Annotated in this window: 216 protein-coding genes (1 of these 216 only partly in view); 84 read left to right on the top strand and 132 right to left on the bottom strand. The window is 66.8% G+C overall.

Annotated features, from left to right (window positions below; translation table 11 throughout):
- Positions 1-205: 205 nt before the first annotated feature.
- Complete coding sequence (locus DZC73_RS27785) at positions 206-550, bottom strand: hypothetical protein (RefSeq protein WP_124543635.1); 345 nt, start codon at positions 548-550, stop codon at positions 206-208.
- A gap of 787 nt (positions 551-1,337) precedes the next feature.
- Between DZC73_RS27785 and DZC73_RS30745 the strand changes: the two genes are divergently transcribed.
- A complete protein-coding gene (locus DZC73_RS30745) occupies positions 1,338-1,625 on the top strand; it encodes a phage integrase N-terminal SAM-like domain-containing protein (RefSeq protein ID WP_407924131.1) in 288 nt (95 codons plus the stop codon).
- Here the strand turns inward: DZC73_RS30745 and DZC73_RS27775 are convergent.
- A complete protein-coding gene (locus DZC73_RS27775) occupies positions 1,544-2,515 on the bottom strand; it encodes a response regulator (protein WP_124543634.1) in 972 nt (323 codons plus the stop codon). The genes DZC73_RS30745 and DZC73_RS27775 overlap by 82 nt on opposite strands.
- Before the next feature lie 7 nt (positions 2,516-2,522).
- Positions 2,523-6,107: an ATP-binding protein gene (locus DZC73_RS27770; RefSeq protein ID WP_124543633.1), complete on the bottom strand. Its 3,585-nt coding sequence runs from the start codon at positions 6,105-6,107 to the stop codon at positions 2,523-2,525.
- An 88-nt stretch (positions 6,108-6,195) separates the two neighbouring features.
- On the opposite strand from DZC73_RS27770, the gene ureA reads away from it, so the two are divergent.
- From ureA to DZC73_RS27745, 5 genes are all read left to right on the top strand, one after another.
- Positions 6,196-6,498, top strand: coding sequence for an urease subunit gamma (ureA, locus tag DZC73_RS27765; RefSeq protein ID WP_124543632.1), 303 nt, complete (start codon positions 6,196-6,198; stop codon positions 6,496-6,498).
- 11 nt (positions 6,499-6,509) lie between these two features.
- On the top strand, positions 6,510-7,121 hold the full coding sequence (locus tag DZC73_RS27760; RefSeq protein ID WP_124543631.1) for a HupE/UreJ family protein: 612 nt from the start codon (positions 6,510-6,512) through the stop codon (positions 7,119-7,121).
- A complete protein-coding gene (locus tag DZC73_RS27755; RefSeq protein WP_124543630.1) occupies positions 7,118-7,423 on the top strand; it encodes an urease subunit beta in 306 nt (101 codons plus the stop codon). The genes DZC73_RS27760 and DZC73_RS27755 overlap by 4 nt, the downstream gene beginning before the upstream one ends.
- 3 nt (positions 7,424-7,426) lie before the next feature.
- The gene (gene ureC, locus DZC73_RS27750; protein ID WP_124543629.1) at positions 7,427-9,163 is read left to right on the top strand and encodes an urease subunit alpha; all 1,737 of its coding nucleotides are present in this window, start codon (positions 7,427-7,429) and stop codon (positions 9,161-9,163) included.
- Between the two features lie 133 nt (positions 9,164-9,296).
- Positions 9,297-10,697: an endo alpha-1,4 polygalactosaminidase gene (locus DZC73_RS27745; RefSeq protein ID WP_124543628.1), complete on the top strand. Its 1,401-nt coding sequence runs from the start codon at positions 9,297-9,299 to the stop codon at positions 10,695-10,697.
- 18 nt (positions 10,698-10,715) lie between these two features.
- Here DZC73_RS27745 and DZC73_RS27740 read toward each other — a convergent pair whose 3' ends face one another.
- On the bottom strand, positions 10,716-11,066 hold the full coding sequence (locus tag DZC73_RS27740; RefSeq protein WP_124543627.1) for a hypothetical protein: 351 nt from the start codon (positions 11,064-11,066) through the stop codon (positions 10,716-10,718).
- A gap of 226 nt (positions 11,067-11,292) precedes the next feature.
- Here DZC73_RS27740 and DZC73_RS27735 point away from each other — a divergent pair, with 226 nt between their 5' ends.
- Positions 11,293-11,547: a hypothetical protein gene (locus DZC73_RS27735; protein ID WP_124543626.1), complete on the top strand. Its 255-nt coding sequence runs from the start codon at positions 11,293-11,295 to the stop codon at positions 11,545-11,547.
- Between the two features lie 13 nt (positions 11,548-11,560).
- On the opposite strand, the gene DZC73_RS27730 is transcribed toward DZC73_RS27735, so the two are convergent.
- Positions 11,561-11,992 (bottom strand): hypothetical protein, encoded by a 432-nt coding sequence (locus DZC73_RS27730; RefSeq protein WP_124543625.1) that lies wholly within the window; start codon positions 11,990-11,992, stop codon positions 11,561-11,563.
- Positions 11,993-12,297: 305 nt separating this feature from the next.
- On the opposite strand from DZC73_RS27730, the gene DZC73_RS27725 reads away from it, so the two are divergent.
- The 3 genes from DZC73_RS27725 to DZC73_RS27715 all read left to right on the top strand — a co-directional run bounded on the left by DZC73_RS27725 (position 12,298) and on the right by DZC73_RS27715 (position 14,414).
- Positions 12,298-12,546, top strand: a complete 249-nt coding sequence (locus DZC73_RS27725) for a hypothetical protein (protein WP_124543624.1) — start codon at positions 12,298-12,300, stop codon at positions 12,544-12,546.
- Between the two features lie 70 nt (positions 12,547-12,616).
- Positions 12,617-13,849, top strand: coding sequence for a hypothetical protein (locus DZC73_RS27720; RefSeq protein ID WP_124543623.1), 1,233 nt, complete (start codon positions 12,617-12,619; stop codon positions 13,847-13,849).
- Between the two features lie 34 nt (positions 13,850-13,883).
- Positions 13,884-14,414, top strand: coding sequence for a 2'-5' RNA ligase family protein (locus tag DZC73_RS27715; protein ID WP_124543622.1), 531 nt, complete (start codon positions 13,884-13,886; stop codon positions 14,412-14,414).
- 18 nt (positions 14,415-14,432) lie between these two features.
- Here the strand turns inward: DZC73_RS27715 and DZC73_RS27710 are convergent, their stop codons facing one another.
- Genes DZC73_RS27710 through DZC73_RS27700 form a run of 3 tightly spaced genes read right to left on the bottom strand, consistent with a single transcriptional unit; the run spans position 14,433 to position 16,959 of the window.
- Positions 14,433-14,666, bottom strand: a complete 234-nt coding sequence (locus DZC73_RS27710) for a DUF3606 domain-containing protein (protein ID WP_198415005.1) — start codon at positions 14,664-14,666, stop codon at positions 14,433-14,435.
- A 10-nt stretch (positions 14,667-14,676) separates the two neighbouring features.
- Positions 14,677-14,865, bottom strand: coding sequence for a hypothetical protein (locus tag DZC73_RS27705; RefSeq protein WP_124543621.1), 189 nt, complete (start codon positions 14,863-14,865; stop codon positions 14,677-14,679).
- 39 nt (positions 14,866-14,904) lie between these two features.
- Positions 14,905-16,959, bottom strand: a complete 2,055-nt coding sequence (locus tag DZC73_RS27700; RefSeq protein ID WP_124543620.1) for a sensor histidine kinase — start codon at positions 16,957-16,959, stop codon at positions 14,905-14,907.
- A gap of 124 nt (positions 16,960-17,083) precedes the next feature.
- Here DZC73_RS27700 and DZC73_RS27695 point away from each other — a divergent pair, with 124 nt between their 5' ends.
- The 4 genes from DZC73_RS27695 to DZC73_RS27680 are packed head-to-tail and all read left to right on the top strand — an operon-like array spanning position 17,084 to position 22,664.
- On the top strand, positions 17,084-19,231 hold the full coding sequence (locus DZC73_RS27695; protein ID WP_161974770.1) for an ATP-binding protein: 2,148 nt from the start codon (positions 17,084-17,086) through the stop codon (positions 19,229-19,231).
- A gap of 10 nt (positions 19,232-19,241) precedes the next feature.
- Positions 19,242-19,901, top strand: coding sequence for a response regulator (locus DZC73_RS27690; protein ID WP_124543618.1), 660 nt, complete (start codon positions 19,242-19,244; stop codon positions 19,899-19,901).
- A complete protein-coding gene (locus tag DZC73_RS27685) occupies positions 19,898-21,898 on the top strand; it encodes a PAS domain-containing protein (protein WP_124543617.1) in 2,001 nt (666 codons plus the stop codon). The genes DZC73_RS27690 and DZC73_RS27685 overlap by 4 nt, the downstream gene beginning before the upstream one ends.
- Before the next feature lie 19 nt (positions 21,899-21,917).
- Positions 21,918-22,664, top strand: a complete 747-nt coding sequence (locus DZC73_RS27680; protein WP_124543616.1) for a hypothetical protein — start codon at positions 21,918-21,920, stop codon at positions 22,662-22,664.
- Between the two features lie 33 nt (positions 22,665-22,697).
- Here DZC73_RS27680 and DZC73_RS27675 read toward each other — a convergent pair whose 3' ends face one another.
- The gene (locus tag DZC73_RS27675) at positions 22,698-24,677 is read right to left on the bottom strand and encodes a glycoside hydrolase family 3 protein (protein WP_124543658.1); all 1,980 of its coding nucleotides are present in this window, start codon (positions 24,675-24,677) and stop codon (positions 22,698-22,700) included.
- Between the two features lie 173 nt (positions 24,678-24,850).
- On the opposite strand from DZC73_RS27675, the gene DZC73_RS27670 reads away from it, so the two are divergent.
- Together DZC73_RS27670 and DZC73_RS27665 are read left to right on the top strand one after the other, a co-directional pair.
- Positions 24,851-25,765 (top strand): glutaminase, encoded by a 915-nt coding sequence (locus tag DZC73_RS27670; protein ID WP_124543657.1) that lies wholly within the window; start codon positions 24,851-24,853, stop codon positions 25,763-25,765.
- Between the two features lie 74 nt (positions 25,766-25,839).
- On the top strand, positions 25,840-26,043 hold the full coding sequence (locus tag DZC73_RS27665) for a YgaP family membrane protein (RefSeq protein ID WP_124543615.1): 204 nt from the start codon (positions 25,840-25,842) through the stop codon (positions 26,041-26,043).
- On the opposite strand, the gene DZC73_RS27660 is transcribed toward DZC73_RS27665, so the two are convergent.
- Together DZC73_RS27660 and DZC73_RS27655 are read right to left on the bottom strand one after the other, a co-directional pair.
- Positions 26,037-28,322 (bottom strand): ATP-dependent DNA helicase, encoded by a 2,286-nt coding sequence (locus DZC73_RS27660; protein ID WP_124543614.1) that lies wholly within the window; start codon positions 28,320-28,322, stop codon positions 26,037-26,039. The genes DZC73_RS27665 and DZC73_RS27660 overlap by 7 nt on opposite strands.
- A gap of 59 nt (positions 28,323-28,381) precedes the next feature.
- Positions 28,382-29,758, bottom strand: a complete 1,377-nt coding sequence (locus DZC73_RS27655; RefSeq protein WP_124543613.1) for a DUF805 domain-containing protein — start codon at positions 29,756-29,758, stop codon at positions 28,382-28,384.
- 152 nt (positions 29,759-29,910) lie between these two features.
- On the opposite strand from DZC73_RS27655, the gene serC reads away from it, so the two are divergent.
- Both serC and DZC73_RS27645 read left to right on the top strand, forming a co-directional pair.
- A complete protein-coding gene (serC, locus tag DZC73_RS27650; protein ID WP_124543612.1) occupies positions 29,911-30,993 on the top strand; it encodes a 3-phosphoserine/phosphohydroxythreonine transaminase in 1,083 nt (360 codons plus the stop codon).
- A gap of 115 nt (positions 30,994-31,108) precedes the next feature.
- The gene (locus tag DZC73_RS27645; RefSeq protein ID WP_124543611.1) at positions 31,109-32,296 is read left to right on the top strand and encodes a phosphoglycerate dehydrogenase; all 1,188 of its coding nucleotides are present in this window, start codon (positions 31,109-31,111) and stop codon (positions 32,294-32,296) included.
- Between the two features lie 3 nt (positions 32,297-32,299).
- On the opposite strand, the gene DZC73_RS27640 is transcribed toward DZC73_RS27645, so the two are convergent.
- Positions 32,300-32,725: a heavy metal-responsive transcriptional regulator gene (locus DZC73_RS27640; protein ID WP_124543610.1), complete on the bottom strand. Its 426-nt coding sequence runs from the start codon at positions 32,723-32,725 to the stop codon at positions 32,300-32,302.
- An 82-nt stretch (positions 32,726-32,807) separates the two neighbouring features.
- Between DZC73_RS27640 and DZC73_RS27635 the strand changes: the two genes are divergently transcribed.
- The 5 genes from DZC73_RS27635 to DZC73_RS27615 all read left to right on the top strand — a co-directional run bounded on the left by DZC73_RS27635 (position 32,808) and on the right by DZC73_RS27615 (position 36,918).
- Positions 32,808-33,698, top strand: coding sequence for an MBL fold metallo-hydrolase (locus DZC73_RS27635; protein ID WP_124543609.1), 891 nt, complete (start codon positions 32,808-32,810; stop codon positions 33,696-33,698).
- 58 nt (positions 33,699-33,756) lie between these two features.
- Entirely contained in the window at positions 33,757-34,398 is a 642-nt protein-coding gene (gene ureE, locus DZC73_RS27630; protein WP_124543656.1) for an urease accessory protein UreE, read from the top strand.
- A 32-nt stretch (positions 34,399-34,430) separates the two neighbouring features.
- Positions 34,431-35,141 (top strand): urease accessory protein UreF, encoded by a 711-nt coding sequence (locus tag DZC73_RS27625; RefSeq protein ID WP_124543608.1) that lies wholly within the window; start codon positions 34,431-34,433, stop codon positions 35,139-35,141.
- Positions 35,142-35,189: 48 nt separating this feature from the next.
- Positions 35,190-35,834, top strand: a complete 645-nt coding sequence (ureG, locus tag DZC73_RS27620) for an urease accessory protein UreG (protein ID WP_124543607.1) — start codon at positions 35,190-35,192, stop codon at positions 35,832-35,834.
- A gap of 103 nt (positions 35,835-35,937) precedes the next feature.
- Entirely contained in the window at positions 35,938-36,918 is a 981-nt protein-coding gene (locus DZC73_RS27615) for a TolB family protein (RefSeq protein WP_124543606.1), read from the top strand.
- Between the two features lie 48 nt (positions 36,919-36,966).
- Here the strand turns inward: DZC73_RS27615 and DZC73_RS27610 are convergent, their stop codons facing one another.
- From DZC73_RS27610 to DZC73_RS27585, 6 genes are all read right to left on the bottom strand, one after another.
- Positions 36,967-39,648: a TonB-dependent receptor gene (locus DZC73_RS27610; RefSeq protein WP_161974769.1), complete on the bottom strand. Its 2,682-nt coding sequence runs from the start codon at positions 39,646-39,648 to the stop codon at positions 36,967-36,969.
- Positions 39,649-39,902: 254 nt separating this feature from the next.
- Positions 39,903-40,871: a magnesium/cobalt transporter CorA gene (corA, locus tag DZC73_RS27605; protein WP_124543604.1), complete on the bottom strand. Its 969-nt coding sequence runs from the start codon at positions 40,869-40,871 to the stop codon at positions 39,903-39,905.
- A gap of 11 nt (positions 40,872-40,882) precedes the next feature.
- Positions 40,883-41,908, bottom strand: a complete 1,026-nt coding sequence (locus DZC73_RS27600) for a S49 family peptidase (protein ID WP_124543603.1) — start codon at positions 41,906-41,908, stop codon at positions 40,883-40,885.
- A gap of 72 nt (positions 41,909-41,980) precedes the next feature.
- Complete coding sequence (locus DZC73_RS27595) at positions 41,981-42,370, bottom strand: Rieske (2Fe-2S) protein (protein ID WP_124543602.1); 390 nt, start codon at positions 42,368-42,370, stop codon at positions 41,981-41,983.
- A complete protein-coding gene (locus DZC73_RS27590; protein WP_124543601.1) occupies positions 42,363-43,055 on the bottom strand; it encodes an HAD family hydrolase in 693 nt (230 codons plus the stop codon). Before DZC73_RS27590 ends, DZC73_RS27595 begins: the two co-directional genes overlap by 8 nt.
- Positions 43,025-43,957: an RluA family pseudouridine synthase gene (locus DZC73_RS27585; RefSeq protein ID WP_198415011.1), complete on the bottom strand. Its 933-nt coding sequence runs from the start codon at positions 43,955-43,957 to the stop codon at positions 43,025-43,027. The genes DZC73_RS27590 and DZC73_RS27585 overlap by 31 nt, the downstream gene beginning before the upstream one ends.
- Positions 43,958-44,645: 688 nt before the next feature.
- Here DZC73_RS27585 and DZC73_RS27580 point away from each other — a divergent pair.
- Positions 44,646-47,759 carry an Rne/Rng family ribonuclease gene (locus DZC73_RS27580; protein WP_124543599.1) on the top strand — a complete coding sequence of 1,038 codons (3,114 nt, stop codon included), beginning with the start codon at positions 44,646-44,648 and terminating at the stop codon, positions 47,757-47,759.
- A gap of 67 nt (positions 47,760-47,826) precedes the next feature.
- On the opposite strand, the gene nagZ is transcribed toward DZC73_RS27580, so the two are convergent.
- The 22 genes from nagZ to DZC73_RS27470 form a co-directional block, all read right to left on the bottom strand.
- Positions 47,827-48,876, bottom strand: coding sequence for a beta-N-acetylhexosaminidase (gene nagZ / locus DZC73_RS27575; protein ID WP_124543598.1), 1,050 nt, complete (start codon positions 48,874-48,876; stop codon positions 47,827-47,829).
- Positions 48,873-49,274: a holo-ACP synthase gene (gene acpS, locus DZC73_RS27570; protein WP_124543597.1), complete on the bottom strand. Its 402-nt coding sequence runs from the start codon at positions 49,272-49,274 to the stop codon at positions 48,873-48,875. The genes nagZ and acpS overlap by 4 nt, the downstream gene beginning before the upstream one ends.
- A complete protein-coding gene (locus DZC73_RS27565) occupies positions 49,271-50,062 on the bottom strand; it encodes a pyridoxine 5'-phosphate synthase (RefSeq protein WP_124543596.1) in 792 nt (263 codons plus the stop codon). The genes acpS and DZC73_RS27565 overlap by 4 nt, the downstream gene beginning before the upstream one ends.
- Positions 50,063-50,078: 16 nt before the next feature.
- A complete protein-coding gene (gene recO / locus DZC73_RS27560) occupies positions 50,079-50,861 on the bottom strand; it encodes a DNA repair protein RecO (protein ID WP_124543595.1) in 783 nt (260 codons plus the stop codon).
- 9 nt (positions 50,862-50,870) lie between these two features.
- Entirely contained in the window at positions 50,871-51,803 is a 933-nt protein-coding gene (gene era / locus DZC73_RS27555) for a GTPase Era (RefSeq protein WP_124543594.1), read from the bottom strand.
- A gap of 18 nt (positions 51,804-51,821) precedes the next feature.
- Positions 51,822-52,526: a ribonuclease III gene (gene rnc / locus DZC73_RS27550; protein ID WP_124543593.1), complete on the bottom strand. Its 705-nt coding sequence runs from the start codon at positions 52,524-52,526 to the stop codon at positions 51,822-51,824.
- 11 nt (positions 52,527-52,537) lie between these two features.
- Positions 52,538-52,918 carry a DUF4845 domain-containing protein gene (locus DZC73_RS27545; RefSeq protein ID WP_124543592.1) on the bottom strand — a complete coding sequence of 127 codons (381 nt, stop codon included), beginning with the start codon at positions 52,916-52,918 and terminating at the stop codon, positions 52,538-52,540.
- A gap of 13 nt (positions 52,919-52,931) precedes the next feature.
- On the bottom strand, positions 52,932-53,897 hold the full coding sequence (gene lepB / locus DZC73_RS27540; RefSeq protein ID WP_124543591.1) for a signal peptidase I: 966 nt from the start codon (positions 53,895-53,897) through the stop codon (positions 52,932-52,934).
- A complete protein-coding gene (gene lepA / locus DZC73_RS27535; RefSeq protein WP_124543590.1) occupies positions 53,897-55,705 on the bottom strand; it encodes a translation elongation factor 4 in 1,809 nt (602 codons plus the stop codon). Before lepA ends, lepB begins: the two co-directional genes overlap by 1 nt.
- A 566-nt stretch (positions 55,706-56,271) precedes the next feature.
- Positions 56,272-57,540: a trypsin-like peptidase domain-containing protein gene (locus DZC73_RS27530; protein ID WP_235835314.1), complete on the bottom strand. Its 1,269-nt coding sequence runs from the start codon at positions 57,538-57,540 to the stop codon at positions 56,272-56,274.
- Positions 57,541-57,725: 185 nt separating this feature from the next.
- Complete coding sequence (locus tag DZC73_RS27525) at positions 57,726-58,736, bottom strand: MucB/RseB C-terminal domain-containing protein (protein ID WP_235835313.1); 1,011 nt, start codon at positions 58,734-58,736, stop codon at positions 57,726-57,728.
- Positions 58,737-58,741: 5 nt separating this feature from the next.
- Positions 58,742-59,419 (bottom strand): sigma-E factor negative regulatory protein, encoded by a 678-nt coding sequence (locus tag DZC73_RS27520; RefSeq protein ID WP_124543588.1) that lies wholly within the window; start codon positions 59,417-59,419, stop codon positions 58,742-58,744.
- A 51-nt stretch (positions 59,420-59,470) separates the two neighbouring features.
- The gene (rpoE, locus tag DZC73_RS27515; RefSeq protein WP_124543587.1) at positions 59,471-60,079 is read right to left on the bottom strand and encodes an RNA polymerase sigma factor RpoE; all 609 of its coding nucleotides are present in this window, start codon (positions 60,077-60,079) and stop codon (positions 59,471-59,473) included.
- A complete protein-coding gene (locus DZC73_RS27510) occupies positions 60,079-60,576 on the bottom strand; it encodes a hypothetical protein (RefSeq protein WP_124543586.1) in 498 nt (165 codons plus the stop codon). The genes rpoE and DZC73_RS27510 overlap by 1 nt, the downstream gene beginning before the upstream one ends.
- Before the next feature lie 16 nt (positions 60,577-60,592).
- Positions 60,593-61,837, bottom strand: a complete 1,245-nt coding sequence (fabF, locus tag DZC73_RS27505; protein ID WP_124543585.1) for a beta-ketoacyl-ACP synthase II — start codon at positions 61,835-61,837, stop codon at positions 60,593-60,595.
- 21 nt (positions 61,838-61,858) lie between these two features.
- Positions 61,859-62,098 (bottom strand): acyl carrier protein, encoded by a 240-nt coding sequence (gene acpP, locus DZC73_RS27500; protein ID WP_124543584.1) that lies wholly within the window; start codon positions 62,096-62,098, stop codon positions 61,859-61,861.
- Positions 62,099-62,216: 118 nt separating this feature from the next.
- Entirely contained in the window at positions 62,217-62,963 is a 747-nt protein-coding gene (gene fabG, locus DZC73_RS27495) for a 3-oxoacyl-ACP reductase FabG (RefSeq protein WP_124543583.1), read from the bottom strand.
- Entirely contained in the window at positions 62,960-63,910 is a 951-nt protein-coding gene (fabD, locus tag DZC73_RS27490; protein ID WP_124543582.1) for an ACP S-malonyltransferase, read from the bottom strand. Before fabD ends, fabG begins: the two co-directional genes overlap by 4 nt.
- 35 nt (positions 63,911-63,945) lie before the next feature.
- Positions 63,946-64,926, bottom strand: a complete 981-nt coding sequence (locus DZC73_RS27485; RefSeq protein ID WP_124543581.1) for a beta-ketoacyl-ACP synthase III — start codon at positions 64,924-64,926, stop codon at positions 63,946-63,948.
- Between the two features lie 5 nt (positions 64,927-64,931).
- Positions 64,932-66,053, bottom strand: coding sequence for a phosphate acyltransferase PlsX (gene plsX / locus DZC73_RS27480; RefSeq protein ID WP_124543580.1), 1,122 nt, complete (start codon positions 66,051-66,053; stop codon positions 64,932-64,934).
- Between the two features lie 195 nt (positions 66,054-66,248).
- On the bottom strand, positions 66,249-66,431 hold the full coding sequence (rpmF, locus tag DZC73_RS27475) for a 50S ribosomal protein L32 (protein ID WP_124543579.1): 183 nt from the start codon (positions 66,429-66,431) through the stop codon (positions 66,249-66,251).
- A gap of 196 nt (positions 66,432-66,627) precedes the next feature.
- On the bottom strand, positions 66,628-67,185 hold the full coding sequence (locus DZC73_RS27470; RefSeq protein ID WP_124543578.1) for a YceD family protein: 558 nt from the start codon (positions 67,183-67,185) through the stop codon (positions 66,628-66,630).
- A gap of 77 nt (positions 67,186-67,262) precedes the next feature.
- On the opposite strand from DZC73_RS27470, the gene DZC73_RS27465 reads away from it, so the two are divergent.
- Both DZC73_RS27465 and DZC73_RS27460 read left to right on the top strand, forming a co-directional pair.
- Positions 67,263-67,859 (top strand): Maf family nucleotide pyrophosphatase, encoded by a 597-nt coding sequence (locus DZC73_RS27465; protein WP_124543577.1) that lies wholly within the window; start codon positions 67,263-67,265, stop codon positions 67,857-67,859.
- On the top strand, positions 67,856-68,617 hold the full coding sequence (locus DZC73_RS27460; RefSeq protein ID WP_124543576.1) for an SAM-dependent methyltransferase: 762 nt from the start codon (positions 67,856-67,858) through the stop codon (positions 68,615-68,617). Before DZC73_RS27465 ends, DZC73_RS27460 begins: the two co-directional genes overlap by 4 nt.
- On the opposite strand, the gene DZC73_RS27455 is transcribed toward DZC73_RS27460, so the two are convergent.
- The gene (locus tag DZC73_RS27455) at positions 68,606-70,105 is read right to left on the bottom strand and encodes a DEAD/DEAH box helicase (protein WP_124543575.1); all 1,500 of its coding nucleotides are present in this window, start codon (positions 70,103-70,105) and stop codon (positions 68,606-68,608) included. The two genes, DZC73_RS27460 and DZC73_RS27455, sit on opposite strands and share 12 nt — an antisense overlap.
- Before the next feature lie 91 nt (positions 70,106-70,196).
- Between DZC73_RS27455 and rfbB the strand changes: the two genes are divergently transcribed.
- The 4 genes from rfbB to rfbC are packed head-to-tail and all read left to right on the top strand — an operon-like array spanning position 70,197 to position 73,609.
- Positions 70,197-71,264 (top strand): dTDP-glucose 4,6-dehydratase, encoded by a 1,068-nt coding sequence (rfbB, locus tag DZC73_RS27450; protein ID WP_124543574.1) that lies wholly within the window; start codon positions 70,197-70,199, stop codon positions 71,262-71,264.
- The gene (rfbD, locus tag DZC73_RS27445; RefSeq protein WP_124543573.1) at positions 71,261-72,163 is read left to right on the top strand and encodes a dTDP-4-dehydrorhamnose reductase; all 903 of its coding nucleotides are present in this window, start codon (positions 71,261-71,263) and stop codon (positions 72,161-72,163) included. The genes rfbB and rfbD overlap by 4 nt, the downstream gene beginning before the upstream one ends.
- 16 nt (positions 72,164-72,179) lie before the next feature.
- Entirely contained in the window at positions 72,180-73,070 is an 891-nt protein-coding gene (gene rfbA, locus DZC73_RS27440; RefSeq protein ID WP_124543572.1) for a glucose-1-phosphate thymidylyltransferase RfbA, read from the top strand.
- Positions 73,070-73,609, top strand: a complete 540-nt coding sequence (gene rfbC / locus DZC73_RS27435; protein ID WP_133309068.1) for a dTDP-4-dehydrorhamnose 3,5-epimerase — start codon at positions 73,070-73,072, stop codon at positions 73,607-73,609. The genes rfbA and rfbC overlap by 1 nt, the downstream gene beginning before the upstream one ends.
- Positions 73,610-73,644: 35 nt before the next feature.
- Here the strand turns inward: rfbC and DZC73_RS27430 are convergent, their stop codons facing one another.
- Complete coding sequence (locus tag DZC73_RS27430) at positions 73,645-74,736, bottom strand: MraY family glycosyltransferase (RefSeq protein WP_124543571.1); 1,092 nt, start codon at positions 74,734-74,736, stop codon at positions 73,645-73,647.
- A gap of 115 nt (positions 74,737-74,851) precedes the next feature.
- Between DZC73_RS27430 and DZC73_RS27425 the strand changes: the two genes are divergently transcribed.
- The 21 genes from DZC73_RS27425 (at position 74,852) to DZC73_RS27325 (ending at position 97,367) form a co-directional block, all read left to right on the top strand.
- A complete protein-coding gene (locus DZC73_RS27425) occupies positions 74,852-75,262 on the top strand; it encodes a MarR family EPS-associated transcriptional regulator (RefSeq protein ID WP_235835312.1) in 411 nt (136 codons plus the stop codon).
- A gap of 20 nt (positions 75,263-75,282) precedes the next feature.
- Positions 75,283-76,293: an NAD-dependent 4,6-dehydratase LegB gene (locus tag DZC73_RS27420; protein ID WP_124543570.1), complete on the top strand. Its 1,011-nt coding sequence runs from the start codon at positions 75,283-75,285 to the stop codon at positions 76,291-76,293.
- A gap of 8 nt (positions 76,294-76,301) precedes the next feature.
- The gene (locus DZC73_RS27415; RefSeq protein WP_124543569.1) at positions 76,302-77,486 is read left to right on the top strand and encodes a LegC family aminotransferase; all 1,185 of its coding nucleotides are present in this window, start codon (positions 76,302-76,304) and stop codon (positions 77,484-77,486) included.
- 2 nt (positions 77,487-77,488) lie between these two features.
- Complete coding sequence (gene neuC, locus DZC73_RS27410) at positions 77,489-78,643, top strand: UDP-N-acetylglucosamine 2-epimerase (protein ID WP_124543568.1); 1,155 nt, start codon at positions 77,489-77,491, stop codon at positions 78,641-78,643.
- 10 nt (positions 78,644-78,653) lie between these two features.
- Positions 78,654-79,730, top strand: coding sequence for an N-acetylneuraminate synthase (neuB, locus tag DZC73_RS27405; RefSeq protein ID WP_124543567.1), 1,077 nt, complete (start codon positions 78,654-78,656; stop codon positions 79,728-79,730).
- Positions 79,727-80,389, top strand: a complete 663-nt coding sequence (locus DZC73_RS27400; RefSeq protein ID WP_161974768.1) for an acetyltransferase — start codon at positions 79,727-79,729, stop codon at positions 80,387-80,389. Before neuB ends, DZC73_RS27400 begins: the two co-directional genes overlap by 4 nt.
- Complete coding sequence (locus tag DZC73_RS27395; RefSeq protein WP_124543565.1) at positions 80,386-81,435, top strand: nucleotidyltransferase family protein; 1,050 nt, start codon at positions 80,386-80,388, stop codon at positions 81,433-81,435. The genes DZC73_RS27400 and DZC73_RS27395 overlap by 4 nt, the downstream gene beginning before the upstream one ends.
- Positions 81,432-82,166 carry an acylneuraminate cytidylyltransferase family protein gene (locus tag DZC73_RS27390; protein ID WP_124543564.1) on the top strand — a complete coding sequence of 245 codons (735 nt, stop codon included), beginning with the start codon at positions 81,432-81,434 and terminating at the stop codon, positions 82,164-82,166. Before DZC73_RS27395 ends, DZC73_RS27390 begins: the two co-directional genes overlap by 4 nt.
- Positions 82,159-83,580, top strand: a complete 1,422-nt coding sequence (locus tag DZC73_RS27385) for a glutamate-1-semialdehyde 2,1-aminomutase (protein WP_124543563.1) — start codon at positions 82,159-82,161, stop codon at positions 83,578-83,580. Before DZC73_RS27390 ends, DZC73_RS27385 begins: the two co-directional genes overlap by 8 nt.
- 2 nt (positions 83,581-83,582) lie before the next feature.
- Positions 83,583-84,371 (top strand): oxidoreductase, encoded by a 789-nt coding sequence (locus DZC73_RS27380; RefSeq protein ID WP_124543562.1) that lies wholly within the window; start codon positions 83,583-83,585, stop codon positions 84,369-84,371.
- A 19-nt stretch (positions 84,372-84,390) separates the two neighbouring features.
- Complete coding sequence (locus DZC73_RS27375; protein ID WP_124543561.1) at positions 84,391-85,650, top strand: lipopolysaccharide biosynthesis protein; 1,260 nt, start codon at positions 84,391-84,393, stop codon at positions 85,648-85,650.
- Positions 85,647-86,975: a hypothetical protein gene (locus tag DZC73_RS27370; protein ID WP_124543560.1), complete on the top strand. Its 1,329-nt coding sequence runs from the start codon at positions 85,647-85,649 to the stop codon at positions 86,973-86,975. The genes DZC73_RS27375 and DZC73_RS27370 overlap by 4 nt, the downstream gene beginning before the upstream one ends.
- A 24-nt stretch (positions 86,976-86,999) precedes the next feature.
- A complete protein-coding gene (locus DZC73_RS27365; RefSeq protein WP_124543559.1) occupies positions 87,000-88,157 on the top strand; it encodes a hypothetical protein in 1,158 nt (385 codons plus the stop codon).
- The gene (locus DZC73_RS30640; protein WP_124543558.1) at positions 88,154-88,762 is read left to right on the top strand and encodes a CatB-related O-acetyltransferase; all 609 of its coding nucleotides are present in this window, start codon (positions 88,154-88,156) and stop codon (positions 88,760-88,762) included. Before DZC73_RS27365 ends, DZC73_RS30640 begins: the two co-directional genes overlap by 4 nt.
- The gene (locus DZC73_RS27355; RefSeq protein ID WP_124543557.1) at positions 88,762-89,892 is read left to right on the top strand and encodes an N-acetyl sugar amidotransferase; all 1,131 of its coding nucleotides are present in this window, start codon (positions 88,762-88,764) and stop codon (positions 89,890-89,892) included. The genes DZC73_RS30640 and DZC73_RS27355 overlap by 1 nt, the downstream gene beginning before the upstream one ends.
- Positions 89,889-90,503, top strand: a complete 615-nt coding sequence (hisH, locus tag DZC73_RS27350) for an imidazole glycerol phosphate synthase subunit HisH (RefSeq protein WP_124543556.1) — start codon at positions 89,889-89,891, stop codon at positions 90,501-90,503. The genes DZC73_RS27355 and hisH overlap by 4 nt, the downstream gene beginning before the upstream one ends.
- Complete coding sequence (locus tag DZC73_RS27345; protein ID WP_124543555.1) at positions 90,504-91,268, top strand: AglZ/HisF2 family acetamidino modification protein; 765 nt, start codon at positions 90,504-90,506, stop codon at positions 91,266-91,268.
- Positions 91,269-91,301: 33 nt separating this feature from the next.
- Positions 91,302-93,419 carry a bi-domain-containing oxidoreductase gene (locus tag DZC73_RS27340; protein WP_124543554.1) on the top strand — a complete coding sequence of 706 codons (2,118 nt, stop codon included), beginning with the start codon at positions 91,302-91,304 and terminating at the stop codon, positions 93,417-93,419.
- The gene (gene wecB, locus DZC73_RS27335; protein ID WP_124543553.1) at positions 93,416-94,519 is read left to right on the top strand and encodes a non-hydrolyzing UDP-N-acetylglucosamine 2-epimerase; all 1,104 of its coding nucleotides are present in this window, start codon (positions 93,416-93,418) and stop codon (positions 94,517-94,519) included. The genes DZC73_RS27340 and wecB overlap by 4 nt, the downstream gene beginning before the upstream one ends.
- A gap of 164 nt (positions 94,520-94,683) precedes the next feature.
- Positions 94,684-96,135 (top strand): heparinase II/III family protein, encoded by a 1,452-nt coding sequence (locus DZC73_RS27330; protein WP_198415003.1) that lies wholly within the window; start codon positions 94,684-94,686, stop codon positions 96,133-96,135.
- 2 nt (positions 96,136-96,137) lie between these two features.
- A complete protein-coding gene (locus DZC73_RS27325) occupies positions 96,138-97,367 on the top strand; it encodes a glycosyltransferase family 4 protein (protein WP_124543551.1) in 1,230 nt (409 codons plus the stop codon).
- 55 nt (positions 97,368-97,422) lie between these two features.
- On the opposite strand, the gene DZC73_RS27320 is transcribed toward DZC73_RS27325, so the two are convergent.
- The 11 genes from DZC73_RS27320 to DZC73_RS30635 form a co-directional block, all read right to left on the bottom strand.
- Positions 97,423-99,282 (bottom strand): polysaccharide biosynthesis protein, encoded by a 1,860-nt coding sequence (locus tag DZC73_RS27320; RefSeq protein ID WP_124543550.1) that lies wholly within the window; start codon positions 99,280-99,282, stop codon positions 97,423-97,425.
- A gap of 2 nt (positions 99,283-99,284) precedes the next feature.
- Positions 99,285-99,866 carry a sugar transferase gene (locus DZC73_RS27315; RefSeq protein ID WP_161974767.1) on the bottom strand — a complete coding sequence of 194 codons (582 nt, stop codon included), beginning with the start codon at positions 99,864-99,866 and terminating at the stop codon, positions 99,285-99,287.
- A 29-nt stretch (positions 99,867-99,895) separates the two neighbouring features.
- Positions 99,896-101,062 (bottom strand): DegT/DnrJ/EryC1/StrS family aminotransferase, encoded by a 1,167-nt coding sequence (locus tag DZC73_RS27310; RefSeq protein ID WP_124543548.1) that lies wholly within the window; start codon positions 101,060-101,062, stop codon positions 99,896-99,898.
- A 5-nt stretch (positions 101,063-101,067) separates the two neighbouring features.
- Complete coding sequence (locus DZC73_RS27305; protein WP_124543547.1) at positions 101,068-101,754, bottom strand: class I SAM-dependent methyltransferase; 687 nt, start codon at positions 101,752-101,754, stop codon at positions 101,068-101,070.
- An 11-nt stretch (positions 101,755-101,765) separates the two neighbouring features.
- Complete coding sequence (locus tag DZC73_RS27300) at positions 101,766-102,803, bottom strand: glycosyltransferase family 2 protein (protein ID WP_328589552.1); 1,038 nt, start codon at positions 102,801-102,803, stop codon at positions 101,766-101,768.
- On the bottom strand, positions 102,800-103,942 hold the full coding sequence (locus DZC73_RS27295) for a glycosyltransferase family 4 protein (protein WP_124543546.1): 1,143 nt from the start codon (positions 103,940-103,942) through the stop codon (positions 102,800-102,802). Before DZC73_RS27295 ends, DZC73_RS27300 begins: the two co-directional genes overlap by 4 nt.
- Before the next feature lies 1 nt (position 103,943).
- Entirely contained in the window at positions 103,944-104,852 is a 909-nt protein-coding gene (locus DZC73_RS27290) for a methyltransferase domain-containing protein (protein ID WP_124543545.1), read from the bottom strand.
- A 23-nt stretch (positions 104,853-104,875) separates the two neighbouring features.
- Complete coding sequence (locus tag DZC73_RS27285; protein ID WP_124543544.1) at positions 104,876-106,135, bottom strand: lipopolysaccharide biosynthesis protein; 1,260 nt, start codon at positions 106,133-106,135, stop codon at positions 104,876-104,878.
- Positions 106,132-106,890, bottom strand: a complete 759-nt coding sequence (locus tag DZC73_RS27280; RefSeq protein ID WP_124543543.1) for a TylF/MycF/NovP-related O-methyltransferase — start codon at positions 106,888-106,890, stop codon at positions 106,132-106,134. Before DZC73_RS27280 ends, DZC73_RS27285 begins: the two co-directional genes overlap by 4 nt.
- A 75-nt stretch (positions 106,891-106,965) precedes the next feature.
- Positions 106,966-108,018, bottom strand: coding sequence for a glycosyltransferase (locus DZC73_RS27275; RefSeq protein WP_161974766.1), 1,053 nt, complete (start codon positions 108,016-108,018; stop codon positions 106,966-106,968).
- On the bottom strand, positions 108,015-108,566 hold the full coding sequence (locus DZC73_RS30635; RefSeq protein ID WP_124543541.1) for an acyltransferase: 552 nt from the start codon (positions 108,564-108,566) through the stop codon (positions 108,015-108,017). The genes DZC73_RS27275 and DZC73_RS30635 overlap by 4 nt, the downstream gene beginning before the upstream one ends.
- Positions 108,567-108,643: 77 nt before the next feature.
- On the opposite strand from DZC73_RS30635, the gene lysS reads away from it, so the two are divergent.
- From lysS to DZC73_RS27250, 4 genes are all read left to right on the top strand, one after another.
- Complete coding sequence (gene lysS / locus DZC73_RS27265; RefSeq protein ID WP_124543540.1) at positions 108,644-110,125, top strand: lysine--tRNA ligase; 1,482 nt, start codon at positions 108,644-108,646, stop codon at positions 110,123-110,125.
- Between the two features lie 83 nt (positions 110,126-110,208).
- Positions 110,209-110,772, top strand: coding sequence for a PNPOx family protein (locus DZC73_RS27260; protein WP_124543539.1), 564 nt, complete (start codon positions 110,209-110,211; stop codon positions 110,770-110,772).
- Between the two features lie 17 nt (positions 110,773-110,789).
- Positions 110,790-111,581, top strand: a complete 792-nt coding sequence (locus DZC73_RS27255) for a HipA family kinase (RefSeq protein WP_124543538.1) — start codon at positions 110,790-110,792, stop codon at positions 111,579-111,581.
- On the top strand, positions 111,559-111,951 hold the full coding sequence (locus tag DZC73_RS27250) for a DUF3037 domain-containing protein (protein WP_161974765.1): 393 nt from the start codon (positions 111,559-111,561) through the stop codon (positions 111,949-111,951). Before DZC73_RS27255 ends, DZC73_RS27250 begins: the two co-directional genes overlap by 23 nt.
- 4 nt (positions 111,952-111,955) lie before the next feature.
- Here the strand turns inward: DZC73_RS27250 and DZC73_RS27245 are convergent, their stop codons facing one another.
- From DZC73_RS27245 to DZC73_RS27210, 8 genes are all read right to left on the bottom strand, one after another.
- The gene (locus tag DZC73_RS27245; protein ID WP_124543536.1) at positions 111,956-112,630 is read right to left on the bottom strand and encodes a hypothetical protein; all 675 of its coding nucleotides are present in this window, start codon (positions 112,628-112,630) and stop codon (positions 111,956-111,958) included.
- A complete protein-coding gene (locus tag DZC73_RS27240) occupies positions 112,627-113,754 on the bottom strand; it encodes a hypothetical protein (RefSeq protein WP_124543535.1) in 1,128 nt (375 codons plus the stop codon). Before DZC73_RS27240 ends, DZC73_RS27245 begins: the two co-directional genes overlap by 4 nt.
- Entirely contained in the window at positions 113,745-115,568 is a 1,824-nt protein-coding gene (locus tag DZC73_RS27235) for an HSP90 family protein (protein WP_124543534.1), read from the bottom strand. Before DZC73_RS27235 ends, DZC73_RS27240 begins: the two co-directional genes overlap by 10 nt.
- Positions 115,569-115,591: 23 nt before the next feature.
- A complete protein-coding gene (locus DZC73_RS27230) occupies positions 115,592-116,380 on the bottom strand; it encodes an enoyl-CoA hydratase (protein ID WP_124543533.1) in 789 nt (262 codons plus the stop codon).
- Between the two features lie 57 nt (positions 116,381-116,437).
- Positions 116,438-117,574, bottom strand: a complete 1,137-nt coding sequence (locus DZC73_RS27225) for a DUF3108 domain-containing protein (RefSeq protein WP_124543532.1) — start codon at positions 117,572-117,574, stop codon at positions 116,438-116,440.
- Positions 117,559-119,298: a M61 family metallopeptidase gene (locus DZC73_RS27220; RefSeq protein WP_124543531.1), complete on the bottom strand. Its 1,740-nt coding sequence runs from the start codon at positions 119,296-119,298 to the stop codon at positions 117,559-117,561. Before DZC73_RS27220 ends, DZC73_RS27225 begins: the two co-directional genes overlap by 16 nt.
- A gap of 79 nt (positions 119,299-119,377) precedes the next feature.
- Positions 119,378-120,124, bottom strand: a complete 747-nt coding sequence (locus DZC73_RS27215; RefSeq protein ID WP_124543530.1) for a DsbC family protein — start codon at positions 120,122-120,124, stop codon at positions 119,378-119,380.
- An 11-nt stretch (positions 120,125-120,135) separates the two neighbouring features.
- Positions 120,136-121,248 (bottom strand): FAD-dependent monooxygenase, encoded by a 1,113-nt coding sequence (locus DZC73_RS27210; protein ID WP_124543529.1) that lies wholly within the window; start codon positions 121,246-121,248, stop codon positions 120,136-120,138.
- 81 nt (positions 121,249-121,329) lie between these two features.
- Here DZC73_RS27210 and DZC73_RS27205 point away from each other — a divergent pair, with 81 nt between their 5' ends.
- The 7 genes from DZC73_RS27205 (at position 121,330) to DZC73_RS27175 (ending at position 132,220) form a co-directional block, all read left to right on the top strand.
- Entirely contained in the window at positions 121,330-123,708 is a 2,379-nt protein-coding gene (locus tag DZC73_RS27205) for an AsmA family protein (protein WP_124543528.1), read from the top strand.
- Positions 123,705-124,553: an MOSC domain-containing protein gene (locus DZC73_RS27200; protein WP_198415013.1), complete on the top strand. Its 849-nt coding sequence runs from the start codon at positions 123,705-123,707 to the stop codon at positions 124,551-124,553. The genes DZC73_RS27205 and DZC73_RS27200 overlap by 4 nt, the downstream gene beginning before the upstream one ends.
- A complete protein-coding gene (locus tag DZC73_RS27195) occupies positions 124,553-125,434 on the top strand; it encodes a DMT family transporter (RefSeq protein WP_124543526.1) in 882 nt (293 codons plus the stop codon). The genes DZC73_RS27200 and DZC73_RS27195 overlap by 1 nt, the downstream gene beginning before the upstream one ends.
- Before the next feature lie 36 nt (positions 125,435-125,470).
- Positions 125,471-126,562 carry a redox-regulated ATPase YchF gene (ychF, locus tag DZC73_RS27190; RefSeq protein WP_124543525.1) on the top strand — a complete coding sequence of 364 codons (1,092 nt, stop codon included), beginning with the start codon at positions 125,471-125,473 and terminating at the stop codon, positions 126,560-126,562.
- Between the two features lie 73 nt (positions 126,563-126,635).
- Positions 126,636-129,830 (top strand): CHASE domain-containing protein, encoded by a 3,195-nt coding sequence (locus DZC73_RS27185; protein WP_124543524.1) that lies wholly within the window; start codon positions 126,636-126,638, stop codon positions 129,828-129,830.
- A gap of 128 nt (positions 129,831-129,958) precedes the next feature.
- Complete coding sequence (gene rpoH, locus DZC73_RS27180; protein ID WP_124543523.1) at positions 129,959-130,888, top strand: RNA polymerase sigma factor RpoH; 930 nt, start codon at positions 129,959-129,961, stop codon at positions 130,886-130,888.
- 171 nt (positions 130,889-131,059) lie between these two features.
- A complete protein-coding gene (locus DZC73_RS27175) occupies positions 131,060-132,220 on the top strand; it encodes an ABC transporter substrate-binding protein (protein ID WP_198415001.1) in 1,161 nt (386 codons plus the stop codon).
- A gap of 6 nt (positions 132,221-132,226) precedes the next feature.
- On the opposite strand, the gene DZC73_RS27170 is transcribed toward DZC73_RS27175, so the two are convergent.
- Genes DZC73_RS27170 through DZC73_RS27150 form a run of 5 tightly spaced genes read right to left on the bottom strand, consistent with a single transcriptional unit; the run spans position 132,227 to position 136,319 of the window.
- On the bottom strand, positions 132,227-132,829 hold the full coding sequence (locus DZC73_RS27170) for an SCO family protein (protein ID WP_124543522.1): 603 nt from the start codon (positions 132,827-132,829) through the stop codon (positions 132,227-132,229).
- A complete protein-coding gene (gene cyoE, locus DZC73_RS27165; protein ID WP_124543521.1) occupies positions 132,808-133,734 on the bottom strand; it encodes a heme o synthase in 927 nt (308 codons plus the stop codon). Before cyoE ends, DZC73_RS27170 begins: the two co-directional genes overlap by 22 nt.
- 15 nt (positions 133,735-133,749) lie before the next feature.
- Positions 133,750-134,916, bottom strand: a complete 1,167-nt coding sequence (locus DZC73_RS27160) for a COX15/CtaA family protein (protein ID WP_124543520.1) — start codon at positions 134,914-134,916, stop codon at positions 133,750-133,752.
- Positions 134,917-134,923: 7 nt separating this feature from the next.
- Positions 134,924-135,613: an SCO family protein gene (locus tag DZC73_RS27155; RefSeq protein WP_124543519.1), complete on the bottom strand. Its 690-nt coding sequence runs from the start codon at positions 135,611-135,613 to the stop codon at positions 134,924-134,926.
- A complete protein-coding gene (locus DZC73_RS27150; RefSeq protein ID WP_124543518.1) occupies positions 135,585-136,319 on the bottom strand; it encodes an SURF1 family protein in 735 nt (244 codons plus the stop codon). Before DZC73_RS27150 ends, DZC73_RS27155 begins: the two co-directional genes overlap by 29 nt.
- Before the next feature lie 41 nt (positions 136,320-136,360).
- Between DZC73_RS27150 and DZC73_RS27145 the strand changes: the two genes are divergently transcribed.
- Positions 136,361-136,588: a twin transmembrane helix small protein gene (locus DZC73_RS27145; RefSeq protein WP_328589550.1), complete on the top strand. Its 228-nt coding sequence runs from the start codon at positions 136,361-136,363 to the stop codon at positions 136,586-136,588.
- A 72-nt stretch (positions 136,589-136,660) separates the two neighbouring features.
- On the opposite strand, the gene DZC73_RS27140 is transcribed toward DZC73_RS27145, so the two are convergent.
- From DZC73_RS27140 to DZC73_RS27110, 8 genes are all read right to left on the bottom strand, one after another.
- A complete protein-coding gene (locus tag DZC73_RS27140; protein ID WP_124543517.1) occupies positions 136,661-137,545 on the bottom strand; it encodes a cytochrome c oxidase subunit 3 in 885 nt (294 codons plus the stop codon).
- 65 nt (positions 137,546-137,610) lie between these two features.
- Positions 137,611-137,787, bottom strand: a complete 177-nt coding sequence (locus DZC73_RS27135; RefSeq protein ID WP_124543649.1) for a DUF2970 domain-containing protein — start codon at positions 137,785-137,787, stop codon at positions 137,611-137,613.
- 56 nt (positions 137,788-137,843) lie between these two features.
- Positions 137,844-138,467: a cytochrome c oxidase assembly protein gene (locus DZC73_RS27130; protein WP_124543516.1), complete on the bottom strand. Its 624-nt coding sequence runs from the start codon at positions 138,465-138,467 to the stop codon at positions 137,844-137,846.
- Between the two features lie 3 nt (positions 138,468-138,470).
- Positions 138,471-138,581 (bottom strand): cytochrome oxidase small assembly protein, encoded by a 111-nt coding sequence (locus DZC73_RS30090; protein ID WP_216629193.1) that lies wholly within the window; start codon positions 138,579-138,581, stop codon positions 138,471-138,473.
- A 19-nt stretch (positions 138,582-138,600) separates the two neighbouring features.
- On the bottom strand, positions 138,601-140,220 hold the full coding sequence (ctaD, locus tag DZC73_RS27125) for a cytochrome c oxidase subunit I (RefSeq protein ID WP_124543515.1): 1,620 nt from the start codon (positions 140,218-140,220) through the stop codon (positions 138,601-138,603).
- A 34-nt stretch (positions 140,221-140,254) separates the two neighbouring features.
- On the bottom strand, positions 140,255-141,364 hold the full coding sequence (gene coxB, locus DZC73_RS27120) for a cytochrome c oxidase subunit II (RefSeq protein WP_124543648.1): 1,110 nt from the start codon (positions 141,362-141,364) through the stop codon (positions 140,255-140,257).
- 104 nt (positions 141,365-141,468) lie between these two features.
- Complete coding sequence (locus DZC73_RS27115; RefSeq protein WP_124543514.1) at positions 141,469-142,062, bottom strand: DUF2244 domain-containing protein; 594 nt, start codon at positions 142,060-142,062, stop codon at positions 141,469-141,471.
- Positions 142,063-142,197: 135 nt separating this feature from the next.
- Entirely contained in the window at positions 142,198-143,103 is a 906-nt protein-coding gene (locus tag DZC73_RS27110; RefSeq protein WP_124543513.1) for a class I SAM-dependent methyltransferase, read from the bottom strand.
- Between the two features lie 57 nt (positions 143,104-143,160).
- Between DZC73_RS27110 and DZC73_RS27105 the strand changes: the two genes are divergently transcribed.
- Positions 143,161-143,880 carry a ComF family protein gene (locus tag DZC73_RS27105; RefSeq protein ID WP_235835309.1) on the top strand — a complete coding sequence of 240 codons (720 nt, stop codon included), beginning with the start codon at positions 143,161-143,163 and terminating at the stop codon, positions 143,878-143,880.
- 8 nt (positions 143,881-143,888) lie between these two features.
- Entirely contained in the window at positions 143,889-144,356 is a 468-nt protein-coding gene (gene trmL / locus DZC73_RS27100) for a tRNA (uridine(34)/cytosine(34)/5-carboxymethylaminomethyluridine(34)-2'-O)-methyltransferase TrmL (protein ID WP_124543512.1), read from the top strand.
- Here trmL and sigJ read toward each other — a convergent pair.
- The 8 genes from sigJ to DZC73_RS27060 form a co-directional block, all read right to left on the bottom strand.
- Positions 144,341-145,252, bottom strand: a complete 912-nt coding sequence (gene sigJ, locus DZC73_RS27095) for an RNA polymerase sigma factor SigJ (RefSeq protein ID WP_124543511.1) — start codon at positions 145,250-145,252, stop codon at positions 144,341-144,343. The genes trmL and sigJ overlap by 16 nt on opposite strands.
- Positions 145,236-145,805: a hypothetical protein gene (locus tag DZC73_RS27090; RefSeq protein ID WP_198414996.1), complete on the bottom strand. Its 570-nt coding sequence runs from the start codon at positions 145,803-145,805 to the stop codon at positions 145,236-145,238. Before DZC73_RS27090 ends, sigJ begins: the two co-directional genes overlap by 17 nt.
- Positions 145,795-146,190, bottom strand: coding sequence for a hypothetical protein (locus DZC73_RS27085; protein ID WP_124543510.1), 396 nt, complete (start codon positions 146,188-146,190; stop codon positions 145,795-145,797). Before DZC73_RS27085 ends, DZC73_RS27090 begins: the two co-directional genes overlap by 11 nt.
- A gap of 80 nt (positions 146,191-146,270) precedes the next feature.
- A complete protein-coding gene (locus DZC73_RS27080; RefSeq protein ID WP_198414994.1) occupies positions 146,271-147,242 on the bottom strand; it encodes a Bug family tripartite tricarboxylate transporter substrate binding protein in 972 nt (323 codons plus the stop codon).
- 24 nt (positions 147,243-147,266) lie between these two features.
- Positions 147,267-148,250, bottom strand: coding sequence for an NAD(P)H-dependent glycerol-3-phosphate dehydrogenase (locus tag DZC73_RS27075; protein WP_124543508.1), 984 nt, complete (start codon positions 148,248-148,250; stop codon positions 147,267-147,269).
- Positions 148,251-148,311: 61 nt separating this feature from the next.
- Positions 148,312-148,776 carry a protein-export chaperone SecB gene (gene secB, locus DZC73_RS27070; RefSeq protein WP_124543507.1) on the bottom strand — a complete coding sequence of 155 codons (465 nt, stop codon included), beginning with the start codon at positions 148,774-148,776 and terminating at the stop codon, positions 148,312-148,314.
- A gap of 93 nt (positions 148,777-148,869) precedes the next feature.
- Positions 148,870-149,127, bottom strand: a complete 258-nt coding sequence (gene grxC, locus DZC73_RS27065) for a glutaredoxin 3 (RefSeq protein ID WP_124543506.1) — start codon at positions 149,125-149,127, stop codon at positions 148,870-148,872.
- A 51-nt stretch (positions 149,128-149,178) separates the two neighbouring features.
- Positions 149,179-149,589 (bottom strand): rhodanese-like domain-containing protein, encoded by a 411-nt coding sequence (locus DZC73_RS27060; RefSeq protein WP_124543505.1) that lies wholly within the window; start codon positions 149,587-149,589, stop codon positions 149,179-149,181.
- A 105-nt stretch (positions 149,590-149,694) separates the two neighbouring features.
- Here DZC73_RS27060 and gpmA point away from each other — a divergent pair, with 105 nt between their 5' ends.
- Positions 149,695-150,438 (top strand): 2,3-diphosphoglycerate-dependent phosphoglycerate mutase, encoded by a 744-nt coding sequence (gene gpmA / locus DZC73_RS27055; protein WP_124543504.1) that lies wholly within the window; start codon positions 149,695-149,697, stop codon positions 150,436-150,438.
- 46 nt (positions 150,439-150,484) lie between these two features.
- Here the strand turns inward: gpmA and DZC73_RS27050 are convergent, their stop codons facing one another.
- The 7 genes from DZC73_RS27050 to DZC73_RS27020 all read right to left on the bottom strand — a co-directional run bounded on the left by DZC73_RS27050 (position 150,485) and on the right by DZC73_RS27020 (position 156,230).
- On the bottom strand, positions 150,485-151,639 hold the full coding sequence (locus DZC73_RS27050; protein WP_124543503.1) for an HD-GYP domain-containing protein: 1,155 nt from the start codon (positions 151,637-151,639) through the stop codon (positions 150,485-150,487).
- A gap of 90 nt (positions 151,640-151,729) precedes the next feature.
- The gene (locus tag DZC73_RS27045; RefSeq protein ID WP_198414993.1) at positions 151,730-152,467 is read right to left on the bottom strand and encodes a lysophospholipid acyltransferase family protein; all 738 of its coding nucleotides are present in this window, start codon (positions 152,465-152,467) and stop codon (positions 151,730-151,732) included.
- Between the two features lie 2 nt (positions 152,468-152,469).
- A complete protein-coding gene (locus DZC73_RS27040) occupies positions 152,470-153,765 on the bottom strand; it encodes a dihydroorotase (protein ID WP_124543502.1) in 1,296 nt (431 codons plus the stop codon).
- A gap of 14 nt (positions 153,766-153,779) precedes the next feature.
- Entirely contained in the window at positions 153,780-154,742 is a 963-nt protein-coding gene (locus DZC73_RS27035; protein WP_124543501.1) for an aspartate carbamoyltransferase catalytic subunit, read from the bottom strand.
- Complete coding sequence (gene pyrR, locus DZC73_RS27030) at positions 154,742-155,245, bottom strand: bifunctional pyr operon transcriptional regulator/uracil phosphoribosyltransferase PyrR (RefSeq protein ID WP_124543500.1); 504 nt, start codon at positions 155,243-155,245, stop codon at positions 154,742-154,744. The genes DZC73_RS27035 and pyrR overlap by 1 nt, the downstream gene beginning before the upstream one ends.
- Positions 155,242-155,655, bottom strand: coding sequence for a Holliday junction resolvase RuvX (gene ruvX, locus DZC73_RS27025; protein WP_124543499.1), 414 nt, complete (start codon positions 155,653-155,655; stop codon positions 155,242-155,244). The genes pyrR and ruvX overlap by 4 nt, the downstream gene beginning before the upstream one ends.
- Positions 155,652-156,230, bottom strand: a complete 579-nt coding sequence (locus tag DZC73_RS27020) for a YqgE/AlgH family protein (RefSeq protein WP_124543644.1) — start codon at positions 156,228-156,230, stop codon at positions 155,652-155,654. The genes ruvX and DZC73_RS27020 overlap by 4 nt, the downstream gene beginning before the upstream one ends.
- 36 nt (positions 156,231-156,266) lie before the next feature.
- Here DZC73_RS27020 and DZC73_RS27015 point away from each other — a divergent pair, with 36 nt between their 5' ends.
- Positions 156,267-157,754, top strand: a complete 1,488-nt coding sequence (locus DZC73_RS27015) for a cryptochrome/photolyase family protein (RefSeq protein WP_124543498.1) — start codon at positions 156,267-156,269, stop codon at positions 157,752-157,754.
- 1 nt (position 157,755) lies between these two features.
- On the opposite strand, the gene DZC73_RS27010 is transcribed toward DZC73_RS27015, so the two are convergent.
- Positions 157,756-158,676 carry an AraC family transcriptional regulator gene (locus tag DZC73_RS27010; protein WP_124543497.1) on the bottom strand — a complete coding sequence of 307 codons (921 nt, stop codon included), beginning with the start codon at positions 158,674-158,676 and terminating at the stop codon, positions 157,756-157,758.
- A gap of 95 nt (positions 158,677-158,771) precedes the next feature.
- Between DZC73_RS27010 and DZC73_RS27005 the strand changes: the two genes are divergently transcribed.
- Positions 158,772-159,515 carry an SDR family oxidoreductase gene (locus DZC73_RS27005; protein WP_124543496.1) on the top strand — a complete coding sequence of 248 codons (744 nt, stop codon included), beginning with the start codon at positions 158,772-158,774 and terminating at the stop codon, positions 159,513-159,515.
- Here the strand turns inward: DZC73_RS27005 and DZC73_RS27000 are convergent.
- From DZC73_RS27000 to DZC73_RS26970, 7 genes are all read right to left on the bottom strand, one after another.
- Entirely contained in the window at positions 159,512-160,543 is a 1,032-nt protein-coding gene (locus tag DZC73_RS27000; protein WP_124543495.1) for a GGDEF domain-containing protein, read from the bottom strand. The genes DZC73_RS27005 and DZC73_RS27000 overlap by 4 nt on opposite strands.
- A gap of 46 nt (positions 160,544-160,589) precedes the next feature.
- On the bottom strand, positions 160,590-167,225 hold the full coding sequence (locus DZC73_RS26995) for a hybrid sensor histidine kinase/response regulator (RefSeq protein ID WP_124543494.1): 6,636 nt from the start codon (positions 167,223-167,225) through the stop codon (positions 160,590-160,592).
- 83 nt (positions 167,226-167,308) lie between these two features.
- Positions 167,309-169,663, bottom strand: coding sequence for a methyl-accepting chemotaxis protein (locus tag DZC73_RS26990; RefSeq protein WP_124543493.1), 2,355 nt, complete (start codon positions 169,661-169,663; stop codon positions 167,309-167,311).
- Between the two features lie 76 nt (positions 169,664-169,739).
- Entirely contained in the window at positions 169,740-170,261 is a 522-nt protein-coding gene (locus DZC73_RS26985) for a chemotaxis protein CheW (RefSeq protein ID WP_124543492.1), read from the bottom strand.
- A 65-nt stretch (positions 170,262-170,326) separates the two neighbouring features.
- Positions 170,327-170,692: a response regulator gene (locus DZC73_RS26980; protein WP_124543491.1), complete on the bottom strand. Its 366-nt coding sequence runs from the start codon at positions 170,690-170,692 to the stop codon at positions 170,327-170,329.
- Positions 170,693-170,802: 110 nt separating this feature from the next.
- Entirely contained in the window at positions 170,803-171,201 is a 399-nt protein-coding gene (locus DZC73_RS26975; protein WP_124543490.1) for a response regulator, read from the bottom strand.
- A 79-nt stretch (positions 171,202-171,280) separates the two neighbouring features.
- Positions 171,281-171,454, bottom strand: a complete 174-nt coding sequence (locus tag DZC73_RS26970) for a rubredoxin (protein WP_124543489.1) — start codon at positions 171,452-171,454, stop codon at positions 171,281-171,283.
- A gap of 196 nt (positions 171,455-171,650) precedes the next feature.
- Between DZC73_RS26970 and thiD the strand changes: the two genes are divergently transcribed.
- From thiD to DZC73_RS26950, 4 genes are all read left to right on the top strand, one after another.
- Entirely contained in the window at positions 171,651-172,586 is a 936-nt protein-coding gene (gene thiD, locus DZC73_RS26965; RefSeq protein WP_124543488.1) for a bifunctional hydroxymethylpyrimidine kinase/phosphomethylpyrimidine kinase, read from the top strand.
- 61 nt (positions 172,587-172,647) lie between these two features.
- Positions 172,648-173,931 (top strand): glutamate-1-semialdehyde 2,1-aminomutase, encoded by a 1,284-nt coding sequence (hemL, locus tag DZC73_RS26960; RefSeq protein ID WP_124543487.1) that lies wholly within the window; start codon positions 172,648-172,650, stop codon positions 173,929-173,931.
- Between the two features lie 42 nt (positions 173,932-173,973).
- A complete protein-coding gene (gene mpl / locus DZC73_RS26955; RefSeq protein ID WP_124543486.1) occupies positions 173,974-175,383 on the top strand; it encodes a UDP-N-acetylmuramate:L-alanyl-gamma-D-glutamyl-meso-diaminopimelate ligase in 1,410 nt (469 codons plus the stop codon).
- Between the two features lie 12 nt (positions 175,384-175,395).
- Positions 175,396-175,983, top strand: coding sequence for a YqiA/YcfP family alpha/beta fold hydrolase (locus DZC73_RS26950; protein WP_124543485.1), 588 nt, complete (start codon positions 175,396-175,398; stop codon positions 175,981-175,983).
- On the opposite strand, the gene DZC73_RS26945 is transcribed toward DZC73_RS26950, so the two are convergent.
- From DZC73_RS26945 to deoC, 28 genes are all read right to left on the bottom strand, one after another.
- A complete protein-coding gene (locus tag DZC73_RS26945; protein WP_124543484.1) occupies positions 175,970-176,176 on the bottom strand; it encodes a hypothetical protein in 207 nt (68 codons plus the stop codon). The genes DZC73_RS26950 and DZC73_RS26945 overlap by 14 nt on opposite strands.
- 12 nt (positions 176,177-176,188) lie before the next feature.
- Positions 176,189-176,374 carry a hypothetical protein gene (locus DZC73_RS26940; RefSeq protein ID WP_124543483.1) on the bottom strand — a complete coding sequence of 62 codons (186 nt, stop codon included), beginning with the start codon at positions 176,372-176,374 and terminating at the stop codon, positions 176,189-176,191.
- Complete coding sequence (gene lpxC / locus DZC73_RS26935) at positions 176,371-177,306, bottom strand: UDP-3-O-acyl-N-acetylglucosamine deacetylase (protein WP_124543482.1); 936 nt, start codon at positions 177,304-177,306, stop codon at positions 176,371-176,373. Before lpxC ends, DZC73_RS26940 begins: the two co-directional genes overlap by 4 nt.
- A gap of 148 nt (positions 177,307-177,454) precedes the next feature.
- A complete protein-coding gene (gene ftsZ, locus DZC73_RS26930) occupies positions 177,455-178,657 on the bottom strand; it encodes a cell division protein FtsZ (protein ID WP_124543481.1) in 1,203 nt (400 codons plus the stop codon).
- Positions 178,658-178,855: 198 nt separating this feature from the next.
- Positions 178,856-180,085 carry a cell division protein FtsA gene (gene ftsA, locus DZC73_RS26925; protein ID WP_124543480.1) on the bottom strand — a complete coding sequence of 410 codons (1,230 nt, stop codon included), beginning with the start codon at positions 180,083-180,085 and terminating at the stop codon, positions 178,856-178,858.
- Positions 180,086-180,094: 9 nt separating this feature from the next.
- Complete coding sequence (locus tag DZC73_RS26920) at positions 180,095-180,895, bottom strand: cell division protein FtsQ/DivIB (protein WP_124543479.1); 801 nt, start codon at positions 180,893-180,895, stop codon at positions 180,095-180,097.
- A gap of 13 nt (positions 180,896-180,908) precedes the next feature.
- Positions 180,909-181,868, bottom strand: coding sequence for a D-alanine--D-alanine ligase (locus DZC73_RS26915; RefSeq protein WP_124543478.1), 960 nt, complete (start codon positions 181,866-181,868; stop codon positions 180,909-180,911).
- Positions 181,865-183,274 (bottom strand): UDP-N-acetylmuramate--L-alanine ligase, encoded by a 1,410-nt coding sequence (gene murC / locus DZC73_RS26910; protein WP_124543477.1) that lies wholly within the window; start codon positions 183,272-183,274, stop codon positions 181,865-181,867. The genes DZC73_RS26915 and murC overlap by 4 nt, the downstream gene beginning before the upstream one ends.
- A complete protein-coding gene (gene murG, locus DZC73_RS26905) occupies positions 183,271-184,353 on the bottom strand; it encodes an undecaprenyldiphospho-muramoylpentapeptide beta-N-acetylglucosaminyltransferase (protein ID WP_124543476.1) in 1,083 nt (360 codons plus the stop codon). The genes murC and murG overlap by 4 nt, the downstream gene beginning before the upstream one ends.
- Complete coding sequence (ftsW, locus tag DZC73_RS26900) at positions 184,350-185,618, bottom strand: putative lipid II flippase FtsW (RefSeq protein WP_124543475.1); 1,269 nt, start codon at positions 185,616-185,618, stop codon at positions 184,350-184,352. Before ftsW ends, murG begins: the two co-directional genes overlap by 4 nt.
- On the bottom strand, positions 185,615-187,507 hold the full coding sequence (murD, locus tag DZC73_RS26895) for a UDP-N-acetylmuramoyl-L-alanine--D-glutamate ligase (RefSeq protein WP_124543474.1): 1,893 nt from the start codon (positions 187,505-187,507) through the stop codon (positions 185,615-185,617). The genes ftsW and murD overlap by 4 nt, the downstream gene beginning before the upstream one ends.
- A complete protein-coding gene (gene mraY / locus DZC73_RS26890) occupies positions 187,504-188,682 on the bottom strand; it encodes a phospho-N-acetylmuramoyl-pentapeptide-transferase (RefSeq protein ID WP_124543473.1) in 1,179 nt (392 codons plus the stop codon). The genes murD and mraY overlap by 4 nt, the downstream gene beginning before the upstream one ends.
- Positions 188,672-190,057 (bottom strand): UDP-N-acetylmuramoyl-tripeptide--D-alanyl-D-alanine ligase, encoded by a 1,386-nt coding sequence (locus DZC73_RS26885; RefSeq protein ID WP_124543472.1) that lies wholly within the window; start codon positions 190,055-190,057, stop codon positions 188,672-188,674. Before DZC73_RS26885 ends, mraY begins: the two co-directional genes overlap by 11 nt.
- The gene (locus DZC73_RS26880; RefSeq protein ID WP_124543471.1) at positions 190,054-191,598 is read right to left on the bottom strand and encodes a UDP-N-acetylmuramoyl-L-alanyl-D-glutamate--2,6-diaminopimelate ligase; all 1,545 of its coding nucleotides are present in this window, start codon (positions 191,596-191,598) and stop codon (positions 190,054-190,056) included. The genes DZC73_RS26885 and DZC73_RS26880 overlap by 4 nt, the downstream gene beginning before the upstream one ends.
- Positions 191,598-193,391, bottom strand: coding sequence for a peptidoglycan D,D-transpeptidase FtsI family protein (locus tag DZC73_RS26875; RefSeq protein ID WP_235835308.1), 1,794 nt, complete (start codon positions 193,389-193,391; stop codon positions 191,598-191,600). Before DZC73_RS26875 ends, DZC73_RS26880 begins: the two co-directional genes overlap by 1 nt.
- Positions 193,388-193,684: a cell division protein FtsL gene (ftsL, locus tag DZC73_RS26870; protein ID WP_124543470.1), complete on the bottom strand. Its 297-nt coding sequence runs from the start codon at positions 193,682-193,684 to the stop codon at positions 193,388-193,390. Before ftsL ends, DZC73_RS26875 begins: the two co-directional genes overlap by 4 nt.
- A complete protein-coding gene (gene rsmH, locus DZC73_RS26865; RefSeq protein WP_124543469.1) occupies positions 193,681-194,628 on the bottom strand; it encodes a 16S rRNA (cytosine(1402)-N(4))-methyltransferase RsmH in 948 nt (315 codons plus the stop codon). Before rsmH ends, ftsL begins: the two co-directional genes overlap by 4 nt.
- A gap of 8 nt (positions 194,629-194,636) precedes the next feature.
- Entirely contained in the window at positions 194,637-195,065 is a 429-nt protein-coding gene (gene mraZ, locus DZC73_RS26860) for a division/cell wall cluster transcriptional repressor MraZ (protein WP_235835307.1), read from the bottom strand.
- A gap of 416 nt (positions 195,066-195,481) precedes the next feature.
- On the bottom strand, positions 195,482-196,327 hold the full coding sequence (locus DZC73_RS26855; protein WP_124543467.1) for a ParB N-terminal domain-containing protein: 846 nt from the start codon (positions 196,325-196,327) through the stop codon (positions 195,482-195,484).
- Between the two features lie 55 nt (positions 196,328-196,382).
- Entirely contained in the window at positions 196,383-196,886 is a 504-nt protein-coding gene (locus DZC73_RS26850; protein ID WP_124543466.1) for a hypothetical protein, read from the bottom strand.
- Positions 196,887-196,950: 64 nt separating this feature from the next.
- Positions 196,951-197,538, bottom strand: a complete 588-nt coding sequence (locus tag DZC73_RS26845) for a TetR/AcrR family transcriptional regulator (RefSeq protein WP_124543465.1) — start codon at positions 197,536-197,538, stop codon at positions 196,951-196,953.
- A 110-nt stretch (positions 197,539-197,648) separates the two neighbouring features.
- Complete coding sequence (locus tag DZC73_RS26840) at positions 197,649-198,623, bottom strand: ABC transporter permease (protein ID WP_124543464.1); 975 nt, start codon at positions 198,621-198,623, stop codon at positions 197,649-197,651.
- Positions 198,616-199,722: an ABC transporter permease gene (locus DZC73_RS26835; RefSeq protein ID WP_124543463.1), complete on the bottom strand. Its 1,107-nt coding sequence runs from the start codon at positions 199,720-199,722 to the stop codon at positions 198,616-198,618. Before DZC73_RS26835 ends, DZC73_RS26840 begins: the two co-directional genes overlap by 8 nt.
- Complete coding sequence (locus DZC73_RS26830) at positions 199,719-201,257, bottom strand: ABC transporter ATP-binding protein (protein ID WP_124543462.1); 1,539 nt, start codon at positions 201,255-201,257, stop codon at positions 199,719-199,721. The genes DZC73_RS26835 and DZC73_RS26830 overlap by 4 nt, the downstream gene beginning before the upstream one ends.
- A 1-nt stretch (position 201,258) precedes the next feature.
- Positions 201,259-202,299: a BMP family lipoprotein gene (locus DZC73_RS26825; protein WP_124543461.1), complete on the bottom strand. Its 1,041-nt coding sequence runs from the start codon at positions 202,297-202,299 to the stop codon at positions 201,259-201,261.
- A gap of 46 nt (positions 202,300-202,345) precedes the next feature.
- Complete coding sequence (locus tag DZC73_RS26820; protein ID WP_124543460.1) at positions 202,346-202,741, bottom strand: cytidine deaminase; 396 nt, start codon at positions 202,739-202,741, stop codon at positions 202,346-202,348.
- On the bottom strand, positions 202,738-204,090 hold the full coding sequence (gene deoA / locus DZC73_RS26815) for a thymidine phosphorylase (RefSeq protein ID WP_124543459.1): 1,353 nt from the start codon (positions 204,088-204,090) through the stop codon (positions 202,738-202,740). The genes DZC73_RS26820 and deoA overlap by 4 nt, the downstream gene beginning before the upstream one ends.
- On the bottom strand, positions 204,090-204,857 hold the full coding sequence (gene deoC, locus DZC73_RS26810) for a deoxyribose-phosphate aldolase (protein ID WP_124543458.1): 768 nt from the start codon (positions 204,855-204,857) through the stop codon (positions 204,090-204,092). Before deoC ends, deoA begins: the two co-directional genes overlap by 1 nt.
- 299 nt (positions 204,858-205,156) lie before the next feature.
- Here deoC and DZC73_RS26805 point away from each other — a divergent pair, with 299 nt between their 5' ends.
- The gene (locus DZC73_RS26805) at positions 205,157-205,840 is read left to right on the top strand and encodes a hypothetical protein (RefSeq protein WP_124543457.1); all 684 of its coding nucleotides are present in this window, start codon (positions 205,157-205,159) and stop codon (positions 205,838-205,840) included.
- Between the two features lie 165 nt (positions 205,841-206,005).
- Here the strand turns inward: DZC73_RS26805 and DZC73_RS26795 are convergent, their stop codons facing one another.
- The 5 genes from DZC73_RS26795 to DZC73_RS26775 all read right to left on the bottom strand — a co-directional run bounded on the left by DZC73_RS26795 (position 206,006) and on the right by DZC73_RS26775 (position 210,417).
- Entirely contained in the window at positions 206,006-207,748 is a 1,743-nt protein-coding gene (locus DZC73_RS26795) for a family 2A encapsulin nanocompartment cargo protein cysteine desulfurase (protein ID WP_124543456.1), read from the bottom strand.
- An 8-nt stretch (positions 207,749-207,756) separates the two neighbouring features.
- Positions 207,757-208,686 (bottom strand): family 2A encapsulin nanocompartment shell protein, encoded by a 930-nt coding sequence (locus DZC73_RS26790; RefSeq protein ID WP_124543455.1) that lies wholly within the window; start codon positions 208,684-208,686, stop codon positions 207,757-207,759.
- A 98-nt stretch (positions 208,687-208,784) separates the two neighbouring features.
- Entirely contained in the window at positions 208,785-209,024 is a 240-nt protein-coding gene (locus DZC73_RS26785) for a helix-turn-helix domain-containing protein (protein WP_235835305.1), read from the bottom strand.
- The gene (gene epsC, locus DZC73_RS26780) at positions 209,021-209,974 is read right to left on the bottom strand and encodes a serine O-acetyltransferase EpsC (RefSeq protein WP_124543454.1); all 954 of its coding nucleotides are present in this window, start codon (positions 209,972-209,974) and stop codon (positions 209,021-209,023) included. Before epsC ends, DZC73_RS26785 begins: the two co-directional genes overlap by 4 nt.
- On the bottom strand, positions 209,959-210,417 hold the full coding sequence (locus tag DZC73_RS26775; protein WP_124543453.1) for a rhodanese-like domain-containing protein: 459 nt from the start codon (positions 210,415-210,417) through the stop codon (positions 209,959-209,961). The genes epsC and DZC73_RS26775 overlap by 16 nt, the downstream gene beginning before the upstream one ends.
- Before the next feature lie 220 nt (positions 210,418-210,637).
- Here DZC73_RS26775 and DZC73_RS26770 point away from each other — a divergent pair, with 220 nt between their 5' ends.
- Positions 210,638-211,987, top strand: coding sequence for an aryl-sulfate sulfotransferase (locus tag DZC73_RS26770; protein WP_124543452.1), 1,350 nt, complete (start codon positions 210,638-210,640; stop codon positions 211,985-211,987).
- Between the two features lie 3 nt (positions 211,988-211,990).
- Here the strand turns inward: DZC73_RS26770 and DZC73_RS26765 are convergent, their stop codons facing one another.
- A complete protein-coding gene (locus tag DZC73_RS26765) occupies positions 211,991-212,620 on the bottom strand; it encodes a redoxin domain-containing protein (protein WP_235835304.1) in 630 nt (209 codons plus the stop codon).
- A gap of 26 nt (positions 212,621-212,646) precedes the next feature.
- Positions 212,647-214,761 carry a protein-disulfide reductase DsbD family protein gene (locus tag DZC73_RS26760; RefSeq protein ID WP_235835303.1) on the bottom strand — a complete coding sequence of 705 codons (2,115 nt, stop codon included), beginning with the start codon at positions 214,759-214,761 and terminating at the stop codon, positions 212,647-212,649.
- Between the two features lie 244 nt (positions 214,762-215,005).
- Between DZC73_RS26760 and DZC73_RS26755 the strand changes: the two genes are divergently transcribed.
- The 10 genes from DZC73_RS26755 to DZC73_RS26710 form a co-directional block, all read left to right on the top strand.
- The gene (locus DZC73_RS26755; protein WP_124543450.1) at positions 215,006-215,491 is read left to right on the top strand and encodes a (2Fe-2S)-binding protein; all 486 of its coding nucleotides are present in this window, start codon (positions 215,006-215,008) and stop codon (positions 215,489-215,491) included.
- Positions 215,488-217,737, top strand: coding sequence for a xanthine dehydrogenase family protein molybdopterin-binding subunit (locus tag DZC73_RS26750; protein WP_124543449.1), 2,250 nt, complete (start codon positions 215,488-215,490; stop codon positions 217,735-217,737). The genes DZC73_RS26755 and DZC73_RS26750 overlap by 4 nt, the downstream gene beginning before the upstream one ends.
- A gap of 88 nt (positions 217,738-217,825) precedes the next feature.
- Positions 217,826-218,407: a DUF4231 domain-containing protein gene (locus DZC73_RS26745; protein WP_124543448.1), complete on the top strand. Its 582-nt coding sequence runs from the start codon at positions 217,826-217,828 to the stop codon at positions 218,405-218,407.
- Between the two features lie 141 nt (positions 218,408-218,548).
- Positions 218,549-219,121 carry a YiiX family permuted papain-like enzyme gene (locus tag DZC73_RS26740; protein WP_124543640.1) on the top strand — a complete coding sequence of 191 codons (573 nt, stop codon included), beginning with the start codon at positions 218,549-218,551 and terminating at the stop codon, positions 219,119-219,121.
- A gap of 62 nt (positions 219,122-219,183) precedes the next feature.
- Entirely contained in the window at positions 219,184-219,399 is a 216-nt protein-coding gene (locus DZC73_RS26735; protein WP_124543447.1) for a hypothetical protein, read from the top strand.
- 54 nt (positions 219,400-219,453) lie between these two features.
- On the top strand, positions 219,454-219,693 hold the full coding sequence (locus DZC73_RS26730) for a hypothetical protein (RefSeq protein WP_124543446.1): 240 nt from the start codon (positions 219,454-219,456) through the stop codon (positions 219,691-219,693).
- A gap of 8 nt (positions 219,694-219,701) precedes the next feature.
- Positions 219,702-220,004 (top strand): hypothetical protein, encoded by a 303-nt coding sequence (locus DZC73_RS26725; RefSeq protein ID WP_124543445.1) that lies wholly within the window; start codon positions 219,702-219,704, stop codon positions 220,002-220,004.
- 20 nt (positions 220,005-220,024) lie between these two features.
- The gene (locus DZC73_RS26720; RefSeq protein WP_124543444.1) at positions 220,025-220,435 is read left to right on the top strand and encodes a hypothetical protein; all 411 of its coding nucleotides are present in this window, start codon (positions 220,025-220,027) and stop codon (positions 220,433-220,435) included.
- 21 nt (positions 220,436-220,456) lie between these two features.
- Positions 220,457-220,735, top strand: coding sequence for a hypothetical protein (locus tag DZC73_RS26715; protein ID WP_124543443.1), 279 nt, complete (start codon positions 220,457-220,459; stop codon positions 220,733-220,735).
- 73 nt (positions 220,736-220,808) lie between these two features.
- Positions 220,809-220,904, top strand: partial view of an AAA family ATPase gene (locus tag DZC73_RS26710; protein WP_124543442.1) — the start only. The gene runs 651 nt beyond the window's last position; the window shows 96 of its 747 coding nt (coding positions 1-96); the start codon lies at positions 220,809-220,811; its stop codon lies beyond the right edge, outside the window.

Here is a 220,904-nt window from a genome sequence, read left to right as displayed (position 1 = left end):
GGGCGCAGGCGGCTCGTATTCAAGTGGCGCATCCGCCTTTGGGACGTGCACCCAGAACGCAAGTGGCGCGATGCGCCAATCGGGCTCATACGAGAAGCGAAAGCGCGAGTTCATGCAGTACGCGGGCTATGCGGCCTAACGTTTGACATGAGCGGCGGCTGGAGGCGGGCGAAGCCCGCTGGAAACCGTCCGCTCGATGGAAGGGTTAGGCCACACGCTTGAACTCAGCGCCGCTGACATAGTGCTTGGCCAGGAGTTGGGCGGCAATGCGAAACAGGTCATAGTGCGGAGAGTCGTTCTCCACGTAGACGATCTCTGCCGCGTGGAGATTGGCACCTGCTTCGGCCCGAAAGGCAGCCAGAGCTTCTTGCACGGCCTCTCGAACTTGGAGTTCATCAAGCGGACTATGAGAGCAAGTGCCTTGCGGTGCCTCTTTGACGAGCTTGGGCTCAGCGGGATGCTCGACGAACCTAACTCCAAGCAGCACATGCGACGGACCCGTGACGTACGCGACGAAGTGGCGACCGTCTTTCGCGATGAAGCTTGGCATGGTTGGCGTGTCCCTGGGGCCTAACGTTTGACATGAGCGGCGGCTGGAAGCGGGCGCAGCCCGCTGGAAACCGTCCGCTCGATGGAAGGGTTAGGGCGCATTGTGACGCTGCGTGGACCTTCGCTCGTTTCGCCACTCGGCGATAGTTTGCGGCTCGCCCGTGACTTGATTCATGACATAGATGGTTCGGCTCGCTGCCGAGACATAGAAGGTGTTCCAAGCCTCAAGTCGCTCCGGCCGGTCGGCAAACACAGGGACGACCCAGCGACATATGCCAGAGACGAACTCTTGCTTGTCGTCTCCGAAGCCGTAAGCGACTGGAAATTTGTGCCTTGCCTTCCACTCCTGCAACTCTGGCAATTTGCTCACCCTCCCCACGGCCTGCTTGAACGAGCCGGTTGCTTTCGAATGCGCTTGGCAGTTTGATTCTGCGAAGACTCCGCTAGACAGTGCAAGCAGCAACGCGAATGCAAGATGTCGCTTCATGCGGCCTAACGTCAATTAGCCCGAACACCAAAGCACAGCATTGTCGGCCTAACGTCCATCGTCGATTCCATTGTCTTTATGCCCTTCTCCCTCGTGGGCGGTGTAGTGAACCGCCCTGCAGGGCGATTTCCCCAGCAGATTAGGCCGCCTAAATTTCTGCGGATGAACCACCCCTTCGATTCTGCCGCACAACCGCGAAAACGCGACGCGGACCGACGGGTTCAAGCAAACGTTGTCACCCGTCTCGTCGGCCAACCATGCATTTCCTTCAGACACCTCTCGTCGACGCCTTCTCGACCAAGTGCGCGACCAAGTCCGGCTGCGGCACGATTCCATCCGAGCCGAAACCACATGCGTCGACTGGATTCGTCGCTACGTCGTCTTCCACGGGAAGCGGCATCCCCGCGATCTCGACGCCGCGCAGGCTCAGGAATTCCTGCGTGGCTGGCGGCATCGCTCCTCCATGGCACCGGCATGCGGCCTTTGGCAGGCCTGCGACTGCACGACTCAGCGCCTCGCCAGTTCGCTCACCTTGCTCATCGCCAAGCCGGCCGCTGCGGTGCGGGTCTCCACACCCAGTTTTTCGTAGACGTGTTCCAGGTGCTTCTTCACCGTCGCCGGACTGGAGCCGAGGATGTCTCCAATGTCGCGGTTGGTCTTGCCCTTGACCACCCAGTACAGCACCTCGGCCTCGCGCAGCGTGAGCCGGAAGCTTTGCATCATGGCCTCCACCACCGCGGTGTCGGAGACCTCGCGCATGACGATGAGCCAGTCTTCGTCGCTGGTGCGCTCCTGCAAATTGATGACGAGCTGGCGCGCGCCATTCACCAAAGCCAGCGGCCGGGGCGGGTGCCCCTGCGCTGCCAAGTCGGACTGCGCCTGCAGCCAGCTCAGCAACTGCTTCGGCACCTCGCTGGTGGCCGTGCCGGCCAGCGCCTCGCCGAAGTAGTCTTGCAGCAGCTTGCGCGCCAGCGGCGTCTGCCACACCGCCCGGGCGCTGCCGATGTGGATGGCCATGGTCGCGTGGCCGAACGCATCCAGCGCGTTGCGCGCCTGGCGGGCCTGCCGTGCGCCCTGCATGTGCACGGCGATGCGCGCCAGCACCTCGCGCGGGCGGATGGGCTTGGTCACGTAGTCCACACCGCCGGACTGGAAGGCGGTGACCACGTGCTCCGTCTCCGTCAAGCCGGTCATGAAGACGATGGGGATGTGCGCCGTCTCGGGCATGGCCTTCAGGCGGCGCGCGACCTCGAAGCCATCCATGCCGGGCATCATCGCGTCCAGCAGCACGATGTCGGGCAGCGCCTGCGCCGCGCGCTGCAAGGCAGCCTCGCCGCTGGTGGCCACGAGCACGGTGTAGCCGGCCTCGTCCAGCGCATCGTGCAGCAGCGAGAGGTTGTCGGGCACGTCGTCCACGATGAGCACGAGGTCGGCGGTCGGGCGGTCGATGTCGTCGCGCCCCGGCAGTTTCGCGGCCATGGGAAGGTCAATCAGCGAGACGTGCATCGCGTGCCTTTCGGAGAACGCCGCTCATGGCGTCGAGTTGGAATTGGCGCGCCAGGTCGCGCATGTGGGCGACGAAGGCAGCGCATTGCGGCGACTCGGCGGCAATCTCGTCGAGCTGCCTGACGATGCCGCGGAAGTAGCCGAGCTGGATGTGGTCTTCGAGCGCCTTGATGCGACGCTCGTCGGGCAGGACGAACTCCGCCGGCTTGACTGGCGCGGTGACCACCGGGGACGAGGGCAGCGGCGCGTTCAGCCATTGCAGCGCAAGCGCACGGCCCAGCCAGTCGAGCAGTTCGGACTTGCGCACCGGCTTGAGCACGAAGTCGCCGGGCACGATGCCCACGTCGTTGTCCAGGCCGCGGTCGAACGCATTGGCAGACACGATGGCCACCGGCGCCTTGCTCAGGCCCTCGCGGCGCATGCGGCGGATGGTTTCCCAGCCGTCGATGCCAGGCATGGCGAGGTCCATGAGGATGGCATGCGGCTGGATCTCGCTCAGCATGGCCAGGCATTCATGCCCTGATGCCGCCCGGCGCACGTCGAAGCCCAGCGGCGCGAGCACGTTGACGAGCAGGTCGCGGTCCACCTCTTCGTTGTCCACCACCAGCACCATGCGGCGCTCGCCTTCGTAGCCGATGCGCGCCACGCGCGGCAGCTCGCGTTCGGCCACCGCGGCACGGACCTCGGGCAGGAACAGGCGGATGCGGAACAGCGTGCCCGAGGTCGGGTCGGCCTCGGTGGCCACCTGGCTGTGCACCGTCATCTCGCCGCCCATCAGGTCGGTGAGCATCTTGCTGATGGTCAGGCCCAGGCCCGTGCCGCCGCCGGCCGCGCTGCTCACCGCGCTGCCGCGGGCGAAGGGCTCGAACACCTGCGCGATCTCGTGGGGCCCGATGCCGGGGCCGGTGTCCTCGATCTCGAAGACGGCCATCTCGCGTGCATAGCTCAGGCGGAACACCACCTGGCCCACGCTGGTGAACTTCACCGCGTTGCCCAGCACGTTGATGAGCACCTGCCGCATGCGCTTCTCGTCGGTGCGCACCACGTCCGGAATGCTGCCGTTCACCTCATGGCGGAACGCCAGGCCCTTGCCCGCGGCCTGCAGCTCGAACATGCGCACGATCTGCTGCACGCATTCCTGGAAGCGCATGGGCTTCACGTCCAGCGTGAGCTTGCCGCCTTCGATGCGCGCGATGTCCAGCGTGCCTTCGATGAGCGACAGCAGGTGGTCCCCGCCGCGGCGGATCACGCTCACCGCCTGCTTGCGGTGGGCGGGCACGCTTTCATCCTCGTCGAGCAGCTGCGCGTAGCCGATGATGCTGTTCAGCGGCGTCCTCAACTCGTGGCTGATGGACGAGATGTAGCGGCTCTTGGCCTGGTTGGCGAGGTCGGCGGTGCGCTTGGCCTGCTGCAAGGCCTCGTCGGTACGCTGGTGGGATTCGATCTCGTGGCGCAGTGCGCGTGCCTGCTCGTTGAGCGCCTGCGTCTGGCGGTTGCTTTCTTCCTGCGCGACCTGGCGGCTCTTGTGGGTGAGCACGATCCACCAGGTGACGATGGCGGTGACGACCACCAGCGCGGCATAGACCTTGATGAAGCCCAGGGCGATGCCCTGTGCGAGTGCTTCGCGCGCACCATCGGGCATGTCGGTGATCTGCCGCAGCTCGTGCTGGTAGATCATGTAGAAGAGCATGCCCAGCATCGGCACGATGGCGCTCATGGCCAGCAGGTAGCGGCCGAGTTCGGTGTCGAGCTTGCCCCACATGACGCTGGGCAGGAGCTTGCGGGCCGCCGCTTGCCACTGGGCGGACCAGCTCGCTTCGGGCTTGCACATGTCGTTGCAGCGGGCGTCGAGGGAACAGCACAGCGAGCAGATGTGGCCGAGGTAGGCGGGGCAGTAGGCCATGTCGTCGGGTTCATAAACCCGTTCGCAGATGGTGCAGGAGGTGAGCCCCCCAGTCGCTACGCTCCTGCCCCCAAGGGGCGCCACCCTGTGGACCGGCGAAGCCGGATCCACGGGCGTTGTTTGACCGGGCGTGACCGGCTCCCGCGCCAGGTAGTACTTCCCTTTCGTCCACCACGCAATCAGCGGCGACGCCACGAACGCCGTCGCCAGCGCAATCAAGGCCGAGAACGCCTGCGCCATCGCCCCGAGCCAGCCGAGATACGCCGCGATCGACACCGCTGACGCCAGCCCCATCGCGCCGACTCCCACCGGATTGATGTCGTACAAATGCGCCCGCTTGAACTCGATGCCCTTGGGCGACCAGCCCATCGGCTTGTTGATCACCAGGTCGGCCACCACCGCCATCATCCAGCTGATGGCGATGTTGGAGTACAGCCCCAGCACCCGCCCCAGCGCCGAGAACACATTCAGCTCCATCAGCATCAAGGCAATGATGGTGTTGAAGATGACCCACACCACCCGCCCGGGGTGGCTGTGCGTGAGGCGGGCGAAGAAGTTCGACCACGCCAGCGACCCGGCGTAGGCGTTGGTCACGTTGATCTTGAGCTGCGACACCACCACCAGCAGCGCCGTCGCCGCGATCGCCCAGGTGGTGCGCGGGAAGACGTACTCGTAGGCCGCGAGGTACATCTGGTTGGGGTCCACCGCGCGATCCACCGGCAGTGCGTGGCTGATGGCCAGGAACGCGAGCAGCGCGCCGCCGAGCATCTTGATCACGCCCGGCACCACCCAGCCCGGCCCGCCGATGAGCACGCCCGCCCACCATTTCACCCGGTTCTTCTTCGTCAGCGCCGGCATGAAGCGCAGGTAGTCCACCTGCTCGCCCATCTGCGTGATGAGCGCAATGCCCACCGTCATCGCCGCGCCGAACATGGCCACGTTGAAGTGCCCACCCTGCCCGGCCGAGCCCGCGTAGCCGACCAGGTCCTTCAGCACGCCCGGGTTCTTCTGGAACACGAACACGTAGGGCACCACCAGCAGCAGGATCCACAGCGGCTGCGTCCACACCTGCAGCCGGCTGATGATGGTCACGCCGTGCGTCACCAAGGGCACCACCACCAGGGCGCAGATGAGGTAGCCCCAGGCAGGCGGGATGTCGAAGGCCAGCTCCAGCGCATAGGCCATCACCGCGGCTTCGAGCGCGAAGAAGATGAAGGTGAAGCTCGCGTAGATCAGTGAGGTGACCGTGGACCCGATGTAGCCGAAGCCTGCGCCGCGGGTGAGCAGGTCCATGTCCACGCCATGCCGTGCGGCATAGCGGCTGATGGGCAGGCCGGCCAGGAAGATGATGAGGCCCGTGGCGATGATCGCCCAGAAGGCGTTGACGAAGCCGTACTCCACCAGCAGCGTGGCGCCCACGGCTTCCAGCACCAGGAAGGACGCCGCACCGAAGGCCGTGTTCGCCACCCGCAGCTCCGACCATTTGCGAAAGCTGTGCGGCGTGAAGCGCAGCGCGTAGTCCTCCATGGTCTCGCGCGCCACCCACTCGTTGTAGTCGCGACGCACCTTGACGACGCGCTGCACCGCCTCGGTGCGCACCGAAGTGGACACCGCGGGGCCGACACGGGGTGCGTCGGCGTTCGGACTGGGAACGGCAGACATGGCGATGCCTCCTTCCGCAAGCGCCATGCCGCCGGACCTACGGGCATTCCCGGGTACAGTGGCACACCTCCTGCTATCGCCAGCCCCCATGGAACTCACGCCCCGCGAGAAGGACAAGCTGCTGATCTTCACGGCAGCACTGCTGGCGGAACGCCGCAAGGCGCGCGGGCTCAAGCTCAACTACCCCGAAGCGGTGGCGCTGATCAGCGCGGCCATCATGGAAGGGGCGCGCGACGGGAAGTCGGTCGCGGAGCTGATGAGCGAGGGCAAGACCGTGCTCACGCGCGCCGACGTGATGGAAGGCGTGGCGGAGATGATCCCCGAGATCCAGATGGAAGCGACCTTCCCCGACGGCACGAAGCTCGTGACCGTGCACCAACCCATCGTTTGAGGAGAACGCGCATGACTCCATGGCAAGCCGCCTCTGGCCGCCGCATCGCTGCAGTTCTGGCACTCACCGCCACGCCGGCCCTGTGCCTGGCGCACGTCGGTGTCGACGGGCATGTCCACACCGATGCCATCGACGCCTTGCGCGCCGGCTTCGTGCATCCGCTGAGCGGTGCCGACCACTGGGCCGCCATGCTGGCCGTGGGCCTGTGGAGCGCGATGACGGCCAAGCGTGCGGTCGTCACGCCCGTCATCTTCGCGGCCATGATGGTGGTGGGCGCGATGCTCGGCTTCATGAATGCGCCCATCGCGGTCGTCGAACCGCTGGTCGCCTGCTCGGTGCTGGTGCTGGGCCTGTTGATCGCCATGCGCTGGCACCTGCCTTCGTGGGCCGCGGCATTGCTGGCCGCCGGCTTCGCGCTGGTGCACGGCGTGGCGCACGGCGTCGAGCTGGCCGGGCCCGAACAATATCTGTCGCTGGCCGGCATGCTCGCCGCCACGCTGCTCATCATGTCGGTGGGCGTGCTGCTGGGCCGCTGGCTGCCGCGTCATGCGCCCTGGCTGCCTCGCCTGGGCGGCGCAGCGCTCGCGCTGTTCGGCGCGGTGCTGCTCGGGCCCTTCGCATGATCCCCGGCGAGCTCATCACCGACGCGGGTGACATTGCGCTCAACACCGGCCGCCGCAGCCTCACCGTGGTGGTGGAGAACAGCGGCGACCGGCCCATCCAGGTCGGCTCGCACTACCACTTCGCCGAGACCAATGCCGCCCTGCGCTTCGACCGCGAGGCGGCGCGCGGCATGCGATTGAACATCGCGTCGGGCACGGCAGTGCGCTTCGAGCCGGGCCAGCAGCGCACGGTGGAGCTGGTGGACTATGCCGGCGACCGGCAGGTGTTCGGATTCCGCGGCCTCGTGCAGGGAGCGCTCTAGACCATGGCCCACATTTCCAAGCGCGCCTATGCCGAGATGTTCGGCCCCACCACCGGCGATCGACTTCGCCTGGCCGACACCGACCTCATCGTCGAAGTGGAACACGACCTCACCGTCTATGGCGAGGAGGTGAAGTTCGGCGGCGGCAAGACCATCCGCGACGGCATGGGCCAATCGCAACGGGTGAACGGTCCGGGTGCGCACGAGGCGATGGATTGCGTGCTGACCAACGCGCTCATCATCGACCACTGGGGCATCATCAAGGCCGACATCGGTCTGCGCGGCTCGCGCATCGCGAAGATCGGCAAGGCAGGCAACCCCGACGTGCAGCCGGGCGTGGACATCGTCATCGGCCCGGGCACCGAGGTCATCGCGGCCGAGGGGATGATCGTCACGGCCGGCGGCATCGACAGCCACATCCATTTCATCTGCCCGCAGCAGATCGAAGAGGCGCTGATGAGCGGCGTCACCACCATGCTGGGCGGCGGCACGGGCCCGGCCACCGGCACCTTCGCCACCACCTGCACGCCGGGGCCGGAGAACATCGCCCGCATGCTGCAGGCGGCCGATGCCTTCCCGATGAACCTCGGGTTCCTCGGCAAGGGCAACGCCAGCCAGCCACAGGCGCTGCGCCAGCAGGTCGAGGCAGGCGCCATCGGCCTGAAGCTGCACGAGGACTGGGGCACCACGCCGTCGGCCATCGACTGCTGCCTGGGCGTCGCCGACGAGACCGACACGCAGGTCAGCATCCACAGCGACACGCTCAATGAATCGGGCTTCGTGGAAGACACCATCGCGGCCACGAAGGGCCGAACGCTGTGCGCCTTCCACACCGAAGGCGCGGGCGGCGGGCATGCGCCGGACATCCTGCGCGTGGTGGGCGAGCAGAACTTCCTGCCTTCTTCCACCAACCCGACCATGCCCTACACCGTCAACACGGTGGACGAGCACCTGGACATGCTGATGGTGTGCCACCACCTGGACGCCAGCATCGCCGAGGACCTGGCCTTCGCCGAGAGCCGCATCCGCCGCGAGACGATCGCCGCGGAGGACGTGCTGCACGACCTGGGCGCGATCAGCATGTTCAGCTCCGACTCGCAGGCCATGGGCCGCGTGGGCGAGGTCATCATGCGCACCTGGCAGACGGCGCACAAGATGAAGCAGCAGCGGGGGTGGCTCGCGCCTGCATCGTCGGGTGCGGCCGACGGCAACAGCCGCAACGACAACTTCCGCATCAAGCGCTACGTCGCCAAGTACACCATCAACCCCGCCATCGCCAACGGCGTGTCGCACGAGGTGGGCAGCATCGAGGAAGGCAAGTGGGCCGACCTCGTGCTGTGGAAGCCGGCCTTCTTCGGCGTGAAGCCCTCGCTCATCCTCAAGGGCGGCTTCATTGCGGCAGCGGCGATGGGCGATCCGAACGCCTCCATTCCCACGCCGCAGCCGGTGCACTACCGGCCGATGTTCGGCAGCTTCGGCGGTGCGCTGGCCAAGGGCTCTCTCACCTTCCTGAGCCAGGCGGCCATCGCCGGCGGCGTGCACGAGGTGCTGAACCTGCACAAGCACGTCTCGGCGGTGAAGGGCTGCCGCACGGCGAAGAAGCAGCACATGCTGCTCAACGGCTACGCGCCGAAGATGGAGATCGACCCGCAGACTTACGAAGTGCGCGCCGATGGCGTGCTGCTGACCTGCGAGCCCGCGAAGAGCCTGCCGATGGCCCAGCGGTACTTCCTGTTCTAGCTGGCTTTCGTATCCGAAGTCACAACTGCAACTGAGGTTTTGAGGCAGATCCTCTGCGATAGTCGTTTGCGCGCGCCGTTCACTGGAACCGGTACCGCGCCACGAACGACGACCCAACATCGCGGAGACCCTTGTGAACCCACGCTTCGACACCGCCCAGCGTCGGCGGATTGCCGCCCTCATGGCCAGCCTGGCCGGTGCCAGCCTGATGTCCGCCTGCGGCGGCGGTGCGAGCGACACGCCGCTGGATGCTGCGGCCACCGCGGCGGCGAACGAGCAAGGGCAGCGCTCCATCCTGGCGACGACGCGCGTGACCACGACCACCACGCCCATCGTGGCGCACAAGCTCAACGCCTGCATCGAGGCCGTCAGCGCCAGCTGGGACATCAGGCTCGCCGCGTGCAGCGACGCCAGCCTGCAGAAGTTCGTCTTCACGCCGGTCGCCTCTGGGTCCGACGTCTACACACTGAAGAACCAGCAGACGGCGCTGTGCATCAAGGCCACGGGCAGTTCGTCCGGCGCCTTCGTCGAACTCGACACCTGCAACGGCAAGACCGCCCAGCAGTTCCAGCTGGAGCTGCTGCCGGACGGTCATCTCGTGCAGGTGAAGAACTTCGGCAGCAAGCTGTGCCTGAGTGCATCGAACAGCCTGAATGCGCTGAGCTTCTCCTTGCGTGCTTGTTCGACCGCCGACGCCAACCAGGTCTTTGAGCTGCCGATCGGCGCTCCTGCTCCTGCTCCTGCTCCTGCTCCTGCTCCTGCTCCTGCTCCTGCTCCTGCTCCGGCTCCTGCGCCAGCCCCCTCCGGCTGGTGGAAGCCCACGGCGAACCTGAGCTGGAACTGGCAGCTTTCCGGCACCTTGAAGACCGACGTCAACGCCGCTGTCTACGACATCGACCTCTTCGAGGTGAGCACCACCACCATCTCGCAGCTGAAGTCCGCGGGACGCAAGGTCGTGTGCTATTTCTCCGCCGGCAGCTCCGAGGACTGGCGCTCCGACTACTCGCGCTTCCTGGCGGCAGACAAGGGCAACAAGCTCGACGGCTGGGCTGGCGAGAACTGGCTGGACACCCGCTCGTCCAACGTGCGCGAGATCATGAAGTCGCGCCTGGACCTCGCGAAGTCAAAGGGCTGCGATGGTGTCGAGCCCGACAACATCGACGGCTACGCCAACAAGACCGGCTTCCCGCTCACGGCTTCCACACAGCTCGACTACAACCGCTTCCTCGCCAACGAGGCGCACCGCCGCGGCCTGGGCGTCGCGTTGAAGAACGACGTGGATCAGCTGAGCGACCTGGAACCGTCCTTCGACTTCGCCGTCAACGAGCAATGCTTCGAGTACTCGGAGTGCGCGGGCTACAAGGTCTTCACCTCGAAGAACAAGCCGGTCTTCAACGCCGAGTACAAGAGCGACTACGTGAACAACGCCACCGCCCGCGAGGCGATGTGCTCGCAGGCCCGCGCCGCGAACCTGCGCACGCTGGTGCTGCCGCTGGACCTGGACGGCAGCTTCCGAATCAGTTGCGACAAGTAGCGCGGCCGGTGTGATCGATCAGCCTGCGAGCAAGGCTGCGCATGCCTGCGCCACCGCCGTCACGCGCTCGGGAGGCTGGTTGCCCGGCACCGCTGCCCAGCCACCCTTCTCCACCAGATCGCCTCGCGACCATGTGGAGGCCTGCTTGAGTTCGGTCAACCGGACCACGGCACCATCGGCGCGCTGGAACTTGTCCACGCACACGGGTGCGAGCGCCATCACGACGGCATCGTTGACGCGGATGCGGGCAGCTGCATCCGCCGCGCCGCCGGTGGTCCACCCACCCCAGCCGAAGCCGACGATCGCCAGCGCTATCGCTCCACCTGCAATGCCCCACAGGAGCGGCTTGGTTTCGACTGGAATCTTCATGGCAATCCTTTCAATGCGACGTTGAGGCATCGACTTGAATCTGCCAGATCGTTCTGGACCGATGGCCGGTACCGACCGTGCCACTGTGGCGTGACGCCACGCACCCGTCTGTCTGCTGGTGCACATACGGATTCCCTCTCACTCTCACCCTCTCACCAGCGGCCAACACCACACCCTCCACACAGGTACGTTCGGTGCTAAGTTAGGGCAACCCCAGGAGTTGTTCATGATCCTGTCCCGCCCCACGCATTTCATTTCGAGCAGCGGCATGTGCACGCCCTTGCCGCCGGCCTCGCGCAGCGATCGGTTGCGTCAGGAGTTCCCTGCAAGCGTCGATTCCATCCGCCGCGACCGCGCAGACCAGATTCCCGATGGCTTCGTTGAAGACTATCTCGCGCTTCACTGGCTGGAATGGCACAGCGGATCACTGCGCCTGACTTCCACGGGCACGGACACCTGCGAAGAGATCCGCGACAGCTGAGACCTCTGCACCATCAGGTGCGGCCGCCGTCTTCCTCACGTGCCCGAGCCGCCTGCGCCTGGCGCACTGCATCGCTCAGGTTGTCGTAGTGGAATCCATCGACTTGATATCGCCCGTCGCGCAAGGCGATGCCCCAGGCATTCATGAGTTCCCTGTCGGATCCGCTCGATGCCGCAGCAGGCCGGCCGCGCCGGTAGGGTCCCGGCGTGTCCTGTTGTTCCGGCCGTGATCGCATGAGGCGCGAGTACGCCATCGCATCGGCCAGTCGGTCGTAGTGGTAGCCGTTGTACTCGAAGCCCGGCCCGTCGCAGGTCACGCGCAGCTCGGCCATCTGGGTTTCAAGCTCGGGCGGAACAGGCGGAAGGCGTCCGCCTTCCGCTGAGAACACGTCTTCCGCTGCCAGATACAGGCGTTCGTCGGTGGTCTTTCGATGGATGCGGGTCATGATGGAGTCCTGTTCTGTAGCGATGCGCCAGCTCGCGTGGGGCACGCCTTGCCGAACAATGCGGCGCGCCGTTGCCTGGGGTCTGTGCGCTACAGCACCGATCGCCGAAGCACCACCGAAGAAGGACCCGGCAACGCACGTGGCCGGGTTTCATGCCGAGTCAAGACAAATGGGGTCATGCACGGTACGGCAACGAACAGACCGGCCGCCTGAATGCGCCCAATGTCCGAACCCAACGGACGCCGAGGTCAGTCATGCCCAGTCTTCATCGGGTCGCACACACCGCGAGAATGCTCGCCCTTGGAATGATGTCCTCCCGTGCCCTGCCGTGGCTGATCAGCGCACTGCTGGCGGCGCTCGCCTTGGCCGCGCCGCTGCTGCAGCTCAGCTCGAGCGACCCCATCGTCATGGCACTCGCGATGTTGACGGCGATGTGGCTGGCATGGGTGACCTTCGACCACTCCATCGGCCCGTTGCGGGACACCGACGCCGCACCCGCCGCCGAGCCGCCGCCGGGCTTTGTCGACACCCAGGCCACCTGGAAGAACCGCTGAGCCGCGTGGTCCCGTAGACTGCAAGCCGGGCTGCCATGATGCAGCCATGCACGTGCAGGGGGACACGCAGATGTGGGGATGGCTTCAGGATCTCTTTGGCGGACCGACGCTCGAACAGGTCGCCCGCAAGGTGATGGATGCGCTGCAGCAGGCCGGCGCCACGTCGCTGACCCACGACCGCGGCATGAACGAAGTGCGCGGCGAGTTGAACGGGTCGAAGTTCGCGCTGTTCCTCGGCAACCTCTACCACGAGTACAAGCAGGCGCCGCGTGCACAACGCGCCGCGGTGCTGGACAAATACGTGGGCATCCAGGTGCAGGCGTCGAACACACCGCCCGACAACTACGAGCAGGCACGTGCTCAGCTGATGCCCATCGTGCGCACCCGCGCCGACGAAGCCATGGGCATGCTCAGCCTGCAGCGCTTCGCCGAACCCGGTGAAGACCTCGACGACAAGCGCCTGGCCACGCGCGCGCTGGTGGGCGACTTCGTCATCGGCCTGGCCTTCGACACGCCCAACGCGATGCAGCGCATCAACCAGCACCAGCTGGTCGGCTGGGCGGTGAGCTTCGACCAGGCGCTGGACGATGCCTTGCAGAACCTGCGCGCCCTGCCCGAGCACGGTGGCTGGGTGCGCCTGGGCGACTCCGCCTGGCAAGGCAGCTGGGGCGACAACTACGAGTCATCGCGCATCCTGCTGCCCGACCTCATCCACCGCCTGGGCGTGACCGAACCGGTGGCGCTCATGCCGCTGCGCTACACGCTGCTGGTGTGCAGCGCGCGCGACGAGAAAGGCCTGGCCCTGCTGGCCGAGCGGGCGCGCGAGCTGATGGAATCCGAACCACGCTGGCTGTCGCTCACGCCCTTGAAGCTGGGCGACAAGGGCTGGGAGGTGTTCACGCCGCCGGCGTCCTGCGCCAAGGCCTATGCCGACCTCGCCTTGCTGGATGAATCGCAGAGCTACGCCGGTCAGAAGTCGCTGCTGGACGACCTGAACCAGCGCAGCGGCAAGGACGTGTTCGTGGCCTCGGCCACCGTGGTGGAGAAGGACGGCCTGCTGCGCTCGTACAGCACCTGGACCGAGGGCGTGGACACCCTGCTGCCGCGCACCGAGCTGCTGGTGTTCATCCGCCTGCGCGACGGCCAGCTCGACCAGTCGCTGATGCTGGCCTGGGACGTGGCCGCCGAACTGGCCTCGCACCTGATGGAGGCCACCGACTTCTCGCCGCCGCGCTACCGCGTGCGTGGCTTCCCGGACGCGGCCTTGTGGTCGCGTTTGCAGGCGGCCCAGGTCAGCCTGTGAAAACCAGGCTCGGCTCCTGGGAAATGTCCTGCCAATGAAGCAGCTCTACACGCTGGCCTTTCCGGTTCTCTCGCGCGACGACACGCAATGGATTGAAGCGTTTCGTCGCGAGCACGACCCTCACTGCGGCCTCGTCGATGCCCACTTCACGATGGTCTTTGGCTGCAGCGAGGTCGCCGAGGAAACATACCTGGCGCACCTCCAGGCGCTGAGCCGCTCCTCACGGGCGGTTCGCTTCACATGCCGGTATGCGATGTTGGGAGCCGACGACGAGGTCGAACGCGCCTACGTGTTCCTGGTCCCGGATGAGGGCTACAGCGGCTTGTCGCGGCTTCACGATGAGCTCTACAAGGGGCCCCTGGCCGAGCACCTGCGCCTGGACATCCCGTTCGTGCCTCACATCACCATTGGCGCGTCCGGCGACCGCATGGCTGCAAAGCGGCTGTGCGATGACCTGAACGGGCGTGAGCTGTCCATTGCCGGAACCGTCAGCGCATTGACCGTGGCTGCCCTGGAAGAGCGCCGGCTTCGGCATCTCAAGACATTCGAACTCGTCCCAGGCTAGCCACGCTCGCATCCGCCATCAGTGCCGGGCCTCGCAGGCCGTGCGCTCCTGGAAGCGCAGATAGTGCGACACAGTGTCGGCGCAGCTGCCCACCATGTTCACCGCATGCCGGATCTCGTACTCGGTGACACCATAGACCAGGGCCCAGAACTGGGTGTCCAGCACGTCGCGGGTGTCGATGTGGGGGCGCTTGACCGCCGGCAGGAAGCGTTCGCCCTTGCCGCGGGGCATCATGTCCTTGAAGGTGCTCATGGCGCGCTCCTCAGACCAGGTCCAACAGCTCGGCCGGAATGGTTTCGAACACCTCGCGCACCATCAGGCCTTCGGCCAGGTCGTGCGAGGAACCGAACCAGTCGCGGTCTTCCAGGCTGGAGGTGAAGAAAGACCGGCGGGGCTTGTCGGCCGTCGCCGGAGCGTTGATGTAGGCGGAGGGAACGTTCAGCAGCTTCATGGCAGGAGATGAGAAGAGAATTCGTGTCTTGAAGAGTTTTCAGTCGGCGTGGACCTGCAGGGGCACTTCCCTGGCGATGGCACCGCCTTCGGCTTCGTCGGCAGCACGCGGCAAGGCAATGCGGATGCAGGTGCCGCCGCCTTGCGGGCGGATGGCCTCGATGGTTCCGCCCATGGCGTCCACCAGCTCTTTGGCAATCGACAGGCCCAGGCCGGTGCCGCGCACGCCGCTGCCGTCGGCGCCGGCGCGCTCGAAGGGCATGAAGACCTGCGTCAGGCGGTCGGCGGGAATGCCGGGGCCGTCGTCCCACACTTCGGCGACGCACTGCGTCTCCTCGGCGATGACGCGGGTGGTGACGGTGCCGCCGGGGCGGTTGAACTTGATGGCGTTGCCCAGCACGTTGACCAGCACCTGGCGCAAGGCGCTCGCATCGGCAGTGATGCGCGCACCGGCCGGCGAAGGCGCGAACTCGATGTCCACGCTGGCGTCCGCGGCCAGCGGCATCAGGAATTCATTGCAGTCGCGCAGCACGCGGTCCAGCGCCACCGGCGCCAGGCGCAGGGTGTGGTGACCAGCGGACAGGCGGCTCAGGTCCAGCACGTCATCCACCAGCGCCAGCAAATGCTGGCCGCCCGAGCGGATCTGCTCCAGCCAGCGCTTCTGGTGAGCTGACAGTCGGCCGCTGTCGTCCTCGCCCAGCAGTTGCGCAAAGCCGAGGATGGCGGTCATGGGCGTGCGCAGCTCGTGGCTCACGCGCGCCAGGAAATCGCTCTGGTCGCGGCGGCGCTGCTCGACGAGGCTCGCATCGCGCAGTGCCTGCTCGGCACGCTCGACCTGCGTCACGTCGCGGCACACGCCGATGATGCGGCCGCGCGCATCCAGGCGCTCCATGTGCAGCTCGACGCGGCCGAGTGCGCCGTTCGGATGCCGCACGTCATACACCACCCGCACCGGCCCCTGGCGCGACAACGCCTGCGACATCGCACCTTGCAGCAGTTCGCGGTCGGGCATGGCAAGGTTGTCCATCCATCGCCACAGCGGACGCTGCGGCTCGGCGCCGTCCAGGCCATGGTCGTCGCTGGCGCGGCGGTCCAGGTCGATCAGCCCGGCCTCGGTGTCCACGTGCAGGATGCCCAGCTGCAGGATGCGCATGGCCAGTTGCAGGCGGCGCTGCGTCTCCGCGAGAGCCGCCTCCGTGCGGCGGCGCGCGGTCACGTCGGTGAGGAAACCGTTCCACAGCACATGGCCGTTGTCGTGGCGCTCGGGCGTGGCCTGCCATTCGAGCCAGCGCACGCCGCGGCGCGGCAGCACCACGCGGAACTCCTGGTGCCAGGGCGTGAGCGTGCGGGCGGAGTAGGCGATGCTGTCGCTCACCGCGTCGAGGTCTTCGGCGTGCAGGCGGGCGAAGAAGGCGGCGGCGTCCGTGGACACGTCCTCGGCGGACAGGCCGCAGGCCTCGCGCAGGCCTTCGCTGGCATAAGGGAAGCGCGAGCTGCCGTCGCGCAGCAGCTCGTACTGGAAGATCACGCCCGGCAGGTGCTGCGAGATGTGGCGCAGGCGGGCGTCCTGCTCGCGCAGGCGGGCCTCGCTCTCGGCCAGCTGGCGCTGCCGCCATTCGCGCGACAGGCAGGCTTCGGCGGCCCGGGCCAGGTGGGCCAGCGTCTGCGCCTGCTCGTCGGTGAAATCATGCGGCTCGCGGTCCAGCACGCACAGCGTGCCCACGGCCTGGCCGTCCACCGTCAGCGGATGGCCGGCGTAGAAGCGGATGTGCGGATCGCCCGTGACCAGCGGGTTGTCGGCGAAGCGCTCGTCGGCGCGTGCATCGCTCACGGTGAACACACGGTCGTCCAGGATGGCGTGGGCGCAGAAGGCCTGCTCGCGCGGCGTCTGCGGCACGTCCAGGCCCTGGCGCGACTTGAACCACTGGCGGTCTTCGTCGATCAGGCTCACCAGCGCCATCGGGCAGCCGAACTGCGCCGCGGCCGCCTCGGTGATGGCGTCCAGCGTCGGGTCGGCCGGCGTGTCGAGCACGGCCAGGCTGTGCAGGCGGGCCAGGCGCTCGGCTTCGTTGGCGGGAAGAGGTGCGATCAGCATGGCACCCAGTGTCGAAATTGCCGGCTTCCGGGCCCATCCGGGGGTCCCGGGTTTCGGGGTCAGGGATTCCCTGATTCGCCTGCGGGATGCCAAATTGCGCACGCCGCGGGGCTACAGTGGGTGCATGGAATCCGCCGACAGCCTGGGCTCATCACCCGCCGCCGACTCCGACGACGAGGCCGCAAGCCCTGCGCTGTCCGCGGCAGATTTCACACGCACGCCGGCGGCCGACCTGCGGCGCACCTGGCAGCTGCGGCTGGCGGTGCTGGCCGCCGCCGCGGCCGCGGTGATGGCCGCCGCCTGGGGTTGGAACGCCGTGCAGGTCGCGCTGGCCGAGCGGCCGGACCGCATCGCCCATGCGCTGGCGGTGGCGCGCAACGCCGAACAGCTGCGATCGGCCCTGCCCAGCGGCGACAGTGCCGAGGTGCCCGAGTCCACCCGGCTGGTGCGCATCGACGCCGCCATGCGGCTGCTGGAGCCGCTGCTGGTCGACGACCTCACGCAGCGCATGCGGCTGTCGCGCATCGGCTTCGCCTTGCGCGAACTGCGCAGCGGCCAGCCGGTGCTCATCCAGGCGGTGGAATCGCTCAACACGCAGATCGACGAACTGGTGGCCGCCGAACAGGCGGGGCTGCGCCAGCGCGAGGCGGAGCTCGACCAGCGCCTGCGCGACGTGGCATCGCTGGTGCTGGCGGTGGTGCTCACCGCGGCGCTCGCGCAGTGGCTCATTTCCGCCCAGGGCCACCGCATTGCGCGCCGGGCCTTGCGCATCGCGCAGATCCGCCATGAAGACCAGAACGCCGTCGAGCGGTTGAACCTGGACCTGGAGCGCCGCGTGCAGCAGCGCACCGTGGCCCTGCTCGACCAGAAGGCCGCGCTGCGCCTGCGCAGCGACTGCAGCCTGCTGCTGATCGGCGCGGACACCCGGCCGATGGAGCAGGTGCTGGAGGAATGGAAGCACCGCGTGCGGCAGGCCACCAATGCCGACCGCATCGAGCTGGACCTGGGCGCGCAGGCCGACCCGCGGGCGATGATCGGCATGCTCGTCGCGCCGCTGGCGCAGCGCATGGGCGTGCTGCGGGTGCATGGCGGCGCCACCGGGGATGCGCCCGGGCCCTTGCAGAGCGTGCTGTTCGAGGTGGCCGCCGACCTGGGCATGTGGCTGGACTCCCGTCGCCAGCGCGAGCTGCGCCGCGAGGCCGAAGCCGAGGGCGAGCGCATGGGTGCGCAACTGGCCGCCCTGTTCGACCAGGCGCCGCTGGCCATGGCGGTGTTCGACACCGAGCTGCGCTTCCTGCGCGTGAACCTGGCCTTCACCTCGCTGGCCGACCAGCGCCCTGCCGACATGGCCGGCAAGCGCTTCATCGAGATCGAAGACGACGGGCTGCGCGCCATGCTGCCGGTGCTGCGCCAGTCGCTGGCCAGCGGCGTGCCGGTGCTGGGCCGGCGCTTCGACGTGACGCTGGGCGCGCGCAGCGGCAAGCAGGCCCGGCTGCTGGTGTCGATGGCGCCGCTGCTGTCCAAGGACCACCGCGTCTTCGGCATCGCGCTGATGTGCGTGGACGTGACGGAGATCGAGCAGTCGCGCAAGCGCCAGGCCGAGCTGTCGCGCCAGCTGATGCAGGTGGAAGACGCCGAGCGCAGCGCGCTGGCGCGCGAGCTGCACGACGACGTGGGCCAGCAGCTGGCCGCGATGAAGATCAGCCTGCGCATGCTCCAGCGCGGCAGCGCCGATCTGCTGAACCAGCCCCTGCTCACCGACGCCTTGCAGGTGCTGGACGAATGCATCGCCCAGGTCCGCCAGCGCGCGATGAGCCTGCGCCCGGCCTTGCTCGACGAGATGGGCGTGGAGGCCGCGCTGCGCTGGCATGCGCAACGGCAATCGGCCCGCTACTCGGTGCCGGTGGAGGTCGACGCCGCACTGGCTGGCGTGGTGCCGCGGCCGGACTGGTCGGGCAACGTCTACCGCATCGTGCAGGAGGCCCTGCGCAATGCCTTGCAGCACGGCCAGCCGCAGCAGGTGTGGATCCGCCTGTGGCAGGAAAGCGGGCAGGTGGTGCTCAGCGTGCGCGACGACGGCCGAGGCATTCCGCTGACGCGCGAGCGGCGGCCCGATTCATCGGGCATCGGCCTCATGAGCATGCGAGAGCGCGTCGAGCTGCTGGGCGGCAGCTTCGAGCTGAAGGCCGTGGAACCCACCGGCACCGAGGTGCGGGGGCGCTGGCCGCTGGCACAGGTGCAGGCGAGCGTGCAGGAGGAATCGAAAGCATGAAAGGAAGTCCATGCGTGTGCTGATTGCCGACGACCATGCACTGGTGAGGTCGGGCATGCGTCTCATCCTCGCGAGCATCGAGCCGGGGGCGGAGATCGTCGAAGCCGAAGACGGACGCGAGGCCATCGCGGTCGCGCGGCGCGAGCGGCCGCAGCTGTGCCTGCTGGACATCTCCATGCCCGGCCTGAACGGCATCGACGCGATCCCGCAGGTGCTGCAGGCCTGCCCGGAGACGCGCATCCTCGTCGTGTCCATGCACACCGACCGGCACTTCGTGAGCGAGGCGCTGCGTGCGGGCGCACAGGGCTACCTGCTCAAGGATGCCGCGGTGGATGAACTGGCCGACGCCATCCGCGCCATCCGCGCCGGGCGGCCTTTCCTGAGTGCGCAGGTGGCCGATGCGCTGGTGCACGACTTCGTGCGCCAGGCCGCGGTGCCGGACTCGCCGCGGCAGGCGGAGGAACAGAAGACGCTGACGCCCCGGCAGCGCGAGGTGCTGCAGCTCATCGCCGAAGGCCGCTCCACCCGCGAGATCGCGCAGCGGCTTCACCTGAGCATCAAGACGGTGGAGACGCACCGCGCCGAAATCCAGCGGCGGCTGGAGATCTTCGACGTGGCCGGGCTCACGCGCTACGCCATCAAGCAGGGCATCGTGTCGCTGGACGCATGAGCCACGCACCGCCGCCGCGATCCCGCTCGGCCTTGCCCGAACGCGCACTGGGACTCGCGCCCTTCATCGTCGTCGGCGTGCTGCTGGCCGTGCTCTGGTCGCTGGTGCTGTGGTTCTCGGGCAACCAGCATCGCCGGCTGATCGCCGAGAGCTACCAGCAGCTGGACCTGCTCAACCGCGCGACCGCCGACCAGATGGCCGCCCTGATGCGCGAGGTGCGGCAGACCCTGCTCACGCAGGACTTGTGGATCGCCACCCGCGCGGCCGAACAGCCCGCCCTGGCGGCACTGCGCCCCGCCGGTGCCGGATTGCAGGCTTCGATGATCGAGACATCGCCGCAACCCGACGCCCAGTTGCCGCCCAACGTCATGGGCAGCGCCGGCGTGTGGATCGGCCTGCCCGTCCACGACGCCGCCGACGGCGCGGTCTGGCGCCTGCCCATCTGGATGCAGCAGCGCACCGGCGATCCGTCGTCGCGCGGCTACCTGCGCGCCTCGCTTCGGCTCGACCGCCTGATGGCTCGCCACGAAGCCATGCGCCTGCAGCCGGTGGGGTCCATCCTGATCGTGCGCGACGACGGCGTGGTGCTGTCGCGCACGCCCTTCCTCGGCACGCTGATGGGCGCCGGGCTCTTCGAGCGCTCGAAGAATGCCCGCGCCGCTTTCGTGCAGCCCGAAGGCCACTTCGTGGGCGGCACGACCATGACCGATGGGCTGGAGCGCATCGTGAGCCATGCCAAGGTGCCGGGCTTTCCGATGCGCGTGCTCGTGACCCAGAGCATCGAGACCGCGCTGGAGACCTTCTACCGCCGGCAGGCCTTCGTCATGACGCTGAGCACGGTGGTCAGCCTCATCGCCATCGCGCTGACCTGGGTCATCTGGCGCACCGGCCGCCAGGTGCGCCTGCAGCATGCGGAACTGGGCGTGCTCAACGCCCTGTCGCCGCTGGGCAGCTTCCGAGCCGACATCACCGGTGCCACGACGCAGGCCAATGATGCCTACCTGCACATGCACGGGCTCAAGCCCGACCAGCTCGCCTGGGGCTGGCTGGATGCCGTGCCCTCGGCCGACCGCGACGAGGCGCGCCACCGCTGGGTGGATGCCGTGCGCCAGGGCCTGCCCTTTTCCATCACGCGCTGGCTGGACCGGCACGATGGGCAGCGGGTCAAGCTCGCCATCCGCTCGCGTCCCTTCTTCTGGCAGGGCCGCCTGGCGGGGCAGGTCGGCGTGGCCGAGGACATCACCGCCAGCGCCGTGCAGGAGCGCACCCATCGCCTCTGGACCCAGTGGCTGGCCGCCTCCAACGACTGCGTGGCGCAGCTCGACGGCCTGCTGCGCGTGGTCTCGCTCAACCCCGCCGCGCGCCAGCGCCTGGGGCTGTCGCTGGATGCGCCGCTGGACGGCGTGACCATCGATCGGTTCTGCGCACCCGGCGAGGTGGAGCGCCTGCGCGACACGATGTCGTCGTCGCTCGCCCACCGCGGCGTGTGGTTCGGCGAATCGGTGATGGAGGCTGACGGCGGCAGGCAGTATCCGCTCGCGCTGATGGCCCTGGCGCACGTCACGCGGCGCGGCAAGCTCGAAGGCGCGACGCTCATCGGCCGCGACCGCAGCGAAGAGCATGAAGCGCGCATGGCCCGCCGCGACAGCGAAGACACCTTGCGCGTGGTGGGCGAGACCCTGTCCGCGCTGATCGTGGTGCTCGATGCCGACGAGCGCATCCAGTTCGTCAACAGCGTGGCCGAGCGGCGCTTCCTGCTGCCGCCGGTGAAGATGCTGGGCCGCCGCTGGAAGGACCTGCTGGGTGATCGCGAATACCCCCGCCACGAACAGGCCGTGAAGCAGGCCCTGGCCGGAGAGCGCGGCGAACTCGACCGCGAGACCAGCGACCGCGACAAGCCGCAGCGCATGCACGTGGTATACACGCCGCTTCTCGATGAACAAGGCGCGGTGAGGGGCTGCGTCGGCGTGGGATGGATCACGCCGCCGGCCGCATGACGCCGCAGGGAAGGATCACATGAATCGTTCGACACTGACCGGCTGGGCCTGGCTGCTCACGGCCGCTGCCCCCGTCACGGCGCTGGCCGCGGATGTTCTTCCGACGCCCGGCCTGTACCGCGTGGATTCCGACACCGTGCGCGACCTGGGCGGCGGCAGCCAGCACCGCGAGCACTGGGACGGCGCGACGGGGGACCGGACCGTCACCCTCATCGTGACCGGCCATCCGCCCCAGACCACCACCGCCAAGGGCCCTCCCGCCACCAGTTGCGCGAGGATCGGCAAGGTGCTCACCGTGCCCCCGGCCGTGCCGGGCTGCACGATCACCCCGCCGGACCCGAAGCATCCTTCCTCGACCACCACCGCCTGCCCCGGCAACACCGTGACCAGCACGTGGCGCCGCATCGACGATGCGACCTGGGAACTCAAGATGGATTTCGTGCAGACCATCATGCCGCCCGCCAACGCCGCGGACCCGGCCATCGCGATGGCCATGGCCGGCATGACGCCCGCCGAGCGCGAGCGGGCAAAGAAGGGCCTGGAAGCCAGCATGCCCACCGAAGCGCAGCGGGCGGAGGTGGCCAGGCAGATGAAGGCAGCGATGGAGGCCGGCACGCGCAGCAGCGATCCGGAAGAAGCCGCCTTCGCACGCGAGCAGCTCAAGCGGATCTACGGTCCTGACGGCGCCGGCCCCGGCATCGCCACCGGCACGCAGACCATGCAGGTGCTGCAGCGCTGGACGCGCATCGCGCCCAGCTGCAGTTGAGTCCTGCGAGGCCACGGGCCTCGCAACCAGGGCTCAGTCACAGGAGGCGGGTCCAGCCACCTCGTCGAGCGGCGCGAGGTCCTTCGCGTCCTTGACAGTCAGTCCGTACCCGTAGGCGAACAGCGGCGACTTGCCGTCGCCATGGTTCACCGGCGTCTGGCAGGCGCTCTTCGGCCACGAATACGACAAGCGTCCCGTGAAGTCGTAGGCCACGGACCCATCGGCCTTGCGGAACAGCAGGTCGGCGATGCCCTGCCCTTCGGTGCCCGGCAGCCACGCGGCGATGAACGCATCCGAACGGTTGATCTCCGGCGTCACGTACAAGGGCCGGCCCGACATGAGCACCGTGACCACCGGCACCCCCTTGCCGGACACGCGCTTGAGCAGCGACAGGTCCGACTCGAACGGGTTGGCCAGCGTGGGCACGTCGCCCTTGCCTTCGGCATAGGCGCCCTCGCCGATGACCGCGATGACGGCGCCGAACTGGCTCACGTCGATGCCGCGGCCAGAGAGGTCGTAGACCACCTTGTCATCGCCCAGCGCCTGGCGGATGCCGGCGAGCACGCTGGTGGCATTCGGGAAGTCGGCGTTGGTGTTCTCGTTGCCCTGCCAGGTGATGGACCAGCCGCCCGTCTGGTTGGGCAGGTTGTCGGCGCTGCGGCCCACCACCAGCACCTTCTTGTCGCGTGCCAGCGGCAGCACGCGGCCGTTGTTCTTCAGCAGCACCAGCGATTCGCGCACCGCCTGGCGCGCCAGATCGCGGTCCTGCAGGCCGTCGGCCTTGCCGGCACCGGCACGCTGCGAGGGCTTGGGTGCATCGAAGAGGCCGGCACGCATCTTCACGCGAAGGATGCGTGTGACGGCATCGTCGATGCGCGACATCGGGATCGTGCCCTTCTCCACCTGCGACACGGTGTTGTCGATGAACTGCCGCCACTTCTGCGGCACCATGAAGACATCGATGCCGGCATTGACGGCCGCCGCGCAGCTCGCGTCGTCGCAGCCCGGCACCTGGCCGTGGCCGTTCCAGTCGGACACCACGAGGCCGTCGAAACCCAGCCGGCCCTTGAGCACGCCGGTGATGAGCGATTCGTTGCCGTGCATCTTGATGGGCTTGCCGCTCGCGCCATCGGCCCAGCTGCTGAAGGACACCATCACCGTCTGCACGCCCGCCTGCACCGCGGCGATGTGGCCCGGCGCATGGATGTTCGCCAGCTCCGCGCGCGAGGCGCGCGTGATGCCCTGGTCGATGCCGCGCTCGGTGCCGCCGTCGCCGAGGAAGTGCTTGGCCGTGGCCAGCACGCCCGGCACCTTGGCCGATGCGCCCTGCGGCGTGCCCTGCAGGCCCAGCACGATCTCGCGTGCATAGGCGCGGGTGATGGACGGCAGTTCCGAATAGCCCTCGTAGCTGCGGCCCCAGCGGTCGTCGCGCACGACGGCCAGCGTGGGCGCGAAGGTCCAGTCCTGCCCCGTCGTGCGCACCTGCTTGGCCGTGGCTTCGCCGATGCGACGCAGCAGGCAGGCGTCGTGCGCCGCGCCCAGGCCGATGTTGTGCGGGAACAGCGTCGCGCCCAGCACGTTGTTGTTGCCGTGGACCGCATCGATGCCCCAGATCACCGGCACCTTCACCTTCGCGTCGGTGGACATGGAGGCGTCCCAGAAGGCGTCGGCCAGCGCCAGCCAGTCGGCCACCGTCGCCTGCTTGCGGTTGCCCGGCCAGGAACCGCCGCCATTGAGCACCGAGCCGATGTAGTGCTCGCGCACCTGCGCCGGGGTGATGGACTGGATCTCCGGCTGCGTCATCTGGCCGATCTTCTGGCGCAGCGTCATGCCCGCGACGATGCGGGCGATGCGCTCTTCCATCGCCGGGTCCTTCACGATGGATGCGGGCAGCGTCGGGAAATCCGTCAGCGTGGGCGCGTCGGGGATGCGGGTGCAGTCATCGGCGGCCAGCGCCGGCTGCGACAGGAGGGCAGCCAGGGCCGCGGCGGCAATTCTTGAATGCGCTTTCATCATGCGGCGCAAGTGTCTCAGAATTCCGGCACCAGGGGGCATCAACCGACTGGCGCGGATTGCGGAAACGGCGCATTTCGCTGGCATCTGCCCGCTGCAACCGAACGCACGCCGGGCCCAGACTGGCGAGAATGGCTGCCCTGCCCCACGGGCACCACGCCAACGACTCCGCCATGGACTACGGCCGCGTTCTCGAACAAATCCATGCCACCGTGCTGCCGACCCTGGGCCAGGGCAAGGTGGCCGACTACATCCCCGAGCTCGCCAACGTCTCGCCGACGCACTTCGGCATGGCCATCGCGACGCTGGATGGGCAGGTGCACACCATCGGCGATGCGCGCATGGGCTTTTCCATCCAGAGCATCTCCAAGCTCTTCGCGCTGGTGATGGCCTTGAAGGTGGAAGGCGATGACCTGTGGAAGCGCGTGGGCCGCGAGCCTTCGGGCACGCCCTTCAACTCGCTGGTGCAGCTGGAGCACGAGGCGGGCAAGCCGCGCAACCCGTTCATCAACGCTGGTGCGCTGGTGGTCACGGACATCCTGTGCACGCGCTTCGCGGTGCCGGAGAACGCGCTGTCGGACTTCCTGGAAAAGCTTTCCGGCACGCCGGCCATCCACTACAACCACCGCGTCGAGCGTTCCGAGCGCCGCCACAGCGACCGCAACTCGGCGATGGCTCACTTCATGAAGAGCTTCGGCAACCTGCGCAATCCGGTGGACCAGGTGCTGGACGCGTACTGCCGGCACTGCGCCATCGAGATGAACTGCGTGCAGCTGGCCAAGGCCGTGAGCTTCCTGGCCAACCACGGGCGCATCCCCGGCAGCGATGAAGAGGTCCTGGACGTGAGCCGATCCAAGCGGCTGAGCGCCTTGATGCTGACCTGCGGCACGTACGACGCGGCGGGCGACTTCGCCTTCCGCGTGGGGCTGCCAGCCAAGAGCGGCGTGGGCGGCGGCATCGTGGCGCTGATTCCGGGCGAATGCGGCATCTGCGTGTGGTCGCCGCCGCTGGCGGAGTCGGGGAATTCGTTCTCGGGGTCGCTGGCGCTGGAGCTGTTGACGACGCTGACGGGGCGATCGATTTTTTGATCGATGGCTTGAATCGTTCGGGATTGGGCGACGCTCTTAGCAGGCGTCACAACTTTGCCGAGAGGTCCGACACCATGTGGTACGCCAAGAATCTGCCCGTGTGGGAACGCGCGCTGCGCTTCATCGCTGCCTTGCTGATGGGACTGGGCGCCTGGCGGATGGGCGCAGGGCCGGTGGCCTTCGCGCTGGTCGCCAGTGCAGTCATCACCGTGGTCACGGCGCTGGTGGGCTTCTGCCCGATGTGCGCGATGGTGGGGCGGCGGCGCCTGGATCAGTGAGAGCCCGCTGAACGCCGCTGCGGGAGCTGCCACCACGCCGGCAGCAGCCTCATCACCTCCGGCCTCGCAAACCGGTCGTCGATGAGGTGCACGCTGCCCCGGTCCGAGATCGTGCGGATCACCCGCCCCGCCGCCTGCACCACCTTGCGGATGCCCGGGAAGAGGTAGGTGTAGTCGTAGCCCTCGCCGAAGGTCTCGTCCATGCGGCGGCGCATCTCTTCGTTGACGCGGTTGAACTGCGGCAGGCCGAGCGTCGCGATGAAGGCGCCGATGAGCAGGTCGCCCGGCAGGTCGATGCCTTCGGCGAAGGCCCCGCCCAGCACCGCGAAGCCGATGCCCTGCCCGCCCTCGACGAAGCGCGCGAGGAAGGCGTCGCGCTCAGGCTCGCTCATGCGGCGCGACTGCGCCCACATGGGCACCGATGGATGCGCCAGCTCGAACTCCAGCGCAACCTGTTCCAGGTACTCGAAGCTGCTGAAGAACGCGAGGTAGTTGCCCGGCCGCGCCGTGTATTGCGCAGCGATGAGATCGGCGATCGGCACGACCGACTCGCGCCGGTGCTGGTAGCGGGTGGAGATACCGCGCACCAGGTTCACCTGCAACTGCTCGGCACTGAACGGCGCCTCCACGTCGATCCAGGCGGTGTCCTCGGGCAGGCCCAGCGTGTCGGCGTAGAAGTGCTGCGGCGACAGCGTGGCCGAGAACAGCACCGTCGTTCGCGTGGCTTCGAAGCGCGGCTTGAGGAACGGCGCCGGCACGACGTTGCGCACACACAGCCGCGCGTTGCGCTTGGCGCCGGAGGCCACGCTCACATCGAACAGCGAATGCGTGCCGAAGCTTTCCAGCAGGTGCGAGAAATGCAGTGCGTCGAAGTAGAAGCGCATCGCCTCGGCATCCAGCGCGGCAGGCTGGTCGGCCAGCAGTTCGGTGATCGACGCTGTCGCGTCCTGCAGCGCAGCGAGGAAGGTGGGCGGCACTTCGGGAAGCACCTCGTATGGCTCTGTCTGCGTCTTGCCCACCGCGTTCCACGCACGGTTCAGGCGATCCAGCGGCTTCTTCAGCGACGCCGGGGCCGTGCGCCGCATGGCGCGGAAGTCGTCCTGCGCCAGTTCGGCGGTGTACATCGCCCTCGCCCGTTCCAGGAGGTTGTGCGCCTCGTCCACCAGCACCGCCACCCGCCACTGGTTCAGCTGCGTGAGGCCGTGCAGCAAGGCAGCGCTGTCGAAGAAGTAGTTGTAGTCGCCCACCACCACGTCGCTCCAGCGTGTCATCTCCTGGCTGAGGTAGTAGGGGCAGACCTGGTGCGCGGCCGCGACTTCGCGCAGCACCTCGCGGCTGAGCACGGGTTGCTGCACGGCGGCTTCGCGCGCCGCGGGCAGGCGGTCGTAGAAGCCCTGCGCCAGCGGACAGGACTCACCGTGGCAGGCCTTGTCCGGGTGCTCGCAGACCTTGTCGCGCGCGCACAGTTCGATCACGCGCAGGGGCATGGCGGGTTCGGCGGCACGCAGCGTGTCGACGGCCTCCAGCGCAAGGGCGCGTCCCGAACTCTTCGCGGTCAGGAAGAACACCTTGTCCAGCTCCTGCGGCGGGCAGGCCTTGAGCAGCGGGAAGATGGTGCCAATGGTCTTGCCGATGCCGGTGGGCGCCTGAGCCATGAGGCACCGGCCCAGGCGCGCCGCCTTGAAGGTGGACTCCGCCAGGGTGCGCTGCCCGGCGCGGAACTCCGCATGCGGGAAGCGCAGCGCCGCCAGCGCCGCATCACGCTGCACGCGATGTCCGATTTCGCGGTCGACCCAGTCCATGAAGCGCTCGCACAGCGACTCAAAGAAGCCGCGCAGCTCATCGGCGCTGCACACCTGCTCCAGCACTGTCTCGCGCTGCTTGCCGATCTCGAAGTAGACCAGCGCCACGGTGATCTGCGGCAATTCAAACTGCTGGCACAACAGCCAACCGTAGACCTTGGCCTGGGCCCAGTGAAGTTGCCGGTGGTTGTCGGGGATGCGGTCGGCCTCGCCCTTGTGGGTCTTGATTTCTTCGACACGGCAGCGGCCGGCGTCGAATCCATCGGCCCGGCCGCGGACCGCGAGGTGGCGGTGCTGCCCGCTCAAGGACACCTCGCTGCGGTAGCCGCTGCCACGCCGTGAGGCCACCGTCTGGTGGCCCGCCACGCCTTCCTGCGCCGATGGCGCGGGCGTGAACCTCAGGTCAAGGTCGCCTTGCTTGGCCGTGAACTCGCACAGCGAGCGAACGGCGATGGTGTATCGGGCAGGGGTGTCCACGGCCCGGCGATGATACTGGATGGATCACCAGTACCCCAGCCGTGGACCCCCTGGGTGCGTCAGCGTCGCCGCGAGCTGTACCACTGCCCGTTCACGTTCACCACCGTGCACTGCGGGGTGTAGGCGGGACGCCGCGTGTCACAGTCGGCCACGGCCGCACGGGCCGCCTCGTTGACCGAGCCGGCGCTGGTGGCCATGCCCCAGCCCCCGGCGGACGAGACGGCGAAGGCCTTGTTCTCACGGGCTGCCATGTAAGGGCCATTGAAGTTGTCGCGCTGTTCGGGCGTGGACAGCAAGGTGTTGGCGCGCGGGTCGAAGGCTTCCTTCTCGCTCTCGCTCATCTCCTCGGTTTCATGCATCCCGCGCATCTGCACACTGTGGATGGACGCCTTGATCATCAGCGCAAAGCCGATCACCAGCACCACCACCGCAATGCCAAGGAAGGCCCAGGGCTGCGAGGGTGGCTGCTCGCCGTAGTCGTTGTCGCCGTTGGTGCCGGGCGCGAAGCTGAGCACCAGGCTCAGGATGACCGAGGCGCCAGGCACGAAGGTGAGCATGGTCCACCAGCCGGACTTGTCGCAGTCGTGGCAGCGCAGCACGCTGTGCCGCATGGACATGAAGGCCACCAGGGCCAGGCCGAGCAGGAAGAAGAGGATGCGGCCGATGGTGGGCTTCTCGATCACGGGCACGACCAGCAGGAGCAGCAGCGCCCACATCCAGGCGTGCGCGGTGGCGTACTTCAGGCGCCCCATGCGGCCGGACAGGCTGAAGCCGAACACGCCGGGCGACGACGAGCGGATGGAGGAGCGCGAAGCGCGCATCGCCTGGCGGGCCAGCAGTTCGTCCTTCTTGGCCTCGCGGGCGGCGTTCTCGCGCTCGGCCAGGTTGGCGATGGCCATCTCGATGTTGGTGGAGCAGCCACGGCACAGCAGCCGCTTGGTCTGGCGCTCGCCGCAGTTCGGGCAGGTCACCTCGTCGACCGCCGCCTCCGTCAGGGGCGCGAGTTCGAGGGTCTTGGCCGACGTGGCCGGCACCTTGGCCACGGCCGCGGGGATGGGCGCAGGACGCGGTGCGTCGCCCGAGCCGGCGCGGGGCGCGGGCTCGTCGTCAGGCATCTGGATGGACGGGAACCCGATGCCGCCGGCCTTGGACGCAGGAGCCGCGGCCGCCGGCTTGACCGGCGCGGCGGCAGGCTTGGCCGGCGCCGCAGTGGGTTCGATGTGGATGCGCGCGCCCACCTTGGCCAGCACGTCGGCATAGCGCTTCGCATCGGCCGGGGGGACAGCGCGCTTGAGCACGGTGCGGGTGCCGGAGAACATCTGCGCGACGCGCGGTTCGTCCAGCTTCAGCAGTTGGCCGACCTTGCGTTTCACGTCGTCGAGGTGGAACCCCTCCATCACCTCGCCAAAGAACACGATTTGGACGGAAGCGTCCATGAGCCAGCCCTCACACTGTTTTACGTTCGCCCGCGATTATGCTCAGGCCACCCCGGAGGGACCGTGATGTTTGGGTATGCTGCACGTCTTGCGCACACGACCCGAAGGTTTGTCCGCATTAGTTCACGTTTCGCCACCCCACGGAGACCCCGATGACCCGCGTTTTCAACTTCAGCGCCGGCCCCGCCACCCTGCCCGAGCCCGTGCTGCGCCAGGCAGCCGAGGAAATGCTCGACTGGCACGGTTCCGGAATGTCGGTCATGGAGATGAGCCACCGCGGCAAGGAGTACATGGGCATCCACGCCGAGTGCGAGGCCGACCTGCGCGAGCTGCTGGCCATTCCCTCGAACTACAAGGTGGTGTTCCTGCAAGGCGGCGCCATCGGCCAGAACGCCTTCGTGCCGATGAACCTGTACCGCGGCAAGGCCAGCGCCGACTACATCAACACCGGCGAGTGGTCCAAGAAGTCGATCAAGGAAGCGAAGAAGTACGGCCAGGTGAACGTGGCCGCCACCGCCGAGCCCAACGGCTTCACCGCCATTCCGCGCCCGGACACCTGGAAGCTCGATCCGAACGCCGCCTACGTGCACATCTGCTCCAACGAGACCATCGGCGGCATGCAGTACCACTTCACGCCCGACACCGGCGACGTGCCGCTGGTGGCCGACATGTCCTCGGACATCCTCTCGCGTCCCATCGACGTGAGCCGCTACGGCCTCATCTACTGCGGTGCGCAGAAGAACATCGGACCGGCGGGCCTGACCATCATCATCGTTCGCGAGGACCTCATCGGCCAGGCGCTGCCCATCACGCCCTCGGCCTTCGACCTCAAGCAGCAGGCCGACAACGACTCCATGCTCAACACCCCGCCCACCTACGCGATCTACATCGCCGGGCTGGTGTTCAAGTGGCTGAAGAAGCAAGGCGGGCTGAAGGCCATGGAAGCCCACAACGCGACCAAGGCGGCGTTGCTGTATGACTACCTGGACACGACCAGCTTCTACAGCTGCCCGATCGCCAAGGCGGACCGTTCGCTGATGAACGTGCCCTTCAAGCTGAAGGACGAGTCGCTCGACGAGGCCTTCCTCAAGGGCGCCAAGGAGCGCGGCATGGTCCAGCTCAAGGGCCATCGCTCCGTCGGCGGCATGCGTGCATCCATCTACAACGCGATGCCGGTGGAAGGCGTGAAGGCCCTCGTGGCCTACATGAAGGATTTCGAGAAAGCCAACGGATAGCGCTTCGCGCTACCCGTTGCACGGGACAGGGTTGCTCCCCCCAGCCCCCTCCGGGAGGGGGCTCCAGCATGGACAACAAGCCGGCCTGCGGCCGGCGCTCTTCGAGAGGTCTGGCATGGAACGTTCGCAGTTCAAGGTGCTTGTACTCAACCAGATCTCGGAGAACGGGCTCAAACGCCTGCCGACTGAGCGATATGCGGTGGGCAAGGACCTGAGCGAGCCCGACGCCGTGCTCGTGCGCTCGGCTGACATGCACTCGCTGGACATCCCGCCCACCGTCCGGGCCATCGCCCGCGCGGGTGCCGGCACCAACAACATCCCCGTCAAGGCGATGAGCCAGCGCGGCGTGCCGGTGTTCAATGCGCCGGGCGCCAACGCCAATGCAGTGAAGGAGCTGGTGCTCACCGGCATGCTGCTGGCGGCGCGCAACGTGCCGCAGGCCCTGCGTTTCGTGCATGGTCTTGACCCGGCGATGGCCGACATGGACAAGGCGGTGGAAGACGGCAAGAAGGCCTTCGCCGGCTTCGAGCTCGCCGGCCAGACGCTGGGCATCGTGGGCCTGGGCAAGGTGGGCTGCCTGGTGGCCGACGCCGCCATCAAGCTGGGCATGCAGGTGCTGGGCTACGACCCCGAGATCACGGTGGATGCCGCCTGGAGCCTGCCCTCGCAGGTCAAGCGCGCGGGCAGCGTCAGCGAGGTGCTGCGCAGCGCCAACTTCGTGACGCTGCACGTGCCCCTGGTGGATGCCACGCGCGACCTGGTCAATGCCGACAACATCGGCACGATGAAGCCCGGCGCGGTGCTGCTGAATTTCTCCCGCGAAGGCGTGGTGAACGACAAGGCCGTGCTCGCCGCCTTGGAGCGCAGGCACCTGGGCTGGTACGTGTGCGACTTCCCGAACGGCGTGCTCAACCACAACGAGCGCGTCATCGCCTTGCCGCACCTGGGCGCGTCCACGCGCGAGGCCGAAGAGAACTGCGCGCTGATGGTGGTGGACCAGCTGCGCGACTTCCTCGAACACGGCAACGTGGCCAACTCGGTCAACTTTCCCGCGGTGGGCATGGCGCGCGAGTCGGCCTACCGGGTGGCGATCGCCAACTCCAACGTGCCTAACATGCTGGGGCAGATCTCCACCACCATGGCCCGTGCGGGGCTGAACATCCACAACATGGTCAACAAGTCGCGCGGCGACGTGGCCTACACGCTGGTGGACGTGGACAGCGCAGTGGCTGCGGCCGTGCTCGACGAGATCGGCGCGATCGACGGCGTGCTGGCGGTGCGCTACCTGCCGGCCGTCGGCTGACGTTCAGGCGCGGCGGCGCGCGGCCGCCTTCTTTGCCGGCACCGCCTTGGAGGTGGCCTGCGCCACCGTGACCGATTGATTGGGCACGCAGTTGAGCATGGAGAAGGTCTGCCGAAGCTCCTTCTTCAGCGCACGCAGCTGCTTGATGTGCGCATCGATCTCCGCTTCCTTGGCCAGCAGGTGGTGCTCGATCTCGGCACGGTCCACCTGGCCGGCCGCCAGCCGCGGAAGGATCCAGCGAATCTGCGCCAGCGTGAAGCCCAGGGCCTGCGCCCCGCGCAGGAAGCGCACGCGGCCGATGTCTTCCTCGCGGTAACTGCGGTAGCCGTTCTCGCTGCGCACGGGCGGCTCGATCAGCCCCTGCTTCTCGTAGAAGCGCAGCGTGTCGGTGGACACGCCGGTGGCCTGCGCCATCTGGCCGATGTTCATGCGGTGCTCCGGTGAAGGAAAGGCTTGACCCTGGAGTTTAGTCCAAGGTTTACGCTGGGCCTGTCATCACTTGAACTGCTCCATGCCCATGATCAAGCCCTTGCTCGCCGCCGCGCTCGCCCTGGCTGCCTTTGCCGTGCAGGCCACCGACGTTCGCCTGTCCATCATCAAGACCTCGTCGCGGAAGGTGCAGGAGAACGTGCTCTTCGCAGGCGGCGATTCCAGCCGCCAACTGGCCACCAATTTCAGCGCCTTCCTGGTGCAGCACGGCGACACGCTGATGCTGTTCGACACGGGCCTGGGCCGCAACGTGGCTGCGCAGTACAAGCAGGACATGAGCTGGTGGCAGAAGCCCTTCTTCCGCTACGACGACCCCGTCACGCCCGCGCAGGCCCAGCTCGCCGCAGCCGGCGTCGGGCCGGTGACGCAGATCGTGCTCAGCCACAGCCACTGGGACCACGCCAGCGGCATCGAGGACTTCGCCGGCGTGCCGGTGTGGGTGCCCAAGGAGGAGATGCCCATGATCGAACGCGCACGCCAGGGCCATGGCGGCGCGGGCAGCGCATGGCCGTCGCAGGTGAGGGGGAGCGGCATCGAATGGCATGAGCTGGCCTTCCCTCACCCGGCCTACGAAGGCTTCGACGCCAGCAACGACCTCTTCGGCGACGGCAGCGTGGTGTTCGTGCCGATGTTCGGCCACACGCCGGGGTCCACGGGGCTGTTCCTCACCCTGGGTTCCGGCCGGCGCATCTTCCTCGTGGGCGACGTCGTGTGGACGTCCGGCGCGCTCAAGGACGGCTCGCCCAAGATCTGGATGGCGCGGCAGATCGTGGACCACGACATCGACAAGACGGCCGATGCCATCCGCAAGATCCGCGAAGTGCAAAAGCGCCTGCCGGACCTGCTGGTCGTGCCGGCGCACGACAGCGTGACGCAGGACGCGCTGGGCTACTTCCCGAACTGGCTGCGCTGAGGCCCCGGCACGGCGGGCATGAGAGACTGCGGTTTTGCCGCAGCAGTCCATGCCCACCATGCTCACCGTCAACAAACTCATCTCCCAGGGGCGCGGCCTCGCCCCCGTCCTGCTCAAGCGCGCCGCCGCCGTGGTGCTGGACTGGGACACCCGCCAGAAGAGCCGATTCGACACCGAGGACTCCCAGGGCCGGACGCTGGGCGTGTTCCTGCCCCGCGGCAGCGTGGTGCGCGGCGGCGACGTGCTGGTGGCCGAGGATGGCTCGCTGGTGAAGGTCATTGCCACGCCGCAGCCGGTGATGGTCATCCGGCCCTGTGCTGAACACGGGTCGCCCTTTGACCTCACGCGGGCCGCCTACCACCTGGGCAACCGGCACGTGCAGCTGGAGCTGCAGCCGGACCGCCTGCACATCGAGCCGGACCATGTGCTGGGCGAGATGCTTCAGAACATGCATCTCACCGTGACCGAAGAGCTGGCACCGTTCGAGCCGGAAGGCGGGGCGTATGCGGCAGGAGGGCATGGGCACTCGCATGGTCATGACCATGCCCATGACCATGGGCAAGCGCACGAGCATGACCACGGCAAGGCTGCCAAGCCGAGCGTCATCCCGATCGCGGCTGCGCACGATCACAAGCACGACCACGGGCACGACCACTCGCATGGCCACGTGCACGGCCCGGGCTGCAACCACGACCATTGAACCCGTCGCCGGGATGAGGCGACAGCAACACGATGCCCAGAGTCCTTCGTCCACCGCAGCCCACATCGCCTGCGGCCCTGCTGCAGCTGATGTGGCTGGCCTCCCCCGCCCTGCCCGTCGGCGGCTTCAGCTACTCCGAGGCACTGGAAGCCGCCGTCGAAGCCGGCCTCGTGACCAGCGAGGCCCAGGCGGCCGACTGGCTGGAAGACCAGCTCGCGCTTGGCCTGTCGCGCAGTGACCTGCCCGCGCTGCACAAGGCCATCGGCGCCTGGCAGCGCAAGGATCTCGCGGCCGTCGCTGCGCTGAACGATTGGGTGACCACCACGCGCGAATCCGGCGAGCTGCGCCAGCAGACCCAGCAGATGGGCCGCTCCCTGCTCGAATGGCTGCGCAACCGCAACGCCGATGACGATCGCCTCCCTTCGCTCGCGGCGCTCGCCCCCGCGCCCACCTGGCCCGTCGCCTTCGCCCTGGCCGCCGTGCAGACCGGTGCGCCGGCCCGCGAATGCCTGCTGGCCTTTGCCTTCGGCTGGGCCGAGAACATGGTGCAGGCCGCGCTCAAGGCCGTGCCGCTGGGGCAGAACGCCGGGCAACGCATCCTCGCCCGCCTGAGCGACGGCATCCCTGCCGCCATCGACCACGCGATGTCGCTGATGGACAGCGAACGCCAGGCTTTCACGCCCATGCTCGCCATCCTGTCCGCGCAGCACGAGACACAGTATTCGCGCCTCTTCCGTTCCTGAGCTGGCGCGCAACCTGCTATACCCGAGCACGCACTTTCCGAGACCGCCATGAGCAACCTGCACCACATCCCCGGCCGCACCAAGAAGCTTCCGCCCCTGCGCGTGGGCGTGGGCGGGCCGGTGGGATCGGGCAAGACCACCCTCGTCGAGATGCTGTGCAAGACCATGCGCGAGCGCTACGACCTCGTGGTGGTCACCAACGACATCTACACCAAGGAAGACCAGCGCCTGCTCACCGTGGCCGGTGCGCTGGAGGCCGAGCGGATCATGGGCGTGGAAACCGGCGGCTGCCCGCACACCGCGATCCGCGAGGACGCCTCCATCAACCTCGAAGCGGTGGACCGCATGCTCGGCAAGTTCCCGAACGCCGACATCGTGTTCATCGAGAGCGGCGGAGACAACCTCGCCGCCACCTTCAGCCCCGAGCTGTCGGACCTTACCATCTACGTGATCGACGTCGCGGCCGGCGAGAAGATTCCGCGCAAGGGCGGTCCGGGCATCACCAAGAGCGACCTCTTCGTCATCAACAAGACCGACCTCGCGCCGCACGTGGGCGCGAACCTGGACGTGATGGAAGCCGACACCAAGCGCATGCGCGGCGCCAAGCCCTACGTGATGACGAACCTGAAGACGCATGCAGGCCTGGCCGAGGTGATCGCCTTCGTCGAGCGCAAGGGTCTGCTCACCGCCTGAGCGCGAGGCGCAACGCGCCGTTACCTCCCGGATCGGCAGCACGTCAACGCGGCTGCGCCGCAGCCGTTGGCTTGTGCAACGACGATCCAAGGAGGCATCCGCGATGCGCTCTTCATCTTCTCTCGTGGCCGCGCTGTCCCTGTGCGCGGCACTGGCCGGCTGCGGTGGCGGCGGCTCCGACGGCGGCACGCCGGCACCGGACATCACGCCGCTGGGCGCCAACATCCTCGTGTTCGACTCGGACCGCACGGGCAACCACGAGATCTACCTGATGCGCAACGACGGCAGCGCCAGCGCACAGGTCACCAGCGACACCAGCTATGAAAACTGGTGGCCGCGCATCTCGCCGGACCGGCGCAAGCTGCTGTTCTACCGGTCGCCGCGCGGCAGCTCCGAGCGCTACGACCTCGCCAGCCTGTGGGTCGTGAACGTGGACGGCAGCGGCCTCACGCGCCTGCGCGCCGCGGGCACCGACGGATGGGCCGTGCAAGGCCACGGCGAGTGGTCGCCCGACGGTGGATCGATCGCGATGTTCGGCGGCAGCGCCACCAGCCCGCAGATCTTCATCACCGATTCGCTCGGACGCTTCCCTCGCCAACTCACGGCACGTGCCGGCGTGAACACCGACGTGTCATGGTCGCCCGACGGCCGGACCCTTCTCTTCAACGGCTGTCCGGGAACGCCCTGCACGCCGGCCGACTACGAGATCTACACCATGCCCTCGGCCGGCGGCGCCGAGACGCGGCTGACCTTCGATCACCTCGCCGACTACGACCCCTACTTCTCGCCCGACGGCACGAAGATCGCGTGGCTCACCAACTCCAATCCCTCGGCCTGGAGCGGTGCGGGCGCCTGGGGCATCAGCCTCGCCAATGCCGACGGCAGCAACCCGGTCTGGCTCATCGACGACGGCAACATCAACAGCAAGCCCGCCTGGAGCCTGGATGGCCGCAGCATCTACTTCCACCGCATGGAGCCACTGGTGGCCACGAAGTGGGGCGTGTACAGCATGGGGGCGGATGGAACAGGACTCACCGCCTTGACCTCCGGATCAAGCGCCAACAACGAGTTCCCGTCCAACTGAAAAAGAAGGCCGCACGAGGGCGGCCTTCATCAAGGCGCCGAAGCGCGATCACATGAACGAATAGCTTCCGCGGACGAAGAACGTGCGGCCCAGCGGGTCGGTGTAGCGCGGGTCAAAGCCACGCTGCGAACGGTCCGTCTGGTTGGAGAACGGCGGGTCGGTGTCGAACAGGTTCTTCACGCCCACGGTCAGGCTCATGCCCTTGATGGGCTTGGTGCTGACGGCGAAGTCCACCAGTGTGTAGGGCTTGACGCTCTGATAGAACGACGGCCCACCCACCACGCTGGCCGGGTCGTTCTTGTCGTAGTAGCCCGTCTTGTGGCGCAGTGCCAGGCGGCTCGACCAGTTGCCGATGGCATAGGTGCCGGACACGGTGTGCTGCCAGCGGAACACCGGGCTCGAGTCGATGTAGACGCCCACGTTCTCGCGCATCGGATCGGTCGGGCTGTTCTGGTACTTGTAGCTGCGGATCCAGGTGCCGTCCCAGGTCAGCGCGAGGTTGCCGCCAGCCAGCGGGAACGAGTACGCCGCCGTGAAGTCGATGCCGTCGGTCTCGACGCGGCCCAGGTTGTCCTGGGTGGCCGTGATGTAGCCGATGGCATTGCTGTTGGTGTCGCCGGCCAGGCAGCGGTTCAGGTTGGCCTGGACGTCCAGCGGCAGGTCCTTGCAGCGATGGAAGCGGTCGGCGTACTGGATGTAGTTGGCGATGATCGACGCCTGCGGCAGCGCATTGATCTGGTCCTTCAGCTTGATGTTCCAGTAGTCGGCCGACATCGTCAGGTTCTTCACCGGCTCGAAGGCCAGGCCCAGCGTGAAGGTCTTGGACTTCTCGGGCTTGAGCTTCGTGTTGCCGCCTTGCTGCACCTGCACCTGCGCACCGCAGTCGCGCGACTTCACGCCGCCAGCGGCCACGTTCACCACGCCGCCCGGGCAAAGGATGGGATCGTTGGAAGACGAGGTCGCGAAGGTGATGGTCTGCGGCGCGTACAGGTCATCCAGCGTCGGCGCCTTGAAGCCGGTGTTGGCCGACCCGCGCAGCACCAGGTTCTTGGTGGGCTGCAGGCGGAAGCCGATCTTCGGATTGAAGGTGCTGCCTGCATCCGAGTAATCGTCGTAGCGGGCGGCCAGTTGCACTTCCAGCATCTTGGTCACCGGCAGCACGGCTTCGGTCGTGAAGGCCAGCACCTTGCGGTCGCCGCTCACGTGGTTGGGCGAACGGCCGGCCGATGGGATGGCGCGCACCACCGCGTCATCGGTGTCGTTGCGGTAGAACTCCTTGCGGAACTCCGCGCCGCCGGAGATCGCTGCCGTGCCGCCACTCATCTCGAACAGGTCGCGAGAGAGACGGAAGTCCGCACCCTGCGTCGTGCCCTCGGCGGTGGCGAAGGTGCCGCGGCGCTTGGCGGTCTCGATGATGGCCAGCTGCGCCGGCGTGGCAGGCACGAAGGGATTGAGCCGCCCGGCCGCCACTTCCGAACGCACGAAGGGCGCGTTCACGTAGCCGTCGATGGCACCGTCCTGCGCGGTGTTGTCCGTGTAGTAGAGGCCTGCACGGTAGTCCATGCCAGCGAGCGTGCCGGTCAAGTCGAACACCAGGCGGTCTGCATGCGAGAGGGCCTGGTTGGTGCGCGAACCGGCGGGAACCATGCGCCACGCCGCAGTGACGGGCTTGGTGGTGTCCAGGCCAGGGAAGGTGCCCACCGGATAGGACGGGGACCCCGCGGGGATGGAGATGCCTGCCACCGGGTCCGGTGCCACGCGCGAGATGTTGTCGTTGTCTGTGGAGACGACCTCGACGGACAGCAGCGAGTCCTTGAACACCTTGAAGGTGGCGCGGCCTGCCAGGGTCTCGGTCTTCACCTCGGGAATGATGTCGATCGTCGCGGAGAAGTCGAACACGCAGGTGCCGGCCGAGGTGGGGCTGGGCAGCGACAGCGGCGGTGCGCAGTCCGGCGCCGACGGGTTGGCCGCCACCGAGCCTTGCGTGAAGTTGCCCGGGAAGGTGGTCGGCGAGGTGCCGCTCACGCCCTTGGACGGGATGACGCCGGTCCGGGCGAAGTCACGGTCCAGTGCGCGAACGCGCTTCTGGTGTGAGCGGTCGAACGAGATCCACACGTTGGAGCCGTTCTCTTCGAGGTTGCCGAAGCCGAAGAGGATGTTCGCGCGATCGGTGTCGCCGCCGGTCTTCTGCGGCTTGGTCATCTCCGCGCTGAGCGTCACGCCCTTGTACTCGCGCTTGGTGATGAAGTTGATCACGCCACCGATGGCGTCGGTGCCGTAGATGGCCGAGGCGCCGTCGCGCAGGACTTCCACGCGCTCGACAGCGGCGAACGGAATGGCGTTCAGGTCCACGGCGTTCACGTTGAACGCGAAGGCCGCCACGCGGCGGCCATTGAGCAGCACCAGGGTCTTGTTGGTCCCGATGCCGCGCAGGTTGGCGTAGGTGGCGCCGCCCGTGCTGGAACCGATGGAGTTGGAGCCGACGTTGCTGGACTGGCTGGTCGACAGCATCTGGACGACCTGCTCGACGCTGGTCACGCCCGACTGGCGCAGTTGCTCGACGTTGATGATGGTGACCGGCAGTGCCTCTTCACTGTCGACCGTGCGCTTCAGGTTGGAACCGGTGATCTCCACTCGCTGGAGCTGCTGCTGGGCCAGGGCTGGCAGAAGAAACGAACTTCCTCCAAGCGCGAGCAACGCTGCCGCGCATGTCTTGGTATGTCGGAACATGGAATTCCTTGTGGGTTGATGGTCGGCGCTGTCGCACCTTCTCCCCGACCATGGTCCGAACATTGGTGGTGTCCGCCCCCTCGTCAGGGCGGCGCATCTTTACGTAACTTCACAAAGTGGTCTAGGGCATTTGCCGAACTGTTGGCAGAGGCCCACGAACAGGCTGCCCCGGGGAAAGACCGGATTCCCTCGGATTGGTACCACCAAGTACCCAACATCGAATGCGCGATGACCGCGCAAAGTGGCCTAGGAGACTAGAGCCAGCCCACGCGCTTGAAGCGGCGGTAGAGCAAATAGCAGGTGACGGTGATCGCACCCAGCGCCATCGGGTAGCCGTACTTCCACTTCAGCTCGGGCATGTGCTCGAAGTTCATGCCCCAGATGCCGGCGAAGGCCGTGGCCACGGCGAAGATGCCCGCCCAGGCGGCGAGCTGCTTGGTGGTTTCCGATTCCTCGATGGTGACCATGGACAGGTTCACCTGGATGGCCGTGCCGATGGTGTCGCGCAGGGCCTCGATGGAACCGTTGATGCGCACGAGGTGGTCGTACACGTCGCGGAAGTACTCGCGGTTGTTCTCGCACACCATGGGCACGCGGCCGCTGAAGAGCTTGCTCACCGCCTCCATCAGCGGCGTCACCGCATGGCGCACCACCATGATGCGGCGCTTGAGCGAATACAGGTGCTCGATGTTCGCCCGCGCCGAGCCACGCACGAAGATCTGCTCCTCGATGCTTTCGAGTTCGCTTTCCAGCGCGTCGATGATCGGGAAATAGCGGTCGACCACCGCGTCCATGATGGCGTAGAAGACGAAGCCCGCACCATGCTTGAGCAGGTGCGGTTCCTTCTCGGCCCGGCCGCGCACGCCCAGCAAGTTCTGCGTGCTGCGGTTGCGCACCGACAGCACGAAGTTGCGCCCCACGAAGATGTTGACCTCGCCCACGCGCAGGTCGTCGGTGGCGGTGAACTCCACCGTGTGCATCACGATGAAGAGGGTGTCGCCGTACTCCTCGACCTTGGGCCGCTGGTGACCGTGGCGGGCATCCTCTATCGCCAAGTCATGCAGGCCGAACTCCTCCTGCATCTTCGCGAGTTCCTCATCGGTCGCGTCGCGCAATGCCACCCAGACGAAACAGTCGGGACGGCCGACGTAGTCGCTGATGTCCTCGACGGTGAGGTCGGCGAGTTTCTGTCCGTCCTGGTACGCGACGCAGTTGATCAGCATCGGCGCTTGTCTCAGTGGATATTGACGGTCCCTTGCAGGGCACGCACAGCCCCCGCACCAATCGACGCACCGAAGCGCTTGGCCAGCCGCTCGGCGATGTTCTCCTTCGGCGTGTAGTCGATCACGTCTTCGGCATGCACGACCTCGCGCGCCACGAAGTCGAGGTTGCCGAACTTGTCGGCCAGGCCCAGCCGCACCGCCTCTTCGCCGTTCCAGTACAGGCCCGAGAAGGTCTCGGGCGTTTCCTTCAGGCGCGAGCCGCGGCCTTCCTTCACCACGCGGATGAACTGCTTGTGGATCTGGTCCAGCATGGCCTGCGTGTAGGCGCGCTGCTTCTCGCTTTCCGGCGAGAACGGATCGTTCATGCCCTTGTTCTCGCCGGCGGTGTACAGGCGCCGCTCGACACCGAACTTCTGCATCGTGCCGGTGAAGCCGAAGCCGTCCATCAGCACGCCGATGGAGCCCACGATGCTCGCCTTGTCGGTGTAGATCTCGTCGGCCGCCACCGCGATGTAGTAGGCGCCCGAGGCGCACATCTCTTCCACCACCGCATAGACCTTCTTCTTGTGAATTGCCTTGAGGCGGCGGATCTCGTCATTGACGATGCCCGCCTGCACCGGGCTGCCACCGGGCGAGTTGATGCGCAGCACCACGGCTTGCGCATTCGCATCCTCGAAGGCCGACTTCAGCGCACTCACGATGCGCTCGGCGCTCGCGTCGGTGTCCGAGGCGATCTCGCCGCGCACTTCCACCAGCGCGGTGTGGGGGCCGTTGGGCATGTTGGCAGCCTTGCGCGCGGCCAGGGCCGACCACAGGAACATCACGATGATCAGCACCCACAGCACGCGAAAGGTGAGCTTCCAGCGGCGCTCGCTGCGGCGGTCGCGCATGTAGTCGGTGGCGAACTGCTTGAGCGTGGCTTCCAGGCCCGGGGAAATGGCGGCCGGTGCCGCAACCGTTGGCGCCGGGGCCGGCAAAGGCGGCAGTGGTGGAACGGGTTCCGGGCTCGCGCCCGGCAGGTCGTCTTGCGAAGTCATGGAAGGCTTTCTGATGTCGGGGCGTGTCCGGTGCGAGCCGCGTGCCGAGGGTCAGCTTGCCCTCAGCCAGCGTCAGTCCACAAAGGCCGGACGGGTGTCCCGCGAAGGATACCAATAGACCTGTCCGTCACGTTCTTCAACCCGAAGCGGGGTGAGCTTTCCGCGACCGCAGGGTCCGCCCACGCAGCGTCCGTCGCGGGGGTCGTAGGCGGCGCCGTGGATGGAGCACAGAATGAACTCTTTCCCGCTGTCCAGGAACTCGCCGGGCTGCCAGTCCATCTCGGTGGGCACGTGCACGCAGCGGTTGAGGTAGCCCACCAGCGCACCGTCGAAGCGCAGGACGAAGGCACGCGCGGTCTGGCCGAAGTGCAGCACGTCGAAGACGAAGGCGTGGCCCTTGTCTTCCAGCTGGGCCGACGGGCACAGCGCCTGCGGCGGCAGCTCCGGCTTGGCCTCAAGCATGGCGAACCAGCCAGTCGTGCAGGTCGGGCACGGAATGCGCGACGTGCACCGGGTTGAAGTCGCCGAAGGTGCCGTGGTCATGGGCGCCGTAGCTCACGCCCAGGCAGGCCGTGCCGGCATTCAGCGCGAGCTGCAGGTCGTGCGTGGTGTCGCCCACCATCAGCGTGCGCGCCGGCTCCACGCCGAAGTGGTCCATCAGCTCGACCAGCATGCGCGGGTCGGGCTTGGAGGCCGTCTCGTCCGCCGTGCGCGACGCATGGAACATGCCCTTGAGTTGCACGGTGTCCAGCGCTTCGTCCAGCCCCTTGCGGGTCTTGCCGGTGGCCACGCCCAGCCAGTGCTGGCGCGCTCGCAGCTCATTGAGCATGTCCAGCGTGCCCTGGAACAGCACGAGCTCGTGCTGCTTGGCGAAGTAGTGGTGCCGGTAGCGGTTGCCCAGCTCCGGGTAGCGCTCACGCGGCAGGCCAGGTGCTGCGTACTGCAAGGCCTCGATCAGGCCCATGCCGATGACGTAGCTCGCCTCCTTGTCGCCCGGCACGGCCACGCCCAGGTCGGCGCAGGCCGCCTGGATGGCCTTGACGATGAAGGCGGTGGAATCGAAGAGGGTGCCGTCCCAATCGAAGACGATCAGGTCGAATCGGCGAGGGGATGCGCTCAAGGCAGGACTTCCAGAAGGGCCAGGCATTCAGCCGGCAATGGTGCTTCCAGTTCGATCGCCTCGCCAGTGGCAGGGTGCTCGAACTTCAGGCGGCGGGCGTGCAGGAACATGCGGTCGAAGCGGTGGCCCGGCACCGCTTCGCCACGGGCGACAGCCTTGTTGACGGCAAAGTCGCCGTACTTCTCGTCGCCGACGATGGGATGACCCTCGCTTTGGAGGTGCACGCGGATCTGGTGCGTGCGGCCGGTCTTGATGGTCACGTCCAGCAAGGTGAAACCCGCGAACTTGCGGGCGACCTTGACCAGCGTGATCGACCGTCGGCCTTCGTCGTGGTCCGCATCCACCGCCTTCACCCGCCGCTCGCCCTCGGCCGTCAGGAACTTGTGCAGTGCGACATCGATGACTTTCTTGCTCGCCGGCCAGGTGCCGGTCACCAGCGCCGCATAGGTCTTGCCGGTCTCGCGGCTGCGGAACTGGTCCTGCAAGGCGGTCAGCGCCGAGCGCTTCTTGGCGACCAGCAGCAGGCCGGAGGTTTCCTTGTCCAGCCGGTGCACCAGCTCCAGGAACTTTGCCTGCGGCCGGGCCTGGCGCAGCTGCTCGATCACGCCGAAGCTCACGCCCGACCCGCCGTGCACGGCCACGCCGGCCGGCTTGTTCACCGCAATCAGGTGCTCATCCTCGAACACCACCGGAAATTCGCGCGCCGGTGCTGGAGGTTCGGTCGACTTGTCCGCCATCCGCACGGGCGGTACGCGCACTTCGTCGCCCAGCGCCAGGCGGGTGTCTGCCGACGCCCGTCCCTTGTTCACCCGCACCTCGCCCGAGCGAATCACCCGGTACACGTGGGTCTTGGGCACGCCCTTGAGCAGTTTGACCAGGAAGTTGTCCAGCCGCTGGCCCTCGGAGCCTTCATCCACCTGCACGCGCATCACGGTCGGGGCTGCGGGTTTGGCCGGCGCAGGGGCGGTCCGCTTGGCCGCCGGCCCTGGGGGCCTTGGGGCCTTGACGGCGCTTGCCCGCCCGGTCTGTTTGGCCCCTATAATGCGTTGCACCACGTTTGCGATGTAAGTGTTTGATTTTCCTGAGTTTACTCGGGCGCTTGCGAAGCAGACGGGGCGCCGTGGCAAAGAGCCACGGCATAAAAGGTGATGCAACGCACGGTGCGTGAAGCAGGCCCCTGTCCCCAAGCGACCCGGGCGGCCGACAGCAGCATGCGGCAGAGCAAACGTAGAACGAACCAACAAAGGGCTTCAAGCCCCGAGACACAAGGTTTTCAGGCTGAAGATGAAAGGCAACGCGGCCCTCTCGCCGCACTTCGACTCTTCGGCCCGCGTCCAGTGACCACGCGAATGTCGTCCCGATTCCCCCACCTCCCAAGCGCTGCGCCCTCGCCTATCCGGCGACGTGGCCCCGCGCGGTGGCGGGCCCTCGCTTTCTCCACTGCCTCGCACGCGCCAACGCGGCCTCACTGATCCCATGCTGATCAGCGGCTGTCCAGGGCGATTCCTTCCGGTTCTCCACGTTTCTCGTGCATCGATGAGTCGCCGCTGAAATTCAGCCGGTGACGTGTTGGTAGTAGCGCTTGGTTCCCGCACGGAGCCGGCGCGAGGAGTGCACATGAAACGCATGCTGATCAACGCGACGCAGCAAGAAGAACGTCGCCTGGCCATCGTCGATGGCCAGAAGCTGCTGGACTTCGAGACCGAAATCGAGGGACGCGAGCAGCGCAAGGGCAACATCTACAAGGCCGTCGTGACCCGCGTCGAGCCATCCCTCGAAGCCTGTTTCGTCGACTACGGCGAAGACCGCCACGGCTTCCTCCCCTTCAAGGAAATCTCCCGCAACTTCTTCCGCGACGGCGTGGACGTGCGCTCGGCGCGCATCCAGGACGCCATCAGGGAAGGCGACGAGCTGCTGGTCCAGGTCGAAAAGGAAGAGCGCGGCAACAAGGGCGCGGCGCTGACCACCTTCATCTCGCTGGCCGGCCGCTACCTGGTGCTCATGCCCAACAACCCGCGCGGCGGTGGCGTGTCGCGCCGCATCGAGGGCGAAGACCGCGAGGAGCTGAAGGAAAACCTCGACCAGCTCGACTACCCCAAGGGCATGTCCCTCATCGCCCGCACCGCAGGCATCGGCCGCTCGGCGCCGGAGCTGCAGTGGGACCTGAACTACATGCTCAAGCTGTGGAACGCCATCGACGGCGCCTCCAAGGGCGGCAAGGGCGCGTTCCTGATCTACCAGGAGTCGTCGCTGGTGATCCGCGCGATCCGCGACTATTTCACCGCCGACATCGGCGAGATCCTGATCGACACCGACGACATCTACGATCAGGCCCAGCAGTTCATGAACCACGTGATGCCCGAGTCCGCGGCACGCGTGAAGCGCTACCGCGACGACGCGCCGCTGTTCAGCCGCTTCCAGATCGAGCACCAGATCGAGACCGCGTTCTCGCGCACGGTGAACCTGCCCTCGGGCGGCGCCATCGTGATCGACCACACCGAAGCGCTGGTGTCGGTGGACGTGAACTCCGCGCGCGCCACCCGCGGCAGCGACATCGAGGAAACCGCCACCCGCACCAACCTCGAAGCGGCCGATGAAATCGCCCGCCAGATGCGCCTGCGCGACCTGGGTGGCCTGATCGTCGTGGACTTCATCGACATGGAGGAGTCCAAGAACCGCCGCGAGGTCGAGACCCGCCTGCGCGACGCGCTGCGCCAGGACCGCGCCCGCGTGCAGTTCAGCTCCATCAGCAAGTTCGGCCTGCTGGAACTGAGCCGCCAGCGCCTGCGCCCGGCCCTGAGCGAAGGCAGCCACATCACCTGCCCGCGCTGCAACGGCACCGGCCACATCCGCGACACCGAATCGTCGGCGCTGCAGATCCTGCGCATGGTCCAGGAAGAGTCCATGAAGGACAACACCGCCGCCGTGCACGTGCAGGTGCCGGTGGAAGTCACCTCCTTCCTGCTCAACGAGAAGCGCACCGAGATCACCAAGATCGAGATGAAGCAGCGCGTGACCGTGCTGCTGGTCCCCAACAAGAACCTCGACACGCCGAACTACCGCCTGGAGCGCCTGCGCCACGACGACCCGCGCCTGGAGAACCTGCAGGCCAGCTACACGATGATCGACGAGCCCGAAGAGGAAGTCGGCATCACGCGTCGCGAGAAGGCCAAGCAGAAGCAGGAGCCGGTCATCAAGGGCATCCTGCCCGAGACGCCCGCCCCCATCACGCCGCCCAAGCCTGAGCCGGTGGCAACGCCTGCTCCCGCCCCGGCGCCGGTGGTGGCAGCGCCCGTGGCGGCACCTGCGGCCGGAGCGGGCTTCTTCGGCTGGATCAAGAAGCTGTTCGGCGGCGAGCCTGCGCCGGCAGTGGCCGCACCCGCAGCGGCGGCAGCCACGGCCGAAGGCGGTGAGAAGCGCGAAGGCCGTGGCGACCGTGGACGCGGTGGCCGTGGCGACCGGGACCACAAGCGCGGCGATGGCCGCCGTGGCGAAGGCCGTGGTGACCGCTCTGAGCGCGGTGACCGAGGTGAACGCGGCGAGCGCAACGGCGAGCGTGCAGCGGCCGGTGAACGTGGCGAGCGCGGAGAGCGTGGTGAACGCGGCGGCCGTGATGGTCGCGGACGCCGTGGCGAACGCGGCGAGAAGCCGCAGGACGCAAACGTGGTCGATGCGGCCACTGCAGCAGCAGCCGACGAGCAACGCCCGCCGCGTGGTGAGCGTTCAGAGCGCGGTGAACGCGGAGAGCGCGCCGAACGAGGCGAGCGTCCGGAAGGCCGTGGTGAACGGGGCGAGCGTGGCGAGAACCGCCGCGGACCGCGTCCCGAGCGCGAGCAGCGCCGTCCTGCCCCGGTGGAAGGCGCACCGGCCGAGGAAACCCAGCAGGCCTTCGTCGACACCGTGCCCGGTGCTGACATGCCCGAAGCCGCAGCCGGCGAGCAGCGCGAAGGCGGACGCCGTCGCCGCCGCGGCCGTGGTGGGCGCGATCGCGACGAGGCCCGCCAAGGCAACGGCATGGCCACCGAGCTGAACGGCGACACGCCGAATGCGGAAGGCTTCACCGCGGTGCCCGCCGCGATGGACCTGGACGCGGCACCCGTCAGCGGAACGGCGCAGGCCGCCGCCAATGACGCGGACATGCCTGAAGCGTTTGAAGGCGGTGAAGCGGCTCGCGAAGGTGGCGAGCGAGAAAGTGGCGAGCGAGAAGGCGGCCGCCGCCGCCGCAACCGCCATCGCCGCGGAGAGCGCCGTGATGGCGAGGCCATGAGCGGCGTTGAGGCCGTCTCCGAAGCCGCTGCCGAGGAAGCACCGGCGTTCACCGCGGCCGGCAATGGCGCCGCACCTGCCGCAGACCTGCCCGCAGAGTCCACCGAACCTCCGGCACAGCCGAGCATGGTGGCCGTGGCCGAACCGCAGCAGCCGGTTCAGATGCTTGCTGCTGCCGAGGCCCCGCTCCAGCCGACGGCCGCGCCCGAGCCCTTCGTGTTGCCGACGCAGGCCCTGCAGGCGGTGGCCGAATCCGCAGGTCTGGAGTGGGTCAACTCCGACGCCGACAAGATCCGCGCCGTGCAGGAAGCCATGGCTCGCGAGCCCAAGCCCGTGCACGTGCCGCGCGAACCCAAGCCGGTGGCGATGCTCGACGAAGGCCCGCTGGTGCTGGTCGAGACCCGCAAGGATCTGACGCAGTTCAAGCTGCCGTTCGAGACGCAGACGCAGCAGCCGAGCGCCTGACGACCCGGCTCTGGCCTCAAGCAGAAACGCCGCCCGGCATGGCCGAGGCGGCGTTTTTCATGGGCCCTTACGGAAGGCGCTCGAGCGCCTGCTGGTAGGTCGGGTGATGCATCAGCTCATCCCAGGGTATCGGCGCCGTCTGCGGCAACAGGTCCAGCCGCCGCGTCTCGCTGTGCGGGTCGGCGTGCCAGCGGCCCTGCTCCAGCGCGGCCTGCAGGCCGTCGAGCAGTTCATCCACCGGCCGCCCGCCATCCACCTTGGACTGGTTGCACAGCAGCACGAGGTCGCATCCCGCGTTGAGCGCTGCGATGCCGCCTTCGATCGGGTTGCCCGCGACCCGCGCGCCTTCCATGCTGAGGTCGTCGCAGACGATGGCCGCGGTGTAGCCGAAGCGGCCCCGCAGCATGTCTTTCACCCACACCGATGAGAAGCCGGCGGGATAGGCATCCACCTTCGGGAAGGTGACGTGCGCCGGCATCACGCAGGTGATGCCGCTGGCCAGCCAGTCGTAGGGGCGCGCGTCCTCGCCGAGGATCTCGTCCAGCGTGCGGTCATCCACTGCCCGCGCCACATGCGAATCGGCAATCGCGTAGCCATGTGCCGGGAAGTGCTTGCAGCAGTTCTGCATGCCCGTGCGCATGAGGCCCAGCATCAGCGCCTGCGCCAGGATGCTGACCACCCGCGGATCGCGGTGGAAGGCGCGGTCGCCCACCACTTCGCTGCGGCCGTGGTCCAGGTCCACGACGGGCGTGTAGCTCATCTCCACGCCGCAGGCGCGCAGCTCGGCGCCCAGCACGTAGCCGGCCGAGGTGGCCGCGTCCACGGCACGCATGGCGTCGTCCATCCACAGCTCGCCGAGCTTGCGCATGGCCGGCAGGTGCGTGAAGCCATCGGTGCGGAAGCGCTGCACGCGCCCGCCTTCATGGTCGATGGTGATGAGCAGGTCCGGCCGCAGGGCCTTGGCCTCGGCCGTCACTTCGGTGATCTGCTGCCGGCTCTTGAAGTTGCGGGTGAAGAAGATCAGCCCGCCGGTCAGCGGATGCTGGATGCGGCGACGATCGTCGTCGTTGAGTTCGTGGCCGGCGATGTCGAGGATGACGGGAGCGTGTGGGGTCATCGGGGTTCGGTGGTTTCGGTGACGACAAAGGACACCGCGTAATCGGATTCGTCGCTGACGGTGACTTGCGCGCGCAAACCCTTGGCCTCGAACCACGCGGCAAGTTCGCCGTGCAGCCGGATGAAGGGCTTGCCGCTGCGCTCGTTGAGGATCTCGCAGGCGCGCCAGGTCATGGGCATGTGCAGGCCCAGGCCGATGGCCTTGGAGAACGCTTCCTTCGCTGAAAAGCGCGTGGCGAGGTAGGCGATGCCGCGGGCCTCGACCTTGGCGCGCCGCTGGCGGAAGACTTCGATCTCGTTCGGGCCCAGCACCTTCTGCGCGAAGCGCTCACCACGCCGTTCCAGCGTCGCGGCGATGCGGCGGATGTCGCAGATGTCGGTGCCGATGCCGTAGATCATGCCTTGGTCTTCGCGGCACGATGGATGGCGCGCAGGTAGTCCTGGATGGTCTGGGTGTAGCCCAGCTCCAGCGCATCTGCGATCAGCGCGTGGCCGATGGAAACCTCCTGCACGCCGGGCACCGCGGCCAGGAACTCCGTGAGGTTCGCGCGGTTGAGGTCGTGGCCTGCGTTCACGCCCAGTCCTTCGCGCAGCGCTGCCTGCGCGGTGGCGACGAAGGCCGCCAGCACCTGGGCGTGATCGCCCGCAGCGTGGGCACGCGCATAGGTCTCGGTGTAGAGCTCGACGCGGTCGGCGCCCACCTCGCGCACGGCGGCCATCTGCTCCGGAATCGGGTCCATGAACAGGCTCACGCGCACGCCCAGCGACTTGCATTCATCGATCAGCGGCTTGAGCCGTGCGGCGTCCTGCGGGAATGTCCAGCCGTGGTCGGATGTGGCCTGCGCAGTGTCGTCAGGCACGAAGGTGGCCTGGTGCGGCTTCACCGTGCGGATGAAATCCATCAGGTTGTGGAACGGGTTGCCCTCGATGTTGTATTCGACCTGCGGCCACTGCTTGAGCAACTCGGCCAGGTCGTGCACGTCGTGCGCGCGGATGTGCCGCTCGTCGGGCCGCGGGTGGACGGTGATGCCTTGCGCGCCCGCCTCCAGGCACAGCTGCGCGGCCCGCATCACGCTGGGAATGCCCAGGTGCCGCGTGTTGCGCACGAGCGCGACCTTGTTGAGGTTGACCGAGAGCGCGGTGCTGCCGCGGTGGGCATCGAGGCCGGTGGTGAGCAATGGATTCATCGGGAACTGCCTGCGGTCAGGGGTCCAGGCTCTGCACATCCAGCATGACCTGGCGGGTGCGAAGCACGGGTGAGCCCAGATGATAGTGAAGCAGGCCGCGCGAGATGGGTTTGAGCGCCGGCAACCATTGCGCGCACACGGCTTGCAGCGCGGCAATGCTGCCGTGGACCAGGGCGGCCTGCAGGTGGATCAGCGCCTCGCCCGCAATGGCGGTGTCGGTGCTGCGAGCGGCGGCGACGCCGGCCTCCGGCAGCAGGGCATAGGAACGGTCTTCCTCGACAGCTTCCAGGGTGTTGGTGACCAGGCTCAGGTCGGGCAGCACGCCCACTTCGTGCAGCAGCGTGATCTCGAAGGCCCGCAGCGCCGTCTGGACGGCATCGTCGCCTTGCGGCAGCAGCGGCAAGGTCTGGGCGTAGGCATCGAACAGCGCCGGATGCGGGTCGTGCCGGGCGAGCAGCTTCATCAGCAGCTCGTTCATGTAGAAGCCGCTGAACAGGGCAGCGCCGGTCAGCATCGCGCCGCCGCCGGCCCATTCGGCGCCGCGCAGGGTCTGCACTTCGCTGGTGGACTCGCCCGCCTCATCCGACTTGGGCGGACGACCCACGTTCACGTGGATGCGCTGGAAAGGCAGCAGCACCGACCGCAGCTGCGAATAGGGCCGTTTCACGCCTTTGGCCGCGACGGCCAGCCTCCCCTGCTCACGGGAGAACAGGTCGAGGATGAGGCTGCTCTCGCTCCAGTCATAGCGATGCAGCACGTAGGCATTGAGCGGCGCGGCCGGCCGCCGCGTGGTGGCCATGGGCCGGCGTCACTCGTAGCCGTAGCTGCGCAGGTGTTCTTCGTCGTCCGCCCAGCCCGAGCGGACTTTCACCCACAGCTCCAGGAAGACCTTGGCGTCCATGAGCGTCTCAAGCTCCTGGCGGGACTCGCTGCCGATGCGCTTGAGCCGCTCGCCGCCCGCGCCGATGATCATGCCCTTGTGCGCATCGCGCTCCACCACGATGCTGGCGGCGATGCGGCGCAGGTTACCCTCTTCCTCGAACTTGTCGATGACGACGGTGGAGGCATAAGGCAGCTCATCGCCCGTGAGGCGGAAGAGCTTCTCGCGGATGATTTCGCTGGCCAGGAAGCGCTCGCTGCGGTCGGTGAGCGCGTCCTCCTCGTAGAACCAGTGCTGTTCGGGCAGGTAGGGCTTGAGGATGGCCAGCAGCTTGTCCATGTCGGCCTTCTTCTGGGCCGACAGGGGAACGAATTCCGCGAAGTTGTGGCGCTCCTGCATGCCCTTGAGCCAGGGTGCGAGGTCGGAGCGGCGCTGCACGGTGTCCAGCTTGTTGGCGATGAGGAAGACGGGCTTGCCCTGCAGGCCTTCGTTCTGCAGCAGGCCCAGCACCTTGGCGTCGTCCAGGCCGAAACGGCCTGCTTCCACCACGAAGAGCACGGCATCCACGTCCGCCAGCACGCCCTGCACGGTGCGATTCAGCGTGCGGTTCAGCGCGGCACCATGCCGGGTCTGGAAGCCAGGCGTGTCGACGAAGACGAACTGCGCCTCGTCCACCGTGCGGATGCCGGTGATGCGGTGCCGCGTGGTCTGCGCCTTGTTGGAGGTGATGCTGACCTTCTGCCCCACCAGCGCATTCAGCAGCGTCGACTTGCCCACGTTGGGACGGCCCACGATGGCCACGAGGCCGCAACGCTGGGGCACTTCGTCATGGGCGTCCGTGGACGCGTCTTCGGGATTCATGATGGATGGGACAGCAGGTCAGGAGCGCAGGGGGCTGCCGGGCTGGTCGGTGGCCTTGAGCGAATCCAGCATGCGGCGTGCCGCTTCCTGCTCGGCCAGCCGGCGCGAGCGGCCTTCGCCGGAAAACGTGAGACTGAGGGCAGGCACGGCACATTCGACCTCGAAGGTCTGGGCATGGGCCTGGCCGCGGGTGGCGGTGATGCGGTAGCCGGGCACCGGCAGGCGACGGGCCTGCAGCCATTCCTGGAGTTCGGTCTTCGCGTCCTTGCTCCAGTTGCCGATCTCGGTGTTGGCGATGATCTCGCCGAACATGCGCTGGACCAACGTGCGGGCAGCGTCGAAGCCGCCGTCGAGGAAGGTGGCACCGATCACGGCTTCCAGCGCATCGGCCAGGATGGACACGCGCTGCGCGCCACCGCCGCGGGCCTCGCCCTCGGACAGGCGGACCACCTCGGGCAGGCCCAGCGACAAGGCCACCTTGTGCAGGCTGTCCTCGCGCACCAGGTGAGCGCGAACGCGGGTCAGGTCGCCTTCGTCGGAACCGGCGAAACGCTCGAACAGCAGGCTGGAGATGGTCAGGCTGAGCACCGCATCACCGAGGAATTCCAGGCGCTCGTTGTGGTCCGCACCATAGCTGCGATGGCGCAGCGCACGCTCCAGCAGGGCCTCTTCGTTGAAGCGGTAGCCCAGGCGGGATTGGAGTGCAGCGAGTCGGGAGTCCATCGCAGGTGAGGTCAGCGGGTGGTGGTCCTGGAAGTGCCTTGGTACTTGATCAGCAGGAAGACGGGCGAGAAGAGTTCCACTTCCTTGTTGTAGGCGAAGCGGATCACGACCTTGTCGTTCTCCTTGGTGATGTCGAGGTCCCTGCTGGTGATGGAGGTAATGCCGTAGTCAATATCCTTTTGGCGATCAAAGGCAGCCCGGATTTCCGGGACCGTGCTCAGGCCTTCGGCGGCAATCTTGTTGACCGCCTTGCTGATCGTGGAGTACTCGATGATCGTCGGTACCACCTTCATCACGATCAAGGCGCCAAAGCCAAGGACGATCGCCCACATCAGCAGACCCAGCAGCGTGACTCCGGACTGGCGGCGCCGCGTGTGCAAGCTCACAGTCATTCCCAGGTGCTCCCTACTTGAAGGATCCGATCCGCTTGGGATCGCTGAAGTTCATCCACACAAAGAAGGCCTTGCCCACGATGTTCTCGTCGGGCACGAAGCCCCACCACCTCGAATCCGTCGAATTGTCCCGGTTGTCGCCCATCATGAAATAGTGGCCGGGCGGCACCTTGCAAGTCACGCCTTCCGCACTGTAGCGGCAGTTGTCCTTGAAGGGAAAGCTGTAGGCATTCGAGATGCCAGACGGACGCTGCCGGTCGACGAGGATGCGGTGCTCCACCGTGCCGAGCTTCTCACGGTATTCCTTCTCGAACCGGTTGGCGTCCTCGTTGAAGAAGTCCGGCTGCGGGGCGGTCTGCAGCAGTTCTCCGTTCACCGTCAGCTGCTGGTTGCGGTAGGCCACCTCGTCGCCGGGGACGCCGACCACGCGCTTGATGTAGTCCACGCTCGGATCCTGCGGGTAGCGGAACACCATCACGTCGCCTCGCTGAGGATCGTGGTTGGCGATGATCTTCTTGTTGATCACCGGCAGCCGCACGCCGTAGTGGTACTTGTTGACGAGGATGAGGTCACCCACTAGCAAGGTCGGGATCATCGAACCCGACGGGATCTTGAACGGCTCGAAGAGGAACGAGCGCAGCAGGAAGACGATGAGGATCACCGGGAACAGGCCGGCGGTCCAGTCCAGCCACCAGGGCTGCATCAGCAGCGTGCGCTTGGCCCCTTCCAGGTCGCCATCGACCTTGGTGATGCCCTGCCGGGCCAGGTCCTTGCGGCGTGCGGCGTCCTGGGCTTCCAGGTTCTGCGCGGCGGCGATCCGGCGCGGCGCAAACAGGAATTTCTCAGCCAACCAGTAACCGAACGTCACCAGCGTGAGGATGAAGAGCAGCAACGAAAAGTTGCCTGTCCACTTGTTGAGGTACCAGCCGCCGAGGTAGACCACGAGGGCGCCATAGAACAAACCAGTCAACGAACTCATCAATCGTCCACTTGGAGGATGGCCAGAAACGCTTCCTGCGGCACCTCGACGGAGCCGATCTGCTTCATGCGTTTCTTGCCGGCCTTTTGTTTTTCGAGCAGCTTGCGCTTGCGGGAAATGTCGCCGCCGTAGCACTTCGCGAGCACGTTCTTGCGAAGTGCCTTGATTGTCTCACGCGCGATGATGTTGGCACCGATGGCCGCCTGGATGGCAACGTCGTACATCTGCCGCGAAATCAGCTCGCGCATCTTGGCCACGACGGCACGGCTGCGGTACTGGCTCTGGCTGCGGTGCACGATGATGGACAGCGCGTCCACCTTGTCGCCGTTGAGCAGGATGTCGACCTTCACGACGTCGGCCGCGCGGTATTCCTTGAACTCGTAGTCCATCGACGCATAGCCACGCGACACACTCTTCAACTTGTCGAAGAAGTCGAGCACGATCTCTGCCAGCGGCATGTCGTAGGTCAGCATCACCTGCCGGCCGTGGTAGGCCATGTTGATCTGGTTGCCGCGCTTGAGGTTGGCCAGCGTCATCACCGGGCCGACGTAGTCCTGCGGCATGTACAGGTGCACCGTGACGATGGGTTCGCGAATCTCGTTGATGCGTCCCAAGTCGGGCATCTTCGAAGGGTTCTCGACGTGGATCACTTCGCCGTTGCCGAGCTCGACCTCGTAGACGACGCTCGGCGCCGTGGTGATGAGGTCCTGGTCGAACTCGCGCTCAAGCCGCTCCTGCACGATCTCCATGTGCAGCAGGCCGAGGAACCCGCAGCGGAAACCGAAGCCCAGCGCCTGGCTCACTTCGGGTTCGTAGCGCAGGGAAGAATCATTGAGCTTGAGCTTTTCGAGCGCATCGCGAAGCTGGTCGTATTCGCTCGCCTCGGTGGGGTAGAGGCCAGCGAACACCTGCGGCTGGATTTCCTTGAAGCCGGGCAATGGTTCCGAGGCAGGTCCAAGGTTGTTGGGCAGCTTCTTCTCGAGCGTGATCGTGTCGCCGACCTTCGCCGCCTGCAATTCCTTGATGCCGGCGATGATGAAACCTACCTCGCCCGCGTTCAACACCTCGCGCGATTCGGACTTCGGGGTGAAGACACCCAGCTGCTCGGCCGCATAGACCGCGTCGCTGGCCATCATGCGGATGCGCTCGCCCTTGTTCAGCTGGCCATCGACCACCCGGACCAGCATCACCACGCCGACATAGTTGTCGAACCATGAGTCGATGATCATGGCTCGCAGCGGCGCCTCGGCTCGCCCCTTGGGCGACGGCATGCGGGCGATGACGGCTTCGAGGATGTCGTCGATGCCCTCGCCCGTTTTCGCACTGCAGGGAATCGCGTTCTCGGCATCGATGCCGATCACGTCCTCGATTTCCGCCTTGGCATTGGCCGGGTCGGCGTTGGGCAGGTCCATCTTGTTCAGGACCGGGATCACTTCCACGTGCAGGTCCAGCGCGGTATAGCAGTTGGCCACCGTCTGCGCTTCCACGCCCTGGCTCGCGTCCACGACCAGCAGCGCGCCTTCGCAGGCAGACAAGGAACGGCTCACTTCATAAGAGAAGTCGACGTGCCCCGGCGTGTCGATGAGGTTCAGGTTGTAGGTCCTGCCGTCGCGCGCCGTGTATTGCAACGCTGCTGTCTGGGCCTTGATGGTGATGCCGCGCTCGCGCTCGATGTCCATCGAGTCGAGGACTTGTGCTTCCATCTCGCGATCGCTCAGGCCCCCGCAGCGCTGGATGATGCGGTCGGCGAGCGTGCTCTTGCCGTGGTCGATGTGGGCAATGATGGAGAAGTTTCGGATGTGATCCATGCTGATCGTTCTAGGCGTCTTTCGCTTCAGTGGCAACGTGCGAATCGTTGCTGCGATAGCTCGTGCATCACAGTGCGATGCGACCGCGGCGAGCGCGGTGTCCAAGCCGAAAGACTGGCCGAAATGAAGCTAAAAAAAAGGCACGTCCAAATGGTGACGCGCCTTCCAACAAAACGTATGGCAACTGCTTGTTGGGCTTTCATTGTAGCCAAAAGCACCTCGCTGGAGACCGCGTCATTGCTTGATTTCTTGCCGTTGCCGCCTTCCAACAAAGAAAACTGTCAACAAGTTATCCACAAAGTGTTGTGGATGTCCTGGGGATAGTCGGAGGGTGGAAAACTGCTTGCTCAAGGAAGCAGTAAACCCGCCAAAAACACCAAAATTCTATCCCGGTGGCAGATGAATCCGTTACGCCGCCACAAGTTTGCGTCCGCTAACTTTCTGGCGCGAAATCAGTCCTCGCTCAATCCCGGTGCGCACCGGCGGACTGGATCCCATGTCGTGGAAAAACCCGGCGCCGGAGTCGGATGCACGACCCGCTTGGGCCGATGCCGAGCTCAGCCGCATCAATTGTCCGAAGGTGGTACCGGAACGAAGGTCGCGAAGTTGCCCCGCAACACGTGCAGCGGCAGCGGGCGCTTCTTGTCGATGTGCGACACGATGCCGTCGAACTGCTTCACATCGGTCACGTCGAACGAACCCACGCCGATGATCACGTCACCCACGCGCACACCGACTGACTCCGCTCCATCGCTCACCTTCGCCACCTTCACGCCTGTGTTGCGGCGGGCCGCCTGCTTGTCGGCAGCGGTGAGTTCGGTCACTTCGATGCCCCAGTTCTTCGCCGCCGCCGACGCCTTGCCGCCCGGCGCGGGCTTGTCGGCACCCTCGGCTGCGGCGGTGGCGTCATTGAGCTCCGACAGGTTGGCCGTCAGCGTCAGCGCCTTGCCTTGGCGGTTGATCTGCAAGGTGACCGCGGTGCCGGGCTTGAGCCCGCCCAGCGTGCGACGCAGGTCCACGGCACCATCCACGGCCTTGCCGTTGACGGTGAGCACCACGTCGCCCGGCTGAACACCAGCCTTGTCCGCGGGGGCACCTTGCACGACTTGGCGCACGAAGGCACCACGCGCCTTGTCCTTGCCGAGCTTGTATTCCTCGGCCAGCTCGCGCGGCACATCGACCGGCAGGATGCCGAGATAGCCACGGATCACGTGGCCCGAGGCGCGCAATTGATCGACCACGCGCATCGCCTCGTCAATGGGAATCGCAAAGGAGACACCGCCGAAGCCCACACGGCTCAGGGACTGCGAGTTCACGCCCACCACCTCGCCACGCAGGCTGATCAGCGGTCCGCCGGAGTTGCCCGGGTTCACCGCCGCATCGGTCTGGAGGAAGGACACCTCCTGTCCCGTCTCGCGCTGCTTGGCGCTCACGATGCCGGCCGTGACAGTGTTCTCCAGGCCGAAAGGCGAGCCGATGGCAAGGACCCACTCGCCCACCTTGAGCTTGCTGACGTCGCCCGTCTTCACCGTGGGCAGGCCGGTCGCTTCGACCTTCACCAGCGCCACGTCGGTCCGGTCGTCGGCGCCGACGATCTTGGCCTTGAACTCGCGCTTGTCGGGCAGCGAGACGGTCACTTCCGTCGCGCCGCTGACCACGTGCGCATTGGTCACCACGTAGCCGTCGGCACTGATGATGAAGCCCGAACCTTCCCCGGTGGGGCGCCCCTTCTCCTGGGTGCGGATGTTAACGACCGCAGGACCAACCTTCTCGACCAGCACGGTGAAGTCCGGCAGTCCGAATCCGGCCTGCGCATGCGCCGTCGAAGGCGCCATGCCAGCTGCCGCAATCAGCGCAACAGCGACGGCCACAGCCATGGAGAGTCGGTGCACGCGCGCGCCCGAGGTCGATGAAAGAGCTGTGTTGAGCATGAGAAGGTGTCCCACCAAATGATGTTCATCGGCCACGCAACCACCGTGCCGGCACCGTTGGTGCCGATGCAGCAGTCATGCAGCCCTGCTTATTTCCTGCGTTCCAGGCCGGCCGCGAAGGCCTTCAGCGTCGTCGTCGGCACGTCGCCCACCACCGTGATCCACCAGTCGCCCTGGCGGCGCATGAGTGTCTGCGTGGCGCCCATGCTGGTCAGCATGGATCGCGTATGGCGCTCGGCGTTGAAGGGCTCGATAAAGACCGAAACGTAGGTCAAACCGTCGGAGAAGATGGTCTGCAAGGCCTGCGGGCCATCCGCTGCCGGTGCATCCTGCGCGCCTTCCAGCGGCCGCTTGATGCAGCTCACCTGCTTGAAACCAGGCACCGTCTGCTTGAGTGCCCACCCTTCGGCTTCAAGCTTGGTGGGCGTGAAGCTGGGCTTGAGGATGCGGTAGCCCTCGAGCCGGCGCATGGGTTGCAACACGGCCTCGGGCTGCGAGCGCACGTTGATGGCGACGTCCGAGAAGGCCGAGGTCTCCAGCACCTCGCCGCGCTCGCCGATCACGTCGGCACGCAGCAGCAGGCCGGACATCTTCTCCGACCACAGTCGGTAGCCGAAGCGGAACAGGTCGCGCGGACGCAGCGCGAGAACACTCGCCTCATGGCCGGCCACGCGATCGTTGCCCTGCGGGCTCAGCTCGTAGAACTCGGCGATGCGGTCGTCGCCTACCTGTAGCAAGGCGGGAAAGGAATTGAGCAGGTCGCGCTGCTCCACCAGCGCCACGCGCGCCTGCGGCCACAGCGTGTGCACGACGTCGTTGTAGCGGAAGACGTAGCGCGTCTGGCCATCCAGCGAGTCGATGCGCTCGAACTGGTTGCTGCCCTCGCAGAAATGCACGATGCGGGCACTGGAGACCGCGCCGCCCGCACTCACCACGAAGGTGCCCTGGAAGTTGCGATGGCTCGCCGCCTCATGGATGCGCATCAGCCACGAGCGCACCTCCTTGGGCTCGAACGCGTGCTGCGTCTGGGCCGCCGCATGAGGCAAGAACGAACTCAAGGCGCCGAACATGGTCAGCGCGATCAGTGATCGGTGCAGCATGCGGGTCAGCGGGCGGGAACTTCGGCGGCGGCGTTGCGCAGGAAACCGGACGGCACGCCCAGGGCGGTGCTGCCGGCGAACTGCTTGTGGGCGGACATGTAAAGGTCGACACGTGCGTCACGCAGCATCTTGCCGGTGAGCACGATGGCCTGTGGCTCGGCGCTGCTGGCGCCTTCGGACGAGGCCGCCAGTGTCGGGGTGGAGACGTTCACCACCTGCACCGACGGCGTGCTGCCAAGGCCAAGGCGGGCAAACATGGAGTCCGAAGCGCCGCCCATCGGGCCGGGTGTACGCGTCACGAGCAAAGCGCCGGTCACCAGGACGAAGCCAGCAGCGACAGCCGAGGGCGCCATCCACGACCAGCGGGAATTCGCCACCTTGGCAGCCACCGCAGGCTCGGCCATGGCCTCTGCCACGGGTTCAGGCGCCAGCACCACGGGCTCTTCGGCCAACCGCCCGCGCAGTGCAGCGAGGAAATCGGCATCGCGGCGCGATGTTGAAGCGAGGTCTTCAGACCGCAGCACGTCGCCGATGAGCTGGTAGGCGTGCCAGGTGCGGCGGGTTTGCGCATCGTCTCGCCAGGCCGCGCAGGCGCGCAGCACCTCGGCTGAATCGAGTTCGCCATCCGTCAGGGCTGACAGGCTTTCCTTGGCCGACGATCCGCTCTCAGATCCGATTGACATGTCGATCTCCAAACACAAACGCCTTGACGCTCACGCGAGCTTTCACAGTTCTCACCAGCGCTCACCTTCTCGCGTGTCCAGCAACGGCCGCAATCGGGTGGCGATGGCTTCCCGCGCCCGGAAGATGCGCGAGCGCACCGTTCCGATCGGGCAGTTCATCAACTCGGCGATTTCTTCGTAGCTCAGGCCTTCGATCTCGCGCAGGGTGATGGCCTGGCGCAGATCATCGGACAAAGCCTCGATGGCGGCGTTCACGGTGGTGGCGATTTCCTTGCTCGCCAACACCGCTTCCGGCGTTTCGCCGTCGCTTAGTTCATTTTCAGTACGGGAAGTTTCATCGTCATCATCGCGGGAAGCACGCGCTGATTCCGTGACCAGCGGATCGCGCTTGAGTTCCACGAGAGTCTTCTTCGCCGTGTTGACTGCGATACGGTACAGCCATGTATAGAAGGCGCTCTCCCCCCTGAACTGGGGGATGGCCCGGTAGGCGCGGATAAAAGTCTCCTGCGCGATGTCCGGAATGAGGTCTACGTCACGAACCATGCGGCCGATGAGCCGTTCGATGCGCCGCTGGTACTTCACGACCAGCATCTCAAAGGCTTTGACGTCGCCACGCTTGACGCGTTCGATCAGCGGTGCGTCGGCGTCAGGAGCGTTCATTATTGTGATTGTGGGCTTGGCGCTGGCGTGGTGCAGCCATCGGAGCCGCAGGTGGGTCGCGAGGAATATACAGCACAGCGAAGGGCATGCCAGTGGGATTCCAGGCCGCGGCGCTGCACGGGCAGCCACGCCGTGCGAGGGCCGTCATCCGTGACATCGTTGACGAAGCGCAGGAGCATGAAGCCGCCCAGGTCCAGGCAGACGTCGATGCGGCCGTGCCAGGGCTCTTCGCCCATCGAGTCTTCCGGCCCCAGGTGCCAGGACTGCGAGTCCCAGCGCACGCTGCGGGGCGGGCACCGCAGCAGTCCGAATCCACCGAGTACCGATGCAACCGCTACCAGCATGGCGGCCGTGCGGACCGGCAAGGGGGCAGATTCACCCTCCGCCCGCGCAAAGGCCAGCAAGCACGCGACGCACACCACCAACAACAAGGCCACCGCGCCGCGCCAGAGGCTGAAGCGGCGGAGGGTGGCCTGGAAGTGAGCAGACGCGCGCATGGCGCAGCGCGCCGGATCAGGCGCGCTTGAAGACCAGCGTGCCGTTGGTCCCGCCGAAGCCGAAGTTGTTCTTCACGGCCACGTCGATCTTCAACTCACGCGCGGTGTTGGCGCAGTAGTCGAGATCGCACTCGGGGTCCTGGTTGAAGATGTTGATCGTCGGCGGCGAGATCTGGTTGTGCACGGCCAGCACGGTGAACACCGACTCGATGCCGCCCGCGCCGCCCAGCAGGTGGCCGGTCATGGACTTGGTCGAGTTGACCACCAGCTTCTTGGCATGGTCGCCGAAGGCCAGCTTGATGGCGTTCGTTTCGTTCACATCGCCCAGCGGCGTGGAGGTGCCGTGCGCATTCAGGTACTGCACCTGGTCGGCGTTGATGCCGGCATTGCGCAGCGCGGCCTTCATGGAGCGCTTGGGGCCATCGACGTTCGGTGCGGTCATGTGGAAGGCATCCGCCCCCATGCCGAAGCCGACCAGCTCGGCGTAGATCTTTGCGCCACGCTTCCTGGCGTGTTCGTACTCTTCGAGCACCACCACGCCGGCGCCCTCGCCCAGCACGAAGCCGTCGCGGTCCTTGTCCCAGGGACGGGACGCGGTGGCAGGATCGTCATTGCGGGTGGACAGCGCGCGGGCCGCAGCGAAGCCGCCGATGCCCAGCGGCGACACGGTGGATTCCGCGCCACCGGCGATCATCACGTCGGCATCGCCGTATTCGATGAGGCGGCCTGCCTCGCCGATGCAATGCAGGCCGGTCGTGCAGGCCGTGACGATGGCGAGGTTCGGGCCTTGGAAGCCGAACTTGATCGACACGTGGCCCGAGATCATGTTGATGATGGAGGCCGGCACGAAGAAGGGAGACACGCGGCGCGGGCCGCGTGCGACAAGCTCGGCGTGGGTTTCTTCGATCAGCGGCAAGCCGCCGATGCCCGAACCCACGAGGCAGCCGATGCGCTCGGCCTGCTCTTCGGTGAGCGCGTCGTTGGTCGGCAGGCCGGCATCCTTCACGGCCTGGATGGACGCCGCCAACCCATAGTGGATGAAGGCGTCCATGTGCCGCGCTTCCTTCGCCGGGAAGTACTCCTCGACGTTGAAGCCCTTCACCTCGCCTGCGAACTTGCAGGCAAAGTTCGATGCATCGAACTTGGTGATGTTGGCGATGCCGGACTTGCCGGCGAGCAGGCTGGACCAGCCTTCCTGCACCGTGTTGCCCACAGGGCTGATCAGCCCCAGGCCGGTGACAACGACACGACGACGACTCATGCGCTCACGCTTTCAGAGAACTCAGGCCTTCTGGTGCTTGACGGCGTAGTCGATCGCCAGCTGCACCGTGGTGATCTTCTCGGCCTCTTCGTCCGGAATCTCGATGCCGAACTCGTCTTCGAGGGCCATCACCAGTTCCACCGTGTCAAGAGAGTCGGCGCCCAGGTCGGCCACGAAGGCCTTCTCGTTGGTCACGTCGGACTCGGGCACGCCAAGTTGTTCGGCAATGATTTTCTTGACGCGGGATTCGATATCGCTCATGACTCCTCCAGGAGTGTTTACAGAAACAGCCCGGGATTCTAAGGGTTGTGAGGTGTCGCCTCTAAGACGCCCTCCAACCCCTTCCGGCCGGGCAGGTCCGGGGGTTTTGGGGTGAGCCTCAGCTCATGAACATGCCGCCGTTGACGTGCAGCTCGGTGCCAGTGATGTAGCCGGCCTGCGGCGAGGCCAGGAAGGCCACCGCCTCGGCGATTTCCTCGGGTGCCCCCAGGCGGCCCAGGGGAATCTGTGACAGCAACGCGGTCTTTTGCGCCTCGGGCAGCACCTCGGTCATGTCGGTGGCGATGAAGCCGGGGGCCACGCAGTTGACGGTGATGCTGCGGCTGCCCAGTTCGCGGGCGAGCGCGCGGGTCATGCCCGCCACGCCGGCCTTGGCCGCCGCATAGTTGGCCTGGCCCGCGTTGCCGCTGGCTCCCACCACCGAAGTGATGTTGATGATGCGGCCGTAGCGCTGCTTCATCATCGTGCGCATCACGGCGCGGCTGGTGCGGAACACGGCCTTGAGGTTGGTGTCGTGCACGGCGTCCCAGTCCTCGTCCTTCATGCGCATGGCCAGGTTGTCGCGGGTGATGCCGGCGTTGTTCACCAGGATGTGCAGCGCGCCGTGCTCCTTCACGATGGCATCGATGGCAGCATCCACCGCCTGCACATCGTTGACGTTCAGCGCAATGCCCTTGCCGCCCTGTGCCGCCAGTGCTTCGCTGATGCTCTGCGCACCGGATTCGCTGGTGGCAGTGCCGATCACCTTCACGCCCCTGCCGGCCAGCGCCTTGGCGATGGCACGGCCGATGCCGCGCGACGCACCGGTGACCAGCGCGACCTGTCCTTCGAATTGCACGCCGCTCATTGCACACCTCCGCTCAGCAAGGCCTCGGCTTCAGCCAGGCTCGCCGGGTCGAACACAGTGGCGGACTGCGCCTCGCCGTCGATGCGCTTGACCATGCCGGCCAACACCTTGCCTGGCCCGCACTCGACGATGTGCGTGATGCCGCGGGCACGGATCGCCTGCACCACCTCCACCCAGCGCACCGGACCGAAGGCCTGGCGATAGAGCGCCTCGCGAATGGCGGCAGGATCCTTCTCGACCTTCACGTCGATGTTGTTGACCACGTCGATGACCGGCGGTGCGATGGACGCAGTCGCGAGCTTGTCCTTGAGCCGTTCGGCGGCGGGCTTCATCAGGCTGGAGTGGAACGGCGCGGACACCGGCAGCGGCAGTGCGCGCTTTGCACCCTTGGCCTTGAGCGCCTCGCAGCCCTTCTCGACGCCCGCCTTGGAGCCGGCAATCACCGTCTGCTTTGGATCGTTGAAGTTCACCGCCTCGACAACCTCGCCCGTGGCCGCGACCACCTCGGCGCACACGGCACGAACAGCATCGGCATCCATGCCGAGGATGGCGGCCATCGCCCCCGTGCCCACCGGCACCGCCTCCTGCATGGCCTGTGCGCGGAAACGCACGAGAGGCAGGGCCTGCGCCAGCGTGAGCGAGCCGGCAGCGACCAACGCGCTGTATTCGCCCAGCGAATGGCCAGCCACCACGGCAGGCACGAGGCCCGTGTCGGCCAGCCAGGCGCGATAGCAGGCAATGCCCGCTGTCAGCATCACCGGCTGTGTGTTGGTGGTGAGGTCCAGTTGCTCCTTCGGCCCTTCCTTGATCAGGCGGCCGATGTCCTCGCCGAGCGCCTCGGACGCCTCGGCCAGCGTCTGGCGCACGGCGGGGTTGTCACCCCACGCGTCGAGCATGCCCACGGCCTGCGAGCCCTGGCCGGGGAAAACGAAAGCGAACGAAGTCATCGCGGATGTCTCTCTTGTTGTCGTTGTGCGCGGGCTCAGAGATCGAGCAGCACCGCGCCCCAGGTGAAGCCGCCACCGACGCCTTCGAGCAGCACGGTGTCGCCTCTCTTGATCTTCTCGGAACGCACGGCGCTGTCCAGCGCGAGCGGGATGGACGCCGCCGAGGTGTTGCCGTGCTGGTCGACGGTCACCACCACCTTGTCCATCGGCAGCTTCAGCTTCCTCGCCGTGCTCTGCATGATGCGGATGTTGGCCTGGTGCGGGATCAGCCAGTCGATGTCCGCGTCAGTCTTGCCAGCCTTGGTGAGCACCGAGCGCGCCACGTCTTCGAGCACGCCCACGGCCAGCTTGAACACGGCCTGGCCGTCCATCTTGAGCAGCGGATCACCCAGCACCGCGCCGCCGGACACATTGCCCGGCACGCACAGGATGCCCACGTGGCGGCCGTCCGCATGCAGCTCGGTGGCGAGCACGCCGGGCGTGTCGCTGGCTTCCAGCACCACGGCGCCGGCGCCATCGCCGAAGAGCACACAGGTGGTGCGGTCCTTGAAATCGAGGATGCGGGAGAACACTTCAGAACCGATCACCAGCGCCTTGGTGGCTGCGCCGGTGCGGATCATCGAATCGGCCACCGTCATCGCGTAGACGAAGCCCGAGCACACGGCCTGCACGTCGAAGGCGGCGCAGCCTTGCACGCCGAGCTTCTGCTGCACGAGGCACGCGGTGGACGGGAACACCATGTCCGGCGTGGACGTGGCGACGATGATGAGGTCGATGCTGCTGGCGTCGAGCTTGGCAGATTCAAGCGCGCGGCGAGCAGCCTCGGCCGCGAGGTCGCTGGACGCCACATCGGGCTCGGCGAAATGGCGGGCGCGGATGCCGGTTCGCTCGACGATCCATTCATCGGAGGTCTCGATGCCGTCGGCGGCCAGACGATCGGCCAGCGCCTGGTTGCTCAGGCGCTTGGGCGGCAGGAAGCTGCCGGTGCCGGTGATGCGCGAAAAACGTGCGGACATGTGATTCAGGCAGTGGACGCCGCGGCCGTGGGGGCCGGTGCGTCGTCGGTGACCGGGGGCATGGCGGCGAGCGTGTCGACGATGCGATCATGCACCCGCGTGAGCAGGCCGTGGCGGGCGGCATCATAAGCCCGGTTCATGGCTTGCTCGAACGCGAAGGCGTCGGACGAGCCGTGCGCCTTGAACACCAGGCCACGCAGGCCCAGCAAAGCGCCGCCACTGTAGCGGCGATGGTCAAGCCGGCTGGCCAGGCGGTTGAGCACGGGCTTGGCGAGCAGGCCGGCCAGCATGGTCAGCGGCGTGCGCTTGAACTCCTGCTTCAGGAATTGCGCGATGAGCGAGGCCAAGCCTTCGGAAGTCTTGAGCGCGACGTTGCCGACGAAGCCGTCGCACACCACGATGTCGACCTCGCCCTTGAAGATGTCGTTGCCCTCGACGTTGCCACGGAAGTTCATGTGGCCGGCGGTCGCTACGGCACGCAGGAGTTCACCGGCACGCTTGATGGCTTCGTTGCCCTTGATCTCTTCCTCGCCGATGTTGAGCAGACCCACGCTCGGGTTCTCCTTGCCGTCGACGGCAGAGACCAGTGCGCTGCCCATCACGGCGAACTGCAGCAGGTGCTCTGCCGTGCAGTCGACGTTGGCGCCAAGGTCGAGCACGGTGGTGTAGTTGCCCATCTTGTTGGGCATCACCGCCGCGATGGCCGGGCGGTCGATGCCGTCCAGCGTCTTGAGCAGGTAGCGAGACACCGCCATCAGCGCACCGGTGTTGCCGGCGGAGACGCAGGCCTGGGCGGCGGCTTCGCCGGAGGCATCGGGCTTGGCCTGGCTGATGGCCACGCGCATGGACGAATCCTTCTTGCGGCGCAACGCCACTTCGATGGGATCGTCCATCTCGACCACCTCGGTGGCAGCGACCACCTTGGTGCGCGGCCAGGAAGCGGCAGGCGCCAGGTCATCGGCTCGGCCGACGAGGATCAGTTCGGCCTCGGGGTGGGCCGCCAGGAAAGACTGGCAGGCCGGCAGCGTGACGGACGGGCCGTGGTCGCCGCCCATGCAGTCGATGGACAGGCGAACCTTCGCAAGCGCGGGGACGGCCGGCGAAGAAGACTGGGGTGACGGACTCATGTCAGGCGTGAAAACGCGCAGCCGCCTTGCTCAAGCCGAGCCGGCATCGGGCGGACCGTGCGCTCAGCGAGCAGCCCGCGACCCGCGCATGAAACGCGACCGCCCGGCTCTGCTGACGCAGGCCGGGCGGTAGGCAGCCAATCAATGAAAGCGGAACACGCACGCGAAGAATCGCGGACGGCTGTCGCTCTCGAATCAGGCGTCGGCCTTGGTCTTCAGGACCTTGCGGCCGCGATAGAAGCCCGTGGGGCTGATGTGGTGACGAAGATGCGCTTCGCCCGTGGTCGGCTCGACGGCGGTACCCGGCAGGGCAACGGCGTTGTGGGCGCGGTGCATGCCACGCTTCGAGGGCGACTTCTTGTTCTGTTGAACGGCCATAAGATTCTCCTAGGACTTCGGCGGCTGATCCCGCGGCATATTCGGCAGCACTCACGCTCGACCGAAGAAATGGCTGGTTTGCGCCATGCGCACATTCTGCAAGACACCCGTTGAACAGGCCACCTTGGAATTGCACCAACCGGAAAGCCTTTGATTCTAGCATGGTTCGCCCCGCTTTCCAGCACCAACCGACACGCTAGTTGGGCGGCCCGCCGCGCTTGAGCGCTGCGAGGGCGGCGAAAGGATTGGGCGCGGGGTCGTCCTCCAGCGCTTCCTCACCCAGGGACATGGGCAGCGGCTGCGGGCACACCTCATGACGGGGCACGAGGGGCACGGCCAGGAGCAGTTCGTCCTCGATCAGCTCGGCCAGGTCCAGTGAGCGGGGCAGCGCCAGAACGTCATCCTCGCTGTCGGCATCCAGCTGAGCGGCAGCGTCCTCACCGGCCACGAAACGGAAGCTGCGCTCGGCCTCCAGGTCGGTTTCCACCGGCCCCAGGCATCGCTGGCACACCAGGGACATCCGCGCTTTCGCAGCCAGATGCAGCCAGATTTCGGGTTCGCCGCCGCGCACCGGACGGCTTTCACCCTCGGCGTGCCAGGCGGCCTGGTCGGCTTCAGCGGGCGGCGCATCAGAGTGGGCCGCTTCAGCCAAGCGGGCCAGGGAAGACAGGGGCAGCGACCCATCCATCGTGCCGCCGTCCTTGGCGAAGGCAGCGACATCGAGTCGGGTCGGGTCCACAGGGCGGGATTTCATGGGGCCAGTGTACGAGGCGAAGGAGGCCCTCCGGACTGCGGGCGCTTGCGTGTGACGCCCGATGGGAGAATTGCCGAATGCCCGCCCATCCTCCGCTCATCCTTGGGTCGACCTCGCGCTACCGGCGCGAACTGCTCGACCGGCTCCGCCTGCCTTTTACCGTGGATTCGCCTCGCGTCGACGAGACGCCGCAACCCGGCGAGCGCCCTGCAGACCTCGCCCTGCGACTGGCACTGGCCAAGGCCCGCGAGGTGGCTTCGCGCACACCCGCCTCGGTGGTCATTGGCTCGGACCAGGTGGCGGACCTGGACGGGACGCCGGTGGGCAAGCCCGGCACCCACGACAAGGCCGTGGCACAGCTTCGGGCCATGAGTGGCAAGAGCGTGGTGTTCCAGACCGGCGTCGCCGTGGTACGACTGGATACCGGTTTCGAGACCGCGGTGCTGGTGCCGGTCACGGTGAGGTTCCGCCATCTGACCGATGCGGAAATCGAGCACTACCTTCAGGCCGAGCAGCCTTACGACTGCGCCGGCAGCGCCAAATCCGAGGCCCTGGGCATCGCCCTGCTGGATGCGATCGAGTCGGACGACCCGACGGCGCTGGTCGGGCTGCCACTGATCAAGACCTGCCAACTGCTTCGCCAGGCCGGACTCGATCCGCTCGCGGCACGATGAGCGGCACCTTGTTCCTCGTGCCCAACACGCTGGATTTCGGCGTGGTCGGCAGCGATCCACCGCCCCTGTCCGACGACCTGCCGCTGGGCGTCGTGCGCACGGCCGCGCGGCTGGCTCACTGGGTGGCCGAGAACGCCAAGACGACCCGCGCTTTCCTCAAGCGGGTCGATGCCGTGGTGCCGCTGGCGCAGGCACTGCAAGCGGTGGAGATCGTGGAACTGCCGCGGCCGCCCAAGGGCAGCAAGGCACCAGCTTCCGGAGCGAGCCTGGACGCCCTGCTCGCCCCTGCCCTGGCGGGGCACGACATGGGCCTCATCTCCGAAGCCGGCCTTCCGGCCGTGGCCGACCCCGGCGCGCTTCTCGTGGACGCCGCACACCGCCTCTCGATCAAGGTTGTCCCGCTCGCGGGCGCCAGTTCTCTGATGCTCGCCCTGGCGGCCAGCGGCCTGAACGGCCAGAGCTTCGCGTTCGTGGGCTACCTGCCGGTGGAGGCCGCTGAGCGCGCGGCACGGATCCGGGAGCTCGAAGCCTTGTCGCGCAAGGCCGGGCAGACGCAAATGCTCATCGAGACGCCCTACCGCAACGAAGCCATGCTGGACGCGCTGCTCGCATCCCTGGCGCCAACGACCAGGTTGTCAGTGAGCTGCGGACTCACCCTCGCCTGCGGCTGGACGCGCACCGACACCGTGGCACGCTGGAAGGCCGGCAAATCGGCCATCCCCAAGGACATCCCGGCGGTGTTCAGCCTACTGGTCTGAGTCCGCCGGCACCGTCTTCTTGGCGCCGAACAGCGCCGCCACCTTGCGCTTGGGCTTGATGTTCGGCGAATGGCCGCGCGGCGTGGAAGGGGCAGCCTGCGCGGCCTTCTCCCAGGCCGGTTCGGCCGTGGTGCTGGCCTCGTAGGGCCGCTCGAAGAACGGGTCGACGGGCTGCCTCGGCAAGGGCGGAACGTAGCCCCCACCGGAACGCGGCGCGGGCCGGCTTTCGCGGCGCTCGTCCTCCTCGCGGCGCGGGCGCTCGCGCGACTCGCGGCGCGGACGTTCGTCGTCCAGCTCCAGCGGCTCGAGCTCGAGCTTCTTCTTGATGAGCTTCTCGATGTCGCTGACCAGGCGGGAATCCTCGCGGGTGACCAGCGTGATCGCCAGTCCGGAAGCGCCGGCGCGGCCGGTGCGGCCGATGCGGTGAACGTAGTCCTCCGCGTTGAACGGCACGTCGAAGTTGAACACCGCCGGGAGGTCGGCGATGTCCAGGCCACGGGCGGCCACGTCGGTGGCCACGAGCACGTCCACCTCGCCGCGCTTGAAGGCGTCCAGCGCCTTCAGGCGCTCGTCCTGAGACTTGTCGCCGTGCAGCGCGTTGGTTCGCAGGCCGTCGCGCTCGAAGGCGCGCGCCAGGCGGGCGCAGCCGAGCTTGGAGTTCACGAAGATGATGGCCTGGGTCAGCGCGCGGTCCTTGAGCAGCTTGAGCACCGCAGCACGCTTGTCGTCGGTGCTCACGCTGTAGAAGCGCTGCTCCACCGTCGAGGCCGTGGCGTTCGGTCGAGCCACCTCGACCAGGATCGGGTCTTGCAGATAGCTCTCGGCCAGGCGCTTGATTTCAGGCGAGAACGTGGCCGAGAACAGCAGGGTCTGGCGCTGCTTGGGCAGGTAGCTGAGGATGCGCTGCAGGTCGGGCAGGAAGCCGATGTCCAGCATGCGGTCCGCCTCGTCGAGCACCACATATTCGACCTGGTTGAGCACGGCATTCTTCGCTTCGATGTGGTCGAGCAGCCGGCCTGGCGTGGCGATGAGTACTTCGACGCCAGCCTTCAGCTCGAGCGTCTGCGGCTTCATGTCGATGCCGCCGAAAACAACGGCTGCGCGCAGCTTCGTGTGCTTGGAGTAGGTCTTGATGCTGTTGGCCACCTGGTCAGCGAGTTCCCGAGTCGGCGCCAGGACCAGCGCACGCACCGGATGCCGGGCTGGCGACATCGAGGCGTTCTCGTGCTTGAGCATCTTCTGCAGCAGCGGCAGCGAGAACGCGGCGGTCTTGCCGGTGCCGGTCTGGGCGGCGCCCATCACATCGCGGCCGTCCAGCACGATCGGAATCGCCTTCGCCTGGATGGGCGTCATGGTGAGGTAGCCCGATTCCGCGACGGCCCGAAGCAGCTTCGGATCGAGCGGGAGGGTGTCAAAACGGGCGGGGGCGGGCGAAGGCGAATCGGTGGGAGTCGACCCGGCGCCGGCGGCCAGGGGGTTTTCGGTCATCCGGGGATTATCGCTGCCCCGGGGATCGGGGGTCATCCTGACATGAGCGCCCACTAGAATCGGCGGGCTTCGGGCTTCAGCAGACCATCCCATGATCCTTGTTACCGGCGGCGCGGGCTTCATCGGCGCCAACTTCGTCCTCGACTGGATCGCCAGCACCGGTGAGCCTGTGATCAACCTGGATGTGCTGACCTACGCCGGCAATCTGGAAAGCCTCGCATCGTTGGCGGGCGACAGCCGCCACCTCTTCGTCAAGGGCGACATCTGCGACCGCGCGCTGATCGACCGCCTGCTGGCCGAACATCGGCCGCACGCGATCGTCCACTTCGCCGCTGAAAGCCACGTGGACCGGAGCATCCATGGCCCGGCCGCCTTCGTGAAAACCAACGTGGAAGGCACCTTCACCTTGCTGGAAGCGGCCCGCCAGCACTGGGTGCCTCTGCCTGAACCGGAGCGCTCGGCATTCCGCTTCCATCATGTGTCCACCGACGAGGTGTACGGCTCTCTGCCCCCGACCGCAGCGCCGTTCACCGAAGAGCATCTGTACGAACCCAACAGCCCGTACTCGGCCAGCAAGGCAGCCAGCGATCACCTGGTGCGTGCCTGGCACCACACCTACGGGCTGCCGGTGCTGACCACCAACTGCAGCAACAACTACGGCCCATTTCATTTCCCGGAGAAACTCATCCCGTTGATGATCGTCAACGCACTCGCTGGAAAGCCCTTGCCGGTTTACGGTGACGGCATGCAGGTCCGTGACTGGCTGTACGTGAAAGACCACTGCTCGGCCATCCGCGAAGTGCTTGCCAGGGGGAAAGTCGGCGAGACCTACAACGTGGGCGGCTGGAACGAGAAGCCAAACATCGAGATTGTGCGCACCATTTGCGCGCTGCTCGATGAGATGCGCCCGGATCCTGCCGGCAGCTATTCCAGGCTGATCGCCTACGTCAAGGATCGCCCCGGGCACGACAGGCGCTATGCCATCGATGCACGCAAGCTCGAACGCGAGCTGCAGTGGAAGCCTGCCGAGACCTTCGAGACCGGCATCCGCAAGACGGTCCGCTGGTACCTGGACAACGCCGAATGGGTGGCGCGTGTTCAAAGTGGCGCCTACCGGGACTGGGTCGCCACGAACTACAGCGATCGCGCGGTGGCATGAAGATCCTTCTTTTCGGCAAGAACGGCCAGGTAGGCTGGGAGCTGCAGCGTTCGCTGGCGCTACTGGGCGAGGTGGTCGCGCTGGATTTCGACAGCGTCGGGTCCCTGTCAGGCGATTTCTCCAGGCCCGGACAGCTGCAGGCCACGGTGCGTTCAGTATCACCTGACGTGATCGTCAATGCTGCAGCTCACACGGCGGTGGACAAGGCGGAGAGCGAGCCGGCCCTCGCACGCACCATCAATGCCGAAGCGCCCGGAGTGCTGGCCCGCGAGGCGGCCGCGTCTAGCGCTTGGCTGGTCCACTACAGCACCGACTACATCTTCGACGGCAGCGGCGACCAGCCCCGCGCGGAAGGCTCACCCACAGGTCCGTTGAATGTCTATGGCCAGACCAAGCTGGAGGGCGAAGAGCTGATCAGGACCAGCGGCTGTTCGCATCTCATCTTCCGCACCAGCTGGGTGTATGGCGCCCGCGGCAGCAACTTCGCCAAGACCATGCTGAGGCTGGCCGCAGAGCGCGACAGGCTCACCGTCATCGACGACCAGATCGGGGCTCCCACGGGCGCCGATCTCCTGGCGGACCTGACTGCCTTGAGCTTGCGCCAAGCCACTCGGGACCCAGGCCTGTCAGGGATCTATCACGCTGCTGCCGCGGGGCAGACGAGCTGGCACGGCTATGCATGTCACGTGATCGCGCAAGCCCGATCAGCAGGCATGCCGATCAAGGTCTCGGACGACGCCATCGTGGCGGTGGGCACCGACGCGTTCCCGACGCCCGCACGCCGTCCGCTGAACTCGCGGCTGGACACCCGCAAGCTGCAGCGATCCTTCGGTGTGACCCTGCCCCCCTGGCAAGCTGGGGTCGACCGCATGCTGAACGAACTCCTGGCCAAAGCCTGAAGACCCAGGGCACATCATGAGCACCAAACAACGCAAGGGAATCATCCTCGCCGGCGGTTCCGGGACACGTCTGCATCCCGCGACGCTGGCCATGAGCAAGCAGTTGCTGCCGGTGTACGACAAGCCGATGGTCTATTACCCGCTCTCTACGCTGATGCTCTCGGGCATCCGCGACATCCTTCTCATCAGCACGCCACAGGACACCCCGCGCTTCGAGGCGCTGCTGGGCGATGGCTCGAAGTGGGGCATCAACATCGAATACTGCGTGCAGCCTAGCCCGGACGGACTCGCGCAGGCCTTCATCCTCGGCCGCCGGTTCGTCGATGGCGCGCCCAGTGCGCTGGTCCTTGGTGACAACATCTTCTACGGACATGACTTCCAAGGGTTGCTGCATGCAGCCACGTCGCGCGACGAAGGAGCCTCCGTATTCGCATACCACGTCCACGACCCGGAACGGTACGGCGTGGTCGAGTTCGATGCCGGCAAGCGAGCCTTGAGCATTGAGGAAAAGCCCAAGGCTCCGAAAAGCAACTACGCCGTCACCGGGCTGTACTTCTACGACAGCCAGGTCTGCGACATCGCCGCCGAGATTAAGCCTTCGGCCCGCGGCGAACTGGAAATCACCGACGTGAACGCGCGCTACCTCGCCCAGCAGCAGTTGAATGTCGAGATCATGGGACGCGGCTATGCGTGGCTGGACACGGGCACGCACGACAGCCTGCTCGAAGCGGGCCAGTTCATTGCCACGTTGGAGAAACGTCAGGGCTTGAAGGTCGCCTGCCCCGAGGAAATCGCGTACCGCGCCGGCTGGATCAATCGCGAACAACTGGAAGCCATGGCCAGGCCCATGCTCAAGAACGGCTACGGGGCCTACCTGATGCAGATCGTCAACAGCCAGGTGTTCTGATGAAAGTCACGCGCACCCAGATCGATGGTGTCATGCTGCTGGAGCCACGGGCCTTCGGTGATGCACGCGGCTTCTTCATGGAAAGCTTCAACGAGAAGACTTTCTTCGAGGCGACCGGACAGCATCTGCATTTTGTGCAGGACAACCACTCACGCTCCGCCCGCGGCGTACTGCGCGGCCTGCACTACCAACGTGAGCCGCACGCCCAGGGCAAACTGGTGAGGGTGGTGAGCGGCGGCGTGTTCGACGTCGCAGTGGACATCCGGCGCGACAGCCCCACGTACGGCCGATGGGTCGGTGTGGAACTCACGGCCGACAATCACCGGCAGCTGTGGATTCCGCCCGGCCTGGCGCACGGCTTCCTGGTGACCACAGATTCGGCAGACTTCCTGTACAAGACCACGGACTACTACGCTCCTCAGGCAGAGGGCTGTATCCGATGGGACGACCCGGACCTCGCCATCGAGTGGCCGTTGGCCGGGATGGAGCCATCACTCTCGGCAAAGGACCTGGCTGGCGGTTACCTGCGCGACCTCTGATCGCTTCGTCCAACGGGCGCGTGGGCGGGACACGGTCAACGCCTCACGATCATCCAGCGGGGCACCTTGAACTTGACGATACGTCCGTAGAGCACGGTGTACGTTCCTGCGAACAGCACGATGAACAGCGCCAGCAGATGAGAGTTGTTCCAGAAGAACAGCGCCGGTACGACCGACATCATGCACAACATCCACAGATAAGGTGCCGTCAGCGAGTTGCGCTTCGTGAGCACCTTGGCGTTGCGGTTGCCCACAGCCCAGCGCATGAGGCGCCGGTAGATCAGGCTGTGCAGGTGCACGCCGTCGGGCATGCCGATGGGCCGGCCACGGACGAATCGACGACGGTAGATGGAGAAGACCGTCTCGAAGATGGGATAGATGCACATCAGCAACGGGCACAGTGGTGACACCTGCGGATTTCGGTGGATCAGCAGCAGCGACAGTTCGGCCACCAGAAATCCCAAGAAGTAGGCGCCACCGTCGCCCAGGAAGATAAGGCCTGCAGGGAAGTTCCAGATAAAGAACCCAAGCACCGCGCCGACTCCACCAAGCGCCCACCAAGCCAGCATGGGATCCTTGGCTTGGAACGCCACGTAGGCCAGGCCGCCCAGCATGAGGACGACACACATGCCGGCCAGGCCGTTGAAGCCGTCAATGATGTTGATGGCATTGGCCACACCCGCGACCGCAAACACCGTCAGGATCATGGCCGCTGGCGTGAAGGTGATGATCCAGTCGACACCCGGGATGTCGGTGCGCCGGATGACAGCGTCAAGCAGCCAGCCGGCCAACGCCGCCGAAACCGCCGTGAAGAACAGCCGCCGCCTCGGGCTCTGGGTCTTGGTGAGATCCTCGGCCAGCCCTGCGAGGAACGCCGGCATGCCTGCAAGCATGATGAGTGGTCCGCCGACCGCCTCGGCACCCATCCGCAGCCACAGGACGAGGATGCTGGCAGATACCCCCAGAACGATCCCAAGGCCGCCGATTCTCGGCACCGGGCGTGCATGGAATTTTTGGGGGCCGCTCATGTCGTTGTCGCCCGACAGGTGACCGTGGGCATTGGCAAACCGGACAACGACGAAGGTGATCAGCGTGGAAACAAGAAATCCGCAGAACAAGACAAGCATTGCGGAAGTGTAAGCCCCCGCACCGCGACGGACGGACGGCCCGCAGTCCGATGAACCGCATCGGTGCACTGCGCACCACCCAACCGCAGCCTTGCTACACTAGTGCGTTCACGGCATGAACAAACCCCACCCCGATCCCATGAATCCAGCCGGCAATCTGGACGCTGCGGTATCCCACGCGGACGATGCGTCGGCGCTGGATGCCTTGCGCCTGCTGCAGGAGCGGCCAGAACTCAGTCAGCGCGAATTGTCGCGCCAACTGGGTCTCAGCCTGGGTAAAACGCACTATCTGCTCCATGCACTGCTGGATAAGGGGCTGCTGAAGGTCAAGAACTTCCGGCAGGCCGACAACAAGATGGCATATGCCTACCTGCTGACACCCAAGGGCATCCGCGCCAAAGTAGCGTTGACCCGATCCTTCCTCGCACGCAAGGAAGCCGAGTTCGAGCAACTGCAAGCGACCATCGCCAGGCTGCGCCAGGAGGTGCAGCACGACCACACCCCGCATACGGGGCCCGATCACTGATTCCCAACGATCCACACAGCATGCAGCTCAAAGGAAAACGCATCCTCGTCACGGGTGCAGACGGCTTCATCGGCTCCCACCTGACGGAGCATCTTGTGCGCCAGGGCCACAACGTGCGCGCCTTCGTGCTCTACAACAGCTTCAACTCATGGGGCTGGCTTGATGAAAGCGAGGCCGCCATCAAGGACTCGCTGGATGTGTTCGCTGGAGACATCCGCGACCCGCATGGCGTGCGCACCGCCATGAAGGACTGCGATGTCGTGCTGCACCTAGCCGCACTAATCGCCATTCCGTATTCCTATCATTCGCCGGACACCTACGTCGACACCAACGTCAAAGGCACCCTGAACGTGGTCCAGGCGGCACGCGACCTGGGCGTGGAGCGTGTGGTTCATACCTCCACCAGCGAGGTCTACGGCACCGCACGCTTCGTCCCCATCACCGAAGAGCATCCATTGCAGGGGCAGTCGCCCTACTCGGCTAGCAAGATCGGTGCGGACCAGATCGCCACCAGTTTCCACCTGTCGTTCGGGACGCCCGTGTCAGTAATCCGCCCATTCAATACCTATGGCCCCCGGCAGTCGGCCCGCGCGGTGATCCCGACCATCATCACGCAGATTGCCGCGGGCGCACGCGAGATCCGCCTGGGCGCGACGCATCCCACGCGCGACTTCAACTATGTGCAGGACACGGTCCGCGGCTTCCTAGCCGTGGCGCAGAGCGATGCTGCCATCGGCCAGGTGGTGAACGTCGGAAGCAACTACGAGATCTCGATCGGCGACACGGCACGGTTGATCGCGCAATTGATGGACAGCGACGTCGAGATCCTGAGCGACGAGCAGCGCCTGCGCCCTGCCGGCAGCGAAGTGGAGCGTCTGTGGGCCGACAACAGCCGCGCCAAGGCGCTCACAGGCTGGGTGCCTGAGTACGGCAGCCCCGACGGCTTTGCGCGCGGGCTGGCAGAAACCATCGATTGGTTTCGCGATCCCCGCAACTTGGGCCGCTACAAGGCCGGCCGCTACAACATCTGAGGCCCGTCATGAGCAACACGACGAATGGATCCGCGGCGCCGACCGCTGTGCTGGACGCGGTGCGCAGCGTGCTGGGAACGCCGACGGGGACCATCGCCCTGCACGAGCCGGAGTTCGCGGGCCAGGAGTGGACCTACGTCAAGGAGTGCATCGACACCGGCTGGGTTTCGTCGGTGGGCTCCTATGTCGACCGCTTCGAGCGTGACTTGGCGGAAGTCACCGGTACCGCCCATGCCGTCGCCACCTCGAACGGAACCTCCGCGCTGCACACCTGCCTGCTGTTGGCAGGCGTGCAGCCAGGTGACGAGGTGCTCATTCCTGCGCTGACGTTCATCGCCACGGCCAACGCCGTGTCCTATGCCTCGGCCACGCCGCACTTCGTCGAGTCCGAGTCCACCTCCCTCGGTGTCGATGCCCGGGCACTGGACGACTACCTGACCGAGATCGCCGACAGTCGCGATGGCGAGTCATTCAATCGCCGCACTGGAGCGCGAATCCGCGCACTCGTGGTCATGCATGTGTTCGGCCATCCCTGCGACTTGGACGCGTTGGCTGAACTGGCGAGCCGCTGGCACCTCGTCCTGATCGAGGACGCGGCCGAGTCGCTGGGTTCCACCTACCACGGCCGCCACACGGGCAATGTGGGCATCGTGTCCGCCTTGAGCTTCAATGGCAACAAGCTGGTTACCACCGGCGGCGGTGGTGCCGTGCTGACCAACGATCCGGCGCTGGGCAAGCGGGCCAAGCACCTCACCACGACTGCACGCGTGCCCCACCGCTGGAACTTCATCCACGACGAGGTGGGATACAACTACCGGCTGCCCAATCTCAACGCTGCGCTGGGCTGCGCGCAGCTTGAGCGCCTGGGTTCATTCGTGGAGCGCAAGCGTCGACTTGCCTCGCGCTACGAAACCGCATTCGAGAACGTCGCCGCAGCACGCTTCCTGCGCGAGCCAGCGGGCACCAGCAGCAACTTCTGGCTCAACGCCATCGTGCTCGACGAAAGTCTGGCGCCGCGTCGCGACGAAGTGCTGGCGATGCTCAACGACGCCGGCTACATGTCGCGCCCGATCTGGACGCTGATGCATCGGCTGCCGATGTATGCCGCATGCCCCCGCATGCCGCTGCCGATGGCCGAGTCGCTCGAAGCCCGGATCATCAACCTGCCCAGCAGCCCTCGCCTGGCCGACTGAAGATGACCCGCAAGCGCATCTGCGTCGTCACTGGTAGCAGGGCCGAGTACGGCCTCCTGTACTGGATCATCCACGACCTTCGCGAGGCAGCGGAGGTCGAGCTCCAACTGGTGGCCACCGGGATGCATCTGTCGCCGGAGTTCGGCATGACGGTGCGCCAGATCGAGGCCGACGGCTTCAAGGTCGACAAGCGGGTCGACATGCTCCTGTCCAGCGATACCTCCGGTGGCGTGGCCAAGTCTGTAGGCCTGGGGGTGATCGGGATGTCCGATGCCCTCGAGTCCCTGATGCCCGATGTGGTGCTGGTCCTGGGCGACCGATTCGAAATCCTCGCCGCCGCCCAAGCCTGCCTGATTCACAAGATTCCGCTGGCGCACATCGCCGGTGGGGACGTGACCGAAGGTGCTTTCGACGAATCCATCCGTCATGCCATCACGAAGATGTCTCATGTGCACTTTGTGACGAACGAAGACGCGGCGCACCGCGTACGGCAGATGGGCGAAGACCCGAAGCGAGTGCACGTGGTGGGCAGCCCCGGACTCGATCATCTGCGCCGCCGCCCCTTGCTCGACCGCACCGAGCTTGAGGGCGCATTGGGTACCTCCCTTGGGCCACGCAACCTGCTAGTCACCTTCCACCCGGTCACCCTGTCCGAAGATGACGGCGTCGGCGAATTCGACGAGTTGCTGCGCGCACTGTCGGACACGGACCCGTCGACCACCATCTGGTTCACCCGGCCGAACGCGGACACCGGCGGCCGACGCATTTCAAATCGGCTCGACCAATGGGCAGCCACACAAGGCGATCGCGTGAAAGTGCACACGTCACTGGGCCAACTGCGCTACCTCAGCCTGATGGCGCAGGCCGATGCAGTGGTCGGCAATTCATCGAGCGGCCTGTACGAGGCTCCGTCACTGAAGGTTCCGACCGTGAATATCGGCGACCGCCAGGGCGGCCGGCTCAGCGCTGCGTCCGTCATCCATTGCGAGCCCCGACACGACGCCATCAGTGCAGCACTGCGTCAGGCACTCGCGCTTGACTGCTCCGCCACTACGAACCCGTACGGCGACGGACACACCGCACCGCGCGTTGTCCAGGCACTCATCGACTTGCCTGCGTCTGCCTTGCTGCTTCGCAAACCATTCCACCTTGTCTGAGGCTCTCCTCATGCCCAAGCGCACCCTCTTCATTGCCGAAGCTGGCGTCAACCACAACGGGTCGTTGTCGCAAGCCCTGGCGCTGGTGGACGTGGCCGCGGACGCCGGTGCAGATGTCGTCAAGTTCCAGACCTTCAAGGCAACGAATCTGGTGACTGCCAGCGCGCGCAAGGCCGACTACCAGGTCAGCAATACAGGAGAAGCCGGGGGCCAGCTTGAGATGCTGCGCCGGCTCGAGCTGTCGCCGGCCGACCACCTGGCGCTTCTGCAGCGATGCCGCGAGCGGGGAATCCGATTCATGTCCACCGCCTTCGATCCGCAGAGCCTGGACTTCCTCGCGACGCTGGACATGCCAGCCATCAAGATCCCGTCGGGCGACATCACCCATGCACCAATGGCCCTGCAGGCGGCACGGCTGCGCCGGCCACTCATCGTCTCGACCGGAATGAGCACCTTGGCCGACATCGAGGCCATGCTGGGCGTGCTGGCGTTCGGCTTGACCTGCCAGTCCGCGCCTTCGGGCCGGCGCGATTTCGACGCGGCGCGCTGCAGCCCGCAGGGCGAGGCGGCTTTGCGCGAATTCGTGACGCTGCTGCACTGCACGACGCAGTACCCGGCCCCCCCGGAAGCGGTGAACCTGCTCGCCATGGACACCATGGCGCAGGCCTTCAACCTCCCAGTTGGCTATTCGGACCACACCATCGGCATCGAAGTCTCGATCGCCGCCGTAGCGCGGGGGGCCACGGTGATCGAAAAGCATTTCACCCTGGATCGCGCCCTGCCAGGGCCAGACCACGCCGCATCCCTCGAACCTTCAGAGCTGAAGCAACTGGTGGCGGCCATCCGAGTGGTGGAACGGGCGCTGGGCAGCCGGACCAAGGCGCCAGCGCCGGCAGAGCTGGACAACCGCAGCGTGGCACGGCGCAGCATCGTCGCAGCTCGTCCGCTATCGCGTGGCGAGGTGCTCACGCTGGACTCGTTGGCCTTCAAGCGGCCTGGCACAGGCCTGCCACCGCTGGAATGCTGGGACCTCATCGGCAAGCCGGCTGCGCGCGACTACGCCGAGGACGACCTGATCCTGCCATGAGCCGCCCAGCGATCATCATCATTGGCGCCGGTGGTCATGCGATCGTCGTGGCCGACGCCTTGCTGTCACAAGGTCGCGAGGTGCTCGGTTTCGTGGACGCTAACCAGGCTCTCCACGGCGGCCGGCTGCTGGGCCTGCCGGTGCTCGGTGACGACTCTGCACTCGCCACTCACGCGGGCGATTCAGTGGAGCTGGCCAACGGAATCGGCGGTACTGGCACCTTGGGCAGCGTGGTTCGAGGTACCATCCGCCGCGCCGTGCAGGAGCGCCTGGAAACGCAAGGATGGCGCTTCGCGCCGGTCCTGCACCCCCGCGCCGTTGTTTCGCCCTATGCGACCATCGAGCCGGGCTCGCAGGTCCTGGCAGGCGCCGTGGTCCAGGCGATGTCGCATGTCGGACGGGGCGCCATCGTCAATACCGGCGCCATCGTGGAGCATCACTGCGAGGTCGGTGCCTTCGTCCACCTCGCGCCGGGGTGCACGCTGTGCGGCAACGTGTGCATCGGCGAAGAAGCCCACATCGGCGCAGGCGCGGTCGTGCGCCAGGGTGTGCGTATCGCTTCGCGGGTCGTGGTTGCGATGGGCGCCGCCGTGACCCGCACCGTGGAGAGTGGAGCAGTCGCCGGCGTGCCGGCGCGGCCCTTCGGAATGTCGTCATGAAACTTTGGGAACAGGTCCTTGTCGGGCCACAAACGAGCTTGCGCGACGCGCTGGCGGTCATCGACCGGACCGGCAGCCACATGGCGCTGGTCGTCGATGCCGATCGCCGGCTGATGGGCACACTGAGTGATGGCGATATCCGCCGTGCTCTGTTGCGCGGTATCGAGCTGGTGGACTCCGTGACGCGTGCCATGCACAAGACGCCCGTATGTGCACGCACGACCGACGACACGACGGCCATCCTGTCCACCATGCGGCGCAGGGGGCTGCACCAGATGCCGGTGCTGGACCCGCGCGGACGGGTGGTCGGTCTGCAGACGTACGTCGACTTCTTCGACACCCCCCGCCGCACCAACTGGGTGGTGATCATGGCAGGCGGTCTGGGCACGCGGCTCGGTGAACTGACTCGCGATACGCCCAAGCCGATGCTGCAGGTGGGATCGCGCCCCTTGCTGGAAACGATCGTCCGGCACATCGCGGGACAGGGGTTCGAGCGCATCTACCTGGCGGTCAACTACAAGGCCGAGCAGATCGAAGCGCACTTTGGCGACGGGTCTGCCATGGGTCTTGATATCCGCTACCTGCGCGAAAACCAGCGCATGGGAACCGCCGGCGCGCTCAGCCTTTTGCCGGAAGTACCGACCGACCCCATCATCGTCACCAATGCCGACCTGCTGACCAAGGAGGATTTCGGCCACATGGTGGACCGACACGTCGAACTCGGAGCCGACGCCACGATGGCCGTGCGTCCCTACGAGATGCAGGTTCCGTTCGGGGTGGTCCGAGAGTCGGACGGCCGCATCGAAGCCATCGAGGAGAAGCCGATGCAGCGCTTCGTGGTGAACGCGGGCATCTACGTGCTCTCGCCGCAGAGTCTGCAGCTGGTACCCCGCGACTGCTTCTTCGACATGCCTTCCCTGTTCGAAGCCCTCGCGCTTCGCGGTATGCACGCACGCTGCCATCACATCAATGGCTATTGGATGGACATTGGCCGCCTGTCCGACTACGAACGCGCCAACACGGAATTCAACGAGGTATTCAGATGATCGACGGCAAACGAGTGCTCGCGTTGGTTCCTGCGCGACGCGGATCCAAAGGTCTGCCGATGAAAAACATCCGCCTGCTGCACGGAAAGCCACTGCTTGCCTGGCCCATCGAGGCCGCCAGCGGCTCGACCCTCGTGGACCGCGTCGTGATCAGCACGGAGGATCCGGAATTTGCCGCCATCGCACAAAGGGCAGGCGCAGATGCGCCTTTCCTGCGCCCCGCTGAACTGGCGAACGACACGGCACCCAGCATCGGGTTCATTCTTCACGCCTTGGACACACTCGAAGCCGCCGGCGACGCATACGACTATCTGGTCCTTTTGGAGCCAACCTCGCCGCTGACTGAGACCAGCGATGTGGACGCGGCCTTGCGCCAATTGCATGCCCGCCGAAACGAAGCAGACGCCATCGTGGGCGTCAGTGCGCTGGTCAGTACGCATCCGGCATTCGCAGTCCGTGAAAACCCTGACGGATTGATTGAACCTTTTTCAGCGCCCACCTTTGGGCAACTCCCGCGGCGACAAGACATCGAGCCGCTCTACGCTCTGGACGGAAGCCTCTATATATCCGACGTGGACACCATCCGGCGGGAAAAAGGCTTTTGCCACCAACGGACCCTTCCCTATGTGACACCGCGCTTCAAGTCTTTCGAAGTGGATGACTTGGTGGACTTCATTTGCATTGAGGCCCTGTTGGCGCAGCGTGAGCTTGTCTCCGCAACGAATGCCTGAGCAACGCCCAAAAACCAGCTTCCTACACAGCGAGGACCAGTTGAAAAACCCTTCACCAGAGAACACCTCGGACAACTCCACCAAGGGCAGTGTTGTCGACAGCTCGGATTTCAGCCGTCGGCTCAATGCCGTCATCCCCGGTGGTGCGCACACGTATTCGAGGGGCGATGACCAATTCCCTTCCAATGCGCCACAGATCTTGCAAGGAGGCAAGGGTTCCAACGTCTGGTCACCGGATGGTCGCCGATTCATTGACTACGGCATGGCACTGCGTGCCGTGTCCATCGGCTACGCAGAACCCGAGATCAACGCTGCCGCCGTACGCGGCATGGAGCTGGGCAACAGCCTCACCCGTGCCTCAATGATTGAATTGGAAGCTGCAGAAAGGCTCGTTTCCCTGGTCGACTCGGTGGACATGGTGAAGTTCACCAAGAACGGCTCGACGGCCACATCTGCGGCCGTCAAGCTGGCACGTGCCTACACAGGCCGCACACTGATCGCGCGCTGCGCGCAACATCCATTCTTCTCATATGACGACTGGTTCATCGGGTCCACCCCGATCACCAGAGGCATCCCGACCGAAACGATCGAGCAAACCAAGACATTTGCCTACAACGACATCGCGTCGCTGGAACGTCTGGTCAGCCAGTACCCCGATCAGATCGCCTGCGTGATCCTTGAACCGGTTGCGTCCGAGACCCCTGCGACCGATGCCGGGCAAGGCACCAATTACCTTCAGCAGGTTCAGGCACTTTGCCGAACGCACGGCATCGTGTTCATCCTGGATGAGACCATCACCGGGTTCCGTTGGGACATGGGCGGGGCACAGAAGACCTACGGAGTCACGCCGGACATCAGCACTTTCGGCAAGGCCATGGCGAATGGCTTTTCCGTCGCGGCTGTCGCGGGAAAGCGCGAGGTGATGGAACTCGGCGCCATCAATCGCCCCGGCGAGGAGCGACTGTTTCTTCTGTCCACCACACACGGTGCGGAAATGTCTGGGCTTTCGGCGTTCCTTGCCACGATGGATTTCCTGGAGCGGAACCAGGTCATCCCGCATCTGTGGTCGTACGGCGCAAAGCTGATGGAATCATTCAACCGGATCGCTTCCCGCCATGGCGTGGAGCAGCACATCAAGGCCGGTGGACCGGCTGCCAACCCCTACTACCTGACCTTGGATCAGAAGGGCGCGCCCTGGTTTGCGTTGCGCACTCTCTTCGCTCAGGAAATGATCGAACAAGGAATCCTGATGCCCTGGCTGGCATTCTCCTACCGACACGGAGAGGATGAGTTGCGGCGCACGGAACTCGCGCTTGAACGCAGTATGGAAGTCTGCGCCAAGGCCATACGCGAGGGGGTCGACAAGTACCTGCGCGGGCCCGAGATCAAACCCGTGTTTCGACGCTACAACTGATCATGACGACGACTCGAGAGTTGCTGGCCGGCAAAGTCGTGGTTTTGGTCGGCGGAGCTGGACTTCTTGGACGAAGCTTGGCGCAGGCCTGCGCCGAACAAGGCGCAAGCGTGGTGATCGCCGACCTGGATGGATCACGCGCCGCGACCGCGTGCGAGCAAATCCTTCCGCACCTGCACGGTGGTTCGGCGCATGCCGAATCAGTAGACATCACGTCCAAGGAGTCGTTGCAAGCGTTGATCGCCCGTGTGTCCTCCCTGGAAGGTCGTATCGATGCAGTCGTCAATTCTGCTTACCCCCGAAACCCGCGCTACGGCCGCAAGCTGGAGGACGTGGAATATGCCGACTTCTGCGAGAACGTGAACCTGCATCTGGGGGGCTACTTCCTCAGTACGCAGCAGTTCGCGGAGCACTTCAGGCGGCAGGGTCACGGGCAAGTCGTCAACGTCTCTTCCATCTATGGCGTAGTGGCCCCCCGTTTCGAGATCTACGGTGGAACACCGATGACCATGCCTGTGGAGTATGCGGCCATCAAGTCAGCCTTGCTCCACCTGAGCCGGTACTTTATGCGCTACTACAAGGGCACCTCGCTGCGCTTCAACTGCATTTCTCCCGGCGGCATTCTTGACGGGCAACCGCAGGCTTTCACGGAGGCCTACGCGCGCTACAGCCAAAGCCAGGGGATGCTGCTTCCTGAAGACTTCGGTGGCACCTTGGTTTACCTGCTTTCGGACTTCTCCAAATTTGTGAATGGGCAAAACCTGATCGTCGACGACGGTTGGTCGACCTGAAAAAATCGGCCATCGGTCCATGACAGCTACGCCTCCTCAGCGCGCCTTCCTCGTTTATGCCGCATCCTACGCAGCGGCAGGCGCCATCCCATTCGTGCTGTTGCCGATCCTTACCAAGCAATTGACGCCTGAGCAATTCGGCGTCATGACGTCCTTTCTGGTATTAGCCGCCTTGCTTGCCAACGTAGCCGGCCTCAGCGTGCATGGATTCGTAGCTGCCAAGTACTACAAAATGCCGCAAGCCGACTTTGGACCACTGGTTTCAACTTCGTTGGCCACGGTTGCAATCGTCCACATGGCGGCTATCGGAGTGATTGCAATCGCATATCCGTACCTGGAGCCGCTGCTCGGCGTATCGATGGAATATGCCTTCCTCGCGGTGGGCGCAGGATTTCTGGTCACTCTGAACCTCACCATTCTTGCCTATTTCCAATTCTCAGGCCGGCCCTGGCGGTATTTTAAGCTTCGTGCGATCCAGGCAGGACTCGAACTCTCTCTGTGCATGGCACTGGTTTGGTTGGTCACTGCCGATGCCGGTGCACGCATCTGGTCCTACCTCGTCGCATTGATCATCAGTGCCATCGTGGGCAGTGTCGCCTGTGCCCGAGAAGGCCTGCTGGTGCCTCGATGGGACCGCGCATCGGCCCGCGGCCTGTTGCGCTTCGGTCTACCGCTGCTGCCCCACGTCGCAGCCGGAATGACCATCAGCTATGCGGACCGGCTGCTGACCTCATCGCTGCTCGGCGTCGACGGTCTGGGCATCTACATGGTCGGCATGCAGGTCGGAATGGCGATGGTGGCACTTATCGAACCGCTCAATAAGGCCCTGGTGCCTTGGCTGTTTAAGCAGCTGTCAATGAATGACGAGAACATCAAGCGCATGGTGGTCAAACGCACCTATCAACTGTACGGAGTGCTCCTTTTGTGCGGTCTGGCAATCGCGGTTGTGGCTCACCTCGGCTTCGATCACTTCATCGGCACGCGCTTCAGCATGGCCAAGTCCTTGCTGCCGTGGATGATTGGCGGCTACATCCTGCAAGGCATGTACTACTCGGTCGTCAACTACTTCTACTACGCTGAGCGAACAGGCGTCTTGACGATGGTCACCGGCAGCATCGCCTTCGCAGGCTGCGCAATTTCGTACTCCTTGATCAAGTTTGTCGGTCTCTTGGGGGCAGGAATTGCCTTCTTGCTGAACAACCTGCTGCTCTTTGTTCTGGTTTGGTTTGCCGCATCAAAGGTTGTGCGGATGCCCTGGTTTCGCTGGCGCCACGCATGACATATCCCGAAATCACGATGCTTCGGCAATCTGCGGTCCTTGTGCGGCGTCTCGCAGCAGCGACACGCGTCTTTGGCGACGCCAAATACCACTATCACCGGCGGTTGAATTGGACCTACCGGTACGACGCCGACTTTTATCAGGAAGAGGCAGCACTTTTCACTGCAGATGTGGATGCCTATGTGGAAGGAAACTGCAAATCCGAACCCAAGGTCGCTGATGTCTACAAGCAAACGATCGGGCGCAAGCAATACTTGGTGATGCTCGTCAAGATCATGGCGCACTGGCTTTTCCTCATGGCTGGAATGCTCTTTCAACGCCTTGGACAGCATCAGTTTGCCTACTACCGCAAGGCCTATGTCGACGACATCGAGCTCGTGTTTCCACCCGATCAGCCGGCTGTCTTGCGAGCTGTCTACCCATTCCCGGTCAGCTTGCGCAGGCAGGTGCGCTACCTGAAGCATTTGCGCAGGACCGGTCATCCCTGGCAACTGACGGGCAACCGATATGGCCTTCGGGACGTGATCCGATTCCTCACGGAACGCAGCCTGCGTTCCCTTCAACGTCTCGAAACTCGGGCACAGATCCGCAACGCCTTCGCGGTTGCCGCCATGGGCTTCAGGAATGTTCAACTCTCCGATGAATTCGACCTCGGAAGCCTGGACTTTTGTCGCGCCCTGGCCCGACTGCGTATCAGGAACGTCAACAGCGCGCATGGCGTGGGCAAGTATCTGCCGGTGCATGCGTACGAAGAATTCCATGTATTGACCCAACGGCAGCGCGAGTACTACATCGCGACCCGGCCGTGCGAATACATGCTGCGCATGCTCAATGCCCGGGCAGCGGTCGTGGCCAGTGGCCGATCGGACTCTGTGACTGCGGATGATTCACGGGTCAGCCTGGTCTTCTTGAGCGGGCAATCATCGCGGGGGATCGGCGAGACCTACTTGGCACGAAATGAAGAGAATGCCTTTGCTCGCCTCTGCGCGTCGCTGGCCGGAACCCCGGGAATCCGCCTTCTCTATCGTCCCCACCCCAACAATCATGAGGCGGTCCCGCCACCCGGGTTCGAGATCATCACCGGCCTGGATCAAGTCAACGGGCGAAGCAGCACGGTGTTCGTGTCGTACAGCTCCACGTGCCAGATCGATCCGGTTTTCCAGGGGAGGAAGATTCTCATCCGCGGAGAAATGATGTATCCGGAGACATGGTTCGATGACAGCGAAGAAATGATGACGCTTGATGAACTGGTCGCGGAGCTTCAACAACTGGCAATGAAGGCTTCAGGCAGAACTCCTTTGCCGGAAGCGGCGCAAACGCACTGAACCGAAGGATTGGCTCTCAGCTCCATGAGCAACTCCTCAAGCCAAGCGACTGCAACGTGGGAAAACACCGCGCGTGTCACCCTGTTGCTCGCACTGACGCTGGCGCTTTTCGTCTTGCAGCACCCTGTACTTCTCGTGGGTGGAACGGCGCTGTGCGCCACCTACGCGGTGGTCGTGCTGCGCAATTCCAAATTCCACCCTGACCAACTCCTGATCCTGCTCGCGGCAGTGGCCCTCTTCTTGCCGGCATTCATCAAACCATATTTCGGGTTGTCGCCGGCATTCTATGTACTGAGCACGATGTCGACTTTCCTGGCGGCGGTCGCAGTCACACGCCATGCACCGTTGGTCCTGTTGCGATCCTTGCGCTTCATCTTCGGAGCATCGGTCGCCGGTATCGCTTGGGCGCTGTACGTGTATTGGGGGATGCCCGAGCCGCTTGGCGAGGTGATCGAAGGTTCCAGCACCAATGGCATTCCGGCCTACCTGATCGTCATCCAGGTGGGCGTGAGCTTGTGCACTTACTTGACGCACGGGCGGCTGCCACTGATCTCTCCCATCTTTACAGTGTTGGTTGCCTTCTTCGGATATGGCCGAGGGTCACTCGTCGTCGCCGGGCTGCTCTTCGCCTTCAGCGCCGCGCATCGCCTGGCACAGGTCCGAAACTATGCACTTTGGAGCAGGCTGGCATTGGTGTTTTGTGCCGTGGCAACAATACTTTGCCTCTACCTGTACATCGACGTCCTGATCGATCTGCTAACTGACTACACCAAGCTTGGGGCTGGTCTGCTGGATGTCAATCGACTTCAGATCTGGCGAGACTACAGCGGCAAGATCGACGCGTGGACTTTGCTGACAGGTGCGGACTACGCTGGAACGATCGTCGAAACCGAGCGTCAGGGCAACCCGCACATCGCCTTTATCCGAACGCACGCGTTCTTTGGTCTGCCTGCAACGGTTTGCGCACTGGCAAGCCCACTGGTCGTCTTCCTCGCCCCGAACCGCACATGGGGATCGAAAATCGTATTCGCAGCCTTTGCCGGCATGGCGGCGCTGCGTGCAGCCTCAGAACCCATCCTCTTTCCGACTTTGCTGGACTTGTACTACTTCAGCTATCTCATTGTGTTCTTCCGCTACGCCCCTCGAAATGATTTGGCTGCTGGCGGTCAGGCTTCAAGATGATCTACCTGCTAGCCAAGCTGCTAAAGAAAGCTCGGATGTCTGCCGTCAAAGGCTCGAGGGTTCATCCGACGTCCAAGCTCGAGTCGGGCACATCGTTCTTTCAGTCAACCATGGATCGCCACTCTTTCTGCGGCTACGACTGCGAGGTTTCGCATGCGAACATTGGCGCCTTTGTGTCCATCGCAAACGGTGTCGTGATCGGCGGCGGCCGCCACCCGATGGAGTGGGTTGGCATGTCGCCGGTCTTCTATGAGGGACGCGACAGCGTGAAGGCCAAGTTCTCCACGCACGCACGAGAACCGTCACGCCCAGTGACGATCGGCCACGACGTTTGGATCGGACGCTCTGCCATCGTCCTGCCTGGCGTGGAGATTGGCCATGGCGCGGTCGTGGGCGCAGGTGCGGTGGTCACCAAGTCCGTTCCGCCCTACGCGATCGTGGCGGGCAACCCGGCACGGATCATCCGTTTCCGATTCAGTGAATCGATCATCCAGCGCCTCTTGGCGACGCAATGGTGGTCGATGCAAGACGAGGCCCTGCTCAAGTTGGGGCCACATTTCAACGACGTTGAGAAATTTCTGGAAGTTGTCGAGAGAGGCGATTGATGTCAGCCCTGAGAATCTGTTCGAACTGCGTGATGGACACCACCGATTCACGCATCACCTTCGACGCGAACGGCGTCTGCGATCACTGCCGCACCTTCCGCGCAAAAGTGCTGCCGAACTGGCACACCGATGAACGCGGCGAGCGTGAATTGCGCGCCATGGTGGAGCAGATCAAGGCCAGCGGAAAGGGCAAGGACTTCGACTGCATCATCGGCATGAGCGGTGGCATCGACAGCTCCTACCTCACCTACATCGCGACCGAGTTCGGCCTGCGGCCGCTGGTCTTCCACGTCGACGCAGGGTGGAACTCGCAGGAGGCGGTCAATAACATTGAGAAGCTCGTCGACAAACTCGGACTGGACTTGTACACCGAGGTCATCGACTGGGAGGAGATGCGCGACCTGCAGCTGGCCTTCTTCAAGTCCGGCGTGCCGCATATCGACACGCCGCAGGACCACGCCTTCTTCGCGACCATGTACAAGTTCGCGGAACAGCATGACATCAAGTACATCCTCACCGGGGCCAACCTCTCGACGGAATGCATTCGCAATCCGATCGAATGGATGTACTACCAGTCGGACGCCATCCAGCTGCGTGACATCCATGCCCGCTTTGGCACTCGACCGCTGGTCAACTTCCCGACGACATCCATCCTGCGCCACAAAATCTGGCTACCCTACGTCAAGGGCATCCGTGTCGTGCGGCCACTGAACCTTGTACCCTATGACAAGGCTGCGGCCGTCAAGCTGCTGGTGGACAAGTTCGGCTGGCAACCATATCCCCAAAAGCATTTCGAATCGCGCTTCACCCGCTTCTACGAGGGCTACTGGCTGCCCAAGAAGTTCGGCTTCGACACGCGCAAGGTGCAGTTCTCCAGCCTCATCGTGACTGGGCAGATGACGCGCGAAGAAGCATTGGAGCGACTGAAGTCCCCAGCGCTTGACGACGCCACGGTCCGGCAGGAATTCGAATACGTCGCCACCAAGCTCCGCATCAGCACCGTTGAGCTGCAAGGCTACATGGATGCGCCCAACAAGACCTATCGCGACTACCGCTCGCAGGAAAGCTTCTATCTCGTGGGCGCCAAGGTGATGAAGGCCCTGGGCCTGGAACTGGGTGGGAAGAGATGATCTCCATCGTCGACTACGGCCTGGGCAACATCGAGGCCATCGCCAATATCTACCGTCGGCTGGACATCCCTGTCGCGATCGCCTCGGACGCCCAGGCGCTCGCCTCGGCCGAACGCATCGTGTTGCCGGGGGTAGGCGCGTTCGACTGGGCAATGTCGCGACTGGAAGCCTCGGGCATGCGCCAGACGCTCGACCGCCTGGTGCTGCAGGACAGGAAGCCGGTCATCGGTATCTGCGTGGGCATGCAGATGCTTGCGCGCCGCAGTGACGAGGGCACGTCGACTGGATTGGGCTGGATTGACGCTGACGTGCGGCTGTTCGACGATGCGCGATTCACCGGCCCCACACACCTCCCGCACATGGGATGGAACGATGTCCGCCCGGCGGCGAACCAGCCCCTCTTCGCAGGGCTGGAGAGCGATGCGCGCTTTTATTTCCTTCACTCCTACTTCATCGAGCCGCACGATCCTTCTGACATCCTGGCCACCGCTGATTACGGCGGGAGCTTCTGCTGCGCCGTGCGGCGCGGCAACGTCATGGGTGTGCAGTTCCATCCCGAGAAGAGCCACCAGTGGGGCATCAGGCTCTTGAAGAACTTCGCGGAGCTCTGAATGCTGCGACCCCGAATCATTCCCTGCCTGCTGGTCCACAAAGGCGGACTGGTCAAGACCGTCGGCTTCGACAAGCCCAAGTACGTCGGCGATCCCCTGAACGCCGTGCGCATCTTCAATGAGAAGGAAGTCGACGAACTGATGGTCGTCGACATCGATGCCACGCGCGAAGGCCGTGATCCCGACTACGCACTCATCCGCAGCATGGCCGCTGAATGCCGCATGCCACTGGCCTATGGCGGCGGCGTGCGCACGGTCGAGCAATTCCAGCGCATCGTCGGACTGGGCGTGGAGAAGGTGGCCGTCAGCGCCGCCGCCGTGAACGATCCGGCCCTCATCACCGCCGCGGCCGAACGCGTCGGCCGCCAGAGCATCGTGGTGGTGATGGACGTCCGTCGCAAGCGATCAAAATGGGAAGTCTTCACCCACAACGGCACACGCGCCACCGGCCTGGACGCGGCCGAGTTCGCACGACGCGCCGAGCAGCTGGGCGCCGGAGAGATCGTCGTCAACTCCATCGACCAGGACGGCCAGATGAAGGGCTACGACCTCGACCTGGTTCGCAGCGTTCGGGGCGCCACCAGTCGTCCCCTGACCGTGCTGGGCGGCGCCGGCAAACTGACCGACATTGCCGGGCTTGTTCGCGAGTTCGGCATCATCGGCGCGGCCGCGGGCAGCTTGTTCGTATTCAAGGGCATCTACCGCGCCGTGCTTATCAACTATCCGCAACGCGCCGACAAGGATGCGTTGATCGCTTCGGCCTGATGGGGCCCGGCCTGCCACGGCCAACAGACACCGATGAAACAAGTTCTACAGAACCTGAAAGACGGCAGCACTGAAGTCACCGACGTGCCCTGCCCCCGCGCTGGCCGAGGCCAGCTGCTCATCCGCACAACCCGCACCCTGGTGTCCGCCGGCACCGAGCGCATGCTGGTGGATTTCGGCAAGGCTGGCTTGATCGACAAGGCCAGGCAACAGCCCGACAAGGTTCGCATGGTGATCGACAAGATCCGGACCGACGGCCTGGCCCCGACGCTGCAGGCGGTAAGGAACAAGCTCGACCAGCCACTGCCCATGGGTTACTGCAATGTCGGTGAGGTGGTCGAGGTCGGGGCCGGGGTGACCGGCTTCGAGGTTGGCGACCGTGTGGCCAGCAACGGCAAGCATGCCGAGATGGTGGCCGTGCCGGTGAACCTGTGCGCCAAGGTGCCTTCCAGCGTGGACGACGAGGAGGCAGCGTTCACCGTCCTCGCGTCCATCGCCCTGCAAGGCATACGCCTGGTTCAACCCACGCTGGGTGAAACCGTTGTGGTCACCGGCCTCGGACTCATCGGGCTGGTGACGATCCAACTACTGCGCGCCCACGGGTGCCGCGTCCTGGGGCTCGACTTCGACTCCGCCAAGCTGGCATTGGCGCGCGGCTTCGGCGCCGAGGTGGTCGATCTCTCGGCCGGACAGGATCCCGTCGCCGCTGCGCAGGCGTTCTCGCGCGGCCGTGGGGTGGACGCCGTGATCATCACCGCCTCGACCCGCAGCAACGAGCCTGTGCACCAGGCCGCCCTCATGAGCCGCAAACGCGGCCGCATCGTGCTCGTCGGCGTGACCGGTCTGGAGCTGTCGCGTGCTGACTTCTTCGAGAAGGAACTGACCTTCCAGGTGTCGTGCTCCTACGGCCCGGGCCGCTACGACCCCAACTACGAGGACAAGGGGCAGGACTATCCCTTCGGCTTTGTCCGCTGGACCGAGCAGCGCAACTTCGAGGCCGTGCTCGACATGCTGGGTGACAGGCGGCTGGACGTGAGCCCACTCGTCTCGCACCGGTTTGACATCGCGCAGGCGGAACAGGCCTACGCCGTGGTGGGCGGCGCCGAAGCGTCCCTGGGCATCGTGCTGGCCTATCCCGAGCCGACGCCACTGAACGTGGCCCAGCGCCGCGCACGTGTCGTCGACCTTCCGGCTGCGGCAACCACCCCCAAGGACGCGCCTGGCATCTCAGTCATCGGTTCGGGCAACTATGCCGGCGCCGTGTTGATTCCCGCGTTCCAGGCAGCAGGTGCGCGCTTCCAGCGAATCGCCTCATCCGGAGGCGCCAGCAGCGTCCACCTGGGCAGGAAGTTCGGCTTCGCGCAGGCCACCACTGACACCGAGGCCTTGCTGCAGGACCCCACCACCGATGCGGTAGTGATTGCCACCCGCCACGACACGCATGCAGACTTCGTCGTGCGGGCGCTGGCCGCAGGCAAGCATGTTTTCGTCGAGAAACCCCTGGCATTGACGCTGGACGAACTCGGCCAGGTCGAGCGTGCAGCGCAAGCCGCGCCGCATCTGCGGCTCATGGTTGGCTTCAACCGCCGCTTCGCGCCGCAGGTGCAACGCATCAGCCAGCTGCTGGCTTCCCGACCGGGACCGAAGTCTCTGGTGATGACGGTGAATGCTGGTGCCATTCCTGCCAACCATTGGACGCAAGACCCCGCCGTAGGGGGCGGGCGTTTGCTGGGTGAAGGCTGTCACTTCATCGACTTGCTTCGTTTCCTGGTCTCGGCGCCCGTCGAGCGATTCGATGTCGCTGGCATGGACAGCGCGACCAAGGACACCGTCAGCGTCATCCTGCGATTCGCCGATGGATCGCTGGGAACCATCCACTACTTCGCCAACGGAAGCAAGGCCTTCCCCAAGGAGCGCCTGGAAGTCTTCGCCGGCGCAGCGGTGCTGCAGCTGGACAACTTCCGCAAGCTGCGTGGCTTCGGTTGGAGCGGCTTCTCCAGCATGAACCTGTGGCGGCAGGACAAGGGGCAGAACGCCTGCGCCAAGGCCTTCGTGGAATCGCTGCGTGGCGGCACTGCGTCGCCCGTGCCGCTGGATGAACTCATGGAAGTCAGCCGGCTGTCGGTACAGATCGAGGAGGCACTGCGATGACCCAAAGACGAATTGACATCATCGCGGGTGCGCGGCCGAACTTCATGAAGATCGCGCCAATCCTGAAGGCCATGTCGCAGCGACGGGAACAAGGCGGGCACCTGGGCTGGCGGCTCATCCACACGGGACAACACTACGACCCACGGATGTCCGGCGAGTTCTTCTCTCAGCTGGGCATTCCCGAACCCGATGTCAATCTTGAAGTGGGATCCGGCACCCAGGCGGAGCAGACCGCGGCCATCATGACGCGCTACGAGCGGCTGCTGATGGACAGCCGCAGCGACGCCTGCCTGGTCGTCGGCGACGTCACCTCCACCATGGCCTGCACGATCGTGGCCCAGAAGCTGCACGTGCCGGTGGCCCACGTCGAGGCGGGCATCCGCTCGGGTGATTGGTCCATGCCCGAGGAAATCAACCGGCTGGCGACGGATGCCATTACCAACTGGTTCTTCACCACCAGCGAGGTGGCCAACGAGAACCTGCGCCGCAGCGGCGTCGGCGACGAGCGCATTTTCTTCGTGGGCAACACGATGATCGACACCCTGCTGTCCCACCTCGACAAGCTGCGGGCACCGGACTTCTGGGATGCGCTGCGGCTCGAAGCAGGCCGATACCTGGTGGTCACGCTGCACCGCCCGGCCAACGTCGATAATCCGCAAGGGTTCGCGCGTCTACTCACCGCGGTGGGTGAAGCGGCCCGCGACCTCACCGTCGTCTTCCCTGTTCACCCGCGCACGGCCAAGACCATTCGCGGCCTGCCACAGGTGCCTGCCAACATCCGGCTTGTGGACCCCCAGCCCTACCTGGAATTCAACCACCTGGTCCGCCATGCTCGCGCGGTGATCACCGATTCAGGCGGCGTGACCGAAGAGACCACTGTGCTAGGTGTGCCGTGCCTGACGCTGCGTGATACCACCGAGCGTCCGGAAACTGTGACCATGGGCACCAACGAGCTTATCGGCACAGACCCGGCGGCCTTGCGCCCGGCGATGGACCGGCTGTTCGCTGGCCAATGGAAAAAGGGCAGCACCCCGCCGAAGTGGGACGGCCGCACGGGTGAGCGCATCGTCGCCGAGCTGGAGCGCCTGCTCGCGGCATGAGTCGGGTCGGCACTTTTTTTCGCACGGTAAGGTACCTGCGCCCGGCACAGCTGCTGGGCCGGGCCCGCATGTTGTTGCCTCGACCTGCGCCCGATGTGCGCCCTGCGCCACTGCGGCGTGAGGCAGCAGGCGGCTGGGTCATGCCTGCCGCACGAGAGAGCAGCATGCCCGGCGCACGGACGATGAGGTTCCTGTCAGTCGAACGCACGCTCGATGACGGCGGCTGGGACAACCCGGCTGTTCCTTTGCTGTGGCGCTACAACCTGCATTACTTCGACGACCTCAACGCTCAAGGCGCAGCACAGCGGGCCGCATGGCACCACGCACTGATCGACGACTGGCTGAGTGCCAATCCGGCTGGATCCGGCACCGCATGGGCGCCTTACCCCACCTCCTTGCGCATCGTGAACTGGATCAAGTGGTTCCAGTCGCTGCCGGACGGAGGTGAAATCCCCGGTCGCTGGATCAACAGCCTGGCAACTCAGGGCCGATGGTTGGCGGGCCGGCTGGAATGGCACCTGCTGGGCAACCACCTCTTCGCCAATGCCAAAGCTCTCGTGCATGCCGGCCTCTTCTTCGAGGGCGACGAGGCCCGGCGCTGGCTGGAAAAGGGCCTGCACATCCTCGAACGGGAGATTCCGGAGCAAATCCTGCTCGACGGCGGGCATTTCGAGCGCAGCCCGATGTACCACGCGCTGGCAGTGGAAGACATGCTGGACCTCGTCAACATCGTCCGGCGGTATCCGCAGGCGCTGAAGGAGCCCGCCCGATGGTCCCACCTGGCGAGCGCCATGCTGGCCTGGCTGTTCGACATGAGCCACCCGGACGGAACGCTGGCCCGTTTCAACGACACCGCACCGGGGATTGCACCGTCAACGCCGGAACTTGTTCGCATGGCTGTCGAACTGGACGTTCCCGTGTTCCGGCCTGGGACCGGCAACCGTAGCGTGCAATTGCCGCAGAGCGGCTACGCACGCCTGGGCGGCAACGACGCGGTGCTGTTGGCAGACGTCGCTCCGATCGGCCCTGACTACCTGCCGGGCCATGCCCATGCGGATACGCTCAGCTACGAATTATCCGCGGCAGGCCGGCAGCTCGTGGTGAACCGTGGCACTTCGGAGTATGGCACCGGTGCGCGCCGGCAGCTCGAACGGAGTACCTCCGCACACAGCACCGTCGAGGTCCATGGCCAGAATTCTTCGGAAGTTTGGGCCGGATTCCGCGTCGGCCGGCGGGCCCGCGCCTTCGACGTGCAATGGAGCCCCACCACGCTGGAGGGCAGCCATGACGGCTATCGATTTCTTCCTGGCCGACCGATCCATCACCGACGCTGGCAGATCAATGCCCGCTCGCTCCTGGTGGAAGACCGGCTGTCGCCTTCCACCGATGCCGTGTCGCGCCATCATCTGGCGCCCGGGCTCACCCTGCATCCGCAAACTCCTTCGGCTTGGCTCGTGATGGACGGCCCCGACATCGTCGCGCGCGCAGACATCCTCGTCGGCAGCGCCCGTGCCGAGCCCTGGCAGCACGCCGAAGGCTTTGGCCGCCTGGCAGCGGCCGAGACCCTGGTCATCACCCTGCAAGAGGGCCAAGCGGCGCTGCGCTGGCACTGGTAAACATGCACATCCTTTTTCTCACCGACAACTTCCCTCCAGAGGTCAACGCGCCGGCCAGCCGCACGCACGAGCACTGCCGCCAGTGGGTGGCCGCGGGAGAGAAAGTGACTGTGATCACCTGCGCCCCGAACTTCCCCAAGGGCCGGGTATTCGACGGCTACAGGAATCGCCTGTGGCAGCGCGAGGTGATCGATGGGATCGAAGTCATTCGTGTCTGGAGCTACATCACGGCCAACGAAGGCTTCGCGCGGCGGGTGCTCGACTACATGAGCTTCATGCTGAGCGCATTCGTGGCCAGCTGGTTCGTGCGACGTGTCGATGTGGTGGTGGGCACATCACCGCAATTCTTCACGGCCGTTGCAGGCTGGGCGGTAGGCGCTGTCAAGCGGATCCCTTTCGTCTTCGAGCTGCGCGATCTCTGGCCGGAGTCCATCAAGGCCGTCGGAGCGATGCAGGATTCCGCAACCATCCGCTGGCTGGAACGCCTGGAACTCTTCCTCTACCGCCGAGCATCGCTCATTGTCTCGGTGACGCATGCATTTCGCGAGACGCTGGCACGGCGCGGCATCGATCCCAACAAGGTGGAGGTCGTGACCAACGGCGTGGACATCAGCCGGTTCTCGCCACGGCCCAAGGATGCCGAGCTGGAGAAGTCGCTCGGGCTGCAAGGATGCTTCGTCGCGGGATACATCGGCACGCACGGCATGGCGCATGCGCTGGAGACGCTGCTGGATGCCGCCGCCTTGCTGCGGGACCATCCGCAAGGCAGCAACGTCCGCATCCTGCTGCTGGGTGATGGTGCGCGCAAGGATGAACTGAAGGCCGCGGCACAGCGCATGGGCCTGCCCAATGTGCTGTTCATCGACTCGGTTTCTAAGGACGAGGTGGCGCGATACTGGTCGCTGCTCGATGTGTCCATCATCCACCTGCGGCGCACGGAGCTGTTCACCACCGTCATCCCCAGCAAGCTGTTCGAGTGCATGGGCATGGGCATTCCGGTACTGCACGGCGTGCAAGGCGAATCGGCTGCCATCGTCGAGCGGGAGGGTGCGGGCATCGTATTCGAGCCGGAGAACGCGCAGGCGCTGAGCCGCGAGCTGCTGCACATTCGGGACGACAATGCGCTGCGCGATGGCTTGCGCCAACGAGCGCTCGCGGCCGCCAGCCACTATGACCGGCAGACGCTTGCGCTCAAGATGCTGCAGGCCTTGCGGCGCCTGCTTGCTCACTGAGACGCACATACATCGATAGCGCGCGCAGGAGCAGCATCGATGATCCGGGCATCAATCAGGAACTCGTGAACTCAGGGACCAAAACCCGCAGCCGCTGCTTCACAGCGTGGTCCGATCGATCGGGGGGGTTCTCGTTCTCTCGTAGCCAGGCCGCGATCCGGCCAGGCAGATCCGCGTCCACTTCCATGCGAGCCACACGCAGGCCAGCGACAGGTGTGGGAATGGTCGAGTCCGAATCCGCTAGCAACTCTTCGTAAAGCTTCTCACCGGGACGCAGGCCGGTGAATTCGATGCCGATCTCTTCTTCGGTGTGACCGGCGAGCCGAATCAGGTCCCGCGCCATGTCAACAATCTTTACCGCCTCGCCCATGTCCAGCACCAGCACCTGGCCACTGCGGCCGATGGCAGCCGCCTGGAGCACGAGCCGTGCCGCTTCCGAGATGGTCATGAAATAGCGGATCACGTCCGGATGCGTCACCGTCACCGGACCGCCCTTGGCGATCTGCTCCTTGAACTTGGGGATCACGCTGCCGCTGGAACCCAGGACGTTGCCAAACCTCACCGCCATGAAACTGGTGGCCGGAAATTGCGTCGCCAGCGCGGAGATCGCCAGCTCGGCCGCGCGCTTCGTCGCGCCCATGACGTTGGTCGGATTCACGGCCTTGTCGGTGCTCACGAGCACGAAGCGTCCTACGCCATGCTCGGCCGCGGCACGCGCTGCGCAATGGGTGCCGATGGTGTTGTTGCGCAAGGCTGCCAGCGCGTTTTCCTCTTCCATGAGCGGCACGTGCTTGTATGCGGCCGCGTGAAAGACGATCTGCGGCCGCCACCGGGCAAACACCTCGCGAAGGCGATCCGGGTCCTTCACGTCGCCAATGAGCCGGACCAACGGCACGTGGGGCCATTTCTCGCTGAGCTCCTGCTCAATCGCGTAGAGCGCATATTCGCTCAGTTCGAACAAGACAATGTGGCGCGGACCATAACGCGCAATCTGCCGGCACAGCTCCGAGCCGATGCTGCCTCCGGCTCCGGTGACCAGCACCACCTTGTCGTTGAGGACCTCGGCGATGCCGCCCTCGTCCAACGTGACGGGGTCGCGTCCCAGCAAGTCCTCCGGCTGGATGTCGCGCAGCGGCACCCGCTGTCCGTCCTGCAACTCGCGGGCTCCGGGGACCGTGAGAACCGTCAGGCCGGTGCCGGCGGCGAGGTCGATGATGCGGCGTCGAACCGCCATGGGCGCGGAGGGCACGGCAACAATGACATGCGTGGCTCCTTGGGTCTGCGCCTGTTCCGGCAGCAAGGCCATGGGACCCAGCACCGGCACGCCAGCTACGCGGGCATCATGCTTGGCCGGGTCATCATCAAGCAGTCCCACCACCACCCACCCCTCGTGCTGAATGCCAGCGAGCAGCCGACGCGCGGCGTCGCCCGCCCCCAGCACCAGCGCGCGACGCGTCTCCGTGGAACGACCCGACACCTGCATGCGCATGTGTTCGTACACAGTGCGATAGAGGATACGTACGCCGCAGACCCCGAACAGGACCATCACGGGATGGAGCATGAGCACGGCACGGGGGACCTCCCGCAATTGCGCCATCAACACGACGACCGCGCTGACGCTGCCGGCGATCAGGCACCCCAGCAGAAGGCGCTTGATCTCGCCAAAGCCCGAGAAGCGCCACATGCCCTTGGGGACGTCGAGCAGGCGGAAGACCACGAGGTAGCAAGCAGCAACCCCAACGAGCACGCCATGGTCGTAAGACGGACGCGCCGACAGCCAGCGCTCGAATCCGAGGCGAAACAGATAGGTGAACTGCCAGCCCAACGCCACCAGCACGCCGTCGATGGCCAGGGACAACCCCTGCCGGTGCGGCCTGATTCGCGTGAGAAACGCATCAACGGATTGCCAGAACATGTTTATCCGGTCACGAAGACTTTCAAGGTGCGCAAGAGCAGGCAGATATCGCCGGCCAGGGACGCACGCTCCACATAAGCCAGGGCATGCGCCAGCTTGGCGGGCATCACGACCTCGACATATTCCTTCTCGGGGTCGGCCGCCTGCGCGAGCAGGCGCCCCTCGTCACGGTAGGCCAGTGCCGCCGGATCGGTGATGCCCGGCCGGACCGACAGCACCTTGTCACGAACCTCCGATGGGTAGAGCGCCACGTACTTCGGAACCTCGGGACGCGGCCCGACCAGGCTCATGTCGCCCTTGAGCACGTCGATCAATTGCACGATCTCATCGAACCGGTGCGATCTCAGCCAGCGGCCAACGCGAGTGACCCGAGGATCGGCTCCCACGGTGAGCAGACGCGTGTCCGCTGGCTTGTCCACCATCGTGCGGAACTTGTGGATGCGAAAGTTGACACCGTGCCGGCCCACCCGTTCCTGGCGGAAGAAAACCGGCCCTGGCGAGTCGAGCTTGATGGCCGCGGCGATCAGCAACATCACGGGCAGGAACAGCAGCAAACCCGCCCCCGCGAGCAAGACATCCATCATTCGCTTACCCACTCCGCCGCCCCAGCACGTCAGGCGTCCAGCGCCGCACGCACAGCGCTCAGCACTCGCCGCACATCCGCTTCCGTCATTCGCGTGTACAGCGGCAAACTCGCCATGCGCTCGTAGGCACGCTGCGAATGCGGGAAGTCTTCCGGCTTCAGGCCATACCGGTCGCGCCAGTAGGGCTGCAGATGCAAGGGTATGTAGTGCACGCTGCAGCCGATGCCCGCGGCAAACAGCCGCTCGATGAAAGCATCCCGCGAGACCGCTGCCTCGTCGCCCAGTCGGACCACGTACAAGTGCCAAGCATGGGTCTCGCCATCGGGTGCACGCGGCGGCGTGACCACCGGCAACCCTGCCAACCCTTCATCGAACATCCGCGCGATCTGCTCGCGCCGGTCTTGGAAGGCCCGCGCCCGCTTGAGCTGATGGATCCCCATCGCCGATGCAATATCCGTCAGGTTGTACTTGAACCCCGGCGCCACGATCTCGTAGTACCAGCTCGGCACCTTCGCCGTGAACCGGTCGAAGGCATCGCGGCTCATGCCGTGCAGCCGCATCACCTTCATGCGCTTGGCCAGTTCCACATCCCGCGTCACCACCATGCCACCTTCGCCAGTCGTGATGGTCTTGTTCGCGTAGAAACTGAACACAGTGATGTCCGAATCCAGCGTGCCGATCAAGCGACCGCCGCAGGTGGTGGGCAGCGCATGCGCCGCATCCTCCACCACCTTCAGCCCATGCTTCTTCGCCAGCGCGAGCAGCGACACCATGTCCGCAGACAGCCCCGCATAGTGCACCGGCATCACTGCCTTCGTGCGGGGCGTGATCGCCGCTTCCACCGCCTTCACGTCGATGCACAAGGTCGCCGGGTCGATGTCCACGAGCTTCACATCCGCGCCAAGATACCGCACGACCTCCGCCGTCGCGGTGAAGGTGTGCGTCGTAGTGATGACCTCATCCCCGGGCCCGATGCCCAGCGCTTCCAGAGCCAGATGCAATCCCGCGGTGGCCGAGTTCACCGCCAGCGACTGCAGCGACGCATCCCCCAGGAAGGCCGTGAAGTCCTCTTCGAAACGCCGGGTCTTCGGCCCGGTGGTCACCCAGCCGGACTTCAGCGTATCGACCACCTCGGCGATCTCATCGTCGCCGATGTCGGGCAGCGCAAAGGGCAGGAAGGGAAGCTTGTCGGCCATGGCAATCAATCTTTGGCGATCCAGCACAGCACGTGGGTGCGCAGTGCCGGCAAGGTGTTGAACAGAGTGTAGAGCGAGGGGTGCAGCCGCACGACGGCCCGCGCCAGCGGCGGCGCCAGGGTGATGCGGCGCGGCTGCACGCGGCCCTGCGGGAAGAGCTGCTTCACGCGCGACAGCGCCACGCCACGCACGTCCTTGTTGCGCGGGTTGTCGACGGTGAAGTCGTACCAGAGCACGCCCCCACCAGGCTTCACGGCCTGCCACATCACGTCCGCCAGCCGCTGCTGGAAGGCATCGTCCAGCAGCGACGAGAACACGGTGGCCTGCATGACGATGTCCACCGGACCGAGCTGCGGCGCCAGCACCGTGGCGTCGCCCTGCAGCAGTTGCACCGATTCGGGCAGGCGCGAGCGCGCCATGTCGAACCGCTCGTGCAGCAGCTCGATGCCGGCCAGGCGGTCGGGCATGAAGCCCACGTGGATCAATTCGAGCAGGTTGCTGCCGGTGCCGCAGCCGACTTCCAGCAGGCTCAGCGCCGACAGGTCGGCGAATCCCAGGCGTGCGAACAAGGCCATCATGGCCCGCTGCCGTTCCTGCAGCGGCAACAGCGCCGACGGGTTGAGCAGGCTGTAGCGCGGGTCCTGCGCCTCGCGCCGTGCATAGCGTTCACGCACCGATTGCGGCTCGTTCATGTCCACGCGCCTCATCTCGTGAGCTTGGCAAAGCGTGGCCGTCCCGCGCCGTGGCGCAGCACGTCCCACCAGCCGATGATGGAGCCGATGCCATACCCGAAGTGGTAGGCGGCAATCACCGCGGGGACCCGCAGCAGCACGTCGACAGGATGCTTGCCTTCCCTGGCGATCATCAGCGTCATCGCCGTCACCGCTGCCGCATACAGCCCGGTCAGCACGAAGAACGGCGCCATCCCCTGGCGCAGGAAGCCGGCGAGCAGCGCCAGGCCAAGCATCACCACGAACACGCTGGGAATCGCATGGCGCACCGAGGCGGCCTGGCCGTGCTTCTTCATCACGAAGGGTTTCCAATAGCCGTATTGCAGGTACTGCCGGAACACCTGCGACAGCGCCGCCCGCGGACGGTACACGCTGCGGATGCGCGAGGACTGCCACACGCGGCCTCCGCCCTTCACGATGCGCAGGTTGTGCTCGTCGTCCTGGTTGCGCACGAGCTGCTCGTCGAAACCGCCGAAGCGCTGGAAACTCGCGCGCGGCCAGCTGCCGAGGTAGACCGTGTCGGCGAAGCCGTCGTAGTCGAGCTGCCGCGACAAGGCACCGCCCGCCACCCAGCGCGACTGGAAGGCCGCGGCCACGGCATGCTGCATGGGCTGCGCCTGGGCATCCGGCACCGCGCGCCAGGGGCCACCCACGTTGTCGGCACCGGTCTCTTCCATCACGGCCAGGCACTGGGCCACGTAGTCGTCGGCGTACTCGGTGTGCACGTCCATGCGCACGATGGCCTCGCCACGGGCCACGGCCAACGCGGCGTTCAAGCCGGTGGACACGATGCGGCCGGGGTTGTCGATCCACTGCACGCGGGGTTCGTGCATCGCAATGTCCTGAAGCAGATCGCGCGTGCCATCGTCGCTCTGGCCGTCGGCAACAACCAGCTGCAGGCTCCATCCTTGAGGCACCTGCTGGCGCATCACGCCGGCGCAGAAGCCCTCGATGTACCGGCGCTCGTTGCGGCACGGCACGATCACCGAGACAGTCCTCATCTCGCTCATGCCGCCGCTCCGTAGGCCTGGCGCACGGCCACGTCGCGCACCAGTGCCGTCCAGCGCTGCTCGTGCTCGCGCGGGCTGAACACCTGCCGGCTGCGCTCGATCGCGGCATGGGCCATGCGCTCGCGCAGTTCGGGCGATGCCAGCAGTTCCACCAGCGCCGAAGCCAGCGAGGCGACATCGCCCAGCGGGACGAGACGCCCCGTCTGCGGCGTGACGATCTCCGACGGTCCCGTCGGGCAGTCGAAGGCCACGGCCGGCACGCCCAGGGCCTGTGCCTCCAGCAAGGCCAGCGGCATGCCCTCATAGCGTGACGGCAGCACGAACACCGCCGCCTCGCGGTATTGCCGTTCGATCTGCCGCGTCGGCACCATCCACTCGACGCTGCCCGCGATGCCCAGCGTGCCGGCGAGCCGTTCATGGTCGGCCCGCATCGGCCCGTCACCCACGATGCGCAGCCGTGCCTCGGGCAGCGCCTTCGCCACCGACACCCAGGCCTGCAGCAGGAGGTCGAAGCCCTTCTGCGCCACATGCCGGCCCACGGCCAGCACGACGGGCTCGGACGCCAAGGCCGGCACTTCCGCGCGCAGCGACGACGCGTTGTAGATCACCTCGGTGCGCTGGTTGAGCGCACGGAACTTCGCCGCATCCGCCTGCGTGAGGCTCGCCACCGCCGCCACCTGCGGATAGAGCCAGGCGCGAAGCCGCTGCCACATCGACGACCGCGCTGCGAAATGGTTGTGGTCGCAGCAGATGGTCCGTTTAGCGAAGCGGCGGTCGAGCACCAGCACCGAGCAGGCCGTGGTCAGGCCGTTCAGCACGATCACATCCGGCCGGTCAGCACGGATGATGCGATTCAGCGATCGTCCCACCCGCCACTGCGTTGCGGCCAGCCGCCAGGCCCTACCCCAGCGCGTGCCGGCCTCGCTGTCCGGCTGCGGTCGCTTGCGGTCGCCCGCCAACACCCGCACCGCCTCCTTCAGCGGATAGCGGATGTCCGCGCGCTCGCTGTCGGTGCTGCCCACCGCCACATCCATGCCTTCGTCGGACAGGTGGTTCGCCAGAGCACAGACGAAGCGCTCCACGCCGCCGGAGATGTCCAGGCGGTCGCACAGCAGCAGCACGCGCATCGGCTTGGCCATGTCAGCCCTTGGCTCCAATCAGTTGGTGAACGTCCACGCGCTCATAGTCCGCCGCGGGCAGCGACAGGCCGCTCTGGCGGATCACCCGCAGCCGCTCACGCATGGCCCGCACGCTGTCGATCAGCCCCAGTTTCACCAGTTGCTGCACCAAGGCCTTGCGCGATCCACCGGAAGTCCTGGCAGGCCCCGAAGCCGGCGCCTTCAGCCACTCGTCCTGCGCATAGTCCGACTGCTGCGGCGCCGGCAGCTCGCCCGGCTCGCGCAGCTTCTTGGCCAGCACCATCATGTACACCTCGTGGCTGTTGCACAGGTTCACCCGGCGCTTCACGTCCATGGGGTTGGCCACCTTCCACCAGTGCAGTCGGTCGGCCTTCATCGCGAACCACAGGCCGCGCAACTCGAAGCCGTTCTTCGGCTGGTAGAGGTTGAAGAACAGCTCCGGCGAGAACTGGTAGAACCCGTGGCCCGACAGGTTGTTGGCCGGCAGCGAATGGAACACATGGCCGCCGACCTTGCACAGGTCCACGCAGTTGCGCCAGGCCGTGGGAAAGTTGAAGACATGCTCCAGGCAGCCGAAGTCCAGCACGGCGTCATACCGGCCGCGTGCTTCGCTCACGGCCGGCCAGGGCAGGTTCATGTCATGGATGAGCGGCGCATTCTCGTAGGGAGAGGCATCCACGGAGTCCGCCACGCCGGCGGCCAGCCATTCCTTCATCAAGGGCTCAAAGTAGCGCGGGCCGGATGCCGGCGCGGCCGACAAGGCCGGCAGCCGGCGCAGCTGCCGATGCTGCTCCAGCTCGAAGTCCTCGATGAACAGCGCCTGCCGGCCGATGGCGATCGTGCGCTCGTAGCTCACGCCCAGGTCCTTGCCATGCGCCAGCAGGTTGAGGTTGTGGATGTCGATGCCCAAGCGAATTCTTCCTTGTTGTCGCGTCAACCCGCGGCGCGCAGGCGGCGGGTCAGCAGCACGCCGCCCACGGCCACCGCGATGACCACGGTCTCCACGATGAGGGCGGTGCAGGCCAGCCCGCGCGCACCGCCGGCCCCGCCCACGGTGGCCGCCCCCAGGACGCCCACCACGCCGCCGACGATGACGCAGGCGCGGTAGGCATGGTCGTAGCGTCCGCTGCCGAGGATCCAGTAGCCGATGAACTTCCAGCCCAGCAGCAACGGCAGCAGCCAGGCCAGGATGAACATGACCGCGTGCAGGCTGGCGAGGTCGATGTTGCCGGCCCGCGGCAGCAGTGCCGGCTCGATCCAGGGCCAGGCCGCCTGGCCGGCCAGCATCAGCACCAGCCCGACCAGCGTGCCGCCCACCGCCCAGACCGCGGCATAGCGCAGCGCAGCGCGGGCGCTGGTGGCGAACATCGTCACGATGCGCGGATACACCACCGAGAACACCGGCTCCGCCGCGTTGAGCACCGCCCGCACGATGCGGTCGGCCATGAAGTACAGGCCCAGCTCGGCCTTGGCCATCTGGATGGAGGCCGCCGCCGGCAGTGCGAAAGAGTAGGCGGCACCGGCGATGGCCACGGGCATCATGGTCCAGCCCAGCTTGAGCCCATCGCCCAGTTCGTGCCGGGCCCACAGCGGCGCGTGAGCCTGGTCGAAGTCACGCACCAGCCAGCGCCACCCCAGCAACGCCAGCGCCGCCGATGCGGCAAGCTGCATCGCCACGTAGGCTTCCACACTGCGCGCGAACAGCCAGCAGCCCGCCATCAAAGTGGCATAGACCACCAGCTCCACCCGCGACCAGCGGTTGAGCTGCTGCGTGGCCTGCAGGTACCACGTGGCCGGCCAACCCATGGCGCAGGCCAGGGCGGCGATCGCCAGCACATCCACCACGGGATGCACAGAGCCATGCCCGGCCACCAGCACCGCCACCACGGCCAGCGCCGCCGCCGGCAGGCACAGCACGCAACGCGCGGTGAACACCTGCTGGGCGATCTGCCAGCGGCGCGGTGCATCGGCCGTCACCGCAAGGCGCGTGGCCGCCGCGAGGAAGCCGCCCTCCACCACCATCGACAGCAGGCTGGCCCACACCAGGATGAAGCTCAGCCGCCCGAACTCGTCAGCGCCCACGCGAGACGCGACCAGCGGCAGCACCAGCAAGGGCAGCAGCAGGCGCACCGCCGCCGCCGCATACACCTGCGGCAGGGAGTGCAAGAGCCGCGGCGCCTTGGAGTCCGTCATTCGCCGTCGTACTTGACCAGCAGCCGCGCGGTGTAGTCCACGCGGTGCAGGAACACCGGCTGCGCGCTGCCGGCGAAGTATTCATCCACCGCCTGGCGCGCACCCTGCCAGTGGCCGTAGTCGTCGATGATGAGCAGGCCATGCCGCGACAGCAGCGGGTACAGGTGGTTCAGCTCATGCTTCGTGGACTCGTACCAGTCGGTGTCCAGGCGCAGCAAGGCGATGCGCTGCGGGATGGTCTGGGGGATGGTGTCTTCCACCTTGCCCTTGACGAAGTGGATCTTGTCGGCCGGATAGCCTGTGGAAGCGATGTTGGCCTTGACGTCTTCCAGGCTGGCCACCGCCCACAGCGGATGGTCGCGCTCGGTGCGGGCGAGCTGGGCTTGGGCAGATTCGCCCGACAGCGCCTTGTCCTCGGCCGTCGGCTCGCTCATGCCCTCGAAGGTGTCGAAGAGGTACAGATGGCGCGAGGTGTCGCCGCGTGCCATCAGCGCCAGGGCCACCAGCATCATGCTGCCGCCGCGCCACACGCCGCACTCCACGATGTCCCCGGGGATGCGGTGCTTCACGATGTGGTCCACCGCGCCCAGCAGGCTGGCCCGGCGCTCCAGGCTGGTCATGGTGAACGGGTCCACCCGGGCGATCAGCGCGCGGTCGGCTTCCGGCAGGTCGGCCAGCGCGCCTTGGACACGGTCCGCGGTACGGCCGAGTTCCCAGCCGCTGCGAGCCAGCGCGGCCTTGACGATTTTCTTCATGGGACGGGGTCCGGTGAGCCCCTGGGGCGGGGCGGTCGGTCAAACCCTCGATTGTCGCACCGTGGGGATGCCTGCTCAGGCGTTGTCCGCCTGGGCCCGGGCAAAGGCCGCCGTTACGGTGTCGCGGTTCGCTTCCAGGTACTGCAGGCAGCGCTCGACCGACTCGGCGGACCGGTCCTGCAGCAGCAGCCCTTCCAGCCCGTAGCGCCGCATGAACGCGCCCAGGTCACCCACGTCCGAGCAGATGAACACCCGACCGTGGTTCAGCAGCGCATACATCGCGCCGGACTGGGAGGCGGCGCGGTAGGGCAGCACGAAGACCACCTCGCGGTCCAGCAAGGCGAGCAGCTCGGCATCGGGCAGGTAGCCGTCCATGACCTTCACGCCCAGGAACTGGAGCTCACGCGCCAGCGGCAGCAGGCTGTCGTCCCAGGCGCCGAAGACTTCCAGCGCCAGCCCTCGCGCCTGGATGGCTGGCGAGCGGGCGAGTTCCTCGAACAGCTCGACCCCCTTGTAGGGCTGGACCCGGCTCCAGAACACCAGGGCCTCGAAGCGCCGGCTCGCGGCGTACGGCACCACGGGCGAATCGGGCGTCACCGGCAGCAGCCCGTGCGGCCGCACCTCGGACTTCGCGCGGAAACCCTCGCCGTAGCGCCGCATGAAATCGTCGCGCGTCGCCTCGCTCACGAACACCAGCGAGCGCGCCAGACGGGCCAGGCGCAGCGTGGGCGCATGCTGCGCCCCCGTGAAGCCATGCGGCACGGCGTTGTGCACCGTGTAGACGAAGCGGCCTTGCAACAGGCCGAACACCAGCCATTCGGCCGGCCAGAAGCCGCTGAACTGCAGGTGGATGCTGTCGTAGCGCCTGGACTTCATCAGCAGCTGGAACAGCAGCCCGAGGTAGGCCAAGGCGCCCCGCCAGCGCGGCGCGACGGTGCGGGAAATGCCGGCCGCGAACACCTGCACACCCGGCAAGGCCTTCATCGCCTCCAGGAACTCGCCGTTGTAGCGGGTGCGCGAGCCGTAGAAATCCACCGCCTGACCCTGCCGTGACAGCGACCTCACCAACCGGAAGTCATAGGGCAGGATGAACGAGCCCGGGTCGACGATGGCGATGCGCGAGCTCAATGCGCGAACCAGTAGCGGCGCTTGAGACGGTAGGTCGGCTTGCAGCGGCGCTCGCCGAGGTCCACCGCCGGGTTGCCACCCACCATGCGGCCGGGCGGCACGTCTTTGGTGACCACGGCCCCGGCCATCACCACCGAGCCCTCGCCCAGGTGGACACCGGGCATGATCATCGCCCCCGCGAACACCACCGCGTAGTCGTCGATGCGGACCTCCGCGCCCTTGGCGGCAAAGGTCTCGTCGTGCGGGTCATGCCCCAGGGTGTAGATCTTCGCGTCGTGGGCGATGGACACCTGCCGCCCGATGCGGATGCCCATGCGGTTGTCCAGGTAGACCCCGCGGTTGATCAGGCTCCCCTCGCCCACAGACAGCCGCCCCACGTGGAAGAAGCGCACGCCGCCTTGCAGCGTGGCGTCGCGGTGGACATCGAAGCGGCACAGCCTGTACAGCAGCGGCCGAGCGACAAACGGCAGCAGCCCGTGCAAGGTGTTGATGGCCGCCAGCCCGAGGAAATAGAGCTGGTCGACGAAATGTGAGGCGCGCGAACTCATGGGGTGCCGGGATTCTAGAGGCCGGGGCACCTACAATTGATGGTTTGCCTTTCAGCATCACCCAGCCCGACCACGCCATGGACCAAGACGACAACCAGCTCATCGCCGAACGCCGTGAAAAGCTCGCCGCGATCCGCAAACAAGGCGTGGCCTTCCCGAACGACTTCAAGCCCAAGAACCACGCGGCCGACCTGGCCCTGAAGTACGGGCCGCTGGAGAACGAGGAGCTGGAGCCGCAGGGCGTGCAGGTGAGCGTGGCCGGCCGGCTCATGCTCAAGCGCGTGATGGGCAAGGCCAGCTTCGGCACGCTGCAAGACGCCTCGGGCCGCATCCAGCTCTTCGTCACCAAGGACGCGCTGGGCGAAGAGGTCTACAGCGCCTTCAAGCATTGGGACCTGGGCGACATCCTGGGCGCGCAGGGCCAGCTCTTCAAGACCAAGACCGGCGAGCTGTCGGTGCGCGTGACCTCGCTGCGCCTGCTGACCAAGAGCCTGCGTCCGCTGCCCAGCGACTTCTACGGAATGAAGGACCAGGAGCAGAAGTACCGTCAGCGCTACGTCGACCTCATCACCGACGAAACCTCCCGTGCCCGCTTCGCCGCCCGCAGCAAGGCCGTCAGCTCCATCCGCAACTTCATGGTCGAGCACGGCTTCCTCGAAGTCGAGACGCCCATGCTGCACCCCATCCCGGGCGGCGCGAACGCCAAGCCTTTCGTCACCCACCACAACGCACTCGACCAGGAGATGTTCCTGCGCATCGCGCCGGAGCTGTACCTCAAGCGGCTCATCGTGGGCGGCTTCGAGCGGGTGTTCGAGATCAACCGCAACTTCCGCAACGAAGGCATCTCGGTTCGGCACAACCCCGAATTCACGATGATGGAGTTCTACGCGGCCTACTGGAACCATCACGACCTGATGGACTTCACCGAGGCCGTGCTGCGCCACGCCGCGCGCTGCGCCACGGGCTCGGCGAGCATCACCTACGCCGGCAAGCCGGTGGACCTGGACAAGCCCTTCGCCCGTCTGTCGGTGCGCAACTCGCTGGTGGTGCACGCCGGCCTGTCGGAAAGCGAAGCCGACGATGCCGAGGTGCTGCGCGCCAGGCTCAAGGCCCTGGGCGAGGAAGCCCCCGCGCACTGGAAGCTGCCCGAGCTGCAGTTCGGCCTGTTCGAGGCGGCCGTTGAAGAGAAGCTGTGGCAGCCCACCTTCATCATCGACTACCCGGTGGAAGTCTCGCCGCTGGCCCGCGCGTCGGACACCAACCCGGCCATCACCGAGCGCTTCGAGCTGTTCATCACCGGCCGCGAATACGCTAACGGCTTCTCCGAGCTGAACGATGCCGAGGACCAGGCCGCGCGCTTCCAGGCGCAGGTGGCCAACAAGGACGCCGGCGACGAAGAAGCCATGTACTACGACGCCGACTTCATCCGTGCGCTGGAGTACGGCATGCCCCCGACCGGCGGCTGCGGCATCGGCATCGACCGGCTGATCATGCTCATCACCGACAGCCCCAGCATCCGCGACGTGATCCTCTTCCCGTCGCTGCGCAAGGAAGGGTGATGACAACAGCCCCCACGTCGCTTCGCTCCTGCCCCCCGAGGGGGCGTTCAGCCGCCTTGAGGCGGCTCGGCGCCGGCTGACCCATGCTGCGGCTGCCGACGCTCGAAGCGATCGAAGCCGCGGTGTGGATCGAGCTGTCGCGTGCCGTGCGAGACAAGTCGCATGGCTGGCGCACGCCGATGCTGGCCACCGTGGCGTGCGATGACGAGGGCGCTTTCGGCGACGCGCGCACCGTGGTGCTGCGCGAGGCGGATGAAGCGTCCCGCTCGCTCGTCTTCTTCACCGACTCGCGCAGCCCGAAGGCCGCGCAGATCGCCGGCCACCCACGCGCGACGCTGGCCATGTGGTCGCCGTCGCTCGGCTGGCAGTTGCGCTGCCGCTGCCTCTTGTCCGCCGAAGACGAAGGCCTGGCCGTCTCCTCGCGGTGGCAGCGCCTGAAGCTCACGCCAGCCGCGCAGGACTACCTGTCACCGCTCGCGCCCGGCGCCGAGTTGCCGGACCCGCATCAACCGGCGGCCGCATCGATGCGTGAATGCTTCGCGGTGGTCACGGCCCAGGTCCGGTCCATCGACTGGCTGGAGCTGCACCCCGAAGGCCACCGCCGCGCACGCTTCGATGCCCAGGGCGCACGCTGGCTGCAACCTTGAGCGCGACAATCCGCTCCATGCCCATTCGCACCATCACCGCCACCCGCTACGTCACGCCGCTGCGCGAAGGCGGCTCGCTACCCGCGGTGGTCGAGGCGGATGATGCCGGCCTGTACGTGCTCAAGTTCCGCGGCGCCGGCCAGGGCCGCAAGGCCTTGATCGCCGAGCTGGTGGCCGGCGAGCTGGCCCGCGCCGCCGGCCTGCCCGTGCCCGAGATCGTCTTCGTGAACCTCGACCCGGCCCTGGCGCAGACCGAGCCCGACCCCGAGATCCAGGACCTCATCAAGGCCAGCGCAGGCTTGAACCTGGCGCTCGACTACCTGCCCGGCTCCGTCACCTTCGATCCGCTGGCCGAGAAGATCGAGCCGCTGCTGGCCTCGTGCATCGTGTGGCTCGACGCCTTCGTCACCAACGTCGACCGCACGCCGCGCAACGCCAACATGCTGATGTGGCACCGCAAGCTGTGGCTCATCGACCATGGCGCGGCGCTGTACTTCCACCACAACTGGCCCGACTACCTCGATCGTGCGACCAGCCATTTCGCGCTCATCAAGGACCACGTGCTCCTCGCCCAGGCGTCGCAGCTGGAAGAGGCCAACCGCCGCATGACGGCGGCGCTCACGCCGCCGGTCATCGAAGGCATCGTTGCGCTCATCCCCGACGAGTTCCTGGACGACGACCCGATGTTCTCCGGCCCTGATGCAAAGCCGCAGCACCGCGACGCCTACCGCCAGTACCTGCTCAAGCGCATTGAGTCCCCCCACCTGTTCGTCGAGGAGGCCCTCCGTGCCCGGTCCGCACATCTATGACTACGCCATCGTGCGGGTCGTGCCGCGCGTGGAACGGGGCGAGTTCATCAATGCCGGGGTGATCGTGTCCTGCGCGGCCAAGGGCTTCCTGAAGGCACGCATCGAGCTGGACGAGTCACGGCTGCTGGCGCTGGATGCGAAGGCCGACCTCGAATCGGTGAAGGCCAACCTCGCCACCATCCCCGCCATCTGCGTGGGTGGCGACGGTGCGGGCCCGATCGGCAAGCTGTCGGTGCGCGAACGCTTCCACTGGCTGGTGGCGCCGCGCAGCACCGTCATCCAGACCTCGGCCGTGCACATGGGCCGTTGCGAAGACATGGAGGCGGCGCTGGACCACCTCGTCGAGAAGATGGTCCGCCGCCCTGCCTAGCGCGTCACTTCAGGTCGTCGGTCTCGTAGTAGACCGTCTTGAGCACCCGGTCATGCTTGGGTAGCTTGCCCTTGAAGGCCGACATCGGCGGCATCTTCACGCCGTTGACCGGCACGTCGACGTCTTCGGGCTTGTTCGCACCCCGTAGCTCGATCACATGGTCATAGCTCGGCCGGCCCTCGATGTCCTTCACCAGGAACCAGGTGTCGCCGCGCCCAACCGCGCGGTAGTGCGCGATCCTGGCCGGCGGCGCGTTCGGGTCCAGCGGCTGGTAGCGCAGCATCTGCACCACCTGCACCGTCACGTCCTTGAGCCGGGTCTTGCCGCCGCGCTCGAAATGTCCTTCGACCACATCGGCCTTGAACGACCGCAACGGGTTCACTGAATCAGGCGCCAGGCGGCTCAGCTCGAACTTCTCGGGCACGAGCGTCCACACCTTGGGCTTGGCACCCACGTCCCAGCGCAGCTTGCGCTCCAGCCTGGGGTCGGCGATGCGCAAGGCGAACACCACTTGCGCGTCGTGCGGCTTGTGGAACATCGGCAGGTGCGAGGCGTAGAGGCCGTCGGCCCCGCCGAAGAGCAGCATGCCGTGCAGGCCGAAGGAGGACTCGGCCGTGGGGTCGCTGGCCCACGCCGGCAGGCACAGGAAAGCGGCCAGGATGGCGCTCAGGAATTTCATGTCAAAGCGTTCGATTGGAACTTGCAGACGCCCCAGGCGCGGGCGAAGAAGGAGTTGCCGTTGCGGGCATCGAGCGCGGCCGACATCGCCTGGCCGGCGCGATCGACTCTTTGGAGAAGCAGGTCGTAGTCCGCAGGTGATGCACCAGGCTGCGCAGCGCCGAGGAACTGATCGACGACATCGGCCAGCTTGGGCAGACTGGCGCTGCGCGTCTTGCGCTGGTCGCGGCCCAGCCGCAGGACGAGTCCGAGCGTGTTTGCATACTCAAGTCGGTCCAGGTCGTCCCGGCACGCAAGCGCCCACGGGGCGTGCCGAAGCAGCAGTGAAGCCGCCTTGTCGAACTGGCCCAGTGCGACACGGTGGTGGACGTGCGTGCACGTCGACGACAGGAAGTTGGGGTTGGATCGGATGAGCCGGTAGCTGCGATCCGCCAGCGCCTCGGCCTGCTGTGCATCCCCCAGCCTGTTCAGCGCCTGCATGACTCTGGGCAGGACGGTGTGAGGCACCTCCGCACACTTGAGCTGGCCCGCGACGATGGGTTCGGCCACGCGGACAACTTCGTCGTACCGCTCCTCCGAGAGCAGCAAGGTGATCAGCCGCGACTTCTCGCAGGCTGCACAATCGGCGTAGGCGTCGCGCCGGTGGGTCATGGCCTCGTCCCAGGCCTGGCGCGCCTCGGCGACGCGCCCTTGCTGCTGCAGCCGATGCACGCGGCAGGTATAGACGGGCCTCAGGCTGATGCCCTCTTCCTTGTAGAGCGCCATCATGTCCGCATCGATGGCGTCGATCTGCCGTTGCGAAATCCGGGCGAAGCTCGCCATGCCCATGCTCACGTACTTGTGGTACCAGCGCATCTCGAAGGTCATGTACTCGGCGTCTTGCGCGGCGAGCTTCTTGCACCAGGCGAAATGCGCCAGCGCGATCTCCGGATCGCCGCCGAAGGTCGCATCCTCCACGCGGGCCATGCGCGCATCAAACTGCGCACGCTGCGAGCCCGAGCGGTCTGCGAGCACTATGGCGCGGTCCAGCAGGCTGGACCGCTCCGGCGCTCCGAACTCCAGTGCCGCGGCGCGAGAGATCAGCTCGTAGGGATCGTCGGTCTCGGGGATGTCGTCTAGTGCCATGTCGTCGCCCCGCTGCCCGCACTCATCAGGCTCCATTCGAGCAGGCCAGACAGCCCCTCGCTCATCGCGTTCAACTCGGCGCTTCCCAAGGGGTGATGGCCCATCAGCAGCGCCTGCACATACAGCACTTGGACGATGCGCTGCACCACGGTCGCGTCCGCATGCGAGGCCAGCCGCCGCACGAGTGGATTGGCCAGGTTGAAGCACAGTTCGCTGGGCGTCGGCTCCTCATCGCCGATCTGCGTGAGCACGTCGCGCCACAAGTCGTCGGCCTCTTCGGCGCTGGCTGCAACAACGCGGGCATTGGTGGCCTCGCGGTTGGCGATGTACAGCGTGGGCAGGTCTGCCGGCTCAAACAGCTTCAGGCGTGGCAGGCAGGAGAACGGCTCCAGCACCGCGGTGGCCGAGGCGAGGAATGTGGCATGCAGCGCCTCCTGCTCCTGTCCCAACCCGGCGAGCTGCTGGCCGATGTCCGACGGCTGCACGAAGAGCACCGGGATTTCGGGCTTGAGCTCCTGCAGCCGGGCCATCAAGTCCGCATCGTAGGTGTAGCCGCCGTTGACCACATCCATGCCCTGTGCAGCGGCGATCTGCGCGATCTGCCTGAACTCGTCCACCGTGCGCGTCACTCGGATCTGGCGCTTGCGCGACAGCACATGCTGCAAAGTCGTCCAGCCAAAGTTGGCCTGCAGCGGGAACCAGGGCGCGAAGAGTTCGAAGAACTCGTCGTCTTCCAAAGCCAACGCCTTCAGCGCCAGATGATGGTGGGTCATCAAGCGCTGCAGGCGCTCAGGGTCGTTGCGAGAGAGATCGAGCAGGTAGCGGCGCAGGCATTGGCCGAGCTCCTGCTGCGTCTGCTGCAGGCTGGCATCCTCGTGGAACGAATGGCGTGCCGCGGTAGGCCGCAGGTCCTGGCAGTTGACGATGCACTGGACGAAGAACGCCCACGGCGGTAGCAGGTTCTCGACGCTGTCAGACAGCAGCATGCGCTTGAGGTACACACGATGCCGCGACTTGCGGGTGAAGCCGGGCGCGCGAGCCAGCACGAAAGCCACGCCGTCCACGCCGCCGGTGTCCGAACGGAGCTCGATGGCATCCAGCAGATCCTCATCCAGCGTACGCCGGCCCCATTCCAGCCAATGGTCGCGCCGTGCAGACCGCGGCAGGTGCGAGGCGTCCCAGGGAAAGCGGCCCGCGGGGTTCGCATCATTGACCCGCTCGGTACGCTCACCTTCGCGCAGGTGCACAGGAAACGGCAGGATCGCGCCGTAGTGCCGCGCGGCAGCCAGCAGCGGGTCGAACTTGAACAAGCGGCGCGCATCAGGCTTGGCTACCAGGCGCACTTGGGAGCCCACCGGGGCCGGCTCATCCAGCCGCTCGATGTCATAGGTGCCGTCCGGCCGGCCACGCCAGCGAAGCGATGGGGCATCGGGGTGCTGAGCCGAGCGGCTGGTCAGCTCGATTTCCTCCGCAACGATGAAGCAGGCCAGCAGCCCAATACCGAACTGGCCGATGTAGTCTTGAGGAGACCCCAGCCAGTCGCCACGCTTGGATGACTCACCGATGACCGCCAGGAAGCGGTGCATCTCGTCTTCGGTCAGCCCCACGCCGTTGTCGCTGAAGACCACCACGCCCTCGCCTTCGAGGCTGATCTGGATGCTGCCTTCGTGGGAAGGCCCCAGCCGGTTCCTCGCCGCGATCGCATCGACTCCGTTCTGCAGCAGCTCTCTGACAAAGACATCCGGCCGGGTATAGAGATGATTCGACAGCAGGTCGATGAGGCCGGACAGGTTGATCTGGAATCGATGCTCCATGCAGTGCTTTCGTCGGACGGTGTTCAGCGCTGCTTGAACGCCGGCTTGCGCTTGTTCACGAACGCATCCATGCCTTCCTTCTGGTCTTCGGTGGCAAACAGCGAATGGAACATGCGGCGCTCGAACTGGATGCCTTCGGCCAGCGGGCCTTCGTAGGCGCGGTTCACGCATTCCTTGGCCATCATCACGCTCGGGCCGCTGAAGTCGTTGATGTTCTGCGCGGCGGCCAGCACGGTGTCCATCAGCTCGGCCGCGGGCACCACGCGCGACACCAGCCCGGCGCGCTCGGCTTCGGCAGCGTCCATCATGCGCGAGGTGAGCACCAGGTCCATCGCCTTGGCCTTGCTGATGGCGCGCGGCAGGCGCTGCGTGCCGCCGGCGCCGGGGATGATGCCCAGCTTGATCTCGGGCTGGCCGAACTTGGCGGTATCGGCGGCGATGATGAAGTCACACATCATCGCGAGCTCGCAGCCGCCGCCCAGCGCGAATCCCGCCACCGCGGCGATCACCGGCTTGCGGATGGCGCGGATGGTCTCCCAGTTGCGGGTGATGTAGTCGGTCTTGTAGACGTCCATGTAGGTCCAGCTGGCCATCGCGGCGATGTCCGCGCCTGCGGCAAAGGCCTTCTCGCTGCCGGTGATGACGATGCAGCCGATGCCGTCGTCCGCATCGAAGGCCTTCATCGCCGCGCCCAGTTCGTTCATGAGGCCGTCGTTGAGCGCATTGAGCTGCTTGGGGCGGTTCAAGGTGATGAGGCCGGTCTTGCGCTCGCCGTCGCCGCGCACCTCGGTGAGGATGAATTCGTAGCTCATGGGGGGTCTCCTGTTCGTCGATGCGTGACTATACGAAGGGCCGGCGGCGGCTGTCTGTCACTGGGATGCCAATTGGGGCCTGCGCTTGATCATCAAATCGATGAAAGTGTTTTCGTCCTGGGCGATGCGAATGCGCGCGGGCAGGTAGGCCAGCGTCGGCGCGACCCAGATCTCGGCCACGAGATCGCCGCCCTTGCGCGCCACCCGGCGCGGCTTGAGGTGCACGCCCTCGACGGCGCCGAAGGGCGTGTAAAGCACCTCGGTCTCCAGCACGTCGTAGATCCAGCGGTCGATGTTGCGCGGCAGCGCCAGCGGCACCTCGACGGTCTGGCCTGGCGCCAGCAACGCGGGCTTGTTGGTGAAAAGGAATGTGAGTTGCACGAACTGGCTGGCCGCGTCCTGCACGCCGGGCCAGCGCTCGCGCCGGCTGCCATCGTTCAGCACGACAGCATCGGGCTCGAAGCGGATGGTCCGGCGCTGGCGGTCGCGGCCGGCCACCTTGCTGTCCTCGTCGTAGGTCTGGGGCACGAGGCCTTCAGGCGTGAGCACGCCGTCGCTGGTCATCTTGCGGCTCATCAGCGGCAGGATGGGCAGGCCCACGGTCACGTCCAGGTGCACCTGGTAGCGGTTGCCCAGCCGGATCCACTCCACCTGGGCGGTGCCGTGGATCTCGCCTTGGTAGTTGCCGCTGAGGACGTAGCTCACGCGGGTGGAGGCTGGCCATTCGAAGGCCGGGGCGCTGCCGGCGCCGGCCACGGGAAGCGCCGCAGATGCGGCTGCCGCAGGCTCGGAGGCTGCAGGCTCGGGCGCGCTGGCCGGCAACGCAGGTTCGACCGGTACCGGCTCAGGCTCGGCCATCGCCACCTTCTCGGGTTCAGGCTCCGGCACCGGTTGGGATGCCGCCTTCGCCGGCGCGCTGGCCCGCCGCGGCTTCGCAGCGTTCTTCAGGACGGGCGGCATCACCGCCGCGGGTGCGGGCGGCGCCGTCGGCTCCATCTCCCGCACGAACACCGCCTCCACCCGCTCGGGCATGTCGGCGTAGACGGTGAGGTCGAGCATGCGCTCGCCCATGTGGTCGGCGATGCAGCCATGGATCACCACCACAGCCGCCACGAGCGAGAGTGCCGTCAGGCGCCGTGGCCAGGGCTCGCCCGCGCCGGCCAGCGCACGCCAGAAGCTCAGCCCGTGAGCCATGCCTTGCGCAGCGCCTGCGCCGGCTTCTGCGCCTTGGCATCGGCCGTGAGCGAGACCGCGCCCTGGGCCGGATCATCCTTGGGCAATGCCAGCGGCAGGTGGAGCACGCGCTGGTCACGCGACACCATCAGCCTCGCCTGGCCGCCGGCCACCGTCACGCGCTGCAGGTCGTCCAGGCGGCGGATGCGCCAGTCGTCGACGGCCAGCACCTCGTCGCCCACCGAGGCGCCGGCGCGCTCGGCCGCGCCGCCGCGCAGCACGTGGCTGATGCGCACGCCGGTGAGCGCGCTCTCGTTCACGCGCAGGCCCAGCCGCTGCGGCACCGTCGGTGCCTGCGACTGCCACTGCACGCCCACGCGCTCCAGCAGCGACTGCAGCGGCAGGTCGCCGGTGCCGTGGACGAAGGCCTGCATCTCTTCGTCGAAAGAACGCCCGCCCACTTCGCGCAGCACGTCGCGGATGTCCGCCTCGCTGATCGGCCCGCCGTCGCTGCGCGCCCACAGCCCGCGCATCACCTCGTCCAGGTTGCCCTGGTGCGAGCGCAGCGTGAGGTCCAGCGCCAGTGCCACCAGCGAGCCCTTGGTGTAGTAGCTGATGGTCGCGTTGGGCGTGTTCTCGTCGGTGCGGTAGTACTTCACCCAGGCGTCGAAGCTGGCCTGCGCCACGCTTTGCACCTTGCGTCCCGGCGTGTCCGCCACGCCGGAGATGGTCTTGGCCACGAGCTTGAGGTAGCGGCCTTCGTCGATGAGGCCGGCGCGCACCAGCAGCAGGTCGTCGTAGTAGGAGGTGAAGCCTTCGAAGAACCACAGCAGCTCGGTGTAGTTCTCGCGGGTGAAGTCGTAGGGCGCGAACTCGCGCGGCTTCAGGCGCTTGACGTTCCAGGTGTGGAAGTACTCGTGGCTGATGAGACCCATCAGCGTCACGTAGCCGTCGGTGAGTTCCGCCTTGCCCTTTTGCGGCAGGTTGCGCCGCGCGTCGATGAGCGCGGTGCTGGCCCGGTGCTCCAGGCCGCCATAGCCTTCGTCGACCGCATTGAGCATGAAGACGTAGCGGTCGAAGGGCGGCTTCTCGCTGCCGTGCCAGAACTTGATGGCCGCCTCGCAGATGGTCTTGCTGTCGGCGACGAGACGCTCGCCGTCGAAGTCAGGGAACGCACCCGCCACCACGAACTCATGCGGCACGCCGCAGGCCTCGAAGCGGCCGCGCCAGAAGCGGCCCAGCTCGAAGGGATGGTCCACCAGCTCGTCGTAGTCCGCCGAGCGGTAGGTGCCGCGGCCAAGCGCGTCCACGGTGACCGCGCCCATGCCGGTGGCCACCTCCCAGCCCTCGGGCATCTGCACCAGCTCGATCTCATGCGCTTCGTCCTCGCGCCCTTCGGCGCGCAGGCACAGGCTGGTGCCGTTGAAGAAGCCGCGCTGCGCATTCAGGAAGGCCGTGCGCACCGAGGTGTCGAAGGCGTAGACGAGGTAGCGCAGCACCAGCGGCGCCTTGCCGCTGCAGGTGGCTTCCCAGGTGGCCTTGTCCAGCTGGTCGAGCGCGACCGGGTTGCCGGCCTGGGTGGCCTTCAGCTCGGACACATGGCGCGAGAACTCGCGCACCAGGTAGCTGCCGGGAATCCACACCGGCAGGCTCAGGATCTGGCGCTCGGCCGGGTTGGGAATGGTGAGCATGACGCGAAACAGGTGGGCGTTCGCGTCGGCAATGTCGATTCGGTAGGAAATCATGCGGGGTCGTCAACTCGGGGGGTTGCGACCCATTGTCGCCTCAGCCGGGGTGCACCCCGGCCGGGGAGAAACCTGGGCGTCAGCCGGGTTTGCGGGCCGAGGCCGCGGCCGTGAGGTTCTTCTCGACCTGGTCCGGCGGCAAGGCGCCGGGCACGCGCTTGCCGTCCTCGAACACCAGGGCGGGCGTGCCGTTGACCTTGTGCTTGCGGCCCATGGCCACGTTGCGCGCCAGGGCACCGGTGTCGCAGGCGCCCATGTTGCGCATCGGCGCTGTGCCGTTGAGCATCCAGTCGCGCCAGGCCTTGGTGTTGTCCTTGGCACACCAGATGTCGCGCGACTTGTCAGGCGAGTCGCCGCCGAGGATGGGGTACAGGAAGGTGTAGACGGTCACGTCCTTCACGCCCTGCAGCTCGCGCTCGAACTTCTTGCAGTAGCCGCAGTTCGGGTCGGCGAAGATGACCAGCTTGCGGGCGCCCGTGCCCTGCTTCCAGACGATGGCGTCCTTCAGCGGCAGCGCGGCGAAGTCGATGGCGGTGAGCTTGTTGATCCGCGCCTCGGTGAGGTTGGTCTTGGTCCTGGTCTCGATCAGCGCCCCTTCCACCAGGTGGCTGCCGGTCTCGTCGGTGTAGAAGATGTCGGTGCCCAGGCGAATCTCGTACAGCCCGGCGATGGGCGTCTTGCTGATCTCGTCGATCTTGGGCCACTCGGGGAAGCGCTCGGCGATGTTCTTGCGGATGGCGGCGTCATCGGCCAGGGCGGGCTGGCTGGCGGCCATGAAGGCACCCGAGCAGGCCAGGGCAAGCAGGAAGCGGCGGAGGATAGCCATCGGAGTGCTTTCTAGGAGTCGAGCGCCCGGGCCGTGAGCCAGCGCTTGAGAGGGGACAGGTGGTTGACCAGAGTCAGCCCGCGGTTGCGAAGTTCCCGCACCGACGGCGTGGGATGTGCAAAAAGTTGGAGAAGTCCGTCCGTCACGTGCCCCATCGCCCAGGTGGGGGCCAGGCGGGCACGGGCATAGCGGCGCAGCAGCTTCTCGTCGCCCAGGTCGCGCCAGGCTTCGCGCTGGGCGATGACCTGCGTGAGGGCGGCCACGTCGGCCAGGCCCAGGTTCAGGCCCTGCCCGGCCAGCGGATGCACGACGTGGGCCGCATCGCCCAGCAGCACCCAGCCTCGGCCGGAGACGGCCTGTGCATGGCCGCGCATCAACGGCCAGGCGGCCCGCTCGGACGCCAGTGTCAGCTCGCCGGCAGCACCGCCGGTGGCCTCCATCAAGGCTTGCTCGAAGGCGCGCTCGTCCAGCACCAGCAGCGCCTGGGCACGATCGTTGGGCAAAGACCACACCAGGCCATAGGAGTGGCCCACTCCTGGCGTATCAAAAGGCAACAGTGCCAACACGTCCGGCGAGCGGAACCACTGGCGGGCCAGGTTCACGTGGGGCGTGGAGGCCGTCAGCCGGGCCGCGATGGCGCGATGGCCGTAGTCGTCCTTGTCGAAGCCCACGCCCAGCGCTTCCCGCGCCGACGAGGCCTTGCCTTCGCACAAGGCCGTCAGCGGGGCGCGGACGTCATCGTTGTCCACGACGCTCACGTGGGGCGAGAAGCGCACCGCGGAGGCCAGTTCGCGCTCGAGCACGGCGGCATCCACGATGTGCGCCAGCTCTCCCACGCGGGCTTCCCAGGCGGAGAACTCGATCAACCCGCCCGGGGCGTCGCCCTCGATGTGCATGTCGTGCACCGGCGTGGCCGCCTGGGGTGGCAGCGCGTCCCAGACCTTCAGGCCCTGCAGCAGGCCCACCGACGAGGGGTTGAGCGCGTAGGCCCGCACGTCGGGCCCGGTATCGCGGCGTACCGGGTCGGGCCGCAGGGCCACCTGAAGGCCCAGGCGGGCAAGCGACAACGCGAGGCTCTGCCCCACGATGCCCGAACCCCTCACCAGCACGTCGAATGGTTTCATCGCGGGCGATTGTAGGGACGCTGAAATGACCTTGAGCCTCAAGCAAGGGCACAATTTCCCCTCAAAACGAAAGAGGAACGAATGGGTGTCTGGATACGCAGGGTCCTGATCGGGCTGGTCGGCCTGGTCGTGCTGGTGGTGATCGCCGGTGCGGTGTTCGTCGCGAGCTTCGACGCGAACAAGTACAAGGGCGTGGCCATCGACTGGATGAAGACCCACAAGCAGCGCACGCTGGTGATCGACGGCCCCATCGAGCTGTCGATCTTCCCGCGGCTGGCGATGAAGGTCTCCAAGGTCACGCTGAGCGAAGCCGCCAAGGCCGACAACTTCGCTGCCATCGATTCCGCCGGGCTGGCAGTGGACGTGCTGCCGCTGCTGCACGGCGAGGTGGTGGTGGGCCGCATCGAGGCCAAGGGCGTGCGCGTCACGTACCTGCGCGACGCCAAGGGCAAGAGCAACATCGACGACCTGCTCACGCCCGACGAAGCCCCCAAGACCGAGACCGCCAGCAAGCCCGTGCGCTTCGACGTGAGCGGCATCGAACTGGCCGACGTGAAGGCCACCGTGCGCGACGACAAGAGCGGCACCAATGGGCAGGTGCTGCTGGCGAAGTTCAAATCCGGTAGGCTGGCCAACCGCGTCGAGGCACCGGTCGACCTGGACCTGCAGTTCGACTTCAAGCAACCCGCGCTCAAGGGCAACCTGACGGGCGAGACTCGCCTCACGCTGGACATGGACACGCAGTCCGCCTCGCTCAAGAAGATGAACCTCGGCTTCAAGGGCGACGCGCCCGGCCTGAGCGGCGTGGACGTGGCGCTCAAGGGCGACGTGGCCTGGGACGGCACGAAGAAGAGCGTCAACGCGCAGGACCTGTCGGTGAAGCTGTCGGGCCACACCGGCGCGCTCAAGCACGACGGCACCACGCTGAGCATCGAGCGCTTCGCCTTCGAGCCTGATGCGCAGAAGCTGGACCTGCGCAAGCTGGTGGCCGCCGTGAAGGCCTCGCAGGCCGGCCAGCCCATCACGCTGGACCTGGAATGGCCCGAGCTCGCGGTGGCCGGCAAATCGCTCTCGGGCAGCGCCTTCAGCGGCAAGCTCTCGCGCGGCGGCGACATGCCTTTGAGCGCGAAGTTCAAGAGCACCGCGCCCAGTGGCAGCTTCGATGCGGTGAACCTGCCGGGCTTCGAGGCGCAGGTGGAAAGCGCCTCGCCACAGCGCAAGCTCGCAGGCACGCTGCGCAGCGACCTGGTCATCAAGCCCCAGCCCGGCTCGCTGGCGCTGGACAAGCTGGACTTGCAGGCCAAGGTTGAGGAGCCCGGCTTGCAGCCGCTGGCGCTGAACATCCGCGGCAACGCGCTGGCCTCGGCGCAGAAGTCGAGCTGGAACATCGCCGGCCAGCTCAACGACAACAAGTTCGCGACCGAAGGCAGCGCGGTGCTCGCGGGCAACACGCCGCAGATCAACGCGAAGGCGAACTTCGATTCGCTGGACCTGAACAAGCTGCTCACGAAAGAGAAGACGCCCAACAAGCCCGCCGCGGGCAACGCCGACGTGCCCGTGGACCTGAGCGGCCTGCGGGCCGTGAATGCGCAGGTCAGCGTGGTGGCGGGCCGCTTCGCATTCGAGCAGTACAAGGTCAATGACGCGCGCATCCAGGCCACGCTGGACGGCGGCATGCTGCGCATCACCGAGCTGCAGGGCAAGGCCTGGGGCGGTCAGCTCAACGCCACCGCCTTTGCCGATGCCCGCGCCAGCCGCATCGCCATCAAGGGCGCGGCCACTGGCGTGGACGTGAATGCGCTGGTGAAAGACGTGGCCGCCAAGGACTGGATCGAAGGCAACGGCCGCGTGAGCTTCGACCTGGACAGCGCCGGCCGCAGCGTCAACGAACTGCGCTCGCGGCTGCAGGGCAGCGCGGCCCTTCAGCTGCGCGATGGCGCGGTCAAGGGCATCAACCTCGCCAAGAGCCTGCGCCAGGCCAAGGCGGCACTGTCGATGAAGCAGGACGCATCGCAGAAGGCCAGCCAGACCGAGAAGACCGACTTCAGCGAGCTGTCGGCCAGCTTCCAGATCAACGACGGCGTGGCCCGCAGCAAGGACCTGGACATGAAGAGCCCGTTCCTTCGCCTGGGCGGCGAAGGCGCGATCGACGTGGGCAAGGGGCGCATCGACTACGTGGCGCGGGCCACGGTGGCGTCCACGGCCAAGGGGCAGGACGGCGCGGAACTGGCGGCGCTCAAGGGCCTGACGATTCCCGTGCGGCTCACCGGGCCGTTCGAGGCGCTGGACTGGAAGATCGAATGGTCGGCCATTGCCACGCAGGCGGCGACGAAGCAGCTCGAGGACAAGCTCAGCGAGAAGCTGGGGTTGAAACCCGCGGCCGGTGCGGCCTCGGGCGCCGCCTCCAAGCCCACCGCGGCCGATGCATTGAAGAAGGGACTGAAGGGGTTGTTCAAGTGAGCGATGTACAGGTGCGCATCGCTGCGCTGAACGTCTACCCCATCAAGAGCTGCGCCGGCATTGCGCTGGACGAGACGCTGCTCGTCGAGACCGGCTTCGAGTTTGATCGCGCCTGGATGGTGGTCGATGCCGAAGGCCGCTTCGTCACCCAGCGTGAGTTGCCGCGCATGGCGCTGGTCAAGCCCACGCTCAAGCACGAAGAGATGGTGCTGCGCGCACCCGGCATGCTGGCGCTGCACCTGTCGCTGAACGCGGTGGAAGCCCCATGCCGCGTGACGGTGTGGCGCGACGAGGTCGCGGCCTACGACATGGGCGACCTGGCTGTGCAATGGTTCAGCGACTTCCTCGGCCAGAAGCTGCGGCTGGTGCGCTTCGACCCGGAACAAAAGCGCCTGTCGAACCGCCAGTGGACGGGCGAGATCGAGGCGGAGAACGCCTTCTCCGACGGCTACCCGGTGTTGGTGGCCTCGCAGGCAGCGCTGGATGAACTCAACCAGCGCCTGGCTGCGGCCGGGCATGCGGCGGTGACGATGGCGCGCTTCCGGCCCAACCTGGTGATCGACGGCATCGAGTCGCATGGCGAGGACCACCTCGACGAGATCGAGTTCAATGCAGGCCGTGTGCGCCTCAAGCTGGTCAAGCCCTGCCCGCGCTGCCCCATCCCCGACATCGACCCCGCCACCGCCGAGCGCGGGCATGCGGTGGGCGACATGCTGCTGACCTACCGCGCCGACCCGCGCGTGGACGGCGCGATCACTTTCGGCATGAATGCGGTGATCCTGGCCGGCATCGAGCAGCCCTTGCGCGTGGGACTCGCAGGCGACGCCACCTACCGCTTCGATTGATGGCCGGCCTCAGAAGCTGGCATCTCTTCGCCATCTGCGTGCTCGTCTGGGGCACGACCTGGCATGCCATCACCTACCAGATCGGCCACACCACGCCCGAGGTGGGCGTGGCGCTGCGCTTCGGCCTGGCGGGGCTGTGCGTGCTCGCCATGTGCCTCGTGCGCGGCGAGCGGCTTGGCTTCGCCCTCGTGGACCATGGCCGCCTCGCGTTGCAGGGCGTGTTCATGTATGGCGTGTCGTACATCTGCGTGTACCAGGCGGAGCGGCACCTGCCGTCCGGGCTGGTGGCGGTGGGTTACTCGGCCTCTCCGCTGCTCATTGGCCTGGGCGCGCAGTTGCTGTTCGGCATGCGTGTCACTGGTCGCTTCGTCGCGGGCGGCGTGCTGGGCCTGGTGGGCGTGGCCCTGATGTTCTGGCCCGAATTCGGCAAGGCCGCCGAGGGCACGTCCACCGCCCTGGGCGCGGTGTTCACCGTGGGCTCCGTGCTGCTGTCGGCCATCGGCAGCCTGACGGCCAGCCGCAACCGCACCAGCGGCCTGCCCTTCTGGCCCGCACTGGGCTGGGGCATGGTCTACGGCGCCCTGGCCGCCGCCGTGATCGCGCTGGCCCAGGGGCAGTCCTTCGCCCTGCCATCGGCACCGTCGTGGTGGATTTCGCTGCTGTATCTCGCCCTGGCCGGCTCGGTGCTCACCTTCGCCTGCTACCTGACGCTGCAAGACCGCATCGGCCCCGGGCCTTCAGGCACCATCGGCGTGATGACGCCGCTGCTCGCACTGGTCGTCTCCATGCTGTTCGAGGCGTTCCGGCCCGATCTGCTCACCTTCGCGGGCGCCGCCCTGGCCGTGGCGGGCAATGCCTTGATGCTGCGCCGGCCCGCCTAAAATCCGCCTTTCCCCTCGAAGTCCAGAAAGTCCCCCATGAGCCTCAAATGCGGCATCGTGGGCCTGCCCAACGTGGGCAAGTCCACCCTCTTCAACGCGCTGACGAAAGCGGGCATCGCCGCCGAGAACTACCCGTTCTGCACGATCGAGCCCAACGTGGGCATCGTGGAGCTGCCCGACCCGCGCCTGGCCGCGCTGTCGGCCATCGTCAAGCCCGAGCGCATCGTGCCGGCCATCGTGGAGTTCGTGGACATCGCGGGCCTCGTGGCGGGGGCTTCCAAGGGCGAAGGCCTGGGCAACCAGTTCCTCGCCCACATCCGCGAGACGGACGCCATCGTGAACGTGGTGCGCTGCTTCGAGGACGAGAACGTGGTCCACGTTTCCGGCAAGGTGGACCCGATCGCCGACATCGAGGTCATCCAGACCGAGCTGTGCCTGGCCGACCTGACCACCGTCGAGAAGAGCCTGGCGCGCTACGTCAAGCCCGCCAAGGCCGGCGACAAGGAAGCCCAGCGCCTGGTGGACGTGCTCAACAAGTGCCAGGCCGCGCTGAACGAGGCCAAGCCCGTGCGCAGCCTCGCCTGGAGCAAGGAAGAGCAGGTGGTGCTCAAGCCGCTGTGCCTCATCACCGCCAAGCCCGCCATGTTCGTGGGCAACGTGGACGAGAGCGGCTTCGAGAACAACCCGCTGCTGGACAAGCTGCGTGCCTACGCCGACGCGCAGAAGGCGCCGGTGGTGGCCATCTGCGCCAAGACCGAATCGGAACTCTCCGAGATGGCCGACGACGACAAGCTGATGTTCCTGCAGGAGATGGGCCAGACCGAGCCCGGCCTGAACCGCCTCATCCGCGCCGCCTTCAAGCTGCTGGGCCTGCAGACCTACTTCACCGCCGGCGTGAAGGAAGTGCGCGCCTGGACCATCCACATCGGCGACACCGCACCGCAGGCGGCGGGCGTCATCCACACCGACTTCGAGCGCGGCTTCATCCGCGCCCAGACCATCGCCTATGACGACTATGTCGCCTTCAAGGGCGAACAAGGCGCCAAGGACGCCGGCAAGATGCGCGCCGAAGGCAAGGAATACGTCGTCAAGGATGGCGACGTGATGAACTTCCTGTTCAACGTCTGACCGGGTGACGCCTTCCGGCGGTCGATGTTAGGCTGGGTCCCCGCGTGCCGCGACCTACCGCCACCCGCTGCCTTTGAACGCCACCACCATCGACTCGCGATCCCGCCTGCGCTGGGGGCTGGAAGTCCTCGGCACCGCGCTGGCGTACGGCATCGCCGGCTGGCTGGCGTTGAAGCTGGCCATCCCGCCCGGCTACGCCTCGCCGCTGTATCCCGCCGCCGGCATTGCGCTGGTGGCCGTGCTGACCTATGGCCGGCATGCCGCGCTGGGTGTGCTGCTGGGTTCCTTCGCGACCAACATGCTCAATTCGGAGCCGGCCCCGGCGATGGGGCCGGTCGCGCTGGTGTCGTTCGTCGTGGGTGGCGGCGCGGCGCTGCAGGCGCTGGCCGGTGCGCTGCTGGTGCGGCGCTATGTGCGGCAACCGCTCACCCTGTCCGAGCCGTCGGACATCGCGATGTTCTTCGGCCTGGGCGCCTTCGCCTCGGCGCTGGTCAGCGCCACCGTGGGCGTCACCACGCTGGGCACGGCCGGGCTGATCGTGCCGGCCAACCTCGGCTTCAACTGGATCACCTGGTGGGTCGGCGACTCGATGGGCATCCTCATCGCCGCACCCATCGCGCTGACCCTCATCGGCCGGCCGCGCGAGGACTGGGCGCCGCGCCGGTTCAACGTGGGGCTGACGCTGGCCACCGTCACCTTGCTGATGGCCTTCATGATCACCCTCGTCGCCCGCTGGGATGAGGAGCGCATCCGCTCGAACTTCGACCGCGAGGCGGTGAATGCCTCGTCGACGCTGGCCTTCCAGCTGCAGCAACCCCTGCATGCCCTGGAGGCGCTGCGGGGGGTGTACCTCGCGTCGGACGAAGTCAACGGCGATGAACTGCGCCGCGCGACCAGGGCCTGGCTGGAAGGGCCCAGCCACCTGCAGGCCATGGGCTTCAACCAGCGGGTGAGCCGCGCCAACGTGCCCGCCTTCGAGGCCAAGCAGCGCGCCGAGGGCTACACCAACTACCGCGTCTTCGACCGGGCCGACGACAACGCCAGCACGCCGCCCGCCCCGGCCAACGAGGTGTTCGCCATGCGCTACATCGAGCCGATGGCGCGCAACAGCACCGCCCTGGGCGTGAACGTGCTGACGATCCCTGCCGCGCGGGTGGCCATCGACGCCGCGGTGCGCACGGACCGGCCGGCCGCCACCGCGGGCTTCAAGCTGACGCAGGACCCGTCGGGCCTCGAACAGACCGGCGTGGTGGTCTACCAGGCCATCTACGAGGGACAGCCGACCACCGAGGAAGCGCGCCGCGCCGCCGTGACCGGCGTGGCCTTCGTCACCCTGCGCATCGACGACACCCTTCGCGCGGTGCTCGACCAGGTGCCGCGCTACCTCAACGTCTGCGTGGTGGACACCGAAGGCGCGGCAGAGCGCCGCCGGCTGTCCGGCCCCAAGGGCTGCGAGACCGCCACCGCCCAGCTGCTGCACGTGCGCGCCATGCCCTTCGCCGGCCGGCAGTGGGACCTGCGCATCTACGCGGACGCGACCGCCGTGCCCAGCGCCCGCCAGAGCAACGCCTGGCCGTTCTCGGTGGTGGGGCTGATGTCTGCCTCCGTGCTGGGCGCCCTGCTGCTGACGGTGACCGGCCGCGCCCGCCGCATCGAGATGGCCGTGCGCGAACGCACCGCGGCGCTGACCGAGCAGGTGAAGGAGCGCGAGCAGGCCGAGGCGGCCATGCGGGCCAGCGAACAGCGCTTTCGCAACATCTTCAACAACGTGCCGATCGGCGTTTGCTACACCGACCTGCGCGGCAACGTGAAGCAGACGAATCCGCGCTTCTGCGAGCTGGTGGGCTACACAGCCGACGAGCTGCTGCGCATGACGGCAATCGACTTCACGCACCCGGACGACGTGCAGCAGGACGTGGAGTTCACCACCCAGCTCATCCGCGGCGAATTCCCGCTGTACCGGCGGCACAAGCGCTACATCACCAAGTCCGGCCGCATGCTGTGGGTGCAGTCCACCGTCACCCTGCTGCGCAACGAGGACGGCAAGCCCTGGCGCATCGTGGGTGCGGTGGAGGACATCACCGAGCACCTGCGCCTGGCCGATGCCGAACGGGCGCGCGAGGCGGCCGAGGCGTCCAACCGGGCCAAGAGCGACTTCCTCTCGCGCATGAGCCACGAACTGCGCACGCCGCTGAACGCCATGCTGGGCTTCGCGCAACTGCTGGAGCTGGACCAGAAGCATCCGCTGGCCGCCTCGCAGCGGCCCTGGGTCTCGCAGATCCAGCACGCCGGCTGGCACCTGCTGGAGATGATCAACGACGTGCTGGACCTGTCGCGCATCGAGTCGGGCAACCTGCGCCTGAGCATCGAGGCGCTGGACCTGCACGCGCTGCTGGATTCGACCATCACCATGGTGGAGGCCGATGCGAAGCGCCGCCGCATCGAGATCAGCCACGTGCTAGGCGAGGGTGCCAACGTGCTGCGCGGCGACGCGACGCGGGTCAAGCAGATCCTGACCAACCTGCTGACCAACGCGGTCAAGTACAACAACGACCGCGGCCGCATCCACATCGCCAGCCGGCTGGTGGAGGAGACCATCGAGGTCACCGTCACGGACACCGGCCTGGGCATGACGCCCGAGCAGATGGCCGAGCTGTTCCAGCCCTTCAATCGACTGGGTCGCGAGCGATCCCAGCAGGAAGGCACCGGCATCGGCCTGGTCATCAGCCAGCGGCTGGCCGAGCTGATGGGCGGCAGCCTGCGGGCCCGCAGCGTTCCTGGCGAGGGCTCGTCCTTCATCCTCAGCCTGCCGGCGGTGATCGGCCCGCACAACCTGCGCACCGACTACGGCAGCCTGAACACGCCGGTGGCCGAGTACCACCGCCGCATCGTCCACTACGTCGAGGACAACGAGACCAACGTGGAGGTGATGCGCGGCATCCTGGCCCAGCGCCCGCAGGTCGCGCTGGATGTGTCCGTGACCGGCCTGGACGGTCTGGCGGCCATCCGGGCGCGCCGGCCGGACGTCATCCTGCTGGACATGCACCTGCCCGACATCAGCGGCATGGAACTGCTGCGGCACCTGAAGTCCGACCCGACGACGGTCCACGTGCCGGTGGTGGTGGTGTCGGCGGATGCCCTGGCCAGCCAGATCCAGGCCGCCCGGGAGGCCGGCGCGGAGCATTACCTGACCAAGCCGGTCAGCGTGGCGGAGTTCCTGGAAGTGCTGGACGAGGTGCTGGGCGAGGCGGAAACCCGGTTCGGTTGAAGGGTTTCCAGGTCCCGGATTGATAGCGTTTGCTGACTTCTTTGTTAGCAAAAACCGTATCAGCACTCGCCGACCGAGAGTGCTAATATTCGCGGAACCGAATGCCTCCACCGGGGTCTATGAGCACCATGAACCTGTCCTCCTCCACCTCTGCTTTGGCCGTCCGCGACCCGTGGGCGATGGTGCCGTCGCTGGGCAACCTGGACGCCTACATCTCCTCGGTCAACCGCCTTCCCCTGCTCACGCAGGAAGAAGAAGTCTCCCTGGCGCGCAGCCTGCGTGAAAACGCCGACGTCGCGTCCGCCGGGAAGCTGGTGCTTTCGCACCTGCGGCTGGTCGTCTCCATCTCCCGCCAGTACCTGGGCTATGGCCTGCCGCACGGCGACCTGATCCAGGAAGGCAACGTCGGCCTGATGAAGGCCGTCAAGCGCTTCGACCCCGACCAGGGCGTGCGCCTGGTCAGCTACGCGATGCACTGGATCAAGGCCGAGATCCACGAGTACATCCTCAAGAACTGGCGCATGGTCAAGGTCGCCACGACCAAGGCCCAGCGCAAGCTGTTCTTCAATCTCCGCTCGATGAAGCAAAGCCTCAAGGACGAGGCCGCGGATGTCGACACCCACCGCAACACGCTCACGCAAAGCGAAGTCGACACGATGGCTCGCCAGCTGAACGTGAAGCGTGAGGAAGTGCTGGAGATGGAAACCCGCCTGTCGGGCGGCGACGTGGCCCTGGAGCCGCAAAGCGACGACAGCGAAGAGAGCTACGCGCCCATCGCCTACCTGGCCGACGAAAGCAGCGAGCCCACCCGTGTGCTGGAAGCCCAGCGCCGCGACTGGCTCGCCAGCGACGGCATCAGCAAGGCGCTGGACACGCTGGATCCGCGCAGCCGCCGCATCGTCGAAGAGCGCTGGCTGAAGGTCAACGACGACAGCTCCGGCGGCATGACGCTGCACGACCTGGCGTCCGAGTACGGTGTGAGCGCCGAGCGCATCCGCCAGATCGAAGTGGCAGCCATGAAGAAGATGCGCAAGGCGCTGACGGAAGCCAGCACCTGACCACCTCAGGCCGGCTAGGCTAGTGAACTCGCAACGCGGACCTTCGGGTCCGCGTTTGTCTTTGATCGGCGACAAAAACCTCACAAGACCTCGCCGGCTATCGCACTGTGTCAGTTCGACGCAAGCGCGGCCTCCAACAGTCCGGCTCCACGAAGTCTGATGGGGTGTTTCGTGGACAAGCCTTCTTTCTCTCTCGTTTACAAGCTCCTGCGGCCCATGCTGGGCCTGTGTGCAGCGTTGACCAGCCTGTGTGCGATGGCTGGCGACGGCGTCACCGACACCAGCATCCGCCTGGGCATGTCGTCGCCGCTGTCCGGACCCACCGGCGCCTACGGCCGGCAGATGAAGGAAGGCATCGAGGCCTGCTTCGCGCGCGTCAACGCCGCCGGCGGCATCCATGGCCGCAAGCTGGAACTGGTGGCGCTGGACGATGGCTACGAGACCGCACCCGCGGTCGCCAACGCCAAGCGGCTGGTCGAGCAAGAGAAAGTGTTCGCGCTCATGGGCTTCTACGGAAGCTCGCCCACGGCCGCGGTGCTGCCGGTGCTGGACGCCACGGGCGTGCCGCTCATCGGGACCATCAGCGGTGCGGAAGCGCTGCGCAAGCCGGTGAACCGGCACATGTTCCACCTGCGCGCCAGTTATGGCGACGAGACGGCCGCGATCATCAAGAACCTCACCACGGTGGGCATGACGCGCGTGGCCGTGTTCTACCAGGACGATGGCTTCGGTCAGGCCGGCCTGAAGGGCGTGAAGGAGGCGCTCGCCGCGCACCAGCTGGAACCAGTGGCCCTGGCCTCGGTGCCGCGCAACTCCATCGAGGTGCGAGACGCGGTGGCCACCATCGCGAAGGCCCAGCCGCAGGCGGTGGTGATGGTGACGCTGTACCGGCCGACCGCGGAATTCATCAAGCAGATGCGTGCCGTGGGCTCATCGCCCTTCTTCGTCGCCCTGTCGCCGGTCGGCACTGACCAGCTCATCACCGAGCTGGGGCCGCTGAACACCCGCGGCATCCAGGTGTCGCAGGTCATTCCCTACCCATGGGGTGACAAGCTGGAGGTGGTGCGCGAGTACAAGAAGGCCTTGGTCACGTATTCAAAGAACAGCCCCGTGTCGTACTACGGGCTGGAGGGCTACCTCAATGCGCGGCTCGTCGTCGCCGCGCTGGAGCGCGCGGGCGTGAACCCGTCGCGCGAGAAGCTCATCGCCGCATTGCGCAGCGGGCCCTTCAACCTCGACGGCTACCGCGTCAACTTCGCGCAGGGCAGCAACTCGGGCTCGAACTACGTGGAGATCAGCGTGGTAGGCGCCGACGGGCGCATCCTGAACTGAGACGGGTCAGCCCAGCAGCGCCTTCACGTCGGCGGTGAGCGAGGGCACGTCCATGCCGTAGCGCTCGAAGACACGCACCTTGGCATCGAAGTCGAAGAGGTAGATGCCTGCCGTGTGGTCCATGGTGTAGGAGTCGGGCGACTTGCCCGGCACCTTGGCGAAGAAGGCCTTGAAGCTCGCGGCCGCGGCCTTGGTCTGGTCCAGCGTGCCGCGCAGCGCGAGGAAGGCGGGATCGAAGTTGCCGACGTAGGCCTTGAGCAACTCGGGCGTGTCGCGCTCGGGGTCCACGGTGATGAACAGCGCCTGCAGGCGGTCGCCATCCGTGCCCAGCGCCTTCTTCACCTGTGCGAGTTCAGCCATGGAAGTGGGGCACACATCAGGGCACTGCGTGTAGCCGAAGAAGACCGCCGTGACCTTGCCCTTGAAGTCCTCTGGCGTGCGGAGCTTGCCGTTCTGGTCGGGCAGCGAATAGGTGAACACCGGGCCGGTGACGTCCACGCCCTTGAACGCGGGCTTGCTGCTCGGCGCGCCGAAGCCCAGCTTGTCGCAGCCGGCCAGCAGGGTCGCGCCCGCCAAGGCGCCAAGGATCAACGAGCGGCGTTGTGCCATATCAGCGGGCTCACGTAGTGGTCCACCAGCAGCGCGGCGAACAGCAGCGACAGGTGGATGATGGAGAAGCGGAAGGTCTTGCGCGCCAGCGTGTCGGAGTACGAGCGCCACAGCTTCCAGGCATAGCCGGTGAAGCCCGCGCCCAGCAGCACGGCGCTCACGAGGTAGACGTAGCTGCTCATGCCCGACACGAACGGCAGCAGCGTGCTCGCGAACAGCACCAGGGTGTAGAGGAACACCTGCAGCCGTGTGAACTCCGAGCCGTGCGTGACCGGCAGCATGGGCAGGCCGGACTTGCGGTAGTCCTCCACGCGGTACAGCGCCAGCGCCCAGAAATGCGGCGGCGTCCACAGGAAGATGATGAGGCACAGGATCCACGCGTCGCCGCTCAGGTCGCCGCGGATGGCCGCCCAGCCCAGCACCGGTGGCATGGCACCCGACGCGCCGCCAATGACGATGTTCTGCGGCGTGAGCGGCTTGAGGATGACGGTGTAGATCACCGCGTAGCCGACGAAGGTGGCGAAGGTCAGCCACATTGTCAGCGGATTCACGAGCACGTACAGCACAGCGCTGCCGATGCCGCACAGCACGGTGGAGAACAGCAGCGTCTGCGTGTTGGTGAGCTCGCCCTTGGCGGTCGGCCGCCACGCGGTGCGCGCCATCTTCGCGTCGATGCGCTGCTCGACCAGGCAGTTGAACGCAGCGGCAGCGGCGGCCACCAGCCAGATGCCCGCCGTTGCTGCAAGCGCCGTCTTCGGATCAGGCAGGCCCGGCACGGCCAGCAGCATGCCGATGACCGCGCAAAAGACGATGAGCTGGACCACGCGCGGCTTGGTCAAGGCGTAGTACTGCCGCACGCGGGAGGGCATGCTGACGGCAGCGGAGGTGGAGACGGTCTCGGACATGGGGAGCTGCGGATTCTACGAAGCCGCTTTGTGGCGACTTGTCCATGAGGGCGACGCGGCACCGGCTGGCACGGCCTGGTCCGGCATCTGGCGCACGCGCGTGGACAACAAGGTCATGACGATGAGCAGCATGGCCGCCCCGCCTGTGTGGGAGAGCGCGGCCACCAGCGGCCAGCCCAGCACCACGTTGCCGAGTCCGCTGGCGAGCTGCCATGCGGCCACGCCACCGAGCGCCCACGCGAAGCGGCGTGCGCTGTGATCCGGTGTCACGGCCAGTCGCCAGGCGAGCCCTCCGACGGCAGCGAAGACCACGAACGCGCCGATGCGATGCGTCAGGTGAATGGCGGTCAGCGCCGCGAAGGGAATCGCCTCGCCGTCGTGGCCTACACCCAGCGGACGCAACACGGTGAAGGCATGGACGAAATCCATGTCGGGCCACCACGCTCCCTGGCACATCGGGAACTCCGAACACGCCAGCACCGCATAGTTCGTGCTGACCCAGCCGCCCAGTGCCACCTGCACGATGCACAGCGCCCACACCGCGACGATCCACCCACGCAGCGCTGCCGGCACGATCACCGGCGCGCGGACATAGGCCTGGCTCTGCGCCGACAGCAGCATCAGCAGTGCCATCGCGCCCAGCAGGTGCATGGTGACGATCGCGGGGTAGAGCTTGAGCGTCACCGTCCAAGCGCCGAATGCACCCTGCAGGCACACGCCGATGAAGGTGGCCGTCGCCCACCAGGGCGAAATCGCATGTTCGTCGCGGCGATGCGCGAGCCAGCTGCCGATCATCAGCACGGTGATGAGCACGCCCACGCCGGTGGCGAGGTAGCGGTGCAGCATCTCCACCCAGGCCTTGGCATGCGTCACGGGCCCGCTGGGCAAGGCCGTCTGCGCGGTGGTGATCTCGTGGTGCGCGCCCAGCGGACTCAGGTTGCCGTAGCAGCCTGGCCAGTCGGGGCAGCCCAATCCCGAGTCGGTGAGGCGGGTGAAGGCGCCGAACAGCGTGAGGTCGAAGGTGAGGAAGAGCGTGATCAGCGTGAGCGCCCGAAGCCGCTGCGCCGGCTGCGCGCCGCGGTGCCGCAGCCACCACCAGGCCAACGGCCCGACGGCGATGCTCAAGCCCAGCAGGGCCATGCGCAGCGCGGGCGAGAAGTCGTAGAGGGCCGGGGCGTTCATGCCTGCTTCACCGCCCCGGCTGGTCCCACGACGAGGACGCGCGCAGCAGGCGCTCCAGGTCGCGCTTGAGCTTGGTGGGCTCGGCATTGGCGGGCGCACGCATCATCCACTGGCCCATGGGATCGACGAGGTAGACATGCTCTTCCAGCCGATGGCCGTCGGCCGGTGCGAGCCATTTCGACAGCTCCTCGCGCGGCACGCGCAGCACCGTTGGCTTGTCGACGGCGGAGATCGCGTCCATCACTTCCTTGCGGGGCGTGCCCGCGTCGGGGATGAGCCAGACCTTGTCCATGCGGTCCTTGTCGCGTCCCAGCGTCTCGCGCAGTTGCCGCTGCAGGTACAGCTGCTTCTCGCACAGCGCGTCGCAGGCGGCATCGGCCACCACGACGAAGAGCCACTGCCCGTGCAGGCTCTGCGCCTTCACGTCCTCGCCGGCCAGGGTCTTCAGCGGCAGGGAAGCAGGAATCTCGCGCACCGGCGTGATCAGGTCCGCATAGTTGGTGCGGCCTTGCGGGCGGATCACGAAGTAGGTGACGTACGAGGCCACCACCGGCGCGGCGCACACCGCCAGCACCAGCAGCATCTTCAGTCGGCCGGAGGCGGTGCGGCGCACGGCGTCGCCGTCGATGCCCGGCGTGGGCAGCGAATGCACGGTGAAGCTGACCGGCTCAGGCGCGGCCTTGGCGGGCTCTGACATGGGGGCGGACGAGTTGGAACCAGACATACAGACCTGCCATGAGGACACACAGCGCAAACCATTGGAAGGCGTAGCCGTAGTGCTTGTGGACATCGACCGCCGGACGCGGCCATTGGCGCAGCAGTCCATCGGACGCCGCACCGGGTGCATCTTCCTGGACCAGCGACACCGGCAGCAGGCGCAGGCCGGTCTCGACGGAAAACGCACCGAGATCGAGATTCTGACGGATGGGGCCCGAGGCCGCTGCGCTGAACTCGTACAGCCGCGAAGGAGGCGGGGCGATGTGGCCCGCGACGACGACCTCGCCGGCCGGCGTGGGCAACGTGGGCAGCCGCGTGCGGTCGAGCTGGTCGCGCGGCACCCAGCCTCGCTGCACGGCGACGGATTCGCCGGTGCCGCCCAGCTTGAGCGGTGTGACGACGTAGAAGCCGGGGCGGCCGTTCATCTGCCGGTTGTCCAGGAACACCGTGGCGGAGGCCACCCACTCGCCGCGAAGATGCGTTCGGCGATAGTGCTGGGCCTGGGCCGCCTGGTCGTCGTGTGCAATCGCCGCCATGGGCAGTTCCGGCTCCTTGGCGCGCTCATCCAGCGCCTGCTGCAAGGCTTCCTTCTGCGCCGCCCGGCTGAGTTGCCACACGCCCAGGCGCGCCGTCAGCGCCATGCCGGCGAGCGTGGCCACGAGCACGACGATGGCGCACCCCTTCATGGCATCACTCGCAGCAGCATGAAAGCACCAGCGGATAATCCATGCACATGAAGATCCTCATCGCCGTCGCCTTCGTCGCCATCCTGGGCGCCCTCGCCTTCGCGGGTGTCGCCATGGTGCGCGGCAAGGAAGGGCCCGACACGCCCAAGAAGCCGACCATGATGCGGGCGCTGGCCCTGCGGGTCGCCCTGTCGGTGGCCTTGTTCCTGTGCATCCTCATCAGCTACAAGCTCGGTTGGATCCAGCCCACGGGCATCCCGGCGCGCTGAACTTCGGCACTGGGCCTGCAAACAGAAAACGCCGCTCTCGCGGCGTTTTTGTTGGCGCGAAGGCAGTGGGCCTCAGAACCAGTACACGATCACGTACAGGCCCAGCCACACCACGTCCACGAAGTGCCAGTACCAGGCGGCGCCTTCGAAGCCGAAGTGGCGCTGCGGCGTGAAGTGCCCCTTCATCAGGCGGATGGTGATGAACAGCAGCATCAGCATGCCCACGAACACGTGGAAGCCGTGGAAGCCCGTCAGCATGAAGAAGGTCGAGCCGTAGATGCCCGAGCTGAGCTTGAGGTTCAGCTCATGGTAGGCATGGAAGTACTCGTAGCCCTGCAGACCCAGGAAGGTGGCGCCCAGCAGCACGGTGATCCACATCCAGCCGATGGTCTTGGCGCGCTGGCCGGCCACCAGCGCGTGGTGGGCGATGGTCAGCGTCACGCCCGAGGTCAGCAGCAGCGCGGTGTTGATGGTGGGAATCGGCCACGGGCCCATGGTCGTGAAGGCGTCGATGGTGCCCGCGGGCGATGCGGTAGCACCGGCCTGCACGCTCGGCCACACGGCCTTGAAGTCGGGCCACAGCACCGCATTGCTCAGGCTGCCCAGCGTGGGCACCGAGTACAGGCGCGACCAGAACAGCGCGCCGAAGAAGGCGCCGAAGAACATCACTTCCGAGAAGATGAACCAGCTCATGCTCCAGCGGAAGGACACGTCGATGCGGTCGCCGTACAGGCCGCCTTCGCTCTCGCTGATGGCCTGGCCGAACCACTGGCGCATGGTGACGGCCCACAGCAGCAGGCCGAACAGCAGCGCCCACTTGGCGGCGTCGGTCCCGTTGATCCAGAAACCCGCGCCCATGATCACGAAGAACAGGCCCGTGGCGGCCATCACCGGGAAGCGCGAGGGCGCCGGGATGAAGTAGTAGGGCGTCTGCCCGTGTTGCGTCGCTGCCGACATGTTTTCTCCTGGATACCGAACTCTGTCTCTTGAAACTGTCCTGGCCCTTGCCGCGCCTTGCGGGGCTACCGGGCCACTCCACTGGATAACACCCAACTCACCAGCGCGATCAGCAGGCCGATGAAGACGGCCGCGCCGATCACGCCTGCAATCACGACGTGCACTGGATTGAGCTGCTGCACGTCCTTCTCATACTCCGACGACTTGCGCACGCCGAAGAAGGACCACGCCACCGCGCGCATCGTCTGCGCGAACGATGCCTTGCGCTGCACGGCCTCCTTCAGCGGATGCTGCTCGGTCACGACCTCACCTCCGCGCCCTTGGCCGCCGCCGTCGGCGCGGCCGGCACCTTGCCGCCCACCTCGAAGAAGGTGTACGACAAGGTGATGGTCTTCACATCCTTGGGCAACTTGGGGTCGATCACGAACACCACCGGCCACTGCTTGCTCTCGCCGGGCTTGAGCGTGTATTCGTTGAAGCAGAAGCATTCCAGCTTGTTGAAATGCGCCATGGCCTGCTTGGGCGCGTAGCTGGCGATCGCCTGCGCGGCCATGGTGCGCGGCTGGATGTTCTTGAACTCGTACATCACCGTGGCCAGCTCGCCCGGATGCACTTCGATGCTGCGCCGGGCCGGCTTGAAGTCCCACACGCCGCGGGCGTTGGCGTCGAACTCGACGGTGATGGTGCGGCTCGTGTCCACCTGCGTGTTCGCCTTGAACTGCGAGGTCGCGCCCGGCACCGACTGCTCCGACCTGGCCAGCACGTTGATGCCCAGCGCCGTGCAGATGGTCTTGTAGATCGGCACCAGCGCGTAGCCGAAGGCGAACATCAGCGCCGCGACGACCAGCAGCTTGCCCACCATGAGCAGGTTGTCGCGACGCAGGAAGCCGTCGGAACCGGTCGGAGGCAAGGCTTGCGACATCGTCTACAGCCCGAAGAACTTCGCGCGGGCGATGAAGCCGACGAACAGCGCCACCGCCACCGATGCGAGGACCAGGGCGAGGCGCGAATTCTTCTTGCGTTGCTCGGGCGTCATGACTGCACGCAGATTGGAATCAGCCGATCACCTTGGTGGCCGAAGCGTTGAGCTTGGGCGGATGCTCGAAGGTGTGGAAGGGTGCCGGCGACGGCACTTCCCACTCCAGGCCTTCGGCCGCTTCCCAAGGCTGCTTCGGTGCCTTCTCGCCCTTGCCGCGCATCATGGGCAGCACGACGAAGAAGAAGAAATACACCTGCATCAGGCCGAAGCCAAAGGCGCCCACCGAGGCGATCATGTTGAAGTCGGTGAACTGCATCGGGTAGTCGGCATAGCGGCGGGGCATGCCGGCCAAGCCGAGGAAGTGCATCGGGAAGAAGGTGACGTTGAAGAAGATCAGCGAGCCCCAGAAGTGGATCTTGCCGCGCGTCTCGTTGTACATCACGCCCGTCCACTTCGGACCCCAGTAGTAGACGCCCGCGAACATCGCGTACAGCGAGCCCGCGACGAGCACGTAGTGGAAGTGGGCCACGACGTAGTAGGTGTCCTGCAGCTGGATGTCCACCGGCGCCATCGCAAGGATGAGGCCCGTGAAGCCGCCCATGGTGAACACGAAGATGAAGCCCACCGCGAACAGCATGGGCGTCTCGAAGGTCATCGAGCCGCGCCACATGGTGGCGATCCAGTTGAAGATCTTCACGCCCGTGGGCACCGCGATCAGCATGGTCGCGTACATGAAGAAGAGCTGGCCGGTCACGGGCATGCCGGTCGTGAACATGTGGTGCGCCCACACGATGAACGACAGGATGGCGATCGAGGCGGTGGCGTACACCATCGAGGTGTAGCCGAACAGGCGCTTGCGTGCGAACGCCGGGATGATGGCGCTCACGATGCCGAACGCCGGCAGGATCATGATGTAGACCTCGGGGTGGCCGAAGAACCAGAAGATGTGCTGGTACATCACCGGATCACCGCCGCCGGCGGGGTTGAAGAAGGTGGTGCCGAAGTGCCGGTCGGTCAGCGTCATGGTGATGGCGCCGGCCAGCACGGGCATCACGGCGATCAGCAGGTACGCGGTGATCAGCCAGGTCCAGCAGAACAGCGGCATCTTCATGAGCGTCATGCCCGGCGCGCGCATGTTCAGGATGGTCACGATGATGTTGATCGAGCCCATGATGGAACTCGCGCCCATGATGTGCAGCGCGAAGATCGCGGCGTCCATCGACGGGCCCATCTGAAGCGTGAGCGGCGCGTACAGCGTCCAGCCGGCAGCGGGGGCGCCGCCGGGCAGGAAGAAGGCGATCACGATGGACAGCGCGGCGGGGATGAGCAGCCAGAAGCTGAGGTTGTTCATCCGCGCGAAGGCCATGTCGGCCGCGCCGATCTGCAGCGGGATCATCCAGTTCGCGAAGCCCACGAAGGCCGGCATGATTGCGCCGAACACCATGATCACGCCGTGCATGGTGGTCAGCTGGTTGAACAGCTGCGGGTTCACGAACTGCAGGCCAGGCTGGAACAGCTCGGCACGGATGCCCAGCGCCAGGATGCCGCCGAAGATGAACATCGTGAAGCTGAACAGCAGGTACAGCGTGCCGATGTCCTTGTGGTTGGTCGCGAACACCCAGCGGCGCCAGCCGTGCGGATGGTCGTGCGCGTGGTCGTGACCGTGGTCAGCGTGGTGGTCGAGTACAGCGCTCATGGCTTTCGATTCCTAGGCTTCTAGTTCGGGCGACTTATTGCTTGCGGGCAGCCGTGACGTCGGCAGGCTGCACGATCTGGCCGGTGGCGTTGGACCAGTGGTTCTTCGTGAAGGTGACCACCGCGGCGATTTCAGTGTCGGACAGCGCCTTCCACGACGGCATGGCACCGTTGTTCGCGCCGTTCAGCACGATGTGCAGCTGCTTGTTCTTGTCGGCGTCCTGGACGATGGCCGAGCCGTCCAGCGGCTTGATCGGGCCGCCGCCCTTGCCGTTGGCCTGGTGGCACTGCGCGCAGTTGGTGTTGTAGACCTTCTCGCCGCGGGCGACCAGGTCGGGCAGCACCCACACCTTGGTCGGGTCGTCGGCCTTGGCGGCAGCTTTCTTCTTCTCGTCGCCGACCCACTTGGAGTAGTCCTCGGCGGACACCACCTTCACGTGGATGGGCATGTAGGCGTGTTCCTTGCCGCACAGCTCGGCGCACTGGCCGTAGTAGTCGCCCACCTTCTCGGCGCGGAACCAGGTGTCGCGCACGAAGCCGGGGATGGCGTCTTGCTTGACGCCGAAAGCCGGCACCATCCAGGCGTGGATCACGTCGGTGGCGGTGGTGATGATGCGGATCTTCTTGTCGACGGGCACCACGAGCGGGTTGTCGACCTTCAGCAGGTAGTTGTCGCCGGCGGGCTTGCCGGCGTCGGACATCTCGCGCTGGGTGACGTCCAGCGTGGAGAGGAAGCCGATGCCCTCGCCTTCACCCTTGAGGTAGTCGTAACCCCATTTCCACTGGATACCGGTGGCCTTGATGGTGATGTCGGCGGAAGACGTGTCCTTCATCGCGACCACGGCCTTGGTGGCCGGCAGCGCCATGAAGATCACGATGATGAACGGGACGATGGTCCAGATGATTTCGACCGTCGTGCTCTCGTGGAAGTTGGCGGCCTTCGCACCCTTGGACTTGCGGTGCTTGAAGATCGAATAGAACATCACCGAGAACACGCCGACGAAGATCACCAGGCAGATGATCATCACGAAGTAGTGCAGCCAGCGCTGCTCGCGCGCGATCGCCGTGACGGGCGGGTGCAGGTCGAGCTGGTTGACGGCAGGACCGCCGGGCAGGTCGTTGACCGCCATGGCGGCCTGGGCCATCAACAACGTGGCAAGCGCCAGTCCCCACTGCCCTGCCCGCTCGATGCAACCCAGCCAAAGTGCTTTCATCGTCTTCATCGTCGTCACTTCAGTTCAAAAACCGTTCACCGCGCGACCTGGAAGTCCCGCAGCCTTGAATGGCGCAATGCCACCCTCAATTCATCTGCCAACTGCCTGCGCAGCTCGGGCCTGACGTAGCGCCCCACCGCGATGCGTCGCCCCTGTCCGGACAGCTCGACCAGCGAACCGTCGCCCGACTCGGGCTCCACCCTCACCCACATCGGCTGGAACTCGACGTGTTCCACCCGGTTGCCCGACGCATGCTCGACCGTCAGGCGGTCGTGAGCCAGCGCAATGGACTCGTTGTCGGCGGCATGGCGCGCGTACAGCAACATGGCCGCGCCCGTGGCGAGAAGCTCAATGGCTGCAAAGGGCATCACCAGCCGCGCACCGTGCCACCACCAGAAGGCAGCCACGGCGAACGAGATGCCGCAAAGAACCACGTAGAGCCCCAACAACTGGCGCGGCGCGAGCGAGCAATTGCGCTTGAGCTTCCATTCGACCTTCCACCCGCCCGCTGCATTGCCCGACTCTTGGCCGAAGCGAAATGCGAAGGAGGAGGGAACGATGCCTGCGGCACCCGACGCATCAAGCGTCGTAGGTGCGCGCGAAGCGCCTGGCGAGCTGGTTGCCGACATACTGCTTGCGCTGCTGCTCCACGAGCCTCCAGGTCACTGCTTTCGATACCGGTTTTGGCCGGTTTCGGGCGGGTTTCCCGGGTGCTCCACCGTCAACCTGAGGATTTTAGCGCAGCGGCAACCGCTGGCTTACCCTCACTTGCGACGCGAACGCACGAGACTGCGCATCTCGTCGAGCGAAACGGTGGTCGGCTGGCCCGGCGGAGCCTTGGGCAAGGCCTTGAAGGCATGGCCGTAGGCGACCTCGAAACGCAGGCTGACGCGGCCATCGGGGCCGGCGGTGCCCGCCAGGGCTTCCTCGAGCCGGCGGCGCCAGCGCGGCGTGCGCAGCCCCTGGAAACGCAGGGGTGAAGCGTTCGCGCCGAGGCCGCGCAGCTCTTCGAGCATGGCCTGCGGCGTGGCCCAGTTCAGGATGATGGTTTCCTGGTCCATCACGGGGTCGGCGAAGCCTGCCTGCACGAGCATGTCGCCCAGGTCGTGCATGTCGACGAAGGCGGGGGTGGGGTCGGGCCATCCGAGCCGCGCGTAGAGCGCACGCAGCTCGCGGGCGGTGTCAGGGCCCAGGCAGGAGAACATCACGAAGCCGTCGGCGGCCAGTGCCTGCTGCCAGCGGGCCATCAGCGCGGGCGGGTCCTGCACGGCGTGCAGCATCATGTTGGCCCACAGCAGCTGGGCAGGGGCGCCGGTGGACTCGCCATCGACGACCACGGCCACTTCGTCCTTGCGCCAGCGCCTGGGAGACCACCATGCCGCCCGCGTGGCTTCGCGGCTGCGTTGGGCGAAGGCCTCGCTGGGCTCGACGAGCACACGCTCAGCCTCAGGGTAGGCCTTGGCCAGCAACTCACCGCCCGCTCCCAGGAAGGACCACCATTCGATGAGGCGTGCCGGCTGCAGGCGCACGATCTGCAGGCGCTCGGCCATGCGGCGGGCCACCTCGGCATGCAGCCAGGCCGGCCCGGGCGAGCGCGACAGCCGGCGCACGGCAGCATCCACCGCGCGGGCGTCCAGGCCACGTGCGTCAGGGGAAGTCGGCTCAGGCATGGGGCGGCAGTATATTGACCCGCCTTCCTGACCCAACTTCTCCCCGGGATCCACGCGTTGTTCCTCACCCGCCTCCTGGCCGGCTCGCCTGCCGGCCTTGTTCCCACCCAGTGCGCGGTGTGCCGTGACTGGGGGCGCGAACGTGTCTGCCATGCCTGCCGCGAGCGGTTCATGCCGGCCATGCCGCGCTGCGGTCGTTGCGCCTTGCGGGTGCCCGAAGGCGTGGCCGTCTGCGGTGACTGCCTCGTGACGCCGCCCGCGCAGGACAGCGCCATCGCTGCCGTCGACTACGCCGCGCCCTGGGACCGCCTTGTCACGCAGCTCAAGTTCAATGAGGCCCTGGACCTGTCAGCCAGCCTCGCCTCGCTGTTGCTCCACGCCTGGCGGCAGGCCGGCTCTGCGCCGCCGGACCTCGTGCTGCCCGTGCCGCTGAGTGCGCAACGCCTGCGCGAGCGCGGCTTCAACCAGTCGTGGGAACTCGCCCGCCGGCTGGCCCCGGCCACCGGATCCCGTGCCGATGCCTCGCTGCTGCTGCGCATCCGCGACACGGTGCACCAGACTGCCTTCCCGATCGACAAGCGCGCCAGCAACGTGAAGGGCGCGTTCCTGGTCGAGCCGCGGCGCGCCGCCGAGGTGCGCGGCAAGACCATCGCCATCGTCGACGACGTGATGACCACCGGCGCGACCGTCGGCGAGATCGCACGCACGCTCAGGCAGGCCGGCGCCGCGCAAGTCCATGCCTGGGTGCTGGCACGCACGCCCGCACCTGGCGAATGATCCGCACCATGTTCAACATCGTCCTCGTCCACCCTGAGATTCCGCCGAACACCGGCAACGTGATCCGCCTCGCCGCCAACACGGGCTGCGCCCTGCACCTCGTGGAGCCGCTGGGCTTCTCGATGGAGGACAAGCTGCTGCAGCGCGCAGGCCTGGACTACCACGAGTACGCGAGCGTCCATCGGCACGCGTCATGGCAAGCCCTGCTCGACAGCAAGCGGCCGGATGCGTCACGCATCTTCGCCTTCACGACGCGCGGATCGCGCCCCTTCGCGGATGTGCCGTGGCAACCCGGTGACTGGATCGTGTTCGGCTGCGAGACCGCGGGGCTGCCTGAAGCCTTGCGCGAATCCTTCCCTGCATCGCAGCGCGTGCGCCTGCCCATGCGGCCCGGCCAGCGCAGCCTGAACCTCAGCAACGCCGTGGCCGTGGCGGTGTTCGAGGCCTGGCGGCAGAACGGCTACGCGGGTGCCTGAAGGCGCAGGTGCGCGAGCTTTTGCGGGTTGCGCGTGACGTAGATGGCCGCGATGCGCCCATCGGCGCGCAGGCGGAAGGTCATGGTCTGGATGGCTGAGCCGTCCTCGGCGTAGAAGACGCTGCCGGGCCAGCCGTTGATCAAGGCGGGGCGGAACGTGACGCGCAGCCAATCGACCATGCGCCCGAAGCCGACCAGCGCCTTGGCGACCAGCGGCGCGCCGTGAAGCGGCTTGGGCACGGCCGCGGCCAGACCACCGCCGTCAGAGAGGAACTCCACATCATCGGCCAGCGTGGTGGCCAACCCTTCCACGTCGCCTTGCATGACCGCCGAGGCGAACACCTGCAGCAGACGGCTCGCGTCCTCGTCGCTCACCTCGTTGCGTACCTCGCTGGCGCGCACATGCTGCCTGGCGCGCGCCGCAAGCTGACGGCAGGCCGCCGCGCTGCGCGACAGGCGCTGGCCGATCTCGTCGAAGCCGAGGTCGAACACATCGTGCAGGAGGAAGGCCGCGCGCTCCAGCGGGCTCAGGCGTTCCAGCGCCAGCATGAAGGCGATGGAGACGTCCTGCGCGTATTCGTTGACCGCTTCGGGGCCGGGACTGAAGGCGCCCGCCTCGTCCACCAGCGGCTCGGGCAGCCACACGCCGACGTACTGCTCGCGGCGCATCTGCGCGCTCTGCAGGCGGTCCAGGCAGAGGTGGGTGATGGTCTGCGAGAGGAAGGCCCGCGCGTCGCGCACCTGCGCATGGTCCACCTCGCGCCAGCGCAGCCAGCAGTCCTGCACCGCATCCTCGGCCTCGGCGCGCGAGCCGAGCATGCGGTAGGCCAGCGCGCGCAGCGAGCGGCGGTGCGACTCGAACTCGCGGGTGGGTGCGTCGTCATGCAGGCCGGGCATGCGCGGCATTCTGCATGGGCACAGGAGCGACCACCTCGTTGCCCACCTTGACACGCAAGCACGCATGGCCGTGGCCCAGCGCGGCCTTGACCATCGGGAACATGCGCGATGCCGTGAGTGCCAGCGCGAGCGATGCCAGCGCCGGTGGGCCGAAACGCTGAACGACCTCGTCGCGCAGGACCAGTGCCTGCGCATCGCGGGCGACGACGGCCCGTGCGTAGCGACAGGCCAGTGCTGTGTCCGCATCCAGCGCCGCGACGTCATCGCGCAGCACGGCGCGCACGACGGCATCGGGCACGCCGTCCTCACGGGCCATGTCGACCACCAGTTGCACGCACGGCCCGCAATCCTCCGATCGTGCGCCGACGATCTTCGCTGCATGCCACGCGGCCTTGGGCACGCCTTCCCGATGCTGGCCCAGCGGCATGAGCCGCGCGAACTTCCAGAAGGCCGGTTTGCTGAAGCGCAGCAGGTCGCGGGCATAGCCCATGTCGTAGCCGTACTTCTTCTCGAAAGCCGCCATCTGGCGGCGGGCGATCCAGTCAAGCAGCATGGATGGGTCTGCGCAGGGTGAAAGAAGGAAGCGCCAGGACCAGGGCCAGCCCCGCAGGAACGAGCACGCCGGGTGCATCGCGCCACAGGGCCGAGGTGCCGCACACGCCGGCGATGACCTCGCCGATGTGCACGAAGGCATGCAGGATGAGAAACGCCGCGCCGGCCAGCGCCGCGGCCATGCCGCGCTGCGCATCGAGCGCGCGCCACGCCATGCCGCACCCGGCCACCAGGTAGGCGCACCCGATGTCGCGCACGAAATGCGGATTGAAGGACCCGGTGGACACGACTCCAGGAATTGAGTCGTACCACTCGCGGGGTGCCGCAAGCATGGCCAAGCCATTGGCGGCAAGGAGCGCCGCCAACAGCCATCGAAAGAGGTTCATCGCAAAGGTCGAAGAGTGGCTTCACCCACTAGACGACGCAGCCCGGCGCGATGTGACATCGCCAGGCACGGCAGGCGCAACTATTCGGGCTGGACGCCCGCCGCCTTGATCACCTGGCCCCACTTCTCGCGCTCGGCCTTCATCAGCGTGGCGAGTGCCTCCGGTGCGGTGCCGGCCGCGCTGAAGTACTGCCCCAGCACCTTCGAGCGCACCTCGTCGCTCTTGATGATGCGCACCAGTTCGCGCGACACCCGCTCGATGATGGGACGCGGCGTCTTCGCCGGCGCCAGCACGGCCTGCCAGGAAACCGCTTCGAAGCCGGGGTAGCCCTGCTCCGCCAGTGTGGCCATCTCCGGCAGCGAGGAGGCCCGCCCCAGCGTCGTCACGCCCAGCGCGTTGAGCTTGCCGGCCTTGACCTGGCCCATCGCGATGCCCGGCACCATGAAGCCGGCCTGCACCTGCCCGGCCAGGATGGCATTCACCACCTGCGGGAAGCCCTGGTAAGGCACGTGCACGAGGTCGATGCCGGCGCGCGACTTGAATGACTCCATCGCCAGGTGCGAGGCACTGCCGTTGCCCACGCTGCCGTAGTTGAGTTCGCCCTTCTTCTGCTTGGCGATGCGCACGAAGTCGGCCAGCGTGGCGGCACCGAGCTTCGGGTCCACCACCAGCACGTTCGGCGACGTGGCCACGAGCGACACCGGGGCGAGGTCTTTCGCGGGGTCGTAGCTCAGGTTCTTGCTGAGCATCGGCGCCGTGACCAGCGGGCCCTGGATGGTGAACAGAAAGGTGTAGCCGTCGGGCTCGGCCTTCGCGACCACGCCCGTGCCCAGATTGCCGCCGGCGCCGGGCCGGTTGTCCACGACCACCGGCTGACCCAGCGCAGCCGCCAGCGGCTCGGCCACCAGGCGGCCGATGATGTCAGGCGAACTGCCCGGCGGGAACGGCACCACCAGCTTGATCGGCCGCGCCGGCCAGGCTTGTGCAAAGGACGGCAGCGACAAGGACGCCGCCCCCGCGGCAACAGCTTGCAGGACTCGGCGGCGTTGCATCGAAGGCACCTTGGAAAGACGGGATCAGTGTTCGGAGCGCGCTTCGCGGCCCATGAGTTGTTCGACCGCTTCGCGCGGGGTCATGCGGCCTTCGAGCACCGCGACCACGGCTTCGGTGATGGGCATCTCCACGCCGCGCGCCTGCGCCCGGCGCAGCACCATGGCCGCGCTGTAGACGCCCTCGGCCACGTGGCCCAGCTCGCGAAGGATCTGCTGCAAGGGCAGCCCTTGCGCCAGCAGAAGGCCCACCTTGCGGTTGCGAGACAGGTCGCCCGTGGCGGTGAGCACCAGGTCACCCAGGCCGCTCAGGCCCATGAAGGTGCCGGGCTGTGCACCCAGTGACATGCCCAGGCGCGTCATCTCCGCGAGGCCGCGGGTCACCAGTGCGGCGCGGGCGTTGAGCCCCAGGTTCATGCCGTCGGCGATGCCCGTGGCGATCGCCAGCACGTTCTTCACCGCGCCGCCCACCTCCACGCCAATCGGATCGGTCGAGGTGTAGATGCGCAGGTTCTCGCTGTGCAGCGCGGCCACGGCTTCGTCGCACAGCGTGGCGTCGTGGCTCGCGGCCACCAGCGCCGTGGGCCGCCCTTGCGCGACCTCGATGGCAAAGCTCGGCCCGGACAGCACACCCACGCGGGCCTGCGGGCACACGGCCTTGGCCACCTCATGGCCCAGCCAGCCGGTGCCTTCCTGGAAGCCCTTGCACAGCCACATCACGCCCGGCGGATCGGCCGGCAGGCGCTTGAGCATTTCCGACAGGGCGGACATGGGTGTGGCAATGATGACCAGACCGTCGCGGGCGAACTCCACCGAGCTGTCGAAGTCGGTGCTGATCTGCAGCGTGTCGGGCAGCCGCACCTCGCGCAGGTAGCGCTCGTTGCGCTGGTGCGTGCGCATGCGGTGCGCCTGCTCGGTGTCGCGCACCCACAGCCGGGTGGCATGGCGCGCGCTGGCATTGATGGCCAGCGCGGTACCCCATGCGCCGCCGCCAAGGATGGTGAGGTTCATCGGCCGACCCGTTGTCGCGAGGCCCCGTGCGGAGCCGATGCGCAGCGGCGCAAGACAACCATCAGTTGATGGCGGCGGCCGCGCCGTTCGCAGCTTCGGCTTGCGCGCGCTGGGCTTCGAACATGGCCTGGAAGTTCACTTCCGACAGGACCACCGGCGGGAAGCCGGCACGGGTGCACACGTCGGAGACGATGGCACGCAGGTAGGGGTAGACGATGCCCGGGCAGGCGATGCCGATGATGGGCTGCAACTGGTCCTCGGGAATGTTGCGGATCTCGAAGATGCCGGCCTGCTTGGCCTCGACCAGGAACAGCGTCTTGTCGTTGACCTTGGTGGTCACGGTGGCGGTCACGGCCACTTCGTACACGCCGTCGGCCACCGGCTCGGCGGCGAGAGCGAGGTTGATGTCCACCTGCGGCTGAGCCTGCTCCAGGAGGATCTGCGGCGAATTCGGCTGCTCCAGCGACAAGTCCTTGAGGTAGATGCGCTGAATGTTGAAGACTGGTTGCTGGTTCTCGTCTGCCATGAGATGTCTCGCGATCGAAAGAAAGCCCGCGACCGGAATGTGCGGGCTGAACGGGCGATTATGACCGAGGCGTATGACGCCCCGGATCGTGGTTTACGACTGCAGAAGGGGCATGAGCCCACCGCGCTGGTCGAGGTCGATCAGGTCGTCGCAACCGCCCACGTGGGTGTCGCCGATGAAGATCTGCGGCACGGTGCGCCGGCCGGTGATCTGCATCATGGTCTGGCGCTCGGCGGGGTTGAGATCCACCCGGACCTCTTCAATGGCTTCCACGCCCCGCTGCTTGAGCAGGTTCTTGGCGCGGATGCAGTACGGACACACCTGCGTGGTGTACATCTTCACGTGGGCCATGTTCGCGGTTCTCGTCTCGGCTCGTGGGTGCGAAGGCGTTGTTGCGAAGGCTCAGGCCGCGGACTTCTCGACCGGCAGATTCGCGTCGCGCCATGCGCGCAGGCCGCCGTTCAAGGAGCTCACGTTCTCGTAGCCCTGCTTCTTGAGGATAGCGACGGCCTTGGCCGAGCGTGCGCCGGTGGCGCACAGCACCACCAGCGGCAAGGACTTGTTCTTGGGTAGCTCGGACGCGCCCTCCAGCTTGGCCAGCGGCACGTTGCGCGCCCCGCCGGCATGGCCGGCCGCGTATTCGGCCGGCTCGCTCACGTCGATGAGCACGCCCTTTTGCCGGTTGATGAGCGTCACCGCTTCCGAGGTGCCGATGCCGCCGGCCGCGCCGCGCTGGATCATGGGCCACAGGAGCATGCCGCCGGAAATGAGCGCGGAGGCGACGAGGAACCAGTTGTCGATGAGGAACTTCAAGTGTCTAGCCCAGGTGGCTGCGCCTTGGCGCAAAGCCCGGGATTATAGAATTCGCGCGCCTTTCGCATCCTCACCCTGCCGACCATCCCACCCACAGGCCCGACCATGTACAAGCTCGTCCTCATCCGCCACGGCGAATCCACCTGGAACCTTGAAAACCGCTTCACCGGCTGGACCGACGTGGACCTCACGCCCACGGGCGTCGAGCAGGCCAAGCAGGCCGGCCGCCTGCTCAAGGCCGAGGGCTACGAGTTCGACGTGGCCTACACCTCGGTGCTCAAGCGCGCTGTGTGGACGCTGTGGCACGCCCTGGACCAGATGGACCGCACCTGGCTGCCGGTCATCAACTCCTGGCGCCTGAACGAGCGCCACTACGGCGGCCTGCAAGGGCTGAACAAGGCCGAGACGGCCAAGCAGTACGGCGACGCACAGGTGCTGGTCTGGCGCCGCAGCTACGACGTGCCGCCGCCCCCGCTGGAAGCCACGGATCCGCGCAGCGAGCGCGGCGACCTGCGCTACGCCAAGCTCGACCCGAAGGACGTGCCGCTCACCGAGTGCCTGAAGGACACCGTCGCGCGCGTGCTGCCCTACTGGAATTCGGAGCTGGCACCCGCCATCAAGAGCGGCAAGCGCGTGCTGATCGCCGCGCACGGCAACAGCATCCGCGCGCTGGTGAAGTACCTGGACAACATCTCCGACGACGACATCGTGGGCCTGAACATTCCCAACGGCATTCCGCTGGTGTACGAACTGGATGCCGACCTGAAGCCCATCAAGAGCTACTACCTGGGCGATGCGGAAGCGGCTGCGAAGGCGGCCGCTGCGGTGGCGAACCAGGGCAAGGCCTGAACGTCCTGCCCCTCCAAGAACAAAGGCGCCGCATGCGGCGCCTTTTTCATTCCGGAAGGCCGTACAGCCGCTCCGGTGGGAATCGCAGCACCACCCCGGTGTTGTCGCCCACGGCCGCCGCAATCGCGTGGTCGGGCTTGGCGGTGTCGCGCACCACGGGGTTCACGATGGGCATGCCGCTTCGGTCGGTGATGCAGGCCACGGTCGGCTGGTTGGCATGTGCCGCTCGGCGGATCACCACGGCGTGCTCGCCAGACTTCAGCTTCACGAACTGCCCGGGCGGGAACAGGCCCACTTCCTTCACGATGCCCGCAGCGATGGGTCCCTGGTCTTCCTGGAAGAGCTGACGCGCGGCCATCTGCGTGGTCAAGGGCGTGCGTCCGGTGCGCGGGCTGATCTTGGCCAAGTAGACATCGACGGCGTGGAGCATCTTCGCGACGTCGCCCGGGTCCTTCACGTGGTTCGGATATCCCGAGCCGTCGGCCTTCTCATGGTGGTGCCAGACGGCGTTGATCCAGTCCTCGTCCTCGACGCCACCGGCCTTGAGCATCTCCATGCTCCTGGTCGGATGCGAGGTGAGCTGCTCCTTCTGGTTCGGCGTGGGCGCCACGCCCTGCACCGCCAGCCGGCCCTGGAGCTCCAGGGTCGAGATGTTCATGGTGAGCGCGGCGCGGACCGCGGTGTTGACCTGGGCGTCATCCCAGCCGATGCGACGTGCGACCAGCAGGCACACCAGGCCGCAGTGCATGGCATGCGACAGGCCGTAGATGGCCAGGCGCTTGGGGTCCTGGCGCACACAGTGGTAAATGGCGACGTCGGGGTCGCGCTCGGTCAGCGCGATGATCTGGCCGGCCACCTCCCGTGCGCGGTCGGCGAAGCCGGCTTCCTCGGTGCTGCGCAGCGCGCGGTCCAGCTGCCACATCAACCGTTCCCACAGGGTGAACAGATTGACCGGGCGTTGCTGGCCTTGCTGGGGTTGCTGTTGCTCCTTGAGCTGCCGCTGGTCGGCGGCGAGCTTGGCCGCGGCCCTCGCCTCTTCGGCATCCACGAAGGCGCCGTGCTTGAGCATGAGCGTCAGCTGCTCGGCGTTCTCCAGCACATGGCCCTGCGCGAGGAGCAGCTTTCCGGTGGAATCCCGAACGGCCCACGGCAAGGGCGCGCCGAGGCGAACCATGGTGTGAGCAAGTTTCAGGAGTTGCATGAATGGGGATTGAACGCCTATTCATGCCGTCCTGCTGAAAAATAAGGCACGCAAAGCAAGGGCTTCTCCGCGCGCCCGGCGGTGCGTTGCCTACTTCGTCACGCCCAGTGACTGCAGGATCGCTTCCCGCAAGTGGTCGGACAACTCCCGCCGGTCAGCCCCGTGGGACTCCACCGCTGGCAGCCAGTCCACGCGCACCCGCATGGCCCGAGCAGTCACGATCATCCACAGCGAGCGGATGAGATGGGTGTCGCCCACGTAGGCCGCCGCCTGGCTCACCGGCTCCAGGGCATCGGAAAAGCGCAAGGCCACCGGCTGCACCGGCACGCCGGTGGACACCGCAGCCTGCAGCAGGTTGGCATGGAAAGTCAGCAGGCCGTGGCCTTCGCTGGTGGTGCCCTCGGGAAAGAGGGCGATGGTGTCGCCCTTCTTCAAGGCGTCGGCCACCTGGTGCACCACCCGCAGGGCATCGCGCTTGCGCTCGCGCTCGATGAACAAGGTGCCGCCGCAGGCCACCAGCCAGCCGATCAGCGGCCAGTGCCGCACGTCGGACTTGGACACGAAGCGGCACGGATAGACCGCGTTGATGGCGAGGATGTCCAGCCAGGACACGTGGTTGGCAATCACCAGCGTCGCCGGGCCGCGCGGCGTGCCGCTGGCATCCAAACCGATGCCCAGGATGCGCAGCATGCGCGCGCTCCACCATCCGACCCGGGCCAGGCGGCCGTGCGCCGCGAGGAAGGGGAAGATGAACAGGCAGATCAGCGCGCCATGCAGCAGGTGCACGATGGCGACGACGACGCGCCAGACGCCGAGGAGAAGCTGCAAGGTCAGAACGCCTCGTGGGCAATTTGTCCCGCGACGACCGTGCACTTCACCTTGCCGGGCAGCTCATGGCCGTCGAAGGGCGTGTGCTTGCCCTGGCTCTTGAGCGCGTCGGGCTTCACCACCCAGCGCTCGTCGGGCGAGAACATGCACAGGTCGGCCACGCCGCCGATGGCGAGCCGGCCAGCGCTGGACCCGAGCGAGCCCAGCGACTCGCCCAGCACGTGCACCGGCGAGCTGGTGATCTTCGCCAGTGACTGTGCGATCGACAGCCCGGCCTGCTCGCCCCACTGCAGCGTGAGCCCGAGCATCAGCTCCAGCGCAGTCGCGCCGGGCTCGGCCTCGGCGAAGGGCAGGGTCTTCATGTCCTCGTCCACCGGCGTGTGGTCGCTGACGATGGCGTCGATGGTGCCGTCCAGCAGGCCGGCGCGGATGGCATCGCGGTCGCGCTGCTGGCGCAGCGGCGGCGTGAGGCGCATGGCGGCATTGAAGTAGCCGATGTCGACGTCCGTGAGGTGGATGTGGTTCACGCTCACGTCGCAGGTGATGGGCAGGCCCTCGGCCTTGGCCTGGCGCACGAGCTCGATGCCCGCGGCGCTGCTGAGGCGGCACAGGTGCACGCGGGCGCGGGTGTCGCGCACGAGTTCGAAGATGGTGCTGAGCGCGATGGTCTCGGCGATCACCGGCACGCCGCTCAGGCCCATGCGCGTGGCAAGCGCCCCCTTGGCGGCCACGCCGTTGCCGAGGTAGTGGTCCTGCGGACGCAGCCAGGTGGTGTAGCCGAAGGTCGCGGCGTATTGCAGCGCGCGGTGCAGCACCAGCGTGTCCTTGATGGGCACCTCGGCCTGCGAGAAGCCCACGCAGCCGGCTTCGGTCAGCTCGGCCATCTCGGTCAGCACCTCGCCTTCGAGCCTGCGCGTCAGCGCGCCCAGCGGGTAGACGTGCGACTGGTTGAGGTTGCGGGCGCGGAACTTGAGCATCTCCACGAGGCCCGGTTCGTCGAGCACCGGGTCGGTGTCGGGCAGGCACACGAGACTGGTGACGCCGCCGGCCAGCGCCGCCGACATCTCGCTTTCGAGCATGCCTTCGTGCTCGTGGCCCGGTTCGCGCAGGCGCACCGCGAGGTCCACGAGGCCCGGCGCGACGATGAGCCCGGTGGCGTCGATCTTGCGGCTGGCGTGGAAGTCGGGACTGACCTGCCCGATGGACACGATGCGGCCCGCCGCGATCGCGATGTCGGCCACTTCGTCGCGGCCGGTGGCCGGGTCGATGACGCGGCCGTTCTTGATGAGGATCTTCATTCTTGTGGCGTTCCTCAGGCGTTGTTTCCAGCAATCGTCGACATCACCGCCATGCGCACCGCGATGCCGAAGGTGACCTGTGGCAGGATGACGCTCTGCTTGCCGTCGGCCACGGAGGAATCGATCTCCACGCCGCGGTTGATTGGGCCCGGGTGCATCACGATCGCATCGGGCTTGGCCAGCGCCAGCTTCTCCTGCGTGAGTCCGTAGTTCTTGAAGAACTCGCCGGCCGAGGGCAGCATCGCGCCGCTCATGCGCTCGTTCTGCAGGCGCAGCATGATGATCACGTCGGCGCCCCTGATGCCTTCGGCCATGTCGTGGCACACGCGCACGCCCATCTCCTTCAGGTCGCCGGGCACCAGCGTCTTGGGGCCCACGGCCCGCACTTCGGGCACGCCCAGCGTGGTCAGCGCGTGGATGTCGGAGCGGGCCACGCGCGAATGCACGATGTCGCCCACGATCGCCACGGTCAGCTTGGTGAAGTCCTGCTTGTAGTGGCGGATGGTGTACATGTCCAGCAGCCCCTGCGTCGGGTGCGCATGCCGCCCGTCGCCCGCGTTCACCACGTGCACGTGCGGCGCGCAGTGCTGGGCGATGAGGTAGGGCGCTCCGCTCTCGCTGTGGCGCACCACGAACATGTCGGCATGCATGGCCGACAGGTTGGCAATGGTGTCCAGCAGGCTCTCGCCCTTGGAGGCGGAGGACTTCGCGATGTCCAGGTTGATCACGTCCGCGCTCAGGCGCTTGGCCGCGATCTCGAAGGTGGTGCGCGTGCGGGTGCTGTTCTCGAAGAAGAGGTTGAACACGCTCTTGCCGCGCAGCAGCGGCACCTTCTTCACCTCGCGGTCATTCACGCTCAGGAAGGTGCCCGCGGTGTCCAGGATCTGGTGGATGACCGCACGCGGCAGGCCTTCGATGGACAGCAGGTGGATCAGCTCGCCGTGCTGGTTGAGTTGCGGGTTGCGGCGCGACAGCATCAGTCGCCCTCCTCGATGTTGAAGCTGAAGCGCCCGTCGTTGCCGCGGGCCAGGGACAGGCGCCGCTCGGCCGGCAGCGCGATGCGCGCCGCCGAGTAGGCGGGATGGATGGGCAGCTCGCGCCCGCCGCGGTCCACCAGCACCGCCAGGGTGACGCTGGCCGGGCGGCCGAAATCGAACAGCTCGTTGATGACCGCCCGCGTGGTGCGGCCGGTGTAGAGCACGTCGTCGATGAGCACGATGTGCCGGCCCTCGATCTCGAAGGGCAGCTTGGTCTGGCCCGTGCCCGACGACATGCCGCGCTTGTCGAAATCGTCGCGGTGCAAGGCGCTGGAGATCACGCCGTGCTCGCCCGCGAGCTTCAGGTCCTGCTGCAGCCGCTCGGCCAGCCAGGCCCCGCCTGACCAGATGCCCACCAGGGCGGCGTCCGCCTGCAGCAGGCCGCGCACGCCGCCGACCAGGTCGCGGTACAGCGCTTCGGCATCGAGATGTAGTGTGCTCATGGGATGGTTCTCAGGAATTGCTCAAGGATGATCGCCGCCGACGCGGCATCCACGTCAGCCGAACCCAGCGAATGCGCCTCCGTCGTGGTGTAGCGCTCGTCCACCTCGTGCACCGGCAGATGGAAGCGGCCATGCAATTGTCGGCCGAAGCGGCGGGCGCGCTCGGTATTGTCGTGCGCTGCGCCGTCAGGGTGATAGGGGACACCCACCACCAGCGCATCGGGCGCCCATTCGGCAATGAGCTTGCCGATGGCATCGAAGCGCGCCGCGCCTTCGGCCGCGACGGTGCGCAGCGGTTGCGGCATGCGGGTCAGCGTGTTGCCCGACGCCACGCCGACACGCTTGGTGCCGAAGTCGAAAGCGAGAAAGGATTGGTGGGCAGTGCGGGGAGATGGCGCCGGTGCGCTCATGCGTGCCCCGCCTCCTGCGACAGCATGCCGGGGTCGATGCCCAGCAGCGACAGCGCCTTGTCGTAGCGCTGCTCGACCGGCGTGTCGAAGATGATGCCGGGCTCGGCGGACACGTTGATCCAGCTGTTGCGCTTCATCTCGTCTTCGAGCTGGCCCGCGCCCCAGCCGCTGTAGCCCAGGGTGACCAGCACCTTCTTCGGGCCGGCGCCATTGGACAGCGCTTCCAGCACGTCCTTGCTGGTGGTCATCTCCAGGCCGCCTGGGATCTTCAGCGACGAGTTGTAGTGCCCGCCGTCATCGCTCAGCCGCTCGTGCAGCACGAAACCGCGCTCGGTCTGCACCGGGCCGCCGAAGTAGACCGGCTCCTCGGCCAGGTCGTCCCGGTCCAGCGTGAGCTCGACCTTCTCGAACAGGTTCTTCAGCTTGATGTCGATGGGCTTGTTGATGACCAGACCCAGGGCGCCATTCTCCGTGTGCTCGCACATGTAGATGACGGTGCCCGCAAAGGTATCGCCGGCCAGCCCGGGCATGGCGATCAGGAATTGATTGGTGAGGTTGATTCCGCCCGACGACATGGTGGGCATTTTATTCCTGCGGCAGACTGCGCGGTCATGGAAAAGCCCCTCGAATCGGCGCTCGTCTGGTTTCGGCGCGATCTGCGCGTGCAGGATCACGCAGCGCTCTACCACGCCCTGAAATCCGCTCGCAGGGTATGGTGCGTGTTCGTGCTGGACCGCGACATCCTCGATCCGCTGCTGGCGCGCGGGCTGAAAGCCGACCGGCGCGTCGAGTTCATCCTCGACAGCCTGCGCGAGCTGGATGCGGCGTTGCGTGCGCTGACAGACTGCACCGAAGGCGGGCGCGGCGGCTTGATCGTGCGGCATGCGGCGGCGCGCGAGGAGATTCCGCGGCTGGCCTCGCAGCTGCACGTGCAGGCCGTCTACACCAACCACGACGACGAGCCGGCGGCACTGGCGCGAGACGCGAAGGTGCGCGGCGCGCTGGCCGATGCGGGCATCGCCTTCCACACGGGCAAGGACCACGTCATCTTCGAGCGGCGCGAGGTGATGACCGGCGCGGGCGGTGCGTACAGCGTCTTCACGCCGTACAAGAATGCCTGGCTGAAGAAGGTGGACGACTTCTACTTGAAGGCCTACCCGGTCGAGCGGTACATGGACGCGCTGGCACCGTGGCCGGACGGAATGACCGCGGAGGGCATCCCGTCGCTGGCGCAGATCGGCTTTGCGCCCACCAACCTGCACGAGCTTCGGCTGCCCACCGGCATGTCGGGCGGCCAGGCGCTGCTGGACGACTTCCTGCAACGCATCGACGAGTACGGCCACGCGCGCGACTTCCCGGCGGTGAAAGGCCCGAGCTACCTCTCCGTGCACCTGCGCTTCGGCACCGTCTCCATCCGCGAGCTGGCCCGCGTCGCCCGGGAGCGGATGCTGGCTGGCTCCACCGGCGCGGGCGTGTGGCTGTCCGAGCTCATCTGGCGCGACTTCTACCACCAGGTGATGCACCACCACCCGCACGTGGTGGAGTCGGCCTTCAAGCCGGAGTACGACGCCATCCGCTGGGAGCACGGCAAGCACGCCGATGCCCTCTTCGCTGCCTGGTGCGAGGGCCGGACCGGCTACCCGCTGGTGGACGCCGCGATGGCGCAGATCAACCAGACCGGCTACATGCACAACCGCCTGCGCATGGTGACGGCCAGCTTCCTCACCAAGGACCTCGGCATCGACTGGCGCCGAGGCGAGGCCTATTTCGCCGACCACCTCATCGACTTCGACCTCGCCGCCAACAACGGTGGCTGGCAGTGGGCGTCATCGTCCGGCTGCGACGCACAGCCCTACTTCCGCATCTTCAACCCGGTGAGCCAGAGCGAGAAGTTCGATCCACAGGGCAAGTTCATCAAACGCTACCTGCCGCAGCTGGCGGACCTGCCCCCAGCGAGCATCCATGCGCCGTGGCTCGCATCGCCCTTGGAGCTGGCGGCGTCGAAGGTGGAACTCGGGAAGACCTACCCTCGCCCAGTCGTGCAGCACGACGAAGCAAGGGCTCGCACGCTGGAACGCTACAAGGTGGTGAAGCGCTAGCTCAGGCAGGCAGCGGGTCCTGCGGCGCCATCGCCTCCTGGGCGTACCGGCTGGGCGGCACGCCGACGTGGCGATGGAAGGCCACACTGAAGGTGCTGGCCGAGCCGTAGCCGACCCGTTCGGCGACTTCGGCGAGGCCCGCGTCCTTGCGTCGCAGCATCCCCTTGGCCAGGGCCATGCGCCAGGCGAGCAGGTATTCCATCGGGGCCACGCCGACGGCTCGGGTGAAGCGCTCGAAGAATGCCGAGCGCGAGAGTGCCGCTTCCCTGGCCAGCCGCACCACCGTCCAAGGCTGCGCGGGCTCTTCATGCATCCGCCGGATGGCGGCGGCCAGGCGTGCGTCGGCCAGCCCGCGAACGAGGCCGGGCGACGCGGTGTTGCCCGCCGTGGAGCGCAGCGCCTCGATCAGCAACACTTCGAGCAACCGCGCAAGGATCACTTCGCGCGCCGGCCGCTGCGCGCGGGACTCTTCGCCGACCAGCTTCACCAGCGTGGTCAGCCGGCTCTGGCCGCGCACATGCACCAGCTGCGGCAGCAGCGAGACGAGCAAGGCGGCATCGGGCGAATCGAAGGCGCAATGCCCCACCAGCGACTGGAGATCGGGGGGCCCTTCCTGCTGGCCGAGCCGGAATTCGCCGGGACGAATCTCCACCCGCTGCGTCTCGGGCCCACGGGCCGCCTGCGGCGTGCTGGACATCGAGAAGGCCGGCGCCGCGGGGACCAGCGCGAAATCGCCGGACTCCAGCGCCGTCGGCTCCTGGCCGTCGACGGTCAGCGTGCAGGCCCCGTCCAGGATGACGCAATAGAACGGCTGAGCCACCCCGGTGCGGCGCACGTGCCAGGGACCTGCGGCGGCAACGACCTTGGAGAACCGTGCAGAGGGCTGGAGCAGCGTGACGACTTCGGCGAGTGGGTCGACCATGGCAGGACGATGGCTAATGCTTTACGGACTTTTAATGGTAGCAAGTCCTGTCGCCGGCCGATATCGTCCACACCCTCACGCCACCTGGAGTTTTCATGAAAACCGTTCTGATCACCGGATGCTCGTCCGGCTTCGGGCTTGAAACTGCCCGCCATTTCCTCGAACGCGGTTGGCAGGTCATCGCAACGATGCGCACGCCCAGCCACGACCTGCTGCCTCGCGCCGAGCGCCTGCGCGTGCTGGCGCTGGACGTGACCGACGCGGGCAGCATTGGCCGTGTGATCGAGGCCGCGGGGCCGGTCGACGTGCTGGTCAACAATGCAGGCATCGGCGTGCTCGGCGCGTTGGAAGGCATCCCGATGTCCACGGCCCGCGACGTGTTCGAGACCAACACGCTGGGCACCATCGCCATGACTCAGGCCGTGCTGCCCCAGTTCCGCAAGCGCCGCTGCGGCGTCGTCGTGAACGTCACCTCCAGCGTCACGCTGATGCCGCTGCCTTTGCTGGCGGTCTACACGGGCAGCAAGGCGGCGGTCAATGCATTCACCGAGTCGCTGGCACTGGAGCTGAAGCCTTTCGATGTGCGGGTGAACCTCGTGCTGCCCGGACGCTCACCCACGACCCGCTTCGGCGAGAACGCGCAGTCGCGCATGCAGGGCAGCATCCCGCCGGCGTATGCGCAGATGGCCCAGGATGTCTTCTCGGGATGGGCGCATTCGACCGAAGTCACCATGGCCAAGGATGTGGCTGAAGCCGTGTGGAGGGCCGCCAACGACCCCTCGTGCCCGATGCGCCTGCCGGCAGGCGCCGACGCCGTGGCGCTGGCCGCCTCGCTCTAGAACAGCTCGACGTCGCCGATCTTCTCGCTGGAATCGAGCTCACCGCGGGCCACCAGGTCGGCATGGCTTTGCACCTGGTTGCGGCCGTGGGTCTTCACCCAGTACACCGCCTTGTCCGCGCGCTCGATCGCCGAGCTGGGCGAATCGCCCGCCTTCAGTTCGGAGAACCCGATGCTGACGGTGATGTGGCCCACCTGCGGGAACTGGTAGGCCATGGTGTTGGTGCGCAGCCGCTCGAAGGCACGCTGCGCATCCACCTCGTTCTCGCAGCGCATCAGCACCACGAACTCTTCACCGCCGAAGCGGTAGAGCCGGTCATGGAAGCGGAAGCTGCTGCGCATCAGGCGTGACAGCAGCAGCAGGACTTCGTCGCCGATCAAGTGGCCGTAGGTGTCGTTCACCGACTTGAAGTGGTCGATGTCGATCATGCCCAGCCAGTAGCGGCTGCCGGGGCCCGCGGCGCGGCGCGCATCGTGCGCGCTGCCGGCCACGGGAATGGTGGACGAGATCTTCAGGAAGCTCTCGTCGAAAGTCTTGCGGTTGAGCAAACCCGTGAGCGTGTCGCGCTCGCTGTAATCCAGCAGGCCCTGGAAGTTGCGGTAGATGCGCAGGATGCTGCACACCATGCGCTGCGCCTCGGGGTGCAGCGCGCCGTCGGTGATGAGCTCCAGCACGCCCACGACCTCACGGTCGGTGGCCAGCGGGAACACGCTCAGGCCTTCCTCGCCCTCGCCGGTCTTGGTGACCACCGTCTGGCCGGTCAGCGCCTCCACGCGGGCGGGGTGGTCGCGCAGCAGGGGCAGGCTGTCCAGGTCCACCCACACCGGGTCGGCGGTGGCGACGGCATCGCCTTCGTCCAGCCGGGCGCGGGTGAGCCAGCGCTGGTTGCCGCCGTCGCCCACCACACGGTAGATGGCCACCGTGCGGGGGTGCAGCAGGTCGCGGAAAGCGCCGGCCAACGTCACATCGAGCACATCGCGATCGCGAAAGCCCGTGAGTTCTGCCAGGTGCTCGACCAGTTCCGACATGTGAAGAAGTACTGCTTGGGTTCGGTGTCCGGCCGGCGCCTTTCGGTCACACAGCCGCCGCGTTGGCGGTGTAGCGTCCGATCAACGCCAGCAAGTCTTCTTCGGAGTATGGCTTGCCAAGGTAATGGTCGACACCCAATTCCGCGGCGTAATCCCGGTGTTTTTGCGCGATTCGCGACGTGATCATGATCACCGGAAGGTCGCGCAGACGGGCGTCGCCGCGGATGTTGCGCACCAGGTCGAAGCCGTCCATGCGAGGCATCTCGATGTCCGACAGGACCATCTGGGGTTTTTCTTCCGCCAGGCGTTCCAGGGCATCCAGGCCGTCCTTGGCCAGCGACACGCGGTAGCCCTCGCGCACCAGCAGGCGCTGCGTGACGCGGCGCACCGTGAGCGAATCGTCCACCACCAGCACCAGCGGTGCGGCCGGGCGGGTCGGTTCGGTGACCACCGGTTGCACGACTTCCGGCGTCGGCGCATGCAGCGACGCGACCGTCGCGGCACGCGCGGCCGGGCCGTACAAGGCCGCAAGGGCCACAGGGTTGTAGATCAGCGCCACGGCACCAGACGCCAGCAGGGTCATGCCTGCCAGGCCCGGCATGCGCGACAGCTGCGGTCCGAGGTTCTTCACCACCACTTCCTGGTTGCCCAGCACTTCGTCCACGTGGATGGCGATACGCTGTTGTGCGCTTCGGATGATCACGATCTGGCGCATGCGCCCCGTGGCTTCCGAACTGCGCGGGCTCAGCTGCAGCAGCGAGCCCAGCCAGAAGAAGTTGAGTGCGTGGTCGCCCACAGCGTAGCGGCCACTGTTGTAGGCGTGATCGATTTCCTCCGGCTTGGCACGGCGCACGATCTCGATCAGCGTCGAAGGCACGGCCACGGTGGTGTCGCCCACGCGAAGCATCACCACCTGCGTCACCGCCGTGGTCAGCGGCAGCACCAGCTTGAAGCTCGTGCCCTGGCCGGCGGCCGTGGCGGTTTCGATGCGTCCGCCCATCGCGTTGACTTCGGCGCGGACCACGTCCATGCCGATGCCGCGACCGGCCAGCTCCGTCACCTTGTCGGCAGTGGAGAAGCCCGAGGTGAAGATCAGGTTGGCCAGTTCGCCATCGCTGTAGTCATGGGCCGCCTCGATCAGGCCCATGTTGACGCCCTTCTCGCGGATGCGGGCCAGGTTCAGGCCGGCGCCGTCGTCGCGGAACTCCACGCCGACTTCGTTGCCTTCCTGCGTGAGCGCCACCACGATGGAGCCGGCGGCGTCCTTGCCGGAACCGGCGCGAACGTCCGGCGACTCGATGCCGTGCGTGACGCTGTTGCGCAGCAAGTGCTCGAAGGCGCCGGTCATGCGGTCCAGCACGCCGCGGTCGACTTCGATGGAGCCGCCCACGATGTCCAAGCGGACCTGCTTGCCGGTTTCCTTGGCTGCCTGGCGCACCACGCGGTAGAGACGGTCGGACAGGCCTTCGAACTCCACCATGCGGGTACGCAGCAGGTCGTCCTGCAGGTCGCGGGTGAGCCGTGCCTGCGCCGCCAGTTCGTCTTCCGTCGATTCCAGCGTGCGCTGCAGCGTGCGCTGCACCGTGGCCACGTCGTTCACCGACTCGGCCATCATGCGGGTCAGTTCCTGGAAGCGCGTGAAGCGGTCGAACTCCAGCGGGTCGAAGGACTGGGCCAGGGCCTTGGCGGCTTCCAGCCGCGAGCTCATCTGCGTTTCCGCTTGCAGCTCGATGTCGCGCAGTTGCTGGCGCAGGCGTTCTAGGTTGTCCGTCAGGTCGCCCAGCGAACCCTTGATGGTGTTGACTTCCACCTCGATGCGCGAACGCGTGATCGACACTTCGCCGGCCTGGTTCACCAGGCGGTCCAGCAGCGGCGCACGCACACGCACGGCCGACTGCGATGCCGACGCGCGGTCGGCGGCGGCTTGCTTGGGAATCACGGCACCGGTGCCGGTGAAACGCGACCAGTCGATGTCGGGCAGGGCAAAGGGCGCCAGCGGCTCGGACGGATGCTCGTCCACGGCCGAGGGCTCGATGACTGCGGGCAGGTCCGGGGTGGGAACCACGGGCGCGAGTGCCACGGGTTCGAGCTTGGCCAGCACGGGTTCGGCGACGGGTGCGGCAGGCTGCACGGGCGCCGCCACCGGGGCCACCGGTGCAGGCTTGGCCACCTCGGTGCTCGCCAGGGCGTCGGCGTAGGCGGCCGCATCACGGCGACGCAGTGCCTCGAAGGTGTGCGACAGCGCGTCGGAACGGTTGTGCAGCGCCTCGACTTCATGAGCCTCGGGCGAGCCCTTGGCCAGCAGTTGCTCGATGGCCGATTCCAGGCGGTGGGCCATTTCGCCCAGTCGCATGGCACCGGCCAGGCGGGCACCGCCCTTGAGCGTGTGCAGCGTGCGCATGCAGGCCGCGGCGTGCTGGGTGTTGGCCGGCTCGTCGGCCCAGTCGCGCAGCTGCGCTTCCAGCTTGGGCAGCAGTTCCTGGCCTTCTTCCTCGAAGATCGGGAAGAGATCGGCGTCCACCGCGTCCACGGCGTCGATGTCGTCATCGACGCCTTCCTGGTCCTCGCGCACCGGCGTGGCAGCACGCACGGCCTCGCTGGGCAGCGCGGTGAAAGGCTTGAATTCGGCAAGACCCAGCTGACCGAACTTGGAGTCAGGCGTGCCGAAATCGGTGGCGGGTGCGGCCTCGACAGGTTCGGGCTCGGACGGCGGCAAGGCGATGTCCACCACCTCGACGTGCGTCTCATGCGGATGGCCCAGATGCACGGCCTCCGCTGCCTGCGCGATGGCGTCGGGCAGGGGCTCATGCAGCGGCTCGGGCTGGACCTCGGCCAGCGCCTGCGGCATGACGATCTCGGGCAGCTCCGCCACGGGCTCCGGCGCCGTCTCCATCACATGCTCGACACCCGGCGTGGGCTCCAGCACCTCGATGAGCGGCTCGTTGGCGGCCTCTTCCACCGGCTGGGCATCCTGCTCCAGCGTCACCGCTTCCAGGCGGCGGGCGGAGGACACTTCGTGCTCGGCCAGGCGGGCCAGCAGTTCAGGCGTGGGCTCCTTCAGGAAGCCGGCAGCGAACTGGTGCAACAGGCGGCGGATATCCTCGGCCGTGTCGACGAACAGCTTGCCGTCGTCAGGCTCGCCATGGCCGATGCGGTCGATGCGCATCAGCGCATGTTCCAGCGTGCGGGCGAGCTGCGACAGGTCGGTGAAGCCCACGGTCGCGGAGTTGCCTGCCAGCGAATGGGCCAGCGCGATCGCCGCCTCGCCCACCGGGCGGTGCAGCTCCATCGCCCACTCGGCCACCTCGGTGGTCAGGCGGCGCGACAGTTCGTCGGCTTCGTTGAGGTAGATGTTGAACAGCGGGATGCTGATGCGCAGCGGCCCGACGATCTTGAACTGGTCGTCCTCGGGCGCCGTGGGCGCGGCCTCGGACACGGTCTCCGGCTCGGGCGTGGCCTCCAGCGGCATGTCGGTGGCTGCCACGGCATGGGCGGCAGGCACCAGATCTTCGGACAGGACTTCTTCCAGCGGCAGGTCGAGCGAGGGCTCCAGGTTCTCGATCAGCGCCTCTTCAGGCGGGGATTCGGTGCCCAGGTCCAGGTCGATCAGCTCGATGGTCTCTTCCACCAGCGGCTGTGCCGCCGTGGTGGGCTCGGACATGGGCAGCGGTGCCGTCTGGGCCACTTCGAACGGGTCGAACAGCGACGTGGCCTTGGTGTCCACGCCGAGCGCGTCGGTCGGTGCGGTCACGGGCTCGACCGGGGCGTCGAAGCTCGCCAGGTCCAGCTCGAAGGACAGTTCGTGCTCGGCCGGGGCGGCAGGCGCCGGCGCATGCTCGGCCACAGGCGCCGAGCCGAGTTCCAGGTCTTGCGCCGTGGGCAGGTCCGGCGGCAGGGACAGCGCGAGCGGCTCCATGCCGGCGACCGGCGCGGGATGCTCGTCGATGTCGGGAATCTCCAGCATCTCGATGGTTTCGGCCACCGGCGGGAGGTCCAGATCGAGTTCGGGCAGCGCCTCCACCACCGGCGCAGGCGCGATGGGCGCAGGCACGGCCACCGGTGCAGCGGTGGCAGCACCGATCACCGGCATCTTGGAGCCCGATTCGCGCATCGCAAGCGCGGCGTTCTCGACGACCTTGGGATCGCGTCCGCCATCGCGGCCTTCGGCGATCTCCTCGATCCATTCGCCCAGGTAGCCCAGCGACCAGCGGGTGAATTCCAGCAGGCCGGCATCGGCGGGCTGCTGGTCAGCCAGCCGTGCGTTGTACAGCTGTTCGCAACCCCAGGCGGCATCGCCGAAGCGCTTGAGGCCGACCATGCGCGAGCTGCCCTTGAGGGTGTGGAACGCGCGACGCACCGTGGTCATGTGGCCGATGTCGGACGGGGTCTCTTCCAGGTCGTTGATGGCGCCGGTGGCGGTCTCGACCACCTCGCGTGCTTCTTCCAGGAAGATCTCGCGCATCTCGTCGTCTTCGGCGAGATCGACAGTGGCGGGCGCCGGCGGCGTCACCGTCACGGTGGGTGCCGGCGCGGCAGTGGCCGGCATGTCGGCCGCCGCGGGCGCAGCGACCTGAGCAGGCGGCGGTGCGGGCGGCAGCACGTCCAGGCCCATCGGGCCGGAAGCCGTGTTGACGAAGTCGACCATCGCCTCGGAGATGGAATCGCGCACGGAAGCGATGTTCTCGGCGTCGCCTTCGGCCTGGTGCAGTGCGGCTTGCGCCTGCGACACGGTGGCGGCGAGGCTCGGCTGGTCGGCGGCCTGTGCATGCGCCGACAGGCGCTCCAGGTCGCGCGACACCTCTTCCAGCGGCACGTCGTCGCGCGCGGCGGTGAAGGCCAGCTGCTGTGCCTGCTCGATCAGGCGCGGCTCGACCACGGCATTCGCCGCGGCGGTGTGCTCGCTGGCCTGGCGCTCCTCGCTGCGGCCCATGACCGGGCTCAGCGAGCCGGTGGACGCGTCGTAGCGGAAGAGCGACTTGGCCATCTGCGGCTGCACGCTCAGCATGTCGATCAGGAAGCCCAGCGCGCCCAGGTTGCCGGCCAGGCGGTCGAACACGCCGGCCTGTTGCACATGCTCGGGCTGAATCTCGGTCGTGATGAGGCCATCGACCTCGTCGCGCATGCGCAGCAGCGCCTGCGAGGCCTGGTCCATGCCCAGCACCGACAGCACGCCGCGCATGGCGGTGAGCTGGTTGGGCACCGGGATCAGCACGTTACGGTCGACCGGGTTGCGGAAGAACTGGTCGATGAGCTTCTCGGCCTCGGACAGCGAGGTCCGCAGTTCCTGGACCACGCTGCCCATGGTCTGGCGGTCGGAGACCCGGCGGTACAGGTCTTCCATCCAGCCTTCCAGCGGCTCCGGCGCGGCGCCCTGGCGCACCCTGGACACGCGGTCGGCCAACCGGCGAACGCGCTGGCCCTGGTCGGGATGGTCGAAGTCCGCGTCTTCCAGCGAGGCTTCGATGTACAGCAGGCTGGTGGCGACTTCCATCGCCAGCGGCGCGCTCGGCGCGGCATTGCCGGTCTGCGTGAGCGAGACGGCCTGCGTCAGCTCATTGGCCATCGATTCGCCCTGCGGGAACAGGCGCTTGAGCGAATCGCCCACCAGCGAGAACTGCTCGCCCAGCCCGCTCATGCGGTGCATCTCGCCGCCGGCGATGGCCGACCACGATTCCTTGGCGGCAACCACGCGCTTCTTGGCCTGCGCGATCCACGCCGGGTCGAACTTGCCCAGCGCGCTGACGGTGTAGTCGACCGGCGTGTGGTGCACGAGACCGTAGGCCTGGCGAACCGACGCCAGGCGCGGCGCCTTGCGGCCGTCGCCCGGCGAACTGGCCTGGGCGCAGAAGAAAAGCAAATCTTGCGCGAGGCGCTCGGAGGCATCGCCCTCGCCGCGCTCGACGATGCGCAGTTGCGCGAGCAGGCGCGACGCGACGCGCTTGCTGAAGACATCCTGCTGCGACAGACCCTGGCCTTGCGCCTCGAACATCGCGGCGGCGAGCTTCCACAGCGTGGCAGCTTGCGAATGGCTGCTGCCGGCGGCCAGGCCTTCGCACAGGTCGCTCATGCGCATGGCGGCAGCGGGCGACGGGCCGCGCATCAGCGCGAGCATCTCGCGCTCCAGGGCGGCACGGGTATCAGAGTCGGGTTTGCGCGGCGTCACGTTGCCGGCCAGCGGCACGTCGCGCCAACGCCAGTCCACGGCCCACAGGTCGGCGGGGTGGACGCGGTCGGCGCCGGCAGCTTCCTGCACGGCACGGTATTGCGGGAACATCGCCAGCGGCGACACCACCTTGCCCGCGAGCATGCGTGCGAGGTAGTCCAGCAGCGCGAAGGACGCCTTCTCCAGGTCGTCGACGATCTCGCTGGTCAGTTTCTGGGGCTTGGCAACGTAGCGCTGGACGGCGGCTTCACAGGCGCGCAGCACGGTGGCGGCCGCGGGCAGGCCCACGAGTTCGAGGGCACCCACGCCCTGGTGGATCTGCTGTCGCGCAGTGCGCAGCACGGAAGGGTCGACGACATCGACGTCGGAGCCCGTCAGCGATTCGGCTTCCTTGACGAAGCGGCGCAGCGCCTTGTGGGCGGCGTCCAGCGAGCGGCGCAGTTCGTCGTGCACCCACGCCAGGGCGCTGAGGTCGTCTGAGGCCGCTCCGGTTGCTTCGGTATTGCGGGTGCTTTCCATCGATGCCCTTGGTGTTCAGGTGAGCGAACGGCGCGGAGGCTGTCTTGGCAGCACTGCCGCGCCGCGCGCATTCAACAAAGCAATTAATCGATCTTGAATCGCGCGACCGACTGCTTCAGTTCTTCAGCGGTCTTGGACAGTTCACGCACCATCTGCGCCGTGGAACGCGTACCTTCTCCGGTCTGCTCCGTCACCGCGAAAATGTGCTGGATGTTGGCGGCCACCACGTTGGCCGACTGTGCTTCGGAGAGCGCCTGGTTCGAAATCTGCGCAATCAGGTCTGCGAGCTGGCGGGAGACTCGGTCGATGTCACCCAGAGCGGTACCTGCCGCGTCAGTCAGTCGGGTACCTTCCACCACACCCTGCGTCGATCTTTCCATGGCCGCCACCGCGTCTTGCGTGTCGGTCTGAATGGTCTTCACCAGGGCCGCAATCTGTCGCGTGGCGTCGCCGGAGCGTTCGGCCAGTCGCTGCACTTCTTCCGCAACCACCGAGAAGCCCCGGCCGGCTTCACCGGCCGATGCTGCCTGAATGGCGGCGTTCAGAGCCAGCACGTTCGTCTGTTCCGTAATGTCGGAAATCAGTTCGGTGATTTCACCAATCTCCTGCGACGACTCGCCCAGCCGCTTGATCCGCTTGGAGGTTTCCTGGATCTGGTCGCGGATGGAGTTCATACCGCCGATGGTGTTCTGCACCGCGCGCAGACCGGTTTCAGCGGCATCCAGCGATTGGCGCGCCACCTGGGCCGTTTCCTGGGCTTGTGCGGACACCTCGTTGATTCGGCCTGCCATCTGGAGCACCGACTCGCCGGTGTCGCGAATTTCGCGCAGCTGCTCGGTGGAGGCGGCCAACAGTTCGGTCGACGTGGCTTCCACCTGCTGCGTCGTTTCGGTCACGCGACCCACCGTGCCTTGCACCTGCGACACCAGGGTTCGCAGCTCTTCCACCGTGTAGTTCACCGAGTCGGCGATGGCGCCCGTGATGTCTTCGGTCACGGTTGCCTGCTGCGTCAAGTCACCTTCAGCAACCGTCTGCAGTTCGTTCATCAATCGCAAAATGGCCGCCTGGTTCGCGTCGTTCACGCGCTTGGCTTCCTGCTCCTGCCGTTCGGCTTCGAGTCGCTGCTGTTCGGCGAGCGCGGCACGCTGGGCCTGGTCACGCACATACAGCCTCAGGAAGCCCAAGCCACCCGCGGCCATGGTGGCTGCGAACACCACCAGCGCCAAGAGCGACAGGCCCGAGAAGCCGGTTTCCTTGCCCAGGCGTTCCTGCACGACTTCCAGGCCCTTACGCAGCGGCTCGGAGTCGGCAATGATCGCGGACTGCGCTTCACGCGCGGACACCAGGCCTTGCAGGTTGCCCAGAATCGCGCCGGCTTGCGTGCGGGTCTCTTCGTACTGCTTCAACAGAGCGACCAGGCGCTCCTTGGTCTGCGGGTCCTTGGTGCCCGGCAGGCGCAGTTCCTGGTTGCCGTCGGCCAGGCCTTGGGCGATTTCACGGAAGGAGTTCAAGTCCTTGCCGAGCAGGAACACGGCTTCCGGCGACACGCCTTCCATCGTCAGGAATTCGTTGGCCGACTTGCCGATACGCTGGGTCAGCATCACCAACTGGCCCACGGCGGACAGTTCAGCCGGCGAGGCTTCCTGCTGCAGCTTCAGGGACGAAATGGTTTCCGCGGTTTCCAGCAGGTCGGACGATTGGCGGTTGATGGCGCGAAGCGCCTGTCCCACCTGCGTCAGGATCTTCTGCTGCGCGATCACGGTGTTGGCGTTCTTTTCAGCGCGGTCCACCAGCGGCAGCATCGCCTTGATGTCGTCCTGCACCGCACCCGGTGCGGCCGCCAGCGTGTCGCTGCCGGCGTTCAGGCCGCGCACGCTCTTGGCAAGAACTTCGGTCGATTCACGCACTTCCGGGAAAGCCTGCGGGCTGCCGATCAGCGCCTGCGACACCGACTTCGCCAGCCGCTGCGACTGCATCAGCGCCTGGCCGGAGGCACCCACCTGTGCGGCGCCGCGGCTGGCGGAGATCAGGGACGTCACCGTCATGATCACCAAGCCCGCGAGGCCCACGCCCACCATGGCGAACAGGATGCGCTGCTGTTGCTGGACGGGGCGGTTGCCGATCAGCGGCAGGCCAGTACCGATTTCGGTCTCGGGGTTGTCACCTTGCAGCCGGGTCTCGCCGAAGTCGGCCAGCTCGGAGGGCGCAGCCTCGGTGATGATGGACGAGTCGGCGTGCGGCGTTTCTGGATGCTGCGTGTGCGGCGTCTCGAAGGAGGCCGTGTCCAGTGCAGCGGTGCCGCTCACGTCGCGCACCACGGGGACGTCCACCGGCGGCGGCTGGTCGAAGCCAGCGTCGAACGGTGCGTCCTGGTGGGTCGTCGCCTCGCCTTCAGTGCGGTCCTGACCCCAGCCCTTGATCTTGTTCAGGAAGCTCATAGTGTCCTCGTTCGCTCTATCCGATGTGTCCTGCCGGGGAGAGCCGGCATTCTTTGGTTACCCAACGCTTGTCCGTTCAACCCACGATGCGCAGGAACGCTTCGTCGGTGGCCAGTGCGGCAAGGTTCAATTCCTGCCACACGCGACCGGCCTCGTCCTTGTAGCGCGAGCCCACGAACGAGGGGCGCGGCCCGCTCGCTTCATCGACTTGCGCCGTCAATTGCTGTTCGCTGCGCAGGCCCGACAACCGGTCCACGAGCAGCGCGCAGTTCACTTCCAGCCCGGAGTTGAAGGCCACCAGCCGCGATTGCTCTCGCAGCGGTTCGACCGCCTTCACGCCCAGGAAGCCGGCGAGGTCCACCACGCCGTGCAGGTGGCCCCGCAGGTTGGCCACGCCCAGGAACCACGCATGCGAATGCGGCACCGGGACGACCGGTGCCATCGCGAAGATTTCACCCGCTTCCTTCAGCGGAAAGAGGAAGCCGCGCGAACTGCATTCCACGGCCAGCCACGAACGGCCACGGTCTTGCGTACGCGCGGCCTGCAGCCGCTCAGCGAGCCGGCTCTGGAGTTCACGCAGTGCTTCCTTCTTGGCCATCGCTCTCGGTTCGTTTCAGTTCCGCGGGTGGTTGTGGGATGGAGTTCGACGCTCTCGCCGGGCGATCAGTCGAAGGCCTTGATCTTGGCCACCAGCTCGTCGGCATCGACGGGCTTGACGATGTAGTCGCGCGCGCCCTGGCGCATGCCCCAGACCTTGTCGGTTTCCTGGTTCTTGCTGGTGCACATGATCACCGGCACGTTGGCGAAGCGCGGGTCGCGGGTGATCGCGCGCGTGAGCTGGAAGCCGTTCTGGCCGGGCATGACCACGTCCATGAGGATCAGGTCGGGCTTTTCCTCGCCCAGGCGGCGCATCGCGTCTTCCGCGTTCTCGGCGGTACGGACGTTGTAGCCGCGCTTGCCCAGCAGGTCGGACAGGAAATGCAGTTCAGTCTTGGAATCGTCAACCAGGAGGATGTTCTTGATGGCCATGTCTCGTCCTTCGCGTATCGGGGCAGGTCGGGAGTGTCACACGTTCAGGCTGCAAGCGAGGGCTAACTGAGCCTTGAAAGCACGTAACGCGCGACCTCCCGTGGAATCATTCACGCCGCGCGGCGGTGCTGCTCCACCGCCTGCAACAACTGGTCCTTGGTGAAGGGCTTCGTGAGGTAGTCCTCGGAGCCCACCATGCGCCCACGCGCCTTGTCGAACAGGCCGTCTTTTGACGACAGCATGATCACGGGCGTGTTCGCGAACTTGACGTTGCGCTTGATGATGGCGCAGGTCTGATACCCGTCGAGGCGGGGCATCAGGATGTCGCAGAAGATGAGGTCGGGCTCGTGGTCATTGACCTTGGACAGCGCATCGAAGCCGTCTTCGGCCAGCAGCACCTGGTAGCCGCCTTGCTTCAGGAAGATCTCCGCGCTGCGGCGGATGGTGTTGCTGTCGTCGATGACCAGCACCTTGACGCCCGAAGGGTCCGCTGGGCTTGCATTGCTCACCGAGATTTCTCCTCTGTGGTGGCTCGCTGATGGGGCATGGCCTGCTAGTGTCCTGCGCCGCTCGTGGTGACGACAAGGGTCAGATCTGGACCATCTCGAAGTCTTCCTTGCGGGCGCCGCACTCCGGACAGGTCCAGTTCATGGGCACGGCGTCCCAAGATGTGCCCGGTGCAATACCATGTTCCGGGTCTCCCGCGGCTTCGTCATAAATCCACCCGCAGATCAGGCACATCCAGGTTCGTGGTTCAGTCACTTTAGTTAGTCAGGCTTCACTACAATGGTGGCGAATTGTAGCGACGCGAAACGGCAAAAAGCCAAGGGTTTTTAGGCACCTACGCAACTTTCCTCACACATTTCGTGAAGTCGCGTTCTGGGTTTCGGACGATCGTCCGAAACGTTTCGGCCTCGATTTTTCCGTCCCCGGACGCGCGGCTTCACAATCCCCCTCCATGACTCCAGACACCCCCACTGCCGACGCCGGCTCCAGCTCCGAAGAACTGACCGAAGCACCCGCTCCTGCGTGCGTGATGAGTTTCAACGCATCCGACGCCAGCGGCGCGGGAGGCATTGCCGGCGACGTGGCCACCATTGCCGCCATGGGCGCCCATGGCCTGCCGGTGGTCACCGCCGTGGTGATGCGCGACACCGCCGAGGTGTTCGACCATCACACGCTGGACCCGGAGGTCGTGGTCGAGCAAGCCCGCAGCGTGCTCGAGGACGTGACCATCGCGGCCTGGAAGGTGGGCTACCTGGGCTCCGCCGAGGGCGTGAGCGCGGTGGCCGAGATCCTCTCGGACTACCCCGACGTGCCGCTCGTGGCCTACATGCCCAACCTGTCCTGGCTGGACGAGGACGAGCAGCAGGCCTACCTGGACGCCTACCGCGAACTGGTGCTGCCGCAGACCGAGGTGCTCGTGGGCAGCCACCAGACCCTCACCGATTTCCTGCTGCCCGAATGGGAATCCGACCGCCCGGCCTCGCCGCGCGAGCTGGCGGTGGCCGCGGCCGAGCACGGCGCGCGCTTCGTGCTGGTCACCAGCGTGCCGCTGCCCGACCAGTTCCTGGACAACGTGCTGGCCTCGGCGCAGGGCGCCATCACCGGCGAGAAGTTCGAGCGTTTCGAGGTGAGCTTCGTGGGCGCGGGCGACACGTTGTCAGCCGCGCTGGCCGCCCTGCTGGCCGCTGGCAGCGAGCTGCACATGGCGGTGGGCGAGTCGCTGGCCTTCCTGGACCAGGCGCTGGATGCGGGCTTCCGCCCCGGCATGGGCAACGTCATCCCTGACCGCTTCTTCTGGGCGCTCCCGCCCGGCGAAGAAGGCGAGCCCGGTGCCGAGGGTGGCACCGGCGAAGAAGGCGACGTGCCGGGCACGCGGCACATCCACTGAACCCACAACCGCTGCCGCCCCGGACTGGCACATGCCCGGGCGGCGCCATCGCGAAGCCGCCATGAGCAACGAATCCCTTTTTGAACGCGCCCAGAAGGTCATCCCGGGCGGCGTCAACTCTCCCGTCCGGGCCTTCCGCGCCGTGGGCGGCACGCCGCGCTTCATCTCCCGCGCGCATGGGCCGTACATCTTCGACGCCGAGGGCAAGCGCTACGTCGACTACATCGGCTCCTGGGGCCCGATGATCCTCGGCCACGGCCATCCTGCCGTGCTCGAAGCGGTGCAGAAGGCGGCCGTGGACGGCTTCTCCTTCGGCGCACCGACCGAGCGTGAAATCGAGCTGGCCGAGGAGATCCTCAAGCTCGTGCCCAGCATGGACATGGTGCGCCTGGTCAGCTCCGGCACCGAAGCCGCGATGAGCGCGCTTCGCCTGGCGCGTGGCGCCACCGGGCGCAACAAGATCGTGAAGTTCGAAGGCTGCTACCACGGCCACGCAGACTCATTGCTGGTGAAGGCCGGTTCGGGCCTCGCCACCTTCGGCAACCCGACCTCGGCGGGCGTGCCGGCCGAGGTGGTGCAGCACACCCTGGTCCTCGAATACAACAACCTCGACCAGCTCGAAGAAGCGTTCAAGCTGCATGCGAAGGACACCGCCTGCGTGGTGATCGAGCCCATCGCCGGCAACATGAACTTCGTGCGGGCCGCCCTGCCCTTCATGAAGCGGCTGCGCGAGCTGTGCACGCAGCATGGGTCGCTGCTGGTGTTCGACGAGGTGATGACGGGTTTCCGCGTCGGCCTGCGCAGCGCGCAAGGGCTGTACGCGAAGGACCTCCCGGGCTTCGAGCCCGACATGAGCGTCTTCGGCAAGGTGATCGGCGGCGGCATGCCGCTGGCGGCCTTTGGCGCCAAACGCGCGGTGATGGAAAAGCTCGCGCCGCTCGGCCCGGTCTACCAGGCGGGCACGCTGTCGGGCAATCCGGTGGCCACCGCCTGCGGCCTGGCCACCCTGCGCGAGATCCAGAAGCCCGGCTTCTTCGAGGCCCTGTCCGAGCGCACACGCTCGCTGGTGTCGGGCCTGCTGGGCGCCGCGAAAGAGGCCGGCGTTCCGATGGTCGGCGACAGCGAAGGCGGCATGTTCGGCTTCTTCTTCGCCGACACGCTCGCCCAGAACTACGGCCAGGTCATGGCCACGGACAAGGAGCGCTTCAACCGCTTCTTCCACGGCATGCTGGATGCGGGCGTGTACTTCGCCCCGGCGTTGTACGAAGCCGGCTTCGTCAGCTCGGCGCACACCGCCGACGACATCGCCGCGACCGTGGAGTCGGCACGCAACGTGCTGCGCTGAAGGCAGGCCGCACCGCACGCGGCTGCCTAGAATCGATTTCCTATGCACATTCACATCCTGGGTATCTGCGGCACCTTCATGGGAGGCATTGCCGCACTCGCGCGCGAGGCCGGGCACAAGGTCACCGGCTGCGATGCCAACGTCTACCCGCCCATGAGCGACCAGCTGCGCGCGCTGGGCATCGAGCTGATCGAGGGCTACACGCCCGACCAGCTGGGCATCCAGCCGGACCTCTTCGTCATCGGCAACGTGGTGAGCCGCGGCAACGCGTTGATGGAAGCCATCCTCGACGCCGGCCTGCCCTATGTGAGCGGGCCGCAGTGGCTGGCCGAGAACGTGCTGCAGGGCCGGCACGTGCTGGCGGTGGCCGGCACCCATGGCAAGACCACCACCACCGCGATGCTGACCTGGGTGCTCGAAGCCGCTGGCCTGAAGCCGGGCTTCCTCATCGGTGGCGTGCCACTGAACTTCGGCGTATCGGCGCGGCTGGGCCAGGTGGGCGACCGCACGCCTTTCGTGATCGAGGCCGACGAGTACGACACCGCCTTCTTCGACAAGCGCAGCAAGTTCGTGCACTACCGGCCACGCACGGCCGTGCTGAACAACCTGGAGTTCGACCACGCGGACATCTTCGAGGACATCGCGGCCATCGAGAAGCAGTTCCACCACCTGGTTCGCACGGTGCCGTCCACCGGCCGGCTGGTGGTCAATGCGCGCGAAGAAGCGCTGCAGCGCGTGCTGGCCAAGGGCTGCTGGAGCGAGGTGGTGCGCTTCGGGGCGCGCAAGGAAGCGCCCGGCGAGCTGCGTGCACGCGGCGAACCGCATGCCTTCGACGTGCTGCGCGGCAGCCTGAAGATCGCTCGCGTCGAGTGGTCGCAACTGGGCGAACACAACCAGATGAATGCGCTGGCTGCGCTGGCCGCGGCCGAACATGTGGGCGTGTCGCCCGAAGCCGCGGCAGCATCGCTGGCGAAGTTCGAGAACGTGCGGCGGCGCATGGAGCTGCGAGGCTCGGTCCCCCTGGGCGGTGGCGAGGTGCGCGTGTACGACGACTTCGCGCACCATCCCACGGCGATGCGCACCACCATCAATGGCCTGCGCCGCAAGATCGACGCGCAGCAGGCCTCGCACCATGAACCCCGGCAGCGCATCCTCGCGGTGTTCGAGCCGCGCTCCAACACCATGAAGCTGGGCGCGATGAAGGCGCAGTTGCCCTGGTCGCTGGAGGAGGCCGACCTGTCCTTTTGCCACAGCGGCGGACTGGGATGGGACGCCGGCCAGGCGCTGGCGCCGCTGGGCGACCAGGCCGTGGTGGCCGACACCATCGACAAGCTGGTGCAGAAGGTGGTGGCCGCGGTGAAGCCGGGCGATCACGTCCTGTGCATGAGCAACGGCGGGTTCGGCGGCGTTCACCAGAAGCTGCTGGATGCACTGAAGGCCAAGGCCGGCTGAGCACCGCAGCGCATGGGCATCACCCATCTGCTGTACCTGCACGGCTTCCGCTCATCGCCGCAGTCGATGAAGGCCATGAAGGTCGCCGCGTGGATGCGCGAGCATCGGCCGGATGTGCACTGGTGGTGCCCGCAGCTGCCGCCCTCACCGCGCGAGGCGATGGCGATGGTGGCCGAGCGCATCGACGCGTGGCCGCGCGACACCATGGCCGTGATAGGCAGCTCGCTGGGCGGCTTCTACGCCACCATCGTGGCCGAGCGCATGGGTTGCAAGGCGGTGCTCGTCAATCCGGCGGTGAAGCCGGCGCGCGACCTGGCGAAGTACATCGGCGAGATCACCGCCTGGCACGGCGACGACACGTTCTTCTTTCGCGAGGAGTTCGTCGAAGAGCTGCAAGTGCTGCGGCCTTCACGGGTCACGCAGCCTGGCCGCTACTGGGCCTACGTCGCCAAGGGTGACGAGGTGCTGGACTGGCGTGAGATGCAGGCGCGCTACGCGCAGTGCCACATGACCCTGCTCGAAGGCGGCGACCACGCCCTGAGCGATTTCGATGACCACTGGCCGGCGATGGCGCGCTTCCTCGGCCTCACCAGTGGATGATGATCGAGATCACCCGGCCCCAGACCCACAGGTTGAACATCAGCAGCAGCACCGCCGAGGTGAGCCGGCGCAGGTTGCGCGCCCGCTTGCCCCACAGGTCGTCGCCCGTGACGATGAAGATCACGAACGACAGCGCCGTGCCGCTGGCGAAGATGCCGGCAAGCACGGTGAGGATCCAATAGACGATGGTCATGGGGTCGCAAGCCTACAGGATGATGGCCAATCGTTCGAGCAGGAGAACCGCGAAGAAGCCCAGGGCGGCAATCACTGTCCACTTGATGAGCATCAGCCCCATGCGGCGCCATTTCTTCTGCTTCGTGCCCACGTACATGGCCAGGCACAGCAGCCCCGCCACCAGCAGGAAGAAGACGATGACCCGAAAGATGGTCACCAGGCGGGCGCGAGGTCGGCCAGACCCGCGGGAGCCTTGGATGCGTCGTCGAAGGTCACGATCTCGTAGCTGCTCTTGTCTGCGAGCACGGCGCGCACCAGCTTGTTGTTGAGCGCATGGCCCGAGCGGTAGGCCACGTAGGCGCCGATGATCGGGTGCCCCACCACGTACATGTCGCCGATGGCGTCGAGGATCTTGTGCTTCACGAACTCGTCGTCGTAGCGCAGGCCCTCGCCATTGAGCACCTTGTAGTCGTCGATGACGATGGCGTTGTCCATGCTGCCGCCCAGGCCCAGGCCGCGCGACCGCATCATCTCCACGTCGCGGGTGAAGCCGAAGGTGCGGGCGCGCGCGATCTCGCGCTTGTACTGGCCCGAGCCCATGTCGAACACCACGCGCTGGCCGGTCTGGTTCACCGCCGGGTGGTCGAACTCGATCTCGAAGGTGAACTTGTAGCCCTCGAAGGGTTCCAGCCGTGCCCACTTGAGCTGCGGGCCTTCGCCTTCGCGGATCTCCACGGGCTTGAGCATTCGCAGGAAGCGCTTGGGCGCATCCTGCAGCGCAATGCCCGCGCTTTGCAGCAGGAACACGAAGGAGGCGGCCGAACCGTCGAGGATGGGCACCTCTTCGTTGGTGATGTCCACGTAGAGGTTGTCGATGCCCAGACCGGAACACGCCGAGAGGAAGTGTTCGATGGTCTTGACCGCCGGCGCGCCCGGATCGCCCTTGGCACTGAGCGTCGTGGCCAGGCGGGTGTCCGTGACGGCATGCGCCTGGACCTCGATGTCCACCGGCGTGGGCAGGTCGGTGCGGCGGAACACGATGCCCGTGTCCGGCGGCGCCGGCCGCAGCGTCATCTCCACCCGCTGCCCGCCGTGCACGCCCACCCCGACCGCGCGGGTGAGGGACTTGAGCGTGCGTTGGGGGACCATGGGCCGGATTCTAGGTGGCCGCGGGGTCGGACGAAGCCGTGCGAATCGCATCAATTTGAATCGTGGCGATTGGGATTTTCAGATAAGCAGCATGGTCGGATCAAAACTCCCTCCCCGGCTTGGGGAGGGAGGAAACGGACAAAAAGACTCAATCCGCTTGCTTGCGGAGGAAGGCCGGGATCTCGATCTCATCCATCCCGTTGCTGGCCAGCGCATCGACCTTCGCCGCCGCGGTACGGCCGGTGCGCCACACGCTGGGCGTGGTGAGCTGGCTGTAGTCGTGGGCGGGCGCGGACTGGTGCACCGGCTGGGTCAGGATGGGCAGGTTGTCGGTGCCCGTGCGCTGCATCACCGCCGGCGCACTGTGCACCACCTGGATCGGCGCGGCCTGGCGCTTTTGCGGCGACAGTCCGGTGGCGATCACGGTGACGCGCAGCTGGTCGCCCAGGCTCTCGTCGTAGGCCGTGCCGTAGATGACGTGCGCATCCTCCGCGGCGTAGCGGCGGATGGTGTTCATCGCGTTGCGGCTTTCGCTCAGCTTGAAGGTGTTGCGGTTGGCCGCGATCAGCACCAGCACGCCGCGCGCGCCGGACAGGTCGATGCCTTCCAGCAGCGGGCAGGCCACCGCCGCGTCCGCTGCCTTGTTGGCGCGGTCCGGGCCGCTGGCCGTGGCCGTGCCCATCATCGCCTTGCCGGGCTCGCTCATCACCGTCTTCACGTCCTCGAAGTCCACGTTCACGAGGCCGGGGATGTGGATGATGTCGCTGATGCCGCCCACCGCGTTCTTCAGCACGTCGTTGGCATGCGCGAAGGCCTGGTCCTGCGTCACGTCGTCGCCCAGCACGTCCAGCAGCTTGTCGTTGAGGATGACGATCAGCGAGTCGACGTTGGCTTCGAGTTCGGCGAGGCCCGCGTCGGCAGCCTTCATGCGGCGGGTGCCTTCGAAATCGAAGGGCTTGGTCACCACGCCCACCGTCAGGATGCCCATTTCCTTCGCCACGCGGGCGATGACCGGCGCCGCGCCCGTGCCGGTGCCGCCGCCCATGCCGGCGGTGATGAACAGCATGTTCGCGCCGGTGATGGACGCGCGGATGCGATCCACCGCCTCTTCAGCGGCAGCGCGGCCGGCTTCGGGCTTGGCGCCGGCGCCCAGGCCGGTGCTGCCCAGCTGGATCAACTGGTGCGAGGCCGAACGGTTGAGCGCCTGCGCATCGGTGTTGGCGCAGATGAATTCCACGCCCTGCACGCCTTGCGCAATCATGTGGTCGACCGCGTTGCCGCCGCCGCCACCCACCCCGATCACCTTGATCTGCGTGCCCAGGTCGAATTCTTCGATCATTTCGATGGCCATGTCTTTAACTCCTTCAATGCAGTTGCCGTGTCTGTTGTGTGTTTCCCGCCGATTGAGCGCTGCGGTAGCCCGGCCAGGCCGGGGTCCGCAGTCGTCGACTTGTGTTTATTCGTGGGCGTGGTGGGCCATGGATGAGGCCGATCACCCGTCGTCCGAACGGTTTCCTCGCGAGTGAGTTCCTCATCTCATCCCCTTCACTCAGAAGTTCCCCAAGAACCAGTCCTTCGCCCGGCCGAACAGGGTCTTCACCGACCCCGCCTGCTGGGCGGCCCGCATGCCGCGTGAGCGCGCGATGCGCGCTTCCTCAAGCAAACCCATCACCGTGGCCGAGCGCGGGTTCGCGACCATGTCGTACAGCGCGCCGCTGTAGGTCGGGATGCCCTTGCGCACGGGCTTGAGGAAGATGTCCTCGCCCAGCTCGACCATGCCCGGCATCACTGCCGCGCCGCCTGAAATCACGATGCCCGAGGACAAGAGTTCCTCGTAGCCGCTCTCGCGGATGACCTGGTGCACCAGCGAATAGATCTCTTCCACACGCGGCTCGATCACGCCGGCCAGTGCCTGGCGAGAGAGCATTCGCGGTGCCCGGTCGCCCAGGCCCGGCACTTCCAGCTGTTCGGACGGATCGGCCAGCAGTTGCTTGGCCACGCCGTACTCGACCTTGATCTCTTCCGCGTCCTTGGTCGGCGTGCGCAGCGCCATCGCGATGTCGCTGGTGATGAGATCGCCCGCGATCGGAATCACCGCCGTGTGGCGGATCGCGCCATCGGTGAAGATGGCCACGTCCGTCGTGCCCGCGCCGATGTCCACCAGCGCGACGCCCAGGTCCTTCTCGTCCTCGGTCAGCACGGCATGGCTGGATGCGCTCGGGTTGAGCACCAGCTGGTCCACCTCCAACCCGCAGCGGCGCACGCACTTCACGATGTTCTCGGCCGCGCTCTGCGCGCCGGTCACGATGTGCACCTTCACCTCCAGGCGCCCGCCGCTCATGCCGATGGGCTCCTTCACCTCGTGCCCGTCGATCACGAATTCCTGCGGCTCCACCAGCAGCAGGCGCTGGTCGTTCGGAATGTTGATGGCCTTGGCCGTCTCGACCACGCGCGCCACGTCCACCGGCGTCACTTCCTTGTCGCGCACGATCACCATGCCGGTGCTGTTCTGCCCGCGGATGTGGCTGCCGGTGATGCCGGTGTACACGCGCGTGATCTTGCAGTCGGCCATCATCTCGGCCTCTTTCAGCGCCTGCTGGATGCTCTGCACCGTCGCGTCGATGTTCACCACCACGCCGCGCTTCAGGCCGTGCGTGGGCGCCACGCCCAGCCCCGCCACCCGCAGTTCGCCGCCGGGCAGGACCTCGGCCACCACCGCCATCACCTTGGCAGTGCCGATGTCCAGTCCGACCACGAGATCCTTGTATTCCTTGGCCATCTGACCCTCTTATTTCTTTGCGTCTTTCGGGATCACCGTGGTGATGCCCTTGAGCCGAACCGCATACCCGTCGTTGTGGCGCAGGTCCGCGTATTCGAGCGGGCGCTGGTAGCGCTGCGTGACCTGCGTGAGCGTGGCGAGGAAGCGTTCGGTGCGTGCGAGCACCTCGTCGTCCGTGCCGCGCCCGAGTTCGATGTCCGCGCCGCTGTCCAGCTCCACGCGCCAGGAGCCGCGGCCCGACAGCGACAGGCTGTCGATGTGCGCATCCATACGCTGGAACAGCGGCTTGAGCCGTCCCAGCAGCGCCAGCATGTGGACGGCACTGCCCTCGGGTCCGTTCAGCGTGGGCAGGCTGTCGTCTTCCACGTCGCCGATGTTGGCCTCGAACACCTCGCCGAAGGTGTTCACCAGCTTGTCGGCCGTGCTGTCGCTGCCCCATACCGCCGCGGGCCTGTGCTCTTCGAGCCGCACGGCCAGGCGGTTGGGCCAGATGCGACGCACGATGGCCTGGCGCACCCAGGGCACCGACTCGAAGGCCTTCTTGTCCTTCTGCAGGTCGGTCGTGAAGAAGTTGCCCGCGAGCTTGGGCGCCGCATTCGCGCGGATGGTGGACACGCTGTTGCGCGCCACCTCGCCTTCGACCTGGATGGACTTGATGCCGAACACCGGCAGGCGCACCACCCAGTTCACCGCCAGCGCGGCCAGCGCCAGGCCCGCCACCACGAACAGCAGGTTCGCAGTGACGTGCATCAGCTGCACATCGCCGGGGATCGGCGAAGCGTTGGCGGTGAAGGCGGTGGCGGCGGCCATGTCGGTGGTCAGTTCAGCGGGTCGAGTCCAGTCGCGCTTGCGAGAGCAGAGTGACGCACAGCTGCGGGTAGCTCATGCCCGCAGCAGCGGCGGACTTGGGCACCAGCGAATGCGAGGTCATGCCGGGCGACGTATTGATCTCCAGCAGGTAAGGCTTGCGGTCGGTCTTGCGGATCATCAGGTCGGCACGCGCCCAGCCGCGGCAGCCCAGCGTCTTGTAGGCCTGCACCACGATGCGCTGGATCTCGCGTTCCTCGGCTTCGGGCAATCCGCTCGGCACGAGGTACTGCACGACGTCGGTGAAGTACTTGTTCTGGTAGTCGTAGCTGCCTTCGGGCGCGACGATGCGGATCACCGGCAGCGCGCGGGCGTTCTCACCCTCGCCAAGCACGGGGCAGGTCACTTCCTCGCCCTCGATGAACTCCTCGCACAGCACGTCGGGGTCGTACTGCGTGGCGAGCTTCACCGCGTCCTGCATCTGCGAGTAGCCGGCCACCTTGGTGATCCCGATGGACGAACCCTCGCGCGGCGGCTTGACGATGAGCGGCAGGCCGATGGTGTCGGGCACCTGGATGACACGCTCGCGCGACTGGTCGTCCGGGCTCAGCCACACATGCCGCGGCGTGGGCAGGCCTTCGGCGATCCACACACGCTTGGTCATCACCTTGTCCATGGCGATGGCCGAGGCCATCACGCCGGAGCCGGTGTAGGGAATGCCCAGCAGTTCGAGCGCGCCCTGCAGCGAACCGTCTTCGCCGTGGCGGCCGTGCATGGCTATGAAGCAGCGCTGGAAGCCTTCGCGCTTGAGGTCACCGAGGTCGCGCTGCGCCGGGTCGAAGGCATGCGCATCCACGCCCTCGGACTTCAGCGCTTCCAGCACGCCGGTGCCCGACATGATCGAGATCTCGCGCTCGGCGGAATCGCCGCCGTAGAGCACCGCGACTTTGCCCAGAGCCTTCACATCGATGCTCATGGCTGTCCTTTCAACATCTGCACCACTTGGGCGGGGACGTTCCCGATCGATCCCGCGCCCATGGAAATCACCACATCGCCGCCCTTCACCTGATCAGCGATGGTCTGGGGCATGTCCTTGATGTCGTCGACGAACACCGCATCGACCTTGCCGGCCACGCGCAGGGCGCGGGCCAGCGCACGGCCATCCGCGGCGACGATGGGCGACTCGCCCGCCGCATACACCTCGGCGAGCAGCACGGCATCCGCCGTGCCGATGACCTTGACGAAATCCTCGAAACAGTCGCGCGTGCGGGTGTAGCGGTGCGGCTGGAAGGCCAGCACCAGCCGGCGGCCCGGGAAGGCGCCGCGTGCGGCCGCCAGCGTCGCGGCCATCTCCACGGGGTGGTGGCCGTAGTCGTCGATGAGGGTGAAGGTGCCGCCGTCCTTGGTGGGCAGGTCGTCACCATAGCGCTGGAAGCGCCGGCCCACACCGCGGAACTCGGCCAGGCCCTTGACGATGGGCGCGTCGGGCAACTCCAGCTCCGTCGCGACCGAGATCGTCGCGAGCGCGTTGAGCACGTTGTGCTCGCCGGGCAGGTTGAGCGTGACCTGCAGGTCGGGCATGCGCACGCCGTTGCGGCGGGTGACCGTGAAACTCATCTTCCCGTCCTGGGCGCGAACGTCCACGGCACGCACCATGGCCTGCGGGTCGAAGCCGTAGGTCACCATCGGGCGCGAGATCATCGGGATGATGGAGCGCACGCCGGGGTCGTCCAGGCACAGCACGGCCGCACCGTAGAAAGGCATGCGGTGGATGAACTCCACGAAGGCCTGCTTCAGCTTCGCGAAGTCGTGGCCGTAGGTGTCCATGTGGTCGGCGTCGATGTTGGTAACGACGGCCATCACGGGCAGCAGGTTGAGGAAGGACGCATCCGACTCGTCAGCCTCGACCACGATGTAGTCGCCGCTGCCCAGGCGCGAGTTGGCGCCGGCGGCGTTGAGCTTGCCGCCGATGACGAAGGTCGGGTCCACGCCGGCTTCGGCCAGCACGCTGGTGACCAGGCTGGTCGTCGTCGTCTTGCCGTGCGTGCCGGCGATGGCGATGCCCTGCTTGAGGCGCATCAGCTCGGCCAGCATCACGGCGCGCGGCACCACCGGCACGTGCCTGCTGCGGGCGGCGATCACCTCCGGGTTGTCACCCTTCACGGCGGTGGACGTGACGACGGCGCCCGCGCCCGCGATGTTCGCCGCGTCATGCCCGATGGCGATGCGGATGCCCAGCGAGGCGAGCCGCTGCGTGACCGAGCCATCGCTCTGGTCGGAGCCCGAGACCGTGTAGCCGAGGTTGTGCAGGATCTCCGCGATGCCGCTCATGCCGGCGCCGCCGATCCCGACGAAGTGAATGTGCTTGACCGCGTGCTTCATGCAGCCACCACCAATCGTTCCAGTTCATCCGCAACACGCGCCGCGGCTTGGGGCCTGGCCAGTGCCCGTGCCTTCGTGGCCATGGCCAGCAGCGCATCGCGCGTGAGGCCCTTCAGCAGTTCGGCCAGCTTGTTCGGCGACAGCTCGGACTGCGGCAGGTGGATGCCCGCATCGTGCGACGCCAGCCATTGCGCGTTGTCGCGCTGGTGCGAGGTCGTGCTCACCACCAGTGGCACCAGCACGCCCGCCACACCGGCGGCGCACAACTCGCTCACCGTCACCGCACCGGCGCGGCACACGATGAGGTCGCAATCGGCCAGGCGCCTGGCCATGTCGTCGATGAAAGGCAGCACCTCGCCCTTCACCTGCGCTTGCTCGTAGAGCGCCTGCACCGTCGCATGGTTGTTCGCGCCGGTCTGGTGCGTCACCTGCGGACGCGAGGCTTCGTCGATGAGCGCGAGCGCCTGCGGCACGCAGTCGTTGAGCGCCTTCGCCCCCAGGCTGCCACCCACCACCAGCAGCTTCAGCGGACCGGTGCGGCCGGCGAAGCGTTCAGCGGGTGCCGGCAATGATTCGATCTCCGCACGCACCGGATTGCCCGTGACCACTGCGCGTTTCGTCTTCGCGACCTGCGGCCCGTCGAAGCCGAACGCGATGCGGTCGCAGATGCCCAGCAGCGAACGGTTGCTCATCAGCAGCGCGGCATCGGCATTCACCAGCATCAGCGGCTTGCCGAGTGCGGTCGTCATCAGGCCGCCCGGAAAGCACACATAGCCGCCCATGCCCAGCACCACGTCGGGCTGGCGGCGCTTGAGGATCCAGCCGCAGCTCCAGAACGCGGCGAGCAGGCGGAAGCCGCCGGTCAGCGTGTGCATCAGGCCCTTGCCGCGCAAGCCGCTGAACTTGATGTTGTCCATCGGGATGCCCGACGGCGGCACGAGCTTGTTCTCCATGCCGTGCGTGGTGCCGAGCCAGCTCACCGTCCAGCCGCGCGACTGCATCTCGCGGGCGACGGCCAGGCCGGGAATGACGTGGCCGCCGGTACCGGCGGCCATGACGACGAGGTGACGTGCGGTCATGCGCGCCCCCCTCTCATCATCTGCCGGTTCTCGATGTCCACCCGCAGCACGATCGCCAGCGCGACGAGGTTCATCAGGATGGCCGATCCGCCGTAACTCATCAGCGGCAGCGTGAGTCCCTTGGTGGGCAGCACCCCCAGGTTCACGCCCATGTTGATGAAGGCCTGCCCGCCCATCCAGATGCCGATGCCCTGCGCGAACAGACCGGCGAACACGCGGTCCAGCGCGATGGCCTGGCGGCCGATGTGGAACACCCGGCGTGCCAGCCAGAAGAAGGCGACGATCACGCAGGCCACGCCGATGAAGCCCAGCTCTTCGCCGATCACGGCCAGCAGGAAGTCGGTGTGCGCCTCGGGCAGGTAGTGCAGCTTCTCCACGCTGCCGCCCAGCCCCTGGCCGAAGATCTCGCCACGACCGAAGGCAATGAGCGAGTGCGACAGCTGGTAGGCCTTGCCCAGCGTGTACTTCTCGTCCCACGGATTCAGGTACGCAAAGATGCGCTCGCGCCGCCATTCGCTGAAGGTGATCATCAGCACGAAAGCGCCCACCAGCACTGCGGTGATGAGAAAGAACATGCGGCCGTTCACGCCGCCCAGAAAGAGGATGCCCATCGCGATCGCGGCGATCACGAGGAAGGCGCCCATGTCGGGTTCGGCCAGCAGCAGCAGGCCGATGACGGCCACGGAGATGGCCATGGGCAGGACGGCGCGCAGGAAGTTCTCCTTCACGTCCATCTTGCGCACCATGTAGCCGGCGGCGTACATCGCGATCGCCAGCTTGGCCAGTTCGGAGGGCTGGAAGTTCATCACGCCCAGCGGAATCCAGCGGCGCGCGCCGTAGACCACCTTGCCCACGTGCGGCACGAGCACGAGCACGAGCAGCAGGAGTGAGGCCACGAAGATCCACGGCGACAGGCGTTCCCACACGCTCACCGGAATCTGCACCGCCACGAGTGCGCACAGCGTGCCGATGACGATGGACAGGATGTGCCGCGTGAGGAAGAAGGTGGGCGTGTACTTGGCGAACTTGGGGCTGTCGGGCAGCGCCACGGTGGCGCTGTAGACCATCACCAGCCCCAGCGCGACGAGCGCGACCACCACCCAGATCAGCGGCTGGTCGAAGCCCTGCAGCTTGGTGGGCTGGCCGGAGGACACGTTGATCCAGTCGCGCACCGGCACGGCCGTGCCCTGCTCCGCGTCCTTGCGGAACAGGCCGGTGAGACGCGCCTTGAACGCGTCGAAGCCGAAGCGCGCCATCGCCGTCATGCGCTCATGTCTCCGTGCTCGGCCGCCAGTGCCCGCACCTCGTTCACGAAGACCTCGGCGCGGTGGGCGTAGTTGCGGAACATGTCCAGGCTGGCGCAGGCGGGGCTGAGCAGCACCGCATCGCCGGCATGGGCGCGGGTGAAGCACCAGGCCACCGCGGCTTCGAGCGTCTCGTGGCGCTGGATGGGCACGCCGCAGGAGGCGATGGCGTCTTCCACGGCCTGCGCGTCGCGCCCGATGGTGGCGACGGCGCGCGCATGCTTGGCCACAGGATCAGCCAGCGGTGCGAAGTCCTGTCCCTTGCCGTCGCCGCCGAGGATGACCACCAGCTTGGCCGGCGACTTGTCCATGCCCAGGCCGTTCAATGCCGCCACCGTGGCGCCGACGTTCGTGCCCTTGCTGTCGTCGTAGGCCTCGACACCGTTGACGGTGGCGACGTACTCCACGCGATGCGGCTCGCCGCCGTATTCGCGCAGGCCGTGCAGCATGGGCGCCAGCGGGCAGCCGACGGCCGTGGCCAGTGCCAGCGCGGCCAGTGCGTTCGCAGCGTTGTGGCGGCCACGGACACGCAATGCATCGGCCGGCATCAGGCGCTGGATGATGAGGTCTTCCTCTTCCGCCGCGGCGCCGCGCTTGGGCTTCTTGATGGTCTCGTCGGCTTCCATCGCACGCACCAGCCACGCCATGCCGTTCTCGACCATGAGGCCGAAGTCGCCCGGGTGGGTGGGTGCGTCCAGGCCGAAGCGCACCACGTCTCGCGGCACGAACTTGGGCGCCTTCACCTTCTTGCTGCCGGCCGCGGGCGGCTCGGGCGGACGCGGCACGAGCGCTTCCACCGCGGGGTCGTCGCGGTTGATGACCATCACCGCGTTCTTGCCGAAGATGCGTGCCTTCGCCCCGGTGTAGGCGGCCATGTTGCCGTGCCAGTCGAGGTGGTCCTGCGTGATGTTGAGGACCGTCCCGGCGCTGGGCTCGAAACCCTTGGCTTCGTCGAGCTGGAAGCTGCTGAGTTCGAGCACCCACACCTCGGGCAGGTGTTCGAAGACAGGGCCGGGCGGCGGCGGCGGGATGAGGTGAGGCGGCGGGCCGTCCATGCCTTCCAGTGCATCGGCTGCAGAACTCACGGCGTGTTCTGCCGGTGGTTCGTCGGCCGTGACCGATGTGACAGCGGCCTCCTGGCCTTCCATCGGCGCAGGCGCAGCCTCGATCGAGGGCTCCTCGCCCGCATCGTCCAACACGACAGGCACGCCCTCTTCGCTCACCGTGACGGTGCCGGAGTCTTCCTCCGTGGCGATGGAGACACCTTCTGCAGGCGCCTCGACGGGCCCATCAGCGTGCGATTCAGCGGCCGATTCAACTGCCGCTTCCGGCACCGGCTCCAGGTCCAGCGCATCCGACAGCGTCTGCAGCATCGTCGGCCCGATGTTCCCGGCCATCGCCACGCGCTTGCCTGCACGCGACACGAACAGCGCCGTCATCGCCGTCGTGGTGGTCTTGCCATTGGTCCCGGTGATGGCAAGCACCTTCGGCGCGTACTGCCGCTCGGCCTTCAGGTCATCCAGCGCGCGGGCGAACAGCTCCAGCTCGCCTTGCACCAGCGCGCCGGCGTCCGCGGCCTTGGCCATCGCAGGCGCGATGCGCTCGTCAGTGGGTGCCAGGCCCGGGCTCTTCAACACCAGCCGCACGCCATCGATCGCCTCGTCCGGCAGCACACCGGTGTAGAGCTTCGCACCCGGCACATGCTGCGCCAACGCCGCCGCATGGGGTGGGATCTCGCGCGAGTCCCACACGCGCACGGTCGCACCACAGCGCGCACTCCAGCGCGCCATGGCCAGGCCGGACTCGCCGAGCCCGAGCACGAGAACCGTGATGTCCTTCAGATGTTTCATCGCAGTTTCAGACTCGCCAGGCCGATCAGGCACAGGAGCATGGTGATGATCCAGAACCGGACCACGACCTGCGTCTCCTTCCAGCCCGATTTTTCGAAGTGGTGGTGCAGCGGCGCCATCTTCAGGATGCGGCGGCCCTCGCCGTATTTCTTCTTGGTGAACTTGAACCATCCCACCTGCAGCATCACCGACAGTGCTTCAGCGACGAACACGCCGCCCATGATCCCGAGCACGATCTCCTGGCGCGTGATGACGGCGATGGTCCCGAGCGCGCCGCCCAGCGACAGCGCGCCGACATCGCCCATGAAGACCTGCGCCGGGTGGGTGTTGAACCACAGGAACGCCAGCCCCGCACCGGCCATCGCCGCGCAGAAGATCATCAGTTCGCCGGCGCCGGGGATGTACGGGAACAGCAGGTACTTGCTGTACACCGAGCTGCCGGTGACGTAGGCGAACACGCCCAGCGCCGAGCCCACCATCACCACCGGCATGATCGCCAGGCCGTCGAGCCCGTCGGTGAGGTTCACCGCGTTGCTCGCGCCCACGATCACGAAGTAGGTGAGGATGATGAAGCCGAACACGCCCAGCGGGTAGCTGATGGTCTTCACGAACGGCACCATCAAGTCCGCCTTGGGCGGCAGCGCGTTGGAGAAGCCGCTTTGCACCCAGCGGATGAACAGCTCCACCACGCGCAGGTTCGAGGTCTCCGATACGCTGAACGCCAGGTACAGCGCCGCCACCAGGCCGATCACCGATTGCCAGAAGTACTTCTCTTTCGAGCTCATGCCCTCGGGGTTCTTCTGCACCACCTTGCGCCAGTCGTCGACCCAGCCGATGGCGCCGAAGCCCAGCGTCACGACCATCACGATCCACACGAAGCGGTTGCTCCAGTCGAACCACAGGAGCGTGGACACGCCAATGGAGATGAGGATGAGCACGCCGCCCATGGTGGGCGTGCCGCTCTTGCTCATGTGCTCCTTCACGCCGTATTCGCGGATGGGCTGGCCGATCTTCATCTCGGTCAGGCGACGGATCACCCAGGGCCCGAAGGCCAGGCCGATGAGCAGCGCAGTCATCGCCGCCATCACCGCGCGGAAGGTGATGTACTGGAAGACCCGGAAGAAGCCCAGGTCAGGTGACAGTGTCTGGAGCCAGCTTGCAAGGCTAAGCAGCATGCGAAGCTCCCGGTGATGTCATCAACGCGTTGACGACCTGTTCCATCTTCATGAATCGCGAACCCTTCACCACCACCGACGCGCAGGCCGGTGCCATGGTCAACGCGGCGATGAGCATCGCCACGTCCTCGAAATGCCGTGCGCCGTGGAACGCGGCGCTGGCGTGTGTACACAGCTGGCCCACGGTCCACAGCGATTCGATGCCGCGCTCCTGCGCATAGGCACCCACCTCGCGGTGGAACTCGGGGCCTTTCTCTCCCACCTCGCCCATGTCGCCGAGCACCAGCCAGCGCGGGCCTGGCAAGGCGGCCAGCACGTCGATCGCGGCGCGCACGGAGTCGGGGTTGGCGTTGTAGGTGTCGTCCACCAGCGTGACGGCGCGGCCGTCGCGCTGGAAGCTCTTCACCTGCGACCGGCCCTTCACGGGCGCGAAGTCCTGCAGGCCGCGGACGATGGAATCCAGCGGGCACCCGGCCGCCAGTGTGCAGGCGGTGGAAGCCAGGGCGTTCTTGACGTTGTGCACGCCGGCCACCTTCAGCGACAGCGGCGCCTCGCCAGCCGGCGTGCGCAGCGTGACGTTCCAGTGGTCGCCTTCCCAGGACGCAGCGCAGGTGACGTCGGCCGCGCCTTGCAGCGCGAAGGTCAGCACCGGCCGGCGGCCGGCCAGTTCGCGCCACACCGGCGTGTACTCGTCGTCGGCCGGGAACACTGCAACACCCAGGGGCCCCAGCGCTTGGATGGCCGAACCGTTCTCGCGCGCCACCGCTTCCACGCTGGCCATGAATTCCTGGTGTTCACGCTGGGCGTTGTTCACCAGCGCGACCGTGGGCGCGGCCATCCTGGCCAGCGCGGCGATCTCGCCCACGTGGTTCATGCCCAGCTCGACCACGCCGGCCCTGTGCCAGGCGCTGTCGTTCTGCCGAAGGCGCAGCAGCGTCAGCGGCACGCCGATGTCGTTGTTGAAATTGCCTTGCGTGGAGAACGCGCCCTCGCCCAGCCAGGCCTTGAGGATGGACGCGATCATCTGCGTCACCGTGGTCTTGCCATTGCTGCCGGTGACCGCGATGAGCGGCAGGTGGCAGCGCGCACGCCAGGCCTTGGCCAGTTCACCGAGCGCCGCCAGCGTGTCGGGCACCTGCAGGCCGGGCAAGCCGGCTTCTTCCAGGCCGCGCGATGCGATGGCCGCCACCGCACCCGACGCCTTGGCTTGGGCGAGGAAGTCATGCGCGTCGAAGCGCTCGCCCTTGAGCGCGACGAAGAGGTCGCCGGCCGCCAGCGTGCGGGTGTCGCTGTGCACGCGCAGGATGCGCACGCTGCCGTCGCCGACCAGCGCGGATCCGGGGATGAGGGCGTGGGCCTGTGCGAGCGTCATCATGATTGGTGGCGCCTCATCTCGCCGTAGCGCACCAGGGCGGCATGCGCTTCGGTCACGTCGGAGAACGGGTGCTTCACGCCGTTCACGTCCTGGTAGTCCTCGTGGCCCTTGCCGGCAATGAGCACCACGTCCGCGCTGTCGGCCAGTTGCACCGCCTGCGCGATGGCCAAGCGGCGATCCTCGATGACGATGGGCCGGTAGTCCGGCGTCATGCCCGCGACGATCTGCGACAGGATGAGCGTGGGCGACTCCATGCGCGGGTTGTCGCTGGTCACCACCACGCAGTTGGCGTGCTGCTGGGCAAGGGCACCCATGATGGGCCGCTTGCTCGAATCGCGGTTGCCGCCGCAGCCGAACACGCACCACAGCTTGCCGTCGCGCGCCTGGGCCAGCGGCTTGAGCGCCAGCAGCGCCTTCTCCAGTGCATCGGGCGTGTGGGCGTAGTCCACCACCACCTCGGGCATGTTCTCGAAGTTGTGCACCTCGTCGTCGTAGCGCGCCTCGGCCGACACGCGGTGCATGCGGCCGGGCACGGGGCTGAGCAGGCTGCACACGCGCGCGGCATCGGCCAGCGTGATGCCCAGCGCCCGCAGCGCGCCGATCACGCCCAGCAGGTTGGACACGTTGTAGTCGCCGATCAGCGCGGTGCGCACCTGCGCCTGTTCCTGGCCTTCGTACACGTCGAAGCCCAGGCCGCCGTCGTAGTAGCCCACTTCATGCGCAAAGAGCCGGGCGTCGCGCACGGTGGAGTAGGTCCAGAGGTCGATGGCCGAGCCCTGCAGCGCACGGGCCAGCACCTCGCCTTGCGGGTCGTCGACGTTGAGCACGGCCGCGCCCAGTCCGGGCCACGCGAACAGCTGGGCCTTGGCCTGCCAGTAGGCCTCCATGCTGCCGTGGTAGTCCAGGTGGTCCTGCGTGAAGTTGGTGAACATCGCCACGTGGATGTGCGTGCCCGTGAGCCGATGCTCGGTCACGCCCACGGACGAGGCCTCGATCGCACAGGCGTCGAAGCCGGCGTCGGCAAAGCTCTTGAAGGCCGCGTGCAGCACCACGGGGTCGGGCGTGGTGAGGCCGGTCGACATCATGTTGCCCGGGTCGCCGCCCGACGGCGGCTCGCCGATGCCCAGCGTGCCGACCACGCCGGCGCGGTGGCCCAGCGAGGTCAGCGCCTGCGACACCCACCAGGTGGACGAGGTCTTGCCGTTGGTGCCCGTCACCGCGATGACGCGCAGGCGGTCGCTGGGCTTGCCCAGGAAGCCGTGCGCCAGCGGGCCGGTCATGGCCTTCAGGCCCTTCATGGCGGCGATGCGCTCGTCGCCTTCCAGGTCGAAGGCGGCCATGCCCTCGGCTTCGACGAGGCAGGCGACCGCGCCCTGGCGAATGGCCGCGGCCACGTACTGGCGGCCGTCGTGCACGGCGCCCGGCCAGGCAATGAAGGCATCGCCGTTGATGACGGTGCGGCTGTCGGTGGTGATGGACACGGCCCCCCGCTTGGCCAGCCAGGCGAGTGCATCGGCGACGGTGTTCAGGATGCGCGGCATCAGAAGCTCTCCTCTTCCGCGGGGATGGCGTTCTGAACGATCTGCGGGCGCACGTCGAGGTCGGGCGGCACGCCCAGCGTGCGCAGCGTCTGCTGCACCACTTCGCTGAACACGGGGCCGGCCACGTCGCCGCCGAAGTGCACGCCGTTGCTCGGCTCGTCCACCATCACCGCGACGATGATGCGTGGATTGTTGATGGGCGCCATGCCCACGAACCAGGAACGGTATTTCTTTTCGGCATAACCCTTGCCTTCCTGCTTGTAGGCCGTGCCGCTCTTGCCGCCCACCGAGTAGCCCAGCGCCTGCGCGCGCGGCGCCGTGCCGCCGGGGCCGCACACCATGTGCAGCATCTCGCGGATGCTCTGCGCCGTCTTGGGGCTGAGCACGCGCATGCCGTTGACCGTGTCGTGGTTCTTCATCAGCGACACGGGAATGAGCTCGCCGTCGCGCGCGAACACGGTGTAGGCGTGGGCGATCTGCAGCAGCGAGGCCGACAGGCCGTAGCCGTAGCTCATGGTCGCCTGCTCGATCGGGCGCCAGGTCTTGTACGGACGCAGGCGGCCCGTCACGGCGCCGGGGAAGGCAATCTGCGGCTTCTGGCCGAAGCCCACCTGCGTGTACAGCTCCCAGATCTCGCGCGGCTGCATCTGCATCGCCATCTTGACGGTGCCCACGTTGCTGGACTTCTGGATCACCTCGGCCACTGTCAGTGCGCCATGCGGATGCGCGTCGCGGATGGTGGAACCGGTGATGTTGATGCTGCCCGGCGCCGTCTGGATGACGGTGTTGGGCGTGACGCGGCCCGTCTCCATCGCCCAGGCAGCGATGAAAGGCTTCATGGTCGAGCCCGGCTCGAAGGTGTCGGTGAGCGCGCGGTTGCGCAACTGGTCGCCCGACAGGTTCTTGCGGTCGTTGGGCGTGAAGCTCGGGAAGTTCGACAGCGCGAGGATCTCGCCGCTTTGCGCGTCCAGCACCACCACGCTCCCGGCCTTGGCCTTGTTCTGCGCGACCGCGTCACGGATGCGCTGGTAGGCGAAGAACTGCACCTTGGAATCGATGGACAGCTCGATGTCGCGGCCATCCGCCGGCTGCACGCTGTCGCCGATGTCTTCGACCACGCGGCCCAGGCGGTCCTTGATGACGCGGCGCGTGCCGTCGCGGCCGGACAGGTCGCGCTGGAAGGCCAGCTCGATGCCTTCCTGGCCCTTGTCTTCCAGGTTGGTGAAGCCCACCACGTGCGCGGCCGCCTCGCCTTCCGGGTAGCGGCGCTTGTATTCAGGCACCTGGTGCACGCCCTTGAGGTTCAGCGCGAGCACGTCCTTGGCGACCTGCTCGTCGACCTGGCGGCGCAGCCACACGAAATTGGGGTTGTCGTCCAGGTGGCCGTCCAGCTCCTTGGGCGTCATGCCCAGCAGCTTGGCGAGTTGCGCGCGCTGCTTCTTGTCGGCGTCGAAGTCTTTGGGGATGGCCCACAGCGACGGCACGCGCACGCTGGACGCGAGGATCAGCCCGTTGCGGTCGATGATGCGGCCGCGGCTGGCCGGCAGGTCCAGCGTGCGGGCGTAGCGGATCTCGCCTTGCTTGAGGAAGAAGGACGCGCCCACGATCTGCACGTACACCGCGCGGCCGATGAGCGCGCAAAAGCCCAGGCCGACCATCGCGACCAGGAACTTGGAGCGCCACGCGGGCGTGGGCGAGGCCAGCAGCGGGCTGCTGCTGTAGTTGACGCTGCGCACGCTGACGGCGCCGGCCTTGGCGGACTTCTTCTTTGCCATGCCTTCCAGGAAACTCATTGGGTGCCTCCCGTGGGTGCGGAGGCTGCCTTCGCGTAAGTGACGTACTGCGTGATCGCCGGATTGGCGCTGCGCATCTGCAGCTTCTCGCGCGCCGTCTTTTCCACGCGCAACGGCGTGGCCTGCGACTGCTTCTCGGTCTTGAGCCGCTCGAATTCGAGGTCGAGCGAGCGCTCTTCGCTCTGCGCCTTGTCGAGTTCGGCGAAAAGGCGCCGCGAGTCGTAGGAGACGCGCACGAGGTAGATGCTGCTGGCGATCAGCATCACGAGGAGCACGACGTTGACGCGCGTCATGCCGCCACCTCCGTGCGCTCGGCAATGCGCATCACGGCTGAACGCGAACGCGGGTTGGCGGCGATCTCTTCAGCCGACGGCTTCACCCGCGCGATCGACTTCAGCCGCGTGGGCTTGGGCTCCGCAAACGGCGCCCGCCGATCGATCTCGCTCTTGCTCTCGCGGGCGATGAAGGTCTTGACGATGCGGTCTTCCAGCGAGTGGAAGCTGATCACCACCAGCCTTCCGCCGGGCGCGAGCAGGCCAAGGGCCGACGTCAGCCCTTGTTCGAGCTCCTCAAGCTCGGCGTTGACAAAAATCCGAAGAGCCTGAAATGTGCGCGTTGCAGGGTCCTGGCCCGGTTCGCGGGTTTTGACCGCACGAGCCACGACGTCGGATAGCTCCCGTGTTGTTCGAACAGGACTCCCGCTCTCGCGCCGAGCAACAAGCGCCTTTGCAACCTGTAGAGCAAACCGTTCTTCCCCATAGTCACGTATCACCTCCGCGATGTGGCGCTCGTCTGCGCGAGCCAGAAAATCCGCAGCGCTTTCGCCGCGGGTGGTGTCCATGCGCATGTCCAGCGGACCGTCGAAGCGGAAGCTGAACCCGCGCGAGGGGTCATCGATCTGCGGTGAAGACACGCCCAGGTCCAGCAGAAGGCCGTCGACCTTCGTGACGCCCTGGGCGGCCAGCGTCGGCACCATCTGGCCGAAGCTCGTGTGATGGATGGAAAAACGCGGGTCAGTGACCCGCGTGGCTCCAGAGGTCGCGGCTGCGATGGCCTGTGGATCGCGGTCAATGGCGAAGAGCCTGCCTGCGCTTCCCAGCCGTTGGAGGATGAGCCGTGAATGCCCGCCCCGCCCGAAGGTGCCATCGACGTAGAGGCCCTCGGGGTTGGTGACGAGCGCATCCACCGCCTCGTTCAACAGGACGGTGGTGTGGAGGAATTCAGGGGTGCTGCTCACGTGCCAGCTCAGAAGCTGAAGTCCTTGAGCGCGTCGGGCATGTCCGAAGCCATGACCTTGGCCTCGTGCTCGGCGTAGCGGGCGGCATCCCACAGCTCGAAGTGGCTGCCCATGCCCAGCAGCATCACGTCGCGGGTGAGGCCGGCGGCCGCGCGCAACTCGGGGGCAATGAGCACGCGCGACGAGGCGTCGATCTCGACGTCCATGGCATTGCCCAGAAAGATGCGCTTCCAGCCGCTGGCCGACATCGGCAGCGCAGCGACCTTGTCGCGGAAGGCTTCCCAGGCGGGTCGAGGAAAGATCATCAGCGACCCCTCGGGGTGCTTGGTGATGGTGAGCTGGCTGACATTCATCGCGGACAGGACCTCGCGATGACGCGACGGCATGGCGATACGGCCCTTGCCGTCCAGCGTCAGCGCAGCCGGACCTTGAAACACGATGTTTGCCACCCTCTACCCCAGTCAGCAGCACAGCCTTTTGGCGAAGGCAATGCCACTATTTCCCACAAAAGTGCACTTATCTGCACTGTAGCTCACCAGATGAGCCGGGTCAACGAATCGGGCAAAGAAAAATCAATGGAATCAAGCACTTAGCGGATGATCTTCAATCGTCACCGGCTGCAAAAAGCGTCGCAAAAATAAGGACTTGCGTGGGGCTGTGAAAGTGATGGGTGAGAAGTCGATCGGGGAAACCACCGTGTAACCGGCGGTTGCAAGCGGCGCGCGCCTGTCCCGCGGCAAGGCGCCGCTTGCGCGTTGTCTGGCCCGCTCACCTTGGGCCACGGCGCGACCCGCGCCTTCCAGGCAATGGTCAAGTCATGCAGCGAGGAAGGATGCCCTGACCCTGGGCGCATCTAGAACGGCGCAGCGGAGTCCTCGGTCTGAGCGAGGCTGCTCGCCGCCCTCAGTTGCTGCTGCAAAGCGGCCACTTGCTGGCGCAGTGCCGTGTTCTCGGCGGTCAGCGCGCCGACGCGTTGCCGCAGTGACTCCACCGTGTCTTCCGCCCCGGCCTCGGTCGGGTCCACGGCCGGGGCCGACTCGTTGCGCACCTTGCGCTTGGACTCGCGCACGCGCTTGGCGGCCTGCTTGAGTTCGTCCTTGCCCGCGGCCGCGGCCGTGATCTGCTCTTCAGCGGGCAGGCTGGCGACGGCAGCGGCCGCATTGATCGAGATCGTTCCCGCCTTGACGGCGGCCACCACTTCCGGCGTGGCCTGCTTCTGGATCTTCTCGATCATCACCACCTGGTTGCTGCTCAGGCGCGCGGCCTTCGCGACGGCTTCACGGGTGTCCAGCGGCGGCGGCGCTGCGACGGCCGAGTCCATGGGCTGGTGCTGATCGGTCTGCGAAGCCGCATTCGGCGCCGACGCCTGGGCACGCCGGGCCGCCACGATCTCCCGCTTGCGCAACGCGAGCACGCCGCGCTGGAATTCGGAAATGCTGCGCCGGCCCAGGTGCTGATCGATCATCCACAAGTACACGTCGTCCATGGACTGGAAGCGCGTGTTCTGCACCGTCTGGAATGGCAGGCCATGCTTGCGGCAGATGCCGAAACGGTTGTGTCCGTCGACGAGCACGTCGCCCCACAGCACCAGCGCATCACGGCACCCTTCGGCCAGGATGCTGCGCTCCAGCGCCTCGTACTCTTCCTCGGTCAACGGATCGATGTAGGCCTTGAGTTCTTCGTTGACGACGATGTCCATGGTGCGCGGGGATCAGGTTCAGGGCGCGCATTGTAGGGAGGCACGAACCACGCACTCATGCACTCGCCTCGCCGGTCCGCCGGGAACGGATCAGCCAGGTCTGCACCGCCACGCCGGCGATGAAGACCACCAGCCATGCCAGCAGCGTGCCCAGCACCACCGGAGATTCAGGGCCGTTGGCGAGCGGGTGTGCCGCGGGCAGGCGCGTCAGGGTCTCGTTGATGCCTGGCACCATCAACAGGAAGAAGCTGAAGCTGAGGGCGTAGGCCGAGAGGTAGGGTCGAAGCCGTCCCAGGAACGACAGACGCGGTGCGAGCAAGCCGCCGCCGATGGCCAGCAGCGCCAGGATGCCCAAGGCGTGCCCGGGGTTGAAGCCACCGGTGCTCGACAGGCCGAAGGCCGTGAAGACCGACAGCGCCAGCCCGATCAGGTAGGTCTTGCCGGATCGCGTCGCGGGATCGATCTTTCCGCTTCGCATGAAGCTGTACAGGCCCGCGATGACAGGCACCAGGCTGATGACCGTGTGCAATGCGCCGAAGGAAGACAGGGGATGCGCCATGATTGTTTACCTACTAGTTGGTTGGTTGTTGAATCAAAAAAAGGGGCGGCCTGCGACCACCCGGTCAGCCCGCCATCGTCAATCTGTGGATCGCCGGCCTGGTGATCTCCAGGAACATCTCGGGACGCCCGAGGGCACGTGCGGCCAGCATCGCTCCATGCACCGTGGCCATGAACGTCTGGGCCTCGGCTTTCGATGTGCCTTGCAGATGGAACCTGCCGCTGGCCGCGCCCTTCTTGAAGACAGCGGCCAGCCACGCCGTCAGGTCCTGGAAGTGCCCGCGGACTTCCAGGGCGACTTCCTCGGGAATCGATGGCAGTTCGGCCGCCAGCATCGCGCAGATGCAGAACGCGGCCGTGCCCTCGACGATGCAAGCGGACCAGTAGCCCAGGTATGCGTTGATCCGCGCCAAGGGATCTTCGACCTGGCCGTCCAGCGCAGCCAGGCCCGCCCTCGCCTCTTCACGGTACATGGCGACCACCGTGCGAACCAGTTCCGCCTTGCTCGGAAAGTGATGGTGGATGCTGGCCTTGCTGATGTGCACCCGATCGGAGATGTCGGCGTAGCTGAACCCGTTGTAGCCGCCCGATGCCAGCAGCAGCCGCGCATGCGCAGCGATCTCGTTGGCCTTCGGGGAGAGTTCAGTGTTCATGATCTGAATCTACTAGTAGGTAGACAGGCTGTCAAGTTGATGTGAAGCGACACAGCAGGCTTTGAGGAAAGTCTGCACGCCAATGCCCATGCGCATTTCCAGACCCTCGCTCAGCGTTCCTTGACGTACGCCGTGCCCAGCGCCCGCGGCGCCTGTGCGCGGCCGAAGAAGCCGGCCAGCAGCACCACCGTCAGCAGGTAGGGCAGAGCCTGGATGAGTTCCACCGGCACCGTGCCGATGACCGGCAGCGCGACGCCCTGGAGGCGGATGGCCACCGCGTCCAGGAAGCCGAAGAGCAGGCAGGCCACGCCTGCGCGCAGCGGGTGCCATTGCCCGAACACCATCGCGGCCAACGCCATGAAGCCGCGCCCTGCCGTCATGCCGGGGGTGAACGAGGCGTTCTGCGCGAGCGTGAGGTAGGCCCCCGCAATGCCGCACAACGCGCCGGCCAGCAGCACGCCTTGCCAGCGCAATCCGGTCACGGAGATGCCGGCGGAGTCGACCATCGCGGGGTTCTCTCCGACGGCCCTCAGTCTCAGGCCGAAGCGGGTGCGGTACAGCAGCCACCACGAGGCCGGCACCAGCGCGAAGGCCAGCCACACGAGCGCGTTGTGCCCGAGGATCACCTCCGACAGCAGCGGGCCGACGACGGGCCAGCGCTGGACGGCCGCGGCAGCGCCCGGTATCACGGCGGTGAAGCGGCTGTCCGGCGAGATGTCCGGCGTGCGGCCGCCATGCGCGAACCACACCAGGCCCAGCACGGCCGTGAGCCCGAGTGCAATGACATTGAGCGCGACCCCCGACACGATCTGGTCGCCACGGTGGGTGATGCAAGCCCAGGCATGCACCGCGCTGAAGAGCATGGCCACCGCCATGGCCCCGCCCAGCGCGGCCATGGCCGGCCAGCCGATGGCGCCCAGGGAGGCGGCGGCAAATGCCGCCGCGAGCATCTTGCCTTCGAGGCCGATGTCGATCACCCCCGAGCGCTCGCTGAACACGCCGGCCAGTGCGCACAGCACCAGCGGCACGGCGATGCGCAAGGTCGCGCCGAGCACGGAGGCGACGATGAGCAGCGTGTCATCCATGGCGCTTCACCAGCCCATACAGCCGCGCGACCGGGCCGCGCAGCATCAGCGACAGCGCGCCGCAGAACAGCACCACGAAACCCTGCACCGCCACCGACATGTCGCGCGTGAACGCCGGCATCTCGAACACCAGCTCGGAGCCGCCTTGCGCCAGCGCACCGAACAGCAGGGCCGACAACGCGATGCCCACCGGATGGTTGCGGCCCATCAAGGCCACGGCGATGCCGGTGAAGCCAGCGCCGGCCACGAAGTCCAGCAGCAGCTTGTGGTGCACGCCGGCGATCTCGTTGGCCCCGACCATCGCCGCCAGCGCGCCGGAAATGGACAAGGCAACCAGCGTCATGCGCTGCGGCGAGATGCCCGCGTAGCGCGCCGCATCCGCCGAGTGGCCGACGACCCGCAAGCCATGCCCCAGCCGCGTGTGCCACAGCAGCAGCCACACCGCCACGCAGGCGGCGATTGCAAGCACGAACGCAAGATTCAGCGGCGTGTCGGGCCAGGCGATGCCCACGGCACCCAGCATCGCCCTCGCACTCGGCAAGACCGCCCCTTCGGCAAACATGCGCGACTCGACCGCCTGGTTGCCCGGCACCTTCAGCACGTTGACGATGAGCCACACCATCAGCGTCGATGCGAGGAAGTTGAACATGATCGTCGTGATGACGATGTGGCTGCCGCGGTAGGCCTGCAGCCAGGCCGGCACGAAGGCCCAGGCCACGCCGCAGGCCATGCCTGCGACCAGTGCCAGCGGAATCAGCAAGGGCGCGGGCAGCCAGCGGTCCAGCGAGAGGATCAGCAGCCCCACGCCCAGCCCGCCCAGCGTGGCCTGCCCCTCGGCCCCGATGTTGAAGTGGCCACAGTGGAATGCGATGGCCACCGCCAGGCCGGTGAAGATGAAGTTGGTGGTGTAGTAGAGCGTGTAGCTCCACGCGAGGGTGCTGCCGAAGGCACCTTCCAGCAGCAGGCGCACGGCGATCAGCGGGCTCTGTCCGATGGCCCACACCACGAAGCCGGCGGCCGCCAGCGCCAAGGCCACGTTCAGCACCGGCAGCAGCAGGATGTCGATCCAGCGCGGCAGGACGGCGGGCACGTTCTTCATGCGTCCCCCTGCCCCATCAGGACACCGAGCTGCCGCTCGTCCGCCTCCTCGCGCGCCAGTGTGCCGGTGATGCGCCCGCCGCACATCACCACGATGCGGTCCGACAGCGCGAGGATTTCATCCAGCTCGGTGGACACCAGCAGCACCGCGCAACCCGCGTCGCGCAGTTCGACGATGCGGCGGTGGATGAACTCGATCGCGCCGATGTCCACTCCGCGCGTGGGCTGGCCGATCAGCAGCACGCGCGGCTGGCGGTCGAACTCGCGCGCGAGGATGAGCTTCTGCTGGTTGCCGCCGGAGAACTTGGAAGAAAGCAGCCCGGCGTCCCGCGGGCGGACGTCGAACTCTTCCATCAATCGAACGCATTTCTGTTGCGCCGGCTTCTGGCGCAGCCACGGGCCGCGATGCACGGCCGGTTCGTCGTCGTAGCCGAGGATGGCCGACTCCCATGCCGCGAAGCCCAGCACGAGGCCCAGGCGATGGCGGTCCTCCGGCACGTGGGCCAGGCCGAGATGACGCAGGGTCCGCGGGCCGATGGGGTGCGCGGCATCGATCTCGCGCACGCTGCCGTCGGCCATCGACAGGCGCACCGAGCCTTCGTGCGGCGCAGACAACCCGGCAAGCACGGCCAGCAGCTCGCTCTGCCCGTTGCCCGATACGCCCGCCACGCCGACGATCTCGCCGGCATGGAGCTGCAGCGACACGTCCTGCAGCCGCGGGCAGGCCTGCGCATCGCGCCAGACCAGCGACTTCGCTTCGAGCCGCACTTCGCCGCGGCCACGCGCCGGCGGTGCGGTTTCCAGCTGCACCTTGCGGCCCACCATCAGCTCCGCCAGTTCCACCGCGCTCGTGTCCGCGGTGTCGCGGTCCGCGACGGCACGGCCCGCGCGCATCACCGTGACGCGGTCGGTGACGGCGAGGATCTCCTTGAGCTTGTGCGTGATCAGCAGCACCGTGACGCCGCGCGCCTTCAGCGAAGCCAGCACGCGAAAGAGCGCCTGCGTCTCCTGCGGCGTCAGCACGCCGGTGGGCTCGTCGAGGATGAGGATGCGCGCGCCGCGGAACAGGGCCTTGAGGATTTCCACCCGCTGCAGCACGCCCACCGGCAGGTCGCGCACCCGCGCATCGGGGTCCACCGCCAGCCCGAATTCATCGGCCAGCCGCGCCAGCTCCTGCCGCGCGCGGGCCATGCTGCCCGACAGCAGGAAGCCCTGCTCGGCGCCCAGCACCACGTTCTCCAGCACGGTGAAGCGGTCGACCAGCATGAAGTGCTGGTGCACCATGCCGATGCCGTTGGCAATCGCGTCGTGCGTGCCGCCCAGCTTCAGCTCGCGGCCGTCGACGACGATGCGTCCCTCGTCGGCCGGGTAAAAGCCGTAGAGGATGCTCATCAGCGTCGACTTGCCGGCGCCGTTCTCGCCGACGATGCCATGCACCGAGCCGCGCGCCACGCGCAGCGTGACGTCGTTGTTGGCATGCACCGCGCCGAAGCGCTTGTGGATGCCGACTAGCTCGACTGCGTGGGCAGAGGCCACCTCAGTACTTGCAGCCAGCCTCGGGGGTGTAGGTCGCGACCTTGATCTTGCCCGACACGATGTCTGCCTCCACACCGGCCAGCTTCTTCTTCGTGTCCTCGCTCACCAGCTTGGCGTTGTACTGGTCCATCGCCAGGCCCACGCCCTGCTCCTGCAGGCCGAGCACCGTGAGGCCGGGCTTCCAGGTGCCGTTCTTCGCTGCCATGGCGATGCCGTAGGTGGCGTTGTCCACGCGCTTGAGCATGGAGCTGAGCATGGTGCCCGGCTGAAGGTGGTTCTGGTTGCTGTCCACGCCGATGGCCAGTTTGCCCTGGTCCTTCGCGGCCTGGTACACGCCGATACCGGTGCCGCCCGCGGCCGCGAAGACCACGTCGACGCCGCGAGAGAACTGCGCCTTCGCGAGTTCGCCGCCGCGCGTCGGATCGCTCCAGGCCGAGGGCGTGGTGCCCGTCATGTTGGCCACCACCTCGACCTTGGGGTTCGCGGTCTTCACGCCATGCTCGTAGCCGCACTGGAAGCGGCGGATGAGCGGCACGTCCATGCCGCCGATGAAGCCGACCTTGCCCGACTTGCTGGTCGTGGCGGCCAGCCAGCCGGCGAGGAAGGATCCTTCCTGGTCCTTGAACAGCACCGACTGCACGTTGGGCTGCTTGACCTCGGAGTCGATGATCGCGAAGTGCGCGTTCGGGAATTCCTTGGCCACCTTGTCCAGCGCCGAACCATGGCCGAAGCCGACGGCGATGATGGGGTCCGCGCCCTTCTGGGCCATGCGGCGCAACGCCTGCTCGCGCTGCGTGTCGTTGGAGATCTCGAAGTCGAGGTAGGCGGTGCCGGTCTCCTTCTTGAAGCGCTCGATGCCGTTGTAGGCGGCTTCGTTGAAGGACTTGTCGAACTTGCCGCCGGCGTCGTAGATGACGGCCGGTTGCTTGGCTTGTGCGAACGCGGTGGTCGCAGTGAAGGTGGCCGCGAGGATGACAGTGGCTCGGCTGATCACGTAAGAATCTCCCTTGTGAGAAGTGGCGCGGATTCTCGCAAGAAACATGCGCGAGACACCCCCCGGGAACACCCGGTGGCCGCGGTGCATCGGGTTACGAATCGAATCTGAAGCCGCCAGGCAGCAGTTCGCCGGCGGTCGTGAGCGTGCGGGCACCGTTCATGTTGGCGAGCACCACGGCGAGGCCCTCGCCGCCGAGTTCGAGCATCACCTGGCGGCAGGCGCCGCAGGGCGAGATGGGCCCGGCCGTGTCGGCCACCACGGCCATGCGTTCGATGTCGCCGGGCCGGGCGCCCGCAGCGACGGCCGAGAACAGCGCCGTGCGCTCGGCGCAGTTGCACAGGCCATAGGCCGCGTTCTCCACGTTGCAGCCGCTGAAGACGCGGCCGTCGCGCAGCTTCACCGCAGCGCCGACGTGGAAGCTGGAATACGGCGCGTAGGCTGCGTCGCGGGCCTGCCGCGCGAGGGCGACCAGTTCGTCATCGGTCATGCAGAGGTCTCCCCTTGTTCGCGAACGATGTGCCCGGCGATCAGCGGTGGCGCTGGCACCGGTGTGGTGGATACGGCATAGGCGGACTGCACGGCCTGCACGGCGGCATCGGCGGCGGCCTGCGTGGCGGCGTGGACGATGGCCAAGGGCCGGCTGCCATCGAGCGCAGCGCCCAGCGGCAACAACGATGCGAGTCCCACCGCGGGATCGATGCGGTCCGCCGCCTGTCGCCGTCCCCCGCCCAGCTCGACCACCGCCAGGCCCAGCGCGCGCGTGTCGATGCTGCTCACCGCCATGCCCACCTGCGATGGCGGCACCGGCACGGGGCGCACGACAGGTGCGGCAGGCAGGTGGCGGTCGGCATGGTCGAGCAAGTCCTTCGGTCCGCCGAGTCCGCTGACCATCCGGGCCCAGCGCTCGGCCGCCTGTCCGGAGTCCAGCGCCTGGGCAAGCCGCGCCTGCGCCTCGTCGTCATCACGGGCCAGCCCGGCCTGGCGCAGCAAGCTCGCACCGAAGGCGCGCACGACGCGATCCAGCCTGGCAGGACGCTCGTCGCCTCGCAGGTAGCGAAGGGCCATCCGCACTTCGAGCGCATTGCCGGCCACGGGCGCGAGCGGCTCGTTCATGTCGGTGATCAGGGCCTCGGTCGGCAGGCCCGCGCCGCAACCGGTCTCGACCAGGCTTCGCGCCAGCGCGAGCGCGCTTGGCATGTCGCGCATGAACGCGCCGCTGCCCACCTTCACGTCGAGCGCCAGCGCCTGCAGGCCGGCGGCGAGCTTCTTCGACAGGATGGACGCCGTGATCAATGCGACCGACTCCACCGTCGCGGTCAGGTCGCGCACGGCATAGATGCGGCGATCGGCCGGCGCGAGGTCGGGGCCTGCGCCGACGATCGCGACGCCGGCCTCGCGCACCACGCGGCGGAAGGTGTCCAGCGGCACATCGACGCGGTAACCCGGAATCGATTCCAGCTTGTCGAGCGTGCCGCCGGTGTGGCCCAGGCCCCGGCCCGAGATCATCGGCACGTGGCAGCCGCAGGCGGCCAGCAACGGGCCCAGCATCAGCGACACGGTGTCGCCGATGCCGCCGGTGGAGTGCTTGTCCACCACCGGGCCGTGCAAATCCTCGCCGCGCCAGTCGAGCACGCGGCCGCTGTCGCGCATGGCCATCGTCAGCGCCACGGCCTCGGTGGTGGACATGCCGCGCCAGCAGGTCGCCATCGCGAAGGCGGCGATCTGCGCATCGCTCACCTCGCCGCGCGTGACACCATCGACGAAGGCGCGGATCTGCGCGGCATCCAGCGCTTGCCCATCGCGCTTTCGGCGGATGGTTTCCTGCGCCAGGGTCATCAGTACGGCCCCTGGGCGGCAGCGGGGCTGCGACCCTCGATGGCCGCCAGCAGCACCGGCAGCAGGCTGGACGCGCCAAAGCGCAGCGTGCCGGGCGACAGGCCTTGTTCGCCGTAGGTCCTGGCGGCGAGTGCGAGGTACTGCTTCACGTCGGCCAGGGTCGAGAGGCCCCCCGCGATCTTCAGGCCGGCACGGCCGCCGTGTTGATGGATCACATCGAGCATCACCGCGGCGGCTTCCGGCGTGGCATTGACGGGCACCTTGCCGGTGGATGTCTTCAGGAAATCGGCCCCGGCCGCGAGCGCGATGTCGCTGGCGTCGCGGATGTGCCAGGAGGCGCGCAACTCGCCCGTCTCGAGGATGACTTTCAAGGTCGCATCGCCGCAGGCCTGCTTGCACCGCGCCACGAGGTCGCGGCCGGCCTGCCTGTCCGCGGCCAGCAAGGCGCGCCACGGAAACACCAGGTCAATCTCGTGCGCGCCGCTGGCCAGTGCATCCCGGGTCTGCTGCACGACCTCGTCGGCGGACGACTCGCCGCGTGGAAAGTTGACCACCGTCGCCACCTTCACATCGCCCAGGCCCTGCTCGGCCAATGCCCGCAAGGCCGCCGAAACGAACTGCGGGTAGACGCACAACGCGGCCGGCGCACCGTGCGGGGTGTTCGCCCGGCGGGCCAGCGCGGTGATCGACGCCTCGCTGTCGTCGTCCTTCAAGGAGGTGAGGTCCAGGCAGCGCAGTGCCAGTCGTGCGGCATCAAGGTCGGTCATGCCCGCGAGGCTACGACAAGCCCGGGGTCCACCGCCATGGAAAGGCGAACAACGCACGGGATGGCGGTAGGGGTATGGCCTGGCGCAATATCACTGTATAAACTCACAGGTACTGTACGGATGAACAGTTCACTGGAGGAAATCCTCATGCGCCAGCTCTATCGGCAAACCTACCACCCGCCCTTCCAACGCGTGCCCGACTGGATGAAGGCGCTGTGGCGCTGGCTGTGAGGTCGTGCTGACACGAACTTGAGCCATGATGCGCGGGCTGCAGCCATTGCGGGGTTGCGGCCCCGCGGATGAACAACAAGCACTCTCTCTCGCACGCGGCATCTGTCCTCTCCTGGTTCGCCATGGCCGGCTCGGCCTGGGCCACTGGCGGCCATCATGCGGTGGACGATGCATCGATCCTCGATCCCGGCCAATGCCAACTTGAGCTCTGGTCCGAGCATTCGCCCATGCATCGGCTGGCGCACGTCGGCCCAGGTTGCCGATGGGGGCCGGTGGAAGCGGGCGTCAGCGCGGACCGCAGCTCGGACGACAGCGAGCCCTCCAGGACGCTGTGGTCGCCGCAGGTCAAGTGGGCCACCACACTGAGCTCTCAGCTGGCGGCAGGCGCGGTCTGGACGCTGTCATGGCAGTCTCCCTCGCCTCGACGCACGAGCCAGTCCATCCTCTTGCCGGTGACCTGGCAACCGCAGCCTTCGCTGGCACTGCACCTGAACCTGGGACGCGATTTCCCGAGGAACGCCTATCGCGTGGTCCGGCGCGGCACGGCCATCGAATGGCAAGCGCTGCCGCAATGGCAGGCCCTGGCGGAATGGTTCGATGACGGCCAGCAAGGCAACCGGCGCCTGGGCCTGCGACACGCCTGGAACACCCAGGTCTCACTGGACATCAGCCGCGCGGAATCCACCGGCCAGCCACGCCGGCCCTGGTGGACCCTGGGCGTGAACTGGACTTTCGGCAGCCCGCTGCCATAGCGCGGCGCTCAGCGCGGTTCGTCGCCTTCACGTGATGCTTCAGATGCGCCCGGTGCAGTCGCTGGAAGAGTTCGGGCGACACGGGCTGGTTCAGGTCCAGCCCGATCACCTGCGCACCCAGCGGTGCATCGAAGGCACGGATGTCGGCTGCCATGTGCCGCGCCTTCAGCCCCGCCGCGACGCGAGCCGCCTCACCACCGACACCATGCGGTCGATCTCCTCGCAGGTGTTGTAGAACGCGAAGGATGGCCGCACGCTGGTCTCCAGCCCGAAGCGGCGCAGGATCGGCTGTGCGCAGTGGTGCCCCGTGCGCACCGCGATGCCTTCCTCGTTGAACGCCCGTCCCACCTGCTCGGTGCTGTAGCCGTCGAGCACGAAGGACAGCACGCTGGCCTTGTGGGCGGCCGTGCCGATGAGCCTCACACCCTTGATCGGCCGCATGTGGTGCGTGGCGTAGTCCAGCAGCCCATGCTCGTACAGCCCGATGTTCTCGATGCCGATGCGCTCCACGTACTCCAGCGCCGCGCCCAGGCCCACCGCATCGGCGATGTTGCCGGTGCCGGCCTCGAAGCGCGTGGGCGGCCCGTGGTAGGTGGTCTTCTCGAAGGTGACGTCGGAGATCATGTTGCCGCCGCCTTGCCACGGCGGCATGTCTTCGAGCACCTCGCGCTTGCCGTAGACCACGCCGATGCCGGTGGGCGCGAAGATCTTGTGGCCGGAGAAGACGAAGAAGTCCGCATCGATCGCGCGCACGTCCACGCGCATGTGCGACACCGACTGCGCGCCGTCCACCAGCGCCTTCGCGCCGGCGGCATGCGCCATCGCCACGATCTCGTGCACCGGCACCACCGTGCCCAGCGCGTTGGAGACCTGCGTCACCGACACGAGCTTGGTGCGCGGGCCCAGCAGCTTGCGGTATTCGTCGAGCTTCACCTGCCCGGTGTCGTCCACCGGAATCACCTTGATCACCGCACCCTTGTCGGCCGCGAGCTGCTGCCACGGCACGATGTTGGCGTGATGCTCCAGGTGCGACACGATGATCTCGTCGCCCGCGCCGATGTTCTTCGCGCCCCAGGTCTTGGCCACGAGGTTGATGGCCTCGGTGGTGCCGCGCACGAAGATGATCTCCTCCACCGAAGCCGCGCCGATGAAGCGGCGCACGGTCTCGCGCGCGCCTTCGTAGGCGTCGGTCGCGCGCGCGGCCAGCTCATGCGCCGCGCGGTGGATGTTGGAATTCTCGTGCGCATAGAAGTGCGCGAGGCGGTCGATCACCGCCTGCGGCTTCTGCGTCGTGGCGGCGTTGTCGAACCACACGAGCGGGCGGCCGTTCACGCGCTCCGACAGGATCGGGAAGTCGCGCCGGATGGCGTTCACGTCGAAGGGCGGGCGGCCCGCAGGCACCGGGGGCGGTGTCTGCGGATCACCCTGCACGCCGGCCACGGCCGGGTCCAGGAAGTAGAAGCCGGAGGGGGCCGACGGGGGCGCGGAGACGAAGTAATACGGCTGCGCGCCGGGTGCCTGCGGCACCCCGAGCACATGGCTGCCGATGCGTCCGTCGTAGCCCGGTGCGGACACCAGCGCGAGATCAGGCACGCCGTTGGGCGCCTGCGCATGCGGCACGAGCGACGGTGCCTGCGCAGCAGCGTTGGCAGGCGCCTGCGGCGACGTCGGTGCGAGGCCTGCGCCCGGCACCGCGCCGATCACGGGAATGGCCGCAGGCGTGGACGGCCCGGCATGGCCCGGTGGCAGCGACAAGCCCGGCGGATGCGGCTGGCTGGGCACCGGCACGCCGCCGGCTGCCGTCACGCCGGGCAGTGCCGCGAAGAACTCGCCGGCCAGCCGCGCCAGCGCGGCCGGATCCGGCAGGCCCGCAGGCAAGCCCGGGTTCAAGGAATCAGGCGTGGACATCGCTCAGTTCACTTGTAGGTGTCCGGGTACTCGTGGAACTTGCCGATCTCCACGTCTTCCAGCACCGCGAGCGCATCATCGGACTGCACCGCCAGCGAGCAGTACAGCGAGATGAGGTAGGACGCGATCGCGTTGCGGCTGATGCCCATGAAGCGCACCGACAGGCCCGGGCTCTGCTCGCCGGGAAGTCCGGGCTGGTACAGGCCCACCACGCCCTGGCGCTTGTCGCCCACGCGCAGCAGGATGATCTTGGTCTTGCCATCGGCCACCGGCACCTTGTCCGACGGGATCAGCGGAATGCCGCGCCAGGTCAGGAACTGCGAGCCGAACAGGCTCACCGTGGGCGGCGGCACGCCGCGGCGCGTGCACTCGCGGCCGAAGGCGGCGATGGCCAGCGGATGCGTGAGGAAGAAGGCCGGCTCCTTCCACACCTTGGTCAGCAGTTCGTCCATGTCGTCGGGCGTGGGCGCACCGGTGAGCGGGTACACGATCTGTTCCGGCGCCACGCTGGCCAGGAGGCCGTAGTCCGGGTTGTTGATGAGCTCGCTCTCCTGCTTCTCCTTGATCGTCTCGATCGTCAGGCGAAGCTGTTCCTTGATCTGGTCATGCGGGCTGCTGTAGAGGTCGGACACGCGGGTGTGCACGTCCAGCACGGTGCTCACCGCGTTGAGGAAATACTCGCGCGGCTTCTCGTCGTAGTCGACGAAGGTACTGGGCAGTTCCGACTCGTCGCGCTTGGCGCACAGCACCTGCACGTCCTGCGGATTGCGCACCTTGTTGAGGCGGTAGATGCCGGCCTCGACCGGCAGCCACTGCAGCAGGTGCGTGAGCCAGCGCGGGCTGATGGTGGAGAGGATCGGTGCGGTCTTGGTGGCATTGGCCAGTTGCCGCGCGGCGTTGTCGCCCAGCGCCAATTGCGCGGGCTGCGTGTCTGCCATGGGAAAACTCCGTTGTGCGAAAAACGAGGATCGATATGAGGAAACTGCTGAAGCTCAGTGTCCGGGCCACCTGCTGTGCGTTCAACCGGCTATAGCCATCAAGCGGGCGCGAAGCGTTCGCAATCCGAGATCAGCTGCGACAGCGGCACCTCCAGTGCCTGCGCCAGCTTGGCCGCGGTGGCGAGCGAGGGCATGGCGGTGGCGCGCTCGATCTCGCCCATGTAGGAGCGGTTGAGCTCGGCCAGCCCCGCCAGCCGCTCCTGCGACCAGCCGCGCGATTCGCGCAACTGGCGCACCACCGCACCGAACTTCTCGCCGACGTCGTCCATGGCCGTCATGCCAGCGGCGCCACGAGGCTGTCCTCGCGAACGTCCTCACGCGACTGGGCCTGCGTGATGCGGCTGCCCGACGGCACGCTGCGCGTGAGCCACACGTTGCCGCCGATGGTCGAGCCCTGTCCGATGGTCACGCGGCCGAGGATGGTCGCACCAGCGTAGATGACGACCCCGTCTTCCACGATCGGGTGGCGTGCGCCGCCCTTGTGCAGTTGCCCGTCCTCATCGGTCACGAAGCGCTTGGCGCCCAGCGTCACCGCCTGGTAGACGCGCACGTCGCGGCCGATCTCCGCGGTCTCGCCGATGACGACACCGGTGCCATGGTCGATGAAGAACCCCGGGCCGATGCGTGCCCCGGGGTGGATGTCGATGCCCGTCTGCGCATGCGCGCTCTCGGCCACCAGCCGCGCGAGCAAGGGCACACCCAGCAGGTAGAGCTGGTGCGCGAGGCGGTGGTGGATCATTGCCAGCACGCCGGGGTAGCACAGCAGCACCTCGTCCACGCTGCGCGCCGCCGGGTCGCCGCGGTAGGCGGCCAGCACGTCGCTGTCCAGCAGCACGCGGATGGCGGGCAAGGCGCCGCCGAAGGAACGCACGAGATCGAGTGCGCGGGCCTCGACGTCGCGCTGCCTGTGCGCATCGTGACGCGCCTGGTATCGCAACTCCAGCCTCACCTGCTGCAGCAGCGACTGAAGCGCGGCGTCCAGCGTGTGGCCGATGTAGTAGTCCTCGGATTCATGCCGAAGGTCCGGTGGCCCGAGCCGCATCGGAAAGAGCACGCCGCTCAGGCGGTCGACGATCTCGCGCAGCGCCTCGCGCGAAGGCAGCTCGCGCCCGCCCACTTCCTGCAGGCGCTGCTGCGACGTGCGCCAGCGCTCGCGTGCCACGCGAAGGCCGGCAACGATCTCATCCAGCGGCAGTGCGATCGCTGCGCCGTTCAGTCCTGAACCCATGGCAACCCCCTGAAGCGCCACCCGTCGGCGCTGCCGCGCTGCTGCGCGGCGTTGATCTCGCCCTCGAATCCTTCGAGGACATTGAATGCATGCTGGAACCCAGCCTTGGCCGCGGCCTCCGCGGCGAGTGCCGATCGCTTGCCGCTGCGGCACAGCAGAAGCACGACGTCGTCCTTGCCCACCTTCGCTTCCAACTCGCGCACGAAGCGCGGGTTGCGCGTGAGCGCGGTGCCGGTGGCCCAGGCCACGTGCACGCTGCCGGGCACATGGCCCACGAACTTGCGTTCTTCACCGGAGCGCACGTCGACCAGCACCGCCTGCCCGGCCTGCACCAGCTCCCATGCGGCCTGCGGCGGCACGCCACCGGCATAGGGCAGATGGTCGGCTTCGGCCTCGACGCGTGCGCGTTCGAGGACCGGGTGTTCGGCGAGCGTGGTGGACATCGATGGTCTCCTTGGAACCTGGCGTGTTCAAAGCTGGCGCCGTGATGCGGCGCGTTGTGGTGGCTGCGTTGTGGTGGCTATAGCCATCAAGGTCGTCAGGCTACGCAAGGCATCGGGCTGCGGGAACGAACGAATCCGTTGTTCCTTATGCGCAAAGGTCGCGTCGCGCGCACTGGTTTGAAGCGACAGTGGCATCCCATTCAAGATCACCCGCGTGCCCATGTCTCGCCAACGCTTCATCCGTCGCGCACTCACCGCGCTCACCCTTGCAGCCAGCATCTGCGCCGCCCTCGCCTACCCCAGCGTGTTCCCGACCGGCACCACACGCTACGACCCCGCACGGGCCTGGAACTCCTACGTGCTCTTCACCGGCGGAGACAATGTCGCACGCCTCATCGACCTGAATGGCAACGTGGTGCGCGAGTGGAAGGACGCCGGCACCTACAGCAGCCTGCTGGACCCCGCGCACACCAACGGCCAGCGAGGCCACGTGCTGGTCACGCTCGCACTGGGCGATGGCTCGGGCACCGATCTCGTGCCCGGCCGCGTGGCCACGCGCATCTCCAAGTCCATCGGCGAGCTGGACTGGAACGGCCAGGTGGTGTGGCAGTTCGGCGAGAAGGCGCCCGGCGGCTTCGCCCGCCAGCACAACGACTGGGGACGGCTGCCCAACGGCAACACGGTGGTGCTGTCGAACGTGACGCGCCCGCTGCCGGGTTTCAAGCTGCCGCAGCTCATCGACGACGCGGTCTATGAAGTGAACGCGCAAGGCGAGATCGTGTGGCGCTGGCTGGCCGGCGACCACCTCGACGAGTTCGGCTTCACGCCCGAGCAGCTCAAGCTCGTGCGTGCCGCCGAGGAGGCCGACTTCCTGCACCTGAACAACCTCAAGGCCCTGGGCCCGAACCGCTGGTTCACCGCCGGCGACAAGCGCTTCGCACCGGACAACCTGCTCGTGCATTCGCGCAACGCGAACTTCATCGCGATCATCGAGAAGGCATCGGGCAAGGTGGTGTGGACGCTCGGCCCCAACTACCCGGCCATTGCGCGCGGCGCGGCGAGCCGCAAGCTGCCGCGGCCGGTGGACCAGATCAGCGGCCAGCACGACGCCCACCTCATCCCCGAAGGCCTGCCCGGCGCCGGCAACCTGCTGGTGTTCGACAACCAGGGGCCGGCCGGCTACCCGAGCGCGGCGCTGCCCACCACGGGTGGCTCACGCATTCTGGAGATCGACCCGGTGAAGAAGGAGATCGTGTGGCAGTACAGCGCCGAGGATTCGGGCGCCGCGAGCTGGACCTTCCGCAGCACGCACATCAGCGCCGCGCGCCGCCTGCCCAACGGCAACACCTTCATCGACGAAGGCCAGAGCGGGCGCCTGTTCCAGGTGACGCCCGACGGCGAGATCGTGTGGGAGTACGTGAACCCGTACCCGCGCGTGGCGCGCGACCCCGCCACGGGCAAGCGCAGCGTGAACCATCAGGTGTACCGCGGGCAGCCGGTGCCCTACGACTGGGTGCCGGCCGGCACGCCGCATCAGGAGAAGGCGGTCGTGCCCGCCTCTGCCCTGTGACGCTCAGCTCGCGTACTTGACCGAGCAGCCGTAGGGCCGCGTGCTGGATTGCGCGACCTTGCGGCCGGCTGCCACGTCGGCCAGCGCCAGGCGCACGTAGTTCTCGGCGCGGGCGATGTCATCCACATTCGTGCTCGGAATGCTGTCGATGCCGCCCTTGTAGACGAGCTGTCCCTGCGCATTCACGATGAACAGGTGCGGCGAGGTCTGCGCGCCATAGAGCTTGCCGATGGTGCCCTCGGGGTCGAGCACCGTCGCGGTGGGCACCGCATGACGCTGCTGGTTCAGCTTGATCGCGGTGGCACCGTCCACGTTGCCCTCCTGCCCGGGTCCCGATGAGATGACCTGCAGCCACACCACGCCGTGCCCCGTCGCCTCCTGCTGCAGGCGCGGGATGTTGCCGCTGTCGTAGTGCTTGCGCACGAAGGGGCACTGGTGGTTGGTCCACTCCAGCACCACCGTCTTGCCGCGGTAGGCCGCGAGGCTCACCGGCTTGCCGTCGGCGCCCTGGCCGGTGAAGGCGGGCGCGGGCTGGTCGATGTTGGCGGCGGCCTGCGCGGCCAGCGGCAGCCAGGCGGCGGATGCGGCCAGCGCCATCAGGCCGAGCGCCTCGCGGCGCGAAGTTCTGGACATGGTGAAGCTCCTCTGGAGGGTCAGGGTCATGAGGCCCGCGGCGCACGAAGCGCCGCGAGGATGAGGTCCGGGCTGAGCAGTTGCGGCAGCAGCACGGGCTGCGCGTCGGCCCCGGCCGGGTAGAAGAGATACAGCGGCACGCCGCTGCGGCCGTGCGCGGCCAGCAACTGCGTGATGTGCTCGTCGCGGCGCGTCCAGTCGCCCAGCAGGCGCACCACGCCGGATTGGCGGAAGGCCTGGTCCACCGACTCCGAGCGCAAGGCGACGCGCTCGTTGACCATGCAGGTGAGGCACCAGTCGGCGGTGAGGTTGATGAAGACCGGCTTGCCTTGCGCGCGCAGGTCGGCCAGGCGCTGCGGCGTGTAGGGCTCCCAATCCGCATGCGTGGTGCTCGCGGCACGCGGCGCATCGGCCGGCCCCACCACCACCGGACCCGCCACCGCAGCCAGGGCCACCAGCACTGCCGCGGCGATGGCACTGCCGTGCCGCCGCCTGCTGCTGGCCAGCGTGCGCGTGCCGCCATACAGCCACAGCGCGAAGGCCAGCACCAGTGACGAGACCAGCGCCACCGCCAAGGCCTGCGGGCCCGCCTGCCGCGTCAGCACCCACACGAGCCATGCCGCGCTCGCGTACATGGGGAAGGCCATGGCCTGCTTGAGCCGTTCCATCCAGGCGCCGGGCCGCGGCAGCAGGCGCTGCAAGGCCGGCCATTCGCACAGCAGCAGGTAGGGCAGCGCCATGCCCAGGCCCAGGCTGAGGAAGACCGCCAGGGTGATGCCCGCAGGCTGGGTGAGTGCATAGCCCATCGCCGCGCCCATGAACGGCGCGGTGCACGGCGTGGCCACGAGCGTGGCGAGCACGCCGGTGAAGAAGCTGCCGCCGGCGCCGCCGCGTGCGGCCAGGCTGGAACCGATGCCTGTCACCGAGCCGCCGAAGGTCGCGACGCCCGACAGGCTCAGGCCCAGCGCCAGCATCAGCAGCGCCATCAGCAGCACGAAGGCCGGCGACTGGAACTGGAAGCCCCAGCCGGCGCTGTCCCCCGCGGCCTTCAGCGCGATGAGCACTGCGGCGAGCACGACGAAGCTCAGCAGCACCCCGGCCGCATAGGCGAGGCCATGCAGGCGCACCGTGCGTCGCGAGGCCTCGGCCTGCTGCATCAGCGACAGGGCCTTGATGGTGAGCACGGGAAACACGCAGGGCATGAGGTTGAGCAGCAGGCCGCCGGCCAGGGCCATGAGCAGTGCGAGGGCGAGCGATGGCGACGCCTCGCCGGCGGCAGCAGGCGCGGGAGGCAGCGTTCGGGCGGCGCTGGCAGCAAGGGCCTGCACCGGCGCGGGATCGTGTCCCAGTGCCAGGGCCTGCACCACGCGGCCCTTCTCCTGCAACACGAGCACGCCATCGGCCGCATCGCCGGTCTTGGGCGGCGATTCGCCCGCGCCCAGCGACAGCACCCAGCCGCTCTTGTCATGCTGCAGCTGCTGCGTCTCGCCCTGCGCCACCACGCCCCAGCGGCGCGGGAAGAAGTACGCTGCATCGTGCGCGGGAAGATCCGCCGAGGGCAGGCTCAACTGAAGGCGTTGTCCTTCCACACGCCACTGCGGCTTCAGTGAGGTGGCCGAGGGCAGGCGCGCCTGGGCCTGCTGCAAACGAGCCGCGTCCGCAGAAGCGGCGGCCACGCCCGAACGCACAGGCAGCGACAGACCCAGCGTCACCTGCTGCGGGATGCAGGTGTCCTCGCACACCAGCCAGTCCACCTTGGCCTGCACGTCGAACACGTCGCCGTCGCGCAGCCCCTGCGGCACTCGCAGCGAAGACAGCAGCGTGACCTCGTTCGCATAGCCGTAGTTGACGATGGGCCCCACGGCGATGCGTGTCGGCACCGGCCACTGGATGGGACCCGCCGAGGCACCGGCGGGCAGCGTCCACGCCAGGGTCGTGGCCAGGCCCGAATCGCCGGGGTTCACCCAGTAGGTATGCCAGTGCTCGATGATCCCCTGCTGCACGCCCACCAGCAGCGTCTGCCCCGGCTGCACGGCAGTGGTCGCGGCCAGCAACCGGGCGGTGACCTGCTCGGTCTGCGCCTGCGCGGGCGGCACGGCACCTGCTTGAGCGGCAGGCGGCAGGCTGGCGATGAGCGTCATGGCAATCACTGCCCACCAGCTTCCACGATTCCACAAACGACTCGATGACATCCGCGTTATCACTTTCGGCAAGGACACCCTCCGGCGTCTTCGACATGGCATTGCACCGAACGTGCCATGGCAGGGCGGCCGGAACTGCTGGCAACGCAACAAGATCGCACGTTCGCTGTTGCCCATGCAGCAATGAGGGCCGTTGCCGAGTCACAGAATCCGCGATGCGTCCGGCCAACCGAGACTTCCCAGCATGAGCCAATACACCCTCTCCATCAACGGCCAGGCGCGCAGCGTCGAGGCCGCGCCCGACACGCCCTTGCTGTGGGTGCTGCGCGATCACCTCGGCCTGGTGGGCACCAAGTTCGGCTGCGGCGCCGGCCAGTGCGGCGCCTGCACCGTGCAGCTCGACGGCCAGCCCGCGCGCGCCTGCCTGACGCCGGTGTCGTCCGTGGGCAGCCTGAAGGTGCGCACCATCGAAGGCCTCTCGCCCGATGGCCAGCACCCGCTGCAACGCGCCTGGGTGGAGCTGGACGTCCCGCAGTGCGGCTACTGCCAGGCCGGCCAGTTGATGGCCGCCGATGCGCTGCTGCGCGAGCACCCCAAGCCCAGCGACAAGGACATCGACGACGCGATGGCCGGCAACCTCTGCCGCTGCGCGACCTACCTGCGCATCCGCGCAGGCATCCACCGTGCGGCGCAGATTGCTGCGGCGCAGCCGAAGAAGGATGCGTCATGAACGCGCACGCCTCCATTGCCAACGCCGGCAGGCGAGAGTTTCTGCGTCGCTCCGCAGCGGCCGGCAGCGGTCTGCTGCTGGGCATCCACCTGTCATCGGCAGTGGATGCCGCCGAACAGGTGGGCCATGTGCAGAGCCTGGCCGCCACCACCGGCTTCAAGCCCAACGCCTTCATCCACATCGCGCCCTCGGGCCGCGTGACGCTCACCTCCAAGCAGCCGGAGATCGGCCAGGGCATCAAGACCTCGCTGCCCATGGTCATCGCCGAGGAGCTGTCGGTGAACTGGCAGGACGTGGCCATCGTGCAGGGCGACCTGGACCCCATCTACGGCAACCAGAGCGCAGGCGGGTCCACCTCCACGCCCAACAACTACACCGACTTCCAGCGCCTGGGCGCGACCGCGCGCACGCTGCTCGTGCAGGCCGCGGCGCAGGCGTGGAAGGTGCCCGCGGCCGAATGCTCGGTGGCCGAGGGTGCGGTGCATCACCGGTCGAGCAAGCGAACGCTGGGCTATGGCGAACTCGTCGCCAAGGCCGCCACGCTGCCCGTGCCCCAGGCCTCCGAGGTCGTGCTCAAGGACCCGAAGGACTACACCTTGCTGGGCACGCGCATCGGCGGCGTGGACAACCCAGCCATCGTCACCGGGCAGCCGCTGTTCGGCATCGACGTGCGGCTGCCGGGCATGCTCTACGCGGTGTACGAGAAGTGCCCGGCCTTCGGCGGCAAGGTGCTGAGCGCCAACCTCGATGCGGTCAAGCGACTGCCCGGCGTGCGCGATGCGTTCGTCATCGAAGGCTCATCCGACCTGCGGGGCCTGATGCCCGGCGTGGCCATCGTGGCCGATTCGACCTGGGCCGCCTTCAGTGCGCGCCGCGAGCTGAAGGTCACGTGGGACGAAGGCCGCGTGGCCGGCGAGAGCTGGGCCGGCTATGCATCGCAGGCGCAGGCGGCATCCAGGCAGCCGGGCGGCGCGACCTTGCGCAAGGACGGCGACGTGGCGGCGGCCTTCGCCAACGCGAGCAAGACCATCGAGGCCGCCTACAGCCACCCCTTCATCTCGCACGCCAGCATGGAGCCGCAGAACTGCACCGCCTGGTTCAAGGACGGCGCGATGGAGCTGTGGGCGCCGACGCAGAACCCGGCCGCGGGACGCAACCTCGTGTCGTCCACGCTGGGCCTGCCCCAGGACAGGATCACCCTGCACATCACGCGCAGCGGAGGCGGCTTCGGCCGGCGGCTGAGCGCGGACTTCGTGGTGGAGGCCGCGGCCATCGCGCGGCGCGTGAGTGCCCCGGTGAAGCTCACCTGGACGCGTGAAGACGACATGCGCCACGACCACTTCCGCGCCGGCGGCTTCCACTTCCTGCGCGGCGCGGTGGATGCGCAAGGCCGGCTCAGCGCCTGGCACGACCACTTCGTCACCTTCGGCAACGCGGTGCAGCGCGAGGGGCAGAAGGTGGTGCAGCCCGGCAGCGGCGGATCCCTGGGCAGCGACGAGTTTCCGGCGCGCTGGCTGCGTCACTGCCTGCTGGAGCAGACGGTGCTGGAATGCGGCATCCCGATGGGGCCGTGGCGTGCGCCGGGCAGCAACGTGTTCGCCTGGGTCATCCACAGCTTCATCGATGAACTGGCGCATGCCGCAGGCAAGGACCCGCTGGCCTTCCGCCTCGACCTGCTGGGCGACCAGGAGGTGGTTCAGGCTGAACGAGGATTGCCCTACAACGTGGGGCGAATGAAGCGCGTGCTGCGGACCGCCGCCGAGCGTGCGGACTGGGGCAAGCAGCGCCTGCCCAAGGGACGCGGGCAAGGCATCGCCTTCCACTTCAGCCACCGCGGCTACGTGGCGCAAGTGGCGGACGTCACCGTCTCCAAGGCCGGGCAGCTGAAGGTGGACCGCGTGGTGGTGGTGGCCGACGTCGGCGCGCAGATCGTCAACCTGAGCGGTGCGGAGAACCAGGTGCAAGGCTCGGTCATCGACGCCTTGAGCACGCTGATGTACCCGTCGCTGGACATCGAGCGCGGTCGCATCGTGCAGGGCAACTTCCACGAGTACCCGCTGATGCGCATGCCCGAGGTACCGCCCAAGGTGGAGGTGCATTTCGTGAAGACGCCGTTCCCGGTGACCGGCCTGGGGGAGCCTGCGTTTCCACCGCTGGCGCCGGCGGTGTGCAACGCGATCTTCGCGGCGACGGGCAAGCGGGTGAGGCAGCTGCCGCTGAGCAAGACGGATCTGAGCTGGGGCTGAACGGCGCGTCCTCCATCAACGAAGGGATTCCCTCGCCTGGGGCCTGGGCGTAGCCTGTGCGCTTCGTTGCGCACGGGAGCCACACGCCATGAAAACCCAAATCACCTTGCTGCTGGGCGCCATCCTCCTGATCGGCGCCGCCGTCTTCTACTTCGGCGAGAACGAGAGTCACCTTCGCGGCGAGACGCTGCTGGCCACGATGGAGCCGGTGATCAGCGGCAAGGACGCGGAGAAGGCGATGGTCGCCAAGGCCATCATCGGCAACTACACCGAGACGCGGCAAATCGCCGCGATGTGGAGCGGGCTGTACTGGGGCTTCGCGTGGGCCGCCGCGATCCTGGGCGCGCTGTCGGGGCTCATCCTCAAGCTGGAGTCGATCATCCAGGACGAGAAGGTGAAGAAGGATGTGGCGGCGCTGTTCACGGTGGCGGCGGCAATCATGATCACCGTGTCGACGGGCGGCGACTTCCAGCGCAAATGGCAGGCCAACCGCGCCGCGGCCGCGGGCATCGAGCACCTGGGGTATGAGTTCCTGAGCAAGCAGGGGGAGAACCCGCGGCAGTATTTCGACAAGCTCAGCGAGTTGTTGATGCAGCGGCACATGGCCATTCTGGGCACGTCGGACAAGCGGGTCGCGCCGAATGCTCAGGCGGCGAGCGGGGCGAAGTGATGCGGGCTCGGGCGGAGCTCACAGGCTGCATGTGGTGTACTGTCGGGGCATCGAACCCGATGCCTGCCTTGCGCGCCGGCCTCCTCCGCTCCTATGAATTTCCTGAGGAATCTTCATCCTGCATTCGGTGCGGCCGTGTTCATGTTCGTCGCCGCCGTCCACGCGGAACCGGCGCTGAACGATGGAGACCTTGTCTTTCAGACCTCCCGCTCCTCGCAGTCCATCGCTGTCCAGCGGGCGACCGGCTCGAAGTACAGCCACATGGGCATGGTCGTCCACCGCCACGGGAAACCGTATGTCCTTGAAGCAATTTCAACGGTGCAGTACACGCCGCTGGACCAATGGGTGGCTCGCGGCATCGGACATCACTTCATCGCCAAGCGCCTGCGGGATGCGGATACCCAGTTGACACCACAGGCGCTCCAGCAGCTTCGCGAGGCTGGCGGCCGGTTCGTCGGTCGACCCTACGACCTTGTCTTCGGTTGGTCCGACGACAGCATCTACTGCTCCGAACTTGTGTGGAAGGCGTATGACCGCGCGCTGGGCATCCGAATCGGAACGCTGCAACACGTGCGGGACTTCAACCTGTCAGATCCGGCCGTCAAGACCAAGATGCAGGAACGCTATGGCACTCGCATCCCGCTTGACGAGACGGTCATCTCGCCAGCTTCCATGTTCGATTCACCACTGCTGGTGACAGTCTCTGAGCAGTGACGGCATACACCACGGACAGCGCAGCTGAACTTCGGAACACACGAATAAGACGGAGACCAGCCATGGGCGTCGAATACATCATTCGCCTTTCAGAAGGAGCACAGGCCGCACTCAGCGGCACCACCGGTGGAAATCTCCTGTCTGCATTGCGAGCCATTGACCAATCGGCTGGCAAGAATCCGGCTGTCTCGATAGAACTGTCGCCCGATGGTCTGTACACGTCTGCGATCACCTGGTGGACCGGCCACTCGCGGCTCAGATTCTCGGCGAGGCAGTGAGGCGGCTTCTTCCACTGGCGGGCCGTGTCACCATCGAAGAAGCATGAATTTGACATGAAGAACCTCACCTCAGCCCTCATCACCAGCGTGTTCCTCCTCTCCGGCTCTGCACACGCTCAATCCAGCGGTTGGATCGACGGCGGCGGCCAACGCGTCGCCGACAGCGAGTCGATGAAGTCCGCCAACGACTTCGCCGGCTCGGTGCTCGTGACGACGGACGAGGACTGGCTGAAAAAGTGGAACACGCCGCCGGACACCAAACCCAACTTCAACAAGGCGGGAACAGTGCCGTAGGCAAGAAGGTGTTCGTTCTGATCTTCTTTGCCAACCCGAAACTCGATGCACGCGGCAATGCCAACGTGCGATGCGACCTGCGGATTCTTTCTCCCACCGGCAAAGCGGAAGTCGACCGGAAAGACGAGGCCTGCTACGCCGGTCCGATCAAGGGAGATCCGCACAACGTGTACCTCTCCGCCCCGGTGGTCGCGTTCTCTGGAGATGCCAATGATCCGCCTGGCAACTGGGTGGTCGAGGTGAAGCTTCGTGACGCGATGCGCAAGGTCGAGCTGCCGCTGCGAGCGGGTTTTGAATTGAAGCAGCCTTGAAGGCCTCGGGAGCCCCGTCCGTGACTGCCGCTGCCTCCGCGAGCTTCCTGAACCTCGATCTGGAACTCGACGCAGCGTCAGACCTGGCACCACTCGCGCAACACTTGAAGGGCCGTGTGTTCATCCTGTTCTGCGGCCCCACCGACTCTGGATTCCGGCTCGCCCTGGAGGCACTGACCAAGGGTCGCTTGAACAGCGACCCCAAGGCGTGCACGGACCACCTGCTCGACATCCTTGAAACCTTGCCGTCAGCACTCATGCAGGCATGGCAATCGTGCACGTCTCGCGTATTCGACTACGGCTTCGATGGGGGCCTCGAGTCCCCACCGATCCACATGACGCTGCCCAGTTCCACGCTTGCACGGGCCGCCAGACTTGGACTGGATTTCCGGATCACCGTCTACCCCTTCCGAGAGCATTCAGACGAGTGACCGTCCGGTAAGCTTCGCACCATGTCAAAGAAATCCCTGGTCTTCATCACCATCGTCGCGGTCCTGCTGGCCCTGGCCGTCCTGCTGAACCCCTCGCCCGAACGGCACCGCAGCAAGATCAAGGAAGTGATCGCCGAACGCACACCCATCGCCGGCGCGTTGGGCCTGGGCGCCCTCACCGCGTTCACGTCGACGTATCACTCCTGGAGCGTCGCGTCCTTCACCACGGTGAACGATCGGACCGTCTCCGTCGGCGCCTTCGGCATCGTCTACGTCATGCAGTCGTCGCCCGACAAATGAGCGTCGTCGCCAACGAGCTGCTCCCCTTGTGATGCGCAGCAAGCGCTGAAGATTCGACAGCACCGGAACCGACATGCCCAGACGACTCAAGCCCCATCTGCTGCACGCATCGTTCCGGCCGGACGCCGAACTCAACTTCGACGAGTACCCGTTCAACATTCCCGCGGTG

The organism is Rhizobacter terrae, assembly GCF_003852895.1.
Lineage (GTDB): Bacteria > Pseudomonadota > Gammaproteobacteria > Burkholderiales > Burkholderiaceae_C > Albitalea > Albitalea terrae.
Note: the sequence above shows the minus strand (reverse complement) of the source record. Positions and strands in the feature narration are given on the sequence as shown.

Bases quoted from the DNA above. Each gene is read 5' to 3' on its own strand.
- DZC73_RS27210 (WP_124543529.1), bottom strand. From the start codon at position 121,248: ATGAAACCATTCGACGTGCTGGTGAGGGGTTCGGGCATCGTGGGGCAG.
- DZC73_RS26835 (WP_124543463.1), bottom strand. From the start codon at position 199,722: ATGAAGAACGTGCCCGCCGTCCTGCCGCGCTGGATCGACATCCTGCTG.
- DZC73_RS26840 (WP_124543464.1), bottom strand. From the start codon at position 198,623: ATGGATGACACGCTGCTCATCGTCGCCTCCGTGCTCGGCGCGACCTTG.
- DZC73_RS27005 (WP_124543496.1), top strand. From the start codon at position 158,772: ATGAAAACCGTTCTGATCACCGGATGCTCGTCCGGCTTCGGGCTTGAA.
- DZC73_RS27625 (WP_124543608.1), top strand. From the start codon at position 34,431: ATGCCCAGAGTCCTTCGTCCACCGCAGCCCACATCGCCTGCGGCCCTG.
- deoC (WP_124543458.1), bottom strand. From the start codon at position 204,857: ATGACCGACCTTGATGCCGCACGACTGGCACTGCGCTGCCTGGACCTC.
- DZC73_RS30090 (WP_216629193.1), bottom strand. From the start codon at position 138,581: ATGACGCCCGAGCAACGCAAGAAGAATTCGCGCCTCGCCCTGGTCCTC.
- DZC73_RS27400 (WP_161974768.1), top strand. From the start codon at position 79,727: ATGAGCCGCCCAGCGATCATCATCATTGGCGCCGGTGGTCATGCGATC.
- DZC73_RS27585 (WP_198415011.1), bottom strand. From the start codon at position 43,957: ATGCGCGTGCAGGTGGATGAAGGCTCCGAGGGCCAGCGGCTGGACAAC.
- murC (WP_124543477.1), bottom strand. From the start codon at position 183,274: ATGAAGCACGCGGTCAAGCACATTCACTTCGTCGGGATCGGCGGCGCC.
- DZC73_RS26805 (WP_124543457.1), top strand. From the start codon at position 205,157: ATGAACAACAAGCACTCTCTCTCGCACGCGGCATCTGTCCTCTCCTGG.
- DZC73_RS27655 (WP_124543613.1), bottom strand. From the start codon at position 29,758: ATGGACGCTTCCGTCCAAATCGTGTTCTTTGGCGAGGTGATGGAGGGG.
- mraY (WP_124543473.1), bottom strand. From the start codon at position 188,682: ATGCTGCTTAGCCTTGCAAGCTGGCTCCAGACACTGTCACCTGACCTG.
- DZC73_RS27130 (WP_124543516.1), bottom strand. From the start codon at position 138,467: ATGTCGCAAGCCTTGCCTCCGACCGGTTCCGACGGCTTCCTGCGTCGC.
- DZC73_RS26790 (WP_124543455.1), bottom strand. From the start codon at position 208,686: ATGGCAGACACGCAGCCCGCGCAATTGGCGCTGGGCGACAACGCCGCG.
- DZC73_RS27245 (WP_124543536.1), bottom strand. From the start codon at position 112,630: ATGAAATTCCTGAGCGCCATCCTGGCCGCTTTCCTGTGCCTGCCGGCG.
- DZC73_RS27340 (WP_124543554.1), top strand. From the start codon at position 91,302: ATGAAACAAGTTCTACAGAACCTGAAAGACGGCAGCACTGAAGTCACC.
- ychF (WP_124543525.1), top strand. From the start codon at position 125,471: ATGAGCCTCAAATGCGGCATCGTGGGCCTGCCCAACGTGGGCAAGTCC.
- DZC73_RS26750 (WP_124543449.1), top strand. From the start codon at position 215,488: ATGAACGCGCACGCCTCCATTGCCAACGCCGGCAGGCGAGAGTTTCTG.
- DZC73_RS26915 (WP_124543478.1), bottom strand. From the start codon at position 181,868: ATGAGCATCGATGTGAAGGCTCTGGGCAAAGTCGCGGTGCTCTACGGC.
- DZC73_RS27680 (WP_124543616.1), top strand. From the start codon at position 21,918: ATGAATCGTTCGACACTGACCGGCTGGGCCTGGCTGCTCACGGCCGCT.
- DZC73_RS27135 (WP_124543649.1), bottom strand. From the start codon at position 137,787: ATGCGCGCGGTGGCGTGGTCCTTCTTCGGCGTGCGCAAGTCGTCGGAG.
- rnc (WP_124543593.1), bottom strand. From the start codon at position 52,526: ATGGACTCCCGACTCGCTGCACTCCAATCCCGCCTGGGCTACCGCTTC.
- rfbA (WP_124543572.1), top strand. From the start codon at position 72,180: ATGAGCACCAAACAACGCAAGGGAATCATCCTCGCCGGCGGTTCCGGG.
- DZC73_RS27565 (WP_124543596.1), bottom strand. From the start codon at position 50,062: ATGAATCCATTGCTCACCACCGGCCTCGATGCCCACCGCGGCAGCACC.
- DZC73_RS26845 (WP_124543465.1), bottom strand. From the start codon at position 197,538: ATGAACACTGAACTCTCCCCGAAGGCCAACGAGATCGCTGCGCATGCG.
- DZC73_RS27140 (WP_124543517.1), bottom strand. From the start codon at position 137,545: ATGTCGGCAGCGACGCAACACGGGCAGACGCCCTACTACTTCATCCCG.
- thiD (WP_124543488.1), top strand. From the start codon at position 171,651: ATGACTCCAGACACCCCCACTGCCGACGCCGGCTCCAGCTCCGAAGAA.
- ftsZ (WP_124543481.1), bottom strand. From the start codon at position 178,657: ATGGCCATCGAAATGATCGAAGAATTCGACCTGGGCACGCAGATCAAG.
- gpmA (WP_124543504.1), top strand. From the start codon at position 149,695: ATGTACAAGCTCGTCCTCATCCGCCACGGCGAATCCACCTGGAACCTT.
- hemL (WP_124543487.1), top strand. From the start codon at position 172,648: ATGAGCAACGAATCCCTTTTTGAACGCGCCCAGAAGGTCATCCCGGGC.
- serC (WP_124543612.1), top strand. From the start codon at position 29,911: ATGACCCGCGTTTTCAACTTCAGCGCCGGCCCCGCCACCCTGCCCGAG.
- DZC73_RS27640 (WP_124543610.1), bottom strand. From the start codon at position 32,725: ATGAACATCGGCCAGATGGCGCAGGCCACCGGCGTGTCCACCGACACG.
- DZC73_RS27725 (WP_124543624.1), top strand. From the start codon at position 12,298: ATGATGTCCTCCCGTGCCCTGCCGTGGCTGATCAGCGCACTGCTGGCG.
- DZC73_RS27205 (WP_124543528.1), top strand. From the start codon at position 121,330: ATGGGTGTCTGGATACGCAGGGTCCTGATCGGGCTGGTCGGCCTGGTC.
- DZC73_RS27770 (WP_124543633.1), bottom strand. From the start codon at position 6,107: ATGTCTGCCGTTCCCAGTCCGAACGCCGACGCACCCCGTGTCGGCCCC.
- DZC73_RS26785 (WP_235835305.1), bottom strand. From the start codon at position 209,024: ATGACGGCCATGGACGACGTCGGCGAGAAGTTCGGTGCGGTGGTGCGC.
- DZC73_RS27295 (WP_124543546.1), bottom strand. From the start codon at position 103,942: ATGGCCAAGCCGATGCGCGTGCTGCTGCTGTGCGACCGCCTGGACATC.
- DZC73_RS27280 (WP_124543543.1), bottom strand. From the start codon at position 106,890: ATGAAGAAAATCGTCAAGGCCGCGCTGGCTCGCAGCGGCTGGGAACTC.
- DZC73_RS27085 (WP_124543510.1), bottom strand. From the start codon at position 146,190: ATGAACCTCTTTCGATGGCTGTTGGCGGCGCTCCTTGCCGCCAATGGC.
- DZC73_RS27610 (WP_161974769.1), bottom strand. From the start codon at position 39,648: ATGTTCCGACATACCAAGACATGCGCGGCAGCGTTGCTCGCGCTTGGA.
- DZC73_RS26715 (WP_124543443.1), top strand. From the start codon at position 220,457: ATGTCAAAGAAATCCCTGGTCTTCATCACCATCGTCGCGGTCCTGCTG.
- sigJ (WP_124543511.1), bottom strand. From the start codon at position 145,252: ATGCCCGGCCTGCATGACGACGCACCCACCCGCGAGTTCGAGTCGCAC.
- DZC73_RS26825 (WP_124543461.1), bottom strand. From the start codon at position 202,299: ATGTTTCTTGCGAGAATCCGCGCCACTTCTCACAAGGGAGATTCTTAC.
- DZC73_RS27710 (WP_198415005.1), bottom strand. From the start codon at position 14,666: ATGAGCACCTTCAAGGACATGATGCCCCGCGGCAAGGGCGAACGCTTC.
- DZC73_RS27020 (WP_124543644.1), bottom strand. From the start codon at position 156,230: ATGTCGTCGGGCGGAATCAACCTCACCAATCAATTCCTGATCGCCATG.
- DZC73_RS27455 (WP_124543575.1), bottom strand. From the start codon at position 70,105: ATGACCGAAAACCCCCTGGCCGCCGGCGCCGGGTCGACTCCCACCGAT.
- DZC73_RS27715 (WP_124543622.1), top strand. From the start codon at position 13,884: ATGAAGCAGCTCTACACGCTGGCCTTTCCGGTTCTCTCGCGCGACGAC.
- DZC73_RS27115 (WP_124543514.1), bottom strand. From the start codon at position 142,062: ATGTCGGCAACCAGCTCGCCAGGCGCTTCGCGCGCACCTACGACGCTT.
- DZC73_RS26980 (WP_124543491.1), bottom strand. From the start codon at position 170,692: ATGGCCATCAAGAACATCCTCCTGGTTGACGATTCCAAGACTGAACTG.
- rfbB (WP_124543574.1), top strand. From the start codon at position 70,197: ATGATCCTTGTTACCGGCGGCGCGGGCTTCATCGGCGCCAACTTCGTC.
- DZC73_RS26770 (WP_124543452.1), top strand. From the start codon at position 210,638: ATGTCTCGCCAACGCTTCATCCGTCGCGCACTCACCGCGCTCACCCTT.
- DZC73_RS27425 (WP_235835312.1), top strand. From the start codon at position 74,852: ATGAACAAACCCCACCCCGATCCCATGAATCCAGCCGGCAATCTGGAC.
- DZC73_RS26760 (WP_235835303.1), bottom strand. From the start codon at position 214,761: ATGACGCTCATCGCCAGCCTGCCGCCTGCCGCTCAAGCAGGTGCCGTG.
- DZC73_RS27010 (WP_124543497.1), bottom strand. From the start codon at position 158,676: ATGGTCGACCCACTCGCCGAAGTCGTCACGCTGCTCCAGCCCTCTGCA.
- DZC73_RS27155 (WP_124543519.1), bottom strand. From the start codon at position 135,613: ATGTCAGAGCCCGCCAAGGCCGCGCCTGAGCCGGTCAGCTTCACCGTG.
- DZC73_RS26755 (WP_124543450.1), top strand. From the start codon at position 215,006: ATGAGCCAATACACCCTCTCCATCAACGGCCAGGCGCGCAGCGTCGAG.
- DZC73_RS27315 (WP_161974767.1), bottom strand. From the start codon at position 99,866: ATGATGGATGTCTTGCTCGCGGGGGCGGGTTTGCTGCTGTTCCTGCCC.
- DZC73_RS27600 (WP_124543603.1), bottom strand. From the start codon at position 41,908: ATGACTTCGCAAGACGACCTGCCGGGCGCGAGCCCGGAACCCGTTCCA.
- DZC73_RS27590 (WP_124543601.1), bottom strand. From the start codon at position 43,055: ATGCCTGGCCCTTCTGGAAGTCCTGCCTTGAGCGCATCCCCTCGCCGA.
- DZC73_RS27240 (WP_124543535.1), bottom strand. From the start codon at position 113,754: ATGGCACTAGACGACATCCCCGAGACCGACGATCCCTACGAGCTGATC.
- DZC73_RS27785 (WP_124543635.1), bottom strand. From the start codon at position 550: ATGCCAAGCTTCATCGCGAAAGACGGTCGCCACTTCGTCGCGTACGTC.
- DZC73_RS27775 (WP_124543634.1), bottom strand. From the start codon at position 2,515: ATGGCCGCGAAACTGCCGGGGCGCGACGACATCGACCGCCCGACCGCC.
- DZC73_RS27325 (WP_124543551.1), top strand. From the start codon at position 96,138: ATGCACATCCTTTTTCTCACCGACAACTTCCCTCCAGAGGTCAACGCG.
- DZC73_RS26740 (WP_124543640.1), top strand. From the start codon at position 218,549: ATGTTCGTCGCCGCCGTCCACGCGGAACCGGCGCTGAACGATGGAGAC.
- DZC73_RS27330 (WP_198415003.1), top strand. From the start codon at position 94,684: ATGCCCGGCGCACGGACGATGAGGTTCCTGTCAGTCGAACGCACGCTC.
- DZC73_RS27395 (WP_124543565.1), top strand. From the start codon at position 80,386: ATGAAACTTTGGGAACAGGTCCTTGTCGGGCCACAAACGAGCTTGCGC.
- ureC (WP_124543629.1), top strand. From the start codon at position 7,427: ATGGCCCACATTTCCAAGCGCGCCTATGCCGAGATGTTCGGCCCCACC.
- acpS (WP_124543597.1), bottom strand. From the start codon at position 49,274: ATGATCTACGGCATCGGCACCGACATCTGCGACATCCGCCGCATCGCC.
- nagZ (WP_124543598.1), bottom strand. From the start codon at position 48,876: ATGACCCCACACGCTCCCGTCATCCTCGACATCGCCGGCCACGAACTC.
- DZC73_RS26855 (WP_124543467.1), bottom strand. From the start codon at position 196,327: ATGGACATCGTCGTCAACGAAGAACTCAAGGCCTACATCGATCCGTTG.
- DZC73_RS27705 (WP_124543621.1), bottom strand. From the start codon at position 14,865: ATGAAGCTGCTGAACGTTCCCTCCGCCTACATCAACGCTCCGGCGACG.
- DZC73_RS27365 (WP_124543559.1), top strand. From the start codon at position 87,000: ATGAGCAACTCCTCAAGCCAAGCGACTGCAACGTGGGAAAACACCGCG.
- fabD (WP_124543582.1), bottom strand. From the start codon at position 63,910: ATGACTTCGTTCGCTTTCGTTTTCCCCGGCCAGGGCTCGCAGGCCGTG.
- DZC73_RS27675 (WP_124543658.1), bottom strand. From the start codon at position 24,677: ATGAAAGCGCATTCAAGAATTGCCGCCGCGGCCCTGGCTGCCCTCCTG.
- DZC73_RS27000 (WP_124543495.1), bottom strand. From the start codon at position 160,543: ATGTCGGAACTGGTCGAGCACCTGGCAGAACTCACGGGCTTTCGCGAT.
- ftsW (WP_124543475.1), bottom strand. From the start codon at position 185,618: ATGACGGCGATGGCGCGCTTCGGCTTCGACGCGTTCAAGGCGCGTCTC.
- DZC73_RS27235 (WP_124543534.1), bottom strand. From the start codon at position 115,568: ATGGAGCATCGATTCCAGATCAACCTGTCCGGCCTCATCGACCTGCTG.
- DZC73_RS27380 (WP_124543562.1), top strand. From the start codon at position 83,583: ATGACGACGACTCGAGAGTTGCTGGCCGGCAAAGTCGTGGTTTTGGTC.
- neuC (WP_124543568.1), top strand. From the start codon at position 77,489: ATGACCCGCAAGCGCATCTGCGTCGTCACTGGTAGCAGGGCCGAGTAC.
- DZC73_RS27635 (WP_124543609.1), top strand. From the start codon at position 32,808: ATGCCCATGATCAAGCCCTTGCTCGCCGCCGCGCTCGCCCTGGCTGCC.
- ureG (WP_124543607.1), top strand. From the start codon at position 35,190: ATGAGCAACCTGCACCACATCCCCGGCCGCACCAAGAAGCTTCCGCCC.
- pyrR (WP_124543500.1), bottom strand. From the start codon at position 155,245: ATGAGCACACTACATCTCGATGCCGAAGCGCTGTACCGCGACCTGGTC.
- DZC73_RS27520 (WP_124543588.1), bottom strand. From the start codon at position 59,419: ATGTCAATCGGATCTGAGAGCGGATCGTCGGCCAAGGAAAGCCTGTCA.
- DZC73_RS27090 (WP_198414996.1), bottom strand. From the start codon at position 145,805: ATGCTGCTTGACTGGATCGCCCGCCGCCAGATGGCGGCTTTCGAGAAG.
- DZC73_RS26885 (WP_124543472.1), bottom strand. From the start codon at position 190,057: ATGATGACGCTCGCACAGGCCCACGCCCTCATCCCCGGATCCGCGCTG.
- DZC73_RS30635 (WP_124543541.1), bottom strand. From the start codon at position 108,566: ATGAGTTCGCGCGCCTCACATTTCGTCGACCAGCTCTATTTCCTCGGG.
- ureE (WP_124543656.1), top strand. From the start codon at position 33,757: ATGCTCACCGTCAACAAACTCATCTCCCAGGGGCGCGGCCTCGCCCCC.
- DZC73_RS27300 (WP_328589552.1), bottom strand. From the start codon at position 102,803: ATGAGCGAGATGAGGACTGTCTCGGTGATCGTGCCGTGCCGCAACGAG.
- DZC73_RS26850 (WP_124543466.1), bottom strand. From the start codon at position 196,886: ATGGCGCATCCCCTGTCTTCCTTCGGCGCATTGCACACGGTCATCAGC.
- DZC73_RS27430 (WP_124543571.1), bottom strand. From the start codon at position 74,736: ATGCTTGTCTTGTTCTGCGGATTTCTTGTTTCCACGCTGATCACCTTC.
- ftsA (WP_124543480.1), bottom strand. From the start codon at position 180,085: ATGGCCAAGGAATACAAGGATCTCGTGGTCGGACTGGACATCGGCACT.
- rpmF (WP_124543579.1), bottom strand. From the start codon at position 66,431: ATGGCCGTTCAACAGAACAAGAAGTCGCCCTCGAAGCGTGGCATGCAC.
- DZC73_RS27510 (WP_124543586.1), bottom strand. From the start codon at position 60,576: ATGCGCGCGTCTGCTCACTTCCAGGCCACCCTCCGCCGCTTCAGCCTC.
- DZC73_RS27160 (WP_124543520.1), bottom strand. From the start codon at position 134,916: ATGAACGCCCCGGCCCTCTACGACTTCTCGCCCGCGCTGCGCATGGCC.
- DZC73_RS26775 (WP_124543453.1), bottom strand. From the start codon at position 210,417: ATGTCCACCACGCTCGCCGAACACCCGGTCCTCGAACGCGCACGCGTC.
- neuB (WP_124543567.1), top strand. From the start codon at position 78,654: ATGCCCAAGCGCACCCTCTTCATTGCCGAAGCTGGCGTCAACCACAAC.
- DZC73_RS27015 (WP_124543498.1), top strand. From the start codon at position 156,267: ATGGAAAAGCCCCTCGAATCGGCGCTCGTCTGGTTTCGGCGCGATCTG.
- DZC73_RS26880 (WP_124543471.1), bottom strand. From the start codon at position 191,598: ATGCCGCGCATCCTGAACACCGTCGCCGATGCACTCGCCTGGCTGGCC.
- DZC73_RS27525 (WP_235835313.1), bottom strand. From the start codon at position 58,736: ATGCTGCACCGATCACTGATCGCGCTGACCATGTTCGGCGCCTTGAGT.
- grxC (WP_124543506.1), bottom strand. From the start codon at position 149,127: ATGGCCCACGTGAAGATGTACACCACGCAGGTGTGTCCGTACTGCATC.
- DZC73_RS27690 (WP_124543618.1), top strand. From the start codon at position 19,242: ATGCGTGTGCTGATTGCCGACGACCATGCACTGGTGAGGTCGGGCATG.
- DZC73_RS27485 (WP_124543581.1), bottom strand. From the start codon at position 64,926: ATGTCCGCACGTTTTTCGCGCATCACCGGCACCGGCAGCTTCCTGCCG.
- rfbD (WP_124543573.1), top strand. From the start codon at position 71,261: ATGAAGATCCTTCTTTTCGGCAAGAACGGCCAGGTAGGCTGGGAGCTG.
- DZC73_RS27310 (WP_124543548.1), bottom strand. From the start codon at position 101,062: ATGGCCGACAAGCTTCCCTTCCTGCCCTTTGCGCTGCCCGACATCGGC.
- DZC73_RS27530 (WP_235835314.1), bottom strand. From the start codon at position 57,540: ATGGCGCCTTCGACGGCGCATGCGCAGGCCGGATTCGGACTGCCGGAC.
- fabF (WP_124543585.1), bottom strand. From the start codon at position 61,837: ATGAGTCGTCGTCGTGTCGTTGTCACCGGCCTGGGGCTGATCAGCCCT.
- DZC73_RS27355 (WP_124543557.1), top strand. From the start codon at position 88,762: ATGTCAGCCCTGAGAATCTGTTCGAACTGCGTGATGGACACCACCGAT.
- deoA (WP_124543459.1), bottom strand. From the start codon at position 204,090: ATGACCCTGGCGCAGGAAACCATCCGCCGAAAGCGCGATGGGCAAGCG.
- DZC73_RS27695 (WP_161974770.1), top strand. From the start codon at position 17,084: ATGGAATCCGCCGACAGCCTGGGCTCATCACCCGCCGCCGACTCCGAC.
- DZC73_RS26735 (WP_124543447.1), top strand. From the start codon at position 219,184: ATGGGCGTCGAATACATCATTCGCCTTTCAGAAGGAGCACAGGCCGCA.
- secB (WP_124543507.1), bottom strand. From the start codon at position 148,776: ATGGCAGACGAGAACCAGCAACCAGTCTTCAACATTCAGCGCATCTAC.
- DZC73_RS27225 (WP_124543532.1), bottom strand. From the start codon at position 117,574: ATGGCTCACGGGCTGAGCTTCTGGCGTGCGCTGGCCGGCGCGGGCGAG.
- wecB (WP_124543553.1), top strand. From the start codon at position 93,416: ATGACCCAAAGACGAATTGACATCATCGCGGGTGCGCGGCCGAACTTC.
- DZC73_RS27665 (WP_124543615.1), top strand. From the start codon at position 25,840: ATGTGGTACGCCAAGAATCTGCCCGTGTGGGAACGCGCGCTGCGCTTC.
- DZC73_RS27035 (WP_124543501.1), bottom strand. From the start codon at position 154,742: ATGCTGTCGCGCCGCAACCCGCAACTCAACCAGCACGGCGAGCTGATC.
- DZC73_RS27595 (WP_124543602.1), bottom strand. From the start codon at position 42,370: ATGCTTGAGGCCAAGCCGGAGCTGCCGCCGCAGGCGCTGTGCCCGTCG.
- DZC73_RS27760 (WP_124543631.1), top strand. From the start codon at position 6,510: ATGACTCCATGGCAAGCCGCCTCTGGCCGCCGCATCGCTGCAGTTCTG.
- DZC73_RS27145 (WP_328589550.1), top strand. From the start codon at position 136,361: ATGCACATGAAGATCCTCATCGCCGTCGCCTTCGTCGCCATCCTGGGC.
- DZC73_RS27755 (WP_124543630.1), top strand. From the start codon at position 7,118: ATGATCCCCGGCGAGCTCATCACCGACGCGGGTGACATTGCGCTCAAC.
- DZC73_RS27305 (WP_124543547.1), bottom strand. From the start codon at position 101,754: ATGAACGAGCCGCAATCGGTGCGTGAACGCTATGCACGGCGCGAGGCG.
- coxB (WP_124543648.1), bottom strand. From the start codon at position 141,364: ATGGCCCAGGCCGCCATGGCGGTCAACGACCTGCCCGGCGGTCCTGCC.
- murG (WP_124543476.1), bottom strand. From the start codon at position 184,353: ATGACCGCACGTCACCTCGTCGTCATGGCCGCCGGTACCGGCGGCCAC.
- DZC73_RS27260 (WP_124543539.1), top strand. From the start codon at position 110,209: ATGCTGCGGCTGCCGACGCTCGAAGCGATCGAAGCCGCGGTGTGGATC.
- corA (WP_124543604.1), bottom strand. From the start codon at position 40,871: ATGCTGATCAACTGCGTCGCGTACCAGGACGGACAGAAACTCGCCGAC.
- DZC73_RS26730 (WP_124543446.1), top strand. From the start codon at position 219,454: ATGAAGAACCTCACCTCAGCCCTCATCACCAGCGTGTTCCTCCTCTCC.
- lpxC (WP_124543482.1), bottom strand. From the start codon at position 177,306: ATGGTCCCCCAACGCACGCTCAAGTCCCTCACCCGCGCGGTCGGGGTG.
- DZC73_RS27420 (WP_124543570.1), top strand. From the start codon at position 75,283: ATGCAGCTCAAAGGAAAACGCATCCTCGTCACGGGTGCAGACGGCTTC.
- DZC73_RS26990 (WP_124543493.1), bottom strand. From the start codon at position 169,663: ATGAGCTTCCTGAACAAGATCAAGGGCTGGGGTCAGGACCGCACTGAA.
- DZC73_RS26875 (WP_235835308.1), bottom strand. From the start codon at position 193,391: ATGAGTTTCCTGGAAGGCATGGCAAAGAAGAAGTCCGCCAAGGCCGGC.
- lysS (WP_124543540.1), top strand. From the start codon at position 108,644: ATGGACCAAGACGACAACCAGCTCATCGCCGAACGCCGTGAAAAGCTC.
- DZC73_RS27465 (WP_124543577.1), top strand. From the start codon at position 67,263: ATGCCCGCCCATCCTCCGCTCATCCTTGGGTCGACCTCGCGCTACCGG.
- rpoH (WP_124543523.1), top strand. From the start codon at position 129,959: ATGAACCTGTCCTCCTCCACCTCTGCTTTGGCCGTCCGCGACCCGTGG.
- DZC73_RS27370 (WP_124543560.1), top strand. From the start codon at position 85,647: ATGACATATCCCGAAATCACGATGCTTCGGCAATCTGCGGTCCTTGTG.
- DZC73_RS26920 (WP_124543479.1), bottom strand. From the start codon at position 180,895: ATGGCCGCCGCCACCGCCTTCACCGCCAACGCTTCGCCGATCCCCGGC.
- DZC73_RS27215 (WP_124543530.1), bottom strand. From the start codon at position 120,124: ATGGCTATCCTCCGCCGCTTCCTGCTTGCCCTGGCCTGCTCGGGTGCC.
- lepB (WP_124543591.1), bottom strand. From the start codon at position 53,897: ATGAGTTCGTTGACTGGTTTGTTCTATGGCGCCCTCGTGGTCTACCTC.
- DZC73_RS27320 (WP_124543550.1), bottom strand. From the start codon at position 99,282: ATGTTCTGGCAATCCGTTGATGCGTTTCTCACGCGAATCAGGCCGCAC.
- rfbC (WP_133309068.1), top strand. From the start codon at position 73,070: ATGAAAGTCACGCGCACCCAGATCGATGGTGTCATGCTGCTGGAGCCA.
- DZC73_RS26820 (WP_124543460.1), bottom strand. From the start codon at position 202,741: ATGACCGATGACGAACTGGTCGCCCTCGCGCGGCAGGCCCGCGACGCA.
- DZC73_RS27150 (WP_124543518.1), bottom strand. From the start codon at position 136,319: ATGAAGGGGTGCGCCATCGTCGTGCTCGTGGCCACGCTCGCCGGCATG.
- DZC73_RS30640 (WP_124543558.1), top strand. From the start codon at position 88,154: ATGATCTACCTGCTAGCCAAGCTGCTAAAGAAAGCTCGGATGTCTGCC.
- ftsL (WP_124543470.1), bottom strand. From the start codon at position 193,684: ATGACGCGCGTCAACGTCGTGCTCCTCGTGATGCTGATCGCCAGCAGC.
- DZC73_RS27345 (WP_124543555.1), top strand. From the start codon at position 90,504: ATGCTGCGACCCCGAATCATTCCCTGCCTGCTGGTCCACAAAGGCGGA.
- trmL (WP_124543512.1), top strand. From the start codon at position 143,889: ATGTTCAACATCGTCCTCGTCCACCCTGAGATTCCGCCGAACACCGGC.
- DZC73_RS27170 (WP_124543522.1), bottom strand. From the start codon at position 132,829: ATGGCACAACGCCGCTCGTTGATCCTTGGCGCCTTGGCGGGCGCGACC.
- DZC73_RS27415 (WP_124543569.1), top strand. From the start codon at position 76,302: ATGAGCAACACGACGAATGGATCCGCGGCGCCGACCGCTGTGCTGGAC.
- DZC73_RS27685 (WP_124543617.1), top strand. From the start codon at position 19,898: ATGAGCCACGCACCGCCGCCGCGATCCCGCTCGGCCTTGCCCGAACGC.
- DZC73_RS27220 (WP_124543531.1), bottom strand. From the start codon at position 119,298: ATGATTTCCTACCGAATCGACATTGCCGACGCGAACGCCCACCTGTTT.
- DZC73_RS27040 (WP_124543502.1), bottom strand. From the start codon at position 153,765: ATGAAGATCCTCATCAAGAACGGCCGCGTCATCGACCCGGCCACCGGC.
- DZC73_RS27195 (WP_124543526.1), top strand. From the start codon at position 124,553: ATGGCCGGCCTCAGAAGCTGGCATCTCTTCGCCATCTGCGTGCTCGTC.
- recO (WP_124543595.1), bottom strand. From the start codon at position 50,861: ATGGCCACCACGCGGCGGCCGGCCGCGCCGCTCAATGCCTACGTGCTG.
- DZC73_RS27580 (WP_124543599.1), top strand. From the start codon at position 44,646: ATGAAACGCATGCTGATCAACGCGACGCAGCAAGAAGAACGTCGCCTG.
- DZC73_RS27080 (WP_198414994.1), bottom strand. From the start codon at position 147,242: ATGCAACGCCGCCGAGTCCTGCAAGCTGTTGCCGCGGGGGCGGCGTCC.
- epsC (WP_124543454.1), bottom strand. From the start codon at position 209,974: ATGGGTTCAGGACTGAACGGCGCAGCGATCGCACTGCCGCTGGATGAG.
- DZC73_RS27670 (WP_124543657.1), top strand. From the start codon at position 24,851: ATGGACTACGGCCGCGTTCTCGAACAAATCCATGCCACCGTGCTGCCG.
- DZC73_RS27735 (WP_124543626.1), top strand. From the start codon at position 11,293: ATGATCCTGTCCCGCCCCACGCATTTCATTTCGAGCAGCGGCATGTGC.
- DZC73_RS27255 (WP_124543538.1), top strand. From the start codon at position 110,790: ATGCCCATTCGCACCATCACCGCCACCCGCTACGTCACGCCGCTGCGC.
- lepA (WP_124543590.1), bottom strand. From the start codon at position 55,705: ATGGATCACATCCGAAACTTCTCCATCATTGCCCACATCGACCACGGC.
- hisH (WP_124543556.1), top strand. From the start codon at position 89,889: ATGATCTCCATCGTCGACTACGGCCTGGGCAACATCGAGGCCATCGCC.
- cyoE (WP_124543521.1), bottom strand. From the start codon at position 133,734: ATGTCCGAGACCGTCTCCACCTCCGCTGCCGTCAGCATGCCCTCCCGC.
- DZC73_RS27615 (WP_124543606.1), top strand. From the start codon at position 35,938: ATGCGCTCTTCATCTTCTCTCGTGGCCGCGCTGTCCCTGTGCGCGGCA.
- era (WP_124543594.1), bottom strand. From the start codon at position 51,803: ATGAATCCCGAAGACGCGTCCACGGACGCCCATGACGAAGTGCCCCAG.
- mpl (WP_124543486.1), top strand. From the start codon at position 173,974: ATGCACATTCACATCCTGGGTATCTGCGGCACCTTCATGGGAGGCATT.
- rpoE (WP_124543587.1), bottom strand. From the start codon at position 60,079: ATGAACGCTCCTGACGCCGACGCACCGCTGATCGAACGCGTCAAGCGT.
- murD (WP_124543474.1), bottom strand. From the start codon at position 187,507: ATGAAACATCTGAAGGACATCACGGTTCTCGTGCTCGGGCTCGGCGAG.
- DZC73_RS26945 (WP_124543484.1), bottom strand. From the start codon at position 176,176: ATGACCATCGTCTATTGGATCCTCACCGTGCTTGCCGGCATCTTCGCC.
- DZC73_RS27730 (WP_124543625.1), bottom strand. From the start codon at position 11,992: ATGACCCGCATCCATCGAAAGACCACCGACGAACGCCTGTATCTGGCA.
- DZC73_RS26745 (WP_124543448.1), top strand. From the start codon at position 217,826: ATGAAAACCCAAATCACCTTGCTGCTGGGCGCCATCCTCCTGATCGGC.
- DZC73_RS27545 (WP_124543592.1), bottom strand. From the start codon at position 52,918: ATGACTGTGAGCTTGCACACGCGGCGCCGCCAGTCCGGAGTCACGCTG.
- DZC73_RS27385 (WP_124543563.1), top strand. From the start codon at position 82,159: ATGCCTGAGCAACGCCCAAAAACCAGCTTCCTACACAGCGAGGACCAG.
- DZC73_RS27230 (WP_124543533.1), bottom strand. From the start codon at position 116,380: ATGAGCTACGAATTCATCCTCACCGAGGTGCGCGGCGACGGCGAGCGC.
- DZC73_RS26995 (WP_124543494.1), bottom strand. From the start codon at position 167,225: ATGGAAAGCACCCGCAATACCGAAGCAACCGGAGCGGCCTCAGACGAC.
- DZC73_RS27470 (WP_124543578.1), bottom strand. From the start codon at position 67,185: ATGAAATCCCGCCCTGTGGACCCGACCCGACTCGATGTCGCTGCCTTC.
- DZC73_RS27110 (WP_124543513.1), bottom strand. From the start codon at position 143,103: ATGCCTGAGCCGACTTCCCCTGACGCACGTGGCCTGGACGCCCGCGCG.
- DZC73_RS27720 (WP_124543623.1), top strand. From the start codon at position 12,617: ATGTGGGGATGGCTTCAGGATCTCTTTGGCGGACCGACGCTCGAACAG.
- ureA (WP_124543632.1), top strand. From the start codon at position 6,196: ATGGAACTCACGCCCCGCGAGAAGGACAAGCTGCTGATCTTCACGGCA.
- ruvX (WP_124543499.1), bottom strand. From the start codon at position 155,655: ATGAGCGCACCGGCGCCATCTCCCCGCACTGCCCACCAATCCTTTCTC.
- DZC73_RS26765 (WP_235835304.1), bottom strand. From the start codon at position 212,620: ATGTCCAGAACTTCGCGCCGCGAGGCGCTCGGCCTGATGGCGCTGGCC.
- DZC73_RS26795 (WP_124543456.1), bottom strand. From the start codon at position 207,748: ATGTCCACGCCTGATTCCTTGAACCCGGGCTTGCCTGCGGGCCTGCCG.
- acpP (WP_124543584.1), bottom strand. From the start codon at position 62,098: ATGAGCGATATCGAATCCCGCGTCAAGAAAATCATTGCCGAACAACTT.
- DZC73_RS27460 (WP_124543576.1), top strand. From the start codon at position 67,856: ATGAGCGGCACCTTGTTCCTCGTGCCCAACACGCTGGATTTCGGCGTG.
- DZC73_RS27645 (WP_124543611.1), top strand. From the start codon at position 31,109: ATGGAACGTTCGCAGTTCAAGGTGCTTGTACTCAACCAGATCTCGGAG.
- plsX (WP_124543580.1), bottom strand. From the start codon at position 66,053: ATGAGTCCGTCACCCCAGTCTTCTTCGCCGGCCGTCCCCGCGCTTGCG.
- DZC73_RS27285 (WP_124543544.1), bottom strand. From the start codon at position 106,135: ATGACGGACTCCAAGGCGCCGCGGCTCTTGCACTCCCTGCCGCAGGTG.
- DZC73_RS27075 (WP_124543508.1), bottom strand. From the start codon at position 148,250: ATGAACCTCACCATCCTTGGCGGCGGCGCATGGGGTACCGCGCTGGCC.
- DZC73_RS27375 (WP_124543561.1), top strand. From the start codon at position 84,391: ATGACAGCTACGCCTCCTCAGCGCGCCTTCCTCGTTTATGCCGCATCC.
- DZC73_RS27700 (WP_124543620.1), bottom strand. From the start codon at position 16,959: ATGCTGATCGCACCTCTTCCCGCCAACGAAGCCGAGCGCCTGGCCCGC.
- DZC73_RS27740 (WP_124543627.1), bottom strand. From the start codon at position 11,066: ATGAAGATTCCAGTCGAAACCAAGCCGCTCCTGTGGGGCATTGCAGGT.
- fabG (WP_124543583.1), bottom strand. From the start codon at position 62,963: ATGAGCGGCGTGCAATTCGAAGGACAGGTCGCGCTGGTCACCGGTGCG.
- DZC73_RS26950 (WP_124543485.1), top strand. From the start codon at position 175,396: ATGGGCATCACCCATCTGCTGTACCTGCACGGCTTCCGCTCATCGCCG.
- ctaD (WP_124543515.1), bottom strand. From the start codon at position 140,220: ATGAGCGCTGTACTCGACCACCACGCTGACCACGGTCACGACCACGCG.
- DZC73_RS27050 (WP_124543503.1), bottom strand. From the start codon at position 151,639: ATGCAACTCCTGAAACTTGCTCACACCATGGTTCGCCTCGGCGCGCCC.
- DZC73_RS27390 (WP_124543564.1), top strand. From the start codon at position 81,432: ATGATCGACGGCAAACGAGTGCTCGCGTTGGTTCCTGCGCGACGCGGA.
- DZC73_RS26985 (WP_124543492.1), bottom strand. From the start codon at position 170,261: ATGGCCAAGAAGGAAGCACTGCGTGAACTCCAGAGCCGGCTCGCTGAG.